At 56.8% G+C, this 228,932-nt stretch carries 209 protein-coding genes, 2 tRNA genes, 3 other RNA genes, 5 pseudogenes and 1 other annotated feature; of the genes and pseudogenes, 83 read left to right on the forward strand and 136 right to left on the reverse strand.

The genetic code is table 11. From position 1 onward, the window contains the following. Positions 1–725, forward strand: a 725-nt coding sequence (locus BV390_RS13500) for a molybdopterin oxidoreductase family protein (RefSeq protein WP_304442488.1), incomplete at its 5' end; no start/stop codon positions are given. A gap of 150 nt (positions 726–875) precedes the next feature. Here the strand turns inward: BV390_RS13500 and BV390_RS13505 are convergent. The 3 genes from BV390_RS13505 to BV390_RS13515 form a co-directional block, all read right to left on the reverse strand. Beyond that, positions 876–1,334 (reverse strand): (2Fe-2S)-binding protein, encoded by a 459-nt coding sequence (locus BV390_RS13505; protein ID WP_032687266.1) that lies wholly within the window; start codon positions 1,332–1,334, stop codon positions 876–878. Between the two features lie 45 nt (positions 1,335–1,379). Next, a complete protein-coding gene (locus tag BV390_RS13510) occupies positions 1,380–4,595 on the reverse strand; it encodes a molybdopterin cofactor-binding domain-containing protein (RefSeq protein WP_085397022.1) in 3,216 nt (1,071 codons plus the stop codon). Positions 4,596–4,944: 349 nt separating this feature from the next. Next, positions 4,945–5,715: a DeoR/GlpR family DNA-binding transcription regulator gene (locus BV390_RS13515; RefSeq protein ID WP_032687265.1), complete on the reverse strand. Its 771-nt coding sequence runs from the start codon at positions 5,713–5,715 to the stop codon at positions 4,945–4,947. A gap of 91 nt (positions 5,716–5,806) precedes the next feature. Between BV390_RS13515 and BV390_RS13520 the strand changes: the two are divergent. Together BV390_RS13520 and BV390_RS13525 are read left to right on the forward strand one after the other, a co-directional pair. Next, positions 5,807–6,189 (forward strand): annotated as a pseudogene (locus tag BV390_RS13520) (VOC family protein). A 35-nt stretch (positions 6,190–6,224) separates the two neighbouring features. After that, complete coding sequence (locus tag BV390_RS13525) at positions 6,225–6,866, forward strand: CatA-like O-acetyltransferase, family 1 (RefSeq protein ID WP_085397023.1); 642 nt, start codon at positions 6,225–6,227, stop codon at positions 6,864–6,866. Here the strand turns inward: BV390_RS13525 and arsC are convergent. From arsC to BV390_RS13540, 3 genes are read right to left on the reverse strand one after another with little or no spacing between them, the layout of a single operon-like run. Next, positions 6,846–7,271: a glutaredoxin-dependent arsenate reductase gene (gene arsC / locus BV390_RS13530; RefSeq protein ID WP_032687261.1), complete on the reverse strand. Its 426-nt coding sequence runs from the start codon at positions 7,269–7,271 to the stop codon at positions 6,846–6,848. The genes BV390_RS13525 and arsC overlap by 21 nt on opposite strands. A 9-nt stretch (positions 7,272–7,280) precedes the next feature. Beyond that, positions 7,281–8,573 (reverse strand): arsenic transporter, encoded by a 1,293-nt coding sequence (locus BV390_RS13535; protein ID WP_032699610.1) that lies wholly within the window; start codon positions 8,571–8,573, stop codon positions 7,281–7,283. 45 nt (positions 8,574–8,618) lie between these two features. Further along, entirely contained in the window at positions 8,619–8,939 is a 321-nt protein-coding gene (locus BV390_RS13540; protein WP_032697310.1) for a metalloregulator ArsR/SmtB family transcription factor, read from the reverse strand. An 89-nt stretch (positions 8,940–9,028) separates the two neighbouring features. Between BV390_RS13540 and arsH the strand changes: the two genes are divergently transcribed. Next, positions 9,029–9,727 carry an arsenical resistance protein ArsH gene (gene arsH, locus BV390_RS13545; RefSeq protein WP_032687258.1) on the forward strand — a complete coding sequence of 233 codons (699 nt, stop codon included), beginning with the start codon at positions 9,029–9,031 and terminating at the stop codon, positions 9,725–9,727. A gap of 39 nt (positions 9,728–9,766) precedes the next feature. Here the strand turns inward: arsH and BV390_RS13550 are convergent, their stop codons facing one another. Continuing rightward, positions 9,767–10,270, reverse strand: a complete 504-nt coding sequence (locus tag BV390_RS13550; RefSeq protein ID WP_085397024.1) for a DUF1543 domain-containing protein — start codon at positions 10,268–10,270, stop codon at positions 9,767–9,769. Positions 10,271–10,558: 288 nt separating this feature from the next. Here BV390_RS13550 and BV390_RS13555 point away from each other — a divergent pair, with 288 nt between their 5' ends. The 9 genes from BV390_RS13555 (at position 10,559) to BV390_RS13595 (ending at position 20,153) form a co-directional block, all read left to right on the forward strand. Further along, positions 10,559–11,782: an SfnB family sulfur acquisition oxidoreductase gene (locus tag BV390_RS13555; RefSeq protein WP_032687254.1), complete on the forward strand. Its 1,224-nt coding sequence runs from the start codon at positions 10,559–10,561 to the stop codon at positions 11,780–11,782. Between the two features lie 31 nt (positions 11,783–11,813). Next, complete coding sequence (locus BV390_RS13560) at positions 11,814–12,458, forward strand: methionine ABC transporter permease (protein ID WP_369804321.1); 645 nt, start codon at positions 11,814–11,816, stop codon at positions 12,456–12,458. Positions 12,459–12,501: 43 nt separating this feature from the next. Then, a complete protein-coding gene (locus BV390_RS13565; RefSeq protein ID WP_085397059.1) occupies positions 12,502–13,278 on the forward strand; it encodes a MetQ/NlpA family ABC transporter substrate-binding protein in 777 nt (258 codons plus the stop codon). Positions 13,279–13,342: 64 nt separating this feature from the next. After that, complete coding sequence (locus tag BV390_RS13570; RefSeq protein ID WP_085397025.1) at positions 13,343–14,386, forward strand: methionine ABC transporter ATP-binding protein; 1,044 nt, start codon at positions 13,343–13,345, stop codon at positions 14,384–14,386. A 148-nt stretch (positions 14,387–14,534) separates the two neighbouring features. Further along, positions 14,535–16,238 carry an ABC transporter substrate-binding protein gene (locus tag BV390_RS13575; RefSeq protein ID WP_046852328.1) on the forward strand — a complete coding sequence of 568 codons (1,704 nt, stop codon included), beginning with the start codon at positions 14,535–14,537 and terminating at the stop codon, positions 16,236–16,238. A gap of 44 nt (positions 16,239–16,282) precedes the next feature. After that, positions 16,283–17,242 (forward strand): ABC transporter permease, encoded by a 960-nt coding sequence (locus tag BV390_RS13580; RefSeq protein WP_032687250.1) that lies wholly within the window; start codon positions 16,283–16,285, stop codon positions 17,240–17,242. Positions 17,243–17,245: 3 nt separating this feature from the next. Further along, positions 17,246–18,193 (forward strand): oligopeptide ABC transporter permease, encoded by a 948-nt coding sequence (opp4C, locus tag BV390_RS13585; protein ID WP_032687249.1) that lies wholly within the window; start codon positions 17,246–17,248, stop codon positions 18,191–18,193. Continuing rightward, positions 18,190–19,170, forward strand: a complete 981-nt coding sequence (locus BV390_RS13590) for an ABC transporter ATP-binding protein (RefSeq protein ID WP_032699604.1) — start codon at positions 18,190–18,192, stop codon at positions 19,168–19,170. Before opp4C ends, BV390_RS13590 begins: the two co-directional genes overlap by 4 nt. Next, positions 19,167–20,153 (forward strand): ABC transporter ATP-binding protein, encoded by a 987-nt coding sequence (locus tag BV390_RS13595; protein WP_032687247.1) that lies wholly within the window; start codon positions 19,167–19,169, stop codon positions 20,151–20,153. Before BV390_RS13590 ends, BV390_RS13595 begins: the two co-directional genes overlap by 4 nt. A gap of 117 nt (positions 20,154–20,270) precedes the next feature. Here BV390_RS13595 and BV390_RS13600 read toward each other — a convergent pair whose 3' ends face one another. Both BV390_RS13600 and BV390_RS13605 read right to left on the reverse strand, forming a co-directional pair. After that, positions 20,271–22,676, reverse strand: coding sequence for a membrane-bound PQQ-dependent dehydrogenase, glucose/quinate/shikimate family (locus tag BV390_RS13600; RefSeq protein WP_046852326.1), 2,406 nt, complete (start codon positions 22,674–22,676; stop codon positions 20,271–20,273). A gap of 319 nt (positions 22,677–22,995) precedes the next feature. Next, positions 22,996–23,904, reverse strand: a complete 909-nt coding sequence (locus BV390_RS13605) for a DUF535 family protein (protein WP_032687244.1) — start codon at positions 23,902–23,904, stop codon at positions 22,996–22,998. 310 nt (positions 23,905–24,214) lie between these two features. Between BV390_RS13605 and BV390_RS30670 the strand changes: the two genes are divergently transcribed. Beyond that, on the forward strand, positions 24,215–24,355 hold the full coding sequence (locus BV390_RS30670; RefSeq protein WP_004862935.1) for a hypothetical protein: 141 nt from the start codon (positions 24,215–24,217) through the stop codon (positions 24,353–24,355). 43 nt (positions 24,356–24,398) lie between these two features. Here the strand turns inward: BV390_RS30670 and BV390_RS13610 are convergent, their stop codons facing one another. After that, positions 24,399–25,289 carry a LysR family transcriptional regulator gene (locus tag BV390_RS13610; RefSeq protein WP_004862938.1) on the reverse strand — a complete coding sequence of 297 codons (891 nt, stop codon included), beginning with the start codon at positions 25,287–25,289 and terminating at the stop codon, positions 24,399–24,401. A 142-nt stretch (positions 25,290–25,431) separates the two neighbouring features. Here BV390_RS13610 and BV390_RS13615 point away from each other — a divergent pair, with 142 nt between their 5' ends. The 7 genes from BV390_RS13615 to BV390_RS31495 all read left to right on the forward strand — a co-directional run bounded on the left by BV390_RS13615 (position 25,432) and on the right by BV390_RS31495 (position 31,508). Further along, positions 25,432–26,139, forward strand: coding sequence for a CoA transferase subunit A (locus BV390_RS13615; RefSeq protein ID WP_032687242.1), 708 nt, complete (start codon positions 25,432–25,434; stop codon positions 26,137–26,139). A gap of 2 nt (positions 26,140–26,141) precedes the next feature. Beyond that, positions 26,142–26,798 (forward strand): CoA transferase subunit B, encoded by a 657-nt coding sequence (locus BV390_RS13620; protein WP_032699603.1) that lies wholly within the window; start codon positions 26,142–26,144, stop codon positions 26,796–26,798. A 9-nt stretch (positions 26,799–26,807) separates the two neighbouring features. Continuing rightward, positions 26,808–27,989, forward strand: coding sequence for an acetyl-CoA C-acetyltransferase (locus BV390_RS13625; RefSeq protein WP_064793287.1), 1,182 nt, complete (start codon positions 26,808–26,810; stop codon positions 27,987–27,989). A gap of 11 nt (positions 27,990–28,000) precedes the next feature. Beyond that, positions 28,001–28,924 carry a 3-hydroxyacyl-CoA dehydrogenase family protein gene (locus BV390_RS13630; protein ID WP_032687237.1) on the forward strand — a complete coding sequence of 308 codons (924 nt, stop codon included), beginning with the start codon at positions 28,001–28,003 and terminating at the stop codon, positions 28,922–28,924. A 43-nt stretch (positions 28,925–28,967) separates the two neighbouring features. Continuing rightward, positions 28,968–30,362, forward strand: coding sequence for a GntP family permease (locus tag BV390_RS13635; RefSeq protein WP_196770340.1), 1,395 nt, complete (start codon positions 28,968–28,970; stop codon positions 30,360–30,362). Between the two features lie 38 nt (positions 30,363–30,400). Next, positions 30,401–31,171, forward strand: coding sequence for a 3-hydroxybutyrate dehydrogenase (locus BV390_RS13640; RefSeq protein ID WP_046852324.1), 771 nt, complete (start codon positions 30,401–30,403; stop codon positions 31,169–31,171). A 166-nt stretch (positions 31,172–31,337) separates the two neighbouring features. Beyond that, positions 31,338–31,508, forward strand: a complete 171-nt coding sequence (locus BV390_RS31495) for a YnfU family zinc-binding protein (RefSeq protein WP_213084092.1) — start codon at positions 31,338–31,340, stop codon at positions 31,506–31,508. 222 nt (positions 31,509–31,730) lie between these two features. Here the strand turns inward: BV390_RS31495 and cspE are convergent, their stop codons facing one another. Further along, the gene (cspE, locus tag BV390_RS13645; protein ID WP_004862963.1) at positions 31,731–31,946 is read right to left on the reverse strand and encodes a transcription antiterminator/RNA stability regulator CspE; all 216 of its coding nucleotides are present in this window, start codon (positions 31,944–31,946) and stop codon (positions 31,731–31,733) included. Positions 31,947–32,245: 299 nt separating this feature from the next. On the opposite strand from cspE, the gene cspF reads away from it, so the two are divergent. Beyond that, positions 32,246–32,458 (forward strand): cold shock-like protein CspF, encoded by a 213-nt coding sequence (gene cspF, locus BV390_RS13650; RefSeq protein ID WP_032687233.1) that lies wholly within the window; start codon positions 32,246–32,248, stop codon positions 32,456–32,458. Positions 32,459–32,504: 46 nt separating this feature from the next. Here cspF and BV390_RS13655 read toward each other — a convergent pair whose 3' ends face one another. Continuing rightward, positions 32,505–33,377: a LysR family transcriptional regulator gene (locus BV390_RS13655; protein WP_032687232.1), complete on the reverse strand. Its 873-nt coding sequence runs from the start codon at positions 33,375–33,377 to the stop codon at positions 32,505–32,507. A 106-nt stretch (positions 33,378–33,483) separates the two neighbouring features. Here BV390_RS13655 and budA point away from each other — a divergent pair, with 106 nt between their 5' ends. Genes budA through BV390_RS13670 form a run of 3 tightly spaced genes read left to right on the forward strand, consistent with a single transcriptional unit; the run spans position 33,484 to position 36,747 of the window. Then, positions 33,484–34,263, forward strand: a complete 780-nt coding sequence (budA, locus tag BV390_RS13660; protein WP_032697317.1) for an acetolactate decarboxylase — start codon at positions 33,484–33,486, stop codon at positions 34,261–34,263. Positions 34,264–34,273: 10 nt separating this feature from the next. Beyond that, positions 34,274–35,953, forward strand: coding sequence for an acetolactate synthase AlsS (gene alsS / locus BV390_RS13665; protein ID WP_032687229.1), 1,680 nt, complete (start codon positions 34,274–34,276; stop codon positions 35,951–35,953). Positions 35,954–35,976: 23 nt separating this feature from the next. Further along, positions 35,977–36,747, forward strand: a complete 771-nt coding sequence (locus BV390_RS13670; RefSeq protein ID WP_032687228.1) for a (S)-acetoin forming diacetyl reductase — start codon at positions 35,977–35,979, stop codon at positions 36,745–36,747. 127 nt (positions 36,748–36,874) lie between these two features. On the opposite strand, the gene ccmI is transcribed toward BV390_RS13670, so the two are convergent. The 17 genes from ccmI to BV390_RS13755 form a co-directional block, all read right to left on the reverse strand. Next, positions 36,875–37,720, reverse strand: a complete 846-nt coding sequence (gene ccmI, locus BV390_RS13675; protein ID WP_085397026.1) for a c-type cytochrome biogenesis protein CcmI — start codon at positions 37,718–37,720, stop codon at positions 36,875–36,877. Next, positions 37,720–38,163 carry a cytochrome c-type biogenesis protein gene (locus tag BV390_RS13680; RefSeq protein WP_168185419.1) on the reverse strand — a complete coding sequence of 148 codons (444 nt, stop codon included), beginning with the start codon at positions 38,161–38,163 and terminating at the stop codon, positions 37,720–37,722. Before BV390_RS13680 ends, ccmI begins: the two co-directional genes overlap by 1 nt. An 8-nt stretch (positions 38,164–38,171) precedes the next feature. Continuing rightward, positions 38,172–38,729, reverse strand: a complete 558-nt coding sequence (locus BV390_RS13685; protein WP_032687225.1) for a DsbE family thiol:disulfide interchange protein — start codon at positions 38,727–38,729, stop codon at positions 38,172–38,174. Next, a complete protein-coding gene (locus BV390_RS13690; protein WP_032697322.1) occupies positions 38,726–40,678 on the reverse strand; it encodes a heme lyase CcmF/NrfE family subunit in 1,953 nt (650 codons plus the stop codon). The genes BV390_RS13685 and BV390_RS13690 overlap by 4 nt, the downstream gene beginning before the upstream one ends. Then, the gene (ccmE, locus tag BV390_RS13695) at positions 40,675–41,133 is read right to left on the reverse strand and encodes a cytochrome c maturation protein CcmE (RefSeq protein WP_032697323.1); all 459 of its coding nucleotides are present in this window, start codon (positions 41,131–41,133) and stop codon (positions 40,675–40,677) included. Before ccmE ends, BV390_RS13690 begins: the two co-directional genes overlap by 4 nt. Then, the gene (gene ccmD / locus BV390_RS13700) at positions 41,117–41,350 is read right to left on the reverse strand and encodes a heme exporter protein CcmD (protein WP_032687221.1); all 234 of its coding nucleotides are present in this window, start codon (positions 41,348–41,350) and stop codon (positions 41,117–41,119) included. Before ccmD ends, ccmE begins: the two co-directional genes overlap by 17 nt. Further along, entirely contained in the window at positions 41,347–42,090 is a 744-nt protein-coding gene (locus BV390_RS13705; RefSeq protein ID WP_032687219.1) for a heme ABC transporter permease, read from the reverse strand. Before BV390_RS13705 ends, ccmD begins: the two co-directional genes overlap by 4 nt. 53 nt (positions 42,091–42,143) lie before the next feature. After that, on the reverse strand, positions 42,144–42,803 hold the full coding sequence (ccmB, locus tag BV390_RS13710) for a heme exporter protein CcmB (protein ID WP_085397028.1): 660 nt from the start codon (positions 42,801–42,803) through the stop codon (positions 42,144–42,146). Continuing rightward, complete coding sequence (gene ccmA / locus BV390_RS13715; protein WP_085397029.1) at positions 42,800–43,423, reverse strand: cytochrome c biogenesis heme-transporting ATPase CcmA; 624 nt, start codon at positions 43,421–43,423, stop codon at positions 42,800–42,802. The genes ccmB and ccmA overlap by 4 nt, the downstream gene beginning before the upstream one ends. 83 nt (positions 43,424–43,506) lie before the next feature. Beyond that, on the reverse strand, positions 43,507–44,850 hold the full coding sequence (locus tag BV390_RS13720) for a cytochrome c (protein ID WP_162180089.1): 1,344 nt from the start codon (positions 44,848–44,850) through the stop codon (positions 43,507–43,509). 10 nt (positions 44,851–44,860) lie between these two features. Further along, the gene (locus tag BV390_RS13725; protein ID WP_085397030.1) at positions 44,861–46,645 is read right to left on the reverse strand and encodes a GMC family oxidoreductase; all 1,785 of its coding nucleotides are present in this window, start codon (positions 46,643–46,645) and stop codon (positions 44,861–44,863) included. Positions 46,646–46,647: 2 nt separating this feature from the next. Further along, positions 46,648–47,394: a gluconate 2-dehydrogenase subunit 3 family protein gene (locus BV390_RS13730; RefSeq protein ID WP_032687216.1), complete on the reverse strand. Its 747-nt coding sequence runs from the start codon at positions 47,392–47,394 to the stop codon at positions 46,648–46,650. A 650-nt stretch (positions 47,395–48,044) separates the two neighbouring features. Then, positions 48,045–49,115 (reverse strand): ABC transporter ATP-binding protein, encoded by a 1,071-nt coding sequence (locus BV390_RS13735; protein WP_032687215.1) that lies wholly within the window; start codon positions 49,113–49,115, stop codon positions 48,045–48,047. Further along, entirely contained in the window at positions 49,108–50,877 is a 1,770-nt protein-coding gene (locus BV390_RS13740; protein WP_032687214.1) for an ABC transporter permease, read from the reverse strand. Before BV390_RS13740 ends, BV390_RS13735 begins: the two co-directional genes overlap by 8 nt. A gap of 108 nt (positions 50,878–50,985) precedes the next feature. Next, positions 50,986–52,074 (reverse strand): ABC transporter substrate-binding protein, encoded by a 1,089-nt coding sequence (locus BV390_RS13745; RefSeq protein ID WP_085397031.1) that lies wholly within the window; start codon positions 52,072–52,074, stop codon positions 50,986–50,988. A 406-nt stretch (positions 52,075–52,480) separates the two neighbouring features. Continuing rightward, positions 52,481–53,299 (reverse strand): phytanoyl-CoA dioxygenase family protein, encoded by an 819-nt coding sequence (locus BV390_RS13750; RefSeq protein WP_032699590.1) that lies wholly within the window; start codon positions 53,297–53,299, stop codon positions 52,481–52,483. 207 nt (positions 53,300–53,506) lie between these two features. Then, positions 53,507–54,421, reverse strand: a complete 915-nt coding sequence (locus BV390_RS13755) for a LysR family transcriptional regulator (RefSeq protein WP_032687211.1) — start codon at positions 54,419–54,421, stop codon at positions 53,507–53,509. 500 nt (positions 54,422–54,921) lie between these two features. Between BV390_RS13755 and BV390_RS13760 the strand changes: the two genes are divergently transcribed. Genes BV390_RS13760 through BV390_RS13775 form a run of 4 tightly spaced genes read left to right on the forward strand, consistent with a single transcriptional unit; the run spans position 54,922 to position 58,915 of the window. Continuing rightward, positions 54,922–56,442 (forward strand): amino acid ABC transporter permease/ATP-binding protein, encoded by a 1,521-nt coding sequence (locus BV390_RS13760; RefSeq protein ID WP_032687209.1) that lies wholly within the window; start codon positions 54,922–54,924, stop codon positions 56,440–56,442. Positions 56,443–56,467: 25 nt separating this feature from the next. After that, the gene (locus BV390_RS13765) at positions 56,468–57,340 is read left to right on the forward strand and encodes a phytanoyl-CoA dioxygenase family protein (protein WP_032687208.1); all 873 of its coding nucleotides are present in this window, start codon (positions 56,468–56,470) and stop codon (positions 57,338–57,340) included. A gap of 20 nt (positions 57,341–57,360) precedes the next feature. Then, positions 57,361–58,179 carry a transporter substrate-binding domain-containing protein gene (locus BV390_RS13770; RefSeq protein WP_032697339.1) on the forward strand — a complete coding sequence of 273 codons (819 nt, stop codon included), beginning with the start codon at positions 57,361–57,363 and terminating at the stop codon, positions 58,177–58,179. 4 nt (positions 58,180–58,183) lie between these two features. Then, entirely contained in the window at positions 58,184–58,915 is a 732-nt protein-coding gene (locus BV390_RS13775; protein WP_032687206.1) for a class II aldolase and adducin N-terminal domain-containing protein, read from the forward strand. Positions 58,916–58,956: 41 nt separating this feature from the next. On the opposite strand, the gene BV390_RS13780 is transcribed toward BV390_RS13775, so the two are convergent. The 8 genes from BV390_RS13780 to nqrC all read right to left on the reverse strand — a co-directional run bounded on the left by BV390_RS13780 (position 58,957) and on the right by nqrC (position 67,493). Next, positions 58,957–59,445 carry a TlpA family protein disulfide reductase gene (locus BV390_RS13780; protein ID WP_032687204.1) on the reverse strand — a complete coding sequence of 163 codons (489 nt, stop codon included), beginning with the start codon at positions 59,443–59,445 and terminating at the stop codon, positions 58,957–58,959. Continuing rightward, positions 59,432–60,127: an ABC transporter ATP-binding protein gene (locus BV390_RS13785; RefSeq protein WP_032699588.1), complete on the reverse strand. Its 696-nt coding sequence runs from the start codon at positions 60,125–60,127 to the stop codon at positions 59,432–59,434. The genes BV390_RS13780 and BV390_RS13785 overlap by 14 nt, the downstream gene beginning before the upstream one ends. A 4-nt stretch (positions 60,128–60,131) precedes the next feature. Further along, positions 60,132–61,262 (reverse strand): ABC transporter permease, encoded by a 1,131-nt coding sequence (locus BV390_RS13790; protein WP_032699586.1) that lies wholly within the window; start codon positions 61,260–61,262, stop codon positions 60,132–60,134. Next, positions 61,252–62,535, reverse strand: a complete 1,284-nt coding sequence (locus BV390_RS13795) for an ABC transporter permease (RefSeq protein ID WP_032697343.1) — start codon at positions 62,533–62,535, stop codon at positions 61,252–61,254. Before BV390_RS13795 ends, BV390_RS13790 begins: the two co-directional genes overlap by 11 nt. A 2-nt stretch (positions 62,536–62,537) precedes the next feature. Next, on the reverse strand, positions 62,538–63,917 hold the full coding sequence (locus tag BV390_RS13800) for a Fe-S-containing protein (RefSeq protein WP_047665651.1): 1,380 nt from the start codon (positions 63,915–63,917) through the stop codon (positions 62,538–62,540). A gap of 89 nt (positions 63,918–64,006) precedes the next feature. Next, positions 64,007–64,534: an iron transporter gene (locus BV390_RS13805; RefSeq protein WP_032687199.1), complete on the reverse strand. Its 528-nt coding sequence runs from the start codon at positions 64,532–64,534 to the stop codon at positions 64,007–64,009. A gap of 18 nt (positions 64,535–64,552) precedes the next feature. After that, positions 64,553–66,502, reverse strand: coding sequence for an FTR1 family iron permease (locus tag BV390_RS13810; protein ID WP_085397032.1), 1,950 nt, complete (start codon positions 66,500–66,502; stop codon positions 64,553–64,555). A 229-nt stretch (positions 66,503–66,731) separates the two neighbouring features. Beyond that, entirely contained in the window at positions 66,732–67,493 is a 762-nt protein-coding gene (nqrC, locus tag BV390_RS13815; RefSeq protein WP_085397033.1) for an NADH:ubiquinone reductase (Na(+)-transporting) subunit C, read from the reverse strand. A gap of 443 nt (positions 67,494–67,936) precedes the next feature. Between nqrC and BV390_RS13820 the strand changes: the two genes are divergently transcribed. Further along, positions 67,937–68,896, forward strand: a complete 960-nt coding sequence (locus tag BV390_RS13820) for a helix-turn-helix domain-containing protein (RefSeq protein WP_032687196.1) — start codon at positions 67,937–67,939, stop codon at positions 68,894–68,896. 28 nt (positions 68,897–68,924) lie between these two features. Here the strand turns inward: BV390_RS13820 and BV390_RS13825 are convergent, their stop codons facing one another. Then, positions 68,925–69,050 (reverse strand): small membrane protein, encoded by a 126-nt coding sequence (locus tag BV390_RS13825; protein ID WP_138223600.1) that lies wholly within the window; start codon positions 69,048–69,050, stop codon positions 68,925–68,927. A gap of 206 nt (positions 69,051–69,256) precedes the next feature. Between BV390_RS13825 and BV390_RS13830 the strand changes: the two genes are divergently transcribed. Further along, positions 69,257–70,339 carry a malate/lactate/ureidoglycolate dehydrogenase gene (locus BV390_RS13830; RefSeq protein WP_047665058.1) on the forward strand — a complete coding sequence of 361 codons (1,083 nt, stop codon included), beginning with the start codon at positions 69,257–69,259 and terminating at the stop codon, positions 70,337–70,339. Positions 70,340–70,579: 240 nt separating this feature from the next. Continuing rightward, positions 70,580–72,730: a formate dehydrogenase subunit alpha gene (gene fdhF, locus BV390_RS13835; RefSeq protein ID WP_085397034.1), complete on the forward strand. Its 2,151-nt coding sequence runs from the start codon at positions 70,580–70,582 to the stop codon at positions 72,728–72,730. Positions 72,731–72,793: 63 nt separating this feature from the next. Here the strand turns inward: fdhF and BV390_RS13840 are convergent, their stop codons facing one another. Continuing rightward, entirely contained in the window at positions 72,794–73,951 is a 1,158-nt protein-coding gene (locus BV390_RS13840) for a M20 aminoacylase family protein (protein ID WP_085397035.1), read from the reverse strand. A 289-nt stretch (positions 73,952–74,240) separates the two neighbouring features. Between BV390_RS13840 and BV390_RS13845 the strand changes: the two genes are divergently transcribed. Further along, a complete protein-coding gene (locus BV390_RS13845; RefSeq protein WP_085397036.1) occupies positions 74,241–75,443 on the forward strand; it encodes an MFS transporter in 1,203 nt (400 codons plus the stop codon). Positions 75,444–75,518: 75 nt separating this feature from the next. On the opposite strand, the gene BV390_RS13850 is transcribed toward BV390_RS13845, so the two are convergent. The 8 genes from BV390_RS13850 to BV390_RS13885 all read right to left on the reverse strand — a co-directional run bounded on the left by BV390_RS13850 (position 75,519) and on the right by BV390_RS13885 (position 82,675). Beyond that, positions 75,519–76,241 carry an amino acid ABC transporter ATP-binding protein gene (locus BV390_RS13850; RefSeq protein ID WP_047665654.1) on the reverse strand — a complete coding sequence of 241 codons (723 nt, stop codon included), beginning with the start codon at positions 76,239–76,241 and terminating at the stop codon, positions 75,519–75,521. After that, entirely contained in the window at positions 76,228–76,992 is a 765-nt protein-coding gene (locus tag BV390_RS13855; RefSeq protein WP_032687191.1) for an amino acid ABC transporter permease, read from the reverse strand. The genes BV390_RS13850 and BV390_RS13855 overlap by 14 nt, the downstream gene beginning before the upstream one ends. Before the next feature lie 65 nt (positions 76,993–77,057). Continuing rightward, entirely contained in the window at positions 77,058–77,825 is a 768-nt protein-coding gene (locus tag BV390_RS13860) for a basic amino acid ABC transporter substrate-binding protein (protein ID WP_032687190.1), read from the reverse strand. A gap of 95 nt (positions 77,826–77,920) precedes the next feature. Beyond that, positions 77,921–78,820, reverse strand: a complete 900-nt coding sequence (locus BV390_RS13865) for a MurR/RpiR family transcriptional regulator (RefSeq protein ID WP_032687189.1) — start codon at positions 78,818–78,820, stop codon at positions 77,921–77,923. Beyond that, on the reverse strand, positions 78,817–79,770 hold the full coding sequence (locus tag BV390_RS13870) for an iron-siderophore ABC transporter substrate-binding protein (RefSeq protein ID WP_032697351.1): 954 nt from the start codon (positions 79,768–79,770) through the stop codon (positions 78,817–78,819). The genes BV390_RS13865 and BV390_RS13870 overlap by 4 nt, the downstream gene beginning before the upstream one ends. A gap of 15 nt (positions 79,771–79,785) precedes the next feature. Beyond that, positions 79,786–80,838: a FecCD family ABC transporter permease gene (locus tag BV390_RS13875; RefSeq protein WP_032687187.1), complete on the reverse strand. Its 1,053-nt coding sequence runs from the start codon at positions 80,836–80,838 to the stop codon at positions 79,786–79,788. Then, complete coding sequence (locus tag BV390_RS13880; protein ID WP_064385211.1) at positions 80,835–81,857, reverse strand: FecCD family ABC transporter permease; 1,023 nt, start codon at positions 81,855–81,857, stop codon at positions 80,835–80,837. Before BV390_RS13880 ends, BV390_RS13875 begins: the two co-directional genes overlap by 4 nt. Continuing rightward, the gene (locus BV390_RS13885) at positions 81,854–82,675 is read right to left on the reverse strand and encodes an ABC transporter ATP-binding protein (RefSeq protein ID WP_032697353.1); all 822 of its coding nucleotides are present in this window, start codon (positions 82,673–82,675) and stop codon (positions 81,854–81,856) included. Before BV390_RS13885 ends, BV390_RS13880 begins: the two co-directional genes overlap by 4 nt. A gap of 516 nt (positions 82,676–83,191) precedes the next feature. Here BV390_RS13885 and BV390_RS13890 point away from each other — a divergent pair. After that, positions 83,192–85,261, forward strand: coding sequence for a TonB-dependent siderophore receptor (locus BV390_RS13890; RefSeq protein ID WP_094898152.1), 2,070 nt, complete (start codon positions 83,192–83,194; stop codon positions 85,259–85,261). A 67-nt stretch (positions 85,262–85,328) separates the two neighbouring features. On the opposite strand, the gene BV390_RS13895 is transcribed toward BV390_RS13890, so the two are convergent. From BV390_RS13895 to BV390_RS13925, 7 genes and pseudogenes are all read right to left on the reverse strand, one after another. Next, the gene (locus tag BV390_RS13895) at positions 85,329–86,117 is read right to left on the reverse strand and encodes an ABC transporter ATP-binding protein (protein WP_032697354.1); all 789 of its coding nucleotides are present in this window, start codon (positions 86,115–86,117) and stop codon (positions 85,329–85,331) included. Next, positions 86,111–87,106 (reverse strand): ABC transporter permease, encoded by a 996-nt coding sequence (locus tag BV390_RS13900; RefSeq protein ID WP_085397037.1) that lies wholly within the window; start codon positions 87,104–87,106, stop codon positions 86,111–86,113. Before BV390_RS13900 ends, BV390_RS13895 begins: the two co-directional genes overlap by 7 nt. Further along, the gene (locus tag BV390_RS13905; protein ID WP_085397038.1) at positions 87,087–88,133 is read right to left on the reverse strand and encodes an ABC transporter substrate-binding protein; all 1,047 of its coding nucleotides are present in this window, start codon (positions 88,131–88,133) and stop codon (positions 87,087–87,089) included. The genes BV390_RS13900 and BV390_RS13905 overlap by 20 nt, the downstream gene beginning before the upstream one ends. After that, positions 88,130–89,104, reverse strand: a complete 975-nt coding sequence (locus BV390_RS13910; RefSeq protein ID WP_085397039.1) for an ABC transporter substrate-binding protein — start codon at positions 89,102–89,104, stop codon at positions 88,130–88,132. The genes BV390_RS13905 and BV390_RS13910 overlap by 4 nt, the downstream gene beginning before the upstream one ends. Positions 89,105–89,115: 11 nt before the next feature. After that, positions 89,116–90,204 carry an acyl-CoA dehydrogenase family protein gene (locus BV390_RS13915; protein WP_085397060.1) on the reverse strand — a complete coding sequence of 363 codons (1,089 nt, stop codon included), beginning with the start codon at positions 90,202–90,204 and terminating at the stop codon, positions 89,116–89,118. A 70-nt stretch (positions 90,205–90,274) separates the two neighbouring features. Then, positions 90,275–91,361 (reverse strand): annotated as a pseudogene (locus tag BV390_RS13920) (LLM class flavin-dependent oxidoreductase); the annotation flags it as partial. A 141-nt stretch (positions 91,362–91,502) separates the two neighbouring features. Then, positions 91,503–92,396, reverse strand: a complete 894-nt coding sequence (locus BV390_RS13925) for a LysR family transcriptional regulator (RefSeq protein WP_085397040.1) — start codon at positions 92,394–92,396, stop codon at positions 91,503–91,505. A gap of 107 nt (positions 92,397–92,503) precedes the next feature. On the opposite strand from BV390_RS13925, the gene BV390_RS13930 reads away from it, so the two are divergent. Together BV390_RS13930 and BV390_RS13935 are read left to right on the forward strand one after the other, a co-directional pair. Further along, positions 92,504–93,100, forward strand: a complete 597-nt coding sequence (locus BV390_RS13930) for a cysteine dioxygenase family protein (protein ID WP_032687172.1) — start codon at positions 92,504–92,506, stop codon at positions 93,098–93,100. A gap of 1 nt (position 93,101) precedes the next feature. Further along, positions 93,102–94,682 carry a rhodanese homology domain-containing protein gene (locus tag BV390_RS13935; RefSeq protein ID WP_032699560.1) on the forward strand — a complete coding sequence of 527 codons (1,581 nt, stop codon included), beginning with the start codon at positions 93,102–93,104 and terminating at the stop codon, positions 94,680–94,682. 25 nt (positions 94,683–94,707) lie between these two features. Here BV390_RS13935 and BV390_RS13940 read toward each other — a convergent pair whose 3' ends face one another. The 8 genes from BV390_RS13940 to BV390_RS13975 form a co-directional block, all read right to left on the reverse strand. Then, the gene (locus tag BV390_RS13940; protein ID WP_032697358.1) at positions 94,708–95,433 is read right to left on the reverse strand and encodes a purine nucleoside phosphorylase YfiH/LACC1 family protein; all 726 of its coding nucleotides are present in this window, start codon (positions 95,431–95,433) and stop codon (positions 94,708–94,710) included. 103 nt (positions 95,434–95,536) lie between these two features. After that, the gene (gene mhpT / locus BV390_RS13945) at positions 95,537–96,733 is read right to left on the reverse strand and encodes a 3-(3-hydroxy-phenyl)propionate transporter MhpT (protein ID WP_032699555.1); all 1,197 of its coding nucleotides are present in this window, start codon (positions 96,731–96,733) and stop codon (positions 95,537–95,539) included. Between the two features lie 68 nt (positions 96,734–96,801). Further along, positions 96,802–97,818 carry a 4-hydroxy-2-oxovalerate aldolase gene (gene mhpE, locus BV390_RS13950; protein WP_032687168.1) on the reverse strand — a complete coding sequence of 339 codons (1,017 nt, stop codon included), beginning with the start codon at positions 97,816–97,818 and terminating at the stop codon, positions 96,802–96,804. Beyond that, positions 97,815–98,765 (reverse strand): acetaldehyde dehydrogenase, encoded by a 951-nt coding sequence (mhpF, locus tag BV390_RS13955; RefSeq protein WP_046852302.1) that lies wholly within the window; start codon positions 98,763–98,765, stop codon positions 97,815–97,817. The genes mhpE and mhpF overlap by 4 nt, the downstream gene beginning before the upstream one ends. Further along, a complete protein-coding gene (mhpD, locus tag BV390_RS13960) occupies positions 98,758–99,564 on the reverse strand; it encodes a 2-keto-4-pentenoate hydratase (protein ID WP_085397041.1) in 807 nt (268 codons plus the stop codon). The genes mhpF and mhpD overlap by 8 nt, the downstream gene beginning before the upstream one ends. A 9-nt stretch (positions 99,565–99,573) precedes the next feature. Next, positions 99,574–100,440: a 2-hydroxy-6-oxonona-2,4-dienedioate hydrolase gene (gene mhpC, locus BV390_RS13965; protein WP_032699549.1), complete on the reverse strand. Its 867-nt coding sequence runs from the start codon at positions 100,438–100,440 to the stop codon at positions 99,574–99,576. 17 nt (positions 100,441–100,457) lie between these two features. Further along, positions 100,458–101,402 carry a 2,3-dihydroxyphenylpropionate/2,3-dihydroxicinnamic acid 1,2-dioxygenase gene (gene mhpB, locus BV390_RS13970; protein WP_032699546.1) on the reverse strand — a complete coding sequence of 315 codons (945 nt, stop codon included), beginning with the start codon at positions 101,400–101,402 and terminating at the stop codon, positions 100,458–100,460. A 1-nt stretch (position 101,403) separates the two neighbouring features. After that, positions 101,404–103,068: a bifunctional 3-(3-hydroxy-phenyl)propionate/3-hydroxycinnamic acid hydroxylase gene (locus BV390_RS13975; RefSeq protein ID WP_085397042.1), complete on the reverse strand. Its 1,665-nt coding sequence runs from the start codon at positions 103,066–103,068 to the stop codon at positions 101,404–101,406. Positions 103,069–103,256: 188 nt separating this feature from the next. Between BV390_RS13975 and BV390_RS13980 the strand changes: the two genes are divergently transcribed. The 4 genes from BV390_RS13980 (at position 103,257) to BV390_RS13995 (ending at position 106,966) form a co-directional block, all read left to right on the forward strand. Then, on the forward strand, positions 103,257–104,063 hold the full coding sequence (locus BV390_RS13980; protein WP_085397061.1) for a DNA-binding transcriptional regulator: 807 nt from the start codon (positions 103,257–103,259) through the stop codon (positions 104,061–104,063). Positions 104,064–104,161: 98 nt separating this feature from the next. Beyond that, on the forward strand, positions 104,162–105,223 hold the full coding sequence (locus tag BV390_RS13985) for an ABC transporter substrate-binding protein (protein ID WP_032687162.1): 1,062 nt from the start codon (positions 104,162–104,164) through the stop codon (positions 105,221–105,223). Then, positions 105,213–106,217 (forward strand): FecCD family ABC transporter permease, encoded by a 1,005-nt coding sequence (locus tag BV390_RS13990; protein WP_032687161.1) that lies wholly within the window; start codon positions 105,213–105,215, stop codon positions 106,215–106,217. The genes BV390_RS13985 and BV390_RS13990 overlap by 11 nt, the downstream gene beginning before the upstream one ends. Then, positions 106,217–106,966: an ABC transporter ATP-binding protein gene (locus BV390_RS13995; protein ID WP_046852299.1), complete on the forward strand. Its 750-nt coding sequence runs from the start codon at positions 106,217–106,219 to the stop codon at positions 106,964–106,966. The genes BV390_RS13990 and BV390_RS13995 overlap by 1 nt, the downstream gene beginning before the upstream one ends. Here the strand turns inward: BV390_RS13995 and BV390_RS14000 are convergent. The 4 genes from BV390_RS14000 to BV390_RS14015 all read right to left on the reverse strand — a co-directional run bounded on the left by BV390_RS14000 (position 106,953) and on the right by BV390_RS14015 (position 111,856). Beyond that, positions 106,953–107,690, reverse strand: coding sequence for a substrate-binding domain-containing protein (locus BV390_RS14000; protein ID WP_047665086.1), 738 nt, complete (start codon positions 107,688–107,690; stop codon positions 106,953–106,955). The genes BV390_RS13995 and BV390_RS14000 overlap by 14 nt on opposite strands. Before the next feature lie 59 nt (positions 107,691–107,749). Continuing rightward, positions 107,750–108,586 carry a shikimate dehydrogenase family protein gene (locus BV390_RS14005; protein ID WP_085397043.1) on the reverse strand — a complete coding sequence of 279 codons (837 nt, stop codon included), beginning with the start codon at positions 108,584–108,586 and terminating at the stop codon, positions 107,750–107,752. A gap of 11 nt (positions 108,587–108,597) precedes the next feature. After that, on the reverse strand, positions 108,598–109,920 hold the full coding sequence (locus BV390_RS14010; protein ID WP_032699529.1) for an MFS transporter: 1,323 nt from the start codon (positions 109,918–109,920) through the stop codon (positions 108,598–108,600). Positions 109,921–110,002: 82 nt separating this feature from the next. Next, positions 110,003–111,856, reverse strand: coding sequence for a bifunctional sugar phosphate isomerase/epimerase/4-hydroxyphenylpyruvate dioxygenase family protein (locus BV390_RS14015; protein ID WP_085397044.1), 1,854 nt, complete (start codon positions 111,854–111,856; stop codon positions 110,003–110,005). Positions 111,857–111,982: 126 nt separating this feature from the next. On the opposite strand from BV390_RS14015, the gene BV390_RS14020 reads away from it, so the two are divergent. Next, positions 111,983–112,621 carry a TetR/AcrR family transcriptional regulator gene (locus BV390_RS14020; protein WP_032687155.1) on the forward strand — a complete coding sequence of 213 codons (639 nt, stop codon included), beginning with the start codon at positions 111,983–111,985 and terminating at the stop codon, positions 112,619–112,621. A 27-nt stretch (positions 112,622–112,648) separates the two neighbouring features. Here the strand turns inward: BV390_RS14020 and fumD are convergent, their stop codons facing one another. Then, positions 112,649–112,864 (reverse strand): fumarate hydratase FumD, encoded by a 216-nt coding sequence (fumD, locus tag BV390_RS14025; protein WP_085397045.1) that lies wholly within the window; start codon positions 112,862–112,864, stop codon positions 112,649–112,651. 267 nt (positions 112,865–113,131) lie between these two features. Between fumD and ynhH the strand changes: the two genes are divergently transcribed. The 3 genes from ynhH (at position 113,132) to lpp (ending at position 115,329) form a co-directional block, all read left to right on the forward strand. Further along, positions 113,132–113,362, forward strand: coding sequence for a protein YnhH (ynhH, locus tag BV390_RS32100; RefSeq protein ID WP_421669044.1), 231 nt, complete (start codon positions 113,132–113,134; stop codon positions 113,360–113,362). 7 nt (positions 113,363–113,369) lie between these two features. Then, complete coding sequence (pykF, locus tag BV390_RS14030) at positions 113,370–114,782, forward strand: pyruvate kinase PykF (RefSeq protein ID WP_015584114.1); 1,413 nt, start codon at positions 113,370–113,372, stop codon at positions 114,780–114,782. Positions 114,783–115,092: 310 nt separating this feature from the next. Further along, positions 115,093–115,329, forward strand: a complete 237-nt coding sequence (lpp, locus tag BV390_RS14035) for a murein lipoprotein Lpp (RefSeq protein ID WP_001082307.1) — start codon at positions 115,093–115,095, stop codon at positions 115,327–115,329. 72 nt (positions 115,330–115,401) lie between these two features. On the opposite strand, the gene ldtE is transcribed toward lpp, so the two are convergent. The 7 genes from ldtE to sufA all read right to left on the reverse strand — a co-directional run bounded on the left by ldtE (position 115,402) and on the right by sufA (position 122,037). After that, a complete protein-coding gene (gene ldtE, locus BV390_RS14040) occupies positions 115,402–116,400 on the reverse strand; it encodes a L,D-transpeptidase LdtE (RefSeq protein WP_032687153.1) in 999 nt (332 codons plus the stop codon). Between the two features lie 97 nt (positions 116,401–116,497). Beyond that, entirely contained in the window at positions 116,498–116,914 is a 417-nt protein-coding gene (sufE, locus tag BV390_RS14045; RefSeq protein ID WP_032687152.1) for a cysteine desulfuration protein SufE, read from the reverse strand. Between the two features lie 11 nt (positions 116,915–116,925). Next, positions 116,926–118,146, reverse strand: coding sequence for a cysteine desulfurase SufS (gene sufS / locus BV390_RS14050; RefSeq protein WP_032687151.1), 1,221 nt, complete (start codon positions 118,144–118,146; stop codon positions 116,926–116,928). Continuing rightward, entirely contained in the window at positions 118,143–119,417 is a 1,275-nt protein-coding gene (gene sufD / locus BV390_RS14055) for a Fe-S cluster assembly protein SufD (protein WP_032699524.1), read from the reverse strand. The genes sufS and sufD overlap by 4 nt, the downstream gene beginning before the upstream one ends. Continuing rightward, positions 119,392–120,138, reverse strand: a complete 747-nt coding sequence (gene sufC / locus BV390_RS14060) for a Fe-S cluster assembly ATPase SufC (protein WP_032697372.1) — start codon at positions 120,136–120,138, stop codon at positions 119,392–119,394. Before sufC ends, sufD begins: the two co-directional genes overlap by 26 nt. A 31-nt stretch (positions 120,139–120,169) precedes the next feature. Then, positions 120,170–121,657: a Fe-S cluster assembly protein SufB gene (sufB, locus tag BV390_RS14065; protein ID WP_015584111.1), complete on the reverse strand. Its 1,488-nt coding sequence runs from the start codon at positions 121,655–121,657 to the stop codon at positions 120,170–120,172. 2 nt (positions 121,658–121,659) lie between these two features. Beyond that, positions 121,660–122,037, reverse strand: a complete 378-nt coding sequence (sufA, locus tag BV390_RS14070; RefSeq protein ID WP_032687147.1) for a Fe-S cluster assembly scaffold SufA — start codon at positions 122,035–122,037, stop codon at positions 121,660–121,662. Positions 122,038–122,804: 767 nt separating this feature from the next. Here sufA and BV390_RS14075 point away from each other — a divergent pair. Further along, on the forward strand, positions 122,805–123,122 hold the full coding sequence (locus BV390_RS14075) for a hypothetical protein (RefSeq protein WP_032687146.1): 318 nt from the start codon (positions 122,805–122,807) through the stop codon (positions 123,120–123,122). A 162-nt stretch (positions 123,123–123,284) separates the two neighbouring features. On the opposite strand, the gene BV390_RS14080 is transcribed toward BV390_RS14075, so the two are convergent. Beyond that, positions 123,285–123,533 (reverse strand): GlsB/YeaQ/YmgE family stress response membrane protein, encoded by a 249-nt coding sequence (locus BV390_RS14080; RefSeq protein WP_004863295.1) that lies wholly within the window; start codon positions 123,531–123,533, stop codon positions 123,285–123,287. 166 nt (positions 123,534–123,699) lie between these two features. On the opposite strand from BV390_RS14080, the gene BV390_RS14085 reads away from it, so the two are divergent. Next, positions 123,700–123,888 carry a YegP family protein gene (locus tag BV390_RS14085; RefSeq protein WP_032687145.1) on the forward strand — a complete coding sequence of 63 codons (189 nt, stop codon included), beginning with the start codon at positions 123,700–123,702 and terminating at the stop codon, positions 123,886–123,888. Positions 123,889–123,964: 76 nt separating this feature from the next. Here BV390_RS14085 and menI read toward each other — a convergent pair whose 3' ends face one another. Then, on the reverse strand, positions 123,965–124,375 hold the full coding sequence (gene menI, locus BV390_RS14090; RefSeq protein ID WP_032687144.1) for a 1,4-dihydroxy-2-naphthoyl-CoA hydrolase: 411 nt from the start codon (positions 124,373–124,375) through the stop codon (positions 123,965–123,967). Next, positions 124,372–127,428, reverse strand: coding sequence for a D-2-hydroxyglutarate dehydrogenase YdiJ (gene ydiJ / locus BV390_RS14095; protein WP_032699522.1), 3,057 nt, complete (start codon positions 127,426–127,428; stop codon positions 124,372–124,374). Before ydiJ ends, menI begins: the two co-directional genes overlap by 4 nt. 370 nt (positions 127,429–127,798) lie before the next feature. On the opposite strand from ydiJ, the gene ydiK reads away from it, so the two are divergent. Then, entirely contained in the window at positions 127,799–128,923 is a 1,125-nt protein-coding gene (gene ydiK, locus BV390_RS14100) for an AI-2E family transporter YdiK (protein WP_085397046.1), read from the forward strand. Positions 128,924–129,095: 172 nt separating this feature from the next. Then, positions 129,096–129,203: antisense sRNA RprA (gene rprA / locus BV390_RS14105), an RNA gene on the forward strand. A gap of 135 nt (positions 129,204–129,338) precedes the next feature. On the opposite strand, the gene ppsA is transcribed toward rprA, so the two are convergent. Then, positions 129,339–131,717: a phosphoenolpyruvate synthase gene (gene ppsA / locus BV390_RS14110; RefSeq protein WP_032697375.1), complete on the reverse strand. Its 2,379-nt coding sequence runs from the start codon at positions 131,715–131,717 to the stop codon at positions 129,339–129,341. Between the two features lie 340 nt (positions 131,718–132,057). Here ppsA and ppsR point away from each other — a divergent pair, with 340 nt between their 5' ends. The 3 genes from ppsR to hemP all read left to right on the forward strand — a co-directional run bounded on the left by ppsR (position 132,058) and on the right by hemP (position 134,438). Further along, the gene (gene ppsR, locus BV390_RS14115; RefSeq protein ID WP_004863318.1) at positions 132,058–132,891 is read left to right on the forward strand and encodes a posphoenolpyruvate synthetase regulatory kinase/phosphorylase PpsR; all 834 of its coding nucleotides are present in this window, start codon (positions 132,058–132,060) and stop codon (positions 132,889–132,891) included. Between the two features lie 155 nt (positions 132,892–133,046). Then, the gene (aroH, locus tag BV390_RS14120) at positions 133,047–134,093 is read left to right on the forward strand and encodes a 3-deoxy-7-phosphoheptulonate synthase AroH (RefSeq protein ID WP_085397047.1); all 1,047 of its coding nucleotides are present in this window, start codon (positions 133,047–133,049) and stop codon (positions 134,091–134,093) included. A 165-nt stretch (positions 134,094–134,258) separates the two neighbouring features. Further along, complete coding sequence (gene hemP / locus BV390_RS14125; protein WP_046852335.1) at positions 134,259–134,438, forward strand: hemin uptake protein HemP; 180 nt, start codon at positions 134,259–134,261, stop codon at positions 134,436–134,438. Between the two features lie 40 nt (positions 134,439–134,478). Here the strand turns inward: hemP and selO are convergent, their stop codons facing one another. From selO to BV390_RS14145, 4 genes are all read right to left on the reverse strand, one after another. Next, complete coding sequence (gene selO, locus BV390_RS14130; protein ID WP_032687140.1) at positions 134,479–135,921, reverse strand: protein adenylyltransferase SelO; 1,443 nt, start codon at positions 135,919–135,921, stop codon at positions 134,479–134,481. Positions 135,922–136,037: 116 nt separating this feature from the next. Continuing rightward, positions 136,038–136,502 (reverse strand): NlpC/P60 family protein, encoded by a 465-nt coding sequence (locus tag BV390_RS14135; protein WP_064793267.1) that lies wholly within the window; start codon positions 136,500–136,502, stop codon positions 136,038–136,040. An 81-nt stretch (positions 136,503–136,583) separates the two neighbouring features. Next, positions 136,584–137,333 carry a vitamin B12 ABC transporter ATP-binding protein BtuD gene (btuD, locus tag BV390_RS14140; protein WP_085397048.1) on the reverse strand — a complete coding sequence of 250 codons (750 nt, stop codon included), beginning with the start codon at positions 137,331–137,333 and terminating at the stop codon, positions 136,584–136,586. Continuing rightward, positions 137,333–137,884 (reverse strand): glutathione peroxidase, encoded by a 552-nt coding sequence (locus BV390_RS14145; RefSeq protein ID WP_032697378.1) that lies wholly within the window; start codon positions 137,882–137,884, stop codon positions 137,333–137,335. Before BV390_RS14145 ends, btuD begins: the two co-directional genes overlap by 1 nt. A 226-nt stretch (positions 137,885–138,110) precedes the next feature. On the opposite strand from BV390_RS14145, the gene BV390_RS14150 reads away from it, so the two are divergent. Beyond that, a complete protein-coding gene (locus tag BV390_RS14150; RefSeq protein ID WP_032687136.1) occupies positions 138,111–138,911 on the forward strand; it encodes a MetQ/NlpA family ABC transporter substrate-binding protein in 801 nt (266 codons plus the stop codon). A gap of 51 nt (positions 138,912–138,962) precedes the next feature. Here BV390_RS14150 and btuC read toward each other — a convergent pair whose 3' ends face one another. Both btuC and BV390_RS14160 read right to left on the reverse strand, forming a co-directional pair. After that, the gene (gene btuC / locus BV390_RS14155) at positions 138,963–139,949 is read right to left on the reverse strand and encodes a vitamin B12 ABC transporter permease BtuC (RefSeq protein ID WP_085397049.1); all 987 of its coding nucleotides are present in this window, start codon (positions 139,947–139,949) and stop codon (positions 138,963–138,965) included. 152 nt (positions 139,950–140,101) lie between these two features. Then, positions 140,102–141,535, reverse strand: coding sequence for a gluconate:proton symporter (locus tag BV390_RS14160; protein ID WP_032687134.1), 1,434 nt, complete (start codon positions 141,533–141,535; stop codon positions 140,102–140,104). Positions 141,536–141,814: 279 nt separating this feature from the next. Here BV390_RS14160 and admX point away from each other — a divergent pair, with 279 nt between their 5' ends. Genes admX through BV390_RS14175 form a run of 3 tightly spaced genes read left to right on the forward strand, consistent with a single transcriptional unit; the run spans position 141,815 to position 144,383 of the window. Next, on the forward strand, positions 141,815–142,738 hold the full coding sequence (admX, locus tag BV390_RS14165) for an HTH-type transcriptional regulator AdmX (protein ID WP_032687133.1): 924 nt from the start codon (positions 141,815–141,817) through the stop codon (positions 142,736–142,738). A 14-nt stretch (positions 142,739–142,752) separates the two neighbouring features. Continuing rightward, entirely contained in the window at positions 142,753–144,033 is a 1,281-nt protein-coding gene (locus tag BV390_RS14170; RefSeq protein ID WP_227517236.1) for a D-amino acid dehydrogenase, read from the forward strand. Next, a complete protein-coding gene (locus tag BV390_RS14175) occupies positions 144,030–144,383 on the forward strand; it encodes a RidA family protein (RefSeq protein ID WP_032699514.1) in 354 nt (117 codons plus the stop codon). Before BV390_RS14170 ends, BV390_RS14175 begins: the two co-directional genes overlap by 4 nt. Positions 144,384–144,436: 53 nt before the next feature. Here the strand turns inward: BV390_RS14175 and ihfA are convergent, their stop codons facing one another. The 10 genes from ihfA to BV390_RS14225 form a co-directional block, all read right to left on the reverse strand. Beyond that, positions 144,437–144,736: an integration host factor subunit alpha gene (gene ihfA / locus BV390_RS14180; RefSeq protein ID WP_004102960.1), complete on the reverse strand. Its 300-nt coding sequence runs from the start codon at positions 144,734–144,736 to the stop codon at positions 144,437–144,439. A 4-nt stretch (positions 144,737–144,740) separates the two neighbouring features. Then, the gene (pheT, locus tag BV390_RS14185; protein ID WP_085397050.1) at positions 144,741–147,128 is read right to left on the reverse strand and encodes a phenylalanine--tRNA ligase subunit beta; all 2,388 of its coding nucleotides are present in this window, start codon (positions 147,126–147,128) and stop codon (positions 144,741–144,743) included. 15 nt (positions 147,129–147,143) lie between these two features. Continuing rightward, the gene (gene pheS, locus BV390_RS14190; protein ID WP_032687130.1) at positions 147,144–148,127 is read right to left on the reverse strand and encodes a phenylalanine--tRNA ligase subunit alpha; all 984 of its coding nucleotides are present in this window, start codon (positions 148,125–148,127) and stop codon (positions 147,144–147,146) included. A 173-nt stretch (positions 148,128–148,300) separates the two neighbouring features. Then, positions 148,301–148,426: a sequence feature (Phe leader region), on the reverse strand. Beyond that, positions 148,377–148,421 carry a pheST operon leader peptide PheM gene (gene pheM / locus BV390_RS31155; RefSeq protein WP_001386830.1) on the reverse strand — a complete coding sequence of 15 codons (45 nt, stop codon included), beginning with the start codon at positions 148,419–148,421 and terminating at the stop codon, positions 148,377–148,379. (Overlaps the previous feature by 45 nt.) Before the next feature lie 118 nt (positions 148,427–148,544). Then, positions 148,545–148,901, reverse strand: coding sequence for a 50S ribosomal protein L20 (rplT, locus tag BV390_RS14200; protein WP_004102963.1), 357 nt, complete (start codon positions 148,899–148,901; stop codon positions 148,545–148,547). Positions 148,902–148,952: 51 nt separating this feature from the next. Next, positions 148,953–149,150, reverse strand: a complete 198-nt coding sequence (gene rpmI / locus BV390_RS14205; protein ID WP_001124225.1) for a 50S ribosomal protein L35 — start codon at positions 149,148–149,150, stop codon at positions 148,953–148,955. Positions 149,151–149,246: 96 nt separating this feature from the next. Then, entirely contained in the window at positions 149,247–149,789 is a 543-nt protein-coding gene (gene infC, locus BV390_RS14210; RefSeq protein ID WP_049267827.1) for a translation initiation factor IF-3, read from the reverse strand. Between the two features lie 3 nt (positions 149,790–149,792). Then, the gene (gene thrS / locus BV390_RS14215) at positions 149,793–151,721 is read right to left on the reverse strand and encodes a threonine--tRNA ligase (RefSeq protein ID WP_032697383.1); all 1,929 of its coding nucleotides are present in this window, start codon (positions 151,719–151,721) and stop codon (positions 149,793–149,795) included. A 453-nt stretch (positions 151,722–152,174) separates the two neighbouring features. Next, positions 152,175–152,408: a YdgH/BhsA/McbA family protein gene (locus tag BV390_RS14220; protein ID WP_015584102.1), complete on the reverse strand. Its 234-nt coding sequence runs from the start codon at positions 152,406–152,408 to the stop codon at positions 152,175–152,177. Between the two features lie 270 nt (positions 152,409–152,678). Next, the gene (locus BV390_RS14225; protein WP_004863367.1) at positions 152,679–153,437 is read right to left on the reverse strand and encodes a DUF481 domain-containing protein; all 759 of its coding nucleotides are present in this window, start codon (positions 153,435–153,437) and stop codon (positions 152,679–152,681) included. Positions 153,438–153,856: 419 nt separating this feature from the next. Between BV390_RS14225 and pfkB the strand changes: the two genes are divergently transcribed. The 3 genes from pfkB (at position 153,857) to BV390_RS14240 (ending at position 156,141) form a co-directional block, all read left to right on the forward strand. Beyond that, positions 153,857–154,789 (forward strand): 6-phosphofructokinase II, encoded by a 933-nt coding sequence (gene pfkB, locus BV390_RS14230; RefSeq protein ID WP_032687128.1) that lies wholly within the window; start codon positions 153,857–153,859, stop codon positions 154,787–154,789. A gap of 89 nt (positions 154,790–154,878) precedes the next feature. Further along, a complete protein-coding gene (ghoS, locus tag BV390_RS14235) occupies positions 154,879–155,163 on the forward strand; it encodes a type V toxin-antitoxin system endoribonuclease antitoxin GhoS (protein ID WP_004863372.1) in 285 nt (94 codons plus the stop codon). Positions 155,164–155,268: 105 nt separating this feature from the next. Continuing rightward, positions 155,269–156,141: a fructosamine kinase family protein gene (locus BV390_RS14240; protein WP_032687127.1), complete on the forward strand. Its 873-nt coding sequence runs from the start codon at positions 155,269–155,271 to the stop codon at positions 156,139–156,141. A 20-nt stretch (positions 156,142–156,161) separates the two neighbouring features. Here the strand turns inward: BV390_RS14240 and tonB are convergent, their stop codons facing one another. Next, positions 156,162–156,905 carry a TonB system transport protein TonB gene (gene tonB / locus BV390_RS14245; RefSeq protein ID WP_032687126.1) on the reverse strand — a complete coding sequence of 248 codons (744 nt, stop codon included), beginning with the start codon at positions 156,903–156,905 and terminating at the stop codon, positions 156,162–156,164. 210 nt (positions 156,906–157,115) lie between these two features. Between tonB and BV390_RS14250 the strand changes: the two genes are divergently transcribed. Beyond that, complete coding sequence (locus tag BV390_RS14250; RefSeq protein ID WP_004863379.1) at positions 157,116–157,412, forward strand: YciI family protein; 297 nt, start codon at positions 157,116–157,118, stop codon at positions 157,410–157,412. 47 nt (positions 157,413–157,459) lie between these two features. Here BV390_RS14250 and BV390_RS30695 read toward each other — a convergent pair whose 3' ends face one another. Beyond that, a complete protein-coding gene (locus tag BV390_RS30695) occupies positions 157,460–157,633 on the reverse strand; it encodes a YciY family protein (RefSeq protein ID WP_004863385.1) in 174 nt (57 codons plus the stop codon). A 144-nt stretch (positions 157,634–157,777) separates the two neighbouring features. On the opposite strand from BV390_RS30695, the gene cls reads away from it, so the two are divergent. Both cls and BV390_RS14260 read left to right on the forward strand, forming a co-directional pair. Then, a complete protein-coding gene (cls, locus tag BV390_RS14255) occupies positions 157,778–159,238 on the forward strand; it encodes a cardiolipin synthase (RefSeq protein ID WP_004863387.1) in 1,461 nt (486 codons plus the stop codon). Positions 159,239–159,272: 34 nt separating this feature from the next. Further along, positions 159,273–159,602 (forward strand): HI1450 family dsDNA-mimic protein, encoded by a 330-nt coding sequence (locus tag BV390_RS14260; RefSeq protein ID WP_004863389.1) that lies wholly within the window; start codon positions 159,273–159,275, stop codon positions 159,600–159,602. A 73-nt stretch (positions 159,603–159,675) separates the two neighbouring features. Here the strand turns inward: BV390_RS14260 and BV390_RS14265 are convergent, their stop codons facing one another. From BV390_RS14265 to BV390_RS14295, 7 genes are all read right to left on the reverse strand, one after another. Beyond that, on the reverse strand, positions 159,676–160,509 hold the full coding sequence (locus tag BV390_RS14265; RefSeq protein WP_032697386.1) for an ion transporter: 834 nt from the start codon (positions 160,507–160,509) through the stop codon (positions 159,676–159,678). 46 nt (positions 160,510–160,555) lie between these two features. Continuing rightward, positions 160,556–161,560, reverse strand: a complete 1,005-nt coding sequence (gene oppF / locus BV390_RS14270) for a murein tripeptide/oligopeptide ABC transporter ATP-binding protein OppF (RefSeq protein WP_032687124.1) — start codon at positions 161,558–161,560, stop codon at positions 160,556–160,558. Continuing rightward, positions 161,557–162,570, reverse strand: a complete 1,014-nt coding sequence (oppD, locus tag BV390_RS14275) for an ABC transporter ATP-binding protein (protein WP_032687123.1) — start codon at positions 162,568–162,570, stop codon at positions 161,557–161,559. The genes oppF and oppD overlap by 4 nt, the downstream gene beginning before the upstream one ends. 11 nt (positions 162,571–162,581) lie before the next feature. Continuing rightward, on the reverse strand, positions 162,582–163,490 hold the full coding sequence (oppC, locus tag BV390_RS14280) for an oligopeptide ABC transporter permease OppC (protein ID WP_032687122.1): 909 nt from the start codon (positions 163,488–163,490) through the stop codon (positions 162,582–162,584). A gap of 14 nt (positions 163,491–163,504) precedes the next feature. Next, a complete protein-coding gene (oppB, locus tag BV390_RS14285) occupies positions 163,505–164,425 on the reverse strand; it encodes an oligopeptide ABC transporter permease OppB (RefSeq protein WP_004863406.1) in 921 nt (306 codons plus the stop codon). An 84-nt stretch (positions 164,426–164,509) separates the two neighbouring features. Beyond that, a complete protein-coding gene (oppA, locus tag BV390_RS14290; RefSeq protein ID WP_032697388.1) occupies positions 164,510–166,141 on the reverse strand; it encodes an oligopeptide ABC transporter substrate-binding protein OppA in 1,632 nt (543 codons plus the stop codon). A 753-nt stretch (positions 166,142–166,894) separates the two neighbouring features. Next, positions 166,895–167,542 (reverse strand): YchE family NAAT transporter, encoded by a 648-nt coding sequence (locus BV390_RS14295; protein WP_004863410.1) that lies wholly within the window; start codon positions 167,540–167,542, stop codon positions 166,895–166,897. 475 nt (positions 167,543–168,017) lie between these two features. On the opposite strand from BV390_RS14295, the gene adhE reads away from it, so the two are divergent. Continuing rightward, positions 168,018–170,696: a bifunctional acetaldehyde-CoA/alcohol dehydrogenase gene (gene adhE / locus BV390_RS14305; RefSeq protein ID WP_004863415.1), complete on the forward strand. Its 2,679-nt coding sequence runs from the start codon at positions 168,018–168,020 to the stop codon at positions 170,694–170,696. A gap of 78 nt (positions 170,697–170,774) precedes the next feature. Continuing rightward, complete coding sequence (locus BV390_RS14310; RefSeq protein ID WP_085397051.1) at positions 170,775–170,960, forward strand: hypothetical protein; 186 nt, start codon at positions 170,775–170,777, stop codon at positions 170,958–170,960. Positions 170,961–171,051: 91 nt separating this feature from the next. On the opposite strand, the gene tdk is transcribed toward BV390_RS14310, so the two are convergent. Then, positions 171,052–171,669 (reverse strand): thymidine kinase, encoded by a 618-nt coding sequence (gene tdk / locus BV390_RS14315; protein WP_015584099.1) that lies wholly within the window; start codon positions 171,667–171,669, stop codon positions 171,052–171,054. Between the two features lie 560 nt (positions 171,670–172,229). On the opposite strand from tdk, the gene hns reads away from it, so the two are divergent. Next, on the forward strand, positions 172,230–172,637 hold the full coding sequence (hns, locus tag BV390_RS14320) for a histone-like nucleoid-structuring protein H-NS (RefSeq protein WP_004863421.1): 408 nt from the start codon (positions 172,230–172,232) through the stop codon (positions 172,635–172,637). A gap of 117 nt (positions 172,638–172,754) precedes the next feature. On the opposite strand, the gene galU is transcribed toward hns, so the two are convergent. The 3 genes from galU to rssA form a co-directional block, all read right to left on the reverse strand. Beyond that, positions 172,755–173,657: a UTP--glucose-1-phosphate uridylyltransferase GalU gene (gene galU / locus BV390_RS14325; RefSeq protein ID WP_032687120.1), complete on the reverse strand. Its 903-nt coding sequence runs from the start codon at positions 173,655–173,657 to the stop codon at positions 172,755–172,757. Positions 173,658–173,853: 196 nt separating this feature from the next. Next, positions 173,854–174,867 carry a two-component system response regulator RssB gene (gene rssB / locus BV390_RS14330; RefSeq protein WP_032687119.1) on the reverse strand — a complete coding sequence of 338 codons (1,014 nt, stop codon included), beginning with the start codon at positions 174,865–174,867 and terminating at the stop codon, positions 173,854–173,856. A gap of 90 nt (positions 174,868–174,957) precedes the next feature. Beyond that, positions 174,958–175,854, reverse strand: a complete 897-nt coding sequence (gene rssA, locus BV390_RS14335; protein ID WP_032687118.1) for a patatin-like phospholipase RssA — start codon at positions 175,852–175,854, stop codon at positions 174,958–174,960. Positions 175,855–175,965: 111 nt separating this feature from the next. Here rssA and BV390_RS14340 point away from each other — a divergent pair, with 111 nt between their 5' ends. The 6 genes from BV390_RS14340 (at position 175,966) to BV390_RS14365 (ending at position 178,029) form a co-directional block, all read left to right on the forward strand. Continuing rightward, the gene (locus BV390_RS14340; RefSeq protein WP_046852334.1) at positions 175,966–176,424 is read left to right on the forward strand and encodes a YchJ family protein; all 459 of its coding nucleotides are present in this window, start codon (positions 175,966–175,968) and stop codon (positions 176,422–176,424) included. Between the two features lie 43 nt (positions 176,425–176,467). Beyond that, entirely contained in the window at positions 176,468–177,310 is an 843-nt protein-coding gene (purU, locus tag BV390_RS14345) for a formyltetrahydrofolate deformylase (protein WP_004863432.1), read from the forward strand. Positions 177,311–177,469: 159 nt separating this feature from the next. After that, positions 177,470–177,554, forward strand: a tRNA-Tyr gene (locus tag BV390_RS14350). 43 nt (positions 177,555–177,597) lie between these two features. Continuing rightward, positions 177,598–177,729, forward strand: a non-coding RNA gene (locus BV390_RS14355) — RtT sRNA. 37 nt (positions 177,730–177,766) lie between these two features. Beyond that, positions 177,767–177,851: transfer RNA gene (locus BV390_RS14360), tRNA-Tyr, on the forward strand. A 46-nt stretch (positions 177,852–177,897) separates the two neighbouring features. Next, positions 177,898–178,029, forward strand: a non-coding RNA gene (locus BV390_RS14365) — RtT sRNA. A 118-nt stretch (positions 178,030–178,147) separates the two neighbouring features. Here BV390_RS14365 and BV390_RS14370 read toward each other — a convergent pair. Continuing rightward, the gene (locus BV390_RS14370; RefSeq protein WP_004863438.1) at positions 178,148–178,591 is read right to left on the reverse strand and encodes an Lrp/AsnC family transcriptional regulator; all 444 of its coding nucleotides are present in this window, start codon (positions 178,589–178,591) and stop codon (positions 178,148–178,150) included. Between the two features lie 108 nt (positions 178,592–178,699). Between BV390_RS14370 and BV390_RS14375 the strand changes: the two genes are divergently transcribed. Next, entirely contained in the window at positions 178,700–179,596 is an 897-nt protein-coding gene (locus BV390_RS14375) for a DMT family transporter (protein ID WP_032687116.1), read from the forward strand. A 17-nt stretch (positions 179,597–179,613) separates the two neighbouring features. Here BV390_RS14375 and narI read toward each other — a convergent pair whose 3' ends face one another. The 5 genes from narI to BV390_RS14400 all read right to left on the reverse strand — a co-directional run bounded on the left by narI (position 179,614) and on the right by BV390_RS14400 (position 188,011). Continuing rightward, positions 179,614–180,291, reverse strand: a complete 678-nt coding sequence (gene narI / locus BV390_RS14380) for a respiratory nitrate reductase subunit gamma (RefSeq protein ID WP_004863445.1) — start codon at positions 180,289–180,291, stop codon at positions 179,614–179,616. After that, positions 180,291–181,001 (reverse strand): nitrate reductase molybdenum cofactor assembly chaperone, encoded by a 711-nt coding sequence (gene narJ / locus BV390_RS14385; protein WP_032697392.1) that lies wholly within the window; start codon positions 180,999–181,001, stop codon positions 180,291–180,293. The genes narI and narJ overlap by 1 nt, the downstream gene beginning before the upstream one ends. Further along, on the reverse strand, positions 180,998–182,536 hold the full coding sequence (gene narH / locus BV390_RS14390) for a nitrate reductase subunit beta (protein ID WP_032687113.1): 1,539 nt from the start codon (positions 182,534–182,536) through the stop codon (positions 180,998–181,000). Before narH ends, narJ begins: the two co-directional genes overlap by 4 nt. Further along, entirely contained in the window at positions 182,533–186,276 is a 3,744-nt protein-coding gene (locus tag BV390_RS14395; RefSeq protein WP_085397052.1) for a nitrate reductase subunit alpha, read from the reverse strand. Before BV390_RS14395 ends, narH begins: the two co-directional genes overlap by 4 nt. A 343-nt stretch (positions 186,277–186,619) precedes the next feature. Continuing rightward, on the reverse strand, positions 186,620–188,011 hold the full coding sequence (locus BV390_RS14400; protein WP_032687111.1) for a NarK family nitrate/nitrite MFS transporter: 1,392 nt from the start codon (positions 188,009–188,011) through the stop codon (positions 186,620–186,622). Between the two features lie 311 nt (positions 188,012–188,322). Between BV390_RS14400 and narX the strand changes: the two genes are divergently transcribed. Together narX and narL are read left to right on the forward strand one after the other, a co-directional pair. Beyond that, on the forward strand, positions 188,323–190,101 hold the full coding sequence (narX, locus tag BV390_RS14405) for a nitrate/nitrite two-component system sensor histidine kinase NarX (RefSeq protein ID WP_032687110.1): 1,779 nt from the start codon (positions 188,323–188,325) through the stop codon (positions 190,099–190,101). 10 nt (positions 190,102–190,111) lie between these two features. Continuing rightward, a complete protein-coding gene (gene narL / locus BV390_RS14410) occupies positions 190,112–190,762 on the forward strand; it encodes a two-component system response regulator NarL (RefSeq protein WP_004863467.1) in 651 nt (216 codons plus the stop codon). On the opposite strand, the gene BV390_RS14415 is transcribed toward narL, so the two are convergent. From BV390_RS14415 to nasR, 7 genes are all read right to left on the reverse strand, one after another. Further along, positions 190,759–192,135, reverse strand: coding sequence for a YchO/YchP family invasin (locus BV390_RS14415; protein WP_085397053.1), 1,377 nt, complete (start codon positions 192,133–192,135; stop codon positions 190,759–190,761). The genes narL and BV390_RS14415 overlap by 4 nt on opposite strands. 104 nt (positions 192,136–192,239) lie before the next feature. Further along, entirely contained in the window at positions 192,240–194,840 is a 2,601-nt protein-coding gene (locus BV390_RS14420) for a nitrate reductase (RefSeq protein ID WP_085397054.1), read from the reverse strand. After that, complete coding sequence (gene nirB, locus BV390_RS14425; protein WP_085397055.1) at positions 194,840–198,901, reverse strand: nitrite reductase large subunit NirB; 4,062 nt, start codon at positions 198,899–198,901, stop codon at positions 194,840–194,842. Before nirB ends, BV390_RS14420 begins: the two co-directional genes overlap by 1 nt. A gap of 9 nt (positions 198,902–198,910) precedes the next feature. After that, positions 198,911–199,699 carry an ABC transporter ATP-binding protein gene (locus BV390_RS14430; RefSeq protein WP_032687107.1) on the reverse strand — a complete coding sequence of 263 codons (789 nt, stop codon included), beginning with the start codon at positions 199,697–199,699 and terminating at the stop codon, positions 198,911–198,913. Positions 199,700–199,709: 10 nt separating this feature from the next. Further along, the gene (gene ntrB / locus BV390_RS14435; RefSeq protein WP_004863487.1) at positions 199,710–200,594 is read right to left on the reverse strand and encodes a nitrate ABC transporter permease; all 885 of its coding nucleotides are present in this window, start codon (positions 200,592–200,594) and stop codon (positions 199,710–199,712) included. A gap of 1 nt (position 200,595) precedes the next feature. Beyond that, positions 200,596–201,852 carry an ABC transporter substrate-binding protein gene (locus tag BV390_RS14440; RefSeq protein ID WP_032697397.1) on the reverse strand — a complete coding sequence of 419 codons (1,257 nt, stop codon included), beginning with the start codon at positions 201,850–201,852 and terminating at the stop codon, positions 200,596–200,598. A 269-nt stretch (positions 201,853–202,121) separates the two neighbouring features. Beyond that, complete coding sequence (gene nasR / locus BV390_RS14445) at positions 202,122–203,309, reverse strand: nitrate regulatory protein NasR (RefSeq protein ID WP_046852283.1); 1,188 nt, start codon at positions 203,307–203,309, stop codon at positions 202,122–202,124. Between the two features lie 70 nt (positions 203,310–203,379). Here nasR and BV390_RS14450 point away from each other — a divergent pair, with 70 nt between their 5' ends. Together BV390_RS14450 and BV390_RS14455 are read left to right on the forward strand one after the other, a co-directional pair. Then, on the forward strand, positions 203,380–203,733 hold the full coding sequence (locus BV390_RS14450) for a DsrE/DsrF/TusD sulfur relay family protein (protein ID WP_032687103.1): 354 nt from the start codon (positions 203,380–203,382) through the stop codon (positions 203,731–203,733). A 240-nt stretch (positions 203,734–203,973) separates the two neighbouring features. Next, a complete protein-coding gene (locus BV390_RS14455) occupies positions 203,974–204,216 on the forward strand; it encodes a DUF1883 domain-containing protein (protein WP_004863495.1) in 243 nt (80 codons plus the stop codon). A gap of 31 nt (positions 204,217–204,247) precedes the next feature. Here BV390_RS14455 and BV390_RS14460 read toward each other — a convergent pair whose 3' ends face one another. Then, the gene (locus tag BV390_RS14460; RefSeq protein ID WP_032697400.1) at positions 204,248–204,928 is read right to left on the reverse strand and encodes a gamma-glutamylcyclotransferase; all 681 of its coding nucleotides are present in this window, start codon (positions 204,926–204,928) and stop codon (positions 204,248–204,250) included. A gap of 150 nt (positions 204,929–205,078) precedes the next feature. Continuing rightward, positions 205,079–205,309 (reverse strand): putative cation transport regulator ChaB, encoded by a 231-nt coding sequence (gene chaB, locus BV390_RS14465; protein WP_032697401.1) that lies wholly within the window; start codon positions 205,307–205,309, stop codon positions 205,079–205,081. 264 nt (positions 205,310–205,573) lie between these two features. Between chaB and chaA the strand changes: the two genes are divergently transcribed. Beyond that, the gene (gene chaA, locus BV390_RS14470) at positions 205,574–206,674 is read left to right on the forward strand and encodes a sodium-potassium/proton antiporter ChaA (protein WP_032697402.1); all 1,101 of its coding nucleotides are present in this window, start codon (positions 205,574–205,576) and stop codon (positions 206,672–206,674) included. 117 nt (positions 206,675–206,791) lie between these two features. On the opposite strand, the gene kdsA is transcribed toward chaA, so the two are convergent. Genes kdsA through hemA form a run of 6 tightly spaced genes read right to left on the reverse strand, consistent with a single transcriptional unit; the run spans position 206,792 to position 212,122 of the window. Then, positions 206,792–207,646 (reverse strand): 3-deoxy-8-phosphooctulonate synthase, encoded by an 855-nt coding sequence (gene kdsA / locus BV390_RS14475; protein ID WP_004863512.1) that lies wholly within the window; start codon positions 207,644–207,646, stop codon positions 206,792–206,794. Positions 207,647–207,685: 39 nt separating this feature from the next. Further along, positions 207,686–208,498, reverse strand: coding sequence for an invasion regulator SirB1 (sirB1, locus tag BV390_RS14480; protein WP_032687101.1), 813 nt, complete (start codon positions 208,496–208,498; stop codon positions 207,686–207,688). A gap of 3 nt (positions 208,499–208,501) precedes the next feature. Beyond that, positions 208,502–208,894 (reverse strand): invasion regulator SirB2, encoded by a 393-nt coding sequence (gene sirB2 / locus BV390_RS14485; RefSeq protein WP_004863518.1) that lies wholly within the window; start codon positions 208,892–208,894, stop codon positions 208,502–208,504. Then, positions 208,891–209,742, reverse strand: coding sequence for a peptide chain release factor N(5)-glutamine methyltransferase (gene prmC / locus BV390_RS14490; protein WP_046852282.1), 852 nt, complete (start codon positions 209,740–209,742; stop codon positions 208,891–208,893). Before prmC ends, sirB2 begins: the two co-directional genes overlap by 4 nt. Beyond that, positions 209,742–210,824, reverse strand: coding sequence for a peptide chain release factor 1 (gene prfA, locus BV390_RS14495; RefSeq protein WP_004863527.1), 1,083 nt, complete (start codon positions 210,822–210,824; stop codon positions 209,742–209,744). The genes prmC and prfA overlap by 1 nt, the downstream gene beginning before the upstream one ends. A gap of 41 nt (positions 210,825–210,865) precedes the next feature. Next, complete coding sequence (gene hemA, locus BV390_RS14500) at positions 210,866–212,122, reverse strand: glutamyl-tRNA reductase (protein ID WP_004863529.1); 1,257 nt, start codon at positions 212,120–212,122, stop codon at positions 210,866–210,868. A 273-nt stretch (positions 212,123–212,395) separates the two neighbouring features. Here hemA and lolB point away from each other — a divergent pair, with 273 nt between their 5' ends. The 4 genes from lolB (at position 212,396) to dauA (ending at position 216,788) form a co-directional block, all read left to right on the forward strand. After that, the gene (lolB, locus tag BV390_RS14505; RefSeq protein WP_032687099.1) at positions 212,396–213,007 is read left to right on the forward strand and encodes a lipoprotein insertase outer membrane protein LolB; all 612 of its coding nucleotides are present in this window, start codon (positions 212,396–212,398) and stop codon (positions 213,005–213,007) included. After that, complete coding sequence (gene ispE, locus BV390_RS14510) at positions 213,007–213,858, forward strand: 4-(cytidine 5'-diphospho)-2-C-methyl-D-erythritol kinase (RefSeq protein ID WP_168185420.1); 852 nt, start codon at positions 213,007–213,009, stop codon at positions 213,856–213,858. The genes lolB and ispE overlap by 1 nt, the downstream gene beginning before the upstream one ends. A 178-nt stretch (positions 213,859–214,036) precedes the next feature. Further along, a complete protein-coding gene (gene prs, locus BV390_RS14520) occupies positions 214,037–214,984 on the forward strand; it encodes a ribose-phosphate diphosphokinase (RefSeq protein WP_004863536.1) in 948 nt (315 codons plus the stop codon). 124 nt (positions 214,985–215,108) lie between these two features. Then, positions 215,109–216,788: a C4-dicarboxylic acid transporter DauA gene (dauA, locus tag BV390_RS14525; protein ID WP_085397057.1), complete on the forward strand. Its 1,680-nt coding sequence runs from the start codon at positions 215,109–215,111 to the stop codon at positions 216,786–216,788. Here the strand turns inward: dauA and BV390_RS30700 are convergent. Both BV390_RS30700 and ychH read right to left on the reverse strand, forming a co-directional pair. Beyond that, positions 216,789–216,932 (reverse strand): annotated as a pseudogene (locus tag BV390_RS30700) (MerR family transcriptional regulator); the annotation flags it as partial. A gap of 303 nt (positions 216,933–217,235) precedes the next feature. Next, positions 217,236–217,511 carry a stress-induced protein YchH gene (gene ychH / locus BV390_RS14530; RefSeq protein ID WP_032687095.1) on the reverse strand — a complete coding sequence of 92 codons (276 nt, stop codon included), beginning with the start codon at positions 217,509–217,511 and terminating at the stop codon, positions 217,236–217,238. A gap of 272 nt (positions 217,512–217,783) precedes the next feature. Here ychH and pth point away from each other — a divergent pair, with 272 nt between their 5' ends. After that, positions 217,784–218,368: an aminoacyl-tRNA hydrolase gene (gene pth / locus BV390_RS14535; RefSeq protein ID WP_004863551.1), complete on the forward strand. Its 585-nt coding sequence runs from the start codon at positions 217,784–217,786 to the stop codon at positions 218,366–218,368. Positions 218,369–218,485: 117 nt separating this feature from the next. Then, entirely contained in the window at positions 218,486–219,580 is a 1,095-nt protein-coding gene (gene ychF / locus BV390_RS14540; RefSeq protein WP_032697407.1) for a redox-regulated ATPase YchF, read from the forward strand. A gap of 196 nt (positions 219,581–219,776) precedes the next feature. On the opposite strand, the pseudogene BV390_RS31500 reads toward ychF, so the two are convergent. The 4 genes and pseudogenes from BV390_RS31500 to BV390_RS14560 all read right to left on the reverse strand — a co-directional run bounded on the left by BV390_RS31500 (position 219,777) and on the right by BV390_RS14560 (position 224,819). Then, a pseudogene (locus BV390_RS31500) lies at positions 219,777–220,860 on the reverse strand (IS3 family transposase). A 311-nt stretch (positions 220,861–221,171) separates the two neighbouring features. Then, positions 221,172–222,164 (reverse strand): substrate-binding domain-containing protein, encoded by a 993-nt coding sequence (locus tag BV390_RS14550; protein WP_369804322.1) that lies wholly within the window; start codon positions 222,162–222,164, stop codon positions 221,172–221,174. A gap of 71 nt (positions 222,165–222,235) precedes the next feature. Next, positions 222,236–223,252, reverse strand: coding sequence for an ABC transporter permease (locus tag BV390_RS14555; RefSeq protein WP_046852333.1), 1,017 nt, complete (start codon positions 223,250–223,252; stop codon positions 222,236–222,238). 58 nt (positions 223,253–223,310) lie between these two features. Further along, entirely contained in the window at positions 223,311–224,819 is a 1,509-nt protein-coding gene (locus BV390_RS14560) for a sugar ABC transporter ATP-binding protein (RefSeq protein WP_046852277.1), read from the reverse strand. Between the two features lie 1,234 nt (positions 224,820–226,053). On the opposite strand from BV390_RS14560, the pseudogene BV390_RS14565 reads away from it, so the two are divergent. After that, positions 226,054–227,200: pseudogene (locus BV390_RS14565) on the forward strand (IS3 family transposase). 47 nt (positions 227,201–227,247) lie between these two features. Here the strand turns inward: BV390_RS14565 and BV390_RS30705 are convergent. Next, positions 227,248–227,457: a response regulator gene (locus BV390_RS30705; protein WP_046852274.1), complete on the reverse strand. Its 210-nt coding sequence runs from the start codon at positions 227,455–227,457 to the stop codon at positions 227,248–227,250. 303 nt (positions 227,458–227,760) lie between these two features. Then, positions 227,761–228,932: transketolase-like TK C-terminal-containing protein (locus BV390_RS14575; RefSeq protein ID WP_304442490.1), on the reverse strand; the 1,172-nt coding region annotated here is incomplete at its 5' end.

Below are 228,932 nucleotides of genomic sequence, written 5' to 3' on the forward strand. Positions count from 1 at the left end.
TGAAAACCGACTGGCAGATCATCAGCGAAATCGCCACCCGGATGGGCTATCCGATGCACTACAACAACACCCAGGAGATCTGGGACGAGTTGCGGCATCTGTGCCCGAATTTTTACGGCGCCACCTACGAGAAAATGGGCGAGCTGGGCTACGTCATGTGGCCGTGCCGCGATGAGTCCGACGCTGACCAGGGGACCTCTTATCTGTTTAAAGAGCAGTTCGACACCCCGAACGGCCTGGCGCAGTTCTTCACCTGCGACTGGGTTGCGCCGATCGATAAACTCACCGACGAGTATCCGATGGTGCTCTCCACCGTGCGGGAAGTAGGCCACTATTCGTGCCGCTCGATGACCGGCAACTGCGCGGCGCTGGCCGCGCTGGCGGATGAACCGGGGTATGCGCAAATCAATACCGCCGATGCCGCGCGACTGGGCATTGAGGATGAGGCGCTGGTGTGGGTGAAGTCGCGGAAAGGCCGCATTATCACCCGCGCGCAGGTCAGCGATCGTCCGAATAAAGGGGCGGTCTATATGACCTATCAGTGGTGGATTGGCGCCTGTAACGAGCTGGTCGCGGAGAACTTAAGCCCGATAACCAAAACGCCGGAGTACAAGTACTGTGCCGTGAACGTTGAGCGCATCGCCGACCAGCGCGCCGCCGAGCAGTATGTGATTGATGAGTACACCAGGCTGAAAGCCCGTCTGCGCGAAAGCGCAATGGGTTAACCCTGCTCCCCGGTTGCGCGACGTTTATCGCGGAAAGATCCGGCCGATCGCCAGAGTCGTCAGGAACGGTTAAATCAGAGAGTCCGGTTATCAGACGGAAAAGACAGAAACCCGGGCCAGGTGTTTACACCTTAGCCCGGGTTGTAAGGTCTATGACTTTAAAGCATGGTGAATAGAATCAAGAATCGGTTGATAGCCGGTACAGCGACAGATATTCCCCTCCAGCACATCTTTCAACTGTTCATCCGTCGGCTGCGGCGCTTTAGTCAGCAGCGCCGTGGTACTCACCAGTACGCCAGGAGTACAAAAACCGCACTGCACACCGCCATGCTCGACAAATGCCCGCTGCAGTTTTTGCGTCAGCGGGTTATCGTTCAACCCTTCAAGGGTGGTGATTTCCGCCTCATCGCACTGTTCGGCCAGAACCAGACATGAACAGACGGCATTGCCATCCATCAATACCGTACAGGCGCCGCACTCCCCGATGGAACAGCCCTCTTTCGTGGCACTCAAGTGCAAAGTGTCCCGCACCAGATCCAACAACCGCATGTGCCCTTCCACTTTCGCTTCCACCAGCTTGCCATTGACCTTCACTTTGATTGTGCTCATTGCGCTATCCTGTGCGGGGCGCTATCACGCCCCGTTAATTTATGATTATTGATCAAATTCGTGCTTCGCCTGTGCCATCATGTCGCGGAACATACTGATAAAGACAGGCTGCTTATAGGCCGCGGACCAGCGTTTGCCGATGGCGGCATCGATCAGCTTTTCCAGAACCGCACAAGCGCGGTCGATCGATTCATGCTCCAACCGCTGGCCAATCAGGCAACGCTCGACATCAGGCAGGCGCTGCGGTTTGCTAAACAGAGCGCCATCCACCAGCCGGCAGTAGTCGACGCACCCGTTGGCATCCAGAGACAGCAGCGCACTCAGGCTTTGCCGGGTAATATTCAGCGCATTACGTCGCCCCAGCTGATGATAGAAACCTCTGGCCTGCGGTCTGGCCGGCGGCGGCAGGATCACCTGAGTCAGCAGCTCGTCCGGCTGGCGCTGGGTTTTATAGCCAGAAAGCAGAAACTCACCCAACGACATCCGCCGCGTGCCGCGCAGGGAATGCAGCACAATACTGGCATCGTAGAGGATCGCCGGTGGAATAGAGTCGCCACAGGGCGCGGCGTTAACGATATTGCCGCCAATGGTGGCGCGGTTACGAATCTGATGTGAGCCTACGGTGTGACAGGCCTGAACCAGTAGCGGATAACGCTCACGCAGTAGCGGATGCTCGGTGATGCGGTTAAAGGTCAGCGCCGCGCCAAGGACTATCTCATGACTATGGGGATCTTCTGTTATCCCGGTCAGCTCCTGAAGACGGGAAATATCCACCAGCTTCATTGCCCGGGTTTGCATGCGCCCTTGCACAATGACGTCCGTCCCTCCCGCTATTGCGCTCACGCCTTCCTGAGCCAGCAACGTGAGCGCCTGTTCCAGATTCTGCGGACGGGTTACCGTCACGTCGGTCAGCCGCAGCACCTGCTTTTTATTTTCCGCCTCGATCATCAGCTCGCTCTGCCGGGCTGGCTTTTTCAGATTGAAGCCGAGGATCACCTGCTCAAGGGTCAGCGGCAACTTATTAAAGCGCCTCCCGAGCGCGAAGCTGACCGCATTATTGATAGCTGCCGCGGCCAGTTCAGTGGCCGGCTCGCCGATGCCTTTCGCCCCATACGGCCCGGCAAGATCGGGGTTTTCTACGCCGATAACCGTGATTCGTGGGATATCTTTAATGGTCGGCAGAAGGTAGCTGTCAAAGTTTTCTGACTTCACCTGGCCGTGCTCAATATTGAAATCTTCCAGCAGCGCATAGCCAAATCCCTGGGCTACGCCGCCGCAAACCTGGCCTTCAAACCCCACCGGATTGAGTATCCGCCCAACATCGTGCGCGGCGGTCACATGCAGGAGTTCAGTTTTCCCTGTACTGGTGTTCACCCGAACTTCAGCCACCTGACAGCCGTACACCCAGGTAAAGTACGGACTGCCGCAGCCTTTTTCTTCATCCCAGTGAATCGGCGGAGGGACGAACCAGCCATACTCGGTGAGACTAACGCTGGCCCATTTGGTTTTATTGACGGCGCGTTTAAACTCAATACGCCGGCTGGGGTCATGGCGGTTGATTATCAACCCGCCTGACCAGAGGGTATCGGCAAGCTCGCATGCGCCAATAGTGTCGCCGACGACGCTGAGAATGCGTCGTTTGATCTTCTCTGCCGCATCAAGAATCGCCCCGCCGCCCACCATCGTTCCGCGCGTGGCCGCCGTGGATCCGCCATCACCAATGACCGACGTTGGCGGCTCGCTAAAATGAATCTCTTCAAGCCCAATACCAAACGCTTCGGCGGCAATGAGCGACATGGTGGTCTGTAACCCCTGACCATTTTCTGATACTGATGTCGACAGGTTAACGCTGCCGTCTTCGTTGACCTGAATCAGCGCCGTTGAGGTATCCACCCCTTCCGCACCGATAGAACAGCCGCGATAGCTCAGCGCCAGGCCAATACCGTAGCGCCACACGCCTCCCTGCTGATTCAACACATGATAATGCTGGCGCTTCGCCATAAATTCTGCCGACTCGCTGGCCTTATTCAACACTTCAATTGCCGAAACGGTGTGGTTGTCGAACAGCTGGCCGGTAATCGAAGTATCGCCCTGTCGTAGCGCGTTTTTTTCGCGCAGCTTCAGCGGGGGAATATCCAGATATTCCGCAATCTCATCCATCAATGATTCATGCGCGTAGACGACCTGCGGCGAGCCAAAACCACGCATCGCCGAGGTATAGCTGTTGTTGGTATAGACCGCTTTGACATCAATATGGACATTAGGAATGCGATAAGGACCCGCGGCCTGCACCGAAGATCGCCAGGTCACGAAGGGCGAAGAAGCAGCATAGCCGCCGCTGTCCGCCAGAATATCGATCTTCATCGCGACAATATGCCCGACCTCATCCAGCCCCACTTTATACTTCATTTTATAGGGGTGACGTTTGCAGCTCTCGATAATCGACTGTTCGCGGGTATAGGCGAATTTCACCGGGCGTCCGGTTAAGTGGGTAAGTAAGGCCGAGCGGCAGGCCAGATGATCGATCACATCGTCTTTACCGCCAAACGATCCCCCCATCACCGCCCGCTTAATATTAATTAAGCTCTGCGGCCAGCCCATAAATTTGGCCACGAATCCGCGAACACGATGCGGATTCTGAATCGAACCGGAAATAATCAGGCTGCCGTCGGTGGGATCCAGCCAGCTGAGCACCACTTCTGGTTCGATATACGCATGCTCCTGAAAGCCAACTTCATACTCGCGCTCCAGCACATAGCGAGCCTCGGCGAACCCCTTACTGATATCGCCTTTAATCGTATGATGATGCGCGGCAATATTGTCGCTGCGTTGCGGATGGATCAACCGGGCATCGGGTGCCAGCGCCTGCTCAACATCGGTGAGCGGCACATAGGGCGTATAGCGGACGTGTATTTTGTCAGCGGCTTCGCAGGCGGCCTCATAAGTGGTCGCCGCGATCACGGCAATCACATCGCCGTGAAAGACCACCTCATCTTTGACGATCGGCAGGTAATCTTGCACGATAACCCCCACCACAGGCGTACCAGGAATATCCTGCCAGGTGGCAATTTTCACCACCCCGTCGACCGCCAGCGCATCGCTCAAATCAAGGTGTTCAATTTTGCCCGCCGGGATATCCGCATAGCGGCAGACACCAAATAGCATACCTGGCAGGGTGATATCATCACCATAAATGGCCGTTCCTTTGACTTTCGCCAGGCCATCCACTCGTCCCGGCGACGCTGAACGTAAAGCGCACATAACATTCCCCTTATTATTGTCCGTTGATGGCAAACCAGACTTAGCCATTGCATGCAGTATCAGTTCGCCCACGGGAAAAGCCCGTCCGGGACAACAAATCCAATATCTGTGCCATAAGTTGGCCGGGATGTGGTGCAGGTTATTATTTGTGACTGGGAACGCAAAAAGCGGCATCGACGGGGAAAAATCAGCGCAACGGGCGATTCGGCGAGGGTGTCACCGCCCGAACGCCGCTGATTTTATCAAAGTGAGAAGACGTATTTTATCAAATTAATAATTGCCAGCCGTCGCCAGGATGGCGCGGCTCAACAGACCGGTCTGGCGCCGATGCGGCGGCGTTTAGCGCGGGTCAGACGGTATAAATACGGATATCGTGCTCGCGGAATGTGTCGCTATACTCGCGACTGACGTTCTCCTCCACCACCAGCACATCGATGTCGCTGCTGTGCGCGACGACGAAACGGGCCACCGCCGGAATCTTATCCGAAGTCAGCCCGACGATAATTTCACTGCACTGTTTAATCACCGCTTTTTTAAATTCGCAATCGGCATAGTCAAATCCGGTCAGACCGGATTCCGGCGCCATCGCGCAGCCGCCGATAAACCCCTGATCAAACAGCACTCCCTGCAGCTGAGCCACCGCCGAAGCGCCAACGCAGCCGCCCGAGGCTCGCTGAACCTGCCCGCCAAGCATCACCACGTCATACAACGGCTTTTTGAGCAGCTCTGCGGCTATCTCCGGCGAATTGGTCACCACCGTTAACGCCAGCTCGGCAGGCAGCGCCTCGGCCATCGCCAGATTGGTGGTACCGGTATCGATAAAAATGCAGCCGCCGGGCTTGACCAGTCTTGCGCATTTCTGCGCGATTCTGATTTTTATTGCTGCATTTTTGTCTTTCCGCTCGCTGTAATCCCCGGCTTCCGGCAGGTTCATTACCGCGCCGCCGTACACCTTTTTACAGACCCCGTCCTTGCTAAGTTCATGCAGATCCCGGCGAATTGTATGCTCAGAGACGTTTAAGCGGCTGGCCAGCTCGCTACAGACCACCCGACCGTTTTCCTGGAGGATCTGACAAATCAGCGCTTGTCGTTGCTGAGGGAAAGCTGCATAATCGAGCACATTAACTCCTGAATTTATCTTAACCGAGCACTAAAGAGCATGATCATGCATCCGCCCGGTTCTGTCAACCTACCCTGCAAAGAGGTAAAAAATGAAAATTGCCCATGTCGCTCTCTGGACTCGTCAGCTTGAACAACAGGCTCGTTTCTGGACCGGTTTCTTCAACGGCCAGATTAACGAAAAATATTGCAGCCGGACCAACCCCGGCTTTGAGTCTTATTTTGTGAAAATCGGCGAAGATATTGCCATTGAACTGATGAGCAAACCGGGGCTACAGGCGGTCACGGCGGACAATAACCACACCGGCTGGGTTCATCTGGCTATCTCTGTCGGCGGCGCGCAGCAGGTCGATGCGCTGGCCAGGCGGGCGGAAGCCCAGGGGATTTTAGTCTCCCCGCCGCGCACGACCGGCGACGGCTATTACGAAGCGGTGATCAAAAACCGGATGGCAATCTGATTGAAATCGTTGCATAGTCAGCTCTGCAACCCATTCTGAGCAGGAACGCACCGTGTCTACCTACCATGTCATCGATAAAGAGAGCTGGCATCGTCGAGATCATTTCGAGTTTTATCGCACCTTTGCCAACCCCAGCTTTAACCTCTGTGTGCCGGTAGAAGCGCAGCGCCTGTATGAGTGCGCGAAGGATCGCCAGGTCTCCTTTTTCCAGCTGGCGCTCTACGCGCTGCTGCGGGCAGCCAACGCGGTCCCTCAGCTCAAGCAGCGGATGCAAGGCGACGATATTATTGAATATGATGATATTGCGGTGATGACGCCGGTCATGACCGCCCGGGAGGGGTTTCGTCAGGTATGGTGCGACAATGCCACCGACTTCGCCGCCTTTAGCCGGGCGGCGACGCCGAATATTGAGGCGGCAAAAACCACGGATCCGGCGCCGCTGATTGTCGAGGGCGAGCACTTTTTCTGCGCCAGCTGTCTACCGTGGCTCCATTTTAGCGCCATCACCCAGGCCGAGTATTATACGGGCGCGGCGGTCCCCGCGCTCACCTGGGGCAAACTGAAAAACGGCGTCATTCCGGTGGCGGGTAAATTCAACCATGCTTTTGTGGATGGGCTGCACGCCAGCCGCTTTTTCGCACAGGTTGAAGCCGGGTTTACCGAGCCGGATGCCTTATGGCAGCCGCTGGTCTGAAGCCGCCGCGACCCATTCCCCATCCTCCTTGCGAAACGGCTGTTCCTGCGCCTGGGTCAGGATCTCCAGCACCACTTCCGACGGACGACAAAGGCGTGTGCCTAACGGGGTGACCACAATGGGCCGGTTAATCAGGATCGGGTGCTGCAACATACTCTCGATCAGTCGTTCGTCGCTAAGGGTTTCATCATCAAGCCCCAGCTGAGCGTAGGGTTCGACGTTTTTGCGCAGCAGCGCGCGCACCGTTATCCCCATCGCCGCAATCAGACCCACTAACTCTTCCCGCGACGGCGGCGTATCGAGATAGTAGATAATCGTCGGCTCCATACCGCTGTTGCGGATCATGGCCAGCGTATTGCGCGACGTGCCGCAATCCGGGTTGTGATAAATGATGGTGTTGCTCATATCAGGTTCTCACGACAGAGAAAAAGAGAGACGCAAAGCAAGTGCGGCCAGCGTCACCAGCAGTACCGGTAGGGTCATGATGATCCCGGTACGGAAATAGTAGCCCCAGGAGATGGCTCTGTTCTTTTGCGCCAGAACATGCAGCCAGAGCAGCGTCGCAAGGCTGCCGATTGGCGTGATTTTTGGCCCCAGATCGCAGCCAATGACGTTGGCGTAGATCATCGCCTCTTTAATCACTCCCGTTGCCGTGCTGCCATCAATGGATAACGCCCCGACCAGCACCGTCGGCATATTATTCATGAGCGACGAGAGCACCGCCGTCAGCACTCCGGTACCGAGCGTTGCCACCCACAGCCCGTTATCCGCCAGCACATTCAGCACGGCGGAGAGCGCATCGGTTAACCCGGCATTGCGCAGACCGTAAACAACCAGATACATCCCCAGCGAAAAGACGACAATTTGCCACGGCGCCCCGCGCAGCACCTTGCCCGTATTAATGACTCGCCCCTTTTTCGCCACCGCCAGCAGCACCGCCGCTCCGCTAGCGGCAATAGCGCTGACCGGGATCCCCAGCGGTTCCAGAATGAAAAAGCCGGCCAGCAGCGCCACCAGCACCACCCAGCCGGTCAGGAACGTCGGGCGATCTTTAATCGCGCTGGCCGGTTCGGGCAACAGGGCCAGATCGTAGACCGGTGGAATATCTCGGCGAAAGACCAGATGCAGCATCGCCAGGGTCGCCAGGATCGCTGCGATATCGACCGGCACCATAACCGCCGCATAGGCGCTGAAGCCAAGATGGAAAAAGTCGGCAGAAACAATATTGACCAGATTCGACACCACCAGCGGCAGGCTGGCGGTGTCGGCAACAAAGCCGGCAGCCATCACAAAGGCCAGCGTCGCGCGCTGGCTGAAACCCAGCGCCGACAGCATCGCGATGACAATGGGGGTCAGAATCAGCGCTGCGCCATCGTTAGCAAACAGCGCGGCCACCACGGCGCCCAGCAGAATTATCCAGCTAAACAGTCGCCGCCCGCGCCCGTTTCCCCAGCGGGCAACGTGCAGTGCCGCCCAGGAGAAAAAGCCCGACTCGTCCAGCAGCAGACTGATAACGATCACCGCAATAAACGCTGCCGTGGCGTTCCAGACAATATTCCAGACCACCGGAATATCGCTCAGATGAATAACGCCGAACGCCAGCGCCAGCGCCGCCCCGAGGCTCGCGCTCCAGCCGATACTGAGTCCCTTCGGTTGCCAGATAACCAGCAGCAGCGTCAAGAAAAAAATGGTCCCTGCGAGCAGCATTCCTCACCCCATCAAATATGCAATAACAGATATATTAAGCCGCCATCAGCAGGAAGACGGCGAAGCGTCAGCCACCCGGGCACGCACCTCATCGCGCAGGCATCGCCATGCGCTGTCGATGATCTCTGCCGCCCAGGCCGGCATATGCGGCGACAAACGGTAGTGCACCCATTTCCCTTCCCGACGGTCAAGAACCAGCCCGCCCTCGCGTAGAATCGCCATGTGACGGGATATTTTGGGCTGAGATTCCGCTGTCACCGCGCAAATATCGCAGACGCACAGCTCACCTTGCTCCCTGAGCAACATCACGATCGTCAGGCGCGTGGCGTCAGACAATATTTTAAAAACCTCTAGCGGATGCGGCATTTTTGATTCCTTAGCGCGTCATTTACATATATGCTAATTCATATATGTTTATTTTGAAATAACCCCCCTCAAAAAAAAGGTGTTCCCCCATGGCTGATTTCCCTGCCCTGCAAGGTGAATTTTTTGATTTTGAACTTGCCAACAAGCTCCCGGATCGGGCGCCACCGCGAATCCTCATTCTCTACGGCTCGCTACGCGAGCGCTCTTTCAGCCGCTTCGCCGCGGAAGAGGCCGGACGACTGCTGACGGCCATGGGCGCCAGCGTCCAGACCTTCAATCCTTCCGGGCTGCCGCTGCCCGATGATGCGCCGGAATCGCACCCTAAAGTGGTTGAGCTGCGTGAACGGGTGCGCTGGTGCGACGGGATGATCTGGAGTTCACCGGAGCGACATGGCGCAATGAGTGCGGTGATGAAAGCCCAGATTGACTGGATCCCCCTGAGCGAAGGTGCTGTCCGCCCTTCTCAGGGCAAAACGCTGGCGGTGATGCAGGTGTGCGGCGGTTCCCAGTCATTCAACGCCGTCAATCAGATGCGGATCCTCGGGCGCTGGATGCGGATGTTTACTATCCCGAATCAATCGTCTGTCCCCAAGGCCTGGCAGGAATTTGATGAACAGGGTCGCATGAAGCCCTCGCCGTGGTACGACAGAATCGTCGACGTCAGCGAAGAGCTGTTCAAGATAACCCAGCTGCTGAAAGGCCATACCGCGCTGCTCGCCGGGAGATACAGCGAACGCAAAGAGAGCCATCAGGCCCTCTCAGCGCGAGTCAATCAGGCCAAAATCTGACGGGTAATGCGCGGGGATGCTCCCCGCGCTGGCAGGGCTTCAAATCCCAATCGGTTGATAGCCTTGCCACTCGGGCCTGGCCGCCTCGCCCGCAGCGTTGGGCGTCAGGTGGAGATACCAGTCGCCCACCTTGTCCAGCAGCAGACAGTCATCGACGGCCTGCAGATTGTCCTTATGCTGCTGCCAGGCGCCGCGCAGCAGCGTCTTCAGCGCTTTCTCCTTCGCCTCCTGCGCGTCACTCGCCGCAAACAGACCGAATTCATGCAGTTCCGCCAGGGTGTCGGAGCGATAGCCGCCGGCGTTAACAAAGAACAGCTTCACCCCGCCGTGAGCAGGCGTTCTGGCCAGAGTCACCTCATAACCATCGGCCCAGTTGATCCTGCTATAGCCGTCAATATGGATTTTATCCGCATCGCCAAACCAGGCCTCGCGCAGCGCAGGCCACGCCTCCTCCGGGGTTCGCGCCACCACAAACTGAATGTCATGAACTTCAATATTCGATTTACCCGCATTGCCACCGACGTAAAACATAAACAGATACATTGCCGATCCTCTGATTATCATTTTCGATATATATCAGACTACATAACGCTTGTTTCAGCAAGTTTCCCCGACGCAGGCTGTCGGAAATGCAGCAGCCTGCTATCACCGGTGCTGCATTTGCAGCAACCTGCCCGGCAGATAAAAACGTAATTCATTGATTTTAAATATCTAAAAATTCTCCGCGAACTGGCACAGCCTTTGCTATTCACATATAACACATTGGAATTATAGGTTATTTAGTTATCTATTTTTTGCATATAGCCATTTAGTTAACCACGAGAAAACCGTATGTCAGAAAGCCAATCACCTGTCAGCTATACCCGTCATTCGCCGGATGCCCATGTCATCAGCAGCGATGAAGAAGCCATCGCCATTGCCCACGAGGTCGCCCTGCTGCTACAGCCCGGAGCCGCAGAACGCGACCGTAGCGGCACGGTAGCGCCAGAGATTGTCGATACCTTCTCCAACAGCGGCCTGTGGGGCATCACGGTGCCGCGCCAATGGGGCGGCGCCGAGGTCTCCGCCGCCACCCTGGCTCAAGTGATTGCCATCATCTCCGCCGCCGATCCGTCGCTCGGACAAATTCCGCAAAACCATTACTGCCTGCTCGAGGACATCCGCCTGCAGGGCAGCGCAGAGCAACAGGCCTTCTTTTTTGGCCTGGTATTACAAGGGCATCGTTTTGCCAACGCGCTTTCCGAGACCGGCGGCAAAACGGTGCTCGATATCCGCACCCGCCTGGAGACCCGTGGTGAAGCGCTGTACATCAACGGACGGAAGGGCTATTGCACCGGCTCGCTCTACGCCCACTGGATAGGCATTCTGGCGCTGGACGCCGACGATCGCGCGCAGCTGGCCTTCGTGCCGCGCGACAGCGCTGGCTTGACGGTGCTCGATGACTGGGACTGCCTTGGGCAGCGAAATACCGCCAGCGGCACGGTCCTGGCGGAGAATCTGGCGGTCGCGCCGTTGCATCTTTTCCCGACGTGGAAATCTTATGCCTCGCCGACGCTCGCCGGCCCCTTCGCGCAGCTCACCACCGCCGCGATTGATGCCGGGATCGCCCGCGCAGCCCTCAACGACACCGTCAGCTTCGTTCGCCAGTTCGCCCGACCGTGGATTGATGCCGGCGTCGAACGGGCCAGCGACGATCCGCTCACCATCTACCATATCGGGCAGATCGACAGCCGACTGGCCGCCGCTGAGGCGCTGCTGGAGCAGGCGGGCAAGGTTCTCGACCGCTTTAAACAGGATCTCAGCGAGGAGCATGTGGCGCAGGCTTCCATCGCCGTTGCCCGCGCCAAAGTGTTCACCACCGAGGTTGCCCTTGACGCCGCCAGCCGCCTGTTTGAACTCAGCGGTACCCGGGCGACCGGCAACCGTCACAACTTCGATCGCCACTGGCGCAATGCGCGCGTTCACACCCTGCACGACCCGGTACGCTGGAAATATCAGCTGCTCGGCAACTGGGTATTAAACGGCATTCGCCCGCAGCGTCACGACTGGAACTAAGGTGGCCCCCGTGCTGGAGTTTTTTGCCGATATCGACTGGAGCGATGTGCTCCAGGCGGGCATCGACACGTTAATCATGCTGGGCTGGTCGCTGGGCTTTACCGTACTGCTCGGTCTGCCGTTAGGGATTGTCCTCTACCTCACCGGCCAGCCGCAGCTGCTGCACGCCCCGCGGCTGTATCGCCTGCTGTCGTTTTGCGTCAACGTCCTGCGTTCGCTGCCGTTCATTATTTTGCTGATCGTCATGATCCCGGTAACCACCTTAATTACCGGCACCTCCCTGGGCGTACAGGGCACCATTCCGCCGCTGGTGGCGGGCTGCGCGCCTTTCTTTGCCCGGCTGGTGGAAAGCGCTCTGCGCGAGGTGGATCACGGTCTGGTGGAGGCCAGCTGGTCAATGGGCGGCAATACCGCACAGCTGATCTGGCACACCCTGTTGCCCGAATCCCGCGCCGGGCTGGTTGCCGCCATCACCGTCACCGCGATTTTGCTGGTGGATTACACCTCTATGGCCGGGGTTATCGGCGGTGGCGGGCTCGGGGATCTGGCGATTCGTTTTGGCTACCAGCGCTTTCAGACCGACGTGATGGTGGTCACCGTCCTGCTGCTGATTGCCCTGGTGCAGGTTTTACAGATGAGCGGCGACCGCCTTGTGCGGTACATGAGCCGTAAATAACAAAGACACGCGACTTTCCCAGGAAAAAACCATGAACAAAATAGTGCACAAGACCCTTATCGCCGCCGGGCTGCTGGCCCTCTTCTCCGCCTCTGTCGCCGCCAACGAGACGCTGACCGTCGGCGCCACGCCGGTACCGCACGCGGAAATCCTTGAGTTCGTCAAGCCGGAGCTGGCCAGACAGGGCGTAGATTTGAAAATCAAAGTCTTTAACGACTTTATTCAGCCTAACCAACAGCTGGCGGAGAAAAACCTCGACGCCAACTACTATCAGTACCGTCCGTTCCTCGATAACTACAACCAGACGCGACATACCGATCTGGTCCCGGTGGTAGGCGTCCATATTGAACCGTTTGGCGCCTACTCCAGCAAATATCACGACATCAAAGCGCTCCCGGATGGCGCCACCATTGCGGTGCCGAATGACCCGGTCAACACCGGGCGAGCGCTGGTCATGTTAAGCGATGCCGGCCTGCTGACCCTGAAAAACCCGAAGGATCCGCAGTCGGCGACCCGGGATATCGTCACCAACCCGCACCATTTTAAAATTCGCGAGCTGGAAGGCGCCATGTTGGCGCGGGCGGTGAATCAGGTCGATCTGGCGTTTATATTCGCCAACTATGCGCTGGAAGCGGGGATCGATACCGATAAAGCCCTGCTGGTAGAAAAAGGCAGCGATCTGTACGTCGAGTATCTGGTGGCCCGCCCCGATAACCTCAACGATCCGGGGATCCAGAAGCTGGCGAAAGCGCTGCACTCCGACGCGGTGCGCAATTTTATCCTCACCCGCTACAAAGGCAAAATCGTCCCGGGCTTCTGATCGCCGGACCGTATCCGGCAGCGCTGATGCTGCCGGTTTTTCAAGGCTGACGGAGCAAACTACCGTGACTCACGATCCTCGTGCCGTACCGCATATACAGTTAAGCGGAATAAGCAAAGCCTACCCTAACGGCGTTCAGGCGCTGCAGAATATTAACCTGACGCTCTATCAGGGCGAGATTTTCGGCATTATCGGCCGCAGCGGCGCCGGGAAATCGACGCTGTTGCGTCTGTTTAATCGGCTGGAAAACGCCGACAGCGGCGAAATCACCATTCACGGCGAACAGACGTTGCGCTATTCACGCAGCCAGATGCGCGACCTGCGCCGCCGGGTGGCGATGATCTTTCAACACTTCAACCTGATGTCGACCAAAACGGTGGCGCAAAACGTCGAACTGCCGCTTAAGATGGCCGGCGTCCCGCGGGCTGAAAGGCAGCGCCGGGTCGATGAGATGCTGGAACTGGTCGGCCTCAGCGCCCTGCGCGATAGCTGGCCGGCAAAACTCTCCGGCGGGCAAAAGCAGCGTACCGGGATCGCCCGCGCGCTGGTAACCCAGCCGGAAATTCTGCTTTGCGACGAGGCAACCTCGGCGCTGGATCCGGAAAACACCCTCTCTGTGCTTAAGCTGTTGAAAGAGATTAACCAGCGCCTTGGTCTGACGATTATCCTCATTACTCATGAAATGGAGGTCATCCGCACGCTCTGCGATCGGGTGGCGGTGCTGGAGCGCGGGCATATCATCGAACAGGGCGAGGTGTGGCGGGTGTTTGGCAACCCGCAGCACGAGGTGACGCGTAGCATGACCAGTACGCTGCATCACGATCGCCCCGGCGAAAACCTGTCGTCGGTGGCCGGCTCGCAGCTGGTGACCCTGCACTTCGACGGCAGCAGCGGCGGCGAGCCGGATTTACACCACATCGCCGCTTTGCTCGGCGATGGCGCACGCCTGCTGTACGGCAACTGCGAGCAGATTCAGGGGCGGGTCATCGGACAGCTACGCATCCGGCTGCCCCGGCCGCTGGATGACAACGCGTTAGGTCAGCACGGCTGGGTCGCGGATCGTTTGACTCTCGGTAGCGAGCTGACGGTGGAAAATTCTCCGTCTTAATCAAAATCTGGCATTTTATTGCCAGATTATTGCTAATGCTGATTCGCTATAAATCATATTTTTTCGTTGTTAGACAGGCCGTGGTGCGCCTCTTATCTTTCGTCATGAATTGTAAATTTCAGCGCAATTATTTGATGAGGGAGCACTTTTGTCCAGATTACTGCACGGATTAAAAACTAAACAGACGCGATTTTCGCACGCTATTGCAATCGCGTTAATCGGCGGCACGCTGGCATTTTCTTCTGTGACCAGCGCGGACGAAATTTTGCAGGAAGGCATCACGCCGGCCACCGATGCCAGCCAGATCCCGGCGGCCGCCAAACTGCGTAAAGACACCGTCGTCGCCGGGATTTCCGAGCCACAGGGGATCTTTAACCCCTACTTCTTCGTTAACGGCTGGGACGAAAACGTCACCAACGTCATCTTTTCGCGCCTGATTGACTGGGACAGCCACGGCAACCTGGTCCCTGGCCTGGCCGAAAGCTGGCAGGTGAGCGCCGATAACAAAGTCTATACCATCAAGCTGCGGCCGAATCTGACCTTCAGCGACGGCTCGCCGCTCACCGCGGAAGATGTCGCCTTTACCCTCACCGTGCTGCTGGATCCGAAGTATGACGGCGATACCGATATTACCCTCGCCAATATTGCCGGCGGCGCCGAGTATAAAGCCGGGAAAGCCGACAGCGTCAGCGGCCTGAAGGTCATCGACCCGCTGACCCTGCAGGTCACTACGACGCAGCCCGGCGCCACCACCCTTTCGCGGATCGGTGGTCCGGTGCTCTCCAAAGCCTGGTATGGCAAAGGCTACCAGCGCGGCCAGCTTGACTATCTGCGCAGCCTGCATGGAAAACCGCTGGGCAACGGTCCTTACGTCTATGACAAATATATTCCGGGCCAGGAGATTCGTTTCCACGCTAACAGCCACTTCTACCGCGGCACACCGCCGACGCCGCGCTTTATCTACCGCGTTACCAACCCGTCGACCAACTTTCAGCTGTTCCAGACCGGTGAAACCGACTACGACGCCTTTACCTCGCGCCCGGACGATATTGAACAGCTGAGAATGCTCGGCTTCGCCAATATCAACCTCTACGGCTCCAGCGATTACAGCCAGGTGGAGTTTAACGTCCGTCGTCCGGCGCTGAAGGATGTCAAAGTTCGGCAGGCGCTGATTTACGGCCTCGACCGCCAGAAGCTGATCGATGTGGTGTACCAGGGCTATGGCAAGGTGGCAGTTGAACCGATCGCCCCTATCTCCTGGGCCTACAATCCGCAGGGGGTCAACCCGTATCACTACGATCCGGCGCAGGCGAAAAAACTGCTTGATGAAGCGGGCTGGAAACCGGGCCCGGACGGCATCCGCGTGAAAGACGGTCAGCGTCTGGAGCTGACGCTGCTGGTCAGTAAGAAGGTGCTCAACGATGCGCTGATCCCGATTGCCAAAGAGAACTGGCAGCAGATCGGCGTCGTGCTCAAACCGCAGGTGGTCGACTTCAATGCCCTGATGGCCCAGCGTAAAGCGGGCAACTATGACCTGGCCTCCTTTAGCACCAGCACGCTCAACGACCCGCACGACGGCGTATGGGATTTCTACAGCACTGAAGCCAAAGAGTCGGGCTATAACAATCCGCAGGTCGATAAGCTGATTAACGAAGGCAACGCGCTGCTCGACGTCGAAAAGCGTAAGCCGATTTACCATCAGCTGTATCAGGTGCTGGCGGAGGACCCGCCGGTCATTCTTCTCGGCTACCGCCAGATTCTCTCGGCCAGCAGCGCCAGGGTATCCGGTTTTAAACCGGATATTTATAACGGCCTGACCGGCAGCCTGCCGGATGTGAAAATCGCCAGGTAACCATCACAGCCGCCGGAATAACCCGGCGGCTGAGTGAGAATGTTATGAGAAATTTTATCCTGAGACGGCTGCTGCAAACGCTGCCGATGCTGCTACTGGCCTCATTGATTATTTTTATGCTGTTTGCCAAAACTCCCGGCGACTTTATCGACGGCAATATTACCCTCACCGCCGCTCGCGCCGCCGAACTCAAAGCCATCTATGGCCTCGACCAGCCGCTGTTGACCCGCTATCTACGTTGGCTCGGCCAACTGCTGCGAGGCGATCTCGGTTTCTCGCTGCAGTACCAGATTCCGGTCAGCCAGTTGCTAAACCAGTACATCTGGAACTCGTTCCTGCTGGCAAGCATTGCGCTGGTTTTTTACTGGGGCATCGGCCTGACGGTGGGCATCGTCTCCGCCATGAAGCCAAACTCGCTGTTTGACCACCTGGTGAGCGTGGCGGTCTTTGCCGCGATGTCCTTTCCGACCTTTTTCCTCTGTCTGCTGTTGATTAAGTGGTTCGCCGTGGATCTGCACTGGCTGCCGGTTGGCGGGATGACCAACACCGGCAGCGATGACCGCGGCTGGGGCTATATCCTGCAGGTGGCCGCGCACCTGGTGCTGCCGGTTCTGGCGCTGGTGATGCTGCAGGCCGGCAGCCTGACGCGCTACTTCCGCGCCAGTATGCTCGACGTCGTCAGGATGGATTTTATTCGTACCGCCCGAGCCAAAGGGCTGCGCGAACGGACGGTGATCTTCAAACACGCGCTGCGCAATGCGCTGCTGCCCATTATCACCCTGCTCGGCTTCGAGCTACCGGGGCTGTTCTCCGGCGCCATCATCACCGAAAAGGTCTTTAACTGGCCTGGGGCCGGGCATATTCATATCGATTCGCTGGCCGCCCGCGATTATCCGGTACTGATGGGGTTTACCCTGTTTCTGGCGGTGCTCACCATTTTGGGCAACCTGATAGCCGATGTTCTCTACGCGTGGGCCGACCCGCGAATTCGGGTGAGGTCATAAATCATGTTTAGCACTCTGTTTTCAACGCAACGTCGCCTGCGCAAGGCGGAGATTCCGGCGCTCGCTATGATCACCCCATCACCGTGGCGCCAGGCCTGGCGGTCGCTTCAACGCAACCGGCTGGCCATGTTTTGCCTGCTGCTGCTGGCGGTGATGGCCGCCTGGTGCGTGCTGGGGCCGCTCTGGTCGCCGTGGAAAGATGATGCCACCGATGTCCTGATGATTAACAAGCCTCCCGGCGCTGAGCACTGGCTGGGTACCGACTTTCTCGGCCGCGATGTCTACACCCGCCTGCTGATGGCCGGACGTATTTCGTTGATTATTGGCCTGCTCACTATGCTGCTGTCGGTGGCGCTGGGCTACCTGCTCGGCGCCGTCTCCGGCTATGCCGGCGGCCTGACCGATAAGCTGATCATGCGCCTGGCGGACCTGGTGATGACGATTCCCGGTCTGCCGCTGCTGATCGTCGCCGGGGCGATGTTATCCGAACTCGATTTTTCCCCGGATGCCCGGATCTACATGGTGGTGGTGATGCTCAGCCTGCTGGAGTGGCCAAAGCTGGCGCGGCTGGTACGTGGTCAATGCCTGTCGCTGCGCGAACGCGATTTCATGCTGGCAACCCGGGTACTGGGTCTTTCCGCCCGCCGTCGCCTGTTTGGCCATCTGCTGCCCAATACCATTCCGATTCTGGTGGTCATGGCGACCATGGCGGTGGCGAATGCCATTCTGAGCGAATCGGCGCTCAGCTACCTTGGACTGGGCGTGGTACCGCCCACGCCCTCCTGGGGCAATATGATGGACGCCGCCAACAGCCTGATCGACTTCCAGCGTCGTCCGTGGCTATGGATGCCGCCGGGTATCGCCATTTTTATCACCGTCATTGCCATTAACGTGCTGGGCGACGGCCTGCGCGATGCGATGGATCCGAAAATGAAACAGAGGCTGAAATGAGCGCCCCGTTACTCACCTTCCGACAACTCTCGGTCTCCTTCGCCGCCGAAAAACAGCGCGTGCGGGCGGTACAGGAGGTATCGTTTGCCATTCATGCTGGCCAGACCGTCGGGGTCGTCGGCGAATCCGGCTGCGGAAAAAGCGTCACCGCAATGGCCTTAATGGGCCTGTTGCCGCCCCAGGCCGCGCGTATCGATAGCGGAGAAATCCTCTTTGACGGGCAGGACCTGCTGCGTCTGAAAGCCCGCAACATGGCCGACCTGCGCGGCAACCAGCTGGCGATGATCTTTCAGGAACCGATGACCGCGCTGAACCCGGTGCTGACCATCGGCGAGCAGCTGTGCGAGCCGCTCATTCGCCACCTGGGCGAAACGCCCAAAGCCGCCTGGCGCCACGCCACCCGCCTGCTAAGCGAAGTGGGGCTGGCCCGCGCGGATAGCCTGATGAACAGCTACCCGCACCAGCTCTCCGGCGGCATGCTACAGCGCGTGATGATTGCCATGGCGCTGAGCTGCCAACCGAAGCTGCTGATCGCCGATGAACCCACCACCGCGCTGGATGTCACCGTTCAGGCGCAAATCCTGCGCCTGCTGCGCGATCGGGCGCAGGCCAGGGGGATGGCGATGCTGCTGATCACCCACGATCTGGGCGTGATTGCGCAAATGGCGCAACAGGTGGTAGTGATGTACGCCGGCCGGGTGGTCGAATCGGGTCCGACGGCCGAGATCTTACGCCAGCCGCAGCATCCCTATACCCAGGGGCTGATCGCCTCGCGGCCGGTGCCCGGCGAACGACGCCGTCGCCTGTACTCGATTCCCGGGCAGGTGCCGGATCTCGCCGCCCTGCCTGCCGGCTGCGCCTTTGCCGACCGCTGCCAGCGGGCCAGCGCAGCCTGTCGCCAGAGTATCCCTGCGCTATTGGGAACAACGCGGCAGGCCGCCTGCTTTCACACCACATCCGCGGAGCCGGTTGCATGAACAGTGAAAACCATCAATATGTCATTGAAGTCGAAGGGTTAAAAAAACACTTTCCGCTGCGCGACGGGCTCTTTGGCCAGCAAACCGGGCAGCTGCGAGCGGTGGACGGCGTCAGCTTTCGCATCCGCCAGGGGACTATTTTCGGCCTGGTGGGCGAATCCGGCAGCGGGAAAACGACCGTAGGACGCACGCTACTGGGGCTATACGAGAAGAGCGCCGGTAGCGTGAAATACCGGGGCCGGGAGCTCTCCACCCTCACCTCGCAGGAGATGCAGGCGCTACGCCCTAAAATCCAGCTGGTGTTTCAGGATCCCTACAGTTCGCTGAACCCGCGGATTCGCGTCGGCGAGGCGATTGGCGAAGCCATGCTGCAGCATAAACTGTGCAGCCGGGCGGAGCTGTATGACAAAGTGATTGCGGTGATGCAGATCTGCGGCCTCGCGCCCCACCACTACAACCGCTTTCCGCATGAGTTCTCGGGCGGTCAGCGCCAGCGTATTGGTATTGCCCGGGCGCTGATTCTCAACCCCGACTTTATCATTGCCGACGAGCCTATCTCGGCGCTGGATGTCTCTATCCAGGCGCAGATCATCAATCTGTTTTCCGATCTGCGCGACGATTTTGGCGTCACCTTTCTGTTTATCTCCCATGACCTTGGCGTGGTGGAGCATCTCTGCGATGACGTGGCGGTGATGTATCTCGGGCAGTTGGTGGAGACCGCCAGCCGCGATGCGCTGTTTGCCCAACCTCGCCATCCCTACACCCAGGCGCTGCTGGCGGCGGTACCGACGCTCGATCCGCACGCCGAACCCGTCGCGGTCGTACAAGGCGAGATCCCCGATCCCTCGAATCCGCCGCCCGGCTGTCGTTTTTCCTCACGCTGCCCGAAGGCCAACGACCGCTGTCGCCGCGAAATTCCTGCGCTGCGTGTGATAGCCGCCGGCCACTCTGTGGCCTGCCATGAGGTGGTCGCCTCCTGCTAAAGCGCGAGGCCCTCCGACTGCCGGCCGGCGCCTGAGGCAAAAAAAAACCAGTCAGCAATGACGCTGGCTGGTTTTAACCTACCGTCGCGGCGTACTCAATACGCCGCCTTCAGGGCGCTACTCCTCCAGCGCGTAGGCAATAATATCATCGCCCACATCCGGGGAGTGGCTGGCGCCACCGGCGGAAATGACCACGTACTCTTTTCCGCTCTTCGGCGATTTATAGATAAGCGGCGCTGCCACGGCCCCAACCGGCAGGCGAGCGCGCCACAGCTCTTTCCCGGTTGCGGAATCCAGCGCCCGCAGGTAGTTATCCTGGGTCCCGGCAAAGAAGATCAGCCCGGAAGCCGTCGAGGTCGGGCCGCCCAGCGTCGGCATACCCAGCGGGATATGCATGTGGGTTTTCAGACCCAGCGGACCGGTATCCTCGACGGAGCCCATCGGCACCTGCCACATCAGCTGACGAGTATTGAGATCGATGGCGCTCATCGTGCCGAACGGCGGCGTATTACACGGTATCCCCAGCGCGGATTGCAGAATATCGATCCGCACGCCGCCATATGGCCCGGCGACCTGCGGGCGCACGGTCCCCATGAACCCCGGAACCTCATCCGTAGAGACTTTGTATTTCGCCATATCCTGCTGACGTACCAGCGACATTCTCAGCGGCATGCGCATATCGTTAACAAACAGCGTCCCGCTACGCTCATCGATGGAGATTCCGCCCCAGTTCATGCCGCCCAGCAGGCTCGGCCATTCGATATACGGCTTCTCTGACGGCGGCGTATACATCCCAAGCCAGGTGGACTCTTTGAAGTCAATGCGGCACATCAGCTGGTCAAACGGCGTCACGCCCCACATTGATTTCTCGGTTAACGGTTCAACGCCGAGCTGCGGCATCCCGGTCGAGAACGGCTGGGTGGTAGAAAGGCGTTCGCCTTCTGCCCCTTCGTGCGCTACCGGCAGTTCGTCAACGCGCGTCACCGGCTTGCCGGTGCGGCGATCGAGAACATAGATCTGACCGGTTTTGGTGGTCTGAATCAGGACCGGAACCTCTTCGCCCTGGTCATTTTTCATGTGGAACAGCACCGGCTGAGACGGCAAATCATAGTCCCAGACATCATGGTGAACGGTCTGGAAGACCCATTTTGTTTCACCGGTGCTGGCATCCACCGCCACCACGGAAGAGCCATACTTCTCTTTCGCTGCGTTACGGTCGCCGCCCCAGTAATCCGGCGGACCGTTGCCGGTCGGCAGATAAACCAGGTTCAGCTCTTTATCAAAGGCCGGCACCGTCCAGACGTTCGGCGTTTCGAGGGTATACACGCGCCCTTTTTGCGGATCGGTCACATTTTCCGGCTGACCCACATCCCAGGCCCAAACCACATTGCCGTTGCGCACATCGAAGGCGCGGACCACGCCGGAAGGTTCACCGTGAATAATATCGCGAACCCAGCCGCCCAGTACCGCAATATGCCCCATGATCACCGGCGTCGAGGTCGGGTGGTAGCGCTTGCTGTTCTCGGTGTTGTCCATCCCCTGCTTGAGATCGACGCTACCGTGATGGCCGAAGTTATCGCACAGCTCGCCGGTTTTGGCGTTCAGCGCCAGCAGGCGCGCATCGACGGTGGAAACCAGAATCCGCTGCGGACACTGCTGCAGATCCGGGCTGGCTTTCTCCTGCGCCGTCAGCGACGTATCGTTTTGCACATCATAGTAGCCGACGCCGCGACAGGTGACGTGTTCGGCGGTCTGCGCATGCGGGTCAAAGCGCCAGCGCGCTTTCCCGCTATCCGCATCCAGCGCGGTGACCACGTTCAGCGGCGTACAGGAGTAGAGCGTATCGCCAATTTGCAGCGGCGTATTCTCATCCACCCCAATCCCCGGGCCGCTCACCCGGCGGCCGGTGTGGTAGGTCCACGCCACCTTCAGGTTTTTGACGTTTTCCGGGGTAATATCATCGTACGGGGCAAAACGGGTACCTGAAGCATCGCGGGCGAAAAATTCCCAGTTGTCGCTTTGAGAAGCAAGGGTCGGCTTGCTATCTGCAGCGGCTTTCACCACGCCATGATGAATGCCGCCGTGGGGATAAAACGCCGAGACCAGCGTCGCCAGCAGAGCGATGAAAATCGCCGAGGCGCTCCAGTTGGCATAGCGAACCGCGACCCGTTTAACCGGCAGCGTCGTTGCCAGCCACAGGCCAAGCATCAGCAGCAGAGCCGGCACCACCAGACGAGGAATCAGTCCCCAGTAGCTGAGCTGCACTTCATAAAGCGCCCAGACAAGGGTCAGTAAGAAGGTCACAATGGTGAAAGGGAGGACGTATTGACTGCGGATAAGGTATCCGATGGCGATAAGCAGATAGGCCACGCCGGCCAACAGATACCAGGCGCTACCGCCCAGAGTCAGGAGCTTGCCGCCCCAGAAAGTGAAAAAGAGTCCCGTACAAAAACTGAGTAATACAAATATAACCCGGTAGACGGTGAAGAAGATCCTCCTGCCGCTACCTCGCTGTTCGTCCATATCTCATCCCATACGACATTAGTCGTTATAACCAATATATTTATTTTTAACAGCATCCGATCCAAACAAATCGGATACAGACCGCATAACATCCTGGTTGGACGCTCATGAGCCGAGCGAAGAACGTAATAAAGTATATGGATTTGTAAAAGTTATGTAAAACAATCCAGCATTAAATGTTTAAAATTTTTTAATTTATAAACGGAAGTTGCAGCGGCGAACGCTGATAAAGCGCGTGATAAATAAGCAGAGGAAGATAAACGGGCGGGAGATGGCTGGCCAACAGCCCCCTGCGGGCCAGCACACCGGTAGGTGCAAATTAGTTTACGGGCCGCGACCCGCTGATTTGCCGTAGAGCAGCCTTCATTTCCAGCTGCGCCAGCTCCTTCAAACCTTCGCGTTTGATAAACTGACTGCGATGTTTGCTTTTGACCTCTTCTATACTTTTTTTGATCTCCTGCGGCGGTAATTTATACCAGCCGCGACGATGTTTTTCGCCCCCGACTTCCAGCCACAGCGCAGAGTAACTGGTTTGTACTTTCTCGCTTTTGACGTGAAAATCGGAGTCGATGGCATAGATCTCTTTAATATCGCTGTGCTGTAGAAAACCATAGAGCAGAGAAATAATTAAATTTTTCGGTCGGGTGCCGTGCAGCTCTTTGGTCAGCACTTTAATTTCATCATTGGCAATATCTTTCCCTCCCTGAATGCCGCCTATATAAGCCCGGCCATCTTCGGTGCAAGAAAAACAGATGCTGTAAATGCGTTTTCCATCCTGAAGCATTAATAGCATCAGTTCGCCCTCCTCCTGAAAAGGCGAAGCCAGCAGTTTTACCGCAATGTGGCTGCCGTTTTTCAACGGAATTTCCGCCACGGTCAGCCCGTACTCTACCACGTTATACAGCTGCGGCAGTGCGTCTGCGCTAAAGGTTTTTTCGATAAAAATCAAGGCGCCATGGGCAATATCCAGCTTGGCTCTTCTTGACATTTTTTTATTTAAATAGGCTTTGAACGGCTTATCCTGAAAACTGACCAGCCCCTGCGTTGCACCGGTTAATCTGGCGCAAACATATTTATCACAAAGCTCTTGATATTCCTTATACTTTCCCCCTGCGAGAGGTATTTCTCTGCATTTTCGTAAGACCTTTTTATATTTGAGTTTAATTTGACAAATCAATTTATTATTTTTTCGCCATTCTTTGATGGCAACTGTTGCTGTTTGAGCCATTGATCAAGATCCATAGAATCAACCATAATCGTGGCCATAATATCATAAATAGTTCAAGTCAACGCTTGATTAGTGAGTCGTTGTCCTTTCATTTAATAAATAGGCAGATAATCATTCTTTCGCTTTATAATTAAAGACAGGGAGATGTCAACTCTTATTATTGGCAGTCTCTTGTGGCGTCAGATGAAAAATATCAGGTGGCGCCACGCTATTACCGCTCTGTGCGGTAACGAGGCGCCCAGGGTTCATCCTGCCGTGGTTTTGCTCTATAATCTGACCACAGTCAAAAGTGAACTAAAGTGGGTAACTCATGGAAATTGATCTCGACAATCTGGTCTTCAGCGGTCTGGAAGAAGCGCAAGAGCGCAATGCCGAACGCCTTGAAGATGCTGACAAAAAAGCCGAAGCGATCGTTGCCGATGATGATTGTGGCGACGCCTGCAAAATCTGATTCCTGAACCGGCTAACCACGCCGGTTTTTTTTCGCCCGTCAGTCAAGCCGTAAATGCCCCCTTCAGCGTGCCCAGCAACGCCTGCGCCGCCTTCGACAGCTGCAGATGACCGGCATGAATCACCCCGACACACTTCTCAATCGGCGGGTTATCCAGCGGCAGGCATACGGCGCCCAGCGCCTGCATCTGCGACTGGCAGAGAGCCGGAACGGCGCTGCCGCCGAGGCCGCTGGCCACCATTCTGCCCACCGTCACCAGCTGATGGCTCTCCAGCGCAACATCCAGTTGACGGCCGCTGCGCGCCAGCTCCTCTTCCAGCATCAGGCGGACCGCCGAAGGCCGCTGCAGCGTAATGAAATCCAGCGTCAACAGCTCGCGCCAGGAGAGACGATGTTTACCGGCCAGGGGCGATGATTTCGGCACAATCGCGATAAAACGGTCCACGCCCAGCGGCGTAAACAGCAGATTATTGGTCGGCGCCGGCTCAAAAGCGATGCCCATCTCCACCCGCCCTTCACGAACCATTTCGATCACCTGCTCGTTAATCACATCGTGAACGGTCACGTTAATCCCGGCATAGCGATCGCGAAAAGCTTTCAACACCTCGGGCAGGACGTTTGCCGCAAACGAGGGCATGGCCGCGATCGAGATTTTGCCGCGCTGCAGGGTAAAGCTCTGGCGCATCGCCTCTTCGGCGTTATCCCAGTCGGCCAGCAGCTGGCGGGCCATCGGTAAAAAGATCTCCCCCTCCTGAGTCAGCGTCACCCGGCGGGTGCTGCGTTGCAGCAATGCGCCGCCGAGTCCCTCCTCCAGTCCTTTGATGGTCAGACTGAGGGCCGGCTGCGAAATATTCAGCCGCTCGCTGGCGTGGGCAAAATTCAGAGTGTGAGCTACCGCTAAAAACGCGCGTAACTGTTTGACACTCATTCTCATTTTTCATCCCGTTAACTAATTGAAAAAATTTAGTTAACAACAAATTAATAAGAAAACCCAATGAGTAGGTCACAAATTCAAAATTAACAAATCAGTCTGCGCCGCCAATGATAGCCCCATCGCAAGCCAGCAGAGGTGAATCATGGCAGGACTGGATAAGCGCGTCGCCAGCTACGAAGCGGCGCTGGAAGGGTTAACGGACGGTATGACCGTGCTGGCCGGCGGTTTTGGTCTGTGCGGCATTCCGGAAAATCTGATTGCCGAAGTCAAACGCCGGAACGTACAGGGGCTAACGGTGGTATCAAATAACTGCGGCGTCGACGGTTTCGGCCTCGGCATCCTGCTGGAGACGCGCCAGGTCCGCAAAGTCGTGGCCTCGTATGTCGGTGAAAACGTCCTCTTTGCGCAGCAGGCGCTCAGCGGCGAACTGCAGGTGGAGCTGACCCCACAAGGCACGCTGGCGGAGAAAGTTCGCGCCGGCGGCGCAGGCATCCCCGGCTTTTACACCGCCACCGGCTACGGTACGCCGGTAGCGGAAGGGAAAGAGGTGCGCCAGTTTGCCGGTAAGCCCTACATCCTCGAAGAGGCCATCACCGGCGACTTCGCTCTCGTTAAAGGCTGGAAGGCAGACTGGTACGGCAACGTTATCTATCGCCACACGGCGCAAAACTTTAATCCGCTGATGGCCGCCGCCGGGCGCATTACGGTGGTCGAGGTAGAAGAGATCGTCCCGCCGGGCGAACTTCCGCCCTCTTCGATCCACACCCCCGGCATCTACGTCGACCGGCTGATCGCCGGCCAGTTCGAGAAACGCATCGAACAGCGCACGCTGCGCGCAGGGAGCCTCTGATTATGCTGACTCGTGAACAAATGGCCATCCGCGTCGCCCGGGAGCTGCGCGATGGCGACTACGTCAATCTCGGTATAGGCATCCCGACGCTGGTCGCCAACTACATCCCGGCAGGCATTGACGTCATGCTGCAATCCGAAAACGGCCTGCTCGGCATGGGCGGTTTTCCGCACGAGTCGGAGCTCGATGCCGACATGATCAACGCCGGGAAACAGACGGTCACCGCCCGGACCGGCGCGGCGATTTTCGATTCCGCCCAGTCCTTCGCCATGATTCGCGGCGGCCATGTCGATCTGACCGTTCTCGGCGCCTTTGAAGTTGACGTTGAGGGCAATATCGCCTCGTGGATGATCCCGGGGAAAATGGTGAAAGGCATGGGCGGAGCCATGGATCTGGTGGCCGGGGCGCAAAACATCATCGTGGTAATGACCCACGCTGCGAAAAACGGCGAATCCAAACTCCTGCCGCGCTGTACCTTGCCGCTGACCGGCGTCGGCTGTATCCAGCGGGTGCTGACCGACCTCGCCCTGCTGGAGATACGCGACGGGGCTTTCGTCCTGCGCGAATACGCGCCGGGCGTCACCCCCGACGAAATTATGCGTAAAACCGCCGGACGCCTGATTGTCCCGGACGACGTCTGTGAAATGCGGTTCAACTGAGGAGGCAACATGCAAGAAGTGGTGATTGTTGGTGCGGTCAGAACGCCCATCGGCAGCTTTCGCGGCGTATTTTCCACGCTTTCCGCCGTTGACCTCGGCGCCGGGGTCGTGCGCAGTCTGCTGGCCCGCTGCTCGCTGCCGGCAACGGCAGTCGACGAGCTGATTTTCGGCCAGGTTTTAACCGCCGGCTGCGGGCAGAATCCGGCGCGTCAGACGGCCTTGCGCGCCGGTCTGCCGGTCAGCTGTCCGGCAGTGACGGTGAATCTGGTGTGCGGTTCCGGGCTGAAAGCCGTGCAGCAAGCGGTGCAGGCGATCCGCAGCGGCGACGCCCAGGTGGTTATCGCCGGTGGTCAGGAGAGCATGAGCAATGCCCCCTATCTGATTGACGGCGCCCGTGCCGGGCTGCGCGTCGGCCATCGCAGCATGCAAGACAGTATGATTCAGGACGGCCTGTGGGACGCCTTCAACGACTATCACATGGGGGTGACGGCAGAGAATCTCGCCGACCGCTATGCCATCGATCGCCAACGGCAGGACGCCTTTGCCGCCGGTTCACAACAGAAAGCGGCGGCAGCGATCGAAGCGGGCCGTTTTGAGCAAGAGATCGTGCCGGTGGTCGTCAGACAGGGGAAGCAACCGCCGCAGACCATTACCCGCGACGAGCAGCCCCGTCCGGCCACCACGCCAGAGCAGCTGGCGCAGCTGCGCCCTGCGTTCCGCGTGGAAAACGGCACAGTCACCGCCGGCAACGCCTCTTCGCTCAACGACGGCGCGGCGGCGGTACTCCTGATGAGCGCCGACAAAGCCCGGGAGCTGGGGCTGCCGGTACTGGGACGCATTGTCAGCAGCGCCGTGGCGGGCGTCGATCCGGCGGTCATGGGGATTGGCCCCGTCAGCGCCTGCGAGATGGCGCTGGCACGGGCCGGATGGCGGCTCGACGAGGTGGATTTAATTGAGGCTAACGAGGCTTTTGCCGTTCAGGCGCTGGCCGTTGGCCAGTCTCTGGGCTGGGAGAGCAGCAAAGTCAACGTCAACGGCGGCGCCATTGCCCTCGGCCACCCTATCGGCGCCTCCGGCTGCCGGATCCTCGTCACCCTGCTGCATGAAATGCAGCGCCGGAGCGCCAGTAAAGGGCTTGCCACTCTCTGCGTCGGCGGCGGACAGGGTATCGCCATGACCATCGCACGTTAACAGGAGTCACTATGTATAAACCAACGCTGGCGGTGCTCGGCGCCGGACTGATGGGTATCGGTATCGCCTGCCACTTTGCTCGCCACGGCCACCGGGTACGGCTGTACGATACCGACCCGTCGCGTCTGGCAGAAGTCCCTGCCGTTGCCGCCGCTATTTTGCATGAACTGCAGGAGAGCGGACAATTTGATGCCGCCCACCAGCAGGCGGTTCTGGCGCGCTTAGCCGGGACCACCAGCCTCAGCGATCTGGCGGAATCTACGCTGCTGATAGAGGCGATTCCTGAACGTCTGCCGCTCAAACATGCGCTGTACGCGCAGCTGGAAACGCTGATTGCCGACGATGCGATCATTGCCAGCAACACCAGCGGCCTGCCGCCGGATAGCCTTGCGGCGGGCATGCGCCATCCGCAGCGACTACTAATCGCCCACTTCTGGCACCCGCCGCACTTTATTCCGCTGGTGGAGGTGGTGCCCGGCAGCGCCACGCGCCCGGAGCTCCCCGCCCTGGTGAGCGACTTTTTCACCCGCGCGGCGCTGGAAGCGGTGGTGCTTCAGCGTGCGGCGCCGGGGTTTGTTGGCAACCGCCTGCAGTTCGCTCTGCTGCGCGAGGCGCTGCATATCGTACACAGCGGTATCGCCTCGCCGGAAGTGGTCGATCGGGTGATGCGCGCTTCCCTCGGCCGCCGCTACGCGATGGTCGGTCCTCTGGAAGCGGCCGATATGACCGGGCTGGCGACGGTGCTGGATATTTGTCAGCACCTGCTGCCAGAGCTGGCCGGCGACGCGCAAATGATGGAACTGGTCGCGGAAAAAGTCGCCAGGGGCGAGACCGGCGCGCGCAGCGGGCAAGGATTTTATCGCTGGGATACTGCGCGGATGGCCCGTATCCAGTCGCGTCGGCAGCACCTCCTGCGCTATGCCCTGAAACCGTAGCTTCTCGAACTGTAGCCAACAATAACAATGAGCGTGAGGTGTCGTGATGAGTGTTTTGATTGCCCTGGCCGCGCTGGCATTACTGATGCTGGCGGCCTATCGAGGATATAGCGTTATCCTCTTTGCCCCTATCGCCGCCCTCGGCGCAGTGCTGCTCACCGACCCCGGCGCAGTAGGACCGACCTTTACCGGTCTGTTTATGGAAAAAATGGTCGGGTTTGTAAAGCTCTACTTCCCGGTGTTTCTGCTGGGCGCGGTGTTCGGCAAGCTGATCGAGCTGGCGGGCTTCTCGCGCGCCATCGTCGCCGCCGCCATTCAGATCCTCGGCCGACGTCACGCCATCCCGGTTATCGTGCTGGTTTGCGCCCTGTTAACCTATGGCGGCGTCTCGCTGTTTGTGGTGGCCTTTGCGGTCTACCCTTTTGCCGCCGAACTGTTCCGCCAGAGCGCTATCCCCAAACGGCTGATTCCGGCCACCGTTGCGCTGGGCGCGTTTTCATTCACCATGGATGCCCTGCCCGGGACGCCGCAGATCCAGAACATTATTCCCACCAGTTTCTTTGGCACCAACGCCTGGGCGGCTCCCTGGCTTGGCACGATCGGTTCGCTGTTTATCATCACCTTTGGTCTGCTATGGCTGGAACGTCAACGCCGTAAAGCCCAGCACGCGGGAGAAGGTTACGGCACGGATTTGCAAAACGAACCGGACACGCCGGACAACATCAACCTTCCTCATCCGCTGATTGCCATTGCCCCGCTGCTGCTGGTGGGGATCCTGAACCTGCTGTTTACCCGCTGGATCCCGCGATGGTACGGTACCACTCACGAGCTGGTTTTGCCGGGACTGGCGAAGCCTATCGTCACCGAAGTGGGTAAAATCACCGCGATCTGGGCCGTTGAAGCAGCGCTGCTGGCTGGCATTGTCGTGGTGCTGATCTTCGGCTTTCGCAATATCCGCGGGCGTCTGGCGGAAGGCAGTCGCACCGCCGTTAGCGGCGCCATTCTCGCGGCGATGAATACGGCATCGGAATATGGTTTTGGCGCCGTCATTGCCGCGCTGCCCGGTTTCCTGGTTTTGTCAAAGGCGCTGACGGCCATTCCCAACCCGCTGCTGAATGAAGCCATCAGCGTGACGGTGCTGGCGGGCATTACCGGCTCCGCATCGGGCGGGATGAGTATCGCCCTGGCGGCGATGTCGGAGACCTTTATCGCTGCCGCCCACGCCGCCGATATTCCGCTGGAGGTATTGCATCGCGTAGCCTCGATGGCCAGCGGCGGCATGGATACGTTGCCGCATAATGGCGCGGTCATTACCCTGCTGGCGATCACTGGCCTCAGCCATCGTCAGGCCTACGGCGGCATTTTTGCCATTACCCTGATTAAAAGTCTGGCGGTTCTGTTTGTCATTGCCGTCTTCTATTTAACCGGCATTGTCTGATGCGACAATATATAACCGGCATCACGAAGGAAAACACCATGAATCTGAACGGAAAGGTGGCGCTGGTCACCGGCTCAACAAGCGGTATCGGTTTAGGGATCGCGAAAGTACTGGCAAAATCCGGCGCGCAGCTGATCCTCAACGGCTTTGGCGACAGCGCATCGGCGCGCGCGGAAGTGGCGCAGATCGGCAAAACCCCGGGCTATCACGATGCCGACCTGCGCGATGTGCAGCAGATTGAAGCGATGATGGCCTACGCCGAAGCGGAATTTGGCGGCGTAGATATTGTGATTAATAACGCCGGGATCCAGCACGTGGCCCCGGTGGAGCATTTCGCCGTAGAGAAGTGGAACGATATTATAGCCATCAATCTCTCCAGCGTCTTTCACACCAGTCGTCTGGCGCTCCCCGGGATGCGGGCGCGTAACTGGGGGCGCATTATCAATATTGCCTCGGTTCACGGTCTGGTGGCCTCGAAGGATAAGTCAGCCTACGTCGCAGCCAAACACGGCGTGATCGGCCTGAGCAAAACGCTGGCGCTGGAGACCGCCAGAACCGGCGTGACCTGCAATGCGATTTGCCCTGGCTGGGTATTAACCCCGCTGGTACAGCAGCAGATCGATAAACGCATCGCTGAAGGTTGCGATCCGCACCAGGCCCGCGAACAGCTGCTGGCGGAAAAGCAGCCCTCCGGCGAGTTTGTCACCCCGGAACAACTGGGTGAACTGGCGCTGTTTCTCTGTAGTGAAGGTGCAGCCCAGGTGCGCGGCGCGGCATGGAACATGGACGGCGGCTGGGTCGCGCAATAACCGACAGCCTGCTCAGGAGGCCCCCGTTCCTTCTGAGCAGCGCCTCATTTTTTCCGGCGGAATATTTCCCTGCCGTCGGTTTATTTTCGGCAAAAGACAATGAGTTCGGGCTATTTATTTAATAATGATGTATGGTTTCAGGCCATTAAATCAGGAAGGAAATCATATGTCAGATCGAAAAGATGCCAAAAGCCGCCGTAATTATCTTGTAAAATGCACCTGCCCTAATTGCTCCCAGGATTCAGAACACAGCTTCAGCCGAGTACAAAAAGGCGCCCAGCTCATTTGCCCCTACTGCCACAAACTCTTCCAGACAACAGCAAAAAATGCTGCTTAATCTCTAGATGCCAGACGCTGATTGTTCCACGAAATCCAACACTGATTAGATTATTCTTATCATCTTGAATGAATGGCACAATCGGTTGTTATTTTTTTGGCAAATAGAAAACCCGCACAATGGCGGGTTTTAAATAAATCTATTCTGTCTGTTACCCTGGTAAATCTGTCTACTCAGGCTGCGCCGTCTTCGTTATCGCAGACCCACCAGCGTTCAGCATACTTATCCTACGATCGAAACGTTTGTCGCCGCCGGGCCTTTCGCGCCGCTGCCGACCACAAACTCGACCTTCTGCCCTTCAAACAGGGTGCGGAAGTCTTCGCTTTGAATGGCAGAAAAGTGGACGAAGATGTCCTTGCTGCCATCGGCCGGCGTAATGAAGCCGAAGCCTTTATCTGCGTTAAACCATTTGACTAAACCAGTCATTTTATTCGACATTCGATATTCCTTTTTATGAGCCCTTAATCGGCAAACTGGTTTGCGCTACAGAATCAACTTAACACTTAATGGAGGGACTCAAGGAAGGAGGTATCAGCGATAACGCCTGGAAATGAGGACTGCTTTAGTGAACTGCTTTCTGTCTTACAAACCGACCAGGCTATTAAGGCACAGGGGATATTTATTAGCAAGGTTTATTTTAGCCGTCCGGAAGCCTGCTCCGGTAAGAAATTAAATCAATAGCTTTATTGTTCGATTAAGGTATAGTGCGCCGGTACTTATTTTCCCAAGGATTTTATTTGTTCCAAAAAATGACAGGCATTGTCAAAGCGTTTGATAATAAAACCGGCAAAGGCCTTATAATTCCCTCCGATGGTCGTAAAGACGTTCAGGTCCATATTTCTGCATTATCCCCTGGTGAATCAGCAACCATAATCCCGGGTATTCGCGTTGAATTTCGCCGGGTCAACGGCCTGCGCGGTCCGACGGCGGCAAACGTCTACCTTTCATAGTCACAGCCCGACCACTGATGACGGCCCCGATAGCAGACCGGGGCGGCTAAAACATCTCCAGAAAACGTTTTACCGTTCGCGATCGTTCGAATCGCCGCCACGCAATCGCAATATCGGTCGTCACCGGCGTCCCCGACAGCGGGCGATAGATTACCTCGGGATGGTGGATACAGGTCATCGACTGCGGCACCAGCGCAAAACCGAATCCGGCAGCCACCATGCTTAAGGAGGAGGAGAGTTGCGAAGATTGTCTCGCCTGACGCATATCGATGCCCGCGCGCAAACAGCTATTAAAGACCTGCTCATACAGCCCCGGGGCCACCTCGCGCGGAAACAGAATCGGCGCAGTCTCCTGCAGTTGCACCAGCGGCAGCATGGCCTCACCGGCAAGCGGGTGGTCACGGTGCAGGGCGATAACCATCGGCTCCACATCGATAATGCGCAGGTTAAACGCTTTGCTGCTTTCGCACGGCAGGCGCACAAAGGCGATATCCAGCTCCCCTTCCCCCAGCGCGCTCATCAGCGCCGCCATGTTGCCCTCGACCTGACGCAGGGTGACCGCCGGATAGCGGAGCTGAAACTGGCGCAGCAGCGCGAAAATCTGCGGATGAAAAGCATTAGAACTGGTGATGCCTAACGCCAGCCTACCGTTCATCCCGCGGGCGATACCTTTGGTCTTTTCCAGCGCCGCGTCGCTAAGAGCGAGGATCTGGCAGGCATCTTCATAAAACGATTCTCCCGCTTCCGTCAGCTCAATTCCCCGCGTCAGACGGCGCAGCAGCGGCGTGCCAATTTCTCTCTCAAGCCGCTGAATTTGCTGACTTAATGGCGGCTGAGAAATACCAAGATCCCTGGCGGCGCGGGTGAAATTTCGCGCCTCAGCCACGGCGACAAAATAGCGTAGATAACGAAGTTCCATATCAAAAACGTCTCAAACCAGCATGCTTTCTATATTGGAACTGAGAGCTGAATCGGGTCAACAATTATTTAATCTTTCTTATATTTGTTGAGCGAGGACGTCTCTGATGACCCATTCTTCTGCATGTACCTGCCAGCAAAGCCTGTGTGAAACCGTACGCGGGTTTTCCGCCCAGCAGCCTGATAACGTGCTCTATCAGACCTCTTTGATGAGCGCGCTCCTGAGCGGCGTCTATGAGGGCAATACCACCATCGCCGATCTGCTTACCCACGGCGACTTCGGTCTCGGAACCTTTAACGAACTCGACGGCGAGCTGATCGCCTTCAGCAGCGAGGTCTACCAGCTGCGCGCCGACGGCAGCGCACGCAAAGCCCGCGGGGAACAAAAGACGCCGTTCGCGGTGATGACCTGGTTTCGGCCGCAGCACCGCGTCAGCTTCGACCATCCGGTAAACCGCCAGCAGTTGCATGAGATCATCGACCGGCAGATCCCCTCCGACAATCTGTTCTGCGCCCTGCATATCGACGGCCACTTTCGTCACGCCCATACCCGGACCGTCCCCCGGCAGACTCCCCCCTACCGGGCGATGACCGATGTTCTGGACGACCAGCCGGTGTTCCGCTTCAACCAGCGTAAAGGGATACTGGTCGGTTTTCGCACCCCGCAGCATATGCAGGGAATTAACGTTGCCGGGTATCACGAACATTTCATCACCGACGATCGTCAGGGCGGCGGCCATCTGCTGGATTACCAGCTCGATAGCGGCGTGCTGACTTTCGGCGAAATCCACAAGCTGCTGATTGACCTCCCGGCCGACAGCGCTTTCCTGCAGGCCGATTTGCATCCTGACAATCTCGACGCCGCCATTCGCGCGGTAGAAAATTAAGGAGCTTCATATGGACAATCAACGTCACGAACGCCAGTGGGCGCACGGCGCGGATATGATAGTCAGTCAGCTTGAGGCCCAGGGGGTACGCCAGGTCTTCGGCATCCCCGGCGCGAAAATAGATAAAGTCTTCGATTCGCTACTGGACTCCACCATCCGGATTATTCCCGTGCGCCACGAAGCTAACGCCGCGTTTATGGCCGCGGCAGTCGGCCGCCTGACCGGTAAAGCGGGCGTCGCGCTGGTCACCTCCGGCCCTGGCTGTTCGAATCTGATTACCGGCATGGCCACCGCTAACAGCGAGGGCGATCCGGTGGTCGCGCTGGGTGGCGCGGTTAAGCGGGCGGATAAGGCAAAACTGGTCCATCAAAGCATGGATACCGTGGCGATGTTCAGCCCGGTGACCAAATATGCCGTGGAAGTGACCGCCTCCGACGCGCTGGCGGAAGTTGTCTCCAACGCTTTCCGCGCCGCCGAGCAGGGGCGCCCGGGCAGCGCCTTTATCAGCCTGCCGCAGGATGTTGTCGATCAACCTACCCGCGGCGCGATTCTCCCGGTCGGCAACGCCCCGCAAATGGGCGCTGCACCTGACGAGGCTATCGAGAAGGTCGCGCAGATGATCGCCGCCGCCAAAAACCCGATTTTCCTGCTCGGGCTGATGGCCAGCCAGCCGGAAAACAGCCATGCCCTGCACCAGCTGCTCGAGCAGAGTCATATTCCGGTCACCAGTACCTACCAGGCCGCCGGGGCGGTCAATCAGCAGCACTTTGCGCGCTTCGCTGGCCGGGTCGGACTGTTTAACAACCAGGCCGGCGACCGCCTGCTCCACCTCGCCGACCTGATCATCTGCATCGGCTACAGCCCGGTCGAGTATGAACCGGCGATGTGGAACCGCGGCGACGCGACGCTGGTCCATATCGACGTGCTGCCCGCTTATGAAGAGCGTAACTACACCCCCGATATCGAGCTGGTGGGTGATATCGCCGCGACGCTGAACAAACTGACCCGGCGCATCAGCCATAAGCTGGTGTTAACTCCGCAGGCGGCGGAGATCCTCACCGATCGCCAGCATCAGCGCGAGCTGCTCGACCGCCGCGGCGCGCAGCTGAATCAATTTGCCCTTCATCCGCTGCGCATCGTGCGGGCAATGCAGGATATCGTCAACAGCGATGTCACCCTCACCGTCGACATGGGCAGCTTCCATATCTGGATCGCCCGCTATCTGTACAGCTTCCGCGCCCGCCAGGTGATGATTTCCAATGGTCAGCAGACGATGGGCGTCGCGCTGCCGTGGGCAATCGGCGCGTGGCTGGTCAATCCGCAGCGCAAAGTGGTCTCGGTCTCCGGCGACGGCGGGTTCCTGCAATCCAGTATGGAGCTGGAGACCGCCGTCCGACTGCAGGCCAATATCCTGCATATCATCTGGGTCGACAACGGTTACAACATGGTGGCGATTCAGGAACAGAAAAAATACCAGCGCCTCTCCGGCGTGGAGTTCGGCCCGGTTGATTTCAAAGCCTACGCCGAATCGTTCGGGGCTAAAGGCTTTGCGGTGGCGAGCGCCGACGCGCTGGAGCCGACGCTGCGTGCCGCCATGGACGTCGATGGCCCGGCGGTGGTCGCCATTCCGGTCGACTACCGCGATAACCCTCTGCTGATGGGGCAACTCCATCTCAGCCAAATACTTTGAGTCACTACAAAAAGGAAAGGAATATGCAAAAAGTCGCACTTGTCACCGGCGCCGCTCAGGGCATCGGTAAAGCTATCGCGCTGCGCCTGGTTAAAGACGGATTTGCCGTGGCCATTGCCGATTACAACGATACCGCAGCGAAAGCCGTGGCCGCCGAAATCAACCAGCACGGCGGCCGGGCGCTGGCGGTTAAGGTTGACGTCTCGCGCCGTGAACAGGTTTTCGCCGCCGTCGAACAGGCGCGTAAAACGTTGGGCGGTTTCCACGTTATCGTCAACAATGCCGGCATCGCCCCTTCGACGCCGATCGAAGCGATCGTCGAGGAGACCGTCGATAAGGTCTATAACATCAACGTCAAAGGCGTCATCTGGGGCATTCAGGCGGCGGTCGACGCCTTTAAAAAAGAGGGCCACGGCGGGAAAATTATCAACGCCTGTTCCCAGGCCGGGCACGTCGGCAATCCGGAACTGGCGGTCTACAGCTCGAGTAAATTCGCCGTACGCGGCCTGACCCAGACCGCTGCCCGCGACCTGGCGCCGCTGGGGATCACCGTTAACGGCTACTGTCCGGGGATCGTCAAAACGCCGATGTGGGCGGAGATCGATCGTCAGGTCTCGGAAGCCGCGGGCAAACCGCTGGGCTACGGTACCGCCGAGTTCGCGAAACGCATCACCCTCGGACGTTTGTCCGAACCTGAAGACGTCGCGGCCTGCGTGTCGTATCTGGCGAGCCCGGACTCTGACTATATGACCGGTCAGTCGCTACTGATCGATGGCGGGATGGTTTTTAACTAATTCCATGATGCTCTGACATGGTTTGCCCCTGCCGCGAGGCCGGGGCTTTTTTTTATCTGCCGGTCACGCTCACTCGGGCGCTAAACGCGCGCCCCGCAGCCCGGCGGGTAAGGGTTATCCCGGCCGATTAGCGCGCGCTCGCCTGCACCTGCGCCAGCTGGCGTTCAATAGCCTGACGTCGCGCATCGTTCGCCGGCAATATTTCCAGCAGCTGTTGCAATGCCGCGACCGCCTGCGGGTAATCTTCGCTGCGCAGCGCGCTCAGCGCCAGCAGTTCCAGCACCGGCAGATTCTGCGGCTGCCGCTGATGCAGTTCGCGCAGCAGAAGTTCTGCCATCCGCAGCTGGCCGCTATCGCCGGCCCGCACCAGCACGCTGGCGTAATCGAATGTGGCCACCGGATCGTTCGCCGCCAGCTGATGGGCACGGGCAAAGGCGCCGATCGCCGTCTCGCCGTCGTTGAGCAGCAGGGCAATGCGCCCCAGCAGCTGCCAGCCGGCAAGATAATCAGGCTGATCCTGTAACTGGCTGCGCAGCCCGAGCCTGAGCTGAGCCAGTTGATCCATCCGCAGCGGCGCCGCCGTTGGGTCTTGCAGCTGGCGGAGCAGCGCGGGAGTTTGACGTTCCGCCTGTTGCCAGAGCAACACCTGACCAATATCGCTGGTTTTCAGGAAGATCCCGCAGCTCAACAGTACCAGCGCCACGGCGCCGGGCAGCAGCACCCAACGGCCGAGCGGGCGAACTTTAGCCGGCGTGGCGTCGGGAATATCGGCCAGCAGCGTACGCTGCAGTTCAACCACCATCGCTTCCCGGTCGACAACGTTGTCCTCCTGCGCCAGCTCGTCGAGCCGCGTCTGGTACAGCGTCCGGTTCAGGCTATCGCGATCCGCCGCCGTCCCCCCCTGCCACGGAAAATACAGCAGCGCCAGCGCCCCGGCCAACATCAGTAGCGCCGGCAGTAAAAACAGGGTCATCAATCCTCTCCTTTGTTCAGTAACGCCGCCAGCCGCTGACGCTCTTGTGCACTCAGCGCAGCGCTTGCTCCGCCGCGACGTCGGGTTCGCGCCACCAGCAGCGCGACACCGGCGATAACAAACAGCCCCGGAACCAGCCACAACAGTAAGGTCCCGGCGGTCAACGGCGGTTCATAGCTGACGAAATGGCCGTAGCGCGCCACCATATAGGCGGTGATTTGATCTTTGCTTTGCCCCTGCTGCATCAGCTCATAAACCTTCAGCCGCATATCGGCGGCAATCATCGCATTCGAGTCCGCGATGCTGTTGTTCTGGCACTTCGGACAGCGCAGCTGGGAGGTGATCTCGCGAAACGCCTGCTCCTGCGCTTCGTTTTTGAACTGCCAGGTGTCGATGGCGGCCAGCGCCTGGCCTGCGAGCAGCAGCGCCATCAGCGCCAGTATCCAGCGCCTCATGTTGCCGGCTCCTGCGTATATTTCAGCCACAGCGGCTGGAGCTGTTCGCGCCACACCCTGGCGTTCAGATCCCCGGCGTGACGCCAGCGAATAATGCCCTGCCCATCAATCAGAAAGGTTTCCGGCGCGCCATATACGCCCAGATCAAGGCCCAGCATACCGCTGCCGTCGAACAGACTCAGCGCATAGGGGTTGCCCAGACTGTCGAGCCAGGTCACCGCCTTCTGCCGGTCATCTTTGTAGTTCAGCCCGACGACGCGGACCCCCTGCCTGGCCAGCTCATTAAGGTACTGATGCTCGGCGCGACAGGTCGGGCACCAGGTGGCCCAGACGTTCAGCAGCAGCGGTTTCCCGTCGATCAGCGCCGCGCGGCTGTAAGTTTTTCCCGCCGTCGTCAACGCTTCAAGACGAAACTCAGGCAGCGGTTTGCCGATCAGCGCGGATTCGAGCATCGTCGGATCGTCGCCGTCGGCGTTACGCAACAGTTGCCAGAACAGCGCCATCGCCAGCAGCAGAAACAGCGCCAGCGGAATAAAAAGCAGCCTGCGGTTCATGGCGCCTCCTGCCGTTGTTTACGCATCCGGTAGCGCGGGTCGAGCATGCAGCACAGGCCGCCAAGCGCCATCAGGCCGCCGCCGAACCAAATCCAGCGCACGAACGGTTTGTAGTACAGACGCACCGCCCAGCTGCCATCCTCCAGCTCTTCCCCCAGCGCGGCATACAGATCGCGCGTCAAACCGCCGCCGATCGCCGCTTCGGTCATCATCATGCGGCTGGCGCTGTAGTACCGTTTTTCCGCGTACAGCGTGGCTTCCGGGCGACCGTTGCGCGTCACCGTAATCACCCCTTCGCCGCCGGTCCAGTTCGGGCCGACGATGTTGCGCACCCCGTCGAACACAAAGTGGTAGCGATGAATATCGATGCTATCGCCGGTTTTCATCCGCACGTCGCGCTCAATACTGTAGTTCTGGCTGAAGGTAATCCCGATGACGGTGACCGCCACGCCAACGTGGCCCAGCACCATTCCCCACTGGCTGCGCGAAATCACCCGCAGGCCGCGCCAGAAACCGTGCCGGTGGGTCGCCCGCTCATGAATTTCAATCAGGGCAAAGAGCAGTACCCAAATCGCCATCATCAGACCGAGAACCGCCATGGCGACAATCCGGTCCTGCAGCAGCCACGGCAGCAGCAGAGAAAGTGACAATGTCACCAATAGTGCCATCGCCAGCCGCTTAAGCTGCTTGCCCGGCTGGTCACGCCGCCAGCGGATCAACGGTCCCACTCCCAGCAGCAGCGCAAACGGCGCCATCAGCGCGGTGAACAGCAGGTTAAAGAAGGGTTCGCCGATTGAGATACTGCCAAGCCCCAGCTCTTTGTGCACCAGCGGTAGCAGCGTGCCGAGCAGCACCACCAGCATGGCGGCGATCAGCAAAATATTGTTCCCCAGCAGAAACGACTCGCGCGACCACAGCGTATGTTCGACCCGCGCCCGCACCTGTCCCCCCTTCAGGGCATACAGCAGCAGCGATCCGCCGATAGCCACCACCAGCAACGCCAGAATAAACAGCCCGCGCGTCGGATCCGAGGCGAACGAATGGACCGACACCAGCACCCCGGAGCGCACCAGGAAGGTTCCCAGCAGGCACAGTGAAAAGGCGGCAATCGCCAGCAGCACGGTCCAGGCCCGGAAGCTCCCGCGTTTCTCGGTGACCGCCAGGGAGTGCAGCAGCGCCGTCCCCACCAGCCATGGCATAAACGAGGCGTTCTCCACCGGATCCCAGAACCACCAGCCGCCCCAGCCCAGCTCGTAGTAGGCCCATGCAGAGCCCAGCACGATACCCAGAGTCAGAAACACCCATGCTGCCTGGGTCCACGGGCGCGACCAGCGCGCCCAGGCGGTATCCAGCCGTCCGGCGAGCAGCGAGGCAATCGCAAAGGCGAACGCCACCGAGAAGCCCACATAGCCCATATAAAGGATCGGCGGATGGAAAATCATGCCGATATCCTGCAGCAGCGGATTGAGGTCGCGACCATCAACCGGATAGAGCGGCAGCGTGCGGGCAAAAGGATTCGAGGTGAACAGAATAAACAGCAGAAAGCCGAAGGCGATGGTCCCCATCACCGCCAGCACCCGCGCTACGGCGTCCTGCGGCATCCGCCGACTGAACAGCGCCACCGCGAAAGTCCAGACGCTCAGCAGCAGCACCCACAGCAGCAGTGAGCCTTCATGGGCGCCCCAGGTCGCCGCGACCCGGTACCACACCGGCAGCGCGCTGTTCGAGTTATCCGCGACATAGCGTACGGTGAAATCATTGACCACAAAGGCATGGACCAGCACGAGAAAGGCGCCCGCGACGCAGAAAAACAGCGCGCAGGCCAGGGGCCGCGCCAGCGCCATTAGCCGCGGGTCCTGCCGCGCAGCGCCCCATTGCGGATAAATGCCCAGCAGTAGCGCGAGGCCTGTCGCCAGGCACAATAGATAGTGCCCCAGTTCCGGCATCATGGTTGTTCTCCCTTCTTCTCCGGCTGCAGCGCCTCTTTCACTTCCGGCGGCGTATAGTTCTCATCGTGCTTCGCCAGCACCTGGCGGGCGGTAATGTGCCGATCGCCATCGAGCACCCCCTGGGCTACCACTCCCTGCCCCTCGCGGAACAGATCCGGCAGAATGCCCCGATAGCTAACCTCCACCACCCCGCGGGCGTCGTACAGGCGGAAACTGACGTCCAGGCTCTGCGGGTCACGCTTGACGCTGCCGGGCTGAACGTAGCCGCCAATCCGCAGGCGCTGGCCGTGATGTGGCCGCTGATGGGTTTCCGTTTTGCCATACAGGATCTCCCCCGGGGTGTAGAAAAGATCGATATTGGCGCTGAGGGCATACAGCGTCAGGCCAATGGTCAGCCCGAGGCCGACCAGCACCGCCAGCGCGATCCCAAGCCGGGTTTTACGACGCGTTTGCATCGCTGCCCTCCGCTTCTGCACGGCGGCGAGCGGCGACGATACGCCGCTCCCGGGCCTGCTGACGGCTCAGCTCACGGAACAGCGCCCGTCGCTGCCAGCAGGTATGCAGCGTCAGAAAACCGAAGATCAGCAGCGTCGCCGCCACCGCCAGCCAGACATACAATGCGTAGCCGCCCATAGCCAGAAAGGCGGCGGCAGATGAAAAGGCGGGGGTCATTTCTCCGCTCCTTTTGGGGCAGTAACCAGCGCCTGGACCCAGGGTCGACGCCGCTCCTGTAACAGAATCAAATTGCGCAGGCGCATCAGCGTCAGCGTGGCCACCAGGCTAAGAAAGGCCAGAATGCAGATTCGCAATGGCAGACGCATACTGGGGTCAATCGACTGTTGCATGTTGGTCGACCCTTGATGCAGCGTGTTCCACCAGATGACCGAATAGTGAATGACAGGCAGATTGACCACCCCCACCAGCACCAGAATACCGACCGCCCTGCCCGCCAGACGGCGATCGTCGAAAGCGTGCCAGAGAGCGATAATCCCGGCATAGAGAAACAGCAAAACCAGCTCCGAGGTCAGGCGCGCGTCCCAGATCCACCACGTTCCCCACATCGGTTTCCCCCATGCCGCCCCGCTGACCAGGGCGATGGCCGTGCAGGCGGCGCCCACCGGCGCCAGCGCCGCCACCGTCAGATCGGCCATTTTCATCTGCCAGACCAGCCCCACAAAGGCGGCGACGGCCATTGCCAGATAGACGCCCATCGACCACATGGCCGCCGGGACATGCAGATACATAATCCGGTAGCTTTGCCCCTGCTGATAATCCGCCGGTGCGTAGACAAATCCCCACACCAGCCCCACCGCCAGCAGCAGCGCGCTCAAGGCCGTCAGCCAGGGAATACAGCGGCCGCACAGGCCGTACAGCCGTTCGGGTATCGCCAGTTGATGTAATGTTTTCCACATAACGTTTGCTCACACTACTGTTTTTATGGCTGCGGCAGCCTCGCCGCAGCGAATTATTGCACCGTCAGCCGTAATGCGGCGGCGGTGGCGAACGGACACAACGTGGCGCTGGCGGCTAAAAACGCCGCCAGAATCGCCAGATAACCATCCACCGGCAGCCCGGCGGTGCCAGCCTGAATGGCGCCGGTGGCAAAAATAAGCAGCGGAACCGACAGCGGCAGCACCAGCAGACTCAGCAGAACCCCGCCGCGCCGCAGCCCGACCGTCAGGCCAACCCCCACCGCACCGAAAAAACTCAGCGTCGGCGTCCCCAGCAGCAGGGTCAACGCCAGTATGCCGGCATCATGGGGCGCCATCCCCAGCAGCAGCGCCGCCAGCGGGGATACCACCAGCAGCGGCAGGCCGGTCATGACCCAATGGGCGAGCACCTTGACCAGTACCACCACCACCAGCGGTGTCGGCAGCAGCAGCAGTTGCTCAAGCGAACCGTCCTGCCAGTCGTCGCGAAACAGGCGGTCCATCACCAGCAGCGCCGCCAGCAGCGCGGCTACCCAGATGATGCCGGGCGCGATTTGCGTCAGCAGCTGCGGGTCGGCGCCGACGCCAAACGGAAACAGGGTGATCACCACCAGGAAAAACCACAGCGGATTGAGAATCTCTGCCCCGTTGCGCCATGCGAGGCGCATTTCGCGGGCAAACAGCGTCCCTGTCATGCGTTTCCCTCCCCCCCGACGCCGAGCCTTAACGTACGCAGCGCGCAGGCCAGCGGACGCAGGGGCTGATGGGTGGTGAGAATCGCGCTGCCGCCCGCCAACACATGCTGCTCCAGTCGACGACTTAAGGTCTCAATCGCCGACGCGTCGAGCGCGGTAAACGGCTCGTCGAGGATCCACAGCGTCGCCGACGTCAACCACAGGCGGGTCAACGCCACCCGCCGCTGCTGTCCGGCCGACAGCTGGCTCAGCGGGACATCTTCATAACCCGCCAGCCCCATTTCGGCCAGCGCCGCTTCTCGCGTCTGCTGCCGGGAGTGCGGGAAGAAGAAATGCAAATTTTCGTCCGCGGTCAGCGCCGTTTTGACGCCGGGCTTATGCCCGAGCCACAGCAGCTGGCGATGAAACGCTTCGCGCACGCTCGCCAGCGGTTCGCCCTGCCAGCTCACCGTACCGCTTTCCGGACGCGCCAGGCCGCACAGCATCCGCAGCAGCGAGGTTTTCCCGGCGCCGTTATCGCCGGCCACCTGCAGGAGTTCACCTGCCCCGACCGTCAAGGTCAGCGCCTGGAACAGCACCCGGTCATCGAAGATGCCGCTCAGTCCTTGCGCATGCAGCATGAATGTACTCTCCTTGGTTCAGACCGCCGTTAGCGTCGACAATCCGTTCGGGATGCGCCACCCGGGCGGCGCATCCACGACGGTTACTGGCCGGAAACCGGCAGTTTCGAGATGTCGACGTTACCTGTCGCCTTCTCATCGCGCACGATCGACTTGTCCTTCCGCACTTTCGCCACATCGCTGGCGCTTACCGGCGGCGCGTTGTTCCCCCAGCTGGTGCGGATAAAGTTGACCACATCCGCCACCTGCTGGTCATCGAGACGCCAGCCGAACGAGGGCATGGTCAGATTAGAGACCGCATTTTTCACCGCCGGCGTGGTGCTGCCGGTGAGGATAATGTGGATGAGCGACGTCGCATCTTCGGTCTGTACAACCGGGTTGCCCTTCAGCGACGGGAAGGCGCGCTGGTAACCCACGCCATCGGTACGGTGGCAGGCCGCGCAGTTATCGACGTACAGCGCCGCGCCGGGCTTACTGTCATCGCCCTTCCACAGATCCTTCGCCACGCTGTCTTCTACCGGCGCGGGGGTCTGTTTTCCGCCACGCGGCGGCAGCGACTTCAGATAGCGGGCAATGGCGGTGATATCGTCATCAGAGAGATACTGCAGGCTGTGTTCCACAACATCGCTCATTCCCCCGAAGACCACGGACTTATCGTTACGCCCGGTTTTCAGGAACTCCGCCAGTTCGGCTTCGCTCCATGTGCCCAGGCCGTCGCGATTTTCGCCGCGCAGGCTGGAAGCGACCCAGCCGTCAATCGGCGCATTGCTGCCCGCCAGATAGTCGTCACCCTCGCTTTCGCTAAGCGCTTTTTCCTGCATCGTCAGGCTGCGCGGCGTGTGGCAGGCCCCACAGTGACCGAGCCCCTCGACCAGATAGCGCCCGCGTTCCAGCACCGGGTCGACCTGTGGATTAGCGACAAAATCAGCCGGCGTCGGAGCGAAGATCCCGCGCCAGAACGCCAGCGGCCAGCGCATTGACAGCGGCCACGGGATATCGCTATCGCGATTCGCCTCGGCCACCGGCGCCACCCCATGCATAAAGTAGGCGTACATCGCGCGCATATCCGCCTCGCTCACCCGAGCGAATGAGGGGTACGGCATCGCCGGATAGAGGGTTGAGCCATCCTTGCGAACCCCTTTACGTACCGCATCGTCGAACTCCTCGAAGGTGTAGCCGCCGATGCCGTGGACGCTGTCCGGGGTAATGTTAGTGGAGTAAATCGTGCCAATTGGCGTCTCCATCGCCAGGCCGCCGGCAAAAGGTTTCCCCTCTTTACCGTTGGTGTGACAGGCCACGCAGTCCCCGGCCCGCGCCAGATACTCGCCCTGCTGAATCAAATTGCTGTCCGCGGGAGCCTCTTCGGCAAACGCCGCACAGCTTAACGCACCGAGCACCAGTGCCGATAACCATTGCATTTTCATCATTTGCCTTCCTTTATGCCTGCACCAGTGGACCCGGTTTTTTCAGGTACCGTTCACGGATCGCTTTTGCTGACCAGTAGGCCAGCGCGGCCACCGTCCCGGTCGGGTTATAGCCCAGGCCCTGCGGGAAGGCAGAGGCGCCGATAACAAAGACGTTGTGTACGTCCCAGCTTTGCAGGTAGCGGTTCACCGCGCTGGTTTTCGGGTCTTCGCCCATCACCGCGCCGCCGTTCATATGGGTGGTCTGGTAGCTGGTGGTGTCAAAGTGGCTGTTGGCATTTTTCGGGCTGCCGAGCAGATATTTCGGCTTCATCGCTTTGGCGATCGGCGCCATCTTATCGAACATGAACTGCGCCATCTTGATGTCGTTTTCCTGCCAGTCAAAGGTCATGCGCAGCAGCGGCTGGCCGAAGACGTTTTTGTAGTTCGGGTCGAGATCGAGATAGTTCTGGCGATAGGACTGGTGCGCGCCGTGGGCGTCCATCGACAGATGATGGGTGTAGGTATCGGCAACCGCCGATTTCCACTTGCTGCCCCATGCCGGCGTCCCCGGAGGAACCGGTAGCCCGGAGACAGGCTTGGTCCCGGCCTGGTTGACCCAGAACGGCGAGCCGCCGACAAAGCCGGCCTCGGCATGGTCGAAGTTATCGGCGTTAAAGTCATCCACCCCGACACCGTTACCACCGGCGCCGATAAACGGGTTGGTAAAGGTATCCTTATCAAAAATAGCCTTGATGGTGGTCATATTCTGGTAAGCGAAGTTGCGACCCACCACCCCTTCACCGGTTTGCGGATCGTAGGGTTTACCGATGCCGGAGAGCAGCATCAGGTGAACATTGTGGAACTGGAAGGCGCCGACAATCACCAAATCTGCCGGCTGCTCCATTTCGCGCCCCTGGCCGTCGACGTAGGTCACGCCGGTGGCGCGCTGCTTATCGGCGGTCAGATTGACCTTCAGAACATTAGCGTTGGTGCGCAGCTCAAAGCGCTTTTCCTGGCGCAGCGCGGGCAGGATGTTGACGTTCGGCGAGGCTTTGGAATACATGTAGCAGGCGTAGCCGCTGCAGTAGCCGCAGAAGTTGCACGGTCCCATCTGCGCGCCGTAAGGGTTGGTGTAGGAGTCCGAGGTATTCGCCGACGGCAGATTGTAGGGGTGGTAACCCACTTCCCGCGCCGCTTTCTCAAACAGCTGCGCAGACCAGGTGTTTTTCTGTGCCGGCAGCGGGAAGTCGTCCGAACGATCCGGCGCAAAGGCGTTGCCGCCGCGCCCTTTGCCGACGACCTGCCCCTTCACCGACCAGGCGGTACCGGAGGTGCCAAAGACCTTTTCGGCCTTATCGAAGAAGGGCTCCAGCTCGTCGTAGGTGACGCCGAAATCCTGAATAATCATATCCTGCGGGATAAAACCTTTGCCGTAGCGCTCTTCATAGTGGCTGCGCATGCGCAGTTCTATCGGATCCACGCGGAAATGGACCCCGGACCAGTGCAGACCGGCGCCACCGACGCCGGTCCCCGGCAAAAAGGCCGCCAGCTGACGATACGGTACCGCCTGCTGGCTGGTGTTGTGACGAATAGTGACGGTGCTTTTCGACAGATCCTGGAACAACTTACGGCGAATATTGTAAGTCAGCTCGTCAACCACCTGCGGATAAGCACCGTCAGGCCAGGTATCGCGCATCGGGCCGCGCTCCAGCGCGACAACATTTAATCCGGCTTCGGTCAGCTCTTTGGCCATAATGGCGCCAACCCAGCCAAAGCCCACAATCGCGACGTCGGTTTTTTTCAGTACGGTGGCCATCGTTATGCCCTCTCCCCATTAATTGATACCGGCGGGAGGGGATAGCGTTCACCCCGTTCAACCCAGTCCATAAAGTCGGCGCGTGCGCCGGGAAAATTAATCAGCGTCCAGCCAACCATGCCTTTGTTACCGCCATGAATCGGATCGCTGAAGAAACCTTCGCGGGTGTTTTGCAGCAGATACGAGAAGAACAGCGAAGACGGCAGCTGTTTAAAGGCGGCGCTACCGGCTTCAAACTGGCTTAAGGCGGCATCCTGTTGTTCCGGGGTCAAACCGGCGAACGGCTGGTGATACTGGCCCTGGCACCATTCATCGGCGTCGGCAATCCCGAGGTTGTAAATCTGTTTGGGGACCAGCGGCAGCTGATAACCCATCTCTTTTGGCACATCGGGGTTAAACGGCCCCTGCATATACCAGATGGAACCGGTGGCATACGGAGTATTCATCTGACGGTCGATAAACTCCGGTACGCCGGCTTCGCGTGCGCCCGGCCCCAGCTCATCGGCCGGAATGAGGCGCGCTACCGCGGCGTTGATAAATGCCCACTCGCGCTCGTTAAAAAACTGCGGTTTCCACTCGCCGGTGGTCGCGGAAGCGGATCCGGCGGCAGGGGCACTCTCCGCCGCCTGCGCGGTAGCGGCGGCGGCAACCGCGCCGACGCTGCCGCTACCGATCACGACCGTTGGTATCAAAGCCATTGATTTTACTAAAAAATCACGCCTCGAATTATTGGTTTTTTCGCTCGACATTTTCACATTCCTGTCAATTAAGTTACTGATTTTGTTATTACAAGCCCAGCAAACGCCGCTTTGGAACCGATTCCAGAAAGATGCCGCTTTAGCGGACCTGCTGGCACGACGCCATTAAGTCGTACAAAAAATTAATCGCCACTGGCGATGATGTTTATAGAGTTATCGTTTGGATATTAGTCGATTCTCATACGCCGTCATGAAAAAAAGGAAAATATCCCTTTTCATTTACTAATCAGAACGCGTATTCAATATCCAGAGTGCAGAAATTGGGGGTGGAATCAGTTCCGGCACGGATCTGACCACCGCCTCAAAAAGAGTGACATGTGTCACAAATGTTGCTTTTTTGTTTATGGTACATGGCTGTCTTGCAGCGTGCAAACGTAAGATTCCGTAAAAAGTAGACAATTTGAGCGGTTAAATTTATTAATAACGGATATTAACCATATTTCGCGCCACGCTTATTCGCTGAGGGACAAGCAGGAATGACGGCGGCGATGAATTATTCGCCGCGACGGTGAAAAGCGGCCGAATATAGAATTACCGCAGGGAAATGGTTTCTTAACGGAATATTTTCATGGCGCCAGTATCACGCTATTTATTGCGCGGACGGCGCTATCGCTATCGCCGTCCGCCACAGACGTTCAGGCTTACGCTCGCGGGAAAATCCACAGATCGTTGACCGGGAAGGTCAGGTGACAATGCTCCGTATTGCGCAGCGATGAACCATAGGCGCGAATGGCGAAATCATCTCCCCGGGTACGGAACAGGTACTCCCAGCGGTCGCCGAGATACATACTGGTTAACAGCGGTAGCTCCAGCATATTATCCTGGGGCGTCGCCCCAAGGCACAGGCGCTCTACGCGGATCACCGCCGTCGCATCCTGCCCGACGTTGACCCGTCCGTCCGCCATCCCCCAGAGCGCCCAGCTTGCCCCTTCAATCCGCGCCCGTCCGTCCACCACATCGGTAATCTTACCGTGCAGGCGGTTATTGCTGCCCATGAACTCGGCGGCAAACAGCGTCGCCGGATTGCCGTACATCTCCTGCGGCGTCCCCTGCTGTTCAATCACGCCATTGTTGAGCAGCAGGATACGATCGGAAATCGCCATCGCTTCGTTCTGATCGTGCGTGACCATCAGCGCCGACAGCCCCAGTTTGATAATCAGCTCGCGCAGAAACACCCGCGCCTCTTCGCGTAATTTGGCGTCAAGGTTCGACAGCGGTTCATCAAGCAGGATAACCGGCGGGTTGTAGACCAGCGCCCGCCCAATCGCCACCCGCTGCTGCTGCCCTCCCGATAGCTGATGCGGATGGCGGTTGCCGAGGTGCCCCAGCCCCAGCTGATCGAGCACCGCCTGCACCCGCTGTTTCATTTCGCCAGAGGCGACTTTACGCAGCCTGAGCGGGTAGGCGACGTTCTCGAAAACCGTTTTGTGCGGCCACAGAGCATAGGACTGAAACACCAGACCAAGATTACGCGCCTCGGCCGGAATTTCGCTGCGCGGATTGCCGTCATAGACCGTCTGCTTGCCGATAGCGATCCGCCCGCCGGTAGGCTTCTCCAGCCCGGCAACCGCGCGCAGCAAGGTGGTTTTCCCGCTGCCCGACGGCCCCAACAGCGACACCACTTCTCCCCGCTTCAGCGTCATCGACACCCCTTTCAGCACCGGATTGTCGCCATAGGTCAGATGCAAATTTTCTACTGATAATTCAATCATGTAATTTCACTCCAAAGCGCAGGGCGATACCCAACCCGACCACCACCAGCAGGATATTGATAAACGAGAGCGCGGCGACAATATCGATAGCTCCCGCAGCCCACAGCGAGACCAGCATCGAACCAATGGTCTCCGTTCCCGGCGAGAGCAGATAGACGCCGGTGGAATACTCACGCTCAAAGATCAGAAACATCAGCAGCCAGGAGCCAATCAGGCCGTAGCGCGACAGCGGCACCGTAACGTGGCGCGTGACCTGGCCCCGCGAGGCACCGTTGCTCCGGGCGGCTTCTTCCAGCTCCGGCGCCACCTGGAGCAGGGTTGAGGAGATTAACCGCAGCCCATAGGCCATCCACACGACGGTATAGGCCAGCCAGACGCTGAAAATGGTATTGCGCAACGCCCGCAGCTGCACAATCAAATGTTCGCGCAGCCAGTCGGCCACCGGCAGCGCGGAGAGCCAGCCATTTTTCAGCGACTGATCCAGCCACATCGGCAGGAACAAAAACACCCACAGGAACGCCAGTCCGGCCAGCAGGCCCGGCACCGCACGCGGAACCAGCACGCTGTAGTCGAGAAAACGCGTGACATTGTCCGCTTTGCGATGCATCGCAATCCCGACAAACAGATAGCAGATCACCGCCAGCGCGCCGCCGAAAATACCGATGGCCATGGAGTTGACGATGGCCCGCAGCAGGTTCGGCTGCTGCCAGATATTACGGAAGGTCGCCAGCGAGAGTTCATCCCAGAGAGAAACCCCCACTCCCCAGTTGGAGATAAACGCCCGCATGGCCACGCCAATCAGCGGCACGCCGATAGTCACGGTCAGCCAGAAAACCACCACCCCACCGGCAACCCAGCGCCACTTGCCGAGCGGTAGCGCTCGCGCCTGCGACGCTTTGCCTTTCATGGTCACAAACCGATTGGCCGTGCGCATCAGACGACGCTGCAACATGACCAGTGGAATAGTGATACAGATAAGCACGACCGCCACCGCCGCCATCAGATGATAGGAGGGCGTACCGAGTTTATTGGTGAGTTTATACAGGTAGGTGGCCAGCACCATGTTGCCTTCCGGGTCTCCCAGCACCAGCATCAGACCAAACACTTCGAGGCCGAGGAAAAACAGCAGCACGCAGGCATAGAGAATGGACGGACGGACCATCGGCAGGCTGACCGAGGTCATCACCTGAAGCGGAGATGCCCCCACGGTCCGCGCCGCCTCTTCGACATCCGAACCGACGCTACGCAGCGCGGAGGAGATATAGAGATAGGCGTGCGGGACGTGGGTCAACCCGGCAATCACCACAATGCTGAACATGGAGTAGATATTCCACGGCACAAACCCCAGCAGTTGCTCTGCCCATTGCGAGAAAAACCCGACCGGTCCGGCCGCCACCACATAGCCAAAAGCCAGTACCATCGGAGAAACAAAAATCGGCACCAGAATCAGCGGTTCAATAAACCGACGCCCGGGCAAATCAGTACGCACCATTAAGAACGCGAGGATCCCGCCCAGCGGTATCGCAATCAGCACCAGCCCCACCGCCAGAATAAAACCGGACTTCAGCGCGAGATAAAAGTCAGGGTCGGTAAAAATAAACTCAAAGGCCCCGAGGCTGAATTCTTTGCTGCGGGCAAAAAACGGGGCGGAAAGAAAGCTCTGCACCACGATAAATAACAGCGGGATATAAATCACTAATGCCGTTATCACTACCACGATGCCGCGCGGTAGCCCCTGCCACTTTCTGCGTATTACATTCATAGCTTATCCCTTTGGTCAGGCGCGGAGTACAAACCAGACGGGTGTTGAAAACCGGGAATACCCGGCGCGAAAAGGTGGCGCATCCGATGATGCGCCTCCTGGCAGGTATTATTTTGCGGCGGCGGTACGCCATTGTTTGATAAATTCCAGACGTTTTTTCGGTTCCAGATATTCCAGTAACGTTTCATCAACCGGAATCGGCTTCAGCGCGTTACCCAACATTTTAGTCATTCCGTCGATATCATTTTTGCCTTCGATATCGTTACGAATAGAGGGAATATCCGCCTGATTAGCCAGAATACTCTGCCCTTTTTCCGACAGGACATAATCGAACCACAGTCTGGCGGCATTCGGGTGTGCGGATTCCTGGGTAATAAACGAGACCCGCGACAATACCAGCACATAATCTTTTGGATATGAAATCCCCAATGACGGATCGGTTTTCGCCCGCGCCTCGGCGTAGGAGCCGAGAATGTTATAGCCCAGCAGGTTTTCACCCGAGGAGACCCTCTCCATCATGGTGCCGGTTGAGGACTGCACGGTCAGGCCGCCTTTCGCCATCCCGGCCAGATCGGCGAAATAGTTAGCGTCGGCTTTGCTGTCCTGTACCGCCAGCATGAAGCCCAGTCCCGATTTCTCAATATCGTAGGTGGTCACTTTGCCTTTGAATTTATCCGCCTGCGCGGTAACCAGTTTTGCCAGCGCGGTGTGTGAATCCGGGACATCCCCCTGCGGAATCAAGCGTTTGTTATAGATAAAGACCACCGGTTCATAGGTGGTTCCATAGGCTTTTTGCTGCCACACCGCCCATTTCGGCAGCTTGCTCAGTTCAGGAGAGGCGTACTTTTCGGCATAATCCGTCGCCAGTTTTAGCGCCGTATCCATCGATGAACTCCAGACGACATCGCCGCTCCCGCCGCCCGCCGCCTGCTCGCTGATATAGCGGTTATAGAGTTCGGTACTGTTCATATCGTTATATTCAACTTTGATCCCAGGGTACTGCACCTCGAACCCTTTAATTAACGGGCCTGCGGCTTTGGTATCCGTCGTCGAATAGATGACGACCTTGCCCTCTTTCACCCCGGCATCAACCACTTTTTGATAATCAGCCGGGTAACCCTGGGGTAATTCTGCCAGAACGGAACAGGAGAAGACTGTCGTCAGTGAAACCACTAAACCACCAATTTTCCTATACATAAAACCAACCCTTAATTATCATTTATTAAACACAAATTTAACATATAGCGAGACGTCAGGACCTTGCAATGACGGGGGGTGTTTTTTTCCGGCTTTTGTGACGCTGGCGTAATTTAAATAAACGGGCGCCAACGGCGGTCAAAAATTGAGGAATAAGGCGAAGAATATTTCCCCACGCCCGGAAACAAATATTAAGACAACCTTAAGAATCAGCTGAGATGTTGATAAAACGGGGGCAGTGCCTTCCCTGCAAGGAATGGCTGCAGGCCAGAATTGACCTGCAGAAGGGCAATTTTCCGCCACTAAATGGCGTTGCGGGAAATAATACGGGCGGTATGGCTAACAGCAGAAAAAGGGGGTCGGGAAAATTCAGGCCGGGAGGAGACGGCCCGGTGATGATTCAACATCACTCTCGCGGCCAGACCCGGGGAAACAGCGGAGAGACCAGCGCCTCGCCATCTTTCAGCGTCAGCTCCGGGAACGGCGGCGAGGTGACGCCGCCGCGATCGGCGAAGGTGGCGTCATCCCCGACCCAGCGAGCGGAAAAGACCCGTCGCGCGCGCGCGGTCGCATTGCCCCTCGCGCCGTGCAGCGTCCGGTAATGAAAGGCGACCGCATCTCCCGGCTCCAGCGCCCAGCTGACAATATCGTAATCATCCTGATGCGCATCAATATCCGGCAGCTCTTTAAAACGGCTGTGCGCGTAGAGCTTTGAGCCGTTAAAACGGGTTGGGCTGTACTCGTCGCCCCAGCGGTGGGAGCCGCGGATGCAGCGCAGCGAGATCGCTTCCGCCACCGGGTCCAGCGGGATCCAGAAGCTGACGTTTTGCTGCCCGTCGACGCAATAATAGGGCTGATCGTGATGCCAGGGCGTCACCGTGCTGCCGCCGGGCGGCTTCACCAGCGTATGTTCATGGAAAAACGTTGCCGTCTTCGATTGCATCAGCGCAGCGGCGATTTCCGCCGCCGGCGAATGCAGGACAAAGCGTTCAAAGTCAGGGATTCGCGACCAGTTACAATAATCCTGAAAAAACGGGGCGGAGCCATCTTTCGGCACCACCGTGCGGGCGTGGCCATACTCGCTGGGGTTGGCCATCAGCTCCGCGACGCCGGCGGCCAGGCTTTCAATCCACGGCCTGAACACCCCCTTCAGCAACACGACGCCATCCTGCTGATAGCTGTCGATGGTCTGCGAATCAATATGTGGGTCACGCTGATTTTGCATAGCTAACCTTCCTGTGTGGAGAGATGAGGTGGCAGGAGGTGACCCTGGCAGGGCCAGCTATTTAGCCACCGCGAATGGAACCCCTACAGGTTATTTAATCTGCCATCACAGGTAAATTATTATAAAACGAGTCGCTGAATAGAAAATTACGAGCCTTAATGGCAGTGAAAAAATAAATAAGCCTGCGGTGATCGCAGGCTTATTTATTCAAAAATGTGCGGGGGTTAATTCAATACTGCGGCAATAGTCCATAAACAGTTGCGTCGGTCGGGTCGGTTCATTATTGGCAAGATGCGCCATAATTAATGTCGACGCGGGCATATCATCTTCAATATCTAATTGCACCAGTCTCTCGCCGTCATAGGTCATATCGCACAACGGCCGGGTGACTAATACCGAAAATCCTAGCCCCTGTCCCACCATACAGCGCACCATTTCGATGGAGGGTGAACTGTAGGCGACTTCAGGGTGATAGCCCTTCTCTTTAAATATGGTGATGAAATAATTCTTGCTGGGCACCGCATCGAGCAAAATCATCGGTTCATGGCTGAGCTCCTGCAAGGTAACGCTATTTTTCTGCGCTAATGGATGGCTGGCCGGCAGCAGCGCATAGGGTTTATGCGGCGCATTCAGCATCTCTTTATTAACCGAATGGCCTAATTCCAGATCGTAGACCAGCGCCAGGTCGAAGCGCCCGCGATGCAGACCGTGCATTAACTCATGCTGTTCGCCGTCATACAGCTGGAGGGTGATGTCGGGGTACATTTTTTTAAACCCGGCGACCAGCTTTGGCATGTACAGCGGCGCGACGGACTCAAAGCAGCCGACGGAAATCGTCCCGGAAACCAGCTCTTTATCGGCGCGGGAGTTTTGTTCAAACTCATAGGAGAGCCGCAGCAGCTCTTTTGCTTTCTCATAAAAGCGCCTTCCGCAGGAGGTCAGCGAGACGCCCTGGGCGTGATGGCGAATAAACAGCTGCTGCTCAAAAGTGCTTTCAAGGTTTTTAATGGCAATCGAGATCGACGGCTGGGCAATATGGAGCTGCCGGGAGGCTTCAGCAATACTCTCGGTCTCTACAACGGTGACGAAGTATTTAAGTTGTTTGAGCGTGAATCGCGTCATAGCCTTACCCTTTACGAAATATTGTCACAAGCGGAAACGGGATAGTTTCCTGATATGCAATTTGCAAGCATCGTGCCATTTCGCTATAGATTCGTTTATTTCCTCGCTGAGCAAATGATTTATTTAGCGTCGCGGCGCAGTGAAAATCATGGCGACACCGCTGCATCCGTTTAATTGCACCAACCTGAATCACGCTGCACCAAATTAATTCTTCATGCGCCCCAATATGGTACAACTCGCGATTTAAAGGCCGGTTCCGTTATCCCCTCCGTGTAATTGTTTTTTTAATGTTTAGTTCTTGTTTCGCACTCATTGCTTTAAATTTATTGAAATTAATCCACCTGTATAGTTTTTTTAAACTTAAAGACCAAAAATTTACTAATTGCCTCGCAGCGAAAACTGCCAGCATAGTGTTATTGCAAGATAAACCCTGGCGATGCCCCATTTTTGATCATCGGTATCGCATTCATGTCCGTTAATTATGGCGAGTGAAATAGCCCATGACGTTTAACTGGAACTACATGTTAAGTCTGCTCAGCGATGCAGATTTTTGGCAGGCCACCTGGACCGTCATTAAATTAAGTCTGCTGACCTGGGGTTGCAGTATTGTGCTGGGATTTGTTCTCGCCCTGGCCAAGCAGTCGCCGCGCAAACTGTTTAATCTTCCGGCGCGGCTCTATATCTGGCTGTTTCGCAGCCTGCCGCTGCTGGTACTGCTGATATTCGTCTATAACCTGCCCCAGGCGGTGCCGTCGTCAGCGCCAGTGCTCAACGACCCGTTCTGGGCCGGTCTGCTGGCGATGGTGCTAAGTGAAGCCGCCTATGTCGCCGAAATCCACCGGGGTGGCCTGCTGTCGATACCTAAAGGCCAGAGCGAAGCCGCCCGGGCGCTGGGACTGCGCTATGCCGGTACCCAATGGCGGGTGATTATTCCCCAGGCGCTGCGCGTCGCCCTCCCCGCGCTGGCCAACGAATATATTGCCGTCGTGAAGCTCAGCTCGCTGGTGTCGGTTATCTCCCTGACCGAGATTTTAATGGTCGGCCAGCGTCTTTATTCACAAAACTTCCTGGTGATGGAAACCATGGCGGCGGTGGCGTTCTACTATGTGTTGATTGTGACCGTTTTCGACTTCCTGCTCAAACGCCTGGAGAGCTATCTCGACGTCACCCGGCGGAAAGTCACGCGCCCCATCGACAGCGAGATGCAGCGGCTGGCAACGCAAACACGCCCGGCAACCGTGCGCAGCGCGGTCGATAACTCGCAGCCGGCGCTGCAGGCGTCAAAACTGCACAAAGCCTATAACAACGTGGAAGTGCTCGGGGCCGTCAGCCTGCAAATTCAGCCGGGAGAGGTGGTCTCGGTGATTGGCCCCTCCGGCTCCGGGAAAACCACGCTGATCCGCCTGCTCAACGGACTTGAGCAGATCGACAACGGTGAAATTCGCATCAACGGCCAGCCGTTTATTCACCTCGATCGCCAGGGGGTGCAGAAACCGCGTTTTATGGAAAACGCGCAGTACCGCCTCAACATCGGCATGGTCTTCCAGAGTTTTAACCTGTTCCCCCATCTGACGGTTCTCGGCAATCTGCTGCTGGCGCCGCGCTACCATCGGCTGGCCCCGGAAGCCGAGCTGAAGCAGCAGGCCTGCGAATTACTGCATAAGGTCGGCATGCTGGAGCACGCGTGGAAATATCCGCACCAGCTTTCTGGCGGCCAGCAACAGCGCGTCGCCATTGCCCGGGCCCTGATGATGCGACCGCAAATCATGCTGTTCGATGAACCCACCTCGGCGCTTGACCCGGAAAAGGTCAATGAAGTGCTCCAGGTTATCGAATCGCTGGCCCATGAAGGCATCACCATGGTCATCGTGACCCACGAAATGAATTTTGCCTTCAAAGTCTCTGACCGGATTGTCTTTATGGAAAAAGGGCGCGTGGTATGCGACGACACGCCGCAGGCGATGCGCGACGGCAACCATCCGCGCGTTGACGCCTTCCTGAAAGATGTCTCCCTGGCTTAACTCTCCGCTTGTGAAAGGAAAAATTATGATCGCGCAGTGGCAAATCGAACAGTTTCATCAGCAGGGTTTTCTGGTGGTCGAAGGGGTGCTGTCCCCTGACGAAATCGCCGCCTTGCAGCAGGATTTTGACGGTTGGGTCGAAGAGAGCCGCCGCCATACCGAGGTGTGGGGCGAGACGCTGGACGGTCGCCCGCGTTTCGACCTTGAAGGGGATCACCGCGCCGATCACCCTTCTCTGCGCCGGGTCAGTTCGCCGACGGAGATTTCCGTCGCCTTCGAACATGCCGCCCTGCAATCGCGCATGGCGACCATCGCCGCCCAGCTGATCGGCGGCAGCGGCACCCGTTTTCATCACAGCAAAATCAACTCCAAGCTGCCGTTTACCGCGACGCAGGTGAAATGGCATCAGGATTTTCTGTTCACGCCGCACAGCAATGACGACATCATCACTGCCCTGCTGATGGTCAGCGACGTCACGCCGGAAAACGGCCCGCTGAACGTGGTGCCGGGGAGCCACAAGGGGCCGCTGTGGTCCCACTGGCAGGACGGGCGTTTTACCGGCTCGGTTGACGACGAGGTGGTATCCGAGCAGTGCCAGCAGCCCGAAGCCTGCTTTGGCCCGTCAGGCTCGGTGTGCTTTATGCATACCCGCCTGCTCCACGCCTCGAGCCCCAATGAAACCGAACAGCCGCGGACGCTGTTTATCAGCGTTTACGCCGCCGAGGACGCCCTGCCCTTTGGCGAAAACCCCTTGCCAAGCCTGCACGCGGGCCAGCTGGTGGCCGGCGTGGAGAGCGGCCTGGTACGCAGCGCCGCCAACCAGCTACGTTTGCCGCAGAAGCCGCGCGGCGCCTCATTCTTCGTTCAGCAAGCCGGCCACGATCTTGCCAGCATGTAATGTCATCCCTGGAGGTTTTTATGAAACGCTTTAATGTTCTGCTTCTTTGCACCGCTGGCGCCCTGACCTCGTTCAGCACTTTTGCGGCGTTCCTGCAGCCGGGGAAAATTACCGCCGGTTCGGATATGACCTTTTATCCTTATGAATATATGCAAAACAATCAACCGGCCGGTTTTGATATTGAGTTTCTCGCCGGTCTGGCTAAAACCATTGGCCGTGAGGCGGTGAATACCGATACCCGCTTTCCTAATCTGATCCCCGGTCTGCAGGGCGGGCGGTTCGACATTACCAACTCCTCGATGTATATCACCGCCGAACGCCTGAAGGTGATCGACATGGTGCCGTACCTGAAAAGCGGCGAATCGATCCTGGCGCTTAAAGGCGCCAGCTATCAGCCCAAAACTCCGGAAGCGTTCTGCGGCCATAAAATCGGCTCGATGGGAGCCACCTCCTGGCTGGCGCAGCTGCAAAAACTGTCGGCGGACTATTGCGTGAAGAAAGGCCTGCCGCCCATTGTGCTGAGCGAGTACAGCACCGACCCGCAAACCACCCAGGCGCTGCTGTCGCGGGCGGTGGAGGCGCAGATTACCGACGCGGCGGTCGCGCGTGGCGTCGTTGAGAAGTTGGGCGACCGGATCGTTATCTCTTCCGATACCTTAATTTACCCGGTGCTCAACGGCTTTGGCGTCAAAAAAGGCAACAGCGAAGTGAAAAGCGCCCTTGAGGAGGGGCTGAAGAAATTCAGCGCCACGCCGGAATACGCGGCGCTGCTGAAAAAATATCACTTCCAGCCGCCGACGGAAGACGACCTGAAAACCCTGATGCCAAAAGCGGAGTAAGGCGATGGCTTACTCTTTCGAAGAACAAACGCGGATCGATCTGGCGGCGACCTTTCGCATCATCGCGCATCTCGGCATGCATGAGGCCGTCGCCAACCACTTTAGCGCGGCCCTGTCGGCGGACGGCAAAAAGTTTCTGCTGAATCCGAAGTGGAAACACTTTTCGCGGATCCGCGCCAGCGACCTGCTGCTGCTCGATGCCGATGATGAAGCGACCGCGCTGCGGCCGGACGTGGACGCCACCGCATGGGCGATCCACGGCCAGATTCATCAGCGGCTGCCGCAGGCGCGGGCGGTGCTGCATCTGCACCCGATCTACACCACCAGCGTCGCCTGCCTGGCGAACCCGCAGATCCTGCCGGTCGATCAGAATAGCGCGCGCTATTTTAATCGTGTGGCGGTGGATACGCTGTACGGCGGAATGGCGGATACCGTCGCCGAAGGGGCGAGACTGGCCGGGCTGTTGGCGGATAAGCGCCGCCTGCTGATGGGCAACCACGGGGTACTGGTTACCGCCGCGACCATCGGCGAGGCGTTTGACGATATCTGGACGCTGGAGCGGGCCTGTCAGATTCTGGTCACCGCGTGGTCAACCGGCCAGCCGCTGAAGGTGTTGTCGGCTGAGGTGGCGGAGAAAACCGCCCAGGACTGGGAGAACATTGCCGATTTTTCCCGCCAGCACTTCGCCGAGATGAAGCAGCTGATGATAGATGCCGATCCTTCGCTGCTGGACTGAGCGATGCCCCCTCTCCCGGGCCGACGCCCGGGATATCGCTATTAAGGCTGGGCCAGGCGGGTAAAAACCGCCTGGAGTTCTTCGGGTTTTCGCCACCCCTGATGCAGGTCGCGCACCCGCCCGCGTGCGTCAATCACTATCGATGTCGGCGTCCCGATCACCTGATAACGATCCTGAGTGATATGCAGCTGGTCGCGCAGCACCGGGTAGCTGATGCCATGCTTCGCCAGCAGCGGAGCAATATCCACCTGCTCCGGGTCGGTATTCACCCCCACCACTACCAGCTTATCCGGCCAGCGTTGGCTGAGCGCCTGCAGCGTATCCATTTCCGCGAGACAACCTCCGCAGTTGGCCGACCAGAAATTGAGATACACCGCCTTCCCCTCCCAGCGTTCCAGGCCGGCAGGTTTGCCTTGCATATCAAAAGCCGCCAGCGCAGGTGCCGTCTCGCCACGGGCCAGCTTCTCTTCTTTACAGCCTGCCAGCAGCAGAAGCAGCAGTATCGTTATCATGACTTCAGGCATGCGCATCGGTATTAACCTCCTCGCCGAGATATTTGCCGTGCTGGAGCCGGACGATACGGTCAGCGAATTTTCCCAGCGCCGGGTTGTGGGTCACCATCACGATAGTGCGCCCCTGACGATGCAGGTCGGTCAGCAGGTCCAGCACCCGCTGTTCATTCTCTTCATCCAGGTTACCGGTGGGCTCATCGGCAAAAATCACCGGGGGTTCATTGACCAGCGCCCGGGCAATACAGACACGCTGCTGCTCCCCGCCGGAGAGCTGGCTGGGTAAATGGGTCATGCGATGTTCAAGGCCAACCTGCGCCAGAACGGCCCTGGCCGCCGCCTCATCGACGACGCTGTGGTAATGCTGCGCCAGCATGATGTTTTCCAGCGCCGTCAGAAAAGGAATCAGATGGAACTGCTGAAACACCAGGCCTATCTTCTGCGCGCGAACGCGCCGCCGCCCTTCTTCATCCAGCGCCGCCGCATCGGTTCCGTCGAGGATAACCTGCCCCTCGCTGGCGGTGTCCAGACAGGTCAGGATATTCATCAGCGTGGTTTTCCCGGAGCCTGATGCCCCCATAATGGCGACGAACTCACCGCGGGCAATGCGCAAATTAATGTCATCCAGCGCGCTAACATCGCCGAAGCGCTTAGATAAATGACGGGTTTCAATCGCCATCTGACGTAAAGGCGTGACGGTCATGGCGTTATTCTCCTTTCAACACTTTCGCCGGTTCAACGCTTACCGCGCGGCGTACCGGAACAATGGCCGCCAGCAAGGCGACCAGCAAAGACAGCGCCAGGGTTATCGGCAGCACCGGCAGGCGCAGCGAAATAGTGGCATTAAACACGGTCAGCCCCAGCAGTTGGGCGAGCAGATAGCCGAGCAGCCAGCCGCAGACCACCGCTGCCAGAGTGATAATGCTGGTTTCGAGCAGCATCTGGCGGATAATATCGCCATTGCTGGCGCCCAGCGCTTTTTGCAGCGCAAACTCACGGGCGCGTTCACCCACAATCGCCATCAGGGTGGTATTCACGCACAAGGACGACAGCGCCAGAATCACCAGAGAGACCAGCCCCATCAGCCCTTTGATTTTATCCAGTACCTGGCCTTCGGATGCCGAGACCTTACGGACCGGGCGGATCTCCAGCGCGGGATAGCGCTGCTGCAGCTGCCCGGCATAGCTTTCCACCTGGCCGAGATCGTTACTGACGCTCAGCAGACCGTGGCTGATAATCGCGGGCTTTTGCAGCCACGCCTGCGCCACGTTCAGGCTGACAATCAGCATGTTATCGGTCGCGTCACCGGCTTCGACGATCCCCTTGATCAGCAGTTTTTTGCGCCGCTGATGGTCCACCAGCGTGACGCTATCGCCAACGTTTAGCGCCAGCCGCTGAGCCAGCTTAACGCCCACCATCGCATTGCGATCGTCAAAGCTGACGCCGATCCAGTTGCCACTGACCTGCCAGTACGGCACCAGCTTTTGCAGCGACTCAAACCACACGCCGACGATCGCCACTTTTTCCAGCTCGGTACGCGCCGTGCCGTATAGCCAGGGGCTGGCGCCATGAATCAGTCCCTTCGGCGCATCGTCAATAATCGCCTGCAGTGTCGGCTGCGGCATACGGGTACCGTGCCCAGGCCCGATATAAAAATTTGCGCCGAAGGTCCGCAGCTCCTCGCTCATTTTGCTGTTGATATCAAACCACACGGCGGAAAGCGCCGTCACGATGGTCGCACCAACCGCCAGCGCGGTGAACACGACGCCGACGCGCTGCAGACGCAGACGCAGCGCCCGCCAGACCAATAGCCACAGCATGTCGCGCTTAGCGGCCATACAGCACCTCCACGGGATAAAGTCGGGCGATTCGACGCGCCGGGAACCAGGTGCCGATAAGCGCAATCAGCACTGCGATCACCAGCACACAGGGCACCACCACCCAGGCAAAGTCGAGCGGCGTGGCAAAGAGCATCAGGCCAATCATCTTCGCCAGCCCCCAGCCAGCAACACAGCCCAGCCCCCCACCTGCCAGCCCGCCCAGCGCTGCTTCAAGATAAAACAGCAGCAAAATTTGCCACTGTCGGGCGCCAAGCGCTTTCATCAGGCCGATCTCCCGGGCTCGCTCCATAATGGTACTGGTCATCAGCGAGGCAATCCCCATTGCCGCAGCGGCCAATGCCGCCAGGGTGACGACCGCCATCAGCAGCTGAATTTTATCGATAACTACGCCCTCCGAGGCCGCAACCTGCCAGACCGGGCGCACTTCTGCACCGGAAATGGCCTCCTCCAGCTGGTGAGCAATAGAAGAGACATACGCCGTGCAATACCACAGGTCATACTCTTCGGCGTTCAGAGCCTCGAGATTCTCACGCGCCCGGCGCGACAGCTCATTTTCTGGTACCGTCAGGGCCGATACGCGAATTGCCTGTATTTTTCCCGTCAGGCCCAGCAGCCGCTGTACGATGCTAAGCGGCATCACCAGCTGGTTGTCTTCATCACCACCGCTGGAGAGAACGCCGCTGACCACCACATCCACGGTCTCGTTCGCCACCTGTAGCCTGAGATGGTCACCGGGTTGCCAGCCGTAATTACGCGCCAGCGCATGCCCGACTAATGTTTGCGGCGTCTTGCCTACAGGTTCCTGCGGCCAGGTGCCGGTCACCTGCCAGAACGGGCTGACCGTGCGCTGCCCGGTCTCATAACCCTCTTCATCCGGTATCGCGACCGGCTGGCTGAAGAAGGTGCCGAGCAGACGGATTTCGTGCCCGTCAACGGTCGCCTCGCCGCTGAGCATTGGCGCAAAACCGACGATATTATTTCGCCAGAAGATATCTTTAATATTCGCCAGCTCGGACTCATCAAGGAAATCATCGCTGGCCAGCGGGTTGCTTTGCTCGCTGAACAACGCAGGTAGCGCTGCCTGCCCGGCCGGTTCAATTAAGATATTGGCACCGTAGGATTTCAGCTCGCGGGACATTTTGTCACCGATGTCGATAGAAATAGCCAGCAGCGCCGAGATCAGACTCGTGGCCAGGAAAACGGTTAACACCGCCAGCGCTTTGCGGCGCAGATTACGCCCCCATGACTGATAGATCATTCGCCACAGCATGGTTACTCCTCCTGCGCCGTGCCGGGAACAAACGTCTCTGGCGCGTTGCGGAAACGGTTGTAGTTTGCTTCAGAGGCAAAAAACCAGGTTCTGCCTGCATAGCTGTATTTATACTCAGCCGCCGTGTTGGTCAGGGCCGTCCCGTCCACCGGGTCGGTCACCTTGATAGTCAGCACGGTAGAGAAATAGTTGCCTCCGACGGCCAGGGCCGCACCGGGTATCGTCAACTCACGTTCGTCGTTATGCCAGCCATCGATCGGCACCGGATTACAGCCGCCGGGTTTACCAATCGAAGGAATAAATATGTGTACCCCGCAGGCGACACAAATCACCTGGTTACCTTCCATGACATATCCCTGATCGCCGCACAGCAGACAGGCGTCAAATACCACGCCAAAGCGTAATTTGTCGGGATAGCGGTTGATGACAAAGAAGCGCACCGCCTTACCGTCGTCTGCCACCCAGACGAAACGGTGCAGTTTGCCGTCACGAACCTGTGTAAGCGGAATATGGACCAGACCATCAGCGGCAAGGCTGACCGGCTGAGCTTCCGATAGCCTCGGCGGCCGGGAGGCCACCAGATCCCACCACAGCTGGCCACCGGCAATCACCAGCGCACAGCAGATCGTCGTTAACCAGAGACGGACAGCGCTGCGGCGCTCGGCCAACGCCAGTCGGCGGGTAACCGGCTCCGCCGCCGCCTTCACCGCCCGGGCATAGCGACGAATAGTCGGGGTCCAGCACAGACACAGCAGCAGGAGCACGGCGGCTGCAAGCCAGCTGTACCCGGCGGCATTGTTGGTCACTTTGGCCACAAAACTCAGCAGCGGCTTCAGTAAGGGGATGATTTGCAGCTTCATCAACAGCAGCAGCAGATTGCCGAACATCGGTAGCCAAAGCAGGATCATCAGCAGAATCGCCAGCGGCCAGTACGGCCAGCTCATCCGGCGCAGCAGCAGAGCGCACAGCACCGCGGCCAGACACAGCAGCGCAACGGCCAGCGCCAGCGCGGTCAGGTTCAGCAGCAGGTCGGTGTTCAGCACGTGGGTGGAGGTTAATCCGCCAAGATTGGGGTCCAGAGCCCAGTGACGGGCGGCGCCAAATACGAGGATCCATTGCCACACGTAGCGCAGACGCGGCGAGGCCCACCAGAAGCTCAGTAAAAACAGCACGGAAAGGAGGATTTCTCCGCTCACCAGCATCAGCTGTAGCGTCTGGCTCCCGCGAATAAACAGTCCGGCCAGTAGCCCACTGGCCAGCGCCGTGAGCAGCGTCCACGTGAGGGGGCGCAGTGAAGGAGACACGCCGCGGCCCCAGAGAACCGAGGACAGCAGCGTAATACAGAAAAAAACCTGCAGCGTGGTGACGAAAAAATAACTCATAACTTCGACCCGGTTCGGCGGATAAGGTGCAATCCGCATGCGGTAATACACCGCAGGACGGCATGCTGGCCATCCTGCGCGACGAACGTTTAGTTCAGGCCGACGTATTTGAATTCATAGCTGACATCGAACGGTTTCCACCAGCGGCCCACCCCGGTTTCGCTGTCGGTATGACGGTGCATCCCGGCTTTTGATGGCGGTTCAATGTGGTACGTCACTTTATAATTGCCGACGCCCATCATTTTAATATTGGCGCCATAGTGCGGACCGTCGCTTGCGACCATCGGCATAAAAGTCCCCTCCTGCTTTTCACCGGTATCGCTATTGACCAGGGTATAGGCAATGGTCAAATAGGGAATCCATTCACCGGCGCCAAAACCATTCTTTCCCCCTTCAACCGCATGAATATCGGCCTCCAGATGGATATCTGATTTCGCTGCCGGCAGACCCATTCCGCGCGGTTCCATATCAATCGGCTGAAGATAGACGGCGGCGATCTCCATCTCATTCATGGTGACCGGTTCACCTGCCGGATACTCTTTAAAGGCCAGCGCCGCGGGCGCGGTAAAAATAGCGGCCACGGTGGCGCCGATAATCAGGCTCTTTTTGATGGTCATTTGACAAATCCTCGCGTCTTATAATGTTGAAATATTATTTTTTATCTGTGCTGTGGGTAGGTGATTGCGGCGGAGCGTAATCCACAGGGCAACCAGGGCAGCAATCAGTAAAATCACCTGTGGCGTCAGGGTTTCCAGATAGGGATAAATGCCCAGCCAGCTGATTTCAGGCACGCCGCCAACCAGCGTAGGCTGAAACAGTTTGCCTTCTATCAGTTCAAGGACCCCTTTACCGGCAAAAACAAATGCCATCAGGTACATAAAGCCGCCGGTGAAGATAAAGAAAGGTTTGAGCGGCAGGCGCACCACCGAGTAGCGCATGATGAGCCATGCGGCCAGCAGCAGCACGCAGCCAATAACAAACCCGGCGCCGATGGCCAGATGCCCGGAAACACTCTGCGCGTCGCCAACCAGGGCGTAGTAAAACAGGACCGTTTCGGCGCCTTCCCGATAGACGGCAAGAAAGCTGGTCAGCCATAGCCCGACCAGCGAGCCGCGAGAGAGCGAATGCGTCAGCTTACCCTCCAGCCAGGCTTTCCAGCGGCGGGATTCAACCTTCGACAGCAGCCAGTAGCTCATAAAGAACAGCATCACCACGGCGATCAGCATGGTAATCCCTTCCAGCAGCTCCCGACTGGCGCCGGAGCGGGTAAACACCAGTTGGAAAACGACCGCCGTCGCCACGCTGGCAACCAGCGCGACGACCACCGACTGACGAATCAGCGGCAGCTTGTCGTGATGGTCATTTTTCACCAGCCAGGCCACGATGGCCGCCACAATCAGCAGCGCCTCCAGCCCTTCACGTACAATAATCATCAGGCTGTATAGCAGCAGGCTCCACTGCGTCTCTTCACCCTCGCCCAGCATCGCCACCGCCTGATGCAGATCCGCTCGTAGCGCAGCGGCTTCAGCCACCAGTTTGTCCTGCGGCTGTCCGGCCTTCATCAGGCTGACCAGACGGGTGAAGTGGGCCTCAAGGCGGGTTTTAAACGCGGCATCGCGGGAGCCGATTTTGTTCTCCATCCCGGTGGCTTCAAAACGATCGAAGTAGGTGTCCTGAATATCCAGAAGGGCATCAGACGCCTCGCCGCGCTGGTAGCGCGCCAGCGCCGCATCGATACTCTGGTTAATCCCCGTGGCAACGTTGGCCCAGTCAGCGCCCGGCGCGCCTACGGCGAGCGGGGCGCTCTCTTCGTCTGCCGTCGGGGCATTCACCGGCTGGTCATCGCGGGTCGTCGGCAGCCCCGGCAATATGTCTTCGAGCTCCTGCAACAGCGTCGTCACCTGATAAGCCACATCGTTCAGACGATCCGGCTGGGATGTCAGCGCAATCAGGGCGGTAAACTGCTGATTAATGGCCGCCGCGTTTTTTGCCGAGCGGTTTTGCCGCACCGACATTTCCATCTCTGAGTTTTTAAATCCCTGATAGTGCGCCTGCTGCACCTGCTGACTGGCGAGGGGGTAATTTCCCGCCTGATAGGCGCTCACCGCCTGCGCCAGCAGATCGTCGATGGTGCGGAAGCTGTTCTGCCAGTGCAAGGCGATATCGCCCCGGGTCAACGCGGTATGCTGCTCTTCCGCCACCAGCCGATGGCCGCCATCCAGCACAGGCTCAACGTCACGCAGCGCTTTCTTGAGCCCGTCCACCCGGGCCTGAACCTCTTGCAGCGGCTTACCGTCTGCAATCATGCGACGGATGTCACCGAAAGTGCTCTCCATTTCGTAGCTTTTACGCGCCGAAAAATTGATGCGGATAGGGCCTTCGAGGTTTTCAAACACTTCGAAATAGGCGGCCTGTACTTCCCGACGCGCCTCGTTGTTTTTTTGCTGCTGGTAGAGCTCGGTTGTTTTATCCAGCCGGTGCTCAATATCCTCGATCAGCGGCGCGTAGCGGGTTTGCGCCATCGCGCACGCGCAGAACAGGACGCTGAGCAACGTGAGCAGCAGAAAAGAGCGAGGAGCTGACATGACGGGTTCCATTAACGGTAATGATAATAGTTATCATTGTCATTTTTCCTTGTCGTGCACATGACCCAGATCATGAAAATGTCAAATGGTGACAATTTGTGTAAAAAACCGCAAAGAACAACACGTTTTGTGTCGGCTGCGGGCGCGTCCGTTTTTGACGCCCCCCGCCCGCAAGATAAAAAAACGACGCCGGAAGTGGCGTCGTGGCGGGGATGCAAACGACTGAAGGCTATTGGGTTAATATCGCGGGATCATCCTGCAGATGGCGGAGAAAATTGCCGTACCCTTGCTCCCCCATCCAGAAATTGATGCTTTTCTCCACGCCGGTTGAGGTCAGGGTCGCACCGCTGATGCCGTCAACGGTATAGGCGTCATGCTGGCCGACACTGTCCTGAACGACCTGCAACGCGGGCCGCCCCTGGTCATCGCGGATTTTTTTCCCTGCCCACTGTCTGCGCCACTGCGGGTCTTCCACCCTCGCCCCCAGCAGCGGCGTCTCATTCTGCTGGTAATAGATCAGGTCATTTACCGTGCGGCCATCCGTGCTGAGAGCAACCAGCGCATACATCATTGATTTGGCACCCTTACCGTAGACCGGCAGAATAATTTGCTGAATATGCTGGGCGGTATCACGGACCAGGTAAATATCCACCAGCGCACAGCGACGCCGGATCTGCGCCGGGTCGCGGGTCGGTGGCAGGTCTGCACAGCGCTGTTGTTCTGCGCCAGTGTGCCCGGCAGGGACCAGCTCGCCGCGATCGAGATTCAGCTGGCGAGTCACGATGCGTGTCTGGAACAGCGCTCTCAATTTTTGCTCGTCGCGATGCCCGCTGTTTGCGAATCCGGCGACGTCCAGGACCGCAGCTTCCGTCTCTTCATTGACGGGCTCCGCAGCGTCATCCTTGAGCAATAAAAAATAAACAGCAACAATTGCAAAACATAAAACACAAACAACCATCAAAGATAAAACAATTATTTTACTCTTGCGCATCCGCGTATTTTCCCCGTTGCGAAATGAATGCCTCTTTTTAGATTGCGATGATTTTCATCCTGCTGTCCACTCTCTTTTTTTGCTGTCGCGCGAGCGCCAGGCAGACAGAAAATAACCAAACCGAGATTGATTTATTTTGTTAAAATATCAAGATAACAACTCAAAACACCCACTTTAAATAAAAAATAATAATTAAAATTAATTTATTTTATATTTTCAGTGCCGCAAAAAAGTCAAATGAAAATAGATTTCCGCTGATTGATGCGGCCAGGCTGTCACCGCGATGCGCTACGTATTGATAGTTTCCCACGCAATACTGAACAATTTCCCCCCAGGCCAATGTAAAAAACCGTCCGCCCGCTGGCTTTAATGAAGATTAATCTTATAATCAGAAGGATAAAAAAGAACTACCTGCCAACGTCAACCCGGGATAAGAGACAAGCATGTCCAGACCTTCGACGCTGTACGTTCCACATGTTTTAAGCGCGGCGGATATTGCGCCGGAAGAGCGCTATCAGCGAATATCGCAGAACCTCAGCTGCTATGGCATTGAGGTCGTAAATAACCGCCGTCCGGCAGAAATTGTCGCCCACCATAAAACCATATCTGCTATTTCCGGCGATTATTGTAGTGCCATGGGTTCTAAAAACGAGACAATCTTCGACCCGCATCAGGTGGCTGAGTCTTCAACCTATATTTCTCTGCTGGTACAGGGGCATCAGCTGATCGGCGGCAGGAAAAAATCCGCAGTCGCCCAGGTTAATCCGGGACAACTCATCGTTCATCAGCGCAATGATTATTACAATTATCAATGTGATGATGTCAAACAGCTGTATATCATTCCGCATAGTGCGAAAATCAAAACGCTATTTAGCGGTCAACTGACCAGCCCAATCATCTCCCTGGATAATCACCCTTTAGCGCTATTTTTAAAATCGCATATGCTGCTACTGGACGCGCAATCGGCAAGTTTATCTACCCAGGAAACCGCGGTAATCGTCGATGGCTTACATCATATCGCGTTACAGGTTCTGGCCGATGTGGCGCAGGAGAAAGGGCTGCGCTCGTCAGGAAAACTCGCGCATCTGGTGAACAGCGCGAAATCGTTTATTGCGCTTAATTATCATCAACATAATCTCTCTCCCGACCTGCTTTGCCGAATGCTGCGCTGCTCAAGATCCAGCCTCGACCGGGCTTTTCAGCAACAGGGGAGTTCGGTGATGGCGGAGATTAAAGAGATACGCCTGGAGGCTGCCCGGCAACTGCTGGAATCCGATCCCCGACTGCGGGTTGAGCTGGTATCCTGGCGCTGCGGTTTTGTCAGCCACCCGTCATTCAGCAAGAGTTTTCGTGAAAAATACCACGCCACGCCGAAAGCCTGGCGCGACAACCATTATAAATAAAGCGTATTCCCGGGCCCTCGGCGGGTATTTAGCGATGACGGAAAGATTTAAAGCGCATCGCTTTGCGTTCTTTTATATAGCTCAATAAACAATAGATCGATAATCCCAGCAGCGAAATCGCGACGATAATTAAAAGCAGCGTACTGACGTTCATTTTAGTCTTCTCTTTATCATTTATTAGTTGGTTTTATCATAATGATTCTCAGGGCCGCGAACAGCACGCCGGGCCTCAAGCCTGTTCTCTGCCCCTCAATTCTCTCCGGTGCGCAAAGTATTGATCTTCTTCGCCCAGGAGCGCAGCATGGAAGGGCAAACTTAACAAAACAACAACACAATCAAATAAGTCACAGGAGCGTATCAGTGCAAACCGGATATCGTTTTCAGGCGACGGATCTGCATCAGTTCGTCAACACTCTCTTCATTCAGCTTGGCAGTTCTCCCACCGAAGCCTCCCTTGTCGCCGACCATCTGGTGGCCGCTAATCTCGCCGGCCACGACTCACACGGGGTGGGGATGATCCCGAGCTACCTGCGTTCCCATGCTCAGGGTCATCTGCAGCTTAACCGCCATGCCAGCGTGATGAAGGACGCCGGCGCGGTAGTGACACTCGACGGCAACGCAGGCTTTGGTCAGGTAGTTGCCCATGAAGCGATGCAGAAAGGAATTGAGAAAGCCCGGCAACACGGTATGGCGGCTATCGCCCTGCGCAACGCGCATCACATCGGACGCATCGGCTACTGGGCCGAGCAGTGCGCGGCGGCAGGTTTTATTTCGATTCACTTCGTCAGCGTCGTAGGCGACCCGATGGTTGCCCCGTTTCGCGGCAAAGACAGCCGCTTTGGCACCAATCCGCTGTGCGTTATCTTCCCGCGAGAAGGCCAGCCTCCGCTACTGCTCGACTACGCCACCAGCGCGATTGCCTTTGGCAAAACGCGCGTCGCCTGGCATAAAGGCGAAGCCGTTCCGCCCGGTTCGTTGATTGACGCCCGAGGCGAACCGACCACCGACCCGGCGGTCATGCAGACCTCGCCGCTGGGCGCCCTGCTGACCTTTGCCCAGCATAAAGGCTACGCCCTCGCCACGCTGTGCGAAATCCTCGGCGGCGCCGTCTCCGGCGGCCAGACCACTCACCAGCAGAGCCTGCAGACCTGCGTCGACGCCATCTTCAACTGCATGACCACCATTATTCTCGACCCGCAAGCCTTCGACGCGCCGGACATGCAGCGCGAGACGGAAGCCTTCATCGACTGGTGTAAACAGTCGCCTCACGAGGCGCACGCGCCGATTCTGGTGCCGGGCGAATGGGAAGAGGCCAATCGTCAGGCGCGCCTGGCACAGGGCATTCCACTGGATGCCGGCAGCTGGCAGGCCATCTGCCAAGCGGCGCTGGAAGCCGGATTCCCGCCGCAGAAACTGGCGCAGTTTCAGCCCAAAATGGGCTAGCCCCTGACAGAACGCCCTCCCCGGGCGTTCTGTTACGTCATCGTCATTAGTGACGACATCACGACGACACCTCCACACCACGACTTAATCTCCTTATATATCAATAAATTAATTTTGGCACAACTTCTGCATACCGCTCCTGCCTTCCGCTTGCATCGCGGCGAAAGGATTCCATGACGATGGCGGGCCTGGCCCGGCCTGACCATTGATCTTCATTCACTGTTAACAGGTCTGTTACTGATGAAAAAAATCACAAGCGTTTGCCCTTATTGCGGGGCGGGTTGCAAACTCAAGCTGGTTGTCGATAACAATAAAATTATCCGTGCGGAAGCCGCCGATGGGGTAACCAATCAGAATCAGCTGTGCCTCAAAGGGTATTACGGATGGGATTTTCTTAATGATACTCAGCTACTCACCCCGCGCCTGAAGCAGCCGATGATTCGCTACCAGAAAGGGGGGAAACTCACCCCGGTCAGCTGGGACGAGGCGATTCGCTACACGGCAAAAAAACTCCGGGAGATTAAAGAACAGTACGGCCCGCGCGCGATTATGACCACCGGTTCGTCTCGCGGCACCGGGAATGAAACCAACTATGTGATGCAGAAATTCGCCCGGGCGGTGTTAAACACCAACAACGTCGACTGCTGCGCCCGCGTGTGTCACGGTCCGTCGGTGGCGGGTCTGCAGGAGGCGCTGGGTAACGGCGCGATGAGCAACTCCATCAGCGATATTGAACACTCAAAATGTCTGCTGGTCTTTGGCTACAACTGCGCCGATTCCCACCCTATCGTCGCCCGCCGGGTGATTAAAGCGCGCGAAAACGGGGCGAAAATCATCGTCTGCGATCCGCGACGAATTGAAACCGCCCGCATTGCCGATCGCCACCTGCAGCTCAATAACGGCAGCAATATGGCGCTGGTCAACGCCTTCGGCCACGTTCTGCTGGAAGAAGATCTCTATAACCATGATTACGTCAAACGCTTTACTGAAGGGCTGGACGCCTACCGTGAGGCGGTGAAAGCCTACTCGCCTGAAGCGGTGGAAGCGATCACCGGCGTCCCGGCGCAAGAGATACGTCAGGCGGTGAGAATGTTTGCCGCCGCGCCGTCGGCCACGATCATGTGGGGCATGGGCGTCACGCAGTTCGGCCAGGCGGTCGATGTGGTGAAAGGCCTGGCCAGCCTGGCTCTGCTGACCGGTAACCTCGGCCGGGAACATGTCGGCGTCGGCCCGGTGCGCGGGCAGAACAACGTCCAGGGGGCCTGCGACATGGGCGTGCTGCCGAATCTGTTCCCCGGCTATCAGGAGGTGACCGATCCCAACGTCCGCGCCAAATTTGCCGAGGCCTGGGGAATCGACCCGGCCATAATGGATGACAAAGTCGGCACCCGTATTACCGAAGTTCCGCATAAAGCGCTGAGCGGGGAGATCAAAGCCTACTACATCATGGGGGAAGACCCGCTGCAGACCGAAGCCGATCTGGGGCTGGTGCGTAAGGGCATCGAAGCGCTGGATTTTGTGGTGGTGCAGGATATCTTCATGACCAAAACCGCCGAAATAGCCGACGTGCTGCTGCCGGCAACCTCCTGGGGCGAACACGGCGGCGTCTTCACCTGCGCCGATCGCGGTTTTCAGCGCTTCGAAAAAGCCATCCCGGCCCCGGGCAACGTAAAACGCGACTGGGAGATCATTAGCCTGCTGGCCCGCGAAATGGGCTATCCGATGCACTACGACGACAACCAGCAAATCTGGGACGAAATGCGCGACCTGTGCCCGCTGTTCTACGGCGTCACCTATGAAAAAATGGGCGATATGAACCACGTGCAGTGGCCGTGTCCGACGCTCGAACACCCCGGCACGCCATGGCTGTATAAAGGAAACCGCTTTGATACCCCGTCGGGGAAAGGTCAACTGTTTGCCGCACCGTGGCGTGCGCCGGCGGAGACCCCGGATGCCGACTATCCGCTTGTGCTCTGTACCGTGCGCGAAGTCGGCCACTATTCGTGCCGCTCGATGACCGGCAACTGCGCGGCGTTGCAATCCCTTGCCGATGAGCCCGGTCGCGTGCAGATAAGCCGCGCCGACGCCGACCGGCTGGGGATCACCGATCGGCAGCTGGTGTGGGTAAGCTCGCGTCGCGGCAAAGTGATTACCCGCGCGGATATCAGCGACCGTATCAACCACGGCGCCGTCTATATGACCTACCAGTGGTGGGTCGGTGCCTGCAATGAGCTTACTCAGGACAACCTCGACCCGGTCTCGAAAACGCCGGAAACCAAATATTGCGCGGTGAAGATAGAAGCCATCAAGGACCAGCTCTGGGCAGAGCAGTTTGCCTGGCGGGCCTACAGTGACATGAAAGCGCGCCTGAAGGCGGCAGTGGACGCCTGAATACCAGGGGAGAGGCATCGCCTCTCCCCTTCACGTTGATAGCAGCAGCTTCCGCCGTCGGCGTCAGCCCACCGGCAGCAGTTTTTCCACCAGCGCCGTCCACAGCGTGACGCCGTGTTCAATCAAATCGTCGTTAAAATCATAGCCGGCATTATGCAGCGGTTTCGACGGCGTTTCGCCATCGGTACCGATCCAGAAATAGGCGCCAGGGCAGGCCTCCAGCATGCAGGCAAAATCCTCCGACGCCATCGACGGCGCGATCTGCCCGCTCACCGCCGCCTCGCCCAGTACCGCCAGCGCCGCCTCGCGCACCTTTATCGCCTCCGCGCGATGGTTTTTGGTCACCGGATAGCCGGGATACCAGGCAATGCTCCCCTGCACGTCTGAGACCTGCGGCTGCGTACTGACATAGTGCGCAATCAGCGCTTTTACCCGTTCACGCACCCGGTTGCTCAGGCAGCGGAAGGTCCCGCGCAGCACCACCTTGTCCGGTAAAACGTTAATCGCTTCGCCGCCGTTAATCTGGGTAATGCTGACAACCGCCGACTCCTGCGGCGACAGGCGGCGCGAGGGGATCGTCTGCAGGGCCATAATCAGCTGCGCGGCGGCGACAATCGGGTCGGCGCCGCTTTCCGGCATCGCCGCGTGGCAGCTTTTGCCGGTCAGAGTGATTTCAAACGCGTCCAGCGAGGCCATCATCGGCCCCTCGTTAACCGCCACGTGCCCCAGCGGCAGCCCAGGCCAGTTGTGCAGCGCGTAGATACCGTCCATCGGGAAACGTTCAAACAGCCCCTCTTCCACCATCTTGCGCGCGCCGCCGAGGTTCTCCTCGGCCGGTTGAAAAACAAAATGCACCGTCCCGCGAAAGCGGCGGGTCTGGGTCAGATGCGCGGCGGCGGCCAGCAGCATCGCGGTGTGGCCATCGTGGCCGCAGGCGTGCATTACGCCCGGATTACGGGACTTGTAGCTGACGTCACCCCGTTCGGTAATGGGCAGCGCGTCCATATCGGCGCGCAGGCCGATAACCGGCCCGGGGCCGTTCTCCAGGGTCGCCACCACGCCGGTCCCTGCCAGCCCGCAATGCACCTGCAGACCAAAGGATGTCAATAATTCAGCGACGCGACGCGAGGTTTTCTGTTCCTGATAGCCCAGCTCCGGGCAGGCATGAAAATCACGACGCCAGCGGATGGCCTCGGCGATCGATGAAGGCGATACTGCCATGTGTTACTCCTTTCCTGCACAGCATCAACGCTGAACGAGTATGAAATCGGGATACATTTTATGCATGCGCCCGTCGCTGGCGGAATGCCCTCTTCGTTATATCCTTTCGCCAGCGCGCTGACAACACTCCCCGGGGGCCCGAACGGCGCGTTTTGCCGGGCGCCCGAGCCCGCGTATCAATATTAGTAGTCATTTCAACGGTGACAGCGCGCATACGTTTAATTAATATTCAGGGTCGTCGGCACTTTGCCGGATTATCCACCTGTTGACTTCCGTTATCGGGAATAAAATGTTTAACCCAGACCAGAATCGCCTTGCCCCCACGCTGGCGATGATTATGGCCGCGTCATTAGTGGGATTTATCACCGGTTATACGGTGCCTTTAATCAGCCTTGAACTTGCCCAGCAGCAGACAGACACCGTCTACGTCGGCCTGCTGGCCGCGCTGCCGCCGGCGGGGATGATGCTCTCGTCGTTCCTCTCGCCCGCGCTGTGCCGTCGTTTTGAGATAGGCACCTTGCTCACGGCCAACCTGATGCTGCTGGCGCTCGCCACCATCGCCTCCTGTCTGACCGTCGATCTGCAGCAGCTGCTGCTGCCGCGCTTTCTGACCGGGATCGCCTCCGGGGTGATCATCGTGCTTGGCGAAAGCTGGATAACCGGCGGCGCGGCGGGTAAAAACCGCGCCACCCTGACCGGTATTTACGCCTCGGCATTCACCGGCTGCCAGTTGGCCGGGCCGCTGCTGATCTCTGCCGGCGCCGATTATCAAATCTGGGTGCTGCTGGCCGTCGTCGGCCTGACCGCGGCGTGTCTGCTGATGCTACGCCATCTGCCGGGCGGAAGCCGCGAAAGCCTCGCTGAACGCGCCAGCTGGCGCAGCCTGGGCGCGTTTTTACCGGTCCTGGCGTCCGGCGTCTTCTGCTTCGCCTTCTTTGACGCCAGCATTCTGGCGCTGCTGCCGCTCTACGGGATGGATAAAGGGCTGAACGAGGCGATGGCGGTTCTGCTGGTGACCATTGTGTTAACCGGCGATGCCTTCTTCCAGGCGCCGCTGGGCTGGGTTGCCGATAAATTTGGCATCCGCCGCGTACACCTGAGCTGCGCGGTGGTGTTTTGCCTCGCCCTGGCGGCGCTCCCTTTCCTGCTGGCGTCGCCTGTACAGCTCATCGTCGGGTGTCTGATCCTCGGCGCGGCGGCGGGGGCGCTGTATACGCTCTCGCTGGTGCGCGCCGGTAAAACCTTCAGCGGGCAGAAGCTTATTATGATCAACGCGCTGCTGGGCTTTTTCTGGTCGGCGGGCAGCGTTGCCGGCCCGGTTGTCAGTAGCCTGCTGATCAGCGTATCCGGCTATGATGGCCTGCTGGTCACCCTGCTGGCCTGCGGAGTGCTGTTCCTGCTGATTCAGTGCCTGGGGAAAACGGAGAAAGCGCTGCTGGCGAATGCACGCCAGGACCGCGATGACGACGATGCTCAGACTGAAACCGCCTGAGATGCAGCCTTAACTGAGCGGCTAACGGCAAGCGCCACCGGCGGATATTCCCTGATGGCGCGCCGTCGTACGGTATTATAGTACCTTGCTTAAGAAGGCCGCGGTGCGCGGATTGACCGGAGCGGTAAAGATCTGCTCTGGTTTCCCCTCTTCCTGAATAATGCCCTGATCGATAAAGATAACCCGGTCAGCCACTTCGCGGGCAAAGCCCATCTCGTGCGTGACGATAACCATCGTCATCCCTTCGCTGGCGAGATTTTTCATCACTTCCAGCACGTCACCCACCAGCTCGGGGTCCAGCGCAGAAGTCGGTTCATCAAACAGCATAATGGAAGGCTTCATCGCCAGCGCGCGGGCGATGGCCACCCGCTGCTGCTGGCCGCCGGAGAGACTGGAGGGCCAGGCGTCACGTTTATCGCTTAATCCTACCTTCGCCAGCAGCTCTTCCGCCAGCTGCACCGCCTGCAAACGGCTCACGCCGTGCAGGTTGATCGGCGCCATGATCAGATTTTCCAGCACCGTCATATGGGGGAAGAGATTAAAGCGCTGAAAGACCATGCCAACGCTTTCCCGCATCTTGTTCAGATCGGTGCTGCGGTCGTGGGCGGCAAAGCCGTTGACTTCGACGATGCCTTCGCTGACGCTTTCCAGCGCATTCATACAGCGCAGGAACGTGCTTTTTCCGGAACCCGACGGCCCGATAATACAGACGACCTCCTGCGGTTTAATATCGCAGCTGATGCCCCGCAGTACGTGGCTGTCGCCGAAACGTTTGTGCAGATTATTAATGTGAATCACTTTTGCCAAACCTCTTTTCCAGACGGTTAACCAGCTGCGCCAGCAGGAAGGTAATGACCCAGTAGACCAGAGAAATGGTCAGGTAGGGCTCCCAGTAGGTGGCATAGGCGCCGGAAACGGTACGCGCGGCATAGGCCAGATCGGCAAGACCAATCGCCGAAGCCAGCGAAGAGTCTTTGACGATGGCAATCGCATTGTTCCCCAGCGGCGGCAGGATCCGCCGAAAGGCCTGCGGCAGAATCACCTGGCGCATGGTTTTCCACCACGGCATCCCCAGCGCGCGTGAAGCTTCCATCTGCCCTTTATCAATCGACTGAATCCCGGCGCGGAAGATTTCCGAAACATAGGCCCCGGCATTGAGGGTAATGGCCACGATACAGGAGAGAAACGCGCCGTAGTTAGAACGCAGTTCGCGGGCAAAATCGGCGCTCATCAGCCCATGGCTGACCAGCAGACCGTCACGCGGGTTGATAAACAGCGGCACCAGCGCGAAGTGCACCACCATAATCTGCACAAACAGCGGCGTGCCGCGAAACGCGCTGACGTAAACGCGCACCGGAAACTGCACCAGATAGCGCAGCACATATTTCCACGCTCCGTGTTCCGCTTTCGCCATCCGCCCAAGGCCCAGCGTCAGGCCCCACAGGGTACCGAGGATCACGCAGATAATGGTACATTTAATGGTCATCAAGGCGCCGTCCATAAACAGCGGACCGTACTCCTCGATGATCTCCCAACGGAATCCCGTCATAGTGCTTCCCTAAAAAATACGGCTATCGCACGCGTCGATAGCCGTCATGAAAACCAAAAGATGAATTATTGCGCAGGCAGCGTCGGGACGTTGTCGTCAAACCAGGTTTTATAGATTTTGGCGTAGGTGCCGTCGGCGACGATTTTCTTCAGACCGGCGTTGATTTTCGCCTGCAGTTCAGCGTTGCCTTTGGCCACCGCGATACCGAAATACTGGCGTTCAAACCTGGCGTCCGGCACCAGCTTAAACTGCTTCTCCGGGTGCTGTTTGATGTAGTATTTCACCACGCCCACGTCGCCCACCGCCGCGCTGACACCGTCTTCAAACAGCTCCTGCAGCATCAGCGGGGTATTATCAAAACGCTTAATAGAGGTGCTGTTTTTACCCAGCACATCCGAGACCACGATATCGCCGGTGCTGGAGTTCACCACCCCGACCTTCTCACTCTTCAGCGCTGCCAGAGAGGTCACTTTGGAATCTGCCGGCACCACGATGGACTGCTCAGCCGGGAAGTAAGGGGCGGAAAAATCAACCATCTGCTTGCGCTTATCGGTGATGGTTATCCCGGAGATAATGATGTCACGGTCGCCGGAGCCGAGGGTGGCGAAGATCCCTTCCCACGGCGTATTCACCAGCTTGATAGTAAAGTTCTCCGCTTTAGCGATCGCTTTAATGATATCAATATCAAAACCTTCCAGCTGCTTCTGGCTGTTTTCATATTCAAACGGGCGGTAGGTCCCACCGGAACCGACAACGTAGGTTTCCTGTGCCGCCTGCGCGCTCCCGGCGAGAGCCGCCAGCAGACAACACGCTTTCATCCATTTCCCCATCATGACAACCTCTTTTTATGCATTAATTTTGCATAAAAATACACATCATCACGATTACTTGCAACAGTAAACCTTTCAGCCAGTGAATTATCGTGTACTTAGCTGCGTTTACCGCCGGATTTACCAATCGCTTTATGCAGTTCGTTAATGCGCTTCATTGATTTCATGGTCCGCTGCGGCGTGGTCGTCGCCACCGACAGCACCAGCATTTCGAGACAGACCAGCACCGTACCGTGAAGCGGTACCCGGCCGTTATCGCCGCCGCGCGGGACGTCGATCACCACCTGCGCCTCCTGGCTAAAACGTGAGTCCACCGCCTGGGTCAACAAAATCGTCGGGATCCCCAGCCGCCGGGCTTCGCGCAGCGCGGTCATCCCTTCACGATGCGGCGATTTCTGTCCCATCATAATCATCACATCGCCACGCTGCAGGCTAATCAGCTGCTCGGCAAGGCTGAAGCCGGTACGGTTGAGCACGCAGGACGGTAACCCGATACGGCTGAACAGCCTGCCGGTGTACTCTGCCAGAATCCCCGATGCCCCGATGCCGAAAATCGCCACCTGCCGCGCCTCGCTGAGTAGCGCTACCGCCTGAGCGACGGCGGCACGGTTGGCGGGACGAGAGAGCACTTCACAGGCGCGCTGATGGCCCTCCAGCACAAAATCAATGCTCGAATTCACATCGCAGGAGAGCGCATTCACCGTCGACAGCATCTTCTCCGATGAGGTGATGGAGGGGCCGAACCAGCGCTCCATGGTCTGCTTCAGTTCGCGCAGCCCGGCAAAACCCAGCGCCTGAATGGCCCGCACAACCGTGGCATCCGAAGTCTGCGTCGCCGCGGCGATCTCCATCGCCGTGCGCTCCAGCACCACTTCACGGTTGTCGTTGATATAGCTGACGACCGCCAGCAGACGCGGCGAGAGCTGGTGCGCCCTGGCGCGAAAGCGTTCGCCGAACAGGTCGACCCGCCCTTTCTCTCTTTTCACCGGCGTTTTCATTTCAGCTCCGCCGGCAGCGGACGACCGGCAATGTGCGACTGCACCTGCGCCACCATCAGGGTCAGGGCGGCAAAGGAGTTGGAGATAACCTCCTCGCGCGGCAGCAGGATATAGCGGCCGGTGCGGCAGGCACGCATAAAGTCGCACCAGCCGGGCATCACCCCTTCCATCGCCTGCAGCTCCTCCTGCGGTTTACCGCCGGTATCCGAGCGCCAGGTAGCAAAAACAAAATCCGCATCCAGCTCCGGCAGCTGTTCGGCGCTGACGTCAATTCGCTGTCCGTCGGGGATCTTGTCGATCAACGGCGGAAAACGAAACCCGGCGTCGCGCAGTACCCGTCCCAGCGCGTGATAGGAGTGGTGAACGGTGACTTTGCCATTGTTGGCCTGAATAACCGACACCGTGATGTTGCGGGTATCCACCATCGCTTTGAGCTGGGCGATCTGCGCCTGATAGCGGCGCTCAAGAATTGCCAGCCGCGCCTGGCTGCCGGTGAGCTGCGCCAGCTTGCTGTAAATTCGCGGCGCGCTGCCCTGCAGATGGTCAATGCTGACCGTCGGCGCAATCTTCTCCAGCTGTTCCACAGAGACGTGGCGGCTCGGTTCGGTAATAATCAGATCCGGTTTCGCCGCTGCAACGGCTTCGAGGTCAATATCCGCGGTGCCGATAAACTGGATCGCGCTGTTATCAAAATCGACCCCGGTCAGCTGGGCGCTGGAGCGCAGATAGTGGCTACCGTCGGGGCGGGTGCGTCCGTGGCTGGCCACCGGCGGCACGCCAAGCTCAATGAGCGGAATCGTGATATCCAGGTCGTGCATCGAGACGATACGCTGCGGATGCAGCGGCACCGTCACCACCCGCCCTAAATCATCAGTAAACGTTTGTGTTTGACGCTCGGCGGCGCCGGTAACGCCCGCCGCTAACAACAGCAAAGAAATAAGCCAACGCATAGCAACCCTTCTACATTACAGGACGTCACGACGACGCCACAGCAGCAAGATAAAAAACGGACACCCCACCAGCGCAATAACAATTCCGGCCGGAATTTGCAGCGGCGCGAAGGCCAGACGGCCGAGAGTATCGGTAAACAGCACCAGCAGCGCGCCAATCAAAGCGCTGCCGCACAGCAGCGACACCTGGCCACCGCGCAGCAGAAAGCGCGCCATGTGCGGCGCCATCAGCCCGACAAAGCCAAGGCTGCCGACGCAGGAGACGCTGGCGGAGGTGAGCAGCACCGGCGCAAAAAAGCGCAGCAGGGTCAGCTGCTGCAGGCGCACGCCGAGTCCCACGGCGGTACGGTCGCCAAGCTGCGCCACATCCGCCGCCCGGGCGGTCAAAAACAGAATCAATGTCCCCGGCAGCGCCCACAAAAAGGCCACCATCAACAGCGACCAGGTTGCCGCATGCAGACTGCCGGCAAGCCAGATCATCGCCGTTTGCACATCGCGCACATCGGCGGTGGTCATAAAAATGCCGACCGCCGCCGCCAGCGTCCAGGAGACGCCGATACCGATCAGAATGAAGCGCGGCCGCGAGCAATCCCGGGCCAGTACCAGCACCAGCAGCGCCACCAGTGCCCCGCCCAGAATGCCAGCCAGCGGGCGCCAGACCAGCCCGACGGCGGGAAAGAACAGAATCAACGCCAGCACGACCACGCTGGCTCCCTCTTTGACGCCAATCAGCCCCGGGTCCGCCAGCCCGTTTCGGGTGATGCTCTGCATCGCCGCCCCCGCCAGCCCGAGCATAGCGCCGCACAGCAGCGCCATCAGCAGCCTGGGAAGGCGAATATCAAACAAGATAAAGCGCGGCTGGTCGCCGACATTTTCTGGGGCAAAGAGCGCTCGCGCCAGAGTACCGGCAGGCAGCGGGAAGCTGCCGCGCGTCAGGCCAAAGCTTGCCAGCAGCAGAATGGCGATAATCAGCACCGCAGCGATGTTCAGCGCCGCGGGGCGCAGAAGCAGATGGCAGCTCCCCGCGCGAAGGGGCCGGAAACCGGCACGGCGCGCCGCGTTTTTCATTTAAAAAACCTCGCCGCAATAAAGATAAATACCGGAGCGCCAACCAGCGCAGTCATCGCCCCGGTCGCCAGCTCCTGCGGCGCCACCAGGGTGCGGGCGGCGATATCCGCGAACAGCAGCACCAGCGCCCCGACCGGCACCGCCAGCGGCAGCGCCAGACGAATATCTTCGCTGACCAGGCGACGAATAACGTGTGGCACCACCAGTCCGACAAAACCGATCGGCCCGGCAACCGCCACTGCCGCACCGCACAGCAGCGCAATGGCGCCCAGCCCCAGCAGTCGGGTCTGAATAATGTTCACCCCCAGCCCCAGCGCCACCTTATCGCCCAGCGCCAGAACGTTCAGACGTGGCGCGATAAGCAGCGCGAGCAGGCCACCGGCCAGCGCCGGAAGCGTCGCCGAGCGTAAAATTTGCCAGTTGAGTCCGGCCAGATCGCCCGCCAGCCACGTGCGCATCGCCAGCAGCGTTTGTTCATCCAGAATCAGGATCGCGGCGGTGACCGCCGAGGCAAAGGCGGAGAGCGCCACACCGCAGAGCGTGATGCGTAGCGGCGTCGCCCCGCCGCGTCCGGCGGTCGCCAGCAGCATCACGCCGCCGAACAGCAGCGCCGCGCCGCCGGCGGCAATCAGCGGGCGACCTGGCGTCATGCCGCTCAGACCCAGCGCCGATGTGCCGACTACCGCCAGTGAGGCGCCGGCGTTAAGCCCGAGAATATGCGGTTCCCCCAGCGGGTTACGAATCACCGTCTGCAGCAGCACTCCGGCGACGCCCAGCGCCGCGCCGGTCAACAGCGCCGCCGCGAGACGAACCAGTCGCAGCTCGACAATAATCCGCTGGTCAAAATTACGCGGGTCATAGTGAAACAGCGCCTGAAGCACCGTCTCCGGCGCAATCCAGCGCGCCCCCAGTCCAAGATGCACCACCGAACCGACAATCAGCAGCAGCGTCAGTAGCGCGAGCGCTCTTTTTGGCCGCGCCTGGCGGCGGCGGTGCAACAGCAGCGCGGAGGCGCTCATTGGGCTTGCTCCTGTCGCGCGCGGAAAGGCATAAAAAAGGGTTTCCCGGTCTGCGGGTTGAGCGACATCTGTACCTCAACATCAAACACGGTTTTGATAAGCTCCGGGGTGCAGCTGGCGTTTTCGTCCACGACCCCGGCAATACGCCCTTTCTTGAGGAACACCAGGATATCGGCATAGTTCACCGCAAAGTTAAGGTCGTGCAGCACGGTGACCACCGTGCGTCCATGTTCGCGGGTCAGGGTTTGCAGCAGTTCGAGGATATCGACCTGATAGCGCAAATCGAGCCAGGTGGTCGGCTCGTCCAGCAGGATCGTCGGCGTTTCCTGCGCCAGCGCCATCGCAATCCAGCAGCGCTGGCGCTGGCCACCGGAGAGGCTGTCTACCGGCAGATGGGCGAATTCGGCGGTGCCGGTCAACGCCATGGCCTCTTCTACCGCCCGTTCGTCGGCATCAGACCACTGGCGCATCAATCCCTGCCAGGGGTAGCGACCGCGGGAAACCAGCTCAAAGACCGTTAATCCTTCGGGAGTGAGCGGTGACTGAGGCAGAATCCCCAGCTGGCGTGCAACCGCCCGGGTCGGCATGGTGTGAATCGTCTGACCATCCAGACGCACGCTGCCGCCAAGCGGTTTCAGCATGCGGGCAATCGTCGACAGCAGGGTGGATTTACCGGAGCCGTTGGCCCCGGCCAGTACCGTCATTTTACCGTGAGGGATCGTCAAATGAATGTCATCGACAATCAGGGTCTGGCCGTATCCGGCCGACAGGGAATCCAGTACGATTCCCTGCTCTGCAGGCATCACCCGCTGTGGCATAACTCGCTCCTGCGCCGCAACGGCGTGGCATCAGCCAGCACGTTCTGCACTCAAACAAAAATAAATCTCATTCTCTTTTGATCATGCTGCGGATGAATGTAGTAGTCAATACTCTGTTTTAACGGGCATAAATTGCCTGCACTACCCGGATAATCCCGGGAAGAGGATTATATTTTATATATACAAAACAGATAATTAACTCAAAAATACGGGTGAGAAATAGCGCCAGAAACGCCGATCCGGCAACTGCTGATTTTTTATCTTACATAACATTTACTACTACATCCCCTCGTGATTGAATGATTCTCAATTACATGCCTGAACGCAAATCATCACAGTTAACAGGCAGATAATATTTTTAAGGGCAATGATTTAATTGGCTTTTTCTGTCTGCAAAGGACAGATTCGTTCACGAGAAACAGACAAATGACGCGATCAACGATCCCTTTCACGACGCTGAAAGGGCGAGCTCTTTTTTCACTGATATTTTTGGGTTCTTTTACCTCACCGGGATTAATTGCAGCAGAAAACAGCGCCAGCAAAGAGAAAACGGCTGGCGACGAAACCATGACGGTGGTCGCCGAGGGTGCGCAGAATGACACCAACGGCTATCAGCCGGTTGCCAGCTCAACGGCAACCCTCACGTCGATGCCGCTGCTGGATATCCCGCAGGTGGTGAATACCGTCAGCGACAAGGTGCTGGAAGATCAGCACGCCACCACTCTTGACGAGGCGCTGTATAACGTCGCCAACGTCGTCCAGACCAACACCCTCGGCGGGACCCAGGATGCCTTTACCCGCCGCGGTTTTGGCGCCAACCGCGACGGTTCCATCATGACCAACGGTCTGCGTACCGTTTTGCCGCGCAGCTTTAATGCCGCCACCGAACGCGTAGAGGTGTTGAAAGGCCCGGCCTCCACGCTGTACGGCATTCTCGACCCCGGCGGATTGATTAACGTCGTCACGAAGCGCCCGGAGAGAACCTTTGGCGGCTCGATTTCCGCCACCTCCAGCAGCTTTGGCGGCGGCACCGGCCAGTTTGACGTCACCGGCCCCATCGAAGGTACGCGGCTGGCCTACCGGATCATCGGCGAGTACCAACACGAAGATTACTGGCGCAACTTTGGTAAAGAGAAAAGCAGCTTTATCGCCCCTTCCCTGACCTGGTTTGGCGACCGGGCGACGGTGAACGTGTCGTACTCCCATCGCGACTACAATACGCCGTTCGATCGCGGGACGATCTTCGATCTCAATACCGGCCACGCGGTCAACGTCGATCGGAAAACGCGCTTTGACGAGCCGTTTAACGTTACCGATGGTTATTCCGATCTGGCGCAGCTGAACGCCGAATATCGCCTGAACGATGCCTGGACCGCCCGCTTTGACTACAGCTACAGCCAGGATCACTACAACGATAACCAGGCCCGCGTAACCGCCTACGATTCGGCCACTGGCGATCTGACCCGCCGCGTTGACGCCACCCACGGCTCAACGCAGAAGATGCACACAACCCGCGCCGATTTACAGGGCAACGTGGTCGTCGGCGGGTTTTATAACGAAGTCCTCACCGGCATCGCCTATGAGAATTACGATCTGCTGCGCACCGACATGATCCGCTGTAAGAATGTGAAAGGGTTCAATATTTACAATCCGGTCTACGGCACTGTCGGCACATGCAGCACCGTTTCGGACTCCGATAGCGATCAGCGTATTCAGCAGGAGAGCTACGCCGCCTACGTTCAGGACGCGCTCTATCTGACCGACAAGTGGATTGCCGTTGCCGGGATGCGTTATCAGTACTATACCCAGTACGCCGGCAAAGGACGTCCGTTCAATGTCAACACCGACAGCAGCGACCAGAAATGGACGCCGAAATTGGGTCTGGTGTATAAGCTGACGCCAACCGTGTCGCTGTTCGGTAACGTGGCGCAGTCGTTTATGCCGCAGTCATCGATCGCCAGCTACATCGGCAATCTGCCGCCCGAAGAGTCCACATCCTACGAAGTGGGGGCGAAGTTTGATCTGTTAAGCGGTATCACCGCCAACATCGCGCTGTTTGATATTCATAAACGCAACGTGCTGTACACCGAAGCCGTCGGCGATGAGACCGTCGCCAAGACCGCCGGGAAAGTACGTTCACGCGGCGTCGAGGTGGATCTGGCCGGTTCGATTACCGATAACCTGAGCGTGATCGCCAGCTACGGCTATACCGACGCGAAAGTGCTCGACGATCCTGACTATGCCGGCAAGCCGCTGCCCAACGTACCGAAACACACCGGATCGTTGTTCCTCAGCTACGACATCCATAACGTCTACGACAGCAATACGCTGACCGTCGGCGGCGGCGGTCGCGCGGTGAGCAAACGCTCCGGCACCAACGGCGCGGACTATTATCTGCAGGGCTACGCGGTCGCCGATGTCTTCGCCGCCTATAAGATGAAGCTGCAATATCCGGTGACGCTGCAGGTTAACGTGAAGAACCTGTTTGATAAGACCTACTACACCTCATCCATCGCCACAAACAACCTGGGCAACCAGATTGGCGATCCGCGAGAAGTGCAGTTTACGGTGAAAATGGACTTCTGATTGCATCACCGTGCCCGGACAGCGCCGTCGCGGCCTGTCCGGGCACCTCCGTTGCGCCCTCGCCAGACTACCAGTCCTCGGCCTGCCCCAACATGCGTAAAATATCCTGTCGGTGCTGCAACAGCTGCGGGTTATCCCGATGCCGGGGAAAGGCCAGCGGTAGCGTAAATTCGCCGATGATCCGCCCCGGTCGCGGCGACATCACCAGCACGCGTTCGCACAGCAGCAGCGCTTCTTCAATATCATGGGTCACCAGCAGGCTGGTGTAGCCCTGCTGCTGCCAGAGCGTAATCAGCTCGCGCTGCATGCCGATACGGGTCAGAGAGTCCAGTTTGCCGAGGGGCTCATCGAGCAGCAGTAAACGCGGCTCGTTGAGCAGCGCGCGCGCCAGCGCGGCCCGCTGGGCCATCCCGCCCGAAAGCTGCCGGGGCCACGCCTGGCTGAATCCCTGCAGACCGATACGCGTTATCAGCGCATCGGCCTGCGCTTCACGCCCTTTTTTGCCCTGCGCCTGCGGCCCCAACAGCACATTTTGCCGCACCGTCAGCCACGGATAGAGCGTCGGATCCTGAAACACCAGAATGCGGTCGGGCCCCGGACCGCCCATCGCCGCGTTATCTATCCGGATCTGCCCGCTCTGCATTGGCTCCAGTCCCGCCAGCAGCCGCAGCAGCGTCGACTTGCCGCAGCCCGAAGGCCCCAGTAGCGCCACGCTCTCGCCCGGACGCAGCTGCAGACTGATATTCTCCAGCACCGGCACCGTTTCCCTGCCGAGGGAAAAAGCATGGTGCAAATGGTGAATCTCGATGCCCGCGCCGACCCGGGCGGTGTTTTGGGGTGTCGCTGTTGCTACCATGTCATCCCTCCTCGCTGCCACTTCAGCAGCCGATCGCGCACCATAAACAGCCCGCTTATCAGGCCGGAACAGAGAAAGGCCATTACCAGCAGCGCGGCATACATATTGGGGTAAGCCGCCCAGCCCTGCGCCCACTGCAGATAAAAACCGATGCCCGATTTCACGCCAACCATCTCAGCGACGATCAGCACTGAGAACGACGCGCCCAGCCCCATAAACAAGCCGACAAACACATTCGGCAGCGAGGCGGGAATCGCCACCCGTAAAATCAGAAAGCGCTGGCTGGCCCCCAGCGTGCGGGCAACGTCATACCAGGCTTTATCGATACTCATGACCCCGGACCAGGTCAGCACGGTGACCGGAAACCAGGTGCTCAGCGCAATCAGAAACACGCTTGCCCCAAAGCTGGAGGGAAAAATAAACAGGCATAGCGGCAAGAGCGCCGTTGAGGGCACCGGGCCAAGCAGGCGCAGGACCGGATGCAGCCAGTAGCCGATACGCTGCGACCAGCCAATCGCCAGCCCGCTGATAAAACCGCAGGAGGTCCCGAGCAGCACCCCGAGCCCGAGCAGTCCCAGAGAGTGCAGCAGACTATCCAGCAGACGCGGCCAGTCATCGACCAGCACTTCGATCAGCGCCTGCGGCGGGGCAAAAAACGGCACCGGCAGGATCGCCGTTTTTGCCGTCAGCCACTCCCATAACGCAAACAGCAACGGCAGCAGCGCCAGCCACTTGCCAGCCGCGAGCAAACGACCGCCCCGCGGATACCAGTAGCGGCCACTCAGCGCCAGCGCCAGCAGTCCACCGGCGATGACAAACTGGCTCATCGCCCACCCCGCGCTATAGGGCCAGCGTCGTCCGACATCCGGCCACGCTAGCGTAAACATCCCGCCCGCCAGCCACAGCGCGGCGGCCAGCAGCCCTTCAGACCACAACGGATAGCGCCCCCCGGCGCGTGACAGCGCACGTTCAGGCGAATACGTTGGCATAAATACTCTCCGCAAACTGGTGGGGGTTGGTCCCCGGTTTGATCACCTGCACCCGCTGCAGATCGCTCACGTACTGGGTCAGTTCATTCACAAAGGCCTCTCCCACGGCGTGGTGTCCATGCCCCTGGCCATGAAGGATCCCCGAGACTTCAGCCTCATCGGTGTTTAATGCATGGGCCATGAACGATTGCGCCACGCTTTCAGGGTGGGCCGATGCATAGCTGTGCGCCTCGAGAATCGCCTGGGTCAGCGCGGCGGCAACCGGTTTGTGATCCCGGGCCAGCGTCCCGCTCACGCCCAGCACGCAGCAGCTCAGGTTGGCGTAATCGCCGCTCATATTGCTGGCGATCAGTTGATATTTCCCGCTTTGCAGCAGGCGGAAGCTGAAGGGTTCGCTGCCGCTGATGGCCGCAATCTCCCGCTTATCCAGCGCGATACTGAGCAGATCCGCCGGGTAAACTTTCCACTGCACATCGCTTATCGGATCGATGCCATGTCGTTTGAGCAAAATAGCGAAGAAGTTTTTGTCCGGACCGGCCATATCGGTGACGCCAATCGTCTGCCCTTTCAGACTCTCCAGGCCGCCAAACGGCGAATTTTTCGCCGTCAGCAGATTGAGACAGCCGCCGTGCGTTCCGGCCGTCAACTTGACGTCAAAACCCTGCTCCAGCGCCTTCAGCCAGCGTAGCGCCATCCCGACGCCGGCATCGGCCTTGCCGGTCGCGATAGCCTCCAGCAGCACATCGGTCGAGTTGCCGAAGTTAACGAACTCAACCTCAAGGTTGTATTTGCTGAAAAACTTCTGCTGCTCAGCGACCGCCACCGGCGCGAGACAAACCGCGCTCTTGTTGATGGCCAGCTTCAGCTTGTAGGGTTCCGCCAGCCGCAGCGCCAGGTTTTCACCGCTTCCGCCCCCTTCCGGCATCGTGGTCATCGTGTGCGCCCACAGCGGCCAGGCGGCCGCCGCCAGCATGGTTCCACCGCTGAGCTGTAAAAAGCGGCGGCGTGAGAAAGCGGACTGATTCATGGTCTCTTCTCCTGGGCGGCCGGGACATCAGGCAGCGTAAATCGGGTATCAAAGGTCGGCGTGACGTCCAGCTTCGCGCGAATCAGACCATTGGCCTGATAGAAGTCGGCGGTGGCCTGCTGCTGTTCAATGGTGCGCGAGTCCAGACGCTGCCACTGCGACTGACGGTTAGCAAACTGCGCCCGGGCAATGTCCGGCGGGAAACGGATGATGTCGCCGAGGGTTTTGCCATAGCTCTCGAGATTGGCGTAAGCCCAGCGCTCCGCCCCTGCCAGACGGATGAGATAATCCTGTAGCGCCGCGCGCTTAGCCGGATCCTTTAAGCTTTCATCCGTTGCCGCCAGAAATGTATTCCCCGGCAGCAGCCCTTTACCGCTCACCAAAATCTGACCTTCGGCGGTTTTCACCAGCTGTGTGGTGTAGGGTTCCCAGGTCGCCCAGGCATCGACCGAGCCGTTGAGTAAAGCCACTTTGGCATCGACCGGGCCAAGAAATACCCACTGCACCTCTACGGGCGATATCCCCGCCTGCTGCAGGGCTTTCAGCGCCACGAAATGACCGATCGAACCTTTGCCGGTGGCGATCCGCTTACCTTTTAAATCCGCGGCGCTCTTGAGCGAACTTCCCGGCGGAACCAGCACGGCCGTACCCGCCGGGTTGCTTTTATCGACGGCAATAGCCTTAACCGGCGCGCCGTTGGCCAGCGCAAATAACAGCGGCGCATCGCCAATAATCCCCGCGTCTACCGCGCCGGCGTTCAGCGCTTCCGCCAGCGGTGCGGCGGCCGGAAACTCAGCCCACTTGATCTCATAACCCAGGTTTTGCAGCGCGTTGGCCGCTTCGAGCTGCGAGCGCATGCCCCCTTTCTGATCGGCAATTCGCAGGGTGATACGCTCCTGCGCCGTCGCCAAAGCACTCAGCGCCAGCAGCGAGAGTCCCGCGGCCAATCTTGTCATTTTTCGTTCGCGCATAAACATTATCCTTATGATTGAAAAGCGTGTTGACCCGCCGCCTGCCACGCGCTGTCGCTCTGCGGCGTATGCACGCGCCCGCACAGCACGTTGCGATAGTGGCGTTCCAGAGGATGTTGTCGGCTCAGGCCATGATTGCCGGTAAGTTCCAGCGCCAGAGCCACGACCTGCACCGCGTTGTCGGTAATAGTCACCTTGGCCAGATTGGCCTCGGTGGCGGTCAATTCCAGCCCGGCGGCCTGTTGCAGCAGGCAGCGGTTCGTCAGCAGCCAGCCTTCTATCTGGCCGGTTTTTTCCTGCACGCGCGGCAGACGGGAGAGCGGGTGCCCGAGGCTGGCCGGCGCCCGCGTACTGAGCCAGCCCAGTAGCCAGTCCCGCGCCGCGCGGGCCACGCCGTCATAGATCGCGGCTAACAGCGCGGTCTGTCGATTGGCGAAGAGACGGAAACGTTCGGCATCCGCGGCGGGAGGCGCAGATGCCGGCCAGATATCTACCGCATTTTGCCCGGGGATCGGCACGTTTTTCAGGATCACTTCATGGCTGCCGGTCGCGCGCATTCCGGCATGGTCCCAGCTTTTAATAATAGTGACACCGTCACTTTCCCGGGGTACCAGCCAGGTGCCGACCTGCGGGTCGAGATCGTCGCTTCGTGCCCAGATAGCCAGCCAGCTCAGCCCTTCAACTCCGGTGGTATAGAGTTTATGTCCGTTGAGACGCCAGCCGTCGGCGGTACGGGTGGCAACCGTCTGCGGCAGTCCCCCACGCGCCGGCGAGCCGAGTTCAGGTTCAACTCTCAGGCTGTTGATCAGTCCACCCCGCTCGACGGCATCACGATAGACCTGCCGACGCAGCGGTTCCGCCCAGCCGTCGCTATCCGCCAGACGCAGATGATGCAGATACTGCATACAGACGATCAGCGCCGTCGCCGGTTCTCCCCACGCAATGGCGGTAATCGCCTGCTGCAGCCGGGCCAAATCCGCCCCCGCCCCGCCATACTGCGCCGGCGTGGCGAGGCTCAGAAAACCGCGCTGATGCAGGTGCGCGAGATTGTGGTGGGGAAAGTCGCCGCTGCGATCAAGCTCTGCCGCCTGTTCGGCCATCAGTTGACGAATGTCGGTTAACTGCTGTAGCCAGTCGGCCTGCGGACGTACGGGCTGTTGACCGGAAAACGTCACGATGCGCGCTCCTGAATCGCACGCTGAGCCGCTTTTTCGCGGGCAATCGGCAGCAGAGCCTTGCCGTATTCCCGCGCATCATTTAAGGGATCGAAGCCGCGAATCAGGAAGTTGCGCACTCCGAGGTCGTAATAATCCAGCAGCGCATCGGCAACCTGTTCCGCCGTTCCGACCAGCGCGGTGGAGTTATGGCCGCCGCCGACCAGTTTCGCAATGCCGGTCCACAGACGTTTATCCACCACATTTCCCTGTTCTGCCGTGGCCCGCAGGCGCCGCGCGCCTTCGCTATCGGGCTTCGCTTTGAACCCCTGACCCGCCTGCGCCGCCCGTTCGGAAGCGACATGCAAAATATGCTCGGCCTTCTCCCAGGCCTGCGCTTCGCTGTCGGCAATAATCGGCCGGAATGAGACGCTAAAATCAATGTGGCGCTGATGCTTCGCTGCTTCGGCGCGCACCCGACGGATGGTCTCCTCCGTTTGCCCTAACGATTCGCCCCACAGGGCAAAAACGTCAGCATGTTTACCGGCCACCGCAATGGCAGCCTCGGAGGAGCCGCCGAAGTAGATCGGAATGTGCGGTTGTTGCAGCGGACGAATCGCCGACCACGCCTGTTCGGCCTGATAAAAATCATTGTCGATATCAACGGGTTGTTCCGCAGTCCAGACTTTTCGCACCGTATCAAGGAAGGCATCGGTACGCGCGTAGCGCTGGTCATGATTGAGGTAGTCACCATCCCGACGCTGTTCGGCGTCGTTGCCGCCGCTGATGATATGTACCGCCAGACGCCCGCCGAGCAGATGCTCCAGGGTGGCAAACTTACGTGCCGCCAGCGTTGGCGAGACGAATCCGGGGCGATGGGCCAGCAGGAAACTGATTTTCTCTGTCGATAATCCCGCCAGCGCGGTAACCAGAAAGCCATCCGGCTGATCGGACCAATGCCCCACCAGCAGGCGATCGAAGCCGGCCGCTTCGTGAGTTTGCGCAAAGCGCACGATATAGTCGCGGTCAAAAACCGGTCCTGCCGGGGCGATGGTTTCGGATGAGAGGCGATGGCCGATCATCCCGAGAAACTGAATGCTCATAACATAACTCCTTGCGTCGGGTAACGGTGGCCGCAGCGGCGGCGCCTGTCGTTACCCTATACATCGGCAGTTAATGAGCAAAATGCATTTTTATCATATCTTAATATGCAAAATCAGCATTTAGATAATTTAGTATATTCTTCAATCAGATAGAGTCAGCTGCTGCGCAATTTTCCCGGCAAAAAAAGTGAACGGCTGCTGCAGATTCGCCAGATTCTGTGCGCTCACCTGCCACAAGCAGACCGCCGGCTGGAAATCGGCTAACGTCAGAACAGTCACCTCATCGCGCCACGGGCTGGCGGCCAGCGCCGCACGCGGTACCAGACCCAGCCCTTGCCCCTGAGCAACCAGGCCAATTTGCAGGTGAGCCCCCGCGGTTTCGACATTCAGCTGAAGCCGCAGCCCCTGAGCCTGGAGTTCACGAATTAACCCCGCCCGCAGCCCGCAGCCGTCAGGGTTAAGCACCCAGCCCTGAGACGCACAGTCCCGCAGTTCAGCGGCCTGCAGGCGCAGGCTTTTCGCCGCAATCACCACTATATCCAGCGAACACAGCAACCGGCTGACATAGCCATCGGCAAAGACCTGCTGTGCCGGCCCCATTGCCAGCATGCCATCCAGCTCGACGCTCTCGAGTCGCTTTTGCAGCAGCCCGCTCCAGCCGCAGGTCACCTGCGGCTGGAGCTGCGGAAACTGCTGGCGTAGCGCCAGCAGCGCCGGCTGGAGCGCAATTTCCGCCACGCTCTGCGGGACGCCGAGGCGCAAAATACCGTGCGGTTCCGCCTGCGGATCCAGCAGCCCGTACAGCTTTTTCGTCTCCCGCTTGATGCTCAGGCACTGCTCATAAACCCGGTGCCCGGCGGCGGTCAGGGTCAGCGGTCGGGTCTGGCGCTCCAGCAGGGTCACGCCGAGAGTTTGCTCCAGACGCTGCAGCCGTCGGGTAATCGCCGATTGGGTAATTCCCAGATATTCCGCCGCCTGATTGAGGGAAGAAAACTGTACCGTCGCCAGCAGGGCGTCAATGTCGTCGATGCGCATAAAATCCTTAATGTGAATTTTGCATATTAATATATGCGTAAATTGCATTTAAATAATATTAACGCCTTTGTTAGCGTAATGACCAGTCCCTCTGACAGGAACCGTTCATGACCGCACCACGACTGGAAAAACTACGCCATTTTATTCAAGAGGTTGATGCCCTTCATCGGGAGTTCAGCGACGAATCGCAGCTGCTGGAGGCGGTTGCGCAGCGCCTGGCGCGGCTGGTCAGGCAGGATGACTGGCTGCCTGACGAGTACGCTTTGCCGCATCCCCACCACTACCAGCAATACCTGCTGCACGCCGACTCCGGACAACGCTTTTCGATCGTCAGCTTTGTCTGGGGCCCCGGGCAGGCCACGCCGATTCACGACCATCGCGTGTGGGGCGTCATCGGCATGCTGCGCGGCGCGGAAGAGAATCAGCGCTATCGTCTCGATGCTGCAGGTCTTCCGGTGGCCGACGGTATTGCCGGACGGCTCTCGCCGGGCGAGGTCGAAAAGGTCTCCTCCCGCGATGGCGATATTCACCGCGTCAGTAACGCGCTGGCGGAGAGCGTGTCAATCAGTATCCATGTCTACGGCGGCAATATTGGCGCCGTTAAACGTGCCGTCTATACCCCGGAAGGTCTCATCAAACCCTTTATTTCCGGCTATTCCAATCGCCACTTACCCAATATCTGGGATTTCCCGAAGGATAATTAATATGCCCATCCACACTTATCGCCAGCCAGCGCAAGTGCGCCAGGCGCTGCTCGACCACGCCGAACTGGCGCTGATTGACGTGCGTGAAGAAGCGGATTTTGCCACCGCTCACCCCCTGTTTGCAGCTAATCTTCCGCTGAGCAAGCTCGAGCTGGAAATCCACCGTCGGGTGCCGCGGCTGACGACGCCGATCACCGTTTACGATAACGGCGAGGGTCTGGCCGCCCAGGCCGTCGATCGCCTGCGCGGCTGGGGATATCAGGATGTAGCGCTGCTGGAAGGCGGCCTGAAGGGCTGGCAGCGCAGCGGCGGCGAGCTCTTCCAGGACGTTAACTCCCCCAGCAAAGCGTTCGGCGAACTGGTGGAGAGCCAACGACAGACCCCCTCTCTGAACGCGGAAGAGGTGCAGGCACTGATCGACAGCCGTCAGCCGGTGCTGATTGTCGACGCCCGGCGGTTCGATGAGTACCAGACCATGAGTATTCCAGGCGGCATCAGCGTCCCCGGCGGTGAGCTGGCGCTGCGTATTGACGGACTGGTCGACTCGCCGCAGACGCCAATCGTCGTCAACTGCGCGGGACGTACCCGCAGCATTATCGGCGCCCAGTCGTTGATCAATGCCGGCGTGAGCAACCCGGTCTACGCCTTACGTAACGGCACCATTGGCTGGACGCTGGCCGGTCTGACCCTCGATCGCGACCAGCAGCGCCGCTATGCCGATGAATCGCTGGCTTCGACGGCGCGTCTTCAGCAGGTCAGCCAGCTGGCGGCAAAAGCCGGGGTGGCGGTTATCGACCAGGCCACGCTCCGGCGCTGGCAGCAGCAGAACGACCGCACCACCTATCTTTTTGACGTCCGCAGCCCGGAGGAGTACGCCGCGGGTCACCTGCCGGGAAGCCTCAGCGCACCGGGCGGCCAGCTGGTCCAGGAGACCGATCACCACGCCAGCGTGCGCGGAGCACGTATCGTCTTAGTGGATGATGACGGTATTCGCGCGGCGATAACCGCCTCGTGGCTGGCGCAAATGGGATGGGAAACGGCCATCCTGCGCGGTCTGAGCGCAGCGAACTTTAGCGAACGCGGCGTGCCGCCCGCCCGCCTGCCCGTGGCGCCTGCGGCAGAGGAGATCGACGCATCGCAGCTGGCGGCACTGCTGCGCGAACCGGGAACGGTGGTCCTGGATTTCACCACCAGCGCCAACTATGTGGCGCGGCACATTCCCGGGGCATACTGGCTGATACGCTCGCGGCTGAAACAGGCGCTGGCGCTGATTCCCTCTGCCAGCCGCTACGTACTGACCTGCGGCAGCAGCCTGCTGGCGCGCTACGCCGTCGCCGAAGTGGCGGCGCTGACCGGCAAACCGGTGCAGGTGTTGAGCGGAGGCACCGCCGGGTGGATCGCCTCAGGTCTGCCGCTGGAGCATGGCGCAACCCATCTGACCAGCGCGCGTAGCGATCGCTATCGTCGTCCCTATGAAGGGACCGATAATTCCCGCGAAGCGATGCAGGCCTATCTGGAGTGGGAGTATGGCCTCGTAGCCCAGCTGGCAAACGACGGGACGCACGGGTTTACGGTACTGTAGCGCGGCCGCGCGATGCCGGACGATATCAGGCCTCGCGCATAATCCACGAATACTGGAACGTTTTCTCTGCCGGGAAGTGCGTGCGCCGCCGGAACGATCCCAGCGACTGCGGCGTACAGTAGGTACAGCTGCCCAGCCATTCAATATGATTTTCCGCCACCCCGGCGCGGCGTAACAGCAGCTGGCCAAAAGCCCGCAGATCGAACCACATCGTGTCGTCTCCCGTCGCCGGCGCTTTTTCCGCCTCAGGCTCAGGGCCACGACGGTGCAGAAACAGCCGATCGCGGTGCTGTTTGACCAGCCCGGCCACCGGCATCGCCAGCAGCGCCTGATAAAATGCCGCCGAGACCTCATAGCAGCAGGCCTGAATATGCGGCCCAATCGCTACCACCACCTCGTCCGGCGGTATGCCATGTCGGGCAAAGAGATCGAGACTATTAGCAATAATTCCGGTCGCCGCGCCGCGCCAGCCCGCATGCACGCTGCAGACAAAAGCGCCGTCACGGGAGGCCATCAGCATCGGCAGGCAATCGGCAGTCACCACCCCCACCTTTTGCCCGCCCAGTGCGGTAAAAACCGCGTCGGCATGCGGGCGTTCCGCCAGCGGCTGCTGAAAATGATGAACCATATTGCCGTGCACCAGCTTCACCGGAGCCAATTCAGCGTAAGGAAAGGCGGCCGTTTCGTGTACATCGAGAAAGGCATAGCGAATGCCGGGAATATCGCTCAGTAACCGGGATTGAAAAGACATGGCGGCAGAGATAAGCAATGGGTGATGATTTACCGTATGCCAAAGTCTGCCGTTGCGCAAGGTGGCGCGCTGCCGGGCCCTGAAGCATAACCCGGTGCCGACGTCAGGCTATTGATTGCCGTCTCTGGCGATTCATCAGCCAGAACACCGCCACGCCAGCCAGCAGAATCCCGGGCGCGGAGGCGGCCATCACCCCAACGGTACCGGCCCCCAGCGCCAGCATTTTTCCCGCCAGCAGCGGACCGCTCATCGCCCCCAGCCGCCCGACGGCCACCGCCGTCCCCACCCCGGTGGCGCGAATTTCCGTGCGGTAGAACAGCGGCGCCAGCGCGTACAGCACGCTTTGCCCGCCGGTGGCGAACAGCCCGGCCACAAAGCCGGAGAACAGCATCGCGGGAAAGGAGGTGGCGCAGCCCAGCGCCAGCAGCGACGCCAGCATACCGCTATAGATCAGCAGCGACATCAGCAGCGGACTTAGTTTATCCAGCAATGCCCCCAGCAGCAGCGTGCCGCAGGCGGCTCCCAGCTGCAAAACAAACATTACGCCTGCCGCCTGACCGGCGCGAAATCCCTGACCTATCAGCAGCATGGGCAGCCAGTTGATCAGCATATAGACCACCAGCAGCGTAAAGAAATAGCACAGCCACAGCAGCAGCGTGGCGGTGGCATTTTCCGGCGCCAGCAGCGTCCGCAGCGGCGCGCTCTGCGTCCCGGCGCGAAAGACGGCGGATTCAGGCAGCCAGCGCAGTAGCATCGGCACCAGCAGCAGTGGCACCACGCCGCCGACCCAGAATACCGTCTGCCAGGCAGAGGTCTCCCCCCACCATCCCAGCGCCGCGGCCAGCGCGGCGCCCACCGGCACCCCGCAGTACATCAGGCTGACGGCGGTACCGCGAAATCGCGGGCCGGCCGCTTCGGAGGTTAATGCGATCAGATTCGGCAGCGCCGCCCCCAGCCCCACTCCGGTCATCAGGCGCGCCAGCAGCAGCAGCGGAAAGCTCCCTGCCAGCGCGGTCGCGATGGAAAACAGACCGAACAGCATGACCGACGCGATCAGCACCCGCTTGCGGCCATGGCGGTCAGCAAGAATTCCCCCCACCAACGCGCCGGGAAGCAGCCCGAGGATACCGGCGCTGAAGATCCAGCCCATCTGCATATTGTCGAGCGCGAAGGCGTGAGCCATCCCGGCGGCGGCGATCCCGGCCGCCTGAAGATCCAGCCCTTCCATCAGGGCCACCATAAAACAGAGCCCGATGGTTAACATCAGGCGTGAAGCCGATCCAGAGGTTGTCGTGGTCATAGGGTACCTGTGCGATAGCGAAAACGGTGCAGGTGAAAGGCGGCTGATACGTTGCCAGCCGCCCGTTTTTATTTCGCGCGCTTGAGCAGGTCCAGCGCCACATCGACGATCATATCTTCCTGGCCGCCCACCATCCGCCGCTTGCCCAGCTCGACGAGAATATCGACCGCGCTCAGACCGTAGCGCGCGGCCGCCACTTCGCTGTGGCGCAGAAAGCTGGAGTAAACCCCGGCATAGCCCAGCGCCAGGGTTTCGCGATCGACGCGTACCGGACGATCCTGCAGCGGCCGCACCAGCTCATCAGCGGCGTTCATCAGCGCATACAGATCGGTGCCGTGGTTCCAGCCAAGCTTGTCCGCCGCCGCAATAAAGACCTCCAGCGGCGCATTCCCCGCCCCGGCGCCCATGCCGGCAAGGCTGGCATCGATGCGGTCGCAGCCCTCTTCCACCGCGGCGATAGAGTTGGCGACGCCGAGGCTCAGGTTATGGTGCGCATGCATCCCGGTGGCGGTTTCCGGCTTGAGCACCGCCCTGAGGGCGCGGAAACGATCGCGAATATCGTGCATATTCATCGCCCCGCCGGAATCGACCACGTAGATGCAGGTCGCGCCGTAGGATTCCATCTTCAGCGCCTGCTGCGCCAGCTGCTCCGGGGTAGTCATATGGCTCATCATCAGGAAGCCAACGGTATCCATCCCCAGCTCGCGGGCGAAGGCGATATGCTGGGCGGAAACATCCGCTTCCGTGCAGTGGGTTGCCACGCGCACCACCCGCGCCCCGGCCTGATACGCATTTTTCAGGTCGTGCAGGGTGCCGATGCCGGGTAGCAGTAAAGTGGCGATTTTCGCCCGGCTGACCGAAGACGCCGCCGCTTCAATCCACTGCAGGTCGCTGTGCGCGCCGAAGCCGTAGTTAAAGCTCGACCCCTGCAGGCCGTCGCCGTGGGCCACCTCTATCGAATCCACTCCCGCGCTATCCAGCGCCCGGGCAATCTGGCGCACATTGTCGAGCGAGTATTGATGGCGAATCGCGTGCATCCCGTCGCGCAGGGTCACGTCTGAGATATAGAGTTTTTTGCCGTTCATGCTGCGTCTCCCGCCGTACCGTTCATCGCCTGAGCCATTTTTTCCGCCGTCGCCAGCGCCGCTGAGGTCATAATGTCGAGGTTGCCGGCGTAGGCTGGCAGATAGTGCGCCGCCCCTTCGACCTCGAGGTAAACCGCCGTTTTCAGGCCACAGAAGCGGCCAACGCCCGGTAGGTTCACCGGCTTATCTTCCGGGATCACCTCAAACTGCACCTGCTGTTTCAGGCGGTAGCCCGGCACATAGGCCTGCACCGCAGCCGCCATCTCCGCGATCGACGCGGCAATCTCCTGCTGCGACGCCGCTTCGCTCAGGACATAAACGGTATCGCGCATCATCAGCGGCGGCTCCGCCGGGTTCAGTACGATAATCGCTTTGCCTTTTGCCGCGCCGCCGACTTTCTCTATGGCCTGCGAGGTGGTTTCGGTGAATTCGTCGATGTTAGCGCGCGTTCCCGGGCCGGCGGATTGGCTGGCAATCGAGGCGACGATTTCCGCATAGTGCACTTTTGCCACCCGCGATACCGCCGCCACCATCGGGATGGTCGCCTGACCACCGCAGGTCACCATATTGACGTTGCCCTCGGCAAGATTGGCCTCAAGATTGACCACCGGCACGCAGTACGGGCCGATCGCCGCCGGGGTCAGGTCGATCACCCGGATCCCCGGTTTGGCTTCCCGCAGCGCGGCGTCGTTTTTCACGTGCGCTCCGGCGCTGGTGGCGTCAAACACGAAATCGATATCGGCGAATTCCGCCAGCTGCATCAGGCCGCCGACGCCCTCGTGCGTGGTGGCAACGCCCATGCGCCGGGCGCGGGCCAGACCGTCGGATTCAGGGTCGATGCCGACCATCACCGCCATCTCCAGGTGCTGGCCGTGGCGCAGAATTTTAATCATTAAATCGGTGCCGATATTGCCGGAGCCGATAATGGCGACTTTGCGTTTACTCATCACTGTTTTCCTCTTGCGCGACAAACGTTGCCGCCACTGAACCTAAACCGTCAATGTCGGCGGTAAAGCGATCGCCGGCGTGAATCGCCACCATCGGACCTAACGCCCCGGTCAGCACGATGTCTCCCGCCCGCAGCGGTTCGCCGAGGCTGGCCATTTTGCGCGCCAGCCACACCGCCGCATTGAGCGGATGACCGAGACATTCGCTACCCCGCCCGGTGGACACCTCTTCCTCGTTACGCGTCATACGCATGGTGCAGTTTTTCAGATCCAGCCCGGCCGGACGCCGCGCCGGACTCCCCAGTACGTAAACGCCGCAGGAGGCGTTATCGGCGACCGTGTCGACGAAGCCAATCGACCAGTCGCGGATACGGCTACCGACCACTTCCAGCGCCGGCAGTACCCAGTCGATAGCGGCGTACAGCTCATCAAAGGTGGTATCGGCATGCGGCAGGTCGTGTTTAAGCAGCAGGGCGATTTCGGCTTCCACTTTCGGCTGCAGCACCCGGGAGAACGGCACATCGGCGTTATCGCCATAGCACATGTCGGCAAACAGGGTGCCGAAGTCCGGCTGGTCAACGCCCAGTTGCTGCTGCACTTTAGGATGGGTCAGCCCTACTTTGCGCCCCACTACCCGCCGTCCGTGCGCGACGTGGTGCTGGACGTTAATCCGCTGGATGGCATAGGCCGCCTCCGCATTATCGACGCCGAGAAGATCGCGCAGCGGTTCAATGGCCCGCCCCTGGGTTTCGGCGTCACGCAACCGTTGCGCCAGCTGTTCGAGAGATAACGTTGTCATGACGGTTCCTTATTTGCGCGCCAGAAAATCCAGCACCAGCTGGTTGAAACTGTCGGCATGTTCCCACTGCGCCCAATGGCCGCAGTCACGATAGAGATGCAGTTCAGAACCGTTAATCCCGGCCAGCAGGCGCAGGCCGGCGTCCATCGGTACAAAGCGGTCGTTGCGCCCCCAGACGATCAGGGTTTGGGCGCGGATTTCGCCGAGACGCGGGCTAAAATCCGGGAACTGTTTCGGGTTGGCTTCCAGACTTTTGACGAAATTATCCAGATGATCCCGGCGCGACAGCATATTGTTGAGGCGCGCTTCGAACAGAGCCTCGGTCAGATCGCGGGTATCGAAGACAAAGATATGCATCATCTTTTTCAGGTTTTCGATGGTCGGTTCGCGATACAGGCCGTTCAGCAGCTTGATGCCTTCCGTCGGCATCGGCGTAAACAGGCTCATGCCGCCGGTTCCGCCGCCCATCAGCACCAGCTTGCCCACCCGTTCCGGCCAGCTCAGAGTGAAGGCCACCGCGCTGTGACCGCCCATGGAGTTGCCCAGCAGATGCACTTTGTTGATATCCAGCTGATCAATAACGTTTTTCAATACCCGGGCGTTCAGGTCGGAACGGGAACCGCGATTGACGATCGAGTCGCTTTTTCCCCAGCCGGGACAGTCCAGCAGAATGACCCGGTAGCCCGCCTCGACCAGCGGATCGATATTGCGGCTGAAGTTCGCCCAGCCGGTGGCGCCGGGGCCGGAACCATGCAACAGGACCACGGTTTCATCCCCCTGGCCGCAATCATTAAAATGGATGCGTAGTGTTTCTCCGCCCTCTTCTACGTTGAGGAATCGGCTGGTGTCGGCTTCAGTTTGCGGTTGGTAGCTCATCATATTCTCCCGTTAATTCAGTTCTGCGCGGCGGCGCTCAGCGAGCCAAATCCGGCTATCCACTCGGGGATGGGTCGGTAATAGCGGCCTTCGCAGCGCCAGCGGCCAAATGCGGATAGCGCGGCAAAGGCGGCCACCCAGGTCTTAATTTCGTGCGTCGATTTGCCGGCCATGGCCGACAGCTCTTCGTTACTGACCGCATCCAGCTCCGTCAGCCGTCCCTGCTCCAGCAGGCTCATAAAGCGGTTGTCCCAGACGGGATTGAGCGGATAGAGCGAGTTCTGGTCCTCGATAAACTGTTTCGCCGCGCTAATGACCCGCTGCTGGCGCAGTTCCCGCTCGTCCGGCGGCAGCTGTTTGCCGCTGCCCAGCAGCCGGTCGCGCATATGGGCATCGGCTTTCGCCAGTTCCGGCACCGGCGGCTGATGCGACAGTCCGCCGGAGCCGAGGATTAATACCCGTTTGTTGAGGGTGGTCAGGAAGCGGCCGATGGCTTCGCCCAGCATGCGGGTGCGCTGAAATCCCGGCAGCGGCGCTGCGACGCCGTTAATAAATACCGGCAGAACCGGCAGCGTATCGAGGCCGCCAAGCAGGAACTCCAGCGGTTGCGCAAAGCCGTGATCCACCTGCATACAGTAAGAGACCGCCAGATCGATCCCGTCCTTCATCACCGCGTGGGCGCAGGCTTCCGCCAGCGCCGTCGGCACCGGCAGAACGCCGCTGGCGCTGCTGAAATCACCGATAGAGGTCGCGCCGATGCCTAAACAGAACGGCGGCATCACATCGTAGAAAAAGCCGTTGTAGTGATCGGGGGCAAACAGCACCACCAGCTCCGGGTCGAAGGCGGCAATCCGCGCCCGCGCGTCGGCAATGGCGCCGTTAACTTCGTCCAGTACCGCCTGTTCCGGGTCCACGTAGCCCACCAACGGCGTATGCGAGAGGCAATGAAGATAAGCGTTCATATCAAGCCACCTGTTCAATCGTTGTTGCCATCTGCGCGGAGGCCAGCTGCATCTTGCTGGCCAGCGCGTCGAGCTTTTTGCTCAGGGTTTGCGGGATGGCCACGGTGGCGACGAAGCGATCCGGACGCACAACGGCAATCGCGGTATCGTGCTGCGCGAACCAGCTTTTCAGACGGTTTTGCGTATCGCCGACGCGGATAACGCCGGGCACGTTGTCCTGATCGCAATGAATCTGTACCTCCGGCACCACCTGAATAAACCGCACCCCGACCGCGCGCCACTGGGCTATCTGCCCGGCATTCAGCCCCCATTGCGGGTTGCAGCCCCAGGCGATAATGGCGAATCTGGCGCCAATCACCTCATCAAGCAGCGTCACCTGCCCGTTTTCCAGCGTGACCTTCGGCTGGATAAACATTTTGCCTGCCGGGGACGTTTTGCCTTCGCCTTCCGCCAGCAGCGCGCCGTCGCGATACTGCGGCATCGGCTTGAAACGCATCTCGAGGAAGTAGCGTTTGACCGGCGGCAGATAGTTCAGCAGCCACGAAATCCCGTCGCGCACCGTGCCATGCCAGCGTTTCGCCGGCGCCAGCACGTTGCCGGCGGTGACCGAGAGATCGATCATCGCTTTGGCGTGATCGCGCCGCTCTTGTTGGTAGCTGTCCAGCAGCGCCTCTCCGGCTTTACCATTCACCACCAGCGCCAGTTTCCAGGCCAGGTTGAAGGCATCGCGCATGCCGCTGTTGTAACCCTGTCCCTGCCAGACCGGCATGATGTGGGCGGCATCGCCCGCCAGCAGCACGCGATCGACGCGAAAGCGTTCGGCGATGCGCGCGTTATGGGTGTAGACGCGCTGGCGAATCAGCTCGACGTGGTCGGGGTCCGGCAGCACCTTGCTCAATAGCTGGCGCATCTTGTGCGGCTCGCTGAGCTGGGCTTCGGTTTCGCCGGGCATCACCATAAATTCGAAACGCCTTATGCCGTGCGGCAGCGCAGCGGAGACGTACGGACGCACCGGGTCGCAGCACAGATAGACGTGCGGCGTCGCCAGCGGGTCGTTGGCGATATCGATAACAATCCATTGATTCGGCGCGGTTTGACCTTCGAAGGGAATATTCAACGTGCGGCGAATGAAGCTGGCGCCCCCGTCGCAGGCGACCAGCCAGTCGGCGCGAACGGTTTCCCGCTCGCCGTCGCTGCCTTTTACGTTCAAGGTGACACCGTCACTATCCTGAGTAAAAGCTTCAACTTCACGGGAAAACAGGCAGCGCACATGGGAAAAACGGCTGAGGCCGTCATACAGCACCGCGTCGACCTGCGGCTGAATAAACGCGTTACGTCGCGACCAGCCAAACTCGTCGGTCATCGGCTGAATATCGGCAAAGCAGCGCCCTTTCGGCGTCAGAAAACGCATCGCGTGCCACGGCGTGGTATGCGGGAGAACATTGTCCACCAGCCCGATGCCCTGCATCGCGCGCAGCGATTCATCGTCGATGCCGATAGCGCGCGGGTAATCAATCAGCGCGTCGAGCTTTTCGACAACCACTACGCTGACGCCCATCTGACCAAGGTAATTGGCCATCATCAGGCCGACCGGCCCCGCGCCGGCGATAGCGACCTGGGCGGTGTGCTGTACAGCGGGTTGAATATCCGGATTCGATGTTGTCATTTCAGAACCTCACGACTCAGACAAGGTACCTGGCGTCGCAAACTGACGCCCGGCACTTTGTTAAATAGATGTGAATATATTTTTATAGTGAGGTCAGTATAGGGTCGGCCGGATGCGCTACAATCAAAACATCACCGGATGTGCACCAGGTGCACATCGTTGTTTATCTGGATATTTATCGAGGTAACATGCGCGAAAACAGGCAGGCGGATTACAAAACGGTCCGCGGATTGAGTCGGGGATTGTTGTTACTTAATTTGTTAAATAAATTCGATGGCGGGGCCACGATCGGCACGCTGGCTGAGTTTAGCGGTCTGCATCGCACCACCGTCAGGCGGCTGCTGGAGACATTGCAGGAGGAGGGTTACGTTCGCCGCAGTCGATCCGATGACAGCTTTCGTTTAACCCTCAAAATCCGTCAGTTGAGTGAAGGATTTCGTGACGAACATTGGATTTCTGCCCTCGCCACTCCGCTGCTGGGAGAGCTGTTGCGCGAAGTGCTGTGGCCGACGGATATCTCCACGCTGGATGTTGACGCGATGGTGGTCCGTGAAACCACGCACCGCTTCAGCCGCCTGTCGTTTCATCGCGCGATGGTCGGCCGTCGGCTCCCGCTGCTGCTGACCGCCTCGGGGCTCACCTGGCTGGCCTTCGCCCCGGAACATGAGCGCCAGGCGATGATCGAGATCCTCGCGGTGCGTCCGGAAGAGGAGTATCAGCTGGCGCGGGAGCCGGAAAAGCTGGCGGCCATTCTTGAGCGCACGCGACGCCAGGGCTACGGCGAAAACTTTCGCGGCTGGCAGCAGGAGGAGAAAATCGCCTCCATCGCCGTACCGATCCGCAGCCAGCAGCGGGTTATTGGTTGTCTGAACCTGGTTTATATGGCGAAAGCGATGAGTCTTGAGCAAGCGGCGCAGAAATATCTGGCGCCGTTGCAAAAAGTGGCCGCCCAGATCGAGTCGCGAATGACCGAGGAAGAGGTTTTTTACGAGTAAACTTGTCCTGAATGGGTAGACAGGCCGGTTAGAATTGCTTCTGCCAACGCTATATATTTTAATATACGACGATTCTTCTCACCTAACCGAGTCCTCTCATGTCAAAACGACCCCGTTTCTTACCGGGGCTGACGCTGCTCAGCGCCTGCCTGTTTGCCGGTCATGCCTTTGCCGACCGTACCGTCACCGACCAGCTCGGCCGCGAAGTGACGCTTCCAGACCACATTACCCGCGCCGTCGTTCTCCAGCATCAGACCCTCAATCTGCTGGTGCAGCTTAATGCCGCCGACGAGATTGTCGGCGTGATGAGCAGCTGGAAAAAGCAGCTTGGCCCTGCTTTCGCCCGCTTTATGCCGGGGATTGAACGGCTGCCGACGCCGGGAGATTTAACCCAGGTCAATATCGAGAGCCTGCTGGCGCTGCATCCGCAGGTGGTGTTTGTCGCCAACTATGCGCCGCAGGCGATGATTCAACAGATTCAGAACGCCGGGATCCCGGTGGTGGCTATCTCGTTACGCCAGGACGCCGCGGGTGAAAAAAACAAGATGAACCCGTCGATGGCCGACGAAGAGCAGGCCTATAACGAAGGGTTAAAGCAGGGTATTCGCCTGATTGGCGCGGTGGTCGATCGTAAAGACCAGGCGGAAACGCTCATTCGCACCACCTTTGCAGCGCGTAAAGAGGCCAATGCGCCGGTCGCCGATATCCCCGACGACCAGCGGGTGCGCGTCTATATGGCCAATCCAGACCTCAATACCTACGGCTCCGGCAAATACACCGGCCTGATGATGAAACATGCCGGCGCGCTGAACGTCGCGGCGGCCACGGTCAAGGGCGCGCGTCAGGTCTCACTGGAGCAGGTTTTACAGTGGAATCCGCAGGTGATCTTTGTCCAGGACCGCTATCCGCAGGTGGTCAAACAGATCGAATCCGATCCGCAGTGGCAAGGGATTGACGCGGTAAAAAATCACCGCGTCTGGCTGATGCCAGAGTATGCCAAAGCCTGGGGTTACCCGATGCCGGAAGCGCTGGCTCTCGGCGAGCTGTGGATGGCCAAAAAGCTCTATCCTTCCCGCTATAACGGCGTGGATGTTGATGGTAAAGCGCAGGAGTACTACCAACGATTTTATCGCGTGAAGTGGACGCCGGATGCTCAGTAATCGTCACCCGGCGCTGCTGCAAGGCGGGCTGGCGCTGGCAACCTTGTTGATTGCTGTCGCCTCGCTCTGCGCCGGCCAGTATCACCTGAGCCTGAGCGAGGTGTTCAGCCAGCTGGGACATCTGTCGCCCGCTGACGGCGTGGCCGGGCAAATCGTCTGGTCGGTGCGCCTGCCGCGCGTCATCATGGCGCTGCTGGCCGGCGGCGCGCTCGGTCTGTGCGGCGCCACGCTGCAGGGCGTGTTCCAGAACCCGCTGGTGGATCCCCATATCATTGGCGTCACCTCCGGTTCCGCGTTTGGCGGCACGCTGGCCATCCTGCTGGGGCTGGACACCGTGCTGATGATGACCTCCACCTTCGGTTTCGGCCTGCTGGCCCTCATGCTGGTGTACCTGATTGCCGCGCTGCAGGGGCGGGAAAATACGCTGGTGCTGATTCTTTCCGGGATTATTCTCAGCGGTTTTTTCGCCGCGCTCGTCAGCCTGATGCAATATCTGGCCGACACCGAAGAGACGCTGCCGAATATTGTCTTCTGGCTGCTGGGCAGCTTCGCCACCGCCAGCTGGCACAAAGTGGCGCTCATGGCGCTACCGATTCTCGTCAGCGCCACGATCCTGATCGCGCTGCGCTGGCGGATCAACCTGCTGGCGTTGGAGGAGAAAGACGCGCGCGGTCTCGGCGTTTCGGTCACCGCGCTGCGCCGCGGCGTGCTGCTATGCTGCGCGGTGCTGGTGGCCGCACAGGTGGCGGTCAGCGGCAGCATCGCCTGGGTGGGGCTGGTGATCCCGCATCTGGCACGGCTGCTGGTCGGCGCCGACCATCGCCGTCTGCTGCCCACCGCCTTCTGGCTCGGCGGCGGATTCATGATCGTGGTCGACGATCTGGCCCGCTCGCTGACCCAGGCAGAGATCCCTGTCGGGATCATTACCGCGTTGCTCGGCGCCCCGCTGTTTACCTGGCTGCTGATCCACTCACGTCGTCGGGGGATGGTCTGATGAACATGTCGCTTCGCCTGGCGGAGCTGCGCTACGGCCACCGTCAGCCGCTCTTCCGGCCGCTCAACCTGCAGTGCCTGCCCGGTGAAATCTGGGCGGTGCTCGGCGCCAACGGGCGCGGGAAAAGTACCCTGCTCGACACCCTCACCGGCGTGCTGCCGCCGCTTGGCGGGAGTTTCCACAGCGAAGGTGGGATAGCGATTGTGCCGCAATCGTTCCGTCCGGCGTTCAACTGGCTGGTGCGGGAGGTGGTGTTGCTGGGCCGCGCCCGGCAAGTCAGTCTGTTTGCTCAACCGGCCGTTGAAGATGAACGCCGGGTTGAGGAGGCTTTACGCCAGCTGGGCATCCCCGACCTCGCGGACCGCGCGTTTCGCTCACTCTCCGGCGGCCAGCAGCAGCTAGTGCTGATTGCCCGCGCGCTGGTGGGTGCCAGCCAGAATATCCTTCTGGATGAGCCCTGCTCGGCGCTGGACCTGTCCAACCAGCAGGTGGTGCTGCAGCTCATCAGCGACCTGGCCCATCGCCAGTCGCGCACCGTGCTCTTCACCACCCACGACCCCACCCATGCCCTGCAGGTCGCCAGCCATACGCTGCTGCTACTGCCGGACGGCGAGTGGCTGGCGGGACGCTCCGGGGAAGTGCTTAGCGAGCCGCATCTGCAACGCGCCTACGGCCTGGCGGTACGTAAAATTGAGTACCCCGGCTCAGACTCGCCGCTGCTGGCGCCGCAGTTTACTATTCGGCGTTAGCCGGTAAAAAACCCGCGGCCTGCAGATACTGCTGCCCTTCCGCGCCGAGAATAAAGCGGCACAGACGCTGCGCCCCGGCGCTCTCGTCGAGCGTCGTCAGCTGATAATCGGCCTGGATATTCCACGGCGCCGGGATCGCGACCGTCCGCAGATCGTCAGCCATCGCCATTTGACTGGCGTAATGGGCATAGCCAATAAACAGGTCGGTTAACCCCTCGCGGATAAGCCAGGCTCCCGCCGTTTCGCCCGGCGGGACGCTGAGCGACTGCCGTCCACCGACCAGCTGCTGAGCGCGGGCCATCATCGCGCTACCGGCGCCCGGGAAGCGGGCTTCAATGCGCTCAAACAGCTGCCAGGTATAGTCGCCGGACGGGTCGCAGCCCGGCGTCGATGTAGCCAGACGCAGCTGCGGGTTAGTCAGGAGCGTCAGCCAGTCGTCTCTCTCGCCGGAGGCGGTGCGACGGGCGGTCAGCATCAGCTGGTTGCGGGCAAACGAATGACATTCCCCCGCCCTGCCGGCCTGGCGCAGCGCCTGGGGATGCTGGCGGTTGGCAGAGGCAAATACCGAACACGCCGCCCCGCCTTCAATGCGCTCGCGCAGTAAACCGGCAGGACCAAAATGGGCCTCGACCAGAATACCGCTTTGCTGATGGAAACGTGCCAGCAGCGGGATAAAAGCCCCTTTCAGGCTCCCCGCGGCCAGCAGAACGACTGCGTTGGTCATCGTGATTGCTCGCTAAACGCCCGGAAACAGAGCGATATATTAACCGGGCCGCCAGCGATTCAGTAGCGAATTTCCGCCAGTTCGCGCAGCTGTTCCGGAGTCGCAACCGGTAGGTTGAAGAAACGCAGATAGGCCGGGATCATTTCAAACAACATGTCGGTACCGCGCTGAACCGGGCAGTCGCGCGCCTGAGCGGCCTGCAGCAGCGGCGTAAAAGCCTGGGCCATCACCACTTCCCCTACCCAGGTACCGGGCGTCAACCGCTGCGGGTCCAGCGGCAGCGGGTCCCCCGCCTTCATTCCCAGCGGCGTGGCGTTTACCACCAGATCGTGCCCCTGCGGGTCACGCTGCATCAGGCTGATATCCAGCAGCGGGTAGTGTTGCAGCAGACGGGCCGCCAGCGCATGCGCAGCATCGGCGTGGCTATCGTAGAGCGTCAGAGCGCGCACCCCCGCCGCTGCCAGCGAAGCGGCGATTGCCGATCCCACGCCGCCGCAGCCGACCACCAGCGCCCGCGCCCCCTCAGGCTGAAAACCTTTACGCCGGATACCGAGCACGAAACCGTCGCCATCGAACATATCGCCGCTCAGAGTGCCGTCGGCCTCGCGGCGAATGGCGTTGCAGGCGCCGGCAATGGCCGCCGTGGGGCTGAGGCGATGCACCAGCCCGCAGGTGGCAATTTTGTGCGGCATCGTGACCAGCGCACCGATAATATTGGTCAGCGTAAACAGCGCCGGAACCACCGTCGCCAGCGCCTCTGGCTTCACGCCCGTGGGCACCACCTTGACATCCACCTGCTGTCGGTCGAACCACGGGTTGTAGATCATCGGCGCCTTAAAACCGCCGGTCGGATAACCCAGATGCGCGATCAGCTGCGTATTACCACTAATTATCATCCCCAGCTCCTTTACTGCGATAGCTCGATGCGTTTGACATCGCCCAGAATAAACAGATACGCCACGACGCCGAGCAGCGCGGCGCCGCCGATATAGATAAGCGCATAGAAGAAGTCGCCGAAGGCCGCGACGATAAAGCCAATCACCAACGGCGTGAGGATCCCCGCGAAGTTAGCGCAAAAGTTAAACAGGCCGCCGGTCAGGCCGCCCAGCCCTTTCGGCGCGATATCGGAGATCAACGTCCAGCCCAGCCCGACCATTCCCTGACCAAAGAAGGCGAATGACATCACCAGAATCACCGCCAGATCGCTGCTCAGCCAGTTGGCGGAAATAATGCTGCTGGCCATCAGCAGACCGGCAACGATCGGCAGCTTACGCGCGAGGTTGGCCGAGCCGGTGGCCTTCAGCAGTTTGTCGGAGATCCAGCCGCCGAACATCACGCCGCCGGCAGCGGCAAGGAACGGCAGAATGGCGAAGATTCCCACCTTCAACCACGGCATATGCCGCGCGGTGGCCAGATAGGTCGGGAACCAGGTGAGGAAAAACACCAGCACCGTATTGCCGGCAAACTGGCCGATGCTGGCGCCCAGAATCTGCCGTTTCCCCAGCAGTTGACGCACCAGCGGCCAGCTGAAAGCCGTCTGCTGGTCGCTCGCCGTCACCAGACCGCCGCCGTTGACAATATGCTCTCGCTCCTGCTGGCTGAGGCGTTTGTCTTCATGCGGTTCGCGGTAGCAGCGCCACCACACCAGCGCAAACAGCACCCCGACAGCGCCGACGCTGATAAACAGCGCCCGCCAGCCGAAACTGCCCATAATCCAGAACAGCAGCGGTGAGAAGCAGGCCAGCCCGAGGTACTCCCCGACGGTATAGACTGCCGTTGCCTTGGCCCTCTCCTGCTGCGGGAACCACGCGCTGACCACCCGGCTGTTCACCGGGAAACAGGGCGCCTCGCTGACCCCCAGCCCAAAGCGGCACAGCAGCAGGGTTTTCAGCCCTATCGCCATGCCGTGAAACAACGTAAACAGCGACCACAGCGTCAGCGACAGGAAATAAGTCACTTTATTGCCGAAACGGTCGAGGAACAGGCCGCCGGGAATTTGCGCCAGCGCGTAGGTCCAGGCAAAGGCGGAAAACACGATCCCCATGACCGCGGCATCAATCCCCAGTTCGGAAGTTAAACTGGGAGCCGCGATGCCCAACACCGTCCGATCGAGGTAGTTAATCATCGTGCCGATAGCCAGCAGCGTGAGGATCCCCATTCGCCGCCGGGAGCGCGGCACGGCGGTCGCGGCTTGCGCCGCTGCCGTGTGATTCTGGCTGTACGCGTTCATAGTCGTTTTCCTGTCATAGGGTGCAGATGAATGTTGTTATTGTATTGGCGATGTTGTGCTTAACGAACCATTTGATACATCACTAACTGTATTGCATTGCCGACAGACGAACGGCGGCATTTGCCGCACCGTACAGGGCATAGCCATCGCGTCTTTCGGTCAATTCGAAGAAAAAGCGCCCTGCCGAGAACGGCCGGGTATAGAGGTGGAGGAACTCCCCGCCGCGCGGATCGCGGTCATAGAGAATGTGCAGACGTTGCAGGGTCGCAACGTCCACCGCCTCGCCATAGCGCGCCAGCAGGTCATCATAGTAATTAGCCGGAATCGGCAGCGCCTGACGGGAGACCTGCGGCAGAGCGTCGAGGGTCTCCGGCAGGTGGCGGCAGGCAAACGCCGCGTGCTGCAAGCCCGCCCCCTGATAGCAGGCCACCGACCGGGCAATCTGGGTGGCGCGGCTCTGAGAAATATTCAGGGCCAGGCGAATATTACCCTGCGGGCTGTGCACCGCCAGACTGCGCACCAGACCATACGGATCCGGCAGCGTCTGTTCATGTTCGAGAGTGAAACCGAAGACGGTGCGGAAAAAGATAATCCAGTTATCGCGGCTTTCCGCCTCCATGCCCAGCGCCAGATGATCGATGCCGCTGTAGTCATCGCGCAGCGCTGGCGCGTCGTGCAGATGAAAATCACGGGCGTAGATATCGTCACCGGCTTCGATTAAATAGATCAGGCTGCCGTCGGGGGCGCATATCGCCGGAATCGGACTTTCATTCGGCCCGGCATCGCCTTGCCAGGTAGCGTAGCCATAGGCGCGGGCGCGCTCAACAATCGCCGCGCTGCGGCTGACGCGCAGCGCCATCGCACACAGCGAGACTCCGTGGCGCTGGTGAAAATGGTCGGCCCAGCTGTGCGGTTGGTAGTTCACAATCGCTCGTGCGCCGCCGTTGCGCCACAGCCCCACCTGTTTCGAACGGTGGCGACCTTCCTGACAGAACCCCAGCTGCGACAGGCGCTGGCCGAGGGCCTGCGCTTCCGCTGGGCTGGCGGCAAATTCGATAAATTCCAGACCGAGATAGTCTGGCGCTGTCGCGGCGTGAAACAGCGATGCATCGCTGTTGTCCAGCTGCCGGTAGGTCTGCTCCTCCAGCCATTGCAGCGAGCGGTAGCCATCTTTCGCCGTTGCGCCGTTCGGCGAAGCGCGGAAGCCGTCATTGAAAATTTCCAGCGACCACGGGCCGCGATAGCCGCAGCGGGTCAGATCGCGGGCAAAGTCCACCAGCGGCAGCTGTCCCTGCCCTGGGAAGCAGCGGAAATGGCGGCTCCACTCCAGAACATCCATCTTCATCAGCGGCGCATCGGCCAGCTGCAGAAAGGTAATTTTGTCCACCGGGACTTCAGGCAACCGCTGCAGCGTATCGCCGCGGGCGAGGATATGAAAGCTATCGAGGACGATACCGAGCGCCGGGCTGTTGACGCTTTTCACCCGTTCCCAGGCCTGATACCAGCGGTTGACGTGCGTTCCCCAGGCCAGCGCTTCGTAGCCGATGACGATCTTTTCCTGCTCCGCCAGCGCCGCCAGCGCGGCGAGATCTGCCACCTGCAGCGCAACATCGGCGGAACACTCCGGCTGCACATTGCTGCACAGGAGCAATGTGTCGCAGCCCAGCTCATGCATCAGGGCGAATTTGCGCTTCGCCCGCTCCATATTCGCCGCAAACTGGCTGCGACTGGCGCCTTCAAAATCGCGAAAGGGTTGAAAAAGCGTGATTTTTAGCCCTAAATCAGCCGCCAGATTGCGAATATCCGCCGGCGTGCCGGTATAATACAGCAGATCGTTTTCAAAGATTTCGACGCCTTGATAACCCGCAGCCGCAATAGCATGGAGCTTTTCAGGCAAGGTGCCGGAAATCGAAACGGTAGCAATAGAGCGCAGCATAAGGTCCTCGTGTCATCAACAGGCGTGAGTCCTGAATATGTATCATTTGGTTCATTTGCGCCATACAAGGTTGCTAATTTGTGATCATTATGTGTATTTTTTGTCTCTCAGAAAAAAGGAGTGGTTATGTCTGTCGTGGCTCATGATGAAGCACAGTCCCTGAAGGAGCGGATTTTCACCGCCGCAATCGTCGTCTTTGCCGAACACGGGCTGTCCGGGGCGCGCATGGAACAAATTGCCACCGAGGCGCAGACAACCAAACGCATGGTGGTTTACTACTTCAAAACCAAGGAGCAGCTGTACCAGGAGGTACTGCAGCATGTCTATGCGCGCATTCGCGAGACGGAACAGCAGCTCGGGCTGGAACAGCTTCCGCCGGTCGAAGCGCTGGTGCAGCTGGTGCGCTGGAGCGTGCGTTATCACGCCACCCATGCGGACTTTATGCGGGTGATTTGTATGGAGAATATGCAGCGCGGTAAGTGGTTACAGTCGTCAGGTCAGCTGAAGCCGCTGAATCGAACCGCCCTGTCGATTCTGGAGGATATTCTGCAGCGCGGGCAGCAGCAGGGAATTTTTCAGGAGGGTCTGCAGGCGCGGGATGTTCATCGTCTGATCAGCAGCTTTAGCTTTTATCAGGTGTCGAACTTTTACACCTTCAACAGTCTCTTCCTCGACGACCCGCTGCCGGCTATCGACGATGAAGAGATGGTCGCCCACCACTGCGATATCGCGGTGAAAGCGGTCGTGCGTTTTGTGATTTCCTGAGCCTGTGCAATCCGCGCGCCGGGAAGGTTAATCGTGCCCGGATAAGGCGTGGATAACCTTCGCCATCGCTTCTTTGGTCAGTTCAGAACGGGAGATTTTCGGATTGGCCAGCGAGGTACGTACCACCCCGGCGATCACGATATGTTTTGGCTGCTGGCCGAGATCGCGCATTTCAAGCACCACTTTCCCCACCACCCGGCACATTTCCTGGTACAACTCGTCGTCTCTGGCTTTATTTCCCATTCTTTTCGACTCACAAATTATCATTATCAATCAAATTATTATTGATATGTTTTCGTGATAAATCAAACCAGCGAACTATTTTTGCACCAGTGCGCCATTTCCAGTAGCTAACCGCGAGAAAATTCGCGCAATAGCGGCGTTGATTTTTGTCGGCTGGTGAAAAAATGTGTTGCGAAGAAGATTTAGATTAGTTTGAGTTTTGTTACATTTTTATGGGAAAGAATGAAACGTCGTTTTCATTTTCTTTTTTTGTTCCAGCGTCGTATAATGCACACCGATTCTTTCTTGAATGGTTTCAGCACATTGGACTGCACAACTAAACGCATAAAATACTGCCTCTTTTCATGGGCTGAACCGCCAGCATACTTTCTTCTGCACGCTCTTTTGTTGTCACCTATCCTTAGAGCGTGGCATAGCAACTTTCGCAATACAGGTTTGACTCCACGGCCGCGCGCCAACGGAGCGAGATTTCCATATCCTTCACAACTTAAAGACTAAAACTTTCATGAAAAAGACCAAAATTGTTTGCACCATCGGTCCGAAAACCGAATCCGAAGAGATGCTGTCCAAAATGCTGGACGCGGGCATGAACGTCATGCGTCTGAACTTCTCTCACGGTGACTATGCTGAACACGGTCAACGCATCAAGAACCTGCGTAACGTGCTGAGCAAAACCGGTAAGACAGCGGCTATCCTGCTGGACACCAAAGGCCCGGAAATTCGTACCATCAAGCTGGAAGGCGGCAATGACGTCTCCCTGAAAGCAGGTCAGACATTCACCTTCACTACCGATAAATCCGTCGTTGGCAACAACGAAATCGTCGCCGTGACCTATGAAGGTTTCACTACCGACCTGTCCGTCGGTAACACCGTTCTGGTCGACGATGGTCTGATCGGCATGGAAGTGACTGCCATTGAAGGTAAGAACGTCATCTGTAAAGTGCTGAACAACGGCGACCTCGGCGAAAACAAAGGCGTAAACCTGCCGGGCGTTTCTATTGCCCTGCCGGCGCTGGCTGAAAAAGACAAGCAGGACCTGATCTTCGGTTGCGAACAAGGCGTTGATTTCGTTGCTGCTTCCTTTATCCGTAAGCGTTCTGACGTCGTCGAAATCCGCGAGCACCTGAAAGCTCACGGCGGCGAAAACATCCAGATCATCTCCAAAATTGAAAACCAGGAAGGCCTGAACAACTTCGACGAGATTCTCGAAGCGTCTGACGGCATCATGGTTGCTCGTGGCGACATGGGCGTTGAAATCCCGGTTGAAGAAGTTATCTTCGCCCAGAAGATGATTATCGAAAAATGTATCCGCGCGCGTAAAGTGGTTATCACCGCAACGCAGATGCTGGATTCGATGATCAAAAACCCGCGTCCGACCCGCGCTGAAGCCGGCGACGTGGCGAACGCCATCCTCGACGGTACCGATGCGGTAATGCTGTCTGGCGAATCCGCCAAAGGGAAATACCCGCTGGAAGCGGTCACCATCATGGCCACCATCTGCGAGCGTACCGATCGCGTGATGACCAGCCGTCTGGAATTCAACAACGACAACCGCAAACTGCGCATCACCGAAGCCGTGTGCCGTGGTGCGGTAGAAACCGCAGAAAAACTGGAAGCTCCGCTGATTGTTGTCGCGACCCAGGGCGGTAAATCTGCGCGTGCCGTGCGTAAATACTTCCCGGACGCCACCATCCTGGCGCTGACCACCAACGAAACCACTGCCCGTCAGCTGGTGCTGACCAAAGGCGTGGTGCCGCAGCTGGTTGACCAGCTCTCCTCTACCGATGATTTCTACATCCTGGGTAAAGAACTGGCGCTGCAGAGCGGCCTGGCGCGTAAAGGCGACGTGGTTGTCATGGTCTCTGGCGCCCTGGTCCCGAGCGGAACCACCAATACAGCCTCCGTGCACGTGCTGTAATAATTTACAGGTTAATTCGTTTTTTAAAGGCGCCTCTTCGCAGGCGCTTTTTTTTTATTCAATCACTAGCTACTCTTAATAAAAATGCAAATCGGAATTTACTATTTAATAAGAGATTATCTAAGATGAATCCGATGGAAGCGTGCTGTTTTCACAAAGATTTTTAAACTAATCTGCCAAATTCGATGTTTCTTTGAGCGAACGATCAAAAATAAGCGTATTACCGTAAAAAAATATTCTCATCCCAAAAAAGTTTGTGTAATACTTGTAACGCTACATGGAGATTAACTCAATCTAGAGGGTATTAATAATGAATCGTACTAAACTGGTACTGGGCGCGGTAATCCTGGGTTCTACTCTGCTGGCTGGTTGCTCCAGCAATGCTAAAATCGATCAGCTGTCTTCTGACGTTCAGACTCTGAACGCTAAAGTTGACCAGCTGAGCAACGACGTGAACGCAATGCGTTCTGACGTCCAGGCTGCTAAAGACGACGCAGCACGCGCTAACCAGCGTCTGGACAACCAGGCTACTAAATACCGTAAGTAATAGTACCTGTGTAATAAAAATGGCGCACATTGTGCGCCATTTTTTTTGTCCTCTGTTCCCTTCCGTCTCGCGCTACTGCACCCTTTTCGCTTCGTCCATCGTGCCATTCTGCACCGACATCGTCGATATCGCTGCGCTGCTCGCCGCCTCATTGCCCGTGGAGACCACCACCGGATAACCCGCGCGTCGGGACAGCGCTTTCTTAAGCTGCGCATCGTCTACGGTCTTATCTCCGGCAAACTGATGGAAGGCCGCTGGCAGCGTGTGCGGAATCGTCCGGGTGTTGCCCGCTTCATCCTGCGTCAGAGGCCGATGAACTTCGACATAGCGTTTACCGTCCGGCTCAATCGCAAATTTCACCGGCTGGTTGATAACGCGAACCGGCGTCCCCGTTTTTACCTGACTAAACAGCGCCTGGATGTCCGCGGCGTTCATGCGCATACAGCCCGAGCTGACCCGCAGGCCAACGCTATCCGGTGCGCTGGTACCGTGGATAAGATACTCGCCGTTGCCGTACGCCAGGCGCAGCGCATAGCGCCCTAACGGGTTATTCGGCCCGGCCGGCACCACGGGCGGCAACTTGATGCCTTTCTCCAGCGAACGCGCGCGGATGCCTGCCGTCGGCGTCCAGGTCGGATTGGGGATCTTTTGCCCGACGCGCGTGGTCATCTCCGGTGTCTCCAGCCCTTGCTGACCAATACCCAGCGGATAAACCTGAACCTGGTTCTGTCCCGGCGGGAAGTAGTACAGCCGCAGTTCCGCCAGGTTCACGACGATACCTTCCCGGGGCACATCCGGCAGCAGCATCTGCGAAGGAATTAATACCTGAGTCCCGGGTTTCGGTTCCACCGGCGCAAGAGTGTCGTTCGCTTCGAGAATCAGCATCGCCGCCGTGTCGAAATGGCGGGCAATCGCCTGCAGATTGCGATCCCCTTCCTGTACCGTCCACCATTGATTCTGGCCAATGAGCCGACTGTTAGCCGGGGGAAGTGGATAATCTACCGCCCAGGCGCCGTGTGAGACGCTGAGGGCGGTCAGAAGGGCTACGGTGATAAGAGATGCGCGTTTCATACTGAGATTCCTTCTTTCGCTGATAAAACGCCAGGATCTGCCGTCGGGCCGGGATCTCCCCGGCCTGACCTAACAGAATGAAATCTACCTGTTTATTCTAGCTAAGATTTGCGGCTTTCGCGCGAATTGCGCGAATCATGGCTTCCAGGCCCTGAGATCGCGAAGGGGTAAGATGCTGGGTCAACGCCATTTTTTCAAACCACGGCCGCACGTCAAAGTCGGTGATATCCTTGGCCGTCATCTGGTCGTAGAGGATAAAGACCACGGCAATCAGCCCTTTGACGATCGCCGCATCGCTATCGCCGCGCAGCGATAGCCCTCCGGCTTCCCCTTGTTCTACCACGATCCACACCTGGCTCTGGCAGCCCTGAATGATATTTTGCGCGGTATGCTCTTCGGCGCTCAGCGGCGCCAGCCGCTGGCCGAGTTCGATAATATAGAGATACTTCTCTTCCCAGTTCGCGCAACGACTAAAGTTGCGCAGCAGTTTGTCTTTATCCGGTAATGCCGCCATGATTGCTTCCTTTAGCCCAATAGCGTGTGGATGCGCTGCAGTCCTGCGACCAGGCGATCCACCTCTTCCGTGGTATTGTACATCGCCAACGAAGCCCGACACATGGCCGGTACGTTGTAAAACGCCATCAGCGGCATCGCACAATGGTGACCGGTGCGTATGGCAATGCCGTAATTATCCAGGAAGCTGCCCACGTCATAGGCATGATGAGCGCCAAGGTTAAAGGCTATCACCCCCAGTCGCTCGTCAGGGCCATACAGGGTTAAATCAGGCACTGCCTTCAGCGCCTGCAAGGCGTAGCGCATCAGCGTCTGTTCATATTCGCCAATGTGCGCCAGCCCCAGCGCGCTGACATACTCCAGCGCGGCGCCAAAGCCGATAATCCCGCCGGTATTGGGCGTGCCCGCCTCGAAGCGCCACGGCGCTTTCGCCCAGGTCGTCCCTTCGGTCAGACTGACGGTGGCAATCATTGACCCGCCCCCCTCCCACGGCGGCATCTCCTGCAGCAGCGCCTCTTTGGCATACAGAATGCCAATTCCGGTCGGGCCGTACAGCTTATGGGCGGAGAAAACATAAAAATCGCAGTCCAGCGCCTGCACATCCACCGCGTGGTGCATCACCGCCTGCGCCCCGTCCACCAGCACTTTCGCCCCATGCTGGCGGGCTAGCGGAATCAAGGCCGCCAGCGGGTTCTCCGTCCCCAGTACGTTGGAAACCTGGGTGATGGCCAGCAGGCGGGTTCGCTCATCAAACAGCGGCGGAATGGCATCCAGCTGCAGAGTGCCGTCCGGAGTGAGCGGGATAACCCGCAGCTCGGCGCCCACCCGGGCGCAGAGCATCTGCCAGGGGACGATGTTCGCATGGTGCTCCATGGCGCTGATGATGATGTTATCGCCGGCGCCGACGTTGGCGTTCCCCCAGCTGTTGGCCACCAGATTGATCCCTTCGGTGGTCCCCCGGACGAACACCAGCTCTTCCGCTGAGCGGGCATTCAGGAACCGCGCGGCCTGCTGACGCACCTGTTCCATCCGCGCCGTCGCCTCTGCGCTCAGCGTATGGATACCGCGATGGACGGCGGCATAGCCGTGGCGATAAAACTCCGCCTCGGCGCGAATTACCGCCTCTGGTTTTTGCGCGCTGGCGGCGCTGTCGAGGTAGACCAGCGGCTGACCGTTGACCTCCCGGCTAAGCAGCGGAAAATCCGCGCGTATCCGTTCTACAGAAAATGTCATGCTTTTTCTCCCGGTAGACGTTGGCCAATACGCGCCAGAATCTGCGCCCTGAGCGTCTCATCGCCAATCGCTTCCGTCAGCTCGGCGGCGAAAGCGTACAGGATCATATGCTGCGCCGCCCGATGGGGAATGCCACGCGAACGGAGATAGAACAGCTGTTCGTTGTCGATGCGCCCGATGGTAGCACCGTGGCTACACTTGACGTCGTCGGCATAAATTTCCAGCTGCGGCCGGGTGTCCACTTCAGCCAGGCGCCCGAGCAGCAAATTATTGTTGGTCATCTGACCGTCGGTTTTAATCGCGTGCTTCGCGACATTAATCAGACCGTTAAACACCGCCCGCCCTTTATCGCTGACGATGGTCTTATGCAGCTGGCGGCTATTACAGTAGCCAACGCGATGATCGAGCCAGGTTCGGCTGTCGCAGACTTCATTGTTGACCGGCATCGCCAGGGAGTTGATCCGCAGGGTGCTGTTCTCTCCCAGCAGTTGGGTGCTGGTGTGATGGCGCAGCACCGCGCCGCCAAGCAGAAAGCTGCTGCTGAAGACCGAAGCGTCGCGGCCCAGCGCGAGATCGTTGTGGGCAAAGTGGTTGCTCTGCGCATTTTCAAACGCCAGTTTGATATGCTGCAGATGGGCATTATCCGCCACCGACATCGTCAGACGCGCGCCGGTAAAGTGGCGCTGTTCATCCAGGCTCAGATAGTGCTCGATAATCGTGGCTTCGGCGCCGCTCTCCAGCTCAAGATGATGGCGATAGTGCGCGGTATTCACGTCGTCGCCCGTTCCTCCACGCGTCACATGCATGAGCAGCAGCGGCTTAGTGGGCCGCTGATGGCGTGTTACGCGGATTCGCGTCACCGTCTGAGCCAGGCTCTCTGTGAGATGCAGGAACACTTCTGGCTGCACCGCGTCAGGCAATCCCTGACGATCGGCCGTCACGCTGACGTCGTAGCCGCTGTCGGCCAGGTTGTCGCTTAACGTCTCGCTGAACTGCCCGTCGATGAAGACCAGCCGCCAGGCGTCCACCGACAGCGCCCGTTGATCCCGCTCTGTCGCCGTTAAGGTACCCGGCTCAAGCGCGACAAACGTGCCTTTGGTCAGGGTATCCAGCGGCGTATATTTCCAGTCTTCATGTTTGCGCGTCGGCAGACCGAGGCGCAGTACCTGCTGGAGATGCTGGCGGGCTTCGGGCGTTCGCCGCTCGCCCTGCGCCTCAAACAGATGATGCCACTGCTGCAGCGCGTTACTGCTGTTCGGTAAGCCAGCCATAGCCCTGCTCCTCCAGTTGTTTGACCAGGGTAAAATCGCCGGATTTGACGATTCGCCCCTGATAGAGCACGTGGACGTAATCAGGCTTGATATAGTCGAGAATACGCTGGTAGTGGGTGACGATAATAAATGCGCGCTTGCCATCGCGCAGCGCATTGACGCCGTCAGAGACGATCTTCAGGGCGTCAATATCCAGCCCTGAATCCGATTCATCAAGGATGCACAGGTCCGGCTCCAGCACGGCCATTTGCAGGATATCGTTGCGCTTCTTTTCACCGCCGGAGAAGCCCACGTTGACCGAACGGGTCAGCAAATCTCCCGGCATCTTCAGCAGCTTGATTTTCTCTTCCATCAGATCCTGGAAGTCGAAACGGTCTAACTCTTCCTGGCCGCGATAGTCGCGCACCGAGTTAAGCGCAGTCTGCAGGAAGAACTGATTGCTGACGCCGGGAATCTCCACCGGGTACTGGAAGGCCATAAAAATGCCTTCACCGGCACGGTCTTCCGGCGCCAGGCTGAGCAAATCTTTGCCTTTGAACTCCACGCTACCGCCGACGACCTCATAGTCCTCACGCCCGGCGAGCGTCGCAGAAAGGGTGCTTTTGCCGGAGCCGTTCGGCCCCATAATGGCGTGCACTTCGCCAGGGCGGATTTCCAGATTCAATCCGCGCAGGATCTCTTTGTCTTCAACGGCGACCTGCAAGTTTTTGATACTTAACATCTCATTTCCCTTAATTCGTAAAGCCTGGTGCTTAGCCGACGCTGTGTTCCAGACTGATAGCCAGCAGTTTTTGCGCTTCGACGGCAAACTCCAGCGGTAGCTCTGAGAAGACATCTTTACAGAAGCCGTTGACGATCATCGAGATGGCATTGTCTTCGCTGATGCCGCGCTGCAGGCAGTAGAACAACTGGTCTTCGCCGATCCGCGAGGTGGTGGCTTCGTGCTCCAGCTGCGCGCTGTCGTTGCGACACTCCACGTACGGGAATGTATGCGCCCCGCAGTCCGGTCCAATCAGCATCGAGTCACATTGGGTGAAGTTACGCGCGTTAGTGGCCGTCGGCATAATTTTGACCAGCCCACGGTAGCTGTTCTGGCTTTTGCCGGCGGAAATCCCTTTCGAGATAATCGTCGAGCGGGTGTTTTTGCCGATGTGGATCATCTTGGTGCCGGTGTCTGCCTGCTGGTGCCCGCTGGTCAGCGCCACGGAGAAAAATTCGCCGATGGAGTTATCGCCGCGCAGAATGCAGCTCGGATACTTCCAGGTGATGGCCGACCCCGTTTCTGACTGCGTCCAGGACATCTTGCTGTTTTCGCCTTCGCACAGCGCGCGTTTGGTGACGAAGTTCAAAATCCCGCCGGTGTTGTTATCTCCGGGGAACCAGTTCTGCACCGTGGAATATTTCACCTCGGCATCTTTGTGAATAATCACCTCGACCACCGCCGCATGCAGCTGGTAGCTGTCGCGCACCGGGGCGGAACACCCTTCGATATAGCTGACGTAGCTGCCTTCATCGGCCACCAGAATGGTGCGTTCGAACTGGCCGGTTTTTTCCGCATTAATGCGGAAATAGGTCGACAGCTCCATCGGGCAGCGCACCCCTTTTGGTACGTAGATAAAGGTGCCGTCAGAGGCCACCGCCGCATTCAGGGCGGCAAAAAAGTTGTCATTCCCCGGCACCACGGTGCCGAGATATTGCTTCACCAGCTCCGGGTGGTCGTGGATCGCTTCACCAAACGAACAGAAGATAATCCCCTGCTCCGCCAGTTTTTCCCGGTAGGTTGTCGCTACCGAAACGGAGTCAAAAATCGCGTCAACCGCGACTTCGCGCCCTTCGCGTACCGGTACGCCCAGCAGGTTGAAAGCCTCTTCGACTTCCTGAGTCAGGTAGGCGCCGGGGCCGGTTTGCTGCACCGCGCCTGGCTCAGAGGCGCAGGTGTCATCGCAGTTACCGCAGGACGGCGCCGAGTAATAGCTGTAATCCTGGTAGTTGAGCTTTTCATAGTGCGCTTTCAACCAGTGCGGTTCTTCCATCTCCAGCCAGGCGTGATACGCCTTTAGACGGAACTCGAGCATCCACTCGGGCTCGTTGCGGCGGGCGGAAATGGCGCGCACCACCTCTTCGTTGATGCCTTTCGCCAGCTCATCGGTCTTTAAGCGGGTAAAAAAGCCTTCTTTATAATTGAGCGGCCCGTCGGACCAGGTTTTGACATCGTCAGTTGCTTCAGTATTACGAGACATAGTTACTCCGCCTGAACCCCAAAGCTTTCGCCGCAGCCGCATTCGTGCTGCGCTTTCGGGTTATGAAACTTAAAGATTTCATTTAATCCTTCCCGAACATAATCCAGCTCCGTCCCGTCGATAAACGGCATCGCCTGCAGCGGCGCCCAGAGTTTCGCCCCGTCGCGCTCAAACAGCAGGTCGTCTTCTGCCGGTTCGGCAATCAGCTCGAGTACGTAACCAAAACCGGCGCAGCCGCTGGTTTTAATCCCCAGACGCAACCCCTGCTTGTCGGGCTGTTGACTCACCAGGTCGCGAATATGGGCGGCTGCCGCGGGGGTCATCATCAGACCCTGCCAGCTAAATTCATCGGGATTGAAGGTTCCTGTATCTAATTCCATCGCTCTACCTCATTGGTTAGCGCCATAAGGGCATACGACCATGTTAATGATAACGATTATCACTTCAACCCAGCCGGAGAAGGGATATTCCCCATGCGAACCCTTTTATCTCGCTTTTTATAAGCATAGACCCTCACCTGCAGGTTATCAGGTGACTATTTTGTAATTTAATATATTGATAAATAATAAGTTATTTAGCGTTTTATCTGGGTGTGACGGGCAATGGGAAAGGTGCATCGGAAATACCTATTTTTGAAATCGAAAATAGTCCATTCAGCATCAGTAGCACTTACTGTCAAATCAATAGCTTGTTGTTTGTACCGTTTGATGGCAAGGCGCTATCCGATCTACCCCTTTAGCATTATCTATAACTATCCTTCTGGATGGCTATTTGTTATCCGGTAAAGCGAAGCGGTTATCATGTTAAATTCGGACAAAAACCAGGAATAAAGGTTTTTTCTCTACTGGTAAATTGATGTACAATTCCCGGCTAAATTTCCTACAGTTTTCGACCCTGTGTCGGAGGCACTGCTTACCTGGAGTTTGTCCGTACCGGATGATAGATATCAGTATTATGTCGATGTGCATGGTGGTACTGCTGGTTATGAGCGTACTGCTGAACTAAGCCAGCCACAAACCCTGCTTCCCACGCCGGAGCTTCACATTCGTTATGAAATGAGGAGTTTTGGAGGATTTGCCCGCCGTGGGATTGTTCGTCAATGACGTTACCTCTAAGATTCCAGCCACATTCCAACGAGGTAACGAAGATGAAAGGAACAATCATTGCTCTGTTAGCCACCGCGTCAATTGTCGCGGCCAGCGCATTTGCGGCAGATAAAAATGACGGCCCTGCTCCCGCCGGTAATAATGCCGGACAGCCGGTGATGGAGATGCCGCAAGGGCGTGGTCCAATGCCTATGCCTCTGCCGCCATTCCCGCCGAGAAAACCGGTATTATTCTCTGCAACGGTTGCCACCGATAACCCGGCTGAGACCATTAATAAACTGACCGCGCTGATCCCGACAGGTAGCGCTAAACATTATGAAGTGCGCGTGGAAGTTGTTCCCGCTCCCGATATGCCCTGAGTTATCCCGGGCCATATACCGGTAGCCTTGAGCGGCTGATGCCAGCCTCATAAAAAAAGCTGCCAGTTAACGTGGCAGCTTTTATTTTGCGTCTGCTTTAGTGCTCAATGTCTATATCCTCATCACCCACGGCGATGAGGATACAGGTATGATGACGGTATATTAACTCTTAATCTTTCTGTAGATAAACAGCACGACTAATGCACCGATTACCGCCACGACAAAGCTGCCGAAATTAAAGCCATCGACCTTGCCGAAGCCAAAAAACGTACTGATCCAACCACCGACAACCGCACCAATGACCCCCAGAACGATAGTGACGATAAACCCGCCGCCGTCTTTGCCTGGCATAATCCACTTAGCCAAAATACCGGCAATAAGACCAAAAATGATCCAGGAAATGATACCCATAGTTAACTCCGTCCTCTTCGTTACGCACAAATATTTCGTACTTAAAATAGTAGCATAAGTAGCGTGAATAATTCATGAATTATATTTTTAGCGCCGATGACTTGCTGTATAAGCCGCGATGGTCTACATATCATGGTGTCGATGCTAATGCGCAAAGGAGTTAAGAATGGGGTATTACGTTATTAAAAAATCGGAGAAAAGCGTTTCCCAGCCATGGTATTTCCTGCTAAAAGCGGATAACCATGAAACCATTGCCACCAGTGAAATGTATTCCTCGAAGGAAGCGGCGAAAAAAGGAATTGCCTCAGTGCAGAAGAATGGTCCCACTGAAACGATTAAGGATGAAACACAATAAAATCTGCTGAATATAAGGGGGAAATATATTCCCCCTTATATTTGGATGAGAAGAATCTCAGCGCGCTGTGGCTATCTCAGACGACCGCCGTGGTCAGGCGCGAGGAGCAGCACAGGCGCCCCTGTTCATCAAAAATTTCAATCTGCCACACCTGATGGCGCGAACCGACATGCAGCGCTTTACAGACGCCCCTGACCCGACCACCGCGCACCGAGCGAATGTGGTTGGCATTGACCTCCAGCCCTACCACCTTTTGCTCGCCTTCACTGCACAAATAGCCGGCAACCGAGCCCAGCGTTTCCGCCAGTACCACCGATGCTCCACCATGTAGCAGACCAAACGGTTGATGGGTGCGGCTATCCACCGGCATGGTGGCTTCGATGGTATCATCGGTGAAGCTATCAAAATGAATATCCAGCAGCCCGACCATATTGCCTTCGCCCATGCGGTTAAGCTGTTCCAGCGTTGTCTGACGTTTCCAAATCATCCAATAATCTCCAGCAGCGCCTGCAGCGGATGACGAACACCGCTGCCTTCAATGCGTTTCACCTGACTACGACAGGAATATCCGGTCACCAGGCAACGGTTGCGCGGTAAACGCTGGATCGCCTGTTGCCAGGAAAGCGCGTAGATATCCAGCGAGTTGGCATGGTTTTTTACCTCATGACCGTAGGTGCCGGCCATCCCACAACAGCCCACGCTGACGTTTTCCAGTTTCGCGCCGAAGCGCGCAAAAATCTCTGCCCACTGCTTCGGCGCCGCGGGCAGCGCCGTGACTTCCGTACAGTGACCAAACAGATACCACGCTTCGCCGCCATTCTCCTGTTCGCGAGCTTCCGGCAGCGCCTGCGGCAGCCACTCGTGCACCAGCATCACGCGGAAATCCCCTCGTTTGTCACCCAGAACCTGGTTGTACTCATCGCGATAGCACAGCACCAGCGCCGGATCGACGCCAACCATCGGCATGCCCAGCTGCGCCACGCGGTTGAGAAAATCTGCGGTTTTCTGCGCCGTACGCGCAAAGCGCGAGAGGAACCCTTTGATGTGCTGCGCCTTGCCGTTTGGCGAGAACGGCAGCAGTACCGGCTGGTAGCCTACTTTTTCAACCAGACGAACAAAATCAGCCACCACCTGCGCGTCGTAGTAGCTGGTGAACGGATCCTGCACCACCAGTACCATTTTGGCTTTCTGCTCAGCGCTGAGCGTTTCCAGCTGCTCCAGCGTCATGTTTGCCGAGCGATGTCCCACCATTCTCTGCTTCAGCGACGGCGTCGAGAGCAGCGGCAGATCCACCATCCCTATGTGCTTCTCCGACAGCTTGCGCATCCACGGCTGGTTAATAAAGAAGTTGAAGGTCTTCGGCGCCTGGGCCATCAGCGGCGCATAGGATTCCACCGTTGCCACCAGATGATCGCGAACCGGCCGCAAATAGCGACTGTGGTAAAGCTGCAGGAAGCGTGAGCGGAATTCCGGAACATCGATTTTAATCGGACATTGGGTAGAGCACGCTTTACAGGCCAGACAGCCGGACATCGCCTCTTTGACCTCATGGGAGAAGTCATATTCCCCCTTGCGGGCGTGCCAGCTGTTGCGGGTCCGCGCCACCAGCGTACGCAGGCTGGCGCGTTTTTCCGGCAGATCTTTTTCCAGCTGATTGGGGTCGATGCCGCGATCCGCTAGCAGGCGCAGCCACTCGCGCACCAGCGTTGCGCGCCCCTTCGGCGAGTGGATACGGTGATTGCTGACCTTCATCGACGGACACATCGGGCTTTTAACATCGAAGTTAAAGCACAGGCCGTTACCGTTACACTCCATCGCACCGCGCCATGCGCTGCGCACCGCAATCGGGATCTGCCGATCCCAGGTGCCGCGCTTCACGGCATCCACTTTCATCATCGGCGCCTCTACGCCTTCCGGCGGACAGATTTTCCCCGGGTTAAGACGGTTGTGCGGATCGAATGCCGCTTTGACTTTGCGCAGCTCGCCGTAAAGTTCTTCGCCAAAGAATGCCGGACTGTACTCGGCGCGGAAGCCTTTGCCGTGTTCACCCCACAGCAGGCCGCCGTATTTGGCGGTCAGCGCCACGACCTCGTCGGAGATCTGTTTCATCAGCACTTCTTGCTGCGGATCGCACATATCCAGCGCCGGACGCACGTGCAGAACGCCGGCGTCTACGTGGCCAAACATACCGTAGCTCAGGCCGTGGCTGTCGAGCAGCGCACGAAACTCGACGATATAATCGGCCAGATGTTCCGGCGGCACGCAGGTATCTTCCGCAAAGGGAATCGGCTTGGCGGCACCTTTGGCATTCCCCAGCAGCCCCACCGCTTTTTTACGCATCGCGTAGATGCGCTCAACGCCGTCCAGTTCGTTGCAGACCTGCCAGCCGATGACGCCCGCTTCGCTGGCGGCAATCAGCTCATCAAGGCGCTGACACAGCGTGGTCACCTGGTTGTCGATAAGCGCCGCGTCATCGCCGGCAAATTCGACGATATTCAGCCCCAGCATCTCTTTATCCGGGACATCGGTAATCAGCTCACTGACCGAATGCCAGACGATATCTTCGCGCGCCAGGTTAAGGACTTTTGAATCGACGGTTTCCACCGACAGCGCTTTCGCCTCGACCATAAACGGCGCGTTGCGCAGCGCGGAGTCAAACGAATCGTATTTGATATTCACCAGACGGCGCACTTTCGGCAGACGGGTAATATCGAGACGCGCTTCGGTGATAAAGGCCAGCGTCCCTTCCGAGCCGGTGAGAATACGGGTCAGATCGAACTCGCTCATGTCATCATTAAAGACGTGGCGCAGGTCATATCCGGTCAGGAAGCGGTTAAGTTTGGGAAATTTATCGATAATGAGCTGACGTTGCGCTTTGCAACGCTGAAATACCGTCCGGTAAATCCGCCCAATCGCCGACTGTTCCCGGCTCAGTGTCTCCGCCAGGGCGACGGGCATCGCCTGGGTATCGAGAATATCGCCGCCCATCAGCACCGAACGAACGCCCAGTACATGGTCTGAGGTTTTGCCATAAACCAATGATCCCTGGCCGGAGGCATCGGTATTGATCATCCCGCCGAGGGTGGCGCGGTTGCTGGTGGAAAGCTCCGGGGCAAAAAAGTAACCGTACGGTTTAAGGTACTGGTTCAGCTGATCTTTAATTACGCCCGCTTCAACACGAACCCATCCCTCTTGCGGGTTGATTTCGAGTATGCGGTTCATATGGCGGGACATATCGACGATGATCCCCGCATTCAGCGACTGGCCGTTGGTGCCGGTGCCGCCGCCGCGCGGGGTAAAGACCAGCGATTTGAAGCGTTCTTCGGCGGCGAGCCGCGCCAGCAGGACGACATCTGCCGTCGAGCGGGGAAATAAAATGGCATCCGGCAGCAGCTGATAAACGCTGTTATCTGTCGCCATCGTTAGCCTGTCGGCATAGCTGGTGGCGGTATCGCCGGTAAATCCTTGCTGCTCCAGTACCTGCAAAAAAGTCAATACCAGTTGAACGACACCTGGTGCTTGAGAAATTTGTGGGATCATAATGCTTGACCCTGCCTGACTATGTTGTGTTGTAGAGATGTCATCCTTCAGACTGCCTCTTGTTGGCGCATTTGCTGCCGACTCCTTGCGTGAAGCTGACCCTTGCGGGCAATGCAAACCACGTTCACCACGCCGGGCAAAAAAAGCCTGAGAGCCGGGAGTCGATCGCCGCCTCGATGCGTCCGGATGATTTTGTGTATGGATAACTAAACGATTGCGTGGCGCAGTCAACTTTTTATCACATTTTTTTCATATGCGCCCGCCAGATTTATGTGCAAAATCAGGCCCGTGAAATTATTGATATTATTATCAGTATATGGATTTACGCGGCGTCAGCATTTTGACGCGACTGGAAAGGTAAAATTTCTTTATGCTTAACGATCGCCAACCCCGGGATATACCGCAAATTCTGCTGTCGGTACTGTTCTTATCCCTGATAATTATCTCCTGCCTGTGGGTGGTGCAACCCTTTATTCTGTCCTTCGCCTGGGCAGGCACCGTCGTCATCGCCACCTGGCCCGTTCTGCTGCATCTGCAGCGTTTGCTGTTCGGTAAACGCGCCCTCGCCGTGCTGGTCATGACCGTGCTGTTGTTTTTACTGTTTGTCATCCCGATTGCGCTGCTGGTAAATAGCCTGGTAGATAACAGTATTCCGCTGATAAAACTGATCTCCACCGGGAATGTCACGCTGCCGGATTTCGCCTGGCTCAATAGCGTTCCGCTGATTGGCGACAAGCTCTATGCTGCCTGGCACGGCCTGCTGGATATGGGCGGTGCGGCCATTATGGCCAAAATTCGTCCCTATATCGGCACCACCACCACCTGGTTCGTCGGTCAGGCGGCGCATATCGGCAAACTGCTGGTTTATTGCGGGCTGATGCTGTTGTTCAGCGCTCTGCTGTACTGGCAGGGTGAGAAAGTCGCCTATGGATTCCGTTATTTCGCAACGCGTCTGGCAGCAAAACGCGGCGATGCGGCGGTCCTGTTGGCCGGTCAGGCCATTCGCGCCGTGGCGCTGGGCGTGGTGGTGACGGCGCTGGTTCAGGCGGTGCTCGGAGGGATAGGCCTGGCGATTAGCGGCGTCCCTTACGCCGCGCTGCTGACCGTGGTCATGATCTTCACCTGCCTGGTACAGCTGGGGCCATTGCTGGTCCTGGTCCCCTCGATTATCTGGCTCTACTGGTCCGGAGATACCACCTGGGGCACGGTGCTGCTGGTATGGAGCTGCGTGGTGGGGACCATGGATAACGTTATCCGCCCGATGCTGATTCGTATGGGCGCCGACCTGCCGATGATCCTGATTCTCTCCGGCGTTATCGGCGGGCTGATCGCCTTCGGGATGATCGGCTTGTTTATCGGTCCGGTGCTGCTCGCCGTCTCCTGGCGCCTGTTTGATGCCTGGCTGCAGGAGGTTCCGCCGCCGCCGAAAGATCCCGATCAGGTGCTGGCGGAACTTGAAGCGTTAAACGTCAGTAATATCAACAGCGAAAAGTAAAAAATCGAGGCGGGGAAACCCGCCTTAATCATAAGAAAAACTGATAAAAATAATACTGCTCTCCCCCGTAATCCCCTCCCTCACGTTACGCAATCAGCATATTCTTCACACCTGTTTAACTATTGAGATGAATCTGATCGACGCAAAAAAAGGCTGTGTCTACTATTAGGGCACGGTTATAGATCAACACCTTGATTTATAAGCATGGAAATCCCCTGAGTGAAACAACGAATTGCTGTGTGTAGTCTTTGCCCATCTCCCACGATGGGCTTTTTTTTTACTTCGTTGCCATTAGCCGCCGCGGCGCTATCTCCGCTTGTTTGCACGTACGGCTGTCAATAGCGGTCGGCACGCGCCGAAAATAAAAAAATCCCCGCCATTGCTGACGGGGATTGGGGGGATTTAAAGCGCGGGCTTACTTATTCAGTTCAGCCAGACCAAGCCAGGTTTGCACCACGGTATCCGGGTTCAGAGACAGACTATCAATCCCTTCCTCCATCAGCCATGCGGCAAAATCTTCGTGGTCAGAAGGACCCTGGCCGCAAATACCGACGTATTTGCCCTGCTTCTTCGCCGCGCGAATCGCCATCGACAGCAGCGCTTTCACCGCGTCATTACGTTCGTCAAACAGCTCAGAGACCACGCCGGAGTCGCGATCGAGGCCCAGCGCCAGCTGAGTCATATCGTTTGAACCAATGGAGAAACCGTCAAAGTGCTCAAGGAACTGTTCGGCCAGCAGCGCATTCGATGGAATTTCACACATCATAATGATTTTCAGCCCGTTTTCGCCGCGCTTGAGCCCCTGGCGCGCCAGCTCTTCCACCACCGCTTTCGCCTGGGCGACGGTGCGGACAAACGGCACCATGATTTCGACGTTACTCAGCCCCATATCGTTGCGCACGCGCTTCACCGCTTCGCACTCCAGCGCGAAACAATCGCGGAAGCTGTCGGAGACGTAGCGACCGGCGCCGCGGAAGCCGAGCATCGGGTTTTCCTCTTCCGGCTCATAACGCTCGCCGCCCACCAGGTTGGCGTATTCGTTAGATTTGAAGTCGGACAGACGCACGATTACCCGCTTCGGATAGAACGCCGCGCCGAGGGTCGCAATCCCTTCGGTCAGACGACCGACGTAGAACTCTCTCGGCGAGTCGTAGCCTTTCATCAACTCACGGATTTCGTTCTGCAGCGCCGGCTCCTGGTCATCAAACTCCAGCAGCGCGCGCGGGTGGACGCCAATCATACGGTTGATGATGAATTCCAGACGCGCCAGACCAACGCCTTCGTTCGGCAGACAAGCGAAATCGAATGCGCGATCCGGGTTACCGACGTTCATCATGATTTTCAGCGGCAGGTCCGGCATTTCCCCGACGCTTGAGCTCTTAATGCTGAAGTCGAGCAGTTCGGCGTAGACGTAACCGGTATCGCCTTCGGCACAGGAGACGGTCACGTTCTGGTTTTCCTGAATGCGATCGGTCGCGTCACCGCAGCCAACGACCGCCGGAATCCCCAGCTCGCGGGCAATAATCGCCGCGTGGCAGGTACGGCCGCCGCGGTTGGTGACGATCGCCGAGGCTTTCTTCATGATCGGTTCCCAGTCCGGGTCGGTCATGTCGGTGACCAGCACGTCGCCCGGTTCGATGCGGTTCATTTCACTGATATCGTGAATGACTTTCACCGGACCGGCCCCGATGCGATGGCCGATCGCGCGGCCTTCAGCCACAATCTGCCCTTGCGCATGCAGGGTATAGCGTTCCATCACCTGGCCGCGTGAACGTACGGTTTCCGGACGCGCCTGGACGATGAACAGCTCGCCGGTATGGCCATCTTTCGCCCATTCGATATCCATCGGACGGCCGTAGTGCTTCTCAATTTGCACCGCCTGCTTCGCCAGCTCCTGCACTTCCTCGTTGGTTAACGAGAAAATGTCACGCTGCGCCTGCGGAACGTCTTCGATACGCACCTGCTTGCCATGTTCCTGGGTCGGCGCGTAAATCATGCGGATCTTTTTCGACCCCATGGTACGGCGCACGATAGACGGACGACCCGCCGCCAGCGTCGGTTTATGCACGTAGAACTCATCCGGGTTCACCGCGCCCTGCACCACCATTTCGCCAAGTCCCCAGGCGGAGGTAATAAATACCACCTGGTCAAAGCCGGACTCGGTATCAATGGAAAACATGACGCCGGATGAGGCGAGGTCGGAACGCACCATCCTTTGAACCCCGGCGGATAGCGCCACGCCGCGGTGGTCATAACCCTGATGCACGCGATAGGAGATCGCGCGATCGTTAAACAGCGAAGCAAACACGTGCTTCACCGCGACGAGCACGGCATCAAAGCCCTGCACGTTGAGGAATGTCTCTTGCTGCCCGGCGAAGGAGGCATCCGGCATATCTTCCGCCGTGGCGGAGGAACGCACGGCAAAGGAGGCCTCGGCATTATCCGCGGACAGCTGTGTATAAGCATCACGAATGGCGTCTTCCAGTTCGCTCTGGAACGGCGTATCAATGATCCACTGACGGATCTGGGCGCCCGCTTTCGCTAATGCGGAAACGTCGTCAATGTCGGTTTCATCCAGCAGTTCATAAATACGCTGGTTGACACCGCTTTGGTCCAGGAACTGATTGAAGGCATCAGCGGTGGTGGCAAACCCGTTCGGTACGGAAACACCCATACCGGACAGATTCGTAATCATTTCACCAAGGGAGGCATTTTTGCCCCCAACTCTGTCTACATCATTCATGCCGAGTTGGTTATACCAAAGCACCAGCGGTGACGAGCCATTGTTGGACATCGAGACAATCCTTTTGTGATTTAATACCAGTGATAAAAAACTCACGATCAACTACGGGATTTATCCTGACATATTTATGCGGCTGAAAAAAACGGTGAATCGTTCAAGCAAATTATTTTTCATTTTTAGGATAGTTTTCCCGATATAGCTAAGCTAATGATTCTGCTGAAATCTGCTGCAATAAGATACAAAATGCCGGCAAAATCGAAAACTGAACCATCCTTTTCATTAAAAATAAAAATACCGTTTCATTTTTAAAAGTGAGACAAAGCCTAAAGGGATATGCTTAAATTTAATTTCTGCTTTCAGATAATTAAACTCATTATACCGGATGGTCAAAATGGAAAGTGCTGTAGATCGCCACGTATTTTATATTTCTGACGGTACCGCCATTACGGCCGAAGTCCTGGGGCATGCGGTGATGTCGCAATTCCCGGTCGCTATCAGCAGTTTTACGCTGCCGTTCGTCGAAAATATCAGCCGCGCGCGGGCAGTTAAGGAACAAATTGACGCCATCTATCAGCAGACCGGCATCCGCCCGCTGGTGTTCTACTCCATCGTTATCCCTGAAATTCGCGATATTATTTTGCAAAGTGAGGGGTTTTGTCAGGATATTGTGCAGGCCCTGGTGGCCCCGCTTCAGCAGGAACTCCGGCTCGACCCGACGCCGATCGCGCACCGCACCCACGGCCTGACGCCGGGTAACCTCAACAAATACGATGCACGTATTGCGGCGATTGATTACACCCTCGCCCATGACGACGGTATCTCGCTGCGTAATCTCGATCAGGCACAGGTCATTTTGCTGGGCGTCTCGCGCTGCGGCAAAACCCCGACCAGTCTTTACCTGGCGATGCAATACGGTATCCGCGCGGCAAACTACCCGTTTATCGCCGACGATATGGACAACCTGATCCTCCCGGCCTCGCTCAAGCCCTTACAACATAAGCTGTTCGGTTTAACCATTAATCCGGAACGGCTGGCCGCGATCCGCGAAGAACGCCGTGAAAACAGCCGCTATGCGTCGATGCGCCAGTGTCGCATGGAGGTGACCGAGGTTGAGGCCCTGTATCGCAAGAATAAAATTCCGTGCCTGAATAGCACCAATTATTCGGTTGAAGAAATTGCAACTAAAATCATGGACATCATGGGGCTGAATCGAAGAATGTACTAACGAACTAGTGCATTGGAGAAAATTTGTTTATGCTATCGCCCGTGGCCTATACAGGATCATGACCTGCCCTTGCAATAAGCAGAGATTGGTTTATCGTGATGCGCATCACTTCCCGGCATTTTCGCCGCGGAAGAAACAGATTTTTTGAGACTCCAATGAATAAAACAGACGAATTGCGTACCGCGCGCATTGAAAGCCTGGTGACGCCCGCGGAACTGGCGCAGCGGCATCCCGTGTCTGCCGACGTTGCCGCACACGTTGCCGCCTCCCGCCGTCGGATTGAAAAAATCCTCAACGGTGAAGATCGCCGTTTACTGGTGATTCTCGGACCGTGCTCCATTCATGATACCGACGCGGCGATGGACTACGCGCGCCGCCTGCAAGGGATGCGCGAACGCTACCAGCCGCAGCTGGAAATCGTCATGCGTACCTACTTTGAAAAGCCGCGTACCGTTGTGGGCTGGAAAGGGTTAATTTCGGATCCTGACCTTAACGGCAGCTATCGGGTGAATCACGGTCTTGAACTGGCGCGTCGGCTGCTGCTGCAGGTCAACGAGCTGGGGGTCCCCACCGCCACCGAATTTCTCGATATGGTGACCGGGCAGTTTATTGCCGACCTGATAAGCTGGGGCGCTATCGGCGCGCGTACCACCGAAAGCCAGATCCACCGGGAAATGGCCTCCGCGCTCTCCTGCCCGGTCGGCTTCAAAAACGGCACCGATGGCAATACCCGTATCGCCGTTGATGCCATCCGTGCCTCCCGCGCCAGCCATATGTTCCTGTCGCCCGATAAGCAGGGTCAGATGACCATCTATCAGACCAGCGGCAACCCGTACGGCCACATCATCATGCGCGGCGGTAAACAGCCGAATTATCATGCTGAAGATATCGCCGCCGCCTGCGATGCGCTGCGTGAATTTGACCTGCCGGAACAGCTGGTGGTTGATTTCAGCCACGGCAACTGCCAGAAGCAGCACCGTCGTCAGCTGGAGGTGTGCGCCGATATCTGCCAGCAGATTCGCGCCGGTTCCACATCGATTGCCGGCATCATGGCCGAAAGCTTCCTGCAGGAAGGCACGCAGAAGGTGGTTGCCGGGCAGCCGCTGACGCGGGGCCAGTCCATTACCGATCCTTGCCTGAGTTGGGAAGATAGCGAACGTTTGCTGGCCGAACTGGCTGCGGCAACCGCTACCCGCCTGTAGTTCCTGCCCCCGCCACGCCGTGGTGGGGGAGATTCTTTCCGCCTGGTCTGGCGCAACCTCCCCCCAAAAAACAGGGTTTTCACAAATAACGCTTGCCGTGAAAATTAACATTACTGATAATGATTATCATTGTTTCTTTTATTTTTATTTGGTGCTTTGACGCGTATGGATAACACTGCCACAGCAGAAAAAACAAAAGACAATGCCCCTTACCCCATCCCCACCGACCGTAAGATCAACAGCCGCACCTTACTCGGCGCTGAAGGTCGGGTGGTGATTGAACATGGCGGCCAGCGCTATTTGCTGCGCCAGACCCATGCGGGGAAACTGATCCTGACGAAATAGCCCCTCTCTGCCCGCGAGGACAGAGCAGGCCTGGGTAACGTCAGCTGGAGCAGCTTACTTCCAGACGCCTTCCCCAGTCGGGCGGACGGTTGATATAATCATCGTCCCGGTCTGCAAACGGCTGGCGTAATGCCTCATGCAGCCGCGCCAGTTCGCTCATCTCCCCTTGCTCTGCCTGCTCGATGGCCCGCTGTGCCAGCCAGTTTCGTAACACCAGCGCCGGGTTTACGCTCTGCATCTGCTGCTGGCGTTGCGCATCGTCGATCGGCTCATCGCGCAGACGCGCGCGATAGCCCGCGAACCAGCTATCGAAGGCCGCGCGATCGATGAACTCATCGCGCAGCGGCGACGCCGCGCTGTGTTGTTCACTCACGCTCAGCATGCGGAAAGTCCGGGTGTAATCGCTGCCTTCCCGTATCATCAGCGCGAACAGCCCATCCAGCAGGTCATTATCGCCTTTCTGCTGGGTGAACAGACCCAGCTTATCGCGCATACGGCGGCCGTATACCGTCAGCAGAGCATGCTGGTAGCCATCCAGCGCGGCATTAAGCGCATCCACCGCAATAAACGGCGACAGCGACTGCGCGAGACGTTGTAAATTCCACAGACCAACCGCCGGCTGGTTTTCAAAACTGTAGCGGCCCTGATAATCGGAATGGTTGCAGATAAAATCGGGTTTGAAGTCGTCCAGGAAGCCGTATGGGCCGTAGTCCATCGTCAGCCCAAGAATCGACATATTATCGGTGTTCATCACCCCATGGGCGAAGCCTACCGTCTGCCAGCTGGCGATCAGCGTCGCCGTTCGCGTGACAACGTCACGGAACCATAAAACGTATTTATCAGCGTCATCAACCAGCTCTGGCCAATGGTGACGAATCACGTAGTCGGCTAGCTGCTGTACCTTTTCCGGCTCACGGCGATAATAGAAATGTTCGAAATGGCCGAAGCGCACGTGACTTTCGGCCAGACGCATCAACATCGCGCCGCTTTCCAGCGTTTCGCGTTGCACGGGGGTATCGCTGGTGACCATGGCGAGCGCGCGCGTCGTCGGGATCCCCAGCGCATGCATGGCTTCCGAGGCCAGGCTTTCGCGGATCGTGGAACGCAGCACCGCTCGCCCGTCGCCCATTCGCGAATAGGGCGTCAGGCCGGCGCCTTTGAGGTGCCAGTCCAGGCGACGCCCGTCCGGCAGCTGCTGTTCAGCAAGCAAAATCCCTCGGCCATCGCCAAGCTGGCCGGCCCAGGCGCCAAACTGATGGCCGCTGTAGACCTGCGCCAGCGGCGACATGCCGGGCAGCAGCGTTTCGCCTCCCCACACGCCGGCGCCCTGCGCCGGATGAAACAGCGCCTCGGGAATGTCCAGGGTTTGCGCCAGCGGCGCATTGTGCCAGATAAGTCGGGCATTTTTCAGCGGGGTGGGCGCTAAAGCGGTATAGAAATCCGGCAGTTCATCACGCCAGTGGGTAGTAAAAGACAGGGTCATGGTTCCTCCTCTCTCCAGTGTAGTGCCTTCAACACGGTATTAACACGGGAGAACCGCAGGGTTATCGACATAAAAAAAGGGAAGCCAACGCTTCCCCTTCGCCACGCCTTCCGTCGCTATATCCTGCGGGCCTGCCAGAATTTTTTATTCCAGTAGACGTTATCCAGGGAGGAGCGCGTCACGCCCTGGCTGGTCGAGGCGTGGATAAACTGATTGTCGGTATCGTAGATGCCCACATGCAGACCGCTGTCGCCGGACCCGGTTTTGAAAAAGACCAGATCCCCCGGTAACAACTCACTTTTATCAATTTTAGTGCCAATTTCTGCCTGATCGCGAGTTTCACGCGGCAGTTGCAGGGCAAACTTATCGCGGAAGGTCATGAGGACAAATCCGGAACAATCAACTCCGCGCGGAGACATACCGCCATAGCGATACGGCGCGCCCCGCCAGTTGCGCAGCTGTTCGTTCAGGTTTGCGATAACGGTAATGGAATCTGCAAGCCGCGGATTCGGCGGCGGCGCCCGGTGGCTACTGCAGCCAGCCAGAAATAGCGCCGCCAATAAAATGAACCACAAACGCATCTCAGACGATTCCTCTGTTCCTTATCAACTCGTCAGGATAATTTAGCTGGTTTATCAATGCACTGGCAAGGTTGCTTCGTGCTACTGTGACGCAACGAGCATAAAATGACCGGCGACCGCAATGCGCTGAAAAGGAATCGCATAGGCCGTGGTTAAATTTTCTTCGGTTAACACCGCCGATGTCTCACCGCAGGCAATGGCCTGCCCCCGGCAGATAAGCCAGGATTGATGCGCGTGTCGCAGGGTATGATTAAGATCGTGGCTGCTCATCACGACCGCCACGCCCGACTCGCACAGTTCACCCAGAACCCGGTCTAGCGCCGCCTGCTGCGCCACGTCCAGACTGTTCATCGGTTCATCCAGTACCAGCAGCTGCCCCGCCGGATTCGCCAGCGGATGAATCTGCAGAATGACCGCCGCCAGGCGTACGCGCTGCCACTCGCCACCAGAAATATGATTCACCTGGCGCCCGAGCTTATCGCTCAGGCCCAGCTTATCGGCAACGCTGCCGAGCAGTTCGCTTTGCCCACCATTTTGCAGATGCAACGACAGATAGTGCCATACCGGCATGGCAAAAGGCGGCATCTGGTGCTGGCTGAGGTAGGCCCGGTGACGCGCCAGCTCCTGTGCCGACCACTGGTCCAGTTTGCGTTCGTTAAGAATAACGTCTCCGGGCCCCGTCGTCAGGCCGGCCATTCGCATCAGCAGCGTGCTTTTGCCTGCGCCGTTGGGCCCGACCAGATGAACCATTTCACCAGGACGCACCTGGGCGCTAAATGGCGCCAGACGCCCCGCCTCTTTGACGTCCCGCAGCTGCATCAAAAACGGCATTATTTCGCTAACGCCCCTTTAATCGCGGCCATCAGCAGCGGATCGTCGGGGGTCATATCCGGCGAGAAGCGCTGGATAACCTGGCCATCTTTACCCAGCAGGAATTTTTCGAAATTCCACAGAATGTCGCCGACGTTGGCCGGCGCACGGCCTTTGCTGGCCATACGCTCGTAGAAACCGCTGCCTTCCGGCGCTACGGCCTGCGGCGCGGCATCGACCAGCTGCTGATAGAGCGGATGGCGGTGCTCGCCATTGACATCAATTTTGCTGAACAGCGGGAAAGTGACGCCGTAGGTGGTGCTGCAGAAGGTTTTGATCTCTTCTTCGCTACCCGGCTCCTGCCCCAGGAACTGATTGCACGGGAAGCCAAGCACGGTGAAGCCGTCATTCTCAAGATCTTTTTGCAAGGTCTCCAGCTGCTCATACTGCGGCGTCAGGCCGCATTTTGACGCCACGTTCACGATCAGCAGTACTTTGCCCGCATAGTCCGCCAGCGTTGTTTTTTGACCATCAATCGTGGTGACTTCAGTATTCAGAATATCGTGTTGCATAGCCTTCCCTCCGTCCATCAAATGGATTTCTGATTTAAGGTGATCCCTATCTACTGTAGCGGATTCACGGGCGTTCATTGTACGTCTAATCGGCTGCCAGGAATACCGCACCGTACCCGCCGCGAACATGAATTCCTCTCAATATGGTCAGCAGACAATTCAGTGTACAGTGTTAAATGGATGTAATAGCCTTTTGTTATGGACTAATTTTGAGAGAGTTTTATAGATGAAAAAGTTGTTAAGCTCGGTGTTAATCGCCACATCGGTAGTGTTGTTATCGGCCTGCTCTCCAGACGATAACAACAAAGTTAAGGTGGCGATTAACACCGGTCCGGATGAAGCCATCTGGAAAGTGGTTGAGCAGGTGGCGAAGGATAAATATCACCTCGACGTCGAGGTTATCTCTTTCAATGATTACGTGCTGCCCAATGAAGCGTTAAATAATAAAGACGTCGATGCTAATGCCTTCCAGACGCTGCCCTATCTTGAGGCACAGTCGAAAGAGCGCGGCTACAAATTTGCCATCGTTGGCAAAACGTTTGTCTTCCCGATTGCCGCTTATTCACGCAAAATTAAACATATCAACGAGCTGCCGGACGGCGCAACGGTATCTATCTCTAACGAAACCACGACCTTAGGCCGCAGCCTGCTCCTGCTGCAGGCGCAGGGCTTAATCAAACTGAAAGAGGGCGTGGGCTATTTGCCGACATCGCTGGATATTATCGACAACCCGAAACATTTGAAAATTGTTGAAGTCGATACGCCGCAGCTGACCCGTACCCTCGACGATCCGAACGTCGCGCTGTCGATTATTAACACCAACTTCTCCGCGCAGGCAGGTCTCTCCGCGGCCCGCGATGGTTTATTTATGGAAGGACCGGACTCTCCTTATGTGAATGCCATCGTTTCACGTGAAGAGAATAAAGACAGTAAAAAGATTCAGCAGCTGAAAGAAGCCTTCCAGACCAAAGAGGTCGCAGATAAAGCCATGGAAGTATACAAAGGCGATGCGATCAAAGGCTGGTAAACCCCAGCTCCCCTCCCTGGCGCAGCGATAATGGCTGCGCCAGTCCACCGCTTATTGCGAATGCGCGGATTTCAGCAGTAGCCAGATGAAGACCGGCGCTCCCAGCGTCGCGGTGACCACGCCGATCGGTAATTCCGCCGCCGACAGCGCCAGGCGGGCAATGATATCGGCGCCGAGCAGCGAACTGGCGCCGGCAAGCACACAGGCCGGAAGCAGCACCCGATGATCGCTCAAGCCGCATAAGCGCAGAATATGCGGTATCACCAACCCAATAAATCCAATTGCCCCTGCCAGCGCCACGCTCACGCCAACCAGCCAGCCTGTCGCCACGACCAGCAGCCTGCGCCATAGCCAGAGAGGCAGTCCCAGCTGACGAGCGGACACTTCCCCCAGCGCCAGGAGATTCAGCGGCTGTGATTGCAGACACGCCCAGATAAGCACCGGCAACAGCGCCAGTATCAGCCACAGCTGCTGCCAGTCCACGCCGCCAAACCCGCCCATCATCCAGTACATGAGCTGACGCAAATCGAAAGAGGTGGAGAAATAGACCGCCCAGGTCATCAACGCGCTACAGATAATGCCGAGCGCGACGCCCGCCAGCAGCAGACGGCTGGTTGACAGATGCCGCCGGGCAAAACGCAGCAGAATAAAAGTAATCACCAGCGCGCCGGCAATCGCGCACAGCCCCAGCGCCCACCCCGGCAGATAGCCTTTGCCCAGCAGCACCGCGGCAATTAATCCCACGCCAGCGCCGTTGGAGACGCCCAGCAGCCCCGGTTCCGCCAGCGGGTTTTCGAATAATGCCTGCATGATCGCCCCGGAGAGTGCCAGCGCAGCGCCGACCAGCAGAACGGCCAACGTACGCGGCAGACGAATCTGCCAGATAAACAGCTGCCCTTTGGCGCTGAACCACTCCTGCGGACCAATCCACTGGTCTCCGGCGCAGAGACTGACGGTCATCATGGAGAGAAGCAGCAGCAGTAGTGCAATAAGCCAGCGCCGGCTGCGGCGCTGTTGAGTTTGGGCAAAGGTCAGCATAATTTCCGTATTGCCAGAAAGAGATGCCGTTGATTTTACGGTGGCGACAGAGGTGAGAAAAGCAAAACCTCCCGCAGAGGAAGAGATAACCGGATGATCCACTGACCATCACGGCGAGACATCGGCCCCGCCGCACTGAGCAGAATGGCCTCTTACACCAGCACCTGAAACAGCAGAGCGAAGAGAATAATGTTAGCAATCACGATAGCCCAGCCGTTATAGAGCATGTATTTGAGATGGGTCGACTGCGCCAGCCCCATCTGCCCAAACATATCCGAAGAGGGGAACGGGCCAAACCAGTCCACCTGCGATGAGGCCAGCAGAACCGCAGTGGTTCCCTGCGGCGGGACGCCAGCGGCCATCAGCATCGGGCCAAAAATCTTGTGGGTAAAGGTCATCTGCGCTACCGCCGCGCCGGGCACATGGCCAATGATATTGAAGGCGAAAATACAAAAGCACAGCCAGGCCGGGGAGATCCCCTCCAGCAGCGGCTGGGTGTAATCCAGCAGCCCCTGATAGGCATGGAGCCCATCCATCAGTTCAAGAATCGGGTTATAGAGCCAGTAGAGGATAAACATCCACACCAGACGGCCGCAGCCGTGATACAGCGCCTGCAAAATCTGCGTAGGCCGCAGGCCGCCGACCAGCCCGGTGATCAACGCCACCAGCAGCATCACAATAATCGCGAAGCTAAAGCCGGCTTTTATCACCACGCCCACCACCGCCATCACGATAATCGTTGCCGCAAACGCCAGCGCGCTGAGCTTTCTGCGCTTTGAAACGGCGGCACTCGCTTGTTCCTGCGTTTTTTCGGCCAGGTCGACCTCATACCGCAGCTTCCCTTCGGTCATCTTCTGAATGCGCCCCGCCATCAGCCAGCCGGCCAGCAAAGTCACCGCACTCATTGGCAACCCGACATACAGTAAATAGTCCGGATAGCTGAGGCCGCCGAGCTTGAGAATCGTCACGGTACTCGGCGTAAACGGCCCGGTAAAAAGCCCGATGGAGCCGGCGGTCATCATCAGCGCCGCCACCGTCGGCGGCGTCAGCCTGACCGCCGCGGCAACCGGAATAATCACCGCCACGATGATCGCATTTCCCCCGGCCATGGTCCCCAGGGCGCCGCAGATTAGAATCGACGAAATGACAATACCCAGTTTAACCCGGGTCTGACTCGACAGCCCGATACGATGAACCACAAATTTCACCAGTTCCACCGCAGCGCCGGTACGGGTTGCCACTTCTCCGACACCGGCACCGAGCATAATGATTAACCCGACGGTGGCAATGAAAGAGCCGGTCGATTTTGCCAGCATCGTTCCCATTTCAGGCAAGCCGGTCGAGGTCATAATCATCGCAATAATAATGGATGAGATCACCGCCAGCACAATATCTACCCCGACGAGCGAGAGGATGGCGAGGGCGACAAGCGGTGTAAAACTCAGCAAGCCGAGTTCGGCGGCGGGCCGTCCATGGCACCAGAATGCCGTCACTAAAAACAGCCCTAATAACAGGCCAATAATAATATTTTTTCTGGTGATATTCTGTCTGGTTAGCGGGTTGCCAGAGAGCGTTGAGTCACTCATATAACTCCTTGATGCCAATAAAACCGGCCGCTATTGGGGCACGGTGTATTCGGGCCAGCTCAGAAAATATCCCCCCTCGTTATAATTTGTTGGCTTCGTTGCCTGAGGGTGTATGTAGGGACAACAGGTATTGTTCTGAGAATCGGATTATCCGCCTGAAGGCGGCGCAGTCAGCTCAATAAGTCAACAGTTCGCTGATTGCGGATTAAATTTATGTTAAGTTATTGTTATTAGAAAATGACTTTTTATCTGGCCTCTATAACCCTGAGTTAACTCCTCATGAAACTGCGTCACCTGGAAATCTTCCACGCCGTGATGACTTGCGGCACGCTTTCCCGAGCAGCAGAATCGCTCAACATCTCTCAACCCGCCGCCAGCAAAGCGCTTAAAAACGCCGAGCAGAAGCTGGGTTTTAAACTTTTTCAGCGGGTACGCGGCAAGCTGCTGCCCAGTAGCGAAGCGCTGATGCTGTTTGAAAAAGCTCAGAATATTTATCATGATCTCGATAACCTGCGCCTGCTCGCCGATAACCTGGCCCGCGATCCCAGAGCCAAAATTAGCCTCGGCTGTCTGCCGAGCCTTGGGTTGAGTCTGGTCCCGGAACTGGTCACTGATTTCTACCAACAAAATGCCAATCTGGTGATGACACTCACCACCGAACACACTGAGACATTGGTCAAAAAACTGGATCTGCGCGAGATCGACCTGGCCCTGACGCTGCAGCCCGTCCAGCAAGGGGAGATCACCAGCACCGCCATCGCTGAGGTCCCGCTGGTGTACATTGACCGCGACTATCGTCAGGGAGAGGTGGTGATTGAGGAGATTGACCAGCAGCGGTGGATCTCGCCCGGACCGCACTCTCTCTCCGCGGCCATTGCGACCCGCCGTGATTTTTCGACGACCCGTCTGAACGTGCAGACCTACTACATGGCCACCGAGTTTGTGAAGCGCGGCATGGGATGCAGCATTACCGATATTTTTTCCGCCCGGCATAACCTGGCGCCGGCGATGATTCATCCGATCGCGCCGCCGATGATGATCACCCTGTGTTTACTGCGTCGGGCAGATGTTTCACTCAGCCCGATCAGCCAGAAGTTTGTCGATTTTCTCTGCATCCGGCTCCGCCAGCAGCTGCAGGAGATTAACCTGGAGTTATACCCTGAACATAAAAAGTCAATTGCGCCGCAGAGGCAAATGCTTTGACATAAAGCCCATGCATTTATCAGCGGTGGGTTTATCAGGTTATGAAAAAGCGCATTGTCATTATCGGCGGCGGTGTTATCGGGCTAGCAACGGCTTATGAGTTAATCAAGAGCGGTCATCAGGTGCAGTTGCTGGAGCGTCAGGCGAAGCCAGGTCAGGCAACCAGCTTTGCTAACGGCGGGCAGCTTAGCTACCGGTATGTGGCTCCCCTGGCCGATCGTGGCGTTCCCCTGCAGGGGATGAAATGGATGGGTAAAGCCGACTCGCCGCTCAATATGCGTTTGAAAATGTCGCCGGGGCAATGGCGCTGGCTGCTGCAGTTTCTCCGCGCCTGTAATAGCCAGACGAATAAGCTCAACGGCGATCATATATTGCGCTTGTCGCTGCTCAGCCGTCAGGTGATGCAGGAGTGGCTGACGGCGGATAATCTGCACGACTTTCACTGGCGGCGTTCCGGAAAATTGATCGTTCACCGTCGGGCATATGATTTTAATAAAGCCGCCAAAGGCATTAGCCCGCAATACCAGCAAGCGTTGAATGCCGACGACTGTATTCAGCTTGAACCGGCGCTGAAATATATTCGCCCTTCGCTGCAGGGCGGTATTTATTCACCCGGCGATGAGACCGCCGACTGTCAAAAATTCTGTCAGGCGCTGCTGGAGAAACTGCATGCCAGCGCCAGCTTTACTCTGACCAGCCATTGTGAGGTGCTGCGCCTGAATAAAAAAGGCGCCCGCATTGATTCTGTCGATACCCGTCAGGGAACGATAGTCGGCGATGAGTACATCGTGGCGGCAGGAAACGGCAGCGGCCCCCTGCTGGCCGGGACCGGTATTCGCGTGCCGCTGTGCGCTCTGAAAGGCTACAGCCTGACGCTCCCCTACCCCACAACGCCCGGGATTGCCCCTGATATCAGCGTAACGGATTACGGCCATAAAGTGGTCTATGCCCGGCTGGGCGATCGGCTGCGCATTGCCGCCATGGTCGATATTGGCTACGACGGCGATCAACTGCGCCCCGAGCGTATCCAGGCGCTAAAAAAGATCGTGACCCGCAGCTTCCCTGAGTTACAGGGGGTTGAGGATGCAGAGGCCTGGTGCGGTATGCGCCCTTCAACCCCCGCGGGGCCCCCTCTGCTTGGTCGTGCCGGGTATCAGAACCTGTGGATGAACCTCGGTCAGGGTAGCCTTGGCTTTACTCTGGCCGCCGGCAGCGCGGTGGTTCTCGGCGCGCTACTCAACGGCGCTAGTCCCGCCATTTCTTTAGAAGGTCTGACATGGGAACACACAGCATGAAAATTGAACGCCATCATTCGCAGCCCCGCCTTTCCGCCAGCGTCGGGTACGGCGATCTGATCTTTTTATCAGGGCAAACCCCGGTCAGCAGCGATGACGATATCCGCCAGCAAACCCGGGAGGTTTTAGCGAAAATTGACGCGCTGCTGGCCGAAGCAGGCAGTGATAATCGTCATATTCTGTCTGCCCAGGTGTGGCTGAAGACGATGGCGCGTGATTTTGCCGGGTTTAATGAGGTCTGGGTCGCCTGGATGCCGGAAGGTCACAGCCCGGCACGCGCGGCTGTCCAGGCGGAAATGGCACGCCCTGATATCCTCGTCGAGGTGATGGTTACGGCCGTAAGAAGTTGATTTACGCCACAAAAGAAAAAGGCCGCATCAGCGGCCTTTTTAGTTAGTTCAGATTATTTGTCTCTGGGCGAAGCGTTTTCGACACGGCTTTTAAGTTTCTGACCGGGTCTGAAGGTCACCACACGCCGGGCTGTAATGGGAATATCTTCCCCCGTTTTCGGGTTACGACCCGGGCGTTGGTTTTTATCCCGCAAATCGAAGTTGCCGAACCCGGAGAGTTTTACCTGTTCTCCGTTTTCCAGAGCACGACGCACCTCTTCGAAAAACAACTCTACCAGCTCTTTGGCATCCCGCTTGCTAAGCCCAAGCTTATCAAACAGATATTCTGACATTTCAGCTTTTGTAAGCGCCATAGGTTCAATCCCTCAATGATGCCTGGAATCGCTCTTTTAATGCCTCTACACATCTGGCAACGGTAGCGGCAATCTCCTCTTCTTCGAGTGTACGGCTGGTATCCTGCAGGATGAGGCTAATCGCAAGGCTCTTACTGCCTTCCGCTACCCCTTTACCACGGTACACGTCAAATAAGTTTACGCCAACTACCTGATTTACGCCAACTTTCTTACACTCTGTCAAAACATCGGCTGCAGGTACGTTTTCCGCGACGACAACGGCGATATCACGACGGTTCGCCGGGAAACGAGAAATCTCGCGCGCCTGAGGCACCACGCGGTCTGCAAGCTTGTTCCACTCCAGTTCGAACGCTAAAGTCCGGCCGTTCAGATCCAGTTTACGTTCCAGTTCAGGATGAACAACCCCAATGAAACCAATACGTTCACCTTTCAGATAAATCGCGGCCGACTGCCCCGGATGCAGTGCGCTGTTCGCTTCTGCGCGGAATTCGATATCCGCTAATTTACCGGTCAGGTCGAGAATGGACTCCAGATCGCCTTTCAGATCGTAGAAATCAACGGTCTCTTTTGCCAGATTCCAGTGCTCTTCGTAGCGGTTGCCACAAATCACACCGGCCAGCATCACGTCCTGACGAATCCCCAGCGGAGCCTGGGTATCCGGAACAAAGCGCAAACCGCTTTCAAAAATACGCACGCGGCTCTGCTGACGGTTCTGGTTATACACCACCGTACCCAGCAGGCCGGTCAGCAGCGACAGACGCATTGCCGACATTTCGCTGGAGATAGGACTCGGCAGAATCAGGGCTTCTTCACCCGGGTGAATCAGCTGCTGCACTTTCGGGTCAACAAAGCTGTAGGTGATCACTTCCTGGTAGCCTTTGTCGTTAAGCAGCGTTTTTACACGTTTCAGCGACAGATTAGCTTCGCGGTGGGTGCCCATAATCAGCCCCGCCTGCACCGGACGATCGGGAATGTTGTTATAGCCATACACGCGGGCCACTTCTTCGACCAGATCTTCTTCGATGGCAATATCGAAACGCCAGCTCGGGGCAACCGCCTGCCACTCATCGTTGCCCGCGGTCACTTCGCAGCCCAGGCGCGTCAGAATATCGCTGACCTGAGCATCATCAATATGATGGCCGATCAGGCGATCCAGTTTGCTACGACGCAGGGTAATGGTCGCCGCTTTCGGCAGCGCAGCTTCGTGGGTCACATCGATAACCGGACCCGCTTCGCCGCCGCAGATATCGATCAGCAGGCGGGTTGCGCGTTCCATCGCTTTATACTGCAGCGCTGAATCCACGCCGCGCTCATAGCGATGTGAGGCATCGGTGTGCAGACCGTGACGACGCGCGCGGCCGGTGATGGCCAGCGGGCTGAAGAAGGCGCATTCCAGCAGCACGTTCTGCGTTTCGTCATTGACGCCAGAGTGTTCACCGCCAAAGATGCCGCCCATAGCCAGCGCTTTGTGATGGTCGGCAATAACCAGGGTATCGGTATCCAGTTTGGCTTCGGTGCCGTCCAGCAGAACCAGTTTCTCACCCTCTTTCGCCATACGGACCACGATCCCACCGTCGATGCGGTCGCAATCGAACGCATGCATCGGCTGACCCAGCTCGAGCAGCACATAGTTGGTGACGTCAACCACCGCGTCGATGGAGCGAATCCCGCAGCGACGCAGTTTCTCTTTCATCCACAGCGGCGTTGGCGCTTTAACATTGATACCTTTCACCACGCGGCCCAGATAGCGAGGACAGGCGTCCGGCGCTTCAACGGCAATCGGTAGCGTATCGGTAATGGTGGCGGCAACGGGGGTAATCTCCGGTGCGTTCAGCGGTTCTTTATTCAGAACGGCCACGTCGCGGGCGACACCGATGATACCTAAGCAGTCCGCGCGGTTCGGCGTGACGCTGATTTCGATAGTGTTATCGTCCAGCTGCAGATATTGACGAATATCGGTGCCAATCGGCGCATCCGCCGGCAGTTCGATAATTCCGCTATGATCGTCGGACACGCCCAGCTCAGAAAACGAGCACAGCATCCCTTCGGAAGGCTCACCGCGCAGCTTCGCGGCCTTAATTTTGAAGTCGCCAGGCAGCACGGCGCCGATGGTTGCTACGGCAACTTTCAGCCCCTGACGGCAGTTTGGCGCCCCGCAGACGATGTCCAGCAGACGTTCGCCGCCGACATTGACTTTCGTGACGCGCAGTTTGTCGGCATTCGGGTGCTGACCGCACTCAACCACTTCTCCCACAACCACGCCGTTGAAGCTACCGGCAACCGGCTCAACGCCGTCCACTTCGAGACCCGCCATGGTGATCTGGTTAGCCAGCGCTTCGCTGTCGATCGCCGGGTTAACCCACTCGCGTAACCACAGTTCACTGAATTTCATTATTCTGTCCTGCCCTTATTTAAACTGTTTGAGGAAACGCAAATCGTTTTCGAAGAACGCACGTAAATCGGTCACGCCGTAGCGCAGCATCGTCAGACGCTCCATCCCCATGCCGAAGGCAAAACCGGAGTAGACTTCCGGATCGATGCCAACATTACGCAGCACGTTCGGATGCACCATCCCGCAGCCCAGCACTTCCAGCCACTTGCCGTTTTTACCCATCACGTCAACTTCCGCGGACGGTTCGGTAAACGGGAAGTAGGATGGACGGAAACGAATCTGCAGGTCTTCCTCAAAGAAGTTATTCAGGAAGTCGTGCAGCGTCCCTTTCAGGTTGGTGAAGTTGATATTGGTATCAACAATCAGACCTTCCATCTGGTGGAACATCGGCGTGTGGGTCTGGTCGTAGTCGTTACGGTAAACGCGGCCCGGCGCAATAATGCGGATCGGCGGCTGCTGGTTTTCCATAGTGCGAATTTGCACGCCGGAGGTTTGGGTACGCAGCAGACGCGTCGCATCAAACCAGAAGGTATCGTGATCGGCACGTGCCGGGTGGTGTCCCGGAATGTTCAGCGCATCAAAGTTGTGGTAGTCATCTTCGATTTCCGGACCGGTCGCGACGGTGAAGCCAAGCTCGCCGAAGAAGTTTTCGATGCGATCGATGGTACGGGTCACCGGATGCAGACCGCCGTTTTCAATACGGCGACCCGGCAGAGAGACATCGATAGTCTCTGCGGCCAGACGCGCATTCAACGCTGCGCCTTCCAGATCCGCTTTACGCGCGTTAAGCGCCTGCTGGACCTGCTCTTTCGCTTCGTTGATGACCGCACCAGCCGCCGGACGCTCTTCTGGCGGCAGTTCACGCAGGGTTGTCATCTGAAGGGTCAGATGCCCTTTCTTCCCCAGGTATTCCACGCGGACGTTGTCCAGCGCGGCAACATCTGATGCCTCATTAATGGCTGCCTTCGCACTGGCAACCAGCTCTGCGAGATGTGACATGGTTTTCCTCATTATGTCGGTGCAGACACCGGTTATGGTCATTATTTTATTCTGACTATTTCGAGTTACAGGCGGCGCCGGGCCGCATGGCACTTAGCGCAGAAAACCGCTGTCGCCGGATGCGCGCTCAGCCCACGCACCTGCAGCTTGAAATAGAATGAACACGTTCATATACGAAAAAAGCCTCCACAGTGGGAGGCTTTCTGGCGCTGTTTTCCGTTTCTTCTTTCACGCGCTAGCCTCCTGAGTTCAGGTGCTAAAGTAAAAAAAGAAGCGGAAAATAGCAGCATTCATGCTTGCATTACCTTGTCTGGTACGAAACGTAAGACCTGTATTGAAAAGCTTACGGCAATAAAAGTCAATGTATTGATGGTGTTGAAACGAAAAGAGGGAGACAAGCTCCCTCTTTCAACTGGCTTATGCCAGAGCTGCTTTCGCTTTTTCGACCAGCGCGGTGAACGCTAATTTGTCGAATACGGCGATGTCAGCCAGGATCTTACGGTCGATTTCAACAGAGGCTTTTTTCAGGCCGTTGATGAATTTGCTGTAAGAAATACCGTTCTGACGTGCTGCTGCGTTGATACGCGCAATCCACAGTTGACGGAACTGACGCTTTTTCTGACGACGGTCACGATAAGCGTACTGACCAGCTTTGATAACAGCCTGGAAGGCAACGCGGTATACGCGAGAACGCGCACCGTAGTAGCCTTTAGCTTGTTTCAAAATTTTCTTGTGACGTGCACGGGCAACTACACCACGTTTTACGCGAGCCATATGTGCTCTCCTGTATCTATTCTAATTAAAAAGTTTAAAAGGGTTAACGACTTATGCGTACGGCAGGCACGCGATTACCAGGCCCAGATCGCCTTTGGAAACCATGGCTTTCGGACGCAGGTGACGTTTACGCTTGGTAGCTTTTTTAGTCAGAATGTGACGCAGGTTAGCGTGCTTGTGCTTAAAACCACCTTTACCGGTTTTTTTGAAGCGCTTAGCAGCACCGCGTACGGTCTTAATTTTTGGCATTTTAATAACTTCCACTTCGCATTGTTAATAAACGAAACATAGGCGAACAACGCCTGCGAAGCCTGAGGGCTCCACAGGAGTTGCTACTTGAAGGCCTTACTGTTTCTTCTTAGGAGCGAGCACCATGATCATCTGGCGGCCTTCGATCTTCGATGGGAAGGATTCGACCACTGCCAGTTCACTCAGATCGTCACGGACGCGGTTAAGCACTTCCATACCGATCTGCTGGTGAGCCATCTCACGACCGCGGAAACGCAGCGTGATCTTAGCTTTATCACCCTCTTCCAGAAAGCGAACCAGGCTGCGGAGTTTTACCTGGTAGTCGCCATCATCGGTGCCAGGACGGAATTTGATTTCCTTAACCTGGATAACTTTTTGCTTTTTCTTCTGTTCCTTAGAAGACTTGCTCTTTTCATAGAGGAATTTGCCGTAATCCATAATACGACAAACCGGCGGCTCGGCGTTAGGGCTGATTTCGACTAAGTCTACTCCGGCTTCTTCAGCTTTTTCCAGAGCTTCTCTCAGACTCACAATACCAAGCTGCTCGCCTTCCAGACCTGTTAAGCGAACTTCTTGCGCGCGAATTTCGCCATTAATACGATTCGGACGCGCCGTTTGAACTCGTTTTCCGCCTTTAATACCTTATTCCTCCAGTTGTTGAAGACTGCGGCTGCGAATCTCTTGTTGCAGCTTTTCGATCACTTCATTTACGTCCATGCTGCCGAGGTCTTTACCACGACGGGTACGCACGGCCACTTTGCCGGCTTCGACTTCTTTGTCGCCACAGACCAACATATACGGGACACGACGTAAAGTGTGCTCGCGGATTTTAAAGCCAATCTTCTCATTTCTCAAGTCCGCTTTTACCCGAATGCCCGCATTTTGTAGTTTACGAGTCAATTCGTTAACGTATTCAGACTGAGAATCGGTAATATTCATCACCACGACCTGCACCGGCGCAAGCCAGGTTGGGAAGAAGCCGGCAAACTCTTCGGTCAGGATGCCAATGAAGCGCTCCATGGACCCCAGAATTGCGCGGTGAATCATTACCGGTACCTGACGCTCGTTATTTTCGCCCACATAAGAGGCGCTTAAACGCTGCGGCAGAGAGAAGTCCAGCTGTACAGTACCGCACTGCCATGCACGATCGAGGCAGTCATACAGAGTAAATTCAATTTTCGGACCGTAGAACGCGCCTTCACCCAGTTGATATTCAAACGGGATATTGTTTTCTTCCAGCGCGACCGCCAGATCCGCCTCAGCACGATCCCAGGTCTCGTCGCTTCCGATACGTTTTTCCGGACGAGTTGAGAGTTTGACGACGATTTTCTCGAAGCCAAAGGTGCTGTACATATCGTAGACCATACGAATACAGGCGTTGACTTCATCACGGACCTGATCTTCAGTACAGAAGATGTGAGCATCATCCTGCGTGAAGCCACGTACACGCATCAGACCATGCAGCGCGCCCGAAGGCTCGTTACGATGGCAGCTACCGAATTCCGCCATACGCAGCGGTAGATCGCGGTACGATTTCAGACCCTGATTAAAGATCTGCACGTGACCCGGACAGTTCATCGGCTTGATGCAGTATTCACGGTTCTCAGAAGAGGTGGTGAACATCGCATCTTTGTAGTTGTCCCAGTGCCCGGTTTTTTCCCACAGCACACGGTCCATCATGAACGGGCCTTTTACTTCCTGGTACTGGTACTCTTTCAGCTTGGAGCGCACAAACACTTCCAGCTCGCGGAAGATTGTCCAGCCGTCGTTATGCCAGAAGACCATACCCGGCGCTTCTTCCTGCATATGATACAGGTCGAGCTGCTTGCCAATCTTGCGATGGTCACGTTTGGACGCTTCTTCCAGACGCAGCAGATGCGCGTTAAGCGCTTTTTTATCTGCCCATGCGGTACCGTAAATACGCTGCAACATCTTGTTGTTGCTGTCGCCGCGCCAGTACGCGCCTGCGGTTTTCATCAGTTTAAAGTGATGACAAAAACGCATATTCGGCACGTGCGGTCCACGGCACATGTCGACGTACTCTTCATGATGATACAAGCCAGGCTTGTCATCATGGGCGATATTTTCATCAAGAATGGAAACTTTATAAGTTTCGCCACGCTTCACAAAGGTTTCACGCGCCTCGTGCCAGCTGACTTTCTTCTTGATGACGTCATAATTCTTCTCGGCGAGCTCGTGCATACGTTTTTCGAGCGCGTCGATATCTTCCTGGGTCAGCGTATGATCGAGATCGACATCATAATAGAAGCCGTTATCGATAACCGGGCCGATAGCCATCTTGGTGTTTGGCCACAGCTGCTTAATCGCATGACCGAGCAGATGCGCGCAGGAGTGACGAATGATTTCCAGACCGTCTTCATCTTTTGCGGTAATGATGGAGAGGGTTGCATCGTTTTCGATGAGGTCGCTGGCGTCGACCAGCTCACCATTCACTCGTCCAGCGATCGTGGCTTTCGCCAGGCCTGGACCGATATCCAGAGCAACATCCAGCGGGCTAACGGCGTGGTCAAAATGGCGTTGGCTGCCATCAGGAAGCGTAATTACAGGCATTTTATGTCCTTATTTGCAGTGGTGCCCCACACGAAAGAGCACATACAAAACAATATAATAATAATTATCAACAAGTTATAGCTCAGTTCCCGCTTCACTCTGCGAAATATGAGGACGACCGTTTACCGAACCGTTCCCACCTGCAGCCGCCTGTTGATAACACCGGCCCTTAGTTTACACATCATTAGTGCGTGTTAAAAGTCAGAACAAGATAAATGGTGGCGGTCAGGGATAAAACAAGGGGGACAGAAATCATGCGCTGGATATTCAGCCACAGGAAAACATGACGGGACGACGGATGAAAAAAGAAAAACAGCTCGCGCCACAACAGGTAATGGCAAGAAATAGCAAAGTGGAAGAATCGCCTTTGACCACTCTTCAGGAAATAAACCGGTACATCTCTACCCGGCTTTATATCCCCTGAAATGTCATCATATTATCTACAGATGAAAATCAGGACCACTCGCCGGCAACAAGGGTATGGACATTAAATGCATCATCCATAGAGTGACCCGTTGATTGTGAACCGGGAGCAATATTTGATCCGGCTTCAACATCGGTAGCTTTAGCAATACCGACCTGCGTATGGTCGGTGTTGCCTGGCTGCGGGACCGGGTTAGCGGCGAATGCGCCAAAAGACAGGGTGCACAGCATCACAGCCGCAGTCGCGATTTTGCTATTTTTCATGATGGTGATTCTCTTATTTACTGAAGGTAGTCCGGCAAAGATCTCATCTTCGTCGATAGTCAACAGTATAGATCCCGATCACACTTTTGTCCGACTAAATATTTAGCTATTTGTGTCAAATTATCTGCAGAGTTGTCAGGAAAAAATGAATTATGAGGAAATTATGGAGTTATTTTCTTTTTATAAAAAACAAAACAAAAGACCAAAAATAATAATGCCAGCGGTTGTGAATTTTAAAACAATCAGGCCGGTTTCCCGGCCTGAAATAAATTACATCTTATAACCCAGAGACAGCGTCGTGCGGCGGTCGGTATGATTCGGTGCCGATGACGGCGGCTCGGAGTTCCAGGTCAGGTTGTAGGCAACCCGCAGTGCAAAATGCGCATTGATAGCGACGTTCAGGGCACTTTCCGAGTTCAGCGTCGTGTCCTGGGCACCAAACACCGACACCCCTTGGGTGAACTTGGTATTATCGGTCATCTGCCAGGCCCAGGTACCGGAAGCATAGCCCAGCGGCTGGGTATCATTATCGCCATCGGTATACTCGTCATAGCGCACGCCAGGACCAAATTCAAAGCGCAGGCTGTGGACCGGACCGTTCAGAATCTGGCGACCATAACCCGCGGTTAAAACGTCGCGTTGTTGGTAGCCATTATAGCGGTCAGTCAACCAGCTGGCCTGGCCAAACACGTAGTTGCTGTCGGTCAGGTTGTAGCGACTACGGCCGCCAACCGCGTATTTTTCGGAGGAGCGCTGATCGTTGGACGATGTGTTGCTGGCGTTACCCCACAGCGACCATGCCGTCGTATCGCCGTACCAGGTCAACGTAGAATCCGCGGTCATTGAAGAACTTTTCGTATTTCCGGACTGCGCCAGATAACCGGCGTTAACCGCACCTTCGAAAGGTTTTTTGGCAGTGGAAGGGTCATCCATAACAGTAAAAACGGAATCATCGGCCAATGCGTGCGCAGACGCAAAGAGCCCCCCCGCCAGCAATGCCGCTGCGGGTACTGTCTTCAAAAGCTTCATTTAATTTAGAGTCCGTACAACAAAAAGAGAGACCCAGCTGGTCCCGGAAACTTTCGCAAGGATCGCTATACGCGTCATCCTTCAGGCTACTTCTTTGCTGGCGTCACTAAGACATCCCCCACACAGTATGAACTGTGCTTTCGTGGGATAGCTTCCCTCGCCGCCTCGACGCATCTTGAATGATATTTGTATCTTGCAGGTCCAATGAAAGGCAAAGAATTATAAAAAAGCACGATTAACATAGCAATCAATTACTATTTCATTTTTTGAATAAGACAGCTCTTAGAACAATCTTTATTTCATAAAGATAAAAATAAAAAGCGCTTTACAAATCGCGACCGGCAATCGCTTCCCCTTCCCGGTAAGAAGTGCCATGCTTAAAAACACAACAGCTTAACCCGTATCATGGAGGAAATTAGATGACCAAAATCTATACGCTAACGCTGGCTCCCTCACTCGACAGCGCAACGCTGACACCGCAAATGTATCCTGAAGGAAAACTCCGCTGCAGCGCACCGGTTTTCGAACCCGGCGGCGGCGGTATCAACGTCGCACGTGCCATCACCTTTCTCGGTGGTAACGCAACGGCCATCTACCCGGCCGGTGGCGCCACCGGCGAACACCTTACGGCGCTACTCACTGCAGAACAGGTCCCGGTTGAGCCTGTCGAAGCGCAAGACTGGACGCGGCAAAATCTGCATGTGCACGTGGGCGCCAGCGGCGAACAATACCGCTTCGTGATGCCTGGCGCCGCCTTAACGGAAGAGGAGTTCCGTCGTCTCGAAGAAAAGGTTCTGGCAATCGAGAGCGGCTCATTGCTGGTGGTGAGCGGCAGCCTGCCGCCTGGCATCGGCGTTGATAACCTGACTCAGTTAGTCAAAAGCGCGCAGCGTCACGGGCTTCGCTGCATCATTGATAGTTCGGGCGAGGCGCTGGCTGCCGCTCTTGATGTCGGTAATATTGAGCTCGTCAAGCCTAACCAAAAAGAGCTGAGTGCCCTGGTGGGGCGCGATCTGAGCCAACCCGATGACGTTCGACGTGCGGCGGAGGAGCTGATTCGTTCGGGTAAGGTCCGCCGGGTTGTCGTCTCACTCGGCCCACAGGGTGCGCTGGGGGTAGATGCCAGCGGCAGTGTACAGGTCGTGCCGCCGCCGATGAAAAGCCAAAGTACCGTTGGCGCCGGCGACAGCATGGTCGGCGCAATGACCCTGCGCCTGGCGGAAGATGCCAGTCTGGAGGATATGGTCCGCTTCGGCGTCGCCGCCGGTAGCGCCGCCACCATTAACCAGGGTACCCGTCTGTGCTCGCTGGAAAACACGCACAAAATCTATACTTACCTGTGCGGTCGCTAGTTCCCCTTCCCTCTGCTGGCGCAGAGGGAGTCGCCAAATCATCATCATGGTCTATGCTGAAAATTCCATGGATTACAACAGGGTGAAAAATGAGCACAGAAATTGTTACCCGCGTCGTCACGGTTAACTTTCAGGAAGAGACGCTGACTGAAATTAACGAGCTAAGTAATCATCTCACCCGCGCAGGATTTACTCTTGTGCTGAATGACGAAAACGGCAAGGTCCATGAACTGGGTACGAATACCTTTGGCCTGATTTCCGCGCAAAGCGCCGACGAGGTCAAAGCGCTTAGCGCCGGATTGGCGGAAACGGCGCTGGGTCGCCCCGTTGATGTTACCGTCACCACATTTGCCGAGTGGTTGAAAGCTCAATAAGTGCGATTCGTGCAGCGGAGCGCGCCAGTTGTGCGTCAGTTCGAATTTTACACCGGGGTTATGGGCTAACCTTATGAAATGGTGGAAAACAAGGGGAGAGACAGCATGTGGCAAGCTATCAGCACGTTGTTAAGCGACTGGCATTCCGAAACAGCTGAAATCGAACTTCGCAACGAACTGCCCGGCGGTGAAATTCATGCGGCCTGGCATTTACGTTTCGGCGGACGGGACTACTTTGTTAAATGTGATGAGCGCGAGCTTCTGCCTATCTTTACCGCTGAAGCAGACCAGCTTGAGCTGCTGTCGCGGAGTAAAACCGTTAGCGTTCCGCAGGTTTATGCAGTTGGCAGCGATCGCGACTACAGTTTCCTGGTCATGGAATATCTGCCCCCTCGCCCGCTGGACGCGCACAACGCCTTCTTACTCGGTCAGCATATTGCGCATCTGCATCAGTGGAGCGATCAGCCGCAGTTTGGGCTGGATTTTGATAACGACCTTTCCACCACCCCGCAGCCCAACGCCTGGCAACGCCGCTGGTCGACTTTCTTTGCCGAACAGCGTATCGGCTGGCAGCTGGAGCTGGCTGCCGAAAAAGGGCTCAGCTTCGGTGATATCGACAGCATCGTCGATAATGTGCAGCAGCGTCTGAGCAATCACCAGCCTCAACCGTCATTGCTACATGGTGATTTGTGGTCGGGGAACTGCGCGCTAGGACCCAACGGCCCCTACATCTTCGATCCCGCCTGTTACTGGGGAGACAGAGAGTGCGATCTGGCGATGCTGCCGCTGCACCCTGAACAGCCACCGCAGATCTACGATGGCTACCAGTCAATATCGCCGCTGCCCTCCGGTTTCCTTGAGCGTCAGCCGGTTTATCAGCTCTACACGTTGTTAAACCGGGCGATTTTATTCGGCGGTCAGCATCTGGTGACGGCACAGAAAGCGCTGGATGCGGTATTAATGGAAAAGGCCCCATAAGGGGCCTGATTACAACACGGTCAGCTAATCTCTACGCCCTTCAGACGGAATTTGATCGTCATGGTGACGCCGGTTCCTGGTTTGCCCGCTTCATAGCGCCATTTGCGCAGCGCGTTTTTCACATCGCGTTCAAACATGTTGGCTGGCTGCGCAGAGAGAATTTCTACGTTATCCACCCGCCCATCTGGCGTGACATCAAACTTGACGCGAACAGAGCCTTCGATGCGCAACGCCTGGGCACGTGCCGGGTATGCCGGCTGGTTGCGGCTTAGCGCTCGCGGGCCGCTCGGCGCGGTCAGAGTCGGTTTCGCCGTTGCCGGTGCGGCGTTCGGCTGCGTACGCGCTGGCGCGGTATTGGTCGTTTCAAACGGTGAAGCCACGCGCGTTTCCGCCGGTTTCACATCACGCTTCGGCTGCTCAACCTTCTTCTCCGGCTTCGGCTTCGGTTTAGGCTTCGGCTTCGGTTTGGGTTCGGGCTTGTGAATGACGACCGGCGCTTCTTTTGGCGGCTCCGGTTCCGGCACGACTTCCGGTTCAGGCTCCGGTTCAACAACGGGTTCCACTACCGGCTGCGCGGCCTGAGGCGGTTCGAGATCTGCCGGCGCAACCATCGTAATTTCGATGGGTTGCGAGGGAGAGGGCCGTTCAATAACCTGATGTACCGAGGTATAAAGCAACCCCGCCACAACGGCACCGTGGATAGCCACGGACAGCAGCGTCGGCCACGGGAAGCGGCGAGGTAAATCAAGGGTCATTGCGCTCATAGTCGTTTCTGTTGAAAAATGATGCCCCGATTTTAAATGCAAATAGCAATCATATTCAATAAGCCTTGTTATCTTGCATCAAAATTTGCCCCGTTTTGTGGGAAAAAATTTCTGAAGCATGGCATTTTAAGCCGGTACGCATCTTTACATTGCAGTCAACGACGGATTCACTTAACGTGATTCGCCTGTTTATTGATAAGGAGCCTTGCCGTGCTTTACGTTATCTACGCTGAAGACATTGCCGATTCTCTGGAAAAACGCTTGTCGGTACGTCCCGCCCACCTGGCACGTTTGCAGCTGTTACAAGATGAAGGTCGCCTGTTGACCGCCGGGCCAATGCCTGCCGTCGACAGTAATGAGCCTGGCGCCGCCGGGTTTACTGGCTCAACGGTCATTGCGGAATTTGAATCGCTGGAAGTCGCAAAAGCATGGGCAAATGATGACCCTTACATCGCGGCTGGCGTGTATCAGAACGTCTCCGTGAAGCCTTACAAGAAAGTATTCTGAGATCGTCCGACAGCAAAACAGAGGCACCGTAAACGGTGCCTTTTATATCAGTACTCAGTGAAGACAAACAGCAGGGAACCACGTTGTCGTTTCACCAGTTCCTTCCTGATGGAGAGGATGCGCATGTTGCGGCGCGATTGGGCTTCCAGCCAGCGGGACTTGCGGCGACTCACCTGTCTTAGCATGCGCCAGCGCCCTACTTCCGTTCTACTACGCTTCATTGCTACTACTCTACAAGTGAAAAACAGACCACATTATAAACCCATGAATCTGGCTGACCAACGCTTTCGCTGCGTTTTTATTTGCCAGATGGATGTTGATGCGTAAACTCATGACATAGAGTTATTCAAAAGGATTTTTCATCTATGACAACCTTTTACACGGTGGTGAACTGGCTGGTCATCCTCGGTTACTGGTTACTCATCGCCGGTGTAACATTACGCATTCTGATGAAACGGCGCGCCGTACCTTCAGCAATGGCGTGGTTGCTGATTATCTATATTCTTCCGCTGGTTGGTATTATTGCCTATCTCTCATTTGGCGAGCTGCACCTGGGTAAACGTCGTGCGGAACGGGCCCGGGCGATGTGGCCCTCCACCGCTAAATGGCTAAACGATCTCAAAGCCTGCAAACATATTTTTGCCGAGGATAACAGCCCGGTCGCCGAGTCGCTGTTTAAGCTCTGCGAACGCCGTCAGGGGATCGCCGGCGTTAAGGGCAATCAGCTACAGCTGTTGACCGAATCTGATGACGTGATGCAGGCGCTGATGCGCGATATCCAGCTGGCGCGGCACAATATTGAGATGGTGTTTTACATCTGGCAACCTGGCGGCATGGCCGATAAGGTCGCGGAATCGTTGATGGCGGCGGCGCGGCGCGGCGTTCACTGCCGCCTGATGCTTGATTCCGCCGGCAGCGTCGCCTTTTTCCGCAGCCCGTGGGCAGCCATGATGCGTAACGCCGGTATCGAGGTGGTCGAAGCGCTGAAGGTCAACCTGATGCGTGTTTTTCTGCGCCGCATGGATCTGCGCCAGCACCGCAAAATGGTGATGATTGATAACTATATTGCCTATACCGGCAGTATGAACATGGTCGACCCGCGCTTCTTTAAACAGGATTCCGGCGTCGGGCAGTGGATTGATCTGATGGCGCGGATGGAAGGCCCGGTCGCCACGGCGATGGGCATCGTCTACTCCTGCGACTGGGAAATTGAAACCGGCAAACGTATTTTACCGCCGCCGCCGGATCTCAATATTATGCCCTTTGAAGAAGCCAGCGGACACACGATTCATACCATTGCTTCTGGCCCCGGTTTCCCGGAAGACCTGATTCATCAGGCGCTCCTCACCGCCGCCTATTCCGCCAAAGAACATCTGATCATGACCACCCCTTACTTCGTGCCCAGCGACGATCTGCTGCATGCTATCTGCACCGCGGCGCAACGCGGGGTCGACGTCAGCATTATCCTGCCGCGTAAGAATGATTCGCTGCTGGTTGGCTGGGCCAGTCGGGCCTTCTTTACCGAGCTGCTGGCGGCCGGGGTTAAAATTTATCAGTTTGAAGGCGGCCTGCTGCATACCAAAAGCGTACTGGTCGACGGCGAGCTCAGCCTGGTCGGTACCGTGAATCTCGATATGCGCAGCCTGTGGCTTAATTTCGAAATCACGCTGGTCATTGACGACGTCGGATTCGGCGGCGATCTGGCGGCCGTTCAGGACGATTATATTTCCCGTTCGCGCCTGCTGGACGCGCGGCTGTGGTTAAAACGACCGCTCTGGCAGCGGATCACCGAGCGACTGTTTTACTTCTTCAGTCCGTTGCTGTAAAACGTGCCAATCAGATGTTTAACGGGTAGCAATCATGGATATGGATTTAAACAATCGCCTGACCGAAGACGAAACGCTTGAACAAGCTTATGACATCTTCCTGGAGCTGGCTGTCGACAACCTCGATCCGGCGGATGTCATTCTGTTTAACCTGCAGTTTGAAGAACGCGGCGGCGCCGAGCTGTTTGACCCCGCGCCGGACTGGGAAGAGCATGTCGATTATGACCTCAACCCGGACTTTTTCGCCGAAGTCGTGATTGGTCTTGCCGATACCGATGGCGGCGAAATTAACGATATCTTTGCGCGTATTCTGCTGTGCCGTGAAAAAGACCATAAGCTGTGCCATATTCTGTGGCGTGAATAAGCCTCTCCCATACTAAAGCACAAAAAACGGCAGACGGTCACCACACCGCCTGCCGTTTTATTTTTCTTCCCGACTATTCCGGCAGTTCACTCCCGCAGGCGTTGCAAAAACGCGCATTTTTATCATGCGCGGCGTGCTGACAGTTTGGACACACGCGCGCGCGGCGATGTTGTAATGCGCTGGTCATATGCGTGGTGATAAGCCCGGTCGGGATGGCGATAATGGAATAGCCGATTAAGATCAGAACCGAGGCCAGAATTCTGCCGATCGGCGTATGCGGCGTAATATCGCCATACCCTACCGTCGTAATGGTCACAATCGCCCAGTAGACCGATGCATTTAAGGTGGTAAACCCATACTGCGGCCCTTCAATCAGATACATCAGCGAACCAAAGATAACCATCACGATGGCAATAAAGGAATAAAAGAGGATCAGCTGATGGCGGGCGCTAACGATTGCCGCCCAGAAAATATTCAATGACGGCATAAAGCGCAGCAGTTTAAGAATACGCAAGCAGCGAATCGCCCGCATCGCCCGCCACGCAAAGACATAATTGAGGCTCATTTCCGGCCACATCCACATCACATAGAGCGGCAGGATGGTGGCTAAATCTATCACCCCCCAAAAGCTGAAAATATAGCTGAAGGGTTTCGGCCAGCTGATAATACGCAGGAAATATTCGAGGGTAAAAACAGCGGTGACAAACAGCTCCAGCCAGACAAAAATGTGCCATTCATCAAACGTCAGGTGATATTGCGTACCCAGACCGGACTCAATAAAAATCACCAGCACGCTCAAAAGCGCAAAAATACCGCACAGGCCTTCAAATCGTCGTCCGGAACGACGGGTTTGATCGAAGAGTAAATGATACAACCGCTGGCGAGCGGCGTGAAAATGAACAGCCACGTTTAACCTCGCAAAAAAAAGGGCTGACCTACGTCAGCCCCAGAGATTATAACGGGTCTACCTTCAGGCAGGAAACCGCATGTCGGAAACTCCCCTCCAGCACCGGCCGCGTTTTCGCACATTCTGGCCCGGCGATGGGACAACGCGTACGGAAAACACACCCCGACGGCGGGTTAATCGGCGACGGCAGCTCCCCCTCCAGCAGCTGGATGGTTTTGTTCTTTTCCCGATCCGGGTCCGGAATCGGCACCGCGGACATCAGCGCTTTGGTATAGGGGTGCAGCGGATTGTGGTACACCTCATCATAAGTCCCCAGCTCCACCGCATGGCCCAGATACATCACCAGAACGCGATCGGAAATATGCTTCACCACCGCCAGATCGTGAGCGATAAAGATCAGCGACAGCCCCATTTCGCGCTGCAGCTGCTGCAGCAGGTTAACGACCTGCGCCTGAATCGAAACGTCCAGCGCCGAAACCGGCTCATCGCAGATAATCAGCTTCGGCTCGAGAATCAGCGCACGGGCGATACCGATACGCTGGCACTGGCCGCCGGAAAACTCGTGCGGATAGCGGTTAATCAGGTTCGGCAACAGACCCACTTTCATCATCATCGCTTTCACCCGGTCACGGACTTCCTGACGCGACATTTTGGGATGATAGGTGCGCAGCGGCTCGGCAATAATTTCGCCGATAGTCATACGCGGGTTGAGCGAAGCCAGCGGATCCTGGAAGATCATCTGGATATCGCTGCGAACATCGCGCCACTGTTCCTGCTTCATGCCTAACAGATCTTTGCCAAGCCAGGCGACTTTGCCGTCGGTCGCCTTCACCAGACCAATAATTGCCCGGGCAAAGGTCGACTTGCCGCAGCCGGATTCCCCGACCACGCCCAGCGTTTCGCCCTCGTAGAGACGCAGCGTGACGCCATCCACCGCTTTCAGCGTTTTGGACGGCTGCCAGAACCACTGTTTGCCATCCTTAATATCAAAGTGGACTTTCAGATCGGCAATTTCGAGCAGGACTTTTCTTTGTTCCGTAACGGCGTTCATAGCAGATCCCCTACCGGTTGAAAGCAGGCGCGCAGGCGGCCCGGTGCAAACTCCTCCAGAGGTGGAGCACTATGACAAATCTCCATCGCATGCGGACAACGCGGCTGGAACGGGCAGCCTTTCGGCAGACGCAGCAGGTTTGGCGGGTTGCCGGGGATGGTCAACAGCGACTCGCCCTCGGCGTCCAGACGCGGAACCGCGTTCAGCAAGCCGATAGAGTACGGATGGGAAGGATGATAAAAGACATCCCGCGCCATGCCGTATTCCATGGTCCGCCCGGCATACATCACCAGCACTTTATCGCAGATCCCGGCGACGACTCCAAGATCGTGAGTAATCATAATGATCGCCGTATTGAACTCGCGCTTAAGCTCATTCAACAGGGTCATGATTTGCGCCTGAACCGTCACATCCAGAGCAGTTGTCGGCTCATCGGCAATCAGCAGTTTAGGCCGACACAGCAGCGCCATCGCAATCATCACGCGCTGACGCATTCCGCCGGAGAATTCGTGCGGATACATTTTCATGCGCTTACGCGCTTCCGGCATCTTAACCGCATCCAGCATCTTCACCGACTCTTCAAAGGCTTCGGCTTTTCCCAGACCTTTATGCAACATCAGGACTTCCATCAGCTGCTCACCCACCCGCATATACGGGTTCAGGGAGGTCATCGGGTCCTGGAATATCATGGAAATTTGTTCGGCGCGAAGCTTATTCAGCTCGCGTTCCGGCAGATTGAGAATCTGACGGCCGTTAAACAGAGCCGACCCGCCAATCTGACCGTTGGAAGCCAACAGGCCCATTAAAGCAAACGCGGTCTGCGACTTACCGGAACCCGATTCGCCGACGATGCCCAGCGTTTCCCCGGCTCGCAGGTTAAAATTGAGGTCATTCACCGCCGTGACATCGCCATCAGGCGTTTTGAACGTGACGCGGAGATCTTTGACATCCAGCAGCAGGCCGGATTGTTGCTGTGCCTGCGGCGCTTTTGCCGTTTCAATTGTGCTCATGACGGCGCTCCTTAGCGATCTTTCGGGTCGAGGGCATCACGCAGGCCATCGCCGATAAAGTTAAAACAGAACAGCGTAACCACCAGGAACCCCGCCGGAAACAGCAGCAGCCACGGCGACACTTCCATAGAGTTCGCGCCATCGCTGAGCAGAGCACCCCAGCTGCTCAGCGGTTCCTGAGTACCCAGACCAAGGAAGCTTAAGAAGGATTCAAACAGGATCATGCTCGGAACCAGCAGAGAGGCGTACACCACCACCACGCCCAGTACGTTAGGCACGATATGCCGAACCACAATACTGAATGTTGAAACACCGCCGACCTGCGCCGCTTCGATAAACTCTTTGCGCTTCAGGCTCAGCGTCTGGCCGCGAACAATACGCGCCATATCCAGCCAGGAGACCATGCCGATGGCAACGAAAATCAGCAGGATGTTCTGGCCAAAGAAGGTGACGAGCAGGATAACGAAGAACATGAACGGGAAGGAGTTGAGGATCTCCAGCAGACGCATCATCACGGAATCGACTTTGCCGCCCAGGTAGCCGGAAAGTGAACCGTAGAGCGTACCAAGAACCACCGCCACCAGCGCCGCAGCCACCCCGACCATCAGCGAGATACGCCCGCCGATAGCGACGCGAACCAGCAGGTCGCGGCCGGAAGAGTCGGTACCAAAGTAGTGGCCGGATGTCGTATCCGGCGCACTGGACATCATGCCCCAGTCGGTATCGAAGTAGGAGAACTGCGATACCATCGGTGCAATAGTCACGAACAGCGCGATAATCACCAGCACAATCAGGCTGGCAACGGCGGCACGGTTATGCATAAAACGACGGCGGGCGTCCTGCCATAAACTACGTCCTTCGACTTCCAGCTTTTCACTGAAGTTTTCCAACGCCTCGTTGCTTTTCTTACTTAACATCATGGCGAACTCCAGCCTCAATAGCGAATCTTCGGATCGATAACGGCATACAGCACGTCAACAATCGCGTTAAACAGAATAGTCAGCGCGCCGACCAGAATGGTCAGGCTCAGCACCAGCGAATAGTCGCGGTTAAGCGCGCCATTCACAAACAGCTGACCAATACCCGGAAGACCGTAGATCGTTTCGATGACCATTGAGCCGGTGATGATCCCCACAAATGCTGGCCCCATATAAGAAAGAACCGGCAGCAGAGCGGGTTTCAGCGCATGACGCAAAATAATGCGCCGCATCGGCAGCCCTTTCGCGCGCGCGGTGCGGATAAAGTTGGAATGCAGGACCTCAATCATTGAACCGCGGGTAATACGCGCGATACTGGCGATATAGGCTAACGATAAGGCCACCATCGGCAGAATCATAAATTTCAGCGCCCCGCCGTTCCAGCCGCCGCCGGGCAACCAGTGCAGCGTGATGGCGAATATCATCACCAGCAGCGGCGCAACCACGAAACTGGGTATCACCACGCCGGTCATTGCCACCCCCATGACCGCATAATCCCATTTTGTATTCTGCTTCAGGGCCGCAATAACCCCTGCCGTCACGCCGAGAACGACCGCCAACAGGAAGGCGGCAAGCCCTAATTTAGCGGAAACCGGGAAGCTCGACGCCACCAGATCGTTTACCGAATAGTCTTTATATTTAAAAGAGGGACCGAAATCACCGTGCGCCAGCTGCTTCAGATAATTGAAGTACTGGGTCATGATGGGGTCGTTTAAATGGTATTTAGCTTCAATATTCGCCATCACTTCCGGCGGCAGCGTGCGTTCACCGGTAAATGGACTTCCCGGCGCCAGACGCATCATGAAGAAAGAGATCGTAATAAGAATAAATAGCGTCGGAATCGCTTCCAGACAGCGACGAAAAATAAATTTTAACATTGCCCGTACCTTCTGGCCTGTGCCTATCGAGTGCGATGAATTCAGACACGGTGGGGCAAGCGTCGCCTGCCCCACGTATTGCCATTAATGTTTGATAATATAAAGGTTTTTAACGTAGATATTATCTAACGGGTCTTTACCGGTATAGCCGCCCACCCACGGTTTAACCAGACGGGCGTTGACGTAATAGAAGACCGGCACGATCACAGAATCTTTATCGAGCTGCTGTTCTGCTTGCGCATACAGGTCGGCACGCTTCGCGTCATCATTAGTTTGTAATGTTTCGGCGATGATTTTATCGAAAGCCGGGCTCTTATAATGAGAGGTGTTATTTGAGCTGTCGCTCAGCATCGTATTCAGGAATGAGGTTGGTTCGTTGTAATCCGCACACCAGCCGGCACGCGCCACGTCGAAGGTCCCCTGATGACGGTTATCGAGGAAGGTTTTCCATTCCTGATTTTCCAGCTTGACGTTAGCCCCCAGGTTTTTCTTCCAGATGGACGCCACGGCAATAGCCAGTTTTTTATGCAGATCGGAAGTGTTATACAGTAAATTAAAGGTCAGCGGTTTATCAGCGGTATATCCGGCTTCCGCCAGCAGTTTTTTCGCTTCTTCGTTACGCTTGTCCTGAGACCAGGTAAACCATTCTGGTTTGACAACTTTCATGCCATCGGTATACGGCGGGGTATAGCTATAGGCCGGCAGGTCGCCCTGATTCTTCACTTTATTAACGATAATATCGCGATCCAGCGCCATTTTCAGCGCGGTACGGACGCGGACATCGGTAAACGGTGCTTTCTGGTTATTAATTTCGTAGTAATAGGTGCAGAGATACGGATCGACATGCACTTCTTGCGGGATCTCTTTTTTCAGTTTCTGGAACAGTTCAATCGGCATGTTGTTATAGGTCATGTCGATTTCGCCGCTGCGGTAGCGGTTAACGTCGGTAACTTCGGAAGAGATCGGCAGGTAGGTAACCTGATTAATGACGGTTTTCGCGTTATCCCAGTATTGCGGATTGCGCTCAAGCACAATACGTTCGTTAACGACCCAGTCTTTCAGCTTATAAGCGCCGTTGGTCACGATATTGGCAGGCTGGGTCCATTTCTCGCCGTATTTTTCGATGGCGGCTTTCGGCACCGGAGAAACGGATGGGTGAACGAGGAGTTTATAAAAATAAGGAACCGGTTCGCTCAGCGTGACTTCGAAGGTTTTATCATCAATCGCTTTTACGCCCAGATCGGTGATCGGCTTTTTGCCCGCGATAATGTCATCAACATTCAGCAAGTGGCCATATTGCAGATAGCTTGCGTAAGGTGAAGCGGTTTTCGGATCCGCCAGACGCTGCCAGCTATAGACGAAATCTTGCGCGGTAACCGGCGTGCCGTCCGACCATTTCGCATCTTTGCGCAGATGGAAGGTCCAGACTTTAAAATCTTTATTATCCCAGGATTCTGCGGCCCCAGGGATCGGATGGCCTTGAATATCGCCAATCACTAACCCTTCAAACAAATCGCGGTTAATGTTGGATTCCGGAACGCCTTCAATTTTATGCGGGTCCAGGGATTGCACTTCCGCGCCGTTATTACGTACCAGCGATTGTTTATCCGCCAGCTGCACCCCTGCAGGTACATCCGCTGCCATAGCAACATTCGCGGTAATTAGCGCAGACAAAATCCCCGCGGCTACCAGACTTTTTTTGGTGATGATGGTCATTGTGTTGTTACTCCATTCATTATAATTACTGGCTATTTAACCAGCCTGTTTTTTTCCCCTAACGGGATTCTGTACAGTGCAGGAGTTTATGCTGCTGTCAGACTTTACTACTTGCTATCACCGACTTATTTATTACGGCCGCTCAAACGGCGACCTTGGCGTCGATTCTTTTATCCCCTGTGGCGGGGCGGTTTCAGCCGCAACGAGTTATTTAATAATAATTCTCATTTACGTGTATTGTTCAGTGAGCGATCACGGCGGAAAGTACCAAAAGGCCATCTCATCCGCCAATGCAATTTGCAAATATGTTACCGGATTCTCTTTTATGGTTTTCTCTACGCCGCTATCTTGCCCTGTCTTGCGGCGAGAAAATCATTAAAGAATTTAGTTTTCATACAGATACTGTCAACAGCCCGTTATGGATGCCGCGGCACCACGCTGAGATGCATTTTTGTACGAAAATTTAACAATCGGTTATTATTTAGCACATTCATCTGCCCCGGTTATGAAATTACTAATATCATTTCAATTATGCGACGGCAAGCACCAGAGAATGATGTGAAGAAAATAACAGTGGCAAGGGGGTGATAAAAAGAGAGGAAACGTTCGGAAAGTTACATAATCAGCTGATAAATAACAATATTTAAAGACATTACGGAAAGCTATCTTATCGCGTGTTATCCGCTTAATTGATATGTTTTGCTAATAATGAAGCAAACGCGGAGCACCGGGCTCCGCATCGCGCGGGCTCGTTTAACTGACCAGGCCAGGAAACAGCGCTTTTATTCCGGTGACGATAAACTCAATCCCCAGCGCCATCAGCAATAGCCCCATAATACGCGTGATGACGTTGATACCCGTCTGCCCTAACAGGCGCACCAACCACGGCGCCATGCGGAAAATCCCCCAGCAGCATAAGGCAAACAGGGCAATGGCAAGGGAAAACCCTAACAGGTAGGTTACCGTGTGGTAGCGCGTTCCCCAGACGATAGTCGAGCTGATTGCGCCCGGCCCTGCCATCAACGGCAGCGCCAACGGCACGACGCCAATACTTTCACGAATTGCGGTTTCTGATTTTTCCTGCTTGTTTTGCTTATCCTCGCCGAGTTTGCCGCTGATCATCGACATCGCAATCGTCACGACCAGGATCCCGCCGGCAATACGGAATGAGTCAATAGAGATGCCGAAAATTTGCAAAATCGAGTCACCGAGAAAAAGCGACGTCAGCAGAATAATGGCAACCGAAAGATTCGCCGTCAGGTTGGTCTTATTGCGGATCACGGCCGTCTGATAACTGGTCATACTAATGAAAACCGGGATGATGCCTACCGGGTTAACCAGCGCAAATAACCCGATGAAAAACTTGAAGTAAGTTGAAAAATCAAACAACGGTAGAGTCACAGTGCGCTCCGCAGCATCATTAAAAATGGCTGTTGACAGTTAGCCACATAAAATATTCGCGCAGAAGATACGCTTTTTAGCAGCATAATTCATCTCAAATATACGTACAGCGGCGACAAAATGGCATGTTATCTATTTGTTTCCCTCGGTTACTTATTCACTTAGTTTGCATACCAATTATTACACTTGATTTGACTGGTCAAAAAATAGGCTGCTGAAAGGTGTCAGCTTCACGTAAACTTGATCTAAATCACGTAAATTGTACTCAGAAGTGAGTAACCTTGTTCACACCAAAAGAGTGCAGCATAGCGGTACCTGAGAATTAAAAAGATCAAGCTTCTTTAGTAAATCAATGAAGCCAGCGGCGCCAGAAACGGCACCTTAACATTTAGATGCAAGCTGTTAACAGCCTGTCTATACTGTCGAATCGAGCTACTGATTTACTAAAAAAGTTTAACATTATCAGGAGAGCATTATGGCTGTTACTAATGTCGCTGAACTTAACGCACTCGTAGAGCGCGTAAAAAAAGCCCAGCGTGAATATGCCAGTTTCACTCAAGAACAAGTTGATAAGATCTTCCGTGCCGCCGCTTTGGCCGCCGCAGATGCTCGAATCCCTCTCGCAAAAATGGCCGTAGCCGAATCTGGCATGGGCATTGTCGAAGACAAGGTTATCAAAAACCACTTCGCTTCCGAATATATCTATAACGCCTATAAAGATGAAAAGACCTGCGGTGTTCTCTCTGAAGACGACACTTTCGGGACTATCACTATCGCCGAACCGATCGGCATTATCTGCGGTATCGTTCCGACGACTAACCCGACTTCCACAGCAATCTTCAAATCACTGATCAGCCTGAAGACGCGTAACGCGATCATCTTCTCTCCACATCCGCGTGCGAAAGATGCCACCAACAAAGCGGCAGATATCGTTCTGCAGGCTGCTATCGCGGCAGGCGCGCCGAAAGATCTGATCGGTTGGATCGACCAGCCTTCCGTTGAGCTGTCTAACGCGCTGATGCATCACCCTGACATTAACCTGATCCTCGCGACCGGTGGTCCAGGCATGGTTAAAGCAGCTTATAGCTCCGGTAAACCGGCTATCGGCGTAGGTGCAGGTAACACTCCGGTCGTTATTGATGAAACTGCAGACGTTAAGCGTGCGGTCGCTTCCGTACTGATGTCTAAAACCTTTGATAACGGCGTTATCTGTGCGTCTGAGCAGTCAGTGGTCGTTGTTGACTCCGTCTATGACGCCGTTCGCGAACGTTTCGCCAGCCACGGCGGCTACCTGCTGCAGGGCAAAGAGCTGAAAGCCGTTCAGGACATCATCCTGAAAAATGGCGCGCTGAACGCGGCAATCGTAGGTCAGCCGGCATACAAAATTGCTGAACTGGCAGGCTTCACCGTTCCGGCTACCACCAAGATTCTGATTGGTGAAGTGACCGACGTTGATGAGAGCGAGCCGTTTGCTCACGAAAAACTGTCTCCGACGCTGGCCATGTACCGCGCGAAGAACTTCGAAGATGCTGTTGATAAAGCTGAAAAACTGGTGGCAATGGGCGGTATCGGTCATACCTCTTGCCTGTACACCGACCAGGACAACCAGCCGGCTCGCGTTGCCTACTTCGGCCAGATGATGAAAACCGCACGTATCCTGATTAACACCCCGGCTTCTCAGGGTGGTATCGGTGACCTGTACAACTTTAAACTCGCGCCTTCCCTGACTCTGGGTTGTGGTTCCTGGGGTGGTAACTCCATCTCTGAAAACGTTGGTCCGAAACATCTGATCAACAAGAAAACCGTTGCTAAGCGAGCTGAAAACATGTTGTGGCACAAACTTCCGAAATCTATCTACTTCCGTCGTGGCTCACTGCCAATCGCACTGGATGAAGTGATTACTGATGGTCACAAACGCGCGCTGATTGTGACTGACCGCTTCCTGTTCAACAACGGTTATGCAGACCAGATCACCTCCGTGCTGAAAGCATCCGGCGTTGAGACTGAAGTCTTCTTCGAAGTTGAAGCTGACCCGACCCTGAGCGTAGTACGTAAAGGTGCGGATCTGGCTAACTCCTTCAAGCCGGACGTTATCATCGCCCTGGGCGGTGGTTCCCCGATGGATGCCGCGAAAATCATGTGGGTCATGTACGAACATCCGGAAACCCACTTCGAAGACCTGGCGCTGCGCTTTATGGACATCCGTAAACGTATCTACAAGTTCCCGAAAATGGGCGTGAAAGCGAAGATGATCGCCGTCACCACCACTTCCGGTACCGGTTCTGAAGTTACGCCATTCGCAGTTGTTACCGACGATGCAACCGGTCAGAAATATCCGCTGGCTGACTACGCGCTGACTCCGGATGTGGCGATTGTCGATGCTAACCTCGTGATGGATATGCCGAAGTCCCTGTGTGCTTTCGGTGGTCTTGACGCCGTGACTCACGCCCTGGAAGCCTATGTTTCCGTACTGGCATCTGAGTTCTCCGACGGCCAGGCTCTGCAGGCGCTGAAACTGCTGAAAGAGTACCTGCCAGCGTCCTACCACGAAGGTTCTAAGAACCCGGTAGCACGTGAGCGTGTGCACAGTGCAGCGACTATCGCCGGTATCGCGTTTGCTAACGCCTTCCTCGGCGTATGTCACTCCATGGCGCACAAACTGGGTTCTCAGTTCCATATTCCGCACGGCCTGGCTAACGCCCTGCTGATTTGTAACGTGATTCGTTACAACGCGAATGACAACCCGACCAAGCAGACTGCATTCAGCCAGTACGACCGTCCGCAGGCACGCCGTCGCTACGCTGAAATCGCTGACCACCTGGGTCTGAGCGCACCGGGCGACCGTACCGCAGCGAAAATTGAAAAACTGCTGGCATGGCTGGAAAGCCTGAAGGCTGAACTGGGTATTCCTAAGTCTATCCGTGAAGCTGGTGTACAGGAAGCTGACTTCCTGGCCCACGTTGACAAGCTGTCTGAAGATGCATTCGATGACCAGTGCACCGGCGCAAACCCGCGCTACCCGCTGATCGCCGAGCTGAAACAGATTCTGCTGGATACCTTCTACGGTAACGAGTTCAGCGAAGGTGAAACTGCCGCGAAGAAAGAAACCGCAGCCGCACCAAAAGCCGATAAAAAAGCGAAGAAATCTGCTTAATCGACTCTGATAACGCTGGTAAAAAGCCCCATCTCCGGATGGGGCTTTTTTTTATCCCCTTCCGCCAGAGAAGATGAGATGAGCGATAGCAAACGCTTTTTCCTGATGCGCATTTGCGACCTGGGTATCCACGATACCGCTGGTAGAGCTTTGTTTTCGGCGGCACAGGAGCACAATCAGGGTCGCAACGCCCTCATGCCGTTGATACCCGGCCAGGAGAAGTCCATCACGGAACATCGGCAGCAGCAAGCGTTTCAGGCGTAACCAGTTCTGGATAAAAGTCAGGGTATCGGTTCACGGCAGGAAGACGCAGCAGGCGCCATACAGGCGCCTGGGAGGGGAATGATCTGTACGATTAGCAGGGGCGATGTTTACTCTGCACCCGGGTCAGCGAGCCTTCACTTAAGGCTTCTTTATAATGTTTACGGCAAACGGAAACATAGCGTTCATTCCCGCCAATCACCACCTGCTCACCTTCATTATATGGCCGCCCTTCCTGATCGAGACGCAGCACCATGCTCGCTTTACGTCCGCAGAAGCAGATCGTTTTTAATTCAACCAGCTTATCGGACCATGCTAATAAATACTGACTACCAATAAACAACTCGCCACGGAAATCCGTACGCAGGCCGTAGCACAACACCGGAATATCCAGGCGATCGACGACTTCAGACAATTCATGTACCTGCTCGCGGGTCAGAAACTGACTCTCATCCACCAGGACACAATGAACAGGCTGTTGCGCATGTTCGGCCGCAATATCGCTAAAGAGCGAGGTTTGAGGGTTAAACAGCCGGGCTGGCGAGGAGAGACCAATTCTTGAACTGACCTTACCTGAACCAAAGCGGTCATCAATCTCGGCGGTATAAACCAGGGCACGCATGCCTCGCTCTTGATAATTGTATGACGACTGTAACAAAGCGGTCGACTTACCTGCATTCATTGCAGAATAGTAGAAATAAAGTTGAGCCATCGGCTGCATCACCCCAATCAGTGTGTTTTATCGCGGCAAAATTGTAGCATATTTTCCCGTGCTATCCCCCCTTTCAGCATGGGTATAGCGGCATACGCTATGCTCGTCCCCCCCTGCTGATAGATTACGCTTTTTTAATTGAATGCGGGTGCCGGCAATTTGTACAGCCCTCCTTGTTGGCCCCCTACGATTGTCCTTTTGTGCGAATCGTAGCAGGCGCCAGCCCGCTATAACGTTTTTTGCTCACCCGATTATATTAAAGATTGCCGTTACTAATACGCTAATACTCAAGAGGGATATTTATCCCTGCAAAGTATAATTTTACTCCCGGGCAACAGAGAAAAGCATACTATCTCAGGGTTTTAGCGCAGGATTCAGGTCAGGCTATAAGCAAAAAAGATGTGAAGTCGCACGTAGAATTTAACTTAAATTAATTAATTACCACGACAAATAACAAGTAATTTTGAATTCCTTACATTCTCCCCTATTGCACATCTGATTATATCGCTCTATTATTACTCCAACAAACCACCCCACAATATAAGTTTGAGATTACTACAATGAGCGAAGCACTTAAAATTTTGAACAACATCCGTACTCTTCGTGCGCAGGCAAGAGAATGCACCCTTGAAACGCTAGAAGAAATGCTGGAAAAATTAGAAGTTGTCGTTAACGAACGTCGCGAAGAAGAAAGCGCTGCAGCTGCAGAAATTGAAGAGCGTACTCGTAAACTGCAACAATACCGTGAAATGCTGATTGCAGATGGTATTGATCCGAACGAACTGCTGAGCACCATGGCGGCAGTCAAAGCGGGTACCAAAGCTAAACGCGCTGCGCGCCCGGCTAAATACAGCTACGTTGATGAAAACGGCGAAACCAAAACCTGGACAGGTCAAGGCCGCACCCCGGCAGTGATCAAAAAAGCCATGGACGAGCAGGGTAAAACCCTGGACGATTTCCTGCTGTAATCGATCAGCTGTATTTGAAAAATCCCGCTTCGGCGGGATTTTTTTTATCTGCGTCCGGCGATATAAAAAAACCGGGAAACGAAATTCGCTCCCGGTTTATCATTATGCTGAAAACGATTACTTAGCTACTGCTTTTTCCAGCCAGGCTTTAAAATCTGCGCCGAGGGATTTATGGCGCACGCCATATTCCACAAACGCCTGCATATAGCCCAGTTTATTACCGCAGTCGTGGCTCTTACCTTTCATATGATAGGCCTCAACCGTCTCTTTCTCGATCAGCATGTCGATCGCATCGGTCAGCTGGATTTCATCCCCGGCTCCCGGAGGCGTTTTTGCCAGCAGCGGCCAAATGTCCGCGCTCAGCACATAGCGACCGACGACAGCAAGGTTAGACGGCGCCACATCGGCTTTCGGCTTCTCAACCACACCCACCATCGGGACGCTTTCGCCCGGCTGCAGGGACTCGCCTTTACAGTCGACAACGCCGTAGGCGGTAACATCAGCGACAGGCTCAACCATAATCTGGCTGGATCCTGTTTCATCAAAACGGGAGATCATTTCGGCCAGGTTATCACGGGAAAGATCCGACTCGAATTCATCCAGAATAACGTCTGGCAGAATAACCGCGACCGGCTCGTCACCCACCACCGGGTGCGCGCACAGTACCGCGTGGCCCAGACCTTTAGCCAGACCCTGACGGACCTGCATAATGGTGACATGCGGCGGACAAATAGACTGAACTTCTTCCAGCAGCTGACGTTTAACACGTTTTTCCAGCATCGCTTCCAGTTCAAAACTGGTATCGAAATGGTTTTCGATAGAGTTTTTAGACGAATGGGTCACCAGAACAATTTCAGTAATTCCGGCTGCGATGCATTCGTTAACAACGTACTGAATTAAAGGCTTATCTACCAGTGGCAGCATTTCTTTCGGAATAGCCTTGGTGGCGGGTAGCATCCTGGTACCTAATCCCGCAACCGGGATAACAGCTTTTCTTACTTTAGAATTAAGGGCAGCCATTGAAATCTCCTGGACTGTTCGTTTTTTAAACTTTTCGTTAATAATAACGTGTCGAGTATATCAGTCCACTCAGGCAAACCTGGTCTGAAAAGGTTTGTGTTCCCTCGAATTAGGACTTTACTTATAAAACGCAATGATAGTACCACCGCAAAAGATTACCCGGTAATCCTACCAGCTTAAAAAAACAGGTAATTGTTCATTCCGCAGACAACATCAGTCGCAAACGCCCTCCGGCCCCCCAAATTTGGCACTGCCATGATGCGCAGCGCTGGCTAATTTGGTTGAGATAAGCGTTACCCAATGTCCCTAACGGAACGCCATTGCTAATCTGAATTTGATGTTCTCCGGTATTGAGTGTGCCATTCAGACCTGCGGATACCAATATCAAATTTTTCAGACCGCTATGGTAATAACCCACCAGCAATGGAAATTGCCCAGGTAAATTGGCCTGACGCAGTAATTGGTTAACCTGTTTCAACAGGCTCCCCATTTCCGGCAGGCGCTGCCCCTGATGGGCCAGCTGCTCCTGAAGCAATCCATTAAACAAAGCCCGCAGCAACAGCGCCGCCAGCACCCCATTATCTCCTGCTCGTGTGACATCCAGACAATAGAAGGCCAGATCATTTTCTGATAATGGCGCAATATCGAGCACCAGACCGGGTTTATCCGCCGACACCAGTTGACGATAATGAATACGGCACTTCGAAATTTCTTGCTGTACCGGAGGCTGAAGCTCCTGCAGCAGCCTTGACGCTGCGGTAGGGTCGCTAACCAGCGCGTCCCAGTCCTCAAACAACCGTTCTTCTTCCTCAACCCGCGAGTTGAACATATTGGGATACAGACAGGCATACACCGTTTCCCGCAGGCGGTTGAAATCTTTTACCGGCTTTAGCAACACATCCTGGACGCCAAGGCGCAACGCCCTGGCAATATCGGCCATATTTTCCGTTGCCGAAATCATCAGAATCGGCAGCGTTTCGCCCCGGTTGCGTAGCTGCTCCACCAGCTCAAGACCATTCATTCGCGGCATAGAGATGTCGCAAATCATCAGGTCGGGTTTGGACTCGGCCATCTTCTGGAGCGCTTCCACGCCATCCCCCGCCAGTGCCGTTGTCGCGCCCAGTGAGGTTAGCCAGGAGTGCAAGAGTGAGCGGAAAACGGCTTCGTCTTCAACTATCAGAATCAGTTTTCCCGCCAATGGCTGCGTCATGATCTCTCCTCTGGCTGACGATAGTTAAATAGTGGCATGCAATTCACACTATCGCCTGTCAGAATTTACTTAAGTCCTGGTTAAATGGCGTCACACCGCAGTGCGCACCAAGGGTAGTAGCTCATCCATCTTCTTTTCAACCGCCTGATGTCCGGCAGCAATCGCCTCACCGGCACGATGAAAATCAAGCGTGGATATTTGTGGGCAAAAAGGCTGCAGCAGAATATCGGGAGGATCGCCCGCCATCCGATTGCGTTTCAGGCGATTTTCCAGCACCTGAATAGAGGTCGACATAATCTCCATCGCCGTTGGCGTCGCCGCGCGACGGGAGGTCATTCCGCTCAGACGCGCGCGAATCCTCGCATGCCAGGAAAAATCTTTGTCTTCTTCAGGCTGAGGTTTTTCAATGGACCACAAATCCTGCTGCATCAGATGCGCATCGTGCTGTAAGTCGACGGCAATCACGATATCCGCCCCCAGCGCGCGCGCCAGGGAAACCGGAACGGGGTTGACTACCGCGCCATCGACCAGCCAGTAGCCATTATGCATGACCGGTGACATCAGGCCCGGCATGCTGCAGGAGGCGCGCACGGCCTGGTGCAGATCGCCCTCGGTAAACCACAATTCGCGGCCGGTGCTTAAATTGGTCGCCACCGCAGCAAAGCGACGGTCGCAGCGCTCAATATCGGAGACGGGCAATACCTGTCGGAACTGATTGAATACGCGCTCACCGCGCAGCAGGCCACCGCGACGCCAGGAAAGATCCATCAACCGCAGCACGTCCCAGTTACTAAAAGAGGAGACCCATTTCTCAAGGACCGGAAGCCGATTGCAGGCAAAGGCGGCCCCCACCAGCGCACCGATTGAACATCCTGCGACGATATCAATTTCAATGCCCGCGCGCTGTAGCGCTTTAATCGTCCCTATATGCGACCACCCGCGGGCAGCTCCCGCCCCTAACGCCAGACCAATTTTAAGCTTTCTCATTATGACCGATATACTTCCTTCCACTCCGAGCATGGCATCATTGCCACAGCTCAGTTAACATAAAACACTTTGGCGCCGATGCGCCGTGATTCTTTTTCCATGGAGGCCGCTTTGTCGCCATTATGCCCTTGTGGCAGCGCTCTGGAGTATAGCTTATGTTGTCAGCGATATCTGACCGGCTCGTTGCCCGCACCGGATCCCTCACAGCTGATGCGATCTCGCTATAGCGCGTTTGTCATGAAGGATGCCGATTACCTGATCGCCACCTGGCACCCTTCCTGCCAGCCACAGCACTTCCGGGACGATCTGGAAAAGGGGTTCGCTAAAACGCAGTGGCAAGGCTTAACCGTATTTGCTACCGATGAAGGCCGTCACCCCAACGAGGGATTCGTCAGTTTCATCGCGCGATACCACGACGATAACCGCCCCGGCGCGATTATTGAACGTTCCAGATTCTTAAAAGAAAATGGACGGTGGTATTATATCGACGGCACACGACCGCTGATTGGTCGTAACGACCCCTGCCCTTGCGGTTCAGGTAAAAAATTTAAAAAATGCTGCGGCCAGTAAAGCTGGCGCCGGCAATAGCAAACACTACAGGATTTTCCTCGCGATGCATTCATTACAACGTAAAGTACTACGCACCATTTGCCCTGACCAGAAAGGACTCATCGCGCGTATCACGAATATTTGTTACAAGCACGAGCTGAATATCGTGCAGAACAACGAGTTTGTCGATCACCGTACCGGTCGCTTCTTTATGCGTACCGAACTGGAAGGTATTTTTAATGACGCCATTCTGCTCGCCGACCTTGATAGCGCGCTGCCGGAAGGCTCTATACGCGAACTAACCCCCGCTGGCCGCCGTCGCGTGGTGATCCTGGTCACCAAAGAGGCACACTGTCTGGGCGATCTGCTGATGAAAGCCAACTATGGCGGCCTGGATGTTGAGATTGCGGCGGTCATCGGCAACCATGAAACCCTGCGCTCGCTGGTTGAACGTTTTGATATTCCGTTCCAGCTGGTCAGCCACGAAGGACTGACGCGCGAAGAACACGACAAGCTGATGGGCGACGCCATTGAATCCTATGCGCCGGATTATGTGGTGCTGGCGAAGTATATGCGCGTTCTGACGCCGGAATTCGTTTCCCGCTTCCCGAACCAGATTATCAACATTCATCACTCCTTCCTGCCAGCCTTTATTGGCGCCCGTCCTTATCATCAGGCCTATGAGCGCGGCGTGAAGATCATCGGCGCTACCGCCCACTACGTTAACGACAACCTGGATGAAGGCCCGATCATTATGCAGGATGTAATTCATGTCGATCACACCTATACGGCGGAAGATATGATGCGCGCGGGGCGCGATGTTGAAAAGAATGTGCTGAGCCGCGCGCTGTATCAGGTTCTGGCTCAGCGCGTGTTTGTTTACGGCAACCGAACGATTATTCTTTAATCGATAATGAAATGAACTGGTTAGCATTAGACCTTTACGCGTAAATTTCAGGCAACCAGTTTAATTTTATCAACGGAAAGCTTTACAGGGGCGCATCATTTGATATGATGCGCCCCGCTTCCCCAGAAGGAAGCAGGCCAGTATTATGCATTACCCCGTGGTGGGGTTCCCGAGCGGCCAAAGGGAGCAGACTGTAAATCTGCCGTCATCGACTTCGAAGGTTCGAATCCTTCCCCCACCACCATTATTCACCACAGTAATGTGGTAACCCCGGCAAATCTCAGCAAGGTTTGCACTTGTCGGGAAGGGTAAGAACCTTCGATTAAGGTTCGACTCGAGCGCAAGCGAGAGAACGTTGCCGCAGGCAACGGCCCGAAAGGTGAGGCGCGAAGCGACGAATAATCCTTCCCCCACCACCATTCACTCCGCTGAATGTTGTCATCTGAAATTACCCCTGGTGGGGTTCCCGAGCGGCCAAAGGGAGCAGACTGTAAATCTGCCGTCATCGACTTCGAAGGTTCGAATCCTTCCCCCACCACCATCATCTTCCCGTAACTTCTCAGCTAAATTCATCGCGTTTGCACGCTATTCTGCCCATGCAGGGAAGGATGAGAAACTTCGATCAAGGTTCGATTCGAGCGATAGCGAGAAAGCGTTGCCGCAGGCAACGACCCGAAGGGCGAAGCGCAACGCGCTGAGTCATCCTTCCCCCACCACCATCATCTTCCCGTAACTTCTTAGCTAACCTCATCGCGTTTGCACTCTATTCTGCCCATGTGGCAGTTAGCTCCGAATCAAGCAAAATCGTTAACACATTGATACTGCTATTCAGTGACGTTACATCGGCGGCAGACGGCGGGTTACCGGCGAGCTTTTTACTATCGAAGTATTACACTGGGCATGTTCTGCCAGGCCATCCAGCAGGGTATCAAGCTGCGCAATATCCCGCACCACCAGGCGCATCACGAAACAATCCTCGCCCGTAACCTTGTCACATTCGATACATTCTGGCATTGCCTGGATATATTTATCGACCTTCTGCAGCAAGCCCGGCAGCGGTCTGACGCGGACCAGCGCCTGCAGGGTATAACCGAGCGCCGCAAGGTTAACCCGGGCGCCGTATCCCTGAATCACCCCGCGCTCCTCCAGTCGCTTCACCCGCTCTGCGGTACTGGGTGACGTCAACCCCACCCGCGCGCTCAACACCTTGAGCGATATGCGCGCATCTTCCGCCAGACAGGCCAGAATGGCGCGGTCGATATTATCAATTAAGTGTTCCATTCGTTTTACCTGATAAATAAAAGCAATACTCGCCTTTTACCTTAGATCATGCATATCAACCTGTCAGCAGATTAACGACAATATTGGCATCATCACGGAGGTAGAAAAATGGCACATACAGTAACGGGCGTCTGGCAAATGAGTCTGGCGATGATCATTTCGGGTTCGATCGGCGCCTTCGTTTTACTCTCCGGCTTGCCGGTTATCGATGTGGTCTTCTGGCGTTGCCTGATTGGCGCCCTGACCTTACTGGGGTTTATCTCTTTCAGCCGCCAGCCGTTCAGCCAGCTCACGCGGCTAACGTTGCTGCTGGCGATCCTCGGCGGCATCGCGCTGGTCATTAACTGGCTGCTGCTGTTTGCCGCTTACGCCCGAATTTCGATTGGCATGGCTACCGTGGTGTATAACACTCAGCCGTTTATGCTGGTACTGATGGGGATGCTGACTGGCGAGCGGGTGACGCTGATGAAATGGGGCTGGTTAACATTGGCTTTTTTCGGCGTGGTCGTCCTGCTCTCCAGCGAGCTGATGCAGGCTCATGGCAGCCAGCTGGCTACGGGTATTGCGCTGGCCCTTGGCGCCGCCTTTTTCTACGCCTTAACCGCGATGATCGCCCGCAAGCTGCGGCCGCTTCCGCCTCAGCATATTGCCTTTATTCAGGTTATCGTCGGGACAATCATGCTGCTACCGCTGGTTCACGCCCCCGATGTCACCGCCGGGTTCCCCTGGCGCTACCTGCTGATTCTGGGCATTGTGCATACCGGTATTATGTACCAGCTGCTCTACAGTGCGATTCAGAAACTGCCGACGCCCATAACCGGTTCGCTCTCCTTTATCTATCCGCTTGTGGCGATAGTCGTCGATTATCTGGTCTTTCACCATGCGCTGACGCCGGTGCAGTTGGTCGGAGGCCTGCTGATTCTGTTTGCGGCGGCGGGAAATAATCTGGGCTGGGGCGACGGGCTAGCGTCGGGCCACAAAAAACCCCGCCAAAGCGGGGTGTGATCTGCCGGACAGGGCTATTAGCGACGGGCGCGGACTATCTGATATCTGCGCGTCAGGTATTCTACCGGCACGCTCCAGATATGTACCAGACGGGAGAACGGGAACAGCAGGAACAGCGTCATCCCCAGCACCAGGTGCATACGGAAAATAAAGGCGACGCCGTCCAGATGCGCGGATGCGCCGCCGTGGAACGTCACCACCGACTGTGCCCAGTTCACCAGCTTCATCATTTCGCTGCCGTCCATATGCTGGGCCGAAAACGGAATGGTCAGCAGGCCCAGCGCACACTGGAGAATCAGCACGGAGAGCACCAGAATATCCGCACCGGTCGTGGTTGCCCGTACGCGCGGGCTGAACAGACGACGTTTCAGCAACAGTACGCCCCCCACCAGACACATCACGCCGGACGCGCCGCCGGCAAACATCGCCATTTTCTGCTTCACTTCCAGCGGCAGCCACGCTTCATACATCCAGTGCGGCGTCAGCATCCCAAGGAAGTGTCCGGCGAAAATGCCCAGAATCCCGATGTGGAACAGGTTGGACGCCAGATTCATCCCTTTGCGATCCAGCATCTGACTGGAGGCGGCGCGCCAGGTGTACTGTCCGTAATCGTAGCGCAGCCAGCTCCCTATCAGGAACACCGCTCCGGCAATGTACGGATAGATGTCAAAGAAGAACATATTCAGGAAGTGCATTATTGCTGTCCTCCGTTAGAGATATTCAAATATTGCGGGGCCACGGCTCCGGCAAAACGACGCTGGTGGGCGGCGATATCGGACTCACCGCAGCCTTGATCGGCAAAGAATTTCACCTGTTCTTCTTCCCAGACGGCATCCAGCGCCTGCGGCGTATCGTCGCGCGCTTCATCGGCGATTTTTTCCGCCACTTTCGCTTCATCTACCGCACTGTTTGCCAGCTTCAGCAGCTGTTCAAACAGAACGGCATAGCGGCTTTCACGCTGCTGCAGACGCGCGCAAAGCAGCGCCAGAATCGGCGCGATATCCTGCAGACCGCCAATGGCTTCACTCTCCGGCAGCTGCGCGAGATATTCCAGATACAGCGGCAGATGATCGGGCAGCTCGCGGCTGTCGAGCACCAGACCGTGCTGCTCATACTGATTCAACAGATCGACCATCGCCTGCCCGCGATCGCGAGATTCGCCGTGCACGTGCTCAAACAGCAGCAGCGAGGTAGCGCGCCCCCGGTCAAACAGTTCGCTATAGGCGGCCTGCGCATCCAGCAGATCCTGCGCGGTTAAATCGCGCAGGAAGACGCCCAGGGCCTGGGCATCCGCTTTTTCCAGTTTCTCTGACGTAGCCAGAACGTCGAAGAGTTCGTTCTGATGCTGCCATAAGTCCGCATCCGGGTACTCAAGCAGACGTGAAACAACCACAAGTTCGATCATGCGTGCGGCTCCGTTTTGCTGGTCACATCCACGGCATCGATGCGGCGGCTGTTGAACAGGTTGAAGGACGAATCAGACCCGTGGCAGCCGTCACCGAAGCTAAAGCCGCAGCCGTTTTTCTCCGGAAAGGCTTCGCGCGCCAGTTCACGATGGCTGCTCGGCACCACGAAACGGTCTTCGTAGTTCGCAATCGCCAGATAGCGGTACATCTCCTGCGCCTGCGCTTCGGTCAGCCCGACCTCTTCCAGCGCCCGCGTATCGATGACGCCATCGACGGTTTCCGTACGTTTGAAATGACGCATCGCCAGCATGCGTTTCAACGCCAACAGAACCGGCTCGGTATCGCCTGCGGTCAGCAGGTTGGCCAGATACTGGACCGGGATGCGCAGACTTTCGACATCCGGCAGGATGCCGTTGCTGCCCAGTTCCCCCGCATCGGCGGCGGACTGGATCGGCGACAGCGGCGGCACATACCAGACCATCGGCAGCGTGCGATATTCCGGGTGCAACGGCAGCGCCAGCTTCCAGTCCATCGCCATTTTATAGACCGGCGATTTTTGCGCCGCATCAATTACGCTCAGCGGAATACCGTCTTTCTGCGCCTGCTCAATCACTTTCGGATCGTGCGGATCGAGGAAGACATCCAGTTGACGCTGGTACAGATCTTTTTCGTTCTCGGTGCTTGCCGCCGTTTCGATGGCATCCGCGTCATACAGCAGCACGCCAAGGTAACGAATACGACCGACGCATGTCTCAGAGCAGACCGTCGGCTGACCCGCTTCAATACGCGGGTAGCAGAAGATACATTTCTCGGATTTGCCGCTCTTCCAGTTAAAGTAGATCTTCTTGTACGGGCAGCCGGTAATACACATTCGCCAGCCGCGGCATTTGTCCTGATCGATCAGCACAATGCCGTCTTCTTCGCGTTTGTAGATAGCGCCGCTCGGGCACGTCGCCACGCACGCCGGGTTGAGGCAGTGTTCGCACAGGCGCGGCAGATACATCATGAAAGTGTTTTCAAACTGGCCGTACATCGCTTTCTGCATGTTCTCGAAGTTTTTGTCTTTCGACAGTTTCTCGAACTCACCGCCCAGATCGTCTTCCCAGTTCGGGCCTTTCTCGATCTTGTCCATCCGCTGACCGGTAATCAGCGAGCGCGGGCGGGCGATGGGCTGCGCCTTGCTGTCTGCCGGCGCGTTGTGCAGCGTCTGGTAGTCAAAATCAAACGGCTCGTAATAATCGTCCAGACCCGGTAGATGCGGGTTAGCAAAGATTTTACCCAGCAGCAGCGCTTTGTTACCCATACGCGGTACCAGCTTACCGTTGATCTTACGGATCCAGCCGCCCTTCCATTTCTCCTGATCTTCCCAGTTGGTCGGGAAGCCGGTGCCTGGCTTGGTTTCAACGTTGTTGAACCACGCGTACTCGGTCCCTTCACGGCTGGTCCAGACGTTTTTGCAGGTCACTGAGCAGGTATGACAGCCGATGCATTTATCGAGATTCAGCACCATGCCGACTTGTGAACGAATTTTCATTTTACGCTCTCCTGTACCTGGTCATTGCCTTCGCCATCCAGCCAGTTAATGTTCTTCATTTTACGGACTACCACGAACTCATCGCGGTTAGAACCGACGGTGCCATAGTAGTTAAAGCCATACGCCAGGTGCGCATAGCCACCGATCATATGGGTCGGTTTCGGCGTAATACGCGTCACCGAGTTATGAATACCGCCGCGCTGCCCGGTAATTTCTGAACCCGGCAGGTTTACGATACGTTCCTGCGCGTGATACATCATGGTCATCCCGGCCGGTACCCGCTGGCTCACTACTGCTCGGGCGGTCAGCGCGCCGTTGTTGTTGAAAACTTCAATCCAGTCGTTGTCTTCAATCCCAATCTCTTTGGCATCTTCTTCGCTCATCCAGACGACCGGCCCACCGCGACCTAATGTCAGCATCAGCAGGTTGTCGCTGTAAGTGGAGTGAATACCCCATTTCTGGTGCGGCGTGAGGAAGTTCAGCGCCTTCTCCGGGTTGCCGTTGGACTTCTCTCCCATCACCGATTTCACCGAGCGGGTGTCGATCGGCGGCCGGTACACCAGCAGGCTTTCACCGAAGTCGCGCATCCACTGATGATCCTGATAGAGGGACTGTCGACCAGAAAGCGTACGCCACGGAATCAGCTCATGAACGTTGGTATAACCGGCGTTGTAGGAGACATGCTCGTCTTCCAGGCCAGACCAGGTCGGGCTGGAGATAATCTTGCGCGGCTGCGCCTGAATATCACGGAAGCGGATCTTCTCGTCTTCTTTGTTGAGCGCCAGGTGGGTATGATCGCGACCGGTAAATTCGCTGAGCGCCGCCCAGGCTTTCACCGCCACCTGGCCATTGGTTTCCGGCGCCAGCGTGAGGATCATTTCTGCCGCGTCAATCGCCGTATCCAGCATCGGCTGACCTTTCGCCGGGCCGTCCGCCTTGGTGTAGTTGAGCTTACGCAGCAGGTCCATTTCGCTCTGGGTGTTCCAGGCGATGCCTTTGCCCCCGTTACCGATTTTCTCCATCAGCGGGCCGATAGAGGTGAAGCGTTCATAGGTTGCCGGGTAGTCGCGCTCAACCGCAATGATATGCGGCGCGGTTTTACCGGGGATCAGGTCGCACTCGCCTTTTTTCCAGTCCTTCACATCCAGCGGCTGCGCCAGTTCGGCGGCGGAGTCGTGCTGAATAGGCAGCGTGACCACGTCGGTTTCTTTCCCCAGATGTCCCACGCAGACTTCGGAGAATTTCCTCGCGATGCCTTTGTAGATTTCCCAGTCGCTTTTCGATTCCCAGGCCGGGTCAACGGCGGCAGACAACGGGTGAATAAACGGATGCATATCCGACGTATTCATGTCGTCTTTTTCATACCAGGTGGCGGTCGGCAGGACGATGTCAGAATAGAGACAGGTGCTCGACAGGCGGAAGTCCAGCGTCACCACCAGATCCAGTTTGCCGTCGAGGCCGTTATCCCGCCACTCCACCTCTTCCGGCTTCACGCCGCCCTGCTTGCCCAGATCCAGCCCCTGAATACCGTGCTCGGTACCCAGCAGGTACTTCAGCATGTACTCGTGGCCTTTACCGGAGGAGCCCAGCAGGTTGGAACGCCAGATAAACAGGTTACGCGGATGGTTTTTGCCGTTTTCCGGCTGCTCCGCCGCAAAGCGAATCGAGCCTTCTTTCAGGGACTTAACGGTGTAATCCACCGCGCTCATACCGGCTTTTTTCGCCGCATCGGCAATGCGCAGCGGGTTGATGCCCAGCTGAGGCGCCGACGGTAACCAGCCCATGCGTTCAGCGCGCACGTTGAAGTCCAGCATGTGGCCGCTGTAGCGCGACTTGTCCGCCAGCGGCGACAGCAGTTCCTGCGCGGTGACGGTTTCATAACGCCACTGGCTGGAGTGGTTATAGAAGTAAGAGGTACTGTTCATGTGACGCGCCGGACGCTGCCAGTCGAGCGCAAACGCCAGCGGCTGCCAGCCGGTCTGCGGACGCAGTTTTTCCTGGCCCACGTAGTGCGCCCAACCGCCACCGCTCTGCCCCACGCAGCCGCAGAAGACCAGCATGTTGATCAGACCACGGTAGTTCATATCAAGGTGGTACCAGTGGTTCAGACCGGCACCGACAATAATCATCGAACGACCATGAGTCTTATCGGCGTTATCGGCAAATTCACGCGCGGTACGAATGATGTGCGCGCGGGAGACGCCGGTGATTTTTTCCGCCCACGCCGGCGTATAGGCTTTAATATCATCGTAGCTGGTTGCGCAGTTTTCATCGTTGAGGCCGCGATCCAGACCGTAGTTGGCCATGGTCAGGTCGTACACGGTGGTCACCAGCGCGGTGGTGCCATCCGCCAGCTGCAGACGTTTCACCGGCAGCTTATGCAGCAGAATATTTTCCAGTTCGACGCTGGCGAAGTGTTCGGTGCCGTCACCGCCAAAGTACGGGAAGCCAACCTGCGCAACATCGTCGTGGCTGCCGAGCAGGCTCAGGCGCAGTTCAACCTCTTCGCCGGTGGTACCGTTACGCTGCTCAAGGTTCCATTTCCCTTTTTCACCCCAGCGATAGCCGATAGAGCCGTTCGGCGCCATCATTTCACCTTTTTCATCAAAGGCGACGGTTTTCCATTCCGGATGCTCCTCCTGGCCCAGGCCATCCACCAGGTCGGCAGCGCGCAGCATGCGGCCCGCGGCGTAATAACCGTCTCGCTCTTCCAGCATAACCAACATCGGCATATCGCTGTAACGGCGAACGTAGTCGGTGAAATACTGGCTCGGTTTATCGAGATGGAATTCACGGAGCATGACGTGGCCCATCGCCAGCGCCATCGCCGCATCGGTGCCCTGCTTCGGCGCCAGCCACAGGTCGCAGAGCTTGGCGATTTCGGCGTAGTCCGGGGTAATCGCCACGGTCTTGGTGCCTTTATAGCGAACTTCGGTGAAGAAGTGCGCATCCGGCGTACGGGTCTGCGGTACGTTGGAGCCCCAGGCGATAATGTAGCTGGAGTTATACCAGTCGGCTGATTCCGGGACGTCGGTCTGCTCACCCCAGGTCTGCGGGGAGGCCGGCGGCAGGTCGCAGTACCAGTCATAGAAGCTCAGACAGGTGCCGCCAATCAGCGACAGATAGCGCGCGCCGGAGGCATAGGAGACCATCGACATCGCCGGGATTGGCGAGAAGCCAGCCACGCGATCCGGACCGTAGGTTTTGACGGTGTAGACGTTAGAAGCCGCGATCAGCTCATTCACTTCCTGCCAGGAGGAACGGACGAAACCGCCGCGCCCACGCGCCTGTTTGAAGCTTTTGGCTTTATCGGCATCTTCAATAATGGAAGCCCAGGCATGCACCGGATCGGCATGCTGCGCTTTCGCTTCGCGCCACATTTTCATCAGCCGTTTGCGCATCAGCGGATACTTCAGACGGTTGGCGCTGTAGAGATACCAGGAGTAGCTGGCGCCGCGCGGGCAGCCGCGAGGCTCGTGGTTCGGCATATCCGGGCGAGTACGCGGATAGTCGGTCTGCTGGGTTTCCCAGGTGACGAGACCGTTTTTAACGTAAATCTTCCAGCTGCATGAGCCGGTGCAGTTTACCCCGTGAGTGGAGCGCACAATTTTGTCATGCTGCCAGCGCTGGCGGTATCCATCCTCCCAGTCCCGGTTGGTGTTTAGAAGCTGGCCATGCCCATCGGCAAAGGTTTCACCCTTCTGTTTGAAGTAGCGAAACCGGTCCAGGAATTTACTCATCGGGTTTCTCCTGTTTGGAGCCTGACGGCTCTCTGATAAATCGACATTGCTGGATTTGCAGCGAAGGTAACGCTATGAAAGAGGGAGAGAATTGATAACGATCAATGCGATAGGGCTTATAAATAGCCCCTCAAGCGGTGAATACCACCGAAGTGGTAGCATTTTCTATTTTTTATCTTTATGTTTTTTAAGGATTTTAATAAAAAATGAGCGGTTATTGTACGCCTGCGGCGTTCACCGGGGTATTAAGGGGTAGATACTCCTGTCGGCGGGTTGACCTCACTCCTGACGACATAAAAAAGGGCGCAATATGCATTGCGCCCTGTGAGCAAACAAAGAGGGCTTAAGACTTCTGTTTACGACCGTAAACCGCCCAGGTAATCAGCACGCAGGCAACATAGAAGACGAAAAAGATCTTCATGGCGCCTGCCGGAGAACCGGTCAGTTCCAGAGAAATACCAAACGCTTTCGGAATAAAGAACCCGCCGATAGCGCCGATGGCAGAGATAAAGCCCAGCGCTGCCGCCGTATCCGTTGCGGCTTCACGCATCGCCTGCTCTTCATTACCGCCCTGCGCTTTTACGCGTTCCATGGTCATTTTACGGAAGATTACCGAAATCATCTGGAAGGTAGACGCGCTGCCCAGACCGGCCGTCAGGAACAGCACCATAAACACGCCGAAGAAGGCAATGAAGTTACCGCCGACACCATTCGTTGGCAGCGTCAGGAACAGCAGGCCGCTGAAGATAGCCATCACCACAAAGTTCACCAGCGTGACGCGGGTACCGCCCAGACGGTCAGAGATAGCCCCGCCCATCGAACGCGCCAGCGCGCCGATAAACGGCCCGAAGAAGGCAAAGTGCAGAATCTGCACATCCGGGAACTGGGTTTTCGACAGCATCGCAAAGCCCGCCGAGAAGCCGATAAATGAGCCAAAAGTGGCCAGATAGAGCAGCGCCATGACCCACAGATGGGCGCGCTTCAGCACCGGCAGCTGCTCGCTCAACGATGCCTTCGAGGCCGACAGGTCGTTCATAAAGAACCACGCCGCCAGGGTGAAGATAATCAGGAACGGCACCCAGATCCACGCCGCGTTTTCCAGATACAGCATCGAACCATCCGGCTGCTCGCTGCCCGTACCGCCAAAGACGGCGAAAATAGACAGCGAAACCACCAGCGGTGCAACCAGCTGCATCACGCTGACGCCCATATTGCCAAGGCCGCCGTTAAGACCGAGGGCACCGCCCTGCTTCTGCTTCGGGAAGAAGAAGCTGATGTTGGCCATGCTGGAAGCAAAGTTGGCCCCGGCAAAACCGCAAAGCAGAGAGATAATCACAAAGACGCTGAACGGCGTAGAGGTATCCTGCACCGCGAAACCCAGCCATACGCAGGGGACAATCATGATCCCGGTACTGAAGGCGGTCCAACGACGGCCACCAAACAGCGGCACCATAAAGGCATAGGGAACACGCAATAACGCCCCGGAGAGTGCCGGCAGCGCGGTCAACATAAACAGCTGGTCGGTCGTGAACTGGAAGCCGACCTTATTCAGATTGACCGCCACCGCGCTGAACAACATCCAGACGCAAAACGCCAGCAACAGACAGGGAACGGAGATCCATAAATTCCGGCTTGCAACGCGGTGGCCGCGCTGCTGCCAGAACTCGGGATCTTCAGGACGCCAGTCGGTGATGACTGAAGTACTGGCCTTCTCCGGTAGGGAAGATTGACTCATAAATACCTCTGATTATTCATATATCCTGCCGCTACATTAGGGGTTACAGAGGGCGGTAAGTTGATATAAATCAAAGGAAAAGTGGTCATTAAATTGCTTAAAAAAAGCCCATCACCCGAAGTGAGTAGCCATTTTCGCTAAAAAAAGTGTGGTTTTTCACATGGCTGCCGGGTTTAAGCCATCGCCTCCCGCAAACCTACCCACCACCGACAATTAAGGGGTAATCCCTTATGGGTATGGGTATACTCCATGGGATATCCGAGAATAGACGCCACTCCCGGATGGTTTGCCGGTCAGGAGCCACGCACGCTATGTTAAAACGTCTTTTTACCCCGCTTACGTTAGTGAATCAACTGGCGTTAATCGTGCTGCTATCGACAGCGATTGGCGTCGCAGGAATCGGTATCTCTGCCCGTCTGGTACACGGCGTACAGGGCAGCGCGCACGCGATCAATAAGGCCGGTTCGCTGAGAATGCAAAGCTATCGTCTGCTGGCGGCAATCCCGCTCAACGCGAGCGATAGCAAGCTGCTCGACGAAATGAACGCCACCGTCTTCAGCGAAGAGCTGCAGAATGCCGCCCTCCGAGACGGCCAGGATGGCCAGCTTAAAGCGCTTCAGCAGTACTGGCAGCTGGAACTGGCGCCGGGGATGAAACACGCGCAGAATCAGGCTACCGTCGCCACGGACGTCGCCAGCTTTGTCGACCGGATAGACCACCTGGTCACCTCTTTTGATCACACCACCGAGCAGCGCATCCGCTACGTCGTCTGGATGCAGCGGGTGATGGCCATCGGCATGGCGCTGCTGTTTTTGTTCACTATCGTCTGGCTGCGGGCCCGTCTGCTGCGCCCGTGGAAACAGCTGCTGGCCATGGCCCGGGCGGTCAGCCATCGTGATTTTACCCAACGCGTCCATATCAGCGGTCGTAATGAGATGGCCAGCCTCGGTATGGCGCTTAACAACATGTCAAAAGAGCTGGCGGAAAGCTATTCAGTGCTCGAACGACGGGTGCAGGAAAAAACCGCCGGGCTGGAGCAGAAAAATGAAATCCTCGCCTTTTTGTGGCAGGCCAATCGTCGTCTGCACTCCAGCGCCCCGCTTTGTGAGCGTATTTCACCGGTGCTCAACGGCCTGCAGGGGCTGACGCTGCTGCGCGATATTGAGGTGCGGGTGTATGACTTCGAAGATGAGGACAATCATCAGGAATTCGTCTGCCACTCAGATTTAGAGTGCGATGACAAAGGCTGCTATTTATGTCCTCGCAATCTGCCGCCGCTGCCGGATGCCGGCGCCACATTGAAATGGCGGCTGTCCGATGCCCATAACCAGTACGGGATCCTGCTGGCGACGCTGCCCGCAGGACGTCACCTGAGCCACGATCAGCAGCAGCTGGTGGATACGTTAGTCGAACAGCTGACCTCCACGCTGGCCCTCGACAGGCACCAGGAGCATCAGCAGCAGCTGATCGTGATGGAGGAACGCGCCACCATCGCCCGCGAGCTGCACGACTCCATCGCCCAATCGCTCTCCTGTATGAAAATGCAGGTCAGCTGTTTACAAATGCAGGGTGAAAACCTGCCGGAAGAGAGCCGTCAGCTGCTGGGCCAGATTCGCAATGAGCTGAATACGTCATGGGCACAGCTGCGTGAACTGCTGACGACCTTCCGCCTGCAATTAACCGAAGCGGGACTGCGCCCGGCACTGGAGTCCAGCTGCCAGGAGTACAGCGCCCATTTTGGCTTTACCGTCCAGCTTGATTACCAGCTACCGCCGCGCTTTGTCCCGTCGCATCAGGCTATTCACGTCCTGCAAATCGCTCGTGAGGCGCTGAGTAATGCGCTGAAGCACGCGCAGGCGACCGAAGTGACCGTCACCGTCTCACTGCGGGACAACCAGGTACGGCTGGTGGTTGCAGACAACGGCCGCGGCGTGCCCGATCAGGCGGAACGAAGCAACCATTACGGCTTAATTATCATGCGGGATCGCGCCCAGAGTTTGCGCGGAGACTGTCAGGTTCGTCGCCGGGAAAACGGCGGTACCGAAGTGGTCGTCACTTTTATCCCGGAAAAATCGTTTTCAATCCAATAAGGAGACCCCTATGAGTCAACAGGAACGGGCAACCATCCTTCTCATTGACGATCATCCGATGCTGCGCACCGGCGTCAAACAGCTCGTCAGTATGGCCAGCGATATTCAGGTTATTGGCGAGGCCAGCAACGGTGAACAAGGTATCGCCCTCGCGGAGACGCTGGACCCCGATCTGATCCTGCTGGATCTCAACATGCCCGGAATGAACGGTCTGGAAACCCTCGATAAGCTGCGTGAAAAGTCGCTCTCCGGTCGCATCGTGGTATTCAGCGTCTCTAACCACGAAGAAGATGTGGTCACCGCTCTCAAACGCGGCGCTGACGGCTACCTGCTGAAAGACATGGAACCAGAAGATCTCTTAAAAGCGTTGCAGCAGGCCGCGGCGGGCGAGATGGTCCTCAGCGAAGCGCTCACGCCGGTGCTGGCAGCCAGCCTGCGCGCCAACCGCGCCACGTCAGACCGAGATATCAGCCAGCTGACGCCGCGCGAGCGGGATATTCTCAAGCTGATCGCCCAGGGGCTGCCGAACAAAATGATCGCCCGTCGTCTGGAGATAACCGAAAGTACCGTGAAGGTGCACGTTAAGCATATGCTGAAGAAAATGAAGCTAAAATCACGTGTTGAAGCGGCGGTATGGGTACATCAGGAGCGGATTTTTTAAGGCGTATCCCGCCAGGTGACGCCGTCGGCCGAGAATTTGACCAGCGGCTCGGTCAGCGCCAGCGCGATCTCATTGGATGAAACGCGCTGACCCGTTTTATCTTCCACCACCACCGACAGGTGCCACAGATTGGTCGCTCCCGGATCGCTGCTCCAGGCCGGAAGAATCACGCTCCAGCCGTCCGGGCTGTTGGTATCTACGGGAGACGTTAAGCTCAGCGACTGCGTATCGCCTTGCCATTTCAGCGACTTTATCCCGTGCAGGCTACGAATTTGCAGCTTCAGTTGCACCGTCTCCCCCGGCTGTAAATCCCACGGCGGCGTCGCCAGGTAGACCGACAGCGATTTACGCTGACGATACTCGACCACCGGCAAATTATCGCGTTCCGGGCTGTCGTAACGACTGCCGCGCAAGGAGCGGCTGACCGCCACCTCATCGGCCGCCAGCTGCTGTTTAAGCGGCACGCCAAAACGGTAGTTCAGATTCAGACCGACGTTGTTTTGACTGAGCCCGCTTTCACCCTGCTTATGTTTTGCCGTCATGGTCACTAACGGCACGGGGGTATAGTTCAGCCCCACCGACACCGCCACCGGGTTACGGTAGCCGGTCCCGGAATGGAACAGGTCAACGCTATCGCCAAAGTACTGCTCGACGCTGACGCTGGTATTAATATGCTGATAGAACGGTAGCCGCGCCTGGGCGGTAACATCGTAGCCGCTCGCCATCCGCTGTTCCTGCGTCAGGCTATCGCCATGCTGCCAGCTGCCGACGGGATGGTAATAGTTGGCCGACAGGCGCAAATATTCGCCCCAGGCTTCGGCACCAATACTGCCTCGCGCTATATGCTCACCCAGCACTTTGTCGTAGAACGAGTTATAGCCCAGCAGCCAGTCGCCCCTTCGCCAGCGCTGTCCCAGACCAATGTTCCCCACCAGATCGTTTTCCCGCTGGGTGACGGAATACTGATTCCAGGTCAGGTAATCGCCGTTATCCTGCAGCGGGATAAACCAGTTGCCCTGACTGCCGGTGAAGTTACCTTCTTTATCCACCCGCAGATTGACATTGGCATTGCCCCACGGCGAGAGCCAGTTTTCCAGCTGATGACTCAGCTCGTTGCCAAGCTTGCCGATGGCCAGCATTCGCGCCTGTTCACCGGTCGTCAGACCATTATCGCTCATGCTGGCCTCACCAAACTTTTTCGCGACTTCCGCAAAATGCCGGGCGTCGTCATCCACCTGCGGCGCAATCCCCAGATCCGGCAGCGCCGCCTGCTTTTCACTGAACGCCGTATTTCCCTGCAGGGCACGCGCAGGAAGGCCTGCCAGCAGCAAGAGTAGTGGAAGGAGTGGGGTCACGCGGTACGACACAGGCATTAAATGGGTTACATTGGCTCACGAAGGACGATGACAGTCTTTAAGTTTACCGTTTTTTTCCCGTTCCCATAGCCCCAATGACCATTCCAGGAATAACCCGAACCTCATGCCCGCGTCTGCTCTTCTGCCAGCAACGCTTTGAGCTCGGGAATACAAGAGCCGCAGTTGGTACCGCATTTGAGCACCGCCCCCAGCTCGCCGGGCGTACGACAGCCGCGGGCGATAGCCTCGCTGATGGCCCGTTCACCGATGCTAAAGCAGCTGCAGACGATCCGCCCCGCAGGGGCCGTCTCGCCGCTTTTTTTCCCGCCGAGCAGCGCGTGGCGCTGCGAGGGCGTCTGCGGCGGAGAGCGAAACGCGTCGGCGATCCACCCGACATCGATTTCCGGCTCGCAGCGATGGCTCCACCAGCCCAACATCAGCGTTCCCTCATGCCAGGCCAGCAGGCTCCATCGCGCCCCGGCCTGTGCCGTTTGCATCTGCCACCCCTGCTGACGACACCAGTCGGTTAACCATTCCTGCGGATGGTGTTCTCCGGCTAAAGAGAGATGGCTCACGCCCGACGTCGCCCGCCGACGCCAGTGGACCGACGCGGGCAACGGAACCGGCTGGCGACAAAACAGCTCCCCCTGCCAGGCGGGGCGCCAGGGTGCAATCGCCACCGCCACCTGTTTGCTCTCCGGTTGTCCGGACCAGGGATCCGTTATCGCCGACAGCAGATCGTTGACCCTTCCCCGTCGGGCAAACTGATTATTCCAGTGCATCGGCACAAACAGCGAGCCGGGGCGCTGCCCGCGGCTGATCACCGTTTTGGCCACCATCAGCCCATTGCGCGACCAGATTCGCGCCAGTTCTCCCTCGCGCAGCTGCAGGCGTCGGGCATCCGCTGGCGCGATCTCCACGATCGGTTCGGCAATATGCTGCATCAGGCGCGGCACGCTACCGGTACGGGTCATGGTATGCCACTGATCGCGAATGCGGCCGCTATTGAGGATCAGCGGATAAAAGGCGTCGGTCGCGGCGCGCGTGGTCTGGGGCGTCACCGGCACCATGCGCAATTTGCCATCGCCGTGCCAGCCCTGCTGTAAATCGAGACCGGCGCCGCTGCGGCTGACCGGCCAGCGAACCGGCGCCAGCTTATCCCACGCCTCACGGCTGAGATCCGCCAGCCCACCGATATCGAACGCCCGCTGGCCGTTATTTTCAAACCCCGAAAGCGCGGCATGCTCGCTAAAAATCTCATGCGGATGGCGCCAGGCAAAGGCCGCGCCAAAGCCGAGCTGTTCGGCCATGCGAGCGATTATCCACCAGTCGGCTTTGGCTTCGCCTGGCGGCGGCAGAAAGCTGCGCTGGCGGGAAATACGTCGTTCCGAGTTGGTGACGGTGCCATTTTTCTCTCCCCACGCCAGCGCCGGGAAACGAATATGGGCCAATGCTGCCGTATCCGTCCGGGCGCTCACATCGGAAACGATCACCAACGGACACCCGGCCAGCGCCTGGCTGACGGCAAGGCTGTCCGGCAGCGACACCACCGGGTTGGTCCCCATAATCCACACCGCTTTCACCTCACCGCGACCGATGGCGGCAAACAGCTCCACCGCCGTCAGCCCCGGCGTCTGCGCCAGCCGCTCGGTCCCCCAGAAACGCGCGAGGCGCTGCAGATCCTGCGGCTCAAAATTCATATGGGCGGCCAGCATCGTTGCCAGCCCCCCCACCTCGCGGCCGCCCATCGCATTTGGCTGTCCGGTCAGCGAAAACGGCCCGCAGCCCGAACGGCCGTATTTCCCACAGGCCAGGTGGACGTTAATAATGGCATTACACTTGTCGCTGCCGCTGGCCGACTGATTGATTCCCATGGTGTAGAGCGTTATCGCTCGCGGCGCGGCGATGAAATCGCGATAGAACCCGGCGACCTGCTCCACCTCCAGCCCGCAGAATTCGGCCACCTGCGCCGTATCCCAGGCTGCGGCGGCGGCCAGCGCCTGCGACTGGTCGCGAAAATCGCCCGTCAGCGCGTCGGCCTCGGCAATCGCCCGCAGTAAGCCGACAAACAGCCCGCCATCGCTGCCGGGCGCAACCGCCAGGTGGCTATCGGCGATATCGCAGGTGGCGGTTCGACGCGGATCAATCACCACCACTTTCATCTGCGGATTATCACGTTTCGCCTGAACCAGCCGCTGATACAGCACCGGATGCGCCCAGGCGGCATTTGAGCCCACCAGCACCACCAGATCGCTGTTTTCCACATCCTCGTAGCTACACGGCACCACGTCGGCGCCAAAGGCGCGCTTGTATCCGGTCACCGCCGAGGACATACAGAGCCGGGAATTGGTATCGATATTGGCGGCGCCGATAAATCCCTTCATCAGTTTATTCGCCGCGTAGTAATCCTCGGTGAGCAGCTGTCCGGAGGCGTAAAACGCCACCGCCTGCGGCCCATGCTGCTCAATGATTTGCCGCAGTCGGCTGCCGGCGGCCGCCAGCGCCCGTGACCAACTGACCGTTTCCCCCTCCAGCTCAGGCCTCAGCAATCGCCCCTCAAGGCCGGTGGTTTCTCCGAGCGCCGCGCCCTTTACGCACAGGCGTCCCAGGTTTGCCGGATGGCGCTCATCGCCGCGCACGCTGACCAGGCCATTTTCCTCCTTTCGCGCCAGCACGCCGCAGCCCACTCCGCAATAGGGGCAGGTCGTTCGGATTTCATCCATCAGGAGGCCTCCGCACGCGCCAGCAGAAGCTGATTCCCTACCCATACCGTGCCGTTTTCGATCCTCACCGGCCAGGCGCGGACCATCGGTTCACCGCCATCGCAGGGACGCCCGTCGCGCAGCCGGATACGGTGTTTATACAGCGGCGAAATGACAATCGGCTCCCCGCCGGCATCGCCCAGTATGCCGCGCGACAGCACGTTGGCGTCGCTACCGGGTTCCAGGTTGTCGAGGGCATAAACCTGTTCACCAAAACGAAACAGCGCAATCTGGCGCTCGCCCAGCCGCGCGCCAATCCCGGCCTGCGCGGGAATGGCCTCCAGATCGCAAATGGCCTGCCATGGACGGGTCGACACCTCACCTTCGCAGCGTACCGCTGCGGCGACCGGCTGCGGCTGACCGCGCAACATGTGCCGCTGCACGGCGTCATCCGGTCGATCGCTGTTAACATATGATCGGAACAGCGCCAGCCGCTGCGGATCGTTCAGCGTGGTCTGCCATTCGCACTGGTAGCTCGCCACCACCCGCGCCATCTCCTGCTCCAGCTCTTCGCCGATCCCAAGGCTGTCTTCGAGGATCACCTCGCGCAGGTAGTCGATTCCGCCTTCGAGGTTATCCATCCAGGTACTGGTTCGCTGCAGCCGGTCGGCAGTGCGGATATAGAACATCAGCAAGCGGTCCACCGTGCGGATCAGCGTCGCGTCGTCGATATCGCTGGCAAACAGATCGCCATGTCGCGGCTTCATACCGCCGTTGCCGCAGACGTAAAGATTCCAGCCTTTTTCCGTGGCAATCACCCCGATATCTTTCCCCTGCGCCTCGGCGCATTCGCGGGTACAGCCGGAGACCGCCATTTTGATCTTGTGCGGCGCACGCAGTCCCTTGTAACGATGCTCAAGGGTGACCGCCAGCGCCGTCGAGTCCTGGACACCGTAGCGACACCAGGTCGAGCCGACGCAGGATTTCACCGTTCGCAGCGACTTACCGTAGGCGTGACCGGTTTCAAAGCCAGCCTCCGCCAGCTCGCGCCAGATAGCCGGCAGCGCTTCGAGCCGGGCGCCAAACAGATCGATCCGCTGGCCACCGGTAATTTTGCTGTACAGCTGGTAGCGTTTGGCAATCTGTCCGATGGCAATCAGCCCGTCCGGCGTCACTTCGCCTGCCGCCATACGCGGGACCACGGAATAGGTGCCATCTTTCTGAATATTGGCGAAGTAGCGATCATTGGTGTCCTGGAGCGGCAAATGCGCCGGTTTCAGCAGGTACTCATTCCAGCAGGAGGCCAGAACCGAAGCCACCAGCGGTTTACAGATTTCGCATCCATGCCCCTGACCGTAACGACTCATCAGCTGATCAAAGGTGCGGATATGGTTCACGCGCACGAGGTGGTAGATCTCCTGACGCGACCACGGGAAGTGTTCGCAGATATCTTTTTTCACTTCAACGCCCTGCGCCGAGAGCTGATATTCCATCACCTGCTTGACCAGCGCGCTGCATCCGCCGCAGCCGGTCGCCGCCCGGGTACCGCTTTTTATCGCCGGGATATCGCTGGCGCCAGCGCTGACCGCCTGGCAGATATCACCTTTAGTGACGTTGTGGCACGAGCAGATCTGCGCGCTGTCCGGCAGCGCCGCCACTCCCAGCGCTTTTGCCGTGCTCCCCTCCAGCGTCGGCAGAATCAGGCTTTCCGGGCGCGCGGGCAGCGCCATCGCGTTCAACATCATTTGCAGCAGCGTGGCGTAATCGCTGGCGTCGCCCACCAGCACCCCGCCCAGCAGCGTTTTACCATCCTGGCTGACGACGATTTTCTTGTAGATTTGCCCGGGACCGTCGGTCCACTGGTAGCTCTGGCTTCCGGGCGTACGCCCCTGGGCGTCGCCGAAAGAGGCCACATCGATCCCCAGCAGTTTCAGTTTGGTGCTCATATCGGCGCCGCTGAAACTCGCCTCTTCTCCAGCCAGCATTGCCGCCGCCGCTCTCGCCATCTGATAGCCCGGCGCCACCAGGCCATAGATTTTGTTCTGCCACAGGGCGCATTCGCCAATCGCCAGCACCTGCGGATCGGAGGTGCGGCACTGATTGTCGATGACGATCCCGCCGCGTTCTCCCACCGTCAGCCCGCTGCCGCGCGCCAGCGTATCCTGCGGACGAATACCGGCGGAAAAGACCACCATATCGGTAGCCAGCGATTCGCCATCGGCAAAGTTCAGCACCAGGCCATCATCACAGCGCGCAATACTCTGAGTCGTCTTACTGGTGTGGACACCGACGCCAATATCATGGATTTTCTCCCGCAGCATTGCGGCACCCTGGCTATCCAGCTGGACCGCCATCAGATTCGGCGCAAACTCCACCACGTGGGTTTCCAGCCCCAGCTGCCTGAGCGCGTTGGCGGCCTCCAGCCCCAGCAGACCGCCGCCAATCACCACCCCGCGTTTTGCGCTGCTGGCGCAGGCGGCAATACGGTCCAGGTCATCGAGGGTGCGGTAGACGAAACAGCCCTCCAGATCGTGACCCGGAACCGGCGGAACGAAGGGATACGAGCCGGTCGCCAGCACCAGTTTATCCCAATGGGTTTCATGCCCGCTGGTATCACGTACCACCCGCGCTTCGCGGTCAATGGCCGCAATCGTCTCAGACAGCCGCAGTTCGATGCCGTGCCGGGCGAAGAAATCGCCGTCCACCAGCGACAGCGACTCCGCGCTACGGCCGGCGAAATATTCTGATAAATGCACCCGGTCGTAGGCGGCGTAACGCTCTTCGCCAAACACCACGATCCGAAACTGTTGATGCAGGTTACGGCTGACGCATTGCTCAAGAAAATGGTGGCCGACCATGCCGTGTCCGACCAGCACCAAAACAGGTTTTGTCATAGAAAATTCACCTGCAGCGCGCGGCTGCGTTGAAGAAGGATCAAAAAGCCAGTCTGGCTGCGCGTGGGTAGCCAGCAGCGCGGTGAGCGGCGCGGCATTTGCGCAGTCGCCCAGCAGTAAAACACCCTGTAGCTTGCCGTCGCGGACCAGCAGGCGGCGGTAGTGGCGGGCCAGCGGGTCCCAGCTGGTCCAGATCTCATCGTGGTCACCGGCCTGCGACTCGCCGGCGCTGAACAGCGCGATCCCGGTGACTTTCAGGCGGGTACCGCTATCCTGCCAGTGAAAATCCGCCTCCGGCGCGCCGCATAGCCGCCCGGCCAGCACCTCAGCCTGGCGCAGACAAGGCGCCACCAGTCCCCAGGTCTGACCGTCAATTTCGCAGCATTCGCCAAGGGCGCTAACCCCCGGCAGCGCTGTAGCCAGCTGATGGTCAACAACAATGCCGCGCCGACACGCCAGGCCGCTACGCTGCGCCAGCTGAATGTTGGGGCGCACGCCGGTCGCCAGCACCACGCGACTGGCTGCAAATGCCCGACCATCCTCCAGCACAACGTCATGCTCGCGAATCGCGGCAATCCCGCAGCCCGTGACGCACTGAATCCCTCGCTCCTCCAGCTGTTGCTGTAGCTGCTGGCCAGCAAAGGCATCGGTTTGCTGTTCCATCAGCCGCTCGCCGCGATGCAGTAAAGTGACATTGTCACCATGACGTCGTAACGCAGCCGCAGCCTCGACGCCGAGCACCCCGCCGCCGATGACGACCGCCGGACCGTCGGTTGCCAGAATGGCGGCCACATCGGCAAAGGTGCGAAACGCATAGACGTGCGGCAGCGCCACACCGGGCAGCGGCGGGATGAAAGCCTGTGAACCGGTGGCGAAAATCAGCTCATCCCAGCAGAGCTCGCCTCGCGTGGTGCGCAGCGTTCGCGTCGACATCTCCACCGCCAGCACCGATTCGTCACGGCGAACCGTTACGCCGTGCTGGTGATACCACTCCTCTGGCAGCAGCCGCGTTTGCGCCAGCGTTTTTTCCCCGCCCAGTACCGGTGACAGCTGGATACGGTTATAGGCCTGCCAGGGTTCATCCCCGATAATCACTATCTGAAATTTGTCGCCCCCCCGCGCCACCAGCGTCTCCGCCAGCCGGGTGGCCGCCATACCATTGCCGATAATCACCAGTCGCCGCTTCATCGCCGCCCCTTACGCCGCCTTCGGCTGTTTTTCGTAGAGGAAATGGAGAATCTGCTGGCGCAGGTGGTGATAACGGCTGTCATCCGCCAACTGGACACGATTGCGCGGCCGGGGCAGGTCGATGGCGAGAATCTCTCCCACCGTCGCCGCCGGGCCGTTGGTCATCATCATGACGCGGTCAGAGAGCAGCACCGCTTCATCGACATCGTGGGTAATCATCACGATGGTGGTGTTCAGCGCCTGCTGAATCTGCATCACCGCATCCTGCAAATGGGCACGGGTCAAGGCGTCGAGCGCGCCAAACGGTTCATCCAGCAGCAGCACCTTCGGCTTCATCGCCAGCGCTCTGGCAATCCCTACCCGCTGCTTCATGCCGCCGGAGATCTCCCCCGGACGCTTGTGCAGCGCGTGGCCCATTTGCACCCGATCCAGGTTGTGTTCGATCCACTCCTTGCGCTCGGCTTTGCTCATGGTGCGGCGAAAAACCTGGTCGACCGCCAGCGCCACATTGTCAAAGCAGGTCAGCCACGGCAGCAGGGAGTGGTTCTGAAAGACCACCGCGCGCTCGGGGCCCGGTCCGGCGATTTCGCGGTTATCGCACAGCAGCCCGCCTTCCGTGGGTAAGGTAATGCCGGCAATCAGGTTCAGCAGCGTTGATTTACCGCATCCTGAGTGGCCAATCAGGCTGACGGTCTCCCCTTCATAAATGTCGAAAGAGACGTTTTGCAGGGCCAGAAATTCGCCGCTGGCGGTATTGAAGCGCTGGCTGACGGCCTGCACCTGAATTAATGGTTTCATAGCGACTCCCCTATTTTTCTTGCCAGCTGAAGCGACGAGCGATCAGCATCAGCCCCTGCTCCAGCAGCAGGCCGACGACGCCGATAATGACGATGGCGATGATGATGTTTTCCACGTTGAGGTTGTTCCATTCGTTCCAGATCCAGAAACCGATCCCCAGACCGCCGGTCAGCATTTCAGCAGCGACGATCACCAGCCAGGCAATGCCAATCGAGAGACGCACGCCGGTCAGCACCGCGGGCAGCACCGCCGGGAAGAGAATGCGCCGCATCACCGTCCACTCCGAAAGCTGTAAGACGCGAGCCACGTTGAGATAATCCTGCGGAATGCGGCGTACGCCTTCGGCGGTGTTAATCACCATCGGCCAGATAGAGCAGATAAAAATGGTCCAGCTCGAAGCCGGCTCCGCCTTCTGGAACAGCAGCAGGCCAATAGGCAGCCACGCCAGCGGACTGACCGGACGCAGCAGCGCAATCAGCGGATTAAACATGCGGGCAAAGAACAGCGAGCGGCCGATCAAAAAGCCCAGCGGAATACCCACCAGCGCCGCCAACCCGAAGCCCACCGCCACCCGTTGCAGCGAGGCCAGCACGTTCCAGCCGATGCCCATGTCGTTCGGCCCGTCCTGATAGAAAGGATCGGCAAACAGGGTCAGCGCGGAATCGAGCGTACTCAGCGGGGTCGGAAAGCCCTTGCCGTTGATCGCCGCCAGCTGCCAGCAGAGCAAAAGCAGCCCCAGCCCGAGCAGGGGTGGCAGGAGTCGCTGTACGGTTTCACGTAGCCAGCGCCTGACGGGCGGCGTCGGACGCCGGACCTGTACCGGTGGCAGGACAATCACTTCGCCCGGCGTTTTTTCTGTGGCAATAACAGGTTGCGTACTGTGCGCGTGTTTCATTTCATGCCCCCTTACGTTGAATCGCGAAGCCGCGGGCGTAACCTTCCGGATCGGCCCCCGTCCAGACCGTACCGTCTATCAATGTGCTGCTGCGCATAAGAGCAGCCGGTGTCGAGATGCCGCCCACCGCCTGTGCCGCCTCTTTCCAGACGTCTATGCGGTTAATGCGCCGGGCCACCGCCTGATAATCCGGGGCCGTTTTCAGTAATCCCCAGCGGCGGAACTGGGTTAAAAACCACATCCCGTCCGACAGCCACGGAAAACTCACCTCCCCCTGGTCGTAAAAGCGAATCGGGTGCGCGTCCTGCCAGCGGCGTCCCAGCCCGTTGTCGTACTCCCCGAGCATCCGCCCGGTGAGATACTGCTCTTTGGTATTCAGCCAGGCGCGCTTCGCCAGAATGCGCGCCGTCTCCCGTTTGTTCTCTTCCGAGGCGTCAATCCAGCGCGCCGCATCCAGCACCGCAGCGACCAGCGCGCGAGCGGTATTCGGATTGCGTTCGACCCATTCACTGCGGGTACCGAGAATTTTTTCCGGGTGTTCCGGCCAGATAGCCTGCGAGGTGGTCGCGGTAAAACCGATACGGTCGTTGATCGCCCGCGCGTTCCACGGTTCACCGACGCAAAAGCCAACCATGTTGCCGATGCGCATGTTCATCACCATTTGCGGCGGCGGCACCACCACGGTGCGGACGTCCGCAAACGGGTCGATGCCGCCGCTGGCCAGCCAGTAATAGAGCCACATGGCGTGCGTCCCGGTGGGAAAGGTGTGGGCAAAGGTGTAGCTGCCCGGCGCGCTCTGGCCAATCAGCCGTTTCAACCCGCCGAGGTCGGTCACCCCTTTCTCCCGCAGGTCGCTGGAGAGCGTTATCGCCTGACCATTGCGGTTGAGGGTCATCAGGTTTGCCATTGAGTGCGGCTTGCCGGCGATCCCCAGTTCGAGGCCATACAGCAGGCCGTAGAGAATGTGTGCCGCATCGAGTTCACCGGCGATCAGCTTGTCGCGCACCGCCGCCCAGCTCGCCTCTTTGGTCGGTACCAGGGTAATGCCATATTTTTTATCGAACCCTTTCAGCGACGCGATCGCGATCGGCGCGCAGTCCGTCAGCGGAATAAATCCGACCCGCACGGTAGATTGCTCCGGCTTATCGGATCCTGCCGCCCATGCGGCCTGCATCACGCCGGGCAACAACATCGCCCCGCCCAGCGCGGCGCCTGCCTGTAAAAAATGCCGTCGTGAAATCGAAAATTTATCGCCCATACCCGCTCCAGAACACGCAAAAAAAAAGCGCCCGACAGTGCTGATGCACTGCAGGACGCCTTTATCCCTGGACACACAAACCGCCGTTGGCCTGTTGCCCAAAATTGTTTACTGAACGATTTAACGCGTTAACCGTTGTCTGCAGGATATTGCAAAACAGATGCCAATGTTCACAGACGCGGTATTAAGCCGTTTTCCACTTTGCGCGGGGCGGCTTCCCCCCACTAATTGCACCGCTGACAGGCAGCCTTTGCCCAACCATCGTGCATCTACTCCTTTGGAGTTATGGACCACAACGCCTTTACCGTCAGCAGCGCACGGGCGATTTCCACCATCCTCTGGTTCTTATCCATCGCCATTTTCCGCAACGTCTGCCAGGCCTGTTCTTCCTGCATTCCCTGATGATCCATCAGCACGCTTTTCGCTTTTTCAATCAGCTTGCGCTCTTCGAGCGTATCTTTTAGTGAGGCCAGTTGCCCGGAGAGCTGCTGGAGTTCGAAGGCCTGCTGGCGAACCAGCGGCAGCAGCTGTTTGTCGAGACGGCGCGCGATGCCGTCGTCCCCCTCTTCCTCCGGCCAGATGGCGGGCGGCGCTTCGCCGCTGAGCAGTTTATCGGCGACGCTCAATAGGTCGTCAATCAGCCGCTCTTCCAGACCGCGCATCTGCTCCAGACGCTGCGTTTGGGCGCAAAACCAACGCAACGCCGTCTCCCCCTCATCCGCCGGGGGCTGTCGGGTACAGGCGATCCGCCGCAGCTGCTCAATTTCCAGACTGGCCTGGCACTGGGTCATAAACAGCGTGGTCTGCGGCACCTCCGCCAGCGCCTGGAAACTGTCAAAACAGGGCTGCTGACCATCGATTCTGTCCACCAGCAGCTGACGAAGCTCATCGCTAAACTGACCGCGGGCAAAGCCGGATGCCCCCAGCGCGCGCTCCTGCCCCACCAGCTCTTTCCCCTGCATAAAGCTGTAGAGCGCCACCATGCGCCCGGCAATTTGCGGGTCGTCAATGCTGTCGTTGAGCTGCGGGACAATATTTAATAAGTGGCGGATAATGCGACTAAACTGGTTTGTCGCCTCTTCGGCGATGATAGCGCGGCCGCGCACGGCGTCGCGCAGCGTCAACAACTGTTCCAGATACCAGAGTGCGCTGGCAATCCGCCAGCACAGCGCGCCGCTGGCGCACTCCCGCACCGCTTCCAGCGCCTCGCGAAAGGCGATAAGCTGCTCATCCACCAGCGCCGAGCCCGCCCGGCACTCCGCGGCATAGAGCCGTCCAGCGGAGCAGAGCCAAAGGTTGGACGCGCCGCGTTCGCACTGTAGCATGTGTACCAGCGCGCTTATCCGGCTTGCCAACGTCCCCTGCTGCGCCAGCTGGCGTAGCTGCTCTTTTTGCAGCTGCCGCGCGCGATGAAACCACCTGTTGGCCTCAGGCGTGATGCCAGCCGTATTATTCATACCCCCTCCCGGGTCAACGCTTTATACTTTAACCACAAGCAATAACCGTGCCTTATACCAAGGAGTCCTTATGCAAAGTATTGTGATTATCGCCAACGGCGCCGCCTACGGTAGCGAATCGCTGTTCAATAGCCTGCGCCTGGCGATTGCCCTGCGTGAACAGCAGTCTGAACTCGATCTGAAGCTGTTTTTAATGTCTGACGCGGTGACGGCTGGCCTGCGAGGACAGAAGCCGGCGGAAGGCTATAACATTCAGCAAATGCTGGAGATCCTCACCGCCCAGAATGTCCCGGTGAAATTGTGCAAAACCTGCACCGATGGCCGCGGTATCACCGCGCTGCCGCTGATTGACGGCGTGGAGATTGGTACACTGGTGGAGCTGGCGCAGTGGACGCTGGCGGCCGATAAAATCCTGACCTTCTGAAGAAAGGGCCTCTGACGGGATTTAATATCACCGAGGCCGCGTTTGTTAATCGAAAAGATATGTCAGCTGAATGCTTTCAGGAAGAACATCATTTTTGTTTAATCTTTATCCCTTTTTTTGATCAAAATCAGCATTCGTCTGCCCCCCATTTGGTGTTATGCCATGAGTAAAGTGTGAACAATATCACGCGCGGGATTGAGCAGGCAGGATGCTGTAGACAGACAACAACGGGGTAGATAAATGGCAATGGTTAAAGCAAGTTTGATGTTGTTTGGCGGTGATACGCTGGTGGTTCGTTGTTCTGAACGCTGCCATATTCACCTGATGAGCGCGAAGGCTGCCGGCGACAGCCATGCGGATATTCTGAGCGTCCAGGATCGCGACAGCGCCTATCTGACCGTGCCGTATAACGGCACCTGGAACGTACTGATCGATAGCCACAGCCAGTCACTGGAGCACTCCATTAGCTACGTTCCCGCCTGATAGCACCTGCCCGGGATAGCCCGGGCATTTTTCAGGCCAGCCCCGGCTGGCTGTTCTCTCCCAGCAGCGTGCGTACTGTCCCGACAAGATCGTCAAGACAATCATCGTGCATACCGAGTTTGCGTAGTTCCTGATCCAGGGAGAACAGGTACTGGGCATTCGTGCCGAGCGGCCCGCTGGCTTTGGCGATCAGCGGCGCAATGACCTGGGCGCGGGTATCCGGTTCGAACAGCGGATGGCGAGGATCCATAATAAACACCAGCGCGTTCACCGTCCGCCCGTCATCGAGATCCAGCTTACACCAGGTCGGCATATAGCAACCGGTGATCATCTCCCGCTTCCACAGCAGCGTCAGCTCATCTTCCAGCGTCTCATCAGGGAGTCGATAGGCCACGCCGGTGGTACGCCCGCCCTCTTTCAGCGCCAGCATGCGCCCCGGCTGGCAGGCGCTGCCCCGCCCGGCGGTCAGCCGCAGGCAGAAGGCGCGATGCCAGCCCGGAAGCGTACCGGTACAGGTTTCGCGATACTCAAGAGCCGGGTTCCACATCAGCGAACCGTAGCCAAAAATCCATACTGAGCCGGCATCCGGACGACAGGCCAACGTTGCCGCCAGGGAAGCGGCCCGTTGCTCTGCCGACCAGAGAAGCGATTCCTCAATAGCACCAAACGCCGTCTTACAATCCGCATTGATTAAGAAATCACGTGTTAACACTGTCTACTACCTCCGCCACTGCCCGCTTCCCGGCGATTATCTGATGGCATCCGTGAAATATTGCCGAATTATTATCCAGCTTTCGCCGACAATAAGCAATGAACGACACGCTGGCAAGGCGCTGAGCAGCAGATGAGGCAGCAGGAGCGATTATTTTTTCTTATGCCACTTATCATCGTCCCCTTTTTGATAGTCATTCTTGACCGCAGCCCAGGCGACCTTATGCGCCGTCTCTTCACGGCTGGCGTCGTCCCGCCGGTCCGCTTTATGCTTATACTGCTCCCAGGCGCTATTAAACGCTTCTTTATAGATCTCCTGGGCATGGGCCGGCAACACGTGCTGGACGCTATCGGGTAACGCTTGTTTACTGCGATAAGGCATATGCACCTCCGAATGGTGGTGAAAATATAAGTCTGTGACGCTGATTGAGGGCTTTCAAGGCGAAGTATAAGCTATAAGCATTTTCAGTAATTATATGAATAATAAATACAAAATTGAAATAATGATAAGTTATGACAATTTCAGAGCATTAGTTAACAATAGCCGTAAATTTAAGTAAAAAAACAATTCAGATAGCAAAATGTCTGTTATTTTATCTACTTACGGTATCTATAATTATAACACCTGCATAAATGGAGATGGTTCATGACGCATGTACATGAGGCGGTGAAAACCCGCCACAAGGAGACATCGCTTGTTTTCCCGATTCTGGCGCTGGCGGTGCTTATCTTCTTCGGAAGTAGTCAGTCACTGCCAGCGGTCATTGGCATTAACATTCTGGCCTTAGTGGGCATTCTGTGTAGCGCATTCAGCGTTGTACGCCACGCGGACGTTCTCGCCCACCGCCTCGGCGAGCCGTACGGTTCGTTAATTTTAAGTCTTTCCGTGGTGATTCTTGAAGTCAGCCTGATTTCTGCCTTAATGGCAACCGGCGACGCGGCCCCGACGCTGATGCGCGATACGCTCTATTCAATCATTATGATTGTCACTGGCGGTCTGGTCGGCTTTTCTCTGCTGCTGGGCGGGCGTAAATTCGCCACCCAGTACATGAATTTGTTTGGTATCAAGCAGTATCTCATCGCCCTGTTCCCGCTGGCGATTATTGTGCTGGTCTTTCCGATGGCGCTACCGGGCGCGAATTTCAGCACCGGGCAGGCGCTGCTGGTAGCGCTGATTTCCGCTGCCATGTACGGCGTGTTTCTGTTGATTCAGACCAAAACCCACCAGAGCCTGTTTATTTATGAGCATGAAGACGACGGCGACGACGACGACCCGCATCACGGCAAACCGTCCGCCCACAGCAGCGCCTGGCACACCGCATGGCTGTTAATTCACCTGGTCGCCGTTATCGCGGTCACCAAGATGAATGCGAACCCGCTTGAGACGCTGCTGACCAGCATGAACGCGCCGGTGGCCTTTACCGGCTTCCTGGTCGCGCTGCTGATTCTCTCGCCGGAAGGGCTCGGCGCATTGAAAGCGGTACTCAACAATCAGGTGCAGCGCGCGATGAACCTGTTCTTCGGTTCGGTGCTGGCGACGATTTCGCTGACCGTGCCGGTGGTCACCTTAATCGCCTTCTTAACCGGCAATGAGCTGCAATTTGGTCTTGGCGCACCGGAAATGATTGTGATGGTCGCCTCGCTGCTGTTGTGCCAGATCTCCTTCTCTACCGGGCGCACCAATGTGCTGAACGGCGCCGCGCACCTGGCGCTCTTCGCCGCTTATCTGATGACCATTTTTGCCTGACCGCTCTCCCCCGGCGCCGTTGCGTCGGCCGGGGGAGCGTTGTTCACCGTTACTGGTGCATAAAAAAAGCCTGCCGGTTTTACAACGGGCAGGCTTTTCGCATTCAGGCGCGCTGAATTAGTTGCTGGTATCCAGCTCTTCAAAGTTCTTCACCAGATCGTCAATCGCTTTGATCTGCTTCAGGAACGGCTCCAGTTTAGCCAGCGGCAGCGCGGACGGGCCATCGCATTTCGCATGTTCCGGGTCCGGATGCGCTTCGAGGAACAGCCCTGCCAGGCCGGTTGCCATACCGGCACGCGCCAGCTCGGTCACCTGAGCACGACGACCGCTGGACGCAGCGCCAAACGGGTCGCGACACTGCAGCGCGTGGGTCACGTCGAAGATAACCGGCGAGTTGTTGGACACTTTCTTCATCACGCCAAAGCCCAGCATGTCGACAACCAGGTTGTCATAGCCGAAGTTCGCCCCGCGATCGCAGAGGATAACTTTGTCGTTACCGCCTTCGATAAACTTGTCGACGATGTTACCCATCTGGCCCGGGCTGACAAATTGCGGTTTCTTCACGTTGATCACCGCGCCGGTTTTCGCCATCGCTTCAACCAGATCGGTCTGGCGCGCCAGGAAAGCTGGCAGCTGGATAACGTCAACCACGTCAGCAACCGGCTGCGCCTGGCTTGCTTCATGAACGTCGGTGATGATTTTCACGCCGAAGGTCTGCTTCAGCTCCTGGAAAATTTTCATCCCTTCTTCCAGACCCGGCCCCCGATAGGAGTGAATGGAAGAACGGTTGGCTTTATCAAAAGAGGCTTTGAACACGTAAGGAATGCCCAGCTTCTGCGTGACGGTCACATAGTGTTCGCAGATGCGCATCGCGAGATCGCGGGATTCCAGCACGTTCATCCCACCAAACAGGACGAAAGGCAGGTCGTTTGCTACGTTGATATCACCAATGCTAACCACTTTTTGTTTCATAAGATCGCCTTATCAGGGTGTAACCGGATTCATTCCAGATTAGTGAAGAGTAATTTGTTTATGCGAAATGGTGTTAATTTGCGCGCGGATCATTTCGCTGATCGGGTCCTCCGGACACTGTTCGACGAAATAGCTCAAATCCAGCAGCGCAACATGATCGCAATCAAGCTGGGCGTAGATCAGCCCGCGGTCGCGAATCTCGTACGGATCTTCCGGATTAAACTGCAGCAGCGCTTCGCTGGCACGCAGGGCCAGCTCCATCTGCCGCTCTTCCATCAGCGCCGATTTTAAGGTGTCGAGCAGCTTGTGGATCACTTCGGCGTTATCCGCCTCGTCGAGATCCTCATTGAACAGCTCGGCAACCGGACTAATATTGCCCTTCAGCCAGACTTCCAGCGTGTGTTCGTTGAGCGTTTCACCGTTGAACGGGTTAATCAGCCACATCTCTTCGCTGGTTTCCGGGTCGGCGCGCAGCAGCAGCTGCGTCGGGAAGATAACCGGCACCAGCGGCAGCGACAGGCGCTGGGCAATCCACAGCACGATAGCCCCTAATGACGCCGCGCTCCCCTGACGATTAATCAGGACTTTGTCGATCCACAAAGCATCAGACAGCCGGTAAACGCCGTGGGAATCGCGAAAGCCCCACTCATGGTAGAACAGCTCCAGCAGCCGCTCCAGCTGACGCTCCTGATCCCAGGAGGAGGCAATTTCCTCCTGCGCCAGCCCCAGCAGCCGCTCCAGTTCATCCTGCACATAGTGCGTCGGAAAATCGTCGCGGATTAATTCAGAAATGAGGACCATGCCATCGCACAATGGCGCTTTATTAAATTCGAAATCAGCTAATGACCTCATGACTTACCCCAGTAACGGTGTTCTTGTAATGGCGAGTTGTATGATGATGAACAACACCACCAAAGCCAACAGAAAGGCAATAAACCGACTCTGTTGGCTGCGCGGGCGACGACGGCCCAGCGCGATAAAACCCAATGCGATGTAAATAATAACGCCAAACAGCTTTTCAGTCAGCCATGAGCCGTCTTCAGTGAAAGGCAGATAGTGCGTTATGGCCATTAATCCTGCGCCGCTCAGAAATAACAGCGTGTCGCTGCAGTGCGGCGCAATACGCACCCAGCGCTGGTTCAGCCGGGCATTGCCGCTGTAGGTCCACCAGTAGCGCAACGTAAATAAACTGACGGAAACCACCACACACGCTATATGCAGATACAGCACCGCGCTAAACAGATTCATATGCCAGCTTTCTCCATGCCGGAAAACCGCCCTGTCGTCAGGCGGTCATTATCGCCGTAGTCACGGCAGGTCGTCACATCGTGGTAACCCGCTTCACGGAACAGCGCCCGTACCGCGTCCCCCTGCTTCCAGCCGTGTTCCAGCAGCATCAGTCCGTCGGGCGTCAGGAAACGGCGTCCTTCCCGGATGATATGCGCGAGGTCGGCCAGACCGTTATCGGCGGCAACCAGCGCCGTTTTTGGCTCAAAACGAACATCGCCCTGCTCAAGATGCGGATCGGCTTCGTCGATATAGGGCGGGTTGCTGACAATCATGGCGAACCGCTGCCCGGCCAGCGCGCTGAACCAGTGGCTTTGCAGCACGCTGACGTTAGTGATGGCAAGGCGCTCAGCGTTACGCGCGGCTAATGCCGCCGCATCGGGCATGAAATCCACCGCCGTTACCTGACAGTCCGGGCGTTCACTGGCTAACGCCAGGGCGATCGCGCCGGTGCCGGTACCTAAATCCAGAATCCGGCACGGCGTAGCCGGCAGCCGCGCCAGCGCCTGCTCGACGAGGCATTCGGTATCCGGGCGCGGAATAAGCGTTGCGGGGGAAACCAGCAGCGGCAACGACCAGAACTCACGCTCGCCCACCAGGTGGGCTATCGGCTCGCCGCGCTGGCGGCGGCTCAGCAGCGTCTCCAGCTGCGCCTGCTGTTCCCCGGTCAGCACCGTTTCACCGAAGGCGAGAAGCCAGGTCCGCGCCCGGCCGGTCACGTGCCCTAACAGGATCTCGGCGTCGCGTCGCGGGCTTTCACTCGCGCTCAGTCGGGCAATCGCCTGCGCCAGCCACTGTTGAAAGGTCATCATTCCTGCTCGGAAAGCGCGGCCAGCTGATCGGCCTGATATTCCTGCACAATCGGCTCAATCAGCATATCCAGTTTCCCTTCCATCGCTTCGTCCAGACGATAGAGGGTCAGGTTGATGCGGTGGTCGGTCACGCGGCCCTGCGGGAAGTTATAGGTGCGGTTACGATCGCTGCGATCGCCGCTGCCCAGCAGGTTACGCCGGGTTGAGGCTTCCGCCTGCTGACGCTTAGCGATTTCCGCGGCGCGAATACGCGCACCGAGTACCGACAGCGCTTTGGCTTTGTTTTTGTGCTGCGAACGCTCGTCCTGGCACTCCACCACTATCCCGGTCGGTAGGTGGGTAATACGGATCGCCGAATCGGTGGTGTTAACGTGCTGACCGCCGGCCCCGGAGGAGCGGAAAGTATCAATCCGCAAATCGCCGGGGTTAATATCCGGCATTTCGGCTTCCGGCAGCTCCGGCATCACCGCCACGGTACAGGCGGAGGTGTGAATACGGCCCTGGGATTCGGTGGCCGGCACGCGCTGTACGCGATGACCGCCGGACTCAAATTTCAGACGGCCATACACGCCATCGCCGCTGATTTTGGCAATCACCTCTTTATAACCGCCATGTTCGCCTTCGTTGGCGCTCATGATCTCCACGCGCCAGCGGCGGGATTCGGCGTAACGGCTGTACATCCGGAACAGATCGCCGGCAAACAGCGCCGCTTCATCACCGCCGGTACCGGCGCGGACTTCGACAAAGGCGTTGCGTTCATCATCCGGATCCTTCGGCAGCAGCAGCACCTGCAGCTGTTGCTCCATCTCTTCGCTTTTCGCTTTCGCGTCGCGCAGTTCTTCCTGCGCCATTTCGCGCATTTCCGCATCGTCGAGCATCATCTGCGCAGTTTCGATATCGTCCTGCACCTGGCGCCATTCGGTATAGCAGCGCGCCACGTCGCTCAGCTGCGCATATTCCCGCGACAGCGCGCGGAATCGATCCTGATCGGCGATGGTCGCAGCATCACCCAGCAGCGCCTGAACTTCCTCATGGCGTTCGTACAGAGCTTCCAGTTTGGCAACAATAGAAGGCTTCATAGGCGTGAATTCACCCTGTCCTGAAAAAAGAGAAATGTGCGCTATTCCAGCCCGAGGCTGTTGCGCAGAATATGCAGGCGTTCATCATCCCCGTCACGGGCTGCCTGCTGAAGAGATTTGGTTGGTGCGTGGATCAGGCGATTGGTCAGCTTGCGCGCCAGATCCTGCATGATTTCCTGCGCATCGCCGCCCTGCTCCAGCGCAGCCAGCGCTTTCGCCGTCAGCTCCTCACGGACCTGCTCGGACTGGGAACGATATTCGCGGATAGTCTCGCTGGCGCTCTGGGCTCGCAGCCAGGCCATAAATTCGCTGGTTTCCTGCTCGACGATCGTTTCCGCCTGTACCGCCGCGGCTTTACGCTGCGCCAGGTTATGCTGAATGATGTTTTGCAGATCGTCTACGCTGTACAGATAGGCGTTCGCCAGCTTACCCACTTCGGGTTCGACATCGCGAGGCACCGCGATATCAACCAGCAGCATCGGCTGATTACGCCGCGCCTTCAGCGCACGCTCCACCATCCCCTTACCGATAATCGGCAGCGGGCTGGCGGTCGAACTGATGATGATGTCGGCCTCTTTTAGTCGCTCGTCGATATCGCTCAGGGCGATAACCTCCGCACCGACTTCCTCGGCCAGAGCCTGCGCACGCTCGCGGGTACGGTTAGCAATCACCATATTGCGCACGTTGTGTTCACGCAGATGACGCGCCACCAGTTCGATGGTTTCCCCGGCACCGACCAGCAGCACCGTCACGCTTGAAAGGGATTCGAAGATTTGTCGCGCCAGCGTACAGGCGGCGAAAGCCACGGAGACCGCGCTGGCGCCGATATCGGTTTCGGTGCGCACGCGTTTTGCCACCGAGAACGACTTCTGGAACATCCGCTCCAGTTCGCTGACGTTGAGGTGACCGCGGCTGGAATCGGCGAAGGCTTTTTTCACCTGTCCCAGAATCTGTGGTTCGCCAAGCACCAGCGAATCAAGACCGCTGGCGACGCGCATCAGATGGCTGACCGCATCATTATCCTGATGCCAGTACAGACTTTTACGCAGGTCTTCTTCATTAAGATGGTGGTAATCACACAGCCAGCGGATGAGCGCTTCCTGCAGATTATCCTGTTCCTCAACGCTGAGATACAGCTCCGTACGGTTACAGGTCGACAGCACCACACCGCCCTGCACCATTGGCTGAGCCAGCAAGCTCTCCAGCGCCTTATCGAGCGTGTCCGGCGAAAACGTTACGCGTTCTCGCAGCGCGACCGGGGCTGTTTTGTGATTAATGCCAAGAGCTAAAAGGGTCATTGTGAGGGAGTAGTACCAGCGTTGCTAAGGTTAGTCTGAGCGCATCATACAGGATGCGCGGAATCAATAAAAGAGACGCTCCCCTTTTGGAGTAATAGGCATCGGGCTTAAAAGCCATTAACGGTAATTTTTTGATTTCAGACAATTTGAACGTAGACGCTATCGCCGGGCAACGCTAGCATTAAGGGTTATAATTGTAACCCGCTACACAAATCGTGTGCGTACCGACCCGTCGCCGGATTTCACTGTAGACATCAAGGATTTGTCATCATTATGAATCGACTGCTCCGCCTGTTACCGCTGGCAAGCCTGGTCCTGACCGCCTGTACACTCAACGCCCCGAAAGGCCCTGGCAAAAGCCCTGACTCTCCTCAGTGGCGTCAGCACCAGCAGGATGTCCGCAATCTGAGCCAATACCAGACCCGCGGTGCCTTCGCTTACCTCTCTGATGAACAAAAAGTATACGCTCGCTTCTTCTGGCAGCAAACCGGCCAGGATCGCTATCGCCTGCTGCTGACCAACCCGTTAGGCAGCACCGAACTGTCGCTGACCGCCCAGCCGGGCAGCGTGACGCTGATCGATAACAAGGGCCAGACCTATACGGCGACCGATGCCGAAGAGATGATTGGCCGCCTGACCGGAATGCCGATTCCGCTAAACAGCCTGCGCCAGTGGATCGTCGGCCTGCCGGGCGACGCCACCGACTACTCGCTGGACGATAAATACCGCCTGAGCGAACTGAACTATACGCAGAACGGCAAAACCTGGCACGTCACCTACGGCGGCTATACCAGCGATACTCAGCCATCGCTGCCGGCCAACATGGAGCTGAACAACGGCAGTCAGCGTATCAAGCTGAAAATGGATAACTGGATTGTGAAATGATGACCCGCTGGCCCTCTCCTGCAAAGCTGAACCTGTTTTTGTACATCACTGGACAGCGTGCCGATGGTTATCACACCCTGCAGACGTTGTTTCAGTTCCTTGATTATGGCGACACCTTAACTATCGAACCGCGTCATGACAGTGTGCTGCGCCTGCTGACGCCGGTTGCCGGCGTACCCGATGAAGAGAATCTGATTATTCGCGCCGCAAGGCTGCTGATGCAGGCGGCGACGGCATCCGGACAGCTTCCCGCCGGTAGCGGCGCCGATATCAGCATCGACAAACGCCTGCCAATGGGCGGCGGTCTGGGCGGCGGTTCATCCAACGCCGCGACGGTGCTGGTGGCGCTGAATCATCTGTGGGGCTGTGGCTTGTCGGAAGAGGAGCTGGCGACGCTGGGGCTGAGTCTTGGCGCCGATGTGCCGGTATTCGTGCGCGGCCACGCCGCCTTTGCCGAAGGCATTGGCGAGATTCTGACGCCGGTCGAACCGCCAGAAAAGTGGTACCTGGTCGCTCATCCTGGGGTCAGTATTCCGACGCCGATCATTTTCCGTGACCCCGAGCTACCACGAAATACCCCGGTCAGGTCAATAAGTACGTTACTAAAATGTGAATTTCGCAATGATTGCGAGGTTATCGCAAGAAAACGTTTTCGCGAGGTTGATGCGGCGCTTTCCTGGCTGTTAGAATATGCGCCGTCGCGCCTGACTGGCACAGGAGCCTGTGTCTTTGCTGAATTTGACACCGAATCTGCCGCTCGTCAGGTGCTGGAGCAAGCCCCGGAATGGCTACAAGGCTTTGTAGCGCGAGGAGTTAATATCTCCCCGCTCAAGCTAGCCCTACCCAGGTAGTTCTGCTTTTGCACGAATTACCTTAGTACGCCGGGCAAATTGAGTAACGGTGACAACGTCACCCTGTTCCAGACGTTGCATCGTTCTCTTTAAATACACCGCCTGGATAGAAGAGTGCCGCCCGCACGGTTTCTGGCGCTTTTCATCCACCACTGGACGCATGCCTGAGGTTCTTCTCGTGCCTGATATGAAGCTTTTTGCTGGTAACGCCACCCCGGAACTAGCACAACGTATTGCCAACCGCCTGTACACTTCTCTTGGCGACGCCGCTGTAGGTCGTTTTAGCGACGGCGAAGTCAGCGTACAAATCAATGAAAACGTACGCGGTGGTGATATTTTCATCATCCAGTCCACTTGTGCTCCCACCAACGACAACCTGATGGAACTGGTTGTTATGGTTGATGCTCTGCGTCGCGCTTCGGCGGGTCGTATCACCGCTGTTATCCCTTATTTCGGCTATGCTCGTCAGGACCGTCGTGTGCGTTCTGCGCGTGTGCCGATTACCGCGAAAGTGGTTGCCGATTTCCTGTCCAGCGTTGGCGTTGACCGCGTACTGACCGTTGACCTGCATGCAGAACAGATCCAGGGCTTCTTCGACGTTCCGGTTGATAACGTATTCGGCAGCCCTATTCTGCTGGAAGATATGCTGCAGCTGAACCTGGATAACCCGATCGTGGTTTCTCCGGACATCGGTGGCGTGGTGCGTGCGCGCGCTATCGCCAAACTGCTGAACGATACCGATATGGCTATCATCGACAAACGCCGTCCGCGCGCTAACGTTTCTCAGGTGATGCACATCATCGGTGACGTTGCCGGCCGCGACTGCGTTATGGTTGACGATATGATCGATACCGGCGGCACGCTGTGTAAAGCAGCTGAAGCGCTGAAAGAACGTGGTGCGAAACGCGTATTTGCTTACGCCACTCACCCGATCTTCTCCGGCAATGCTATCCAGAACATTAAAAACTCTGTGATTGATGAATTCGTCGTCTGCGATACTATTCCGCTGGCGCCGGAAATCAAAGCGCTGGAAAAAGTACGTACGCTGACGCTGTCTGGCATGCTGGCAGAAGCGATTCGTCGTATCAGCAACGAAGAATCTATCTCTGCTATGTTCGAACACTAATCGAGCCCGGCCAAAAAACCCGCTGCGGCGGGTTTTTTTGTCTCTGAATCCAATTTGTATGACTAATGCCTCCTTCACCTGCCATTTAGTTGACAGATGATGCGCCCATGGATGAAACATTATTGTGAACAGATTATTTTCCTCACATGTGATGCCTTTCCGCGCCCTCATCGATGCTTGCTGGAAAGAAAAATACACGCTGTCCCGTTTCACCCGCGATCTGATCGCCGGGATCACGGTCGGGATTATTGCTATTCCTCTGGCAATGGCGTTGGCTATTGGCAGCGGTGTCGCGCCGCAGTATGGACTTTATACTGCCGCCGTCGCCGGGATTATTATCGCCCTGACCGGCGGCTCGCGCTTTAGCGTATCCGGGCCAACCGCCGCCTTTGTGGTCATCCTCTATCCGGTGTCACAGCAGTTTGGCCTGGCCGGACTGCTGGTGGCGACGTTGATGTCCGGGGTCTTTTTAATTCTTTTCGGCCTCGCCCGCTTTGGCCGCTTAATTGAATATATCCCGCTGTCCGTTACCCTCGGGTTTACCTCCGGTATTGGTATCACTATCGGTACCATGCAGATAAAAGATTTTCTTGGTCTGCAGATGGCGCACGTTCCCGAGCACTATCTGCAGAAGGTCTCCGCCCTGGTCATGGCGCTGCCGACGGCCAATCCCGGCGATGCGGCGATTGGCGTAGTCACCCTTGGCACGCTGATCCTTTGGCCGCGTCTGGGGATCCGCCTGCCCGGCCACCTGCCTGCGCTGCTGGCAGGCTGTGCGGTGATGGCGATCGTCAATCTTATGGGCGGCCACGTCGCGACCATCGGCTCTCAGTTCCACTATATTCTGGCTGACGGTAGCCAGGGTAACGGGATCCCGCAGCTGCTGCCGCAGCTGGTGCTGCCGTGGGATATGCCAGGCTCCGACTTTACGCTCAGCTGGGCGTCACTGCAGGCGCTGCTGCCGGCGGCCTTCTCGATGGCGATGCTCGGCGCGATTGAATCACTGCTGTGTGCGGTGGTGCTCGACGGGATGACCGGCACTAAGCACAAAGCCAACAGCGAACTGATAGGTCAGGGTCTCGGCAATATCATCGCCCCTTTCTTTGGCGGGATTACCGCCACCGCCGCCATTGCCCGTTCAGCGGCTAACGTCCGCGCCGGCGCAACATCGCCGGTGTCCGCCGTTATCCATGCGCTGCTGGTCATTATGGCGCTGCTGGTGCTGGCGCCGCTGCTCTCCTGGCTTCCGCTGTCTGCGATGGCGGCGCTGCTGCTGATGGTGGCGTGGAATATGAGCGAGGCGCACAAGGTGGTGAATTTGCTGCGCTACGCGCCGAAGGACGACATCTTGGTGATGCTGATGTGCATGTCGCTGACCGTACTGTTTGATATGGTCATCGCTATCAGCGTCGGTATCGTACTGGCCTCGCTGCTGTTCATGCGCCGCATTGCGCGCATGACCCATCTGGCGCCGGTTAACGTTGATGTGCCCGACGATGTGCTGGTCCTGCGGGTTATCGGCCCCCTCTTCTTTGCCGCTGCCGAAGGGCTGTTTAACGATCTGGAAACGCGGATTGCAGGGAAGCGGATCGTGGTTCTGAAATGGGATGCGGTGCCGGTACTGGATGCCGGCGGGCTGGATGCCTTCCAGCGCTTCGTCAACAAACTGCCGGAAGGCTGTGAACTGCGCGTCTCTAATCTCGAGTTTCAGCCGCTGCGCACGCTGGCACGGGCGGGCGTTCAGCCGATTCCGGGGCGCCTGAGCTTCTATCCCGACCGTGCTGCCGCTCTGGCAGACATTTAACTATCGTGACGCGGGCGCATGCGCCTGCGTCATCATCACGCCAGTTGCCTGCCAGAGCCAGCCAGACTTCTCCGGCGTCATCCAGGTCCCTTTCATCAGGTGCGGTTCGCGCTCCATCGCAAAGCGGCATTTTTGCTCAGTTTGTTCATAGTCAGGTAGCGTGCGGACGGTCATTCCGGCACGTCTCGCCGGTTCACCCACCTGATTAACATCACTGCGCCTGTTGTTCGACCATAGCGCCACTCCGCCGCCTGACGTTTCGTCAGGGTTAAGTGTTAAAGAGAAGGTATTGTATGGTGGAGGTGCAGCCCGGGCCGCAAACGCGTTGAGCCGAAGAAAAGAGGCGACGCGAAAGTAAAACAGCCAGCTACCGGGAAGGCAGCTGGCTGCAAATGAATACGTTATGCAAGCGCACCCGCCGTGAGACGGCCGGCGCGGTGAACTGGCTTAGCTATGGCGGTGCTGATCGCGGCGGCAGCGTTTATCGTAATGGCGGACCCACCAGTATTTGTCGCAAACCTGTTCATGCCCGCCAACGCGCGCTCCTGCGAGCCAGAGAACGGCGCCGACAAAAATACTTAAAATCGCGCCATGAGCGAAGAACTGCGGCAGGTCAAGCTGCGGAAGCTGGTTTAAAATAGAGTAACCAACGCCAACAACCATGACGACCAATCCTAAACCCATCAGTACATTACCGAGTAACGAAGCGTTTCTGCGTTTCATATGTCACCTCCGGAACCTTGGGTTACCTGGGAATATCCCCAAAACTTATAGGTATAGTATAGACAATGGGGATAAGGTTGATTGCGTCGGCGATCACATTAGTTAATATCAAATCAACAAAAACTTACAAATAACTTACTGAACAACATCAAATTCTAATGGTTCATAAGGGTAATTATCTCTTTCCCCGCCGTTGAGGCGGCAGAATTTTGTCAACCGCCTCGGCAAACAGTACACTACGCGCCAGAGAACGACCCAAGCAGGATAGAAAAGTGACGATAAAACTGATTGTCGGCCTGGCAAACCCCGGCGCAGAATACGCGGCGACCCGGCACAATGCTGGTGCCTGGTACGTAGATTTACTGGCTGACCGCCATCGCGCCCCGCTGCGCGAAGAGAGCAAATTCTTCGGTTACACCTCGCGGATTAACCTTGCCGGCGAAGATGTCCGCCTGTTGGTCCCGACCACCTTTATGAATCTCAGCGGCAAAGCCGTGGCGGCGATCGCCACCTTCTACCGCATTAATCCGGATGAGATTCTGGTGGCGCACGATGAGCTGGATCTGCCGCCCGGGGTGGCAAAATTTAAGCTCGGTGGCGGCCACGGCGGCCACAACGGTCTGAAAGATATCATCAGCAAGCTCGGTAATAACCCCAACTTTCATCGCTTACGTGTCGGAATTGGCCATCCGGGCGATAAAAACAAGGTTGTCGGCTTTGTGCTGGGTAAACCTCCGGCGAGCGAACAGAAACTGATTGATGAAGCCGTTGACGAAGCGGCGCGTTGCACCGAGGTGTGGCTGAAAGAAGGTCTCACCAAAGCGACCAACCGTTTACACGCTTTTAAAGCGCAATAACCGGTCGACGTGCGGAATTTTTGCCGCGCACGGTGTATAATAGCCAAAGCTATTTACTTTTCTGCAATCTGTTCACTGTAACAGGTTGATTATCCAAAGATTAAGGTGATTTAAATCATGGGATTCAAATGCGGTATCGTCGGTTTGCCCAACGTCGGCAAATCCACCCTGTTCAATGCGCTCACCAAAGCGGGTATTGAAGCGGCCAACTTCCCCTTCTGTACCATTGAGCCGAACACCGGTGTCGTGCCGATGCCCGATCCGCGTCTGGACAAGCTGGCTGAAATCGTCAAACCACAGCGCATTCTGCCGACCACCATGGAATTCGTCGACATCGCGGGCCTGGTGAAAGGCGCGTCCAAAGGCGAAGGTCTGGGTAACCAGTTCCTGACCAACATCCGTGAAACCGAAGCTATCGGTCACGTGGTGCGCTGCTTCGAGAACGACAACATCATCCACGTGAATAACAAAGTGGATCCGGCAGACGACATCGATGTGATCAACACCGAGCTGGCGCTTTCCGACCTCGATACCTGCGAACGTGCGATTCACCGCGTACAGAAGAAAGCGAAAGGCGGCGATAAAGACGCGAAAGCTGAGCTGGCGGCGCTGGAAAAATGCCTGCCGCAGCTGGAAAATGCCGGCATGCTGCGCGCGCTGAAAAACCTGACCGAAGAAGACAAGGCCGCCATCAAATACCTGAGCTTCCTGACGCTGAAGCCGACCATGTACATCGCTAACGTGAACGAAGACGGTTTTGAGAATAACCCGTACCTCGATAAAGTTCGCGAGATCGCCGCAGCTGAAGGCTCCGTAGTGGTCGCCGTGTGCGCTGCTGTCGAGTCTGATATCGCTGAACTGGACGATGCCGACCGCGATGAGTTCATGGCCGAGCTGGGTCTTGAAGAGCCGGGCCTGAACCGCGTGATCCGTGCCGGTTACGAACTGCTGAACCTGCAGACCTACTTTACCGCTGGCGTCAAAGAAGTTCGCGCGTGGACTATCCCTGTTGGCGCGACCGCTCCGCAGGCGGCAGGCAAAATCCACACCGACTTCGAAAAAGGCTTTATCCGTGCCCAGACCATCGCCTATGAAGACTTTATCGCTTACAAAGGTGAGCAAGGGGCAAAAGAAGCCGGTAAGATGCGCGCCGAAGGGAAAGACTACATCGTTAAAGATGGCGACGTTATGAACTTCCTGTTCAACGTCTAAATAAAATTTGTCGTCTCATGAGGTTTCATTGAATCTCATGAAGATTAACAAACCTTATAAAATCCACGCAAATGCGTGGATTTTTCATTTCACAGAGTCTCAATTCATCTCGTAACAACGCAGTCAAAAATGAGTAATTGGATGAGTAAAACATTATTCCATCTTTATTTTAGGTGAGTTTGTAAGCACACCCGTTTTAGTTCCACACATTTTTTGAGATTTCCGGGTTTTGAGCCATCAGCCGGTACTCGTCCGGCGTCAGGTTATTCAGGGACTCACGGGGGCGCTCATTGTTATATTCAGCCAGCGCTCTGTAATTCCCCGCGCTTCATTCAGCATTCTGAACAGATAAAAATCCAGTATTTCTGTCTGGTACGTCCGGTTGAACCGTTCGATAAAGGCATTCTGCGTTGGCTTACCAGGCCTGATAAAGTCCAGCATCACCCCGCGTTCTCCCGACCATTGTGCCAGGGCCAGCGACACCAGTTCCGGTCCGTTATCCATCCGCATCTTCAGCGGATATCCACGGTTTACCGCTATCCTTGCGAGCACCCGTTCCCCCCGTTCGGGATACTCAGGTCGATTTCTATCACCAGCGCTTCACGATTAAAATCATCCACCACATTGAAGGTCCGAAAGCGCCTGCCGCAGACCAGCGCATCGCGCATAAAATCGATAGACCAACTTTGGTTTAACGCTTCTGGCGTGGCCAGTGGTGCTGGGTTACGCACCGGCAAACGCGGCTTTCCTTTACGACGAAAATTCAGCTTTAACAGGCAGTAAATTCGATGGACACGATTATGGTTCCAGACTGTGCCCTACCTGCGAAGCACCTGAAACAGCTTCTTGAAACCATATCGCGGATAACGTTCTACCAGCTCAGTCAGTGCCAGGATCACCAGTTCATCCCGGCGGGTGTCAGGCTAGTAAAGGTACGCGCTCCTGCTCAGCGATAACATCCTGCATGCCTGGCGTAAGCTTATGGAAAATTGCGCCGTCAGATAGCTGACATGCTCACGCTTTATCGCCGGTTTTAAAGCATTTTTCAATAACGTCTTTTAGGGCGCGGCATTCCAGACTCAAGTCGGCAAACATTTGTTTGAACCGACGGTTCTCGTCTTCCAGCTCCTTGAGCTTTTTAATATCAGCCGCTTCCATCCCACCATATTTCGCCTTCCAAGCTGGCTGGCCTAGCGGCAGACATCTTTGACGGTCCGGCCTGCTTCGACGGACTTCAGTACAGTGATGATCTGGTGCTCAGTAAATCGGGCTTTGCGCATGGTGATCTCCTTAAAGGACATATTCAGTATGTCTGAAGATCTCTAAAAGTGAATAGTCCGATTAAGCGGAATACTTACATATTCAATCAAGCCCCCCTGATATTATTGTCAACACTCAGAGTTGGAGCTCACTATTCCAATAATAATAACAATATAGTAACACTGAGCAATATTCTATTAAACATGTACCTTGATGAAAAATCTCTTTACAGCATCAGAAAGCGCGATTGCTTTCGCAACCACGCTTTTAATGATTGATATAAATTTTCGTATAGAAGTGCTAAGCAGAAACTATATTTATAGAATAGTAGTTATTTTCGCATCTGTAACAATTTATCGGCATTATCAGTAGTAACTTCAGTCCATGGGATTTCATACATTTTTGACTGACCATCATTCCATTTCAGGGTTTCACTATACTGGGACCAAACAGGAGACTGCGGCTTGTAATCTTTACCTTTAACAGCACGTAGAGCGACATCAATTGCCCCCTGCATCTGTGCCCGACCATCCTGCAAAATAGACATCATCTCACCATTTTTCACCAAACGAAGCGCATCAGAGACACCATCTACGCCAGCAATTGCAAAATCTTTAACATTCAGACCAGAACCTTTAATGGCTTCAATCGCTCCCAGAGCCATTTCATCGTTTTGACCAATGACTCCATTGATTTTACCCCGATGTTTTTGTAACCAGTTCTCCATCAGGGGCATAGCTTCAGCCCTTGACCAGTTTGCAGTCTTACGCTCAAGAACGGTGATTTTTCCTGGGCCGCACTCCTTAATTGCCTGATCGTTCCCCTGACCACGTTGAATTTGACCTGAAATACCAATCGGTCCTTCAAGGATCACCACATTGCCCTGGCAATGCATTTTGTTCAGGACAGCCTTCGCTTCAAGATACCCTCCCTTAATGTCATCCGAAACTACTTCGCTGGTTGCTTTATCAGTATTTAAACGAGAGTTAGTCACTACTACAGGAATACCGGCTTCGTTGGCCATCGTGACAACATCTACATTAGCTTCAAAATCGGCAGGGTTGACAATAATGGCATCATAATGGGTACGAATAGCTGTTTCTGCCTGGTTATTTTGAACCATAGGATCGTAACGCCCATCAAAAACAGTTACCGTGGCATCTCCACTCTTAATCGCAGGATGATCCTGTGCAGCTTTTTCCATTAACTGAACAAACTCTGCTTTCATGCCATACATCAATACAGCAATTTTTACTGGTGCAGCCTGAACCGCTGTCGCGGGAAGAGATAAAGCCAGAATGGTCGCAAGCAGGTTTAACTTCATCGAATTTTTCATTTCAACTCCTCGTAGGGTATTAGTGTTATTCACTTAAGTAAAAAATAAATTTCCAAAACTCACTCACGGGTTTGCTTACGGGACGGATCGAGCATGACAGCGAATACAATCAGGGCACCTTTAATAATTTGCTGGTAATAAGACTGAACACCGAGCAAATCAAGACCATTATTCATCACGCCGATAATCAATACTCCAAATAATGTTCCTCGCAATGTCCCGATCCCGCCAGCCATACTCGTACCACCAATCACTACAGCAGCAATTGCATCCAGCTCATAGGAAGCCCCTGCGCCAGTTTGTGCAGAGCCGGTTCGCGCTGTTAAAATAAGACCAGCAATAGCAGCCAATGCACCGCATAGTGTGTATACAACAACTTTTATTCGCAGCACATTAATACCGGATGTGCGTGCACTTTTCTCATTACCACCTACTGCGTAAACATAACGGCCAAAGGTCATCTTATTCAGAACAAACCATGCAATGAAAAACAGGGCCAAGAAAATCAACACGGGTACAGGGATACCAAGTACGTAACCATTTCCTAGCCAGCGAAAATCATTATTCAGCTGAGAAACTGGGTTTCCATCTGTGGTTAATAATGTAAGTCCGCGAGCGGCAGACAACATTCCCATTGTCACAATGAATGGCTGCAACCGATATTTACCTAAAACAATGCCATTAAGGAATCCACATGCAAGGCCAATTCCTACCGCAACCGCAACAGGCATTAACAATGACCAGTTGCTTCCTCCTATTGCCATCGATGAACTCGATGTTGCAAACCGCGCGGCAACAATTCCTGCTAACCCCAACACGGACCCCACAGATAAATCAACTCCCGCAGTAATAATAACGAAAGTCATACCAATAGCTAAAATTCCATTAATAGATATCTGACGGAGCACTATCAATGTATTTTCGCGAGACAAAAAGTAGTTTTCCCCCCAGGTACCATTCGCAACAGCCCACTCACCACCAAGGGCAATAACTAAGCACAAACCTATAAATGCAAAAATAATCCCGTATTGATTAATCATTTTTTTAAAACTATCGGCATGCAGGAAGGCCTGCATGGAGGATATATAGATATTCATACATGCTCCGGAAAAGGAATGTTAATTGGGTTTACAGCTAAACAGCCAGTGACATTAATTTCGCCTGAGTGGCATCACTACGTAATATTTCCCCCATGATCTTTCCTTTATTGAACACAATAATTCTGTCACTCATACCAATGATCTCAGGGAGTTCAGATGAAACCATAACAATTCCTTTTCCTTTCAATGCAAACTCTGACATAAAGCGATAAATTTCTTTTTTCGCACCGACATCAATGCCGCGCGTTGGTTCATCCAACAATAATACCTCGGGATCAAGCAATGCCCAGCGTCCCAGCACCACCTTCTGCTGATTTCCACCACTCAAATTTACAACGAGCTGCTCGTGCCCGGGGGTTCTAATATTAAAAGCACGGATCATATCACCAGACCGCCATCGCCATTTCCGGTCATTAACGACCTTCAACCTACTAATTAAATCCAGTGATGATATATTTACATTCTCTGCTATTGAGCTACTTAACACCAAACCTGTTTCTTTTCGATCTTCAGTTACATAAGCAATACCGGCTTCAATCGACTCAGCGGGCGAGTGGTGATGGAGTACTTTATCACCAATACGAATACTTCCACTGTCAGCATGCTCAATGCCAAAAATAAGGTCCAGCAATTCACTTCGCCCTGCCCCTACCAAGCCATAGATACCTAATATCTCGCCCCGCTTTAATGATAAACTGACATTGTTAACGCGCTTCCTCCAGTTTAGCCCTTTAACCTGAAACATTACTTCATCGGTAGGCTCATTATATTTAGCAAACTCACCATTAATTTCCCCCCCGATGATTTGCTCAATAAGTTGGTCACGAGTAATATTTTTAATTTCCCCTTCACCAATATAGCCGCCATCCCGAAACACGGTATAGGAATCTGCAATCTGAAATATTTCTGACAATCTATGAGAGACATAAATAATACCTTTCCCCAACGATGCTAATTTATTAATTGCCTGAAATAGTTTTTGCGCATCCTCTTCGCCAAGTGCCGATGTTGGTTCATCCATAATGATGATCTCGGCATTTTTATGTGAAAGAGCTTTAGCGATTTCTACAAGTTGCTGCTCTGCAACACTTAAATGAAGCATTTTTGATCTTGGTGATATTGAAAAACCTAATTCCTGTAATAAGCTTTCTGCTCTTTGGTTCAGTTTCTGGAAATCAACCATACCCAATCTAGTTGGTTCGGAACCAAGAAAAATATTCTCTGCTACGGTAAGATCCTTTATACCACTCAACTCCTGTTGAACAATGACTATCCCCGCGGCCAGAGCCTGACGGGGGTTATCAAATTCACAACGCTGACCGTTAACAAAAATATCGCCTTCATCAGGGCGTATAAATCCCATAAGAAGACTAAGAAAAGTTGATTTTCCCGCACCATTACTACCGCACAGAGCATGAACAGAACCCCGCTTAAGACAAAACTCGGCATTCTTCAGTGCAATCACATCACCAAACTTCTTCCTGAGACCTGTCACTTCTAACAAGTATTCAGGGGTTTTTACTGACGACGTATTCGGATGCATAACCTGCCTCAAATGATCACATACAACACATAAGAACAGTACTTCACAGATAACACTTCATCCACAGCATTACGCCAAAACCGTTACAGCGATCAAACAAAATATCTATTATAAAGATCCATTAAAGTAACACAAACAGTAAAGCTACAAAAAATATTATTATTTATCATAATATTAAGTTAAAACGCATTGTTTAAACAACAAGCAATCATAAAAAAACCACACCGTTTCTCACTTTTAAACTTTTACAGTAGATAATCAAATTTTTGTAAGACAGTGTCTTTCAAATGATTATCATTAGAATCATTAATGATCATTTGTTCATTTCTCGTTTTCTATGTTGAGCGTTATGAACACATATCGCTTACCGGGGGTTATATAGGCAACTTAGACATGGCATAGAGCAGTTCTCAGTAATCCGGTGTTATATGCCGCCATGCCAGAACGGTATCGGGAGTGCAATTTTATTGTATTAATGAAATATATATTTCAATAATTTTGATTTATTCAAAATGAATTAAGCAATACTTCATAATCGTAGTAACGATTGATGAGGTTATCATTTTCAATTAATTTCTTGTTGGGGAAATTAGAGTGCGCATAATCATACCGCCAGCACAAAAAGATAGATAGAGAAAACATGCATTTCTGAACATTGTATTTTTAAGAGGATCTAAACAATGATAATAGCTATTAACAAAAGCTTTTTAGCAACTCCAGAAATTCTGGTGGCAAGCGATAACTACAGGCTGATCGCCCCGTCACCCTATATTGTGTGGAACTTGACAGAATATTTATTTTGACCAAGCAGTTTAAATATTTACGACATAATACTCTGGACAAGGTAGTACCGGAAGCCCCATCATCTGTAGAGAACTCCTTATCCGAACATGAGTCAACCCAAATAGCGATAATTCGCAACGTTTCAGGAGTAATGCCTTTTGGTAACATTCGTTTATTAACACACTCCCCGGAGACAAAATGCAACAATTTGCCTACATCCAATTGCCCATAATTTTGTTGAGTATGTATAAATTTCTTTTTCTCACGTAAATTATTGAGGGCTTCTTCAAATCGAGGGAACTTGAAAGGTTTTAATCAGATAATCCACGATGCCATAATACATTGCCGACTGAATAGTTGCTGCATCTGAAGCCGAGGAAAAAAATAACCGAATCGCCACAGGTTTAACAGACACCTCAGAGTCATTTAAGATGACTTAAAGAGAGGTGCCATGAGCGGTAAACGTTATCCCAAAGAGTTTAAAATTGAAGCGGTAAAACAGGTTGTTGAGCCTGGCCATTCTGTTTCCAGCGTCGCAACACGTCTCGATATTACTACCCACAGTCTTTACGCCTGGATAAAGAAGTACGGGCCGGAGTCATCCACCAATAAAGAGCAGTCAGATGCTCAGGCCGAGATCCGCCGACTCCAGAAGGAGCTGAAGCGGGTTACTGACGAACGGGACATATTAAAAAAAGCCGCGGCGTACTTCGCAAAGCTGTCCGACTGAGGTACGCCTTTATCCGTGACAACAATCGCTGCTGGCCTGTCCGCCTGCTCTGCCAGGTGCTGGATGTGCATCGAGTGGGTTTTACGCCAGGCTTCAGCAGCCACATTCACGACGGTATCATGCTGACCTGAAGCTGACGGGGCATATCAAGCAGTTCTGGCTGGAATCGGGCTGTGTTTATGGCTATCGCAAGATCTATCTCGATCTGCGGGATACCGGGCAACAATGCGGTGTAAATAAAGTCTGGCGGTTGATGCAGCGTGTGGCGATAAAGTCTCAGGTCGGATACCGAAGTCCACGGGCGCGTAAAGGTGAAGCCAGTATTGTGACGCCCAACAAGCTCCAGCGGCAGTTCAACCCGGAAGCACCGGATGAACGCTGGGTAACAGACATAACCTATATAAGAACCCACGAAGGCTGGCTGTATCTTGCCGTGGTCGTTGATCTGTTTTCGCGCAAAATTATCGGCTGGTCAATGCAACCCCGAATGACAAAAGATATTGTCCTGAATGCGCTTCTGATGGCCGTATGGCGACGTAATCCTCAAAAACAGGTACTGGTTCATTCTGATCAGGGTAGTCAGTACACAAGTTATGAATGGCAGTCGTTCCTGAAATCGCACGGACTGGAGGGCAGTATGAGCCGTCGCGGTCACTGTCATGACAACGCGGTTGCAGAAAGCTTTTTCCCGCTACTGAAGCGTGAACGGATAAAGAAAAAGATCTACGGAACGAGAGACGAAGCCAGAAGCGATATTTTTGATTACATAGAAATGTTTTATAACAGTAGGCGTCGGCATGGCTCGAGCGAGCAGATGCCACCGGCTGAATATGAAAACCTATATTATCAACCACTCAGAAGTCTCTAGATTATCCGTAGCGATTCAAACGTCAATATTTTGTCTAGATTCTCGGATCAGCAGAAGTAATGATAGTCCATTGCCCCAACATATATATCAAGAAGAACTAAGTCAATTTTCTGTGCATATTCATTAATAATACTCTCTGCTTTTGCCAACGCCCGTGCAACATCAGTGCAGGTAAACCTGCCCTTGACTTGGTTCATATATGTTTTATTTAACTCAGAAATCATTGCGTGATCATCAACAATTAATACATTAATCACATACGTTCCTCATCACCAACTCTTGAACTTATGGTTAATAGTGCACTTGGTCATATTGAATATATTGCTATATGAAACAACAATAATAACACCCCCTACCTGGATATCCCCCCTATCAAATCCAAGTCATTTAAGCCCCAGGCGAAATGGCAATTATCCATAGGACAGGGTTATTTTAATAGCATAGCAATAGGGGGAGCCCCCTATTGCTATCAGTAAATATGCAAATTTCTTATTCTAAGACTACCGGACGATTAATTTAATTTCAGAATAAAGTATAAGCATCTGTACAATCCATAATATTTACAACAATGCCTTAGCTTTCTCAATTACATTTGTGACGGTGAAACCATACAATTCAAAAAGCTGCTCTGCCGGCGCAGACTCACCGAAGGTGGTCATGCCAACGATAGCGCCGTTCAGGCCCACGTATTTGAACCAGTAGTCGGCGATGCCGGCTTCGACGGCCACGCGAGCAGAGACCGCTTTCGGCAACACCGATTCACGGTACGCCGCGTCCTGCTTGTCGAACGCGTCGGTGGACGGCATGGAGACCACGCGCGCCTTCACCCCTTCGGCCGTCAGTTTATCCCACGCGGCAACCGCCAGTTCGACTTCAGAACCGGTGGCGATGAAGATAAGCTCCGGCTGCGAGCCGGCGCAGTCTTTTAGCACGTAGCCACCGCGGGCGATGTTCGCCAGCTGCTCTGCAGTACGATCCTGCTGTGCCAGGTTCTGACGGGAGAGGATCAGCGCGGTCGGGCCGTCATGACGCTCAACGCCGTATTTCCACGCCACCGCCGATTCCACCTGGTCACACGGACGCCATGTGGACATGTTCGGGGTCACGCGCAGGGACGCCACCTGCTCTACCGGCTGGTGCGTCGGGCCATCTTCGCCCAGGCCGATGGAGTCGTGGGTGTAGACCATCACCTGACGTTGTTTCATCAGCGCCGCCATACGCACCGCGTTACGCGCATATTCCACGAACATCAGGAAGGTGGAGGTGTACGGCAGGAAACCACCGTGCAGAGAGATCCCGTTGGCGATCGCGGTCATACCGAATTCACGCACGCCGTAATGGATATAGTTACCGGCGGTGTCTTCATTAATCGCTTTAGAACCAGACCACAGGGTCAGGTTGGATGGCGCCAGGTCAGCGGAGCCGCCGAGGAATTCCGGCAGCCACGGGCCAAACGCTTCAATCGCATTCTGCGACGCTTTACGGCTGGCGATTTTCGCCGGGTTAGCCTGCAGCTTCGCAATAAACTCGTTCGCTTTGGCGTCGAAGTCTGCCGGCATTTCGCCCTTCATACGACGGGTGAATTCAGCGGCTTCCTGCGGGAAGGCTTTGGCATACGCGGCGAGCTTCTCGTTCCAGGCCGCTTCTTTCGCCTGACCGGCTTCTTTGGCATCCCACTGCGCATAGATATCAGACGGGATGTCGAAGGCCGGGTGTTTCCAGCCCAGGGCTT

The organism is Klebsiella sp. YJ (genome assembly GCF_002108615.1).
Classification (GTDB): Bacteria; Pseudomonadota; Gammaproteobacteria; order Enterobacterales; family Enterobacteriaceae; genus Klebsiella; species Klebsiella planticola.

Coding starts and splice junctions, on each gene's coding strand:
- ccmD (WP_032687221.1), bottom strand. CDS start 41,350: ATGACCCCCGCCTTTTCATCTGCCGCCGCCTTTCTGGCTATGGGCGGC.
- BV390_RS13905 (WP_085397038.1), bottom strand. CDS start 88,133: ATGAATCAGTCCGCTTTCTCACGCCGCCGCTTTTTACAGCTCAGCGGT.
- BV390_RS13750 (WP_032699590.1), bottom strand. CDS start 53,299: ATGCAAAATCAGCGTGACCCACATATTGATTCGCAGACCATCGACAGC.
- BV390_RS14370 (WP_004863438.1), bottom strand. CDS start 178,591: ATGGAACACTTAATTGATAATATCGACCGCGCCATTCTGGCCTGTCTG.
- sufA (WP_032687147.1), bottom strand. CDS start 122,037: ATGGAATTAGATACAGGAACCTTCAATCCCGATGAATTTAGCTGGCAG.
- ghoS (WP_004863372.1), top strand. CDS start 154,879: ATGAGCACAGAAATTGTTACCCGCGTCGTCACGGTTAACTTTCAGGAA.
- BV390_RS14455 (WP_004863495.1), top strand. CDS start 203,974: ATGGCAATGGTTAAAGCAAGTTTGATGTTGTTTGGCGGTGATACGCTG.
- mhpC (WP_032699549.1), bottom strand. CDS start 100,440: ATGAGCTACCAACCGCAAACTGAAGCCGACACCAGCCGATTCCTCAAC.
- BV390_RS30695 (WP_004863385.1), bottom strand. CDS start 157,633: ATGAAGCGTAGTAGAACGGAAGTAGGGCGCTGGCGCATGCTAAGACAG.
- BV390_RS13825 (WP_138223600.1), bottom strand. CDS start 69,050: ATGAACGTCAGTACGCTGCTTTTAATTATCGTCGCGATTTCGCTGCTG.
- cspE (WP_004862963.1), bottom strand. CDS start 31,946: ATGTCGAATAAAATGACTGGTTTAGTCAAATGGTTTAACGCAGATAAA.
- BV390_RS13775 (WP_032687206.1), top strand. CDS start 58,184: ATGGCTTACTCTTTCGAAGAACAAACGCGGATCGATCTGGCGGCGACC.
- BV390_RS13855 (WP_032687191.1), bottom strand. CDS start 76,992: ATGACGGGATTCCGTTGGGAGATCATCGAGGAGTACGGTCCGCTGTTT.
- narH (WP_032687113.1), bottom strand. CDS start 182,536: ATGAAAATTCGTTCACAAGTCGGCATGGTGCTGAATCTCGATAAATGC.
- BV390_RS13735 (WP_032687215.1), bottom strand. CDS start 49,115: ATGATTGAATTATCAGTAGAAAATTTGCATCTGACCTATGGCGACAAT.
- BV390_RS14415 (WP_085397053.1), bottom strand. CDS start 192,135: ATGCCTGTGTCGTACCGCGTGACCCCACTCCTTCCACTACTCTTGCTG.
- BV390_RS13740 (WP_032687214.1), bottom strand. CDS start 50,877: ATGAATGTAATACGCAGAAAGTGGCAGGGGCTACCGCGCGGCATCGTG.
- BV390_RS13600 (WP_046852326.1), bottom strand. CDS start 22,676: ATGGACGAACAGCGAGGTAGCGGCAGGAGGATCTTCTTCACCGTCTAC.
- BV390_RS14075 (WP_032687146.1), top strand. CDS start 122,805: ATGAAAGGAACAATCATTGCTCTGTTAGCCACCGCGTCAATTGTCGCG.
- sirB2 (WP_004863518.1), bottom strand. CDS start 208,894: ATGAATCTGTTTAGCGCGGTGCTGTATCTGCATATAGCGTGTGTGGTG.
- mhpB (WP_032699546.1), bottom strand. CDS start 101,402: ATGAACGCTTATCTTCATTGCCTCTCGCATACGCCGTTGGTGGGCTAC.
- ihfA (WP_004102960.1), bottom strand. CDS start 144,736: ATGGCGCTTACAAAAGCTGAAATGTCAGAATATCTGTTTGATAAGCTT.
- BV390_RS13940 (WP_032697358.1), bottom strand. CDS start 95,433: ATGTCTTTTCAATCCCGGTTACTGAGCGATATTCCCGGCATTCGCTAT.
- BV390_RS13590 (WP_032699604.1), top strand. CDS start 18,190: ATGAGCGCCCCGTTACTCACCTTCCGACAACTCTCGGTCTCCTTCGCC.
- BV390_RS13610 (WP_004862938.1), bottom strand. CDS start 25,289: ATGAGAATGAGTGTCAAACAGTTACGCGCGTTTTTAGCGGTAGCTCAC.
- cls (WP_004863387.1), top strand. CDS start 157,778: ATGACAACCTTTTACACGGTGGTGAACTGGCTGGTCATCCTCGGTTAC.
- BV390_RS13640 (WP_046852324.1), top strand. CDS start 30,401: ATGAATCTGAACGGAAAGGTGGCGCTGGTCACCGGCTCAACAAGCGGT.
- BV390_RS14400 (WP_032687111.1), bottom strand. CDS start 188,011: ATGAGTCAATCTTCCCTACCGGAGAAGGCCAGTACTTCAGTCATCACC.
- BV390_RS13925 (WP_085397040.1), bottom strand. CDS start 92,396: ATGCGCATCGACGACATTGACGCCCTGCTGGCGACGGTACAGTTTTCT.
- narX (WP_032687110.1), top strand. CDS start 188,323: ATGTTAAAACGTCTTTTTACCCCGCTTACGTTAGTGAATCAACTGGCG.
- narL (WP_004863467.1), top strand. CDS start 190,112: ATGAGTCAACAGGAACGGGCAACCATCCTTCTCATTGACGATCATCCG.
- ydiK (WP_085397046.1), top strand. CDS start 127,799: ATGCTTAACGATCGCCAACCCCGGGATATACCGCAAATTCTGCTGTCG.
- aroH (WP_085397047.1), top strand. CDS start 133,047: ATGAATAAAACAGACGAATTGCGTACCGCGCGCATTGAAAGCCTGGTG.
- nasR (WP_046852283.1), bottom strand. CDS start 203,309: ATGAATAATACGGCTGGCATCACGCCTGAGGCCAACAGGTGGTTTCAT.
- BV390_RS13510 (WP_085397022.1), bottom strand. CDS start 4,595: ATGTGCGCTTTACGTTCAGCGTCGCCGGGACGAGTGGATGGCCTGGCG.
- BV390_RS13620 (WP_032699603.1), top strand. CDS start 26,142: ATGCTGACTCGTGAACAAATGGCCATCCGCGTCGCCCGGGAGCTGCGC.
- oppB (WP_004863406.1), bottom strand. CDS start 164,425: ATGTTAAAATTTATTTTTCGTCGCTGTCTGGAAGCGATTCCGACGCTA.
- BV390_RS14450 (WP_032687103.1), top strand. CDS start 203,380: ATGCAAAGTATTGTGATTATCGCCAACGGCGCCGCCTACGGTAGCGAA.
- rssA (WP_032687118.1), bottom strand. CDS start 175,854: ATGAGAAAGCTTAAAATTGGTCTGGCGTTAGGGGCGGGAGCTGCCCGC.
- ydiJ (WP_032699522.1), bottom strand. CDS start 127,428: ATGATCCCACAAATTTCTCAAGCACCAGGTGTCGTTCAACTGGTATTG.
- BV390_RS13975 (WP_085397042.1), bottom strand. CDS start 103,068: ATGACAACATCGAATCCGGATATTCAACCCGCTGTACAGCACACCGCC.
- ldtE (WP_032687153.1), bottom strand. CDS start 116,400: ATGAAACGCGCATCTCTTATCACCGTAGCCCTTCTGACCGCCCTCAGC.
- BV390_RS13885 (WP_032697353.1), bottom strand. CDS start 82,675: ATGCCACAGCGGGTGATGCCTGCAGAGCAGGGAATCGTACTGGATTCC.
- ppsR (WP_004863318.1), top strand. CDS start 132,058: ATGGAAAGTGCTGTAGATCGCCACGTATTTTATATTTCTGACGGTACC.
- sufE (WP_032687152.1), bottom strand. CDS start 116,914: ATGGCGGCATTACCGGATAAAGACAAACTGCTGCGCAACTTTAGTCGT.
- sufS (WP_032687151.1), bottom strand. CDS start 118,146: ATGACATTTTCTGTAGAACGGATACGCGCGGATTTTCCGCTGCTTAGC.
- BV390_RS13915 (WP_085397060.1), bottom strand. CDS start 90,204: ATGGCCGAACAGGCGGCAGAGCTTGATCGCAGCGGCGACTTTCCCCAC.
- BV390_RS14000 (WP_047665086.1), bottom strand. CDS start 107,690: ATGACCAACGCAGTCGTTCTGCTGGCCGCGGGGAGCCTGAAAGGGGCT.
- BV390_RS31495 (WP_213084092.1), top strand. CDS start 31,338: ATGTCAGATCGAAAAGATGCCAAAAGCCGCCGTAATTATCTTGTAAAA.
- BV390_RS14175 (WP_032699514.1), top strand. CDS start 144,030: ATGAAAATTGAACGCCATCATTCGCAGCCCCGCCTTTCCGCCAGCGTC.
- BV390_RS13820 (WP_032687196.1), top strand. CDS start 67,937: ATGTCCAGACCTTCGACGCTGTACGTTCCACATGTTTTAAGCGCGGCG.
- BV390_RS14225 (WP_004863367.1), bottom strand. CDS start 153,437: ATGAAGCTTTTGAAGACAGTACCCGCAGCGGCATTGCTGGCGGGGGGG.
- btuD (WP_085397048.1), bottom strand. CDS start 137,333: ATGCCGTTTTTGATGCAGCTGCGGGACGTCAAAGAGGCGGGGCGTCTG.
- BV390_RS13985 (WP_032687162.1), top strand. CDS start 104,162: ATGTCAAAACGACCCCGTTTCTTACCGGGGCTGACGCTGCTCAGCGCC.
- ccmB (WP_085397028.1), bottom strand. CDS start 42,803: ATGACAGGGACGCTGTTTGCCCGCGAAATGCGCCTCGCATGGCGCAAC.
- ychH (WP_032687095.1), bottom strand. CDS start 217,511: ATGAAACGCAGAAACGCTTCGTTACTCGGTAATGTACTGATGGGTTTA.
- menI (WP_032687144.1), bottom strand. CDS start 124,375: ATGATTTGGAAACGTCAGACAACGCTGGAACAGCTTAACCGCATGGGC.
- fdhF (WP_085397034.1), top strand. CDS start 70,580: ATGAAAAAAATCACAAGCGTTTGCCCTTATTGCGGGGCGGGTTGCAAA.
- BV390_RS13840 (WP_085397035.1), bottom strand. CDS start 73,951: ATGGCAGTATCGCCTTCATCGATCGCCGAGGCCATCCGCTGGCGTCGT.
- mhpD (WP_085397041.1), bottom strand. CDS start 99,564: ATGACAACGTTATCTCTCGAACAGCTGGCGCAACGGTTGCGTGACGCC.
- BV390_RS14015 (WP_085397044.1), bottom strand. CDS start 111,856: ATGCTGCGCTCTATTGCTACCGTTTCGATTTCCGGCACCTTGCCTGAA.
- BV390_RS13655 (WP_032687232.1), bottom strand. CDS start 33,377: ATGGAACTTCGTTATCTACGCTATTTTGTCGCCGTGGCTGAGGCGCGA.
- sufC (WP_032697372.1), bottom strand. CDS start 120,138: ATGTTAAGTATCAAAAACTTGCAGGTCGCCGTTGAAGACAAAGAGATC.
- BV390_RS13605 (WP_032687244.1), bottom strand. CDS start 23,904: ATGGCTCAAACAGCAACAGTTGCCATCAAAGAATGGCGAAAAAATAAT.
- BV390_RS13630 (WP_032687237.1), top strand. CDS start 28,001: ATGTATAAACCAACGCTGGCGGTGCTCGGCGCCGGACTGATGGGTATC.
- BV390_RS14010 (WP_032699529.1), bottom strand. CDS start 109,920: ATGAACGCGTACAGCCAGAATCACACGGCAGCGGCGCAAGCCGCGACC.
- BV390_RS13745 (WP_085397031.1), bottom strand. CDS start 52,074: ATGTATAGGAAAATTGGTGGTTTAGTGGTTTCACTGACGACAGTCTTC.
- BV390_RS14260 (WP_004863389.1), top strand. CDS start 159,273: ATGGATATGGATTTAAACAATCGCCTGACCGAAGACGAAACGCTTGAA.
- selO (WP_032687140.1), bottom strand. CDS start 135,921: ATGACCCTGTCTTTTACTACCCACTGGCGTGATGAACTGCCGGATTTC.
- pheS (WP_032687130.1), bottom strand. CDS start 148,127: ATGTCACATCTCGCAGAGCTGGTTGCCAGTGCGAAGGCAGCCATTAAT.
- purU (WP_004863432.1), top strand. CDS start 176,468: ATGCATTCATTACAACGTAAAGTACTACGCACCATTTGCCCTGACCAG.
- ccmI (WP_085397026.1), bottom strand. CDS start 37,720: ATGACCCTGTTTTTACTGCCGGCGCTACTGATGTTGGCCGGGGCGCTG.
- BV390_RS13730 (WP_032687216.1), bottom strand. CDS start 47,394: ATGTCGAGCGAAAAAACCAATAATTCGAGGCGTGATTTTTTAGTAAAA.
- BV390_RS13505 (WP_032687266.1), bottom strand. CDS start 1,334: ATGAGCACAATCAAAGTGAAGGTCAATGGCAAGCTGGTGGAAGCGAAA.
- pheT (WP_085397050.1), bottom strand. CDS start 147,128: ATGAAATTCAGTGAACTGTGGTTACGCGAGTGGGTTAACCCGGCGATC.
- narI (WP_004863445.1), bottom strand. CDS start 180,291: ATGCACTTCCTGAATATGTTCTTCTTTGACATCTATCCGTACATTGCC.
- opp4C (WP_032687249.1), top strand. CDS start 17,246: ATGTTTAGCACTCTGTTTTCAACGCAACGTCGCCTGCGCAAGGCGGAG.
- alsS (WP_032687229.1), top strand. CDS start 34,274: ATGGACAATCAACGTCACGAACGCCAGTGGGCGCACGGCGCGGATATG.
- BV390_RS13910 (WP_085397039.1), bottom strand. CDS start 89,104: ATGCGCGAACGAAAAATGACAAGATTGGCCGCGGGACTCTCGCTGCTG.
- arsH (WP_032687258.1), top strand. CDS start 9,029: ATGGCTGATTTCCCTGCCCTGCAAGGTGAATTTTTTGATTTTGAACTT.
- BV390_RS13865 (WP_032687189.1), bottom strand. CDS start 78,820: ATGAAAACGCCGGTGAAAAGAGAGAAAGGGCGGGTCGACCTGTTCGGC.
- BV390_RS13615 (WP_032687242.1), top strand. CDS start 25,432: ATGGCAGGACTGGATAAGCGCGTCGCCAGCTACGAAGCGGCGCTGGAA.
- BV390_RS13540 (WP_032697310.1), bottom strand. CDS start 8,939: ATGCCGCATCCGCTAGAGGTTTTTAAAATATTGTCTGACGCCACGCGC.
- chaA (WP_032697402.1), top strand. CDS start 205,574: ATGACGCATGTACATGAGGCGGTGAAAACCCGCCACAAGGAGACATCG.
- oppD (WP_032687123.1), bottom strand. CDS start 162,570: ATGAGCACAATTGAAACGGCAAAAGCGCCGCAGGCACAGCAACAATCC.
- mhpT (WP_032699555.1), bottom strand. CDS start 96,733: ATGACCACGACAACCTCTGGATCGGCTTCACGCCTGATGTTAACCATC.
- mhpF (WP_046852302.1), bottom strand. CDS start 98,765: ATGAGTAAACGCAAAGTCGCCATTATCGGCTCCGGCAATATCGGCACC.
- hemP (WP_046852335.1), top strand. CDS start 134,259: ATGGATAACACTGCCACAGCAGAAAAAACAAAAGACAATGCCCCTTAC.
- tdk (WP_015584099.1), bottom strand. CDS start 171,669: ATGGCTCAACTTTATTTCTACTATTCTGCAATGAATGCAGGTAAGTCG.
- btuC (WP_085397049.1), bottom strand. CDS start 139,949: ATGCTGACCTTTGCCCAAACTCAACAGCGCCGCAGCCGGCGCTGGCTT.
- lpp (WP_001082307.1), top strand. CDS start 115,093: ATGAATCGTACTAAACTGGTACTGGGCGCGGTAATCCTGGGTTCTACT.
- BV390_RS13795 (WP_032697343.1), bottom strand. CDS start 62,535: ATGCTGTGGCGAATGATCTATCAGTCATGGGGGCGTAATCTGCGCCGC.
- BV390_RS13625 (WP_064793287.1), top strand. CDS start 26,808: ATGCAAGAAGTGGTGATTGTTGGTGCGGTCAGAACGCCCATCGGCAGC.
- BV390_RS13595 (WP_032687247.1), top strand. CDS start 19,167: ATGAACAGTGAAAACCATCAATATGTCATTGAAGTCGAAGGGTTAAAA.
- ccmA (WP_085397029.1), bottom strand. CDS start 43,423: ATGCTGCATGCGCAAGGACTGAGCGGCATCTTCGATGACCGGGTGCTG.
- ispE (WP_168185420.1), top strand. CDS start 213,007: ATGACCCGCTGGCCCTCTCCTGCAAAGCTGAACCTGTTTTTGTACATC.
- BV390_RS13780 (WP_032687204.1), bottom strand. CDS start 59,445: ATGCGCATGCCTGAAGTCATGATAACGATACTGCTGCTTCTGCTGCTG.
- oppF (WP_032687124.1), bottom strand. CDS start 161,560: ATGAACGCCGTTACGGAACAAAGAAAAGTCCTGCTCGAAATTGCCGAT.
- BV390_RS14220 (WP_015584102.1), bottom strand. CDS start 152,408: ATGAAAAATAGCAAAATCGCGACTGCGGCTGTGATGCTGTGCACCCTG.
- ccmE (WP_032697323.1), bottom strand. CDS start 41,133: ATGCAAACGCGTCGTAAAACCCGGCTTGGGATCGCGCTGGCGGTGCTG.
- ynhH (WP_421669044.1), top strand. CDS start 113,132: ATGCACACCGATTCTTTCTTGAATGGTTTCAGCACATTGGACTGCACA.
- BV390_RS13725 (WP_085397030.1), bottom strand. CDS start 46,645: ATGGCCACCGTACTGAAAAAAACCGACGTCGCGATTGTGGGCTTTGGC.
- BV390_RS13705 (WP_032687219.1), bottom strand. CDS start 42,090: ATGTGGAAAACATTACATCAACTGGCGATACCCGAACGGCTGTACGGC.
- BV390_RS13670 (WP_032687228.1), top strand. CDS start 35,977: ATGCAAAAAGTCGCACTTGTCACCGGCGCCGCTCAGGGCATCGGTAAA.
- BV390_RS13845 (WP_085397036.1), top strand. CDS start 74,241: ATGTTTAACCCAGACCAGAATCGCCTTGCCCCCACGCTGGCGATGATT.
- BV390_RS13765 (WP_032687208.1), top strand. CDS start 56,468: ATGATCGCGCAGTGGCAAATCGAACAGTTTCATCAGCAGGGTTTTCTG.
- BV390_RS13770 (WP_032697339.1), top strand. CDS start 57,361: ATGAAACGCTTTAATGTTCTGCTTCTTTGCACCGCTGGCGCCCTGACC.
- chaB (WP_032697401.1), bottom strand. CDS start 205,309: ATGCCTTATCGCAGTAAACAAGCGTTACCCGATAGCGTCCAGCACGTG.
- BV390_RS14555 (WP_046852333.1), bottom strand. CDS start 223,252: ATGCAGGCCTTCCTGCATGCCGATAGTTTTAAAAAAATGATTAATCAA.
- BV390_RS13935 (WP_032699560.1), top strand. CDS start 93,102: ATGCCCATCCACACTTATCGCCAGCCAGCGCAAGTGCGCCAGGCGCTG.
- ychF (WP_032697407.1), top strand. CDS start 218,486: ATGGGATTCAAATGCGGTATCGTCGGTTTGCCCAACGTCGGCAAATCC.
- pykF (WP_015584114.1), top strand. CDS start 113,370: ATGAAAAAGACCAAAATTGTTTGCACCATCGGTCCGAAAACCGAATCC.
- BV390_RS14135 (WP_064793267.1), bottom strand. CDS start 136,502: ATGCGTTTGTGGTTCATTTTATTGGCGGCGCTATTTCTGGCTGGCTGC.
- nqrC (WP_085397033.1), bottom strand. CDS start 67,493: ATGCGCAAGAGTAAAATAATTGTTTTATCTTTGATGGTTGTTTGTGTT.
- BV390_RS13690 (WP_032697322.1), bottom strand. CDS start 40,678: ATGATGCCGGAACTGGGGCACTATCTATTGTGCCTGGCGACAGGCCTC.
- rpmI (WP_001124225.1), bottom strand. CDS start 149,150: ATGCCAAAAATTAAGACCGTACGCGGTGCTGCTAAGCGCTTCAAAAAA.
- oppA (WP_032697388.1), bottom strand. CDS start 166,141: ATGACCATCATCACCAAAAAAAGTCTGGTAGCCGCGGGGATTTTGTCT.
- hns (WP_004863421.1), top strand. CDS start 172,230: ATGAGCGAAGCACTTAAAATTTTGAACAACATCCGTACTCTTCGTGCG.
- BV390_RS13535 (WP_032699610.1), bottom strand. CDS start 8,573: ATGCTGCTCGCAGGGACCATTTTTTTCTTGACGCTGCTGCTGGTTATC.
- BV390_RS13685 (WP_032687225.1), bottom strand. CDS start 38,729: ATGAACCGCAGGCTGCTTTTTATTCCGCTGGCGCTGTTTCTGCTGCTG.
- narJ (WP_032697392.1), bottom strand. CDS start 181,001: ATGATCGAACTTGTGGTTGTTTCACGTCTGCTTGAGTACCCGGATGCG.
- prmC (WP_046852282.1), bottom strand. CDS start 209,742: ATGACCTTTCAACAGTGGCTGGCGCAGGCGATTGCCCGACTGAGCGCG.
- BV390_RS14550 (WP_369804322.1), bottom strand. CDS start 222,164: ATGAAGTTAAACCTGCTTGCGACCATTCTGGCTTTATCTCTTCCCGCG.
- lolB (WP_032687099.1), top strand. CDS start 212,396: ATGAATCGACTGCTCCGCCTGTTACCGCTGGCAAGCCTGGTCCTGACC.
- BV390_RS13895 (WP_032697354.1), bottom strand. CDS start 86,117: ATGGTAGCAACAGCGACACCCCAAAACACCGCCCGGGTCGGCGCGGGC.
- mhpE (WP_032687168.1), bottom strand. CDS start 97,818: ATGAACGGCAAAAAACTCTATATCTCAGACGTGACCCTGCGCGACGGG.
- rplT (WP_004102963.1), bottom strand. CDS start 148,901: ATGGCTCGCGTAAAACGTGGTGTAGTTGCCCGTGCACGTCACAAGAAA.
- BV390_RS14430 (WP_032687107.1), bottom strand. CDS start 199,699: ATGAAACCATTAATTCAGGTGCAGGCCGTCAGCCAGCGCTTCAATACC.
- BV390_RS13790 (WP_032699586.1), bottom strand. CDS start 61,262: ATGGCCGCTAAGCGCGACATGCTGTGGCTATTGGTCTGGCGGGCGCTG.
- tonB (WP_032687126.1), bottom strand. CDS start 156,905: ATGAGCGCAATGACCCTTGATTTACCTCGCCGCTTCCCGTGGCCGACG.
- BV390_RS14240 (WP_032687127.1), top strand. CDS start 155,269: ATGTGGCAAGCTATCAGCACGTTGTTAAGCGACTGGCATTCCGAAACA.
- BV390_RS14145 (WP_032697378.1), bottom strand. CDS start 137,884: ATGCAACACGATATTCTGAATACTGAAGTCACCACGATTGATGGTCAA.
- BV390_RS13980 (WP_085397061.1), top strand. CDS start 103,257: ATGCGCGAAAACAGGCAGGCGGATTACAAAACGGTCCGCGGATTGAGT.
- galU (WP_032687120.1), bottom strand. CDS start 173,657: ATGGCTGCCCTTAATTCTAAAGTAAGAAAAGCTGTTATCCCGGTTGCG.
- BV390_RS13875 (WP_032687187.1), bottom strand. CDS start 80,838: ATGAAAAACGCGGCGCGCCGTGCCGGTTTCCGGCCCCTTCGCGCGGGG.
- BV390_RS13755 (WP_032687211.1), bottom strand. CDS start 54,421: ATGACGCGATTCACGCTCAAACAACTTAAATACTTCGTCACCGTTGTA.
- nirB (WP_085397055.1), bottom strand. CDS start 198,901: ATGAAGCGGCGACTGGTGATTATCGGCAATGGTATGGCGGCCACCCGG.
- BV390_RS13550 (WP_085397024.1), bottom strand. CDS start 10,270: ATGTATCTGTTTATGTTTTACGTCGGTGGCAATGCGGGTAAATCGAAT.
- pfkB (WP_032687128.1), top strand. CDS start 153,857: ATGACCAAAATCTATACGCTAACGCTGGCTCCCTCACTCGACAGCGCA.
- BV390_RS13555 (WP_032687254.1), top strand. CDS start 10,559: ATGTCAGAAAGCCAATCACCTGTCAGCTATACCCGTCATTCGCCGGAT.
- BV390_RS13810 (WP_085397032.1), bottom strand. CDS start 66,502: ATGTCAGCTCCTCGCTCTTTTCTGCTGCTCACGTTGCTCAGCGTCCTG.
- prfA (WP_004863527.1), bottom strand. CDS start 210,824: ATGAAGCCTTCTATTGTTGCCAAACTGGAAGCTCTGTACGAACGCCAT.
- BV390_RS13995 (WP_046852299.1), top strand. CDS start 106,217: ATGAACATGTCGCTTCGCCTGGCGGAGCTGCGCTACGGCCACCGTCAG.
- BV390_RS13880 (WP_064385211.1), bottom strand. CDS start 81,857: ATGAGCGCCTCCGCGCTGCTGTTGCACCGCCGCCGCCAGGCGCGGCCA.
- BV390_RS14440 (WP_032697397.1), bottom strand. CDS start 201,852: ATGGGCGATAAATTTTCGATTTCACGACGGCATTTTTTACAGGCAGGC.
- BV390_RS14085 (WP_032687145.1), top strand. CDS start 123,700: ATGGGGTATTACGTTATTAAAAAATCGGAGAAAAGCGTTTCCCAGCCA.
- BV390_RS14375 (WP_032687116.1), top strand. CDS start 178,700: ATGGCACATACAGTAACGGGCGTCTGGCAAATGAGTCTGGCGATGATC.
- ntrB (WP_004863487.1), bottom strand. CDS start 200,594: ATGAAACACGCGCACAGTACGCAACCTGTTATTGCCACAGAAAAAACG.
- ppsA (WP_032697375.1), bottom strand. CDS start 131,717: ATGTCCAACAATGGCTCGTCACCGCTGGTGCTTTGGTATAACCAACTC.
- BV390_RS13930 (WP_032687172.1), top strand. CDS start 92,504: ATGACCGCACCACGACTGGAAAAACTACGCCATTTTATTCAAGAGGTT.
- BV390_RS13900 (WP_085397037.1), bottom strand. CDS start 87,106: ATGCCAACGTATTCGCCTGAACGTGCGCTGTCACGCGCCGGGGGGCGC.
- BV390_RS14150 (WP_032687136.1), top strand. CDS start 138,111: ATGAAAAAGTTGTTAAGCTCGGTGTTAATCGCCACATCGGTAGTGTTG.
- BV390_RS14080 (WP_004863295.1), bottom strand. CDS start 123,533: ATGGGTATCATTTCCTGGATCATTTTTGGTCTTATTGCCGGTATTTTG.
- sirB1 (WP_032687101.1), bottom strand. CDS start 208,498: ATGAGGTCATTAGCTGATTTCGAATTTAATAAAGCGCCATTGTGCGAT.
- BV390_RS14020 (WP_032687155.1), top strand. CDS start 111,983: ATGTCTGTCGTGGCTCATGATGAAGCACAGTCCCTGAAGGAGCGGATT.
- BV390_RS13580 (WP_032687250.1), top strand. CDS start 16,283: ATGAGAAATTTTATCCTGAGACGGCTGCTGCAAACGCTGCCGATGCTG.
- BV390_RS14420 (WP_085397054.1), bottom strand. CDS start 194,840: ATGGATGAAATCCGAACGACCTGCCCCTATTGCGGAGTGGGCTGCGGC.
- BV390_RS14395 (WP_085397052.1), bottom strand. CDS start 186,276: ATGAGTAAATTCCTGGACCGGTTTCGCTACTTCAAACAGAAGGGTGAA.
- BV390_RS13785 (WP_032699588.1), bottom strand. CDS start 60,127: ATGACCGTCACGCCTTTACGTCAGATGGCGATTGAAACCCGTCATTTA.
- BV390_RS13870 (WP_032697351.1), bottom strand. CDS start 79,770: ATGCGTTGGCTTATTTCTTTGCTGTTGTTAGCGGCGGGCGTTACCGGC.
- BV390_RS13800 (WP_047665651.1), bottom strand. CDS start 63,917: ATGAGTTATTTTTTCGTCACCACGCTGCAGGTTTTTTTCTGTATTACG.
- arsC (WP_032687261.1), bottom strand. CDS start 7,271: ATGAGCAACACCATCATTTATCACAACCCGGATTGCGGCACGTCGCGC.
- adhE (WP_004863415.1), top strand. CDS start 168,018: ATGGCTGTTACTAATGTCGCTGAACTTAACGCACTCGTAGAGCGCGTA.
- BV390_RS13805 (WP_032687199.1), bottom strand. CDS start 64,534: ATGACCATCAAAAAGAGCCTGATTATCGGCGCCACCGTGGCCGCTATT.
- sufD (WP_032699524.1), bottom strand. CDS start 119,417: ATGGCTGGCTTACCGAACAGCAGTAACGCGCTGCAGCAGTGGCATCAT.
- fumD (WP_085397045.1), bottom strand. CDS start 112,864: ATGGGAAATAAAGCCAGAGACGACGAGTTGTACCAGGAAATGTGCCGG.
- admX (WP_032687133.1), top strand. CDS start 141,815: ATGAAACTGCGTCACCTGGAAATCTTCCACGCCGTGATGACTTGCGGC.
- BV390_RS14560 (WP_046852277.1), bottom strand. CDS start 224,819: ATGCATCCGAATACGTCGTCAGTAAAAACCCCTGAATACTTGTTAGAA.
- BV390_RS13760 (WP_032687209.1), top strand. CDS start 54,922: ATGACGTTTAACTGGAACTACATGTTAAGTCTGCTCAGCGATGCAGAT.
- thrS (WP_032697383.1), bottom strand. CDS start 151,721: ATGCCTGTAATTACGCTTCCTGATGGCAGCCAACGCCATTTTGACCAC.
- BV390_RS14310 (WP_085397051.1), top strand. CDS start 170,775: ATGAGCGATAGCAAACGCTTTTTCCTGATGCGCATTTGCGACCTGGGT.
- budA (WP_032697317.1), top strand. CDS start 33,484: ATGACCCATTCTTCTGCATGTACCTGCCAGCAAAGCCTGTGTGAAACC.
- kdsA (WP_004863512.1), bottom strand. CDS start 207,646: ATGAAACAAAAAGTGGTTAGCATTGGTGATATCAACGTAGCAAACGAC.
- BV390_RS14005 (WP_085397043.1), bottom strand. CDS start 108,586: ATGATAATTAGTGGTAATACGCAGCTGATCGCGCATCTGGGTTATCCG.
- oppC (WP_032687122.1), bottom strand. CDS start 163,490: ATGATGTTAAGTAAGAAAAGCAACGAGGCGTTGGAAAACTTCAGTGAA.
- BV390_RS13860 (WP_032687190.1), bottom strand. CDS start 77,825: ATGATGGGGAAATGGATGAAAGCGTGTTGTCTGCTGGCGGCTCTCGCC.
- BV390_RS13990 (WP_032687161.1), top strand. CDS start 105,213: ATGCTCAGTAATCGTCACCCGGCGCTGCTGCAAGGCGGGCTGGCGCTG.
- BV390_RS30670 (WP_004862935.1), top strand. CDS start 24,215: ATGGAAATTGATCTCGACAATCTGGTCTTCAGCGGTCTGGAAGAAGCG.
- BV390_RS13720 (WP_162180089.1), bottom strand. CDS start 44,850: ATGATGAAAATGCAATGGTTATCGGCACTGGTGCTCGGTGCGTTAAGC.
- rssB (WP_032687119.1), bottom strand. CDS start 174,867: ATGACGCAGCCATTGGCGGGAAAACTGATTCTGATAGTTGAAGACGAA.
- sufB (WP_015584111.1), bottom strand. CDS start 121,657: ATGTCTCGTAATACTGAAGCAACTGACGATGTCAAAACCTGGTCCGAC.
- BV390_RS14160 (WP_032687134.1), bottom strand. CDS start 141,535: ATGAGTGACTCAACGCTCTCTGGCAACCCGCTAACCAGACAGAATATC.
- hemA (WP_004863529.1), bottom strand. CDS start 212,122: ATGACCCTTTTAGCTCTTGGCATTAATCACAAAACAGCCCCGGTCGCG.